The organism is Rhodococcus sp. UYP9, assembly GCF_040547235.1.
Classification (GTDB): Bacteria; Actinomycetota; Actinomycetes; order Mycobacteriales; family Mycobacteriaceae; genus Rhodococcoides.
The window spans coordinates 460,942-676,401 of record NZ_JBEPPH010000003.1 but is presented as its reverse complement, the minus strand read 5'-3'; the positions used below and the strand labels follow the sequence as shown (position 1 = coordinate 676,401).

183 protein-coding genes and 1 riboswitch (1 of these 184 only partly in view) are annotated in these 215,460 nt (G+C 62.4%); of the genes, 120 read left to right on the top strand and 63 right to left on the bottom strand.

The features are described from left to right. Positions 1-21: 21 nt before the first annotated feature. The 5 genes from ABIB36_RS12765 to ABIB36_RS12745 all read left to right on the top strand — a co-directional run bounded on the left by ABIB36_RS12765 (position 22) and on the right by ABIB36_RS12745 (position 36,305). Positions 22-6,936 carry a non-ribosomal peptide synthetase gene (locus tag ABIB36_RS12765; protein ID WP_354563551.1) on the top strand — a complete coding sequence of 2,305 codons (6,915 nt, stop codon included), beginning with the start codon at positions 22-24 and terminating at the stop codon, positions 6,934-6,936. A 427-nt stretch (positions 6,937-7,363) separates the two neighbouring features. Beyond that, positions 7,364-14,635: a non-ribosomal peptide synthetase gene (locus ABIB36_RS12760; protein ID WP_354571584.1), complete on the top strand. Its 7,272-nt coding sequence runs from the start codon at positions 7,364-7,366 to the stop codon at positions 14,633-14,635. Positions 14,636-15,071: 436 nt separating this feature from the next. Beyond that, positions 15,072-20,987, top strand: a complete 5,916-nt coding sequence (locus ABIB36_RS12755) for a non-ribosomal peptide synthetase (RefSeq protein WP_354571580.1) — start codon at positions 15,072-15,074, stop codon at positions 20,985-20,987. Between the two features lie 385 nt (positions 20,988-21,372). Further along, entirely contained in the window at positions 21,373-35,106 is a 13,734-nt protein-coding gene (locus tag ABIB36_RS12750) for a non-ribosomal peptide synthetase (RefSeq protein ID WP_354571578.1), read from the top strand. Positions 35,107-35,240: 134 nt separating this feature from the next. After that, positions 35,241-36,305 carry an alpha/beta hydrolase gene (locus tag ABIB36_RS12745; RefSeq protein WP_502944873.1) on the top strand — a complete coding sequence of 355 codons (1,065 nt, stop codon included), beginning with the start codon at positions 35,241-35,243 and terminating at the stop codon, positions 36,303-36,305. Between the two features lie 93 nt (positions 36,306-36,398). Here the strand turns inward: ABIB36_RS12745 and ABIB36_RS12740 are convergent, their stop codons facing one another. From ABIB36_RS12740 to ABIB36_RS12710, 7 genes are all read right to left on the bottom strand, one after another. Then, the gene (locus ABIB36_RS12740; protein ID WP_084348494.1) at positions 36,399-37,367 is read right to left on the bottom strand and encodes an esterase/lipase family protein; all 969 of its coding nucleotides are present in this window, start codon (positions 37,365-37,367) and stop codon (positions 36,399-36,401) included. 152 nt (positions 37,368-37,519) lie between these two features. Continuing rightward, positions 37,520-38,377, bottom strand: coding sequence for an ABC transporter permease (locus ABIB36_RS12735; protein ID WP_084348493.1), 858 nt, complete (start codon positions 38,375-38,377; stop codon positions 37,520-37,522). Further along, complete coding sequence (locus ABIB36_RS12730; RefSeq protein WP_256895902.1) at positions 38,374-39,159, bottom strand: ABC transporter permease; 786 nt, start codon at positions 39,157-39,159, stop codon at positions 38,374-38,376. The genes ABIB36_RS12735 and ABIB36_RS12730 overlap by 4 nt, the downstream gene beginning before the upstream one ends. Positions 39,160-39,215: 56 nt before the next feature. Then, positions 39,216-40,259 carry an ATP-binding cassette domain-containing protein gene (locus tag ABIB36_RS12725; RefSeq protein ID WP_084348491.1) on the bottom strand — a complete coding sequence of 348 codons (1,044 nt, stop codon included), beginning with the start codon at positions 40,257-40,259 and terminating at the stop codon, positions 39,216-39,218. Between the two features lie 134 nt (positions 40,260-40,393). Further along, positions 40,394-41,347: a diiron oxygenase gene (locus tag ABIB36_RS12720; RefSeq protein WP_084348490.1), complete on the bottom strand. Its 954-nt coding sequence runs from the start codon at positions 41,345-41,347 to the stop codon at positions 40,394-40,396. After that, positions 41,344-42,240 carry a prephenate dehydrogenase dimerization domain-containing protein gene (locus ABIB36_RS12715; protein ID WP_354559311.1) on the bottom strand — a complete coding sequence of 299 codons (897 nt, stop codon included), beginning with the start codon at positions 42,238-42,240 and terminating at the stop codon, positions 41,344-41,346. The genes ABIB36_RS12720 and ABIB36_RS12715 overlap by 4 nt, the downstream gene beginning before the upstream one ends. A gap of 36 nt (positions 42,241-42,276) precedes the next feature. Beyond that, positions 42,277-42,780, bottom strand: coding sequence for a hotdog fold domain-containing protein (locus tag ABIB36_RS12710; RefSeq protein ID WP_354559312.1), 504 nt, complete (start codon positions 42,778-42,780; stop codon positions 42,277-42,279). A gap of 496 nt (positions 42,781-43,276) precedes the next feature. Between ABIB36_RS12710 and rpsJ the strand changes: the two genes are divergently transcribed. The 11 genes from rpsJ to rpsQ are packed head-to-tail and all read left to right on the top strand — an operon-like array spanning position 43,277 to position 48,585. Beyond that, on the top strand, positions 43,277-43,582 hold the full coding sequence (gene rpsJ / locus ABIB36_RS12705; protein WP_003938093.1) for a 30S ribosomal protein S10: 306 nt from the start codon (positions 43,277-43,279) through the stop codon (positions 43,580-43,582). A 14-nt stretch (positions 43,583-43,596) separates the two neighbouring features. After that, positions 43,597-44,262: a 50S ribosomal protein L3 gene (gene rplC / locus ABIB36_RS12700; protein WP_084348511.1), complete on the top strand. Its 666-nt coding sequence runs from the start codon at positions 43,597-43,599 to the stop codon at positions 44,260-44,262. Then, on the top strand, positions 44,259-44,936 hold the full coding sequence (rplD, locus tag ABIB36_RS12695) for a 50S ribosomal protein L4 (protein ID WP_084348487.1): 678 nt from the start codon (positions 44,259-44,261) through the stop codon (positions 44,934-44,936). The genes rplC and rplD overlap by 4 nt, the downstream gene beginning before the upstream one ends. Beyond that, positions 44,933-45,238: a 50S ribosomal protein L23 gene (gene rplW, locus ABIB36_RS12690; RefSeq protein WP_027496310.1), complete on the top strand. Its 306-nt coding sequence runs from the start codon at positions 44,933-44,935 to the stop codon at positions 45,236-45,238. Before rplD ends, rplW begins: the two co-directional genes overlap by 4 nt. Positions 45,239-45,277: 39 nt before the next feature. Then, entirely contained in the window at positions 45,278-46,117 is an 840-nt protein-coding gene (gene rplB, locus ABIB36_RS12685) for a 50S ribosomal protein L2 (protein ID WP_084348486.1), read from the top strand. A gap of 13 nt (positions 46,118-46,130) precedes the next feature. Then, positions 46,131-46,412 carry a 30S ribosomal protein S19 gene (gene rpsS / locus ABIB36_RS12680; protein WP_008718309.1) on the top strand — a complete coding sequence of 94 codons (282 nt, stop codon included), beginning with the start codon at positions 46,131-46,133 and terminating at the stop codon, positions 46,410-46,412. Continuing rightward, positions 46,409-46,840, top strand: coding sequence for a 50S ribosomal protein L22 (gene rplV / locus ABIB36_RS12675; protein ID WP_084348485.1), 432 nt, complete (start codon positions 46,409-46,411; stop codon positions 46,838-46,840). Before rpsS ends, rplV begins: the two co-directional genes overlap by 4 nt. Then, positions 46,840-47,646: a 30S ribosomal protein S3 gene (rpsC, locus tag ABIB36_RS12670; RefSeq protein WP_088943003.1), complete on the top strand. Its 807-nt coding sequence runs from the start codon at positions 46,840-46,842 to the stop codon at positions 47,644-47,646. The genes rplV and rpsC overlap by 1 nt, the downstream gene beginning before the upstream one ends. Positions 47,647-47,648: 2 nt before the next feature. After that, the gene (gene rplP / locus ABIB36_RS12665; RefSeq protein WP_084348483.1) at positions 47,649-48,065 is read left to right on the top strand and encodes a 50S ribosomal protein L16; all 417 of its coding nucleotides are present in this window, start codon (positions 47,649-47,651) and stop codon (positions 48,063-48,065) included. Next, a complete protein-coding gene (gene rpmC, locus ABIB36_RS12660; RefSeq protein ID WP_072806568.1) occupies positions 48,065-48,310 on the top strand; it encodes a 50S ribosomal protein L29 in 246 nt (81 codons plus the stop codon). Before rplP ends, rpmC begins: the two co-directional genes overlap by 1 nt. Beyond that, positions 48,307-48,585 (top strand): 30S ribosomal protein S17, encoded by a 279-nt coding sequence (gene rpsQ, locus ABIB36_RS12655; RefSeq protein WP_084348482.1) that lies wholly within the window; start codon positions 48,307-48,309, stop codon positions 48,583-48,585. Before rpmC ends, rpsQ begins: the two co-directional genes overlap by 4 nt. Before the next feature lie 149 nt (positions 48,586-48,734). Here the strand turns inward: rpsQ and ABIB36_RS12650 are convergent, their stop codons facing one another. The 3 genes from ABIB36_RS12650 to ABIB36_RS12640 are packed head-to-tail and all read right to left on the bottom strand — an operon-like array spanning position 48,735 to position 53,592. Further along, positions 48,735-51,896 carry a helicase HerA domain-containing protein gene (locus tag ABIB36_RS12650; RefSeq protein WP_354559313.1) on the bottom strand — a complete coding sequence of 1,054 codons (3,162 nt, stop codon included), beginning with the start codon at positions 51,894-51,896 and terminating at the stop codon, positions 48,735-48,737. Continuing rightward, complete coding sequence (locus ABIB36_RS12645; protein ID WP_354559314.1) at positions 51,896-52,525, bottom strand: hypothetical protein; 630 nt, start codon at positions 52,523-52,525, stop codon at positions 51,896-51,898. The genes ABIB36_RS12650 and ABIB36_RS12645 overlap by 1 nt, the downstream gene beginning before the upstream one ends. Further along, complete coding sequence (locus tag ABIB36_RS12640; RefSeq protein WP_354559315.1) at positions 52,522-53,592, bottom strand: endonuclease domain-containing protein; 1,071 nt, start codon at positions 53,590-53,592, stop codon at positions 52,522-52,524. Before ABIB36_RS12640 ends, ABIB36_RS12645 begins: the two co-directional genes overlap by 4 nt. 250 nt (positions 53,593-53,842) lie before the next feature. Between ABIB36_RS12640 and rplN the strand changes: the two genes are divergently transcribed. The 22 genes from rplN to ABIB36_RS12530 all read left to right on the top strand — a co-directional run bounded on the left by rplN (position 53,843) and on the right by ABIB36_RS12530 (position 67,236). Continuing rightward, positions 53,843-54,211: a 50S ribosomal protein L14 gene (rplN, locus tag ABIB36_RS12635; RefSeq protein ID WP_084348479.1), complete on the top strand. Its 369-nt coding sequence runs from the start codon at positions 53,843-53,845 to the stop codon at positions 54,209-54,211. After that, positions 54,212-54,529 (top strand): 50S ribosomal protein L24, encoded by a 318-nt coding sequence (rplX, locus tag ABIB36_RS12630; RefSeq protein WP_084348478.1) that lies wholly within the window; start codon positions 54,212-54,214, stop codon positions 54,527-54,529. A gap of 1 nt (position 54,530) precedes the next feature. Beyond that, a complete protein-coding gene (rplE, locus tag ABIB36_RS12625; protein ID WP_084348477.1) occupies positions 54,531-55,103 on the top strand; it encodes a 50S ribosomal protein L5 in 573 nt (190 codons plus the stop codon). Between the two features lie 4 nt (positions 55,104-55,107). Further along, positions 55,108-55,293, top strand: coding sequence for a type Z 30S ribosomal protein S14 (locus tag ABIB36_RS12620; RefSeq protein WP_084348476.1), 186 nt, complete (start codon positions 55,108-55,110; stop codon positions 55,291-55,293). A 498-nt stretch (positions 55,294-55,791) separates the two neighbouring features. Next, on the top strand, positions 55,792-56,190 hold the full coding sequence (gene rpsH, locus ABIB36_RS12615; protein ID WP_084348475.1) for a 30S ribosomal protein S8: 399 nt from the start codon (positions 55,792-55,794) through the stop codon (positions 56,188-56,190). Positions 56,191-56,204: 14 nt separating this feature from the next. Beyond that, entirely contained in the window at positions 56,205-56,744 is a 540-nt protein-coding gene (rplF, locus tag ABIB36_RS12610) for a 50S ribosomal protein L6 (protein ID WP_084348474.1), read from the top strand. Between the two features lies 1 nt (position 56,745). Further along, positions 56,746-57,162 (top strand): 50S ribosomal protein L18, encoded by a 417-nt coding sequence (rplR, locus tag ABIB36_RS12605; protein WP_354559316.1) that lies wholly within the window; start codon positions 56,746-56,748, stop codon positions 57,160-57,162. Positions 57,163-57,196: 34 nt separating this feature from the next. Then, positions 57,197-57,868, top strand: coding sequence for a 30S ribosomal protein S5 (gene rpsE, locus ABIB36_RS12600; protein WP_088943009.1), 672 nt, complete (start codon positions 57,197-57,199; stop codon positions 57,866-57,868). Further along, the gene (rpmD, locus tag ABIB36_RS12595; protein WP_084348471.1) at positions 57,868-58,047 is read left to right on the top strand and encodes a 50S ribosomal protein L30; all 180 of its coding nucleotides are present in this window, start codon (positions 57,868-57,870) and stop codon (positions 58,045-58,047) included. The genes rpsE and rpmD overlap by 1 nt, the downstream gene beginning before the upstream one ends. A 2-nt stretch (positions 58,048-58,049) precedes the next feature. Then, positions 58,050-58,493 (top strand): 50S ribosomal protein L15, encoded by a 444-nt coding sequence (gene rplO, locus ABIB36_RS12590; RefSeq protein WP_084348470.1) that lies wholly within the window; start codon positions 58,050-58,052, stop codon positions 58,491-58,493. Positions 58,494-58,788: 295 nt separating this feature from the next. Beyond that, positions 58,789-60,111, top strand: a complete 1,323-nt coding sequence (gene secY / locus ABIB36_RS12585) for a preprotein translocase subunit SecY (RefSeq protein ID WP_084348469.1) — start codon at positions 58,789-58,791, stop codon at positions 60,109-60,111. Next, positions 60,108-60,662, top strand: a complete 555-nt coding sequence (locus ABIB36_RS12580) for an adenylate kinase (protein WP_084348468.1) — start codon at positions 60,108-60,110, stop codon at positions 60,660-60,662. Before secY ends, ABIB36_RS12580 begins: the two co-directional genes overlap by 4 nt. Beyond that, positions 60,662-61,456 carry a type I methionyl aminopeptidase gene (gene map / locus ABIB36_RS12575; RefSeq protein ID WP_084348467.1) on the top strand — a complete coding sequence of 265 codons (795 nt, stop codon included), beginning with the start codon at positions 60,662-60,664 and terminating at the stop codon, positions 61,454-61,456. The genes ABIB36_RS12580 and map overlap by 1 nt, the downstream gene beginning before the upstream one ends. A gap of 415 nt (positions 61,457-61,871) precedes the next feature. Then, a complete protein-coding gene (gene infA / locus ABIB36_RS12570) occupies positions 61,872-62,093 on the top strand; it encodes a translation initiation factor IF-1 (protein ID WP_005140011.1) in 222 nt (73 codons plus the stop codon). A gap of 107 nt (positions 62,094-62,200) precedes the next feature. Beyond that, positions 62,201-62,314: a 50S ribosomal protein L36 gene (gene rpmJ, locus ABIB36_RS12565; protein WP_025347279.1), complete on the top strand. Its 114-nt coding sequence runs from the start codon at positions 62,201-62,203 to the stop codon at positions 62,312-62,314. A 214-nt stretch (positions 62,315-62,528) separates the two neighbouring features. After that, complete coding sequence (gene rpsM, locus ABIB36_RS12560; protein WP_084348466.1) at positions 62,529-62,903, top strand: 30S ribosomal protein S13; 375 nt, start codon at positions 62,529-62,531, stop codon at positions 62,901-62,903. Continuing rightward, positions 62,903-63,316: a 30S ribosomal protein S11 gene (gene rpsK, locus ABIB36_RS12555; RefSeq protein ID WP_084348465.1), complete on the top strand. Its 414-nt coding sequence runs from the start codon at positions 62,903-62,905 to the stop codon at positions 63,314-63,316. The genes rpsM and rpsK overlap by 1 nt, the downstream gene beginning before the upstream one ends. A gap of 21 nt (positions 63,317-63,337) precedes the next feature. Further along, complete coding sequence (rpsD, locus tag ABIB36_RS12550) at positions 63,338-63,943, top strand: 30S ribosomal protein S4 (RefSeq protein WP_084348464.1); 606 nt, start codon at positions 63,338-63,340, stop codon at positions 63,941-63,943. A gap of 97 nt (positions 63,944-64,040) precedes the next feature. Beyond that, complete coding sequence (locus ABIB36_RS12545; protein WP_084348463.1) at positions 64,041-65,105, top strand: DNA-directed RNA polymerase subunit alpha; 1,065 nt, start codon at positions 64,041-64,043, stop codon at positions 65,103-65,105. Positions 65,106-65,139: 34 nt separating this feature from the next. Then, positions 65,140-65,730, top strand: a complete 591-nt coding sequence (gene rplQ / locus ABIB36_RS12540) for a 50S ribosomal protein L17 (protein ID WP_088943014.1) — start codon at positions 65,140-65,142, stop codon at positions 65,728-65,730. Positions 65,731-65,735: 5 nt separating this feature from the next. After that, entirely contained in the window at positions 65,736-66,626 is an 891-nt protein-coding gene (gene truA, locus ABIB36_RS12535; RefSeq protein ID WP_502944874.1) for a tRNA pseudouridine(38-40) synthase TruA, read from the top strand. 52 nt (positions 66,627-66,678) lie between these two features. Further along, complete coding sequence (locus ABIB36_RS12530; RefSeq protein WP_084348509.1) at positions 66,679-67,236, top strand: NADPH-dependent FMN reductase; 558 nt, start codon at positions 66,679-66,681, stop codon at positions 67,234-67,236. On the opposite strand, the gene eccE is transcribed toward ABIB36_RS12530, so the two are convergent. Next, entirely contained in the window at positions 67,206-68,891 is a 1,686-nt protein-coding gene (eccE, locus tag ABIB36_RS12525; protein ID WP_354559317.1) for a type VII secretion protein EccE, read from the bottom strand. The genes ABIB36_RS12530 and eccE overlap by 31 nt on opposite strands. Positions 68,892-69,153: 262 nt before the next feature. Here eccE and eccB point away from each other — a divergent pair, with 262 nt between their 5' ends. Next, complete coding sequence (eccB, locus tag ABIB36_RS12520; RefSeq protein WP_354559682.1) at positions 69,154-70,605, top strand: type VII secretion protein EccB; 1,452 nt, start codon at positions 69,154-69,156, stop codon at positions 70,603-70,605. On the opposite strand, the gene mycP is transcribed toward eccB, so the two are convergent. From mycP to ABIB36_RS12505, 3 genes are all read right to left on the bottom strand, one after another. Next, complete coding sequence (gene mycP / locus ABIB36_RS12515) at positions 70,554-71,993, bottom strand: type VII secretion-associated serine protease mycosin (protein ID WP_373270557.1); 1,440 nt, start codon at positions 71,991-71,993, stop codon at positions 70,554-70,556. The two genes, eccB and mycP, sit on opposite strands and share 52 nt — an antisense overlap. A gap of 5 nt (positions 71,994-71,998) precedes the next feature. After that, positions 71,999-73,510: a type VII secretion integral membrane protein EccD gene (gene eccD, locus ABIB36_RS12510; protein ID WP_354559318.1), complete on the bottom strand. Its 1,512-nt coding sequence runs from the start codon at positions 73,508-73,510 to the stop codon at positions 71,999-72,001. Positions 73,511-73,644: 134 nt separating this feature from the next. Then, positions 73,645-74,634, bottom strand: coding sequence for an LLM class flavin-dependent oxidoreductase (locus tag ABIB36_RS12505; RefSeq protein WP_084348506.1), 990 nt, complete (start codon positions 74,632-74,634; stop codon positions 73,645-73,647). Between the two features lie 243 nt (positions 74,635-74,877). On the opposite strand from ABIB36_RS12505, the gene eccCa reads away from it, so the two are divergent. From eccCa to glmM, 8 genes are all read left to right on the top strand, one after another. Beyond that, positions 74,878-78,876 carry a type VII secretion protein EccCa gene (gene eccCa, locus ABIB36_RS12500; protein ID WP_084348458.1) on the top strand — a complete coding sequence of 1,333 codons (3,999 nt, stop codon included), beginning with the start codon at positions 74,878-74,880 and terminating at the stop codon, positions 78,874-78,876. Continuing rightward, positions 78,873-80,453 carry a type VII secretion-associated protein gene (locus tag ABIB36_RS12495; RefSeq protein WP_354559319.1) on the top strand — a complete coding sequence of 527 codons (1,581 nt, stop codon included), beginning with the start codon at positions 78,873-78,875 and terminating at the stop codon, positions 80,451-80,453. Before eccCa ends, ABIB36_RS12495 begins: the two co-directional genes overlap by 4 nt. Positions 80,454-80,618: 165 nt before the next feature. After that, positions 80,619-80,927 (top strand): WXG100 family type VII secretion target, encoded by a 309-nt coding sequence (locus ABIB36_RS12490; RefSeq protein WP_084348456.1) that lies wholly within the window; start codon positions 80,619-80,621, stop codon positions 80,925-80,927. 91 nt (positions 80,928-81,018) lie between these two features. Beyond that, positions 81,019-81,309 carry a WXG100 family type VII secretion target gene (locus tag ABIB36_RS12485; RefSeq protein ID WP_084348455.1) on the top strand — a complete coding sequence of 97 codons (291 nt, stop codon included), beginning with the start codon at positions 81,019-81,021 and terminating at the stop codon, positions 81,307-81,309. Between the two features lie 136 nt (positions 81,310-81,445). After that, positions 81,446-81,793: a TraR/DksA C4-type zinc finger protein gene (locus ABIB36_RS12480; protein ID WP_256895899.1), complete on the top strand. Its 348-nt coding sequence runs from the start codon at positions 81,446-81,448 to the stop codon at positions 81,791-81,793. A 164-nt stretch (positions 81,794-81,957) separates the two neighbouring features. Beyond that, positions 81,958-82,401 carry a 50S ribosomal protein L13 gene (gene rplM, locus ABIB36_RS12475; RefSeq protein ID WP_084348504.1) on the top strand — a complete coding sequence of 148 codons (444 nt, stop codon included), beginning with the start codon at positions 81,958-81,960 and terminating at the stop codon, positions 82,399-82,401. Then, positions 82,398-82,934, top strand: a complete 537-nt coding sequence (gene rpsI, locus ABIB36_RS12470) for a 30S ribosomal protein S9 (RefSeq protein ID WP_084348454.1) — start codon at positions 82,398-82,400, stop codon at positions 82,932-82,934. Before rplM ends, rpsI begins: the two co-directional genes overlap by 4 nt. 108 nt (positions 82,935-83,042) lie before the next feature. Continuing rightward, entirely contained in the window at positions 83,043-84,380 is a 1,338-nt protein-coding gene (gene glmM / locus ABIB36_RS12465) for a phosphoglucosamine mutase (protein WP_084348503.1), read from the top strand. 37 nt (positions 84,381-84,417) lie between these two features. On the opposite strand, the gene ABIB36_RS12460 is transcribed toward glmM, so the two are convergent. Next, entirely contained in the window at positions 84,418-85,458 is a 1,041-nt protein-coding gene (locus ABIB36_RS12460; RefSeq protein WP_354559320.1) for an LLM class F420-dependent oxidoreductase, read from the bottom strand. 149 nt (positions 85,459-85,607) lie between these two features. Here ABIB36_RS12460 and ABIB36_RS12455 point away from each other — a divergent pair, with 149 nt between their 5' ends. The 3 genes from ABIB36_RS12455 to ABIB36_RS12445 are packed head-to-tail and all read left to right on the top strand — an operon-like array spanning position 85,608 to position 88,194. Further along, positions 85,608-85,928 (top strand): hypothetical protein, encoded by a 321-nt coding sequence (locus ABIB36_RS12455; RefSeq protein WP_143542214.1) that lies wholly within the window; start codon positions 85,608-85,610, stop codon positions 85,926-85,928. Next, the gene (locus tag ABIB36_RS12450; RefSeq protein WP_354559321.1) at positions 85,925-87,880 is read left to right on the top strand and encodes a hypothetical protein; all 1,956 of its coding nucleotides are present in this window, start codon (positions 85,925-85,927) and stop codon (positions 87,878-87,880) included. The genes ABIB36_RS12455 and ABIB36_RS12450 overlap by 4 nt, the downstream gene beginning before the upstream one ends. A 38-nt stretch (positions 87,881-87,918) precedes the next feature. After that, positions 87,919-88,194 (top strand): hypothetical protein, encoded by a 276-nt coding sequence (locus ABIB36_RS12445; RefSeq protein WP_354559322.1) that lies wholly within the window; start codon positions 87,919-87,921, stop codon positions 88,192-88,194. A 6-nt stretch (positions 88,195-88,200) separates the two neighbouring features. On the opposite strand, the gene ABIB36_RS12440 is transcribed toward ABIB36_RS12445, so the two are convergent. Beyond that, a complete protein-coding gene (locus ABIB36_RS12440) occupies positions 88,201-89,055 on the bottom strand; it encodes a dienelactone hydrolase family protein (RefSeq protein ID WP_354559323.1) in 855 nt (284 codons plus the stop codon). A 111-nt stretch (positions 89,056-89,166) separates the two neighbouring features. On the opposite strand from ABIB36_RS12440, the gene glmS reads away from it, so the two are divergent. The 8 genes from glmS (at position 89,167) to tsaD (ending at position 97,603) form a co-directional block, all read left to right on the top strand. Beyond that, complete coding sequence (glmS, locus tag ABIB36_RS12435) at positions 89,167-91,029, top strand: glutamine--fructose-6-phosphate transaminase (isomerizing) (RefSeq protein WP_084348448.1); 1,863 nt, start codon at positions 89,167-89,169, stop codon at positions 91,027-91,029. Between the two features lie 36 nt (positions 91,030-91,065). Further along, positions 91,066-92,499, top strand: a complete 1,434-nt coding sequence (locus tag ABIB36_RS12430; RefSeq protein WP_354559324.1) for an NAD(P)H-hydrate dehydratase — start codon at positions 91,066-91,068, stop codon at positions 92,497-92,499. A gap of 142 nt (positions 92,500-92,641) precedes the next feature. Further along, a complete protein-coding gene (alr, locus tag ABIB36_RS12425; protein WP_256895904.1) occupies positions 92,642-93,838 on the top strand; it encodes an alanine racemase in 1,197 nt (398 codons plus the stop codon). Beyond that, the gene (locus ABIB36_RS12420; protein ID WP_084348445.1) at positions 93,835-94,875 is read left to right on the top strand and encodes an alpha/beta fold hydrolase; all 1,041 of its coding nucleotides are present in this window, start codon (positions 93,835-93,837) and stop codon (positions 94,873-94,875) included. The genes alr and ABIB36_RS12420 overlap by 4 nt, the downstream gene beginning before the upstream one ends. Then, on the top strand, positions 94,868-95,380 hold the full coding sequence (gene tsaE / locus ABIB36_RS12415) for a tRNA (adenosine(37)-N6)-threonylcarbamoyltransferase complex ATPase subunit type 1 TsaE (protein ID WP_084348444.1): 513 nt from the start codon (positions 94,868-94,870) through the stop codon (positions 95,378-95,380). Before ABIB36_RS12420 ends, tsaE begins: the two co-directional genes overlap by 8 nt. Positions 95,381-95,427: 47 nt before the next feature. Beyond that, on the top strand, positions 95,428-96,090 hold the full coding sequence (gene tsaB, locus ABIB36_RS12410) for a tRNA (adenosine(37)-N6)-threonylcarbamoyltransferase complex dimerization subunit type 1 TsaB (protein ID WP_084348443.1): 663 nt from the start codon (positions 95,428-95,430) through the stop codon (positions 96,088-96,090). Continuing rightward, a complete protein-coding gene (rimI, locus tag ABIB36_RS12405) occupies positions 96,087-96,563 on the top strand; it encodes a ribosomal protein S18-alanine N-acetyltransferase (RefSeq protein WP_084348442.1) in 477 nt (158 codons plus the stop codon). Before tsaB ends, rimI begins: the two co-directional genes overlap by 4 nt. Next, a complete protein-coding gene (tsaD, locus tag ABIB36_RS12400) occupies positions 96,560-97,603 on the top strand; it encodes a tRNA (adenosine(37)-N6)-threonylcarbamoyltransferase complex transferase subunit TsaD (protein WP_084348441.1) in 1,044 nt (347 codons plus the stop codon). The genes rimI and tsaD overlap by 4 nt, the downstream gene beginning before the upstream one ends. Here tsaD and ABIB36_RS12395 read toward each other — a convergent pair. Further along, positions 97,600-99,342, bottom strand: coding sequence for a DUF7159 family protein (locus ABIB36_RS12395; protein ID WP_354559325.1), 1,743 nt, complete (start codon positions 99,340-99,342; stop codon positions 97,600-97,602). The two genes, tsaD and ABIB36_RS12395, sit on opposite strands and share 4 nt — an antisense overlap. A gap of 219 nt (positions 99,343-99,561) precedes the next feature. Here ABIB36_RS12395 and ABIB36_RS12390 point away from each other — a divergent pair, with 219 nt between their 5' ends. The 3 genes from ABIB36_RS12390 to groL all read left to right on the top strand — a co-directional run bounded on the left by ABIB36_RS12390 (position 99,562) and on the right by groL (position 102,330). Continuing rightward, positions 99,562-100,101 carry a potassium channel family protein gene (locus ABIB36_RS12390; RefSeq protein WP_084348439.1) on the top strand — a complete coding sequence of 180 codons (540 nt, stop codon included), beginning with the start codon at positions 99,562-99,564 and terminating at the stop codon, positions 100,099-100,101. A gap of 219 nt (positions 100,102-100,320) precedes the next feature. Continuing rightward, a complete protein-coding gene (groES, locus tag ABIB36_RS12385) occupies positions 100,321-100,620 on the top strand; it encodes a co-chaperone GroES (RefSeq protein ID WP_008718149.1) in 300 nt (99 codons plus the stop codon). Positions 100,621-100,716: 96 nt separating this feature from the next. Further along, on the top strand, positions 100,717-102,330 hold the full coding sequence (gene groL / locus ABIB36_RS12380; RefSeq protein WP_354559326.1) for a chaperonin GroEL: 1,614 nt from the start codon (positions 100,717-100,719) through the stop codon (positions 102,328-102,330). A 79-nt stretch (positions 102,331-102,409) separates the two neighbouring features. Here the strand turns inward: groL and ABIB36_RS12375 are convergent, their stop codons facing one another. Beyond that, positions 102,410-102,703, bottom strand: a complete 294-nt coding sequence (locus tag ABIB36_RS12375) for a WhiB family transcriptional regulator (protein ID WP_084348437.1) — start codon at positions 102,701-102,703, stop codon at positions 102,410-102,412. Positions 102,704-103,519: 816 nt separating this feature from the next. On the opposite strand from ABIB36_RS12375, the gene ABIB36_RS12370 reads away from it, so the two are divergent. From ABIB36_RS12370 to ABIB36_RS12360, 3 genes are all read left to right on the top strand, one after another. After that, positions 103,520-104,359 (top strand): hypothetical protein, encoded by an 840-nt coding sequence (locus ABIB36_RS12370; protein ID WP_354559327.1) that lies wholly within the window; start codon positions 103,520-103,522, stop codon positions 104,357-104,359. Between the two features lie 123 nt (positions 104,360-104,482). After that, positions 104,483-105,061 carry a sigma-70 family RNA polymerase sigma factor gene (locus ABIB36_RS12365; RefSeq protein ID WP_084348435.1) on the top strand — a complete coding sequence of 193 codons (579 nt, stop codon included), beginning with the start codon at positions 104,483-104,485 and terminating at the stop codon, positions 105,059-105,061. Beyond that, positions 105,054-106,067 (top strand): anti-sigma-D factor RsdA, encoded by a 1,014-nt coding sequence (locus tag ABIB36_RS12360; protein WP_084348434.1) that lies wholly within the window; start codon positions 105,054-105,056, stop codon positions 106,065-106,067. Before ABIB36_RS12365 ends, ABIB36_RS12360 begins: the two co-directional genes overlap by 8 nt. A gap of 116 nt (positions 106,068-106,183) precedes the next feature. Here ABIB36_RS12360 and ABIB36_RS12355 read toward each other — a convergent pair whose 3' ends face one another. Beyond that, on the bottom strand, positions 106,184-106,588 hold the full coding sequence (locus ABIB36_RS12355) for a DUF5319 domain-containing protein (RefSeq protein WP_084348502.1): 405 nt from the start codon (positions 106,586-106,588) through the stop codon (positions 106,184-106,186). Between the two features lie 300 nt (positions 106,589-106,888). Here ABIB36_RS12355 and guaB point away from each other — a divergent pair, with 300 nt between their 5' ends. The 4 genes from guaB (at position 106,889) to guaA (ending at position 113,251) form a co-directional block, all read left to right on the top strand. Next, positions 106,889-108,412: an IMP dehydrogenase gene (guaB, locus tag ABIB36_RS12350; protein WP_179142392.1), complete on the top strand. Its 1,524-nt coding sequence runs from the start codon at positions 106,889-106,891 to the stop codon at positions 108,410-108,412. A 63-nt stretch (positions 108,413-108,475) separates the two neighbouring features. Further along, positions 108,476-109,615, top strand: a complete 1,140-nt coding sequence (locus ABIB36_RS12345; protein WP_084348433.1) for a GuaB3 family IMP dehydrogenase-related protein — start codon at positions 108,476-108,478, stop codon at positions 109,613-109,615. A 248-nt stretch (positions 109,616-109,863) separates the two neighbouring features. Next, complete coding sequence (locus ABIB36_RS12340) at positions 109,864-111,594, top strand: GMC oxidoreductase (RefSeq protein WP_354559328.1); 1,731 nt, start codon at positions 109,864-109,866, stop codon at positions 111,592-111,594. Between the two features lie 67 nt (positions 111,595-111,661). Further along, the gene (gene guaA, locus ABIB36_RS12335; RefSeq protein WP_084348431.1) at positions 111,662-113,251 is read left to right on the top strand and encodes a glutamine-hydrolyzing GMP synthase; all 1,590 of its coding nucleotides are present in this window, start codon (positions 111,662-111,664) and stop codon (positions 113,249-113,251) included. An 8-nt stretch (positions 113,252-113,259) separates the two neighbouring features. Here guaA and ABIB36_RS12330 read toward each other — a convergent pair whose 3' ends face one another. Both ABIB36_RS12330 and ABIB36_RS12325 read right to left on the bottom strand, forming a co-directional pair. Beyond that, complete coding sequence (locus tag ABIB36_RS12330; protein WP_354559329.1) at positions 113,260-113,508, bottom strand: hypothetical protein; 249 nt, start codon at positions 113,506-113,508, stop codon at positions 113,260-113,262. Further along, positions 113,501-114,868, bottom strand: a complete 1,368-nt coding sequence (locus tag ABIB36_RS12325; protein WP_084348500.1) for a PspC domain-containing protein — start codon at positions 114,866-114,868, stop codon at positions 113,501-113,503. The genes ABIB36_RS12330 and ABIB36_RS12325 overlap by 8 nt, the downstream gene beginning before the upstream one ends. A gap of 98 nt (positions 114,869-114,966) precedes the next feature. Here ABIB36_RS12325 and ABIB36_RS12320 point away from each other — a divergent pair, with 98 nt between their 5' ends. The 3 genes from ABIB36_RS12320 to ABIB36_RS12310 are packed head-to-tail and all read left to right on the top strand — an operon-like array spanning position 114,967 to position 117,680. Beyond that, positions 114,967-115,683: an NADPH-dependent F420 reductase gene (locus ABIB36_RS12320; RefSeq protein WP_084348429.1), complete on the top strand. Its 717-nt coding sequence runs from the start codon at positions 114,967-114,969 to the stop codon at positions 115,681-115,683. Between the two features lie 18 nt (positions 115,684-115,701). Then, positions 115,702-117,036, top strand: a complete 1,335-nt coding sequence (locus ABIB36_RS12315) for an ATP-binding protein (protein ID WP_256895898.1) — start codon at positions 115,702-115,704, stop codon at positions 117,034-117,036. Beyond that, positions 117,033-117,680, top strand: coding sequence for a response regulator (locus tag ABIB36_RS12310; RefSeq protein ID WP_084348428.1), 648 nt, complete (start codon positions 117,033-117,035; stop codon positions 117,678-117,680). Before ABIB36_RS12315 ends, ABIB36_RS12310 begins: the two co-directional genes overlap by 4 nt. Positions 117,681-117,688: 8 nt before the next feature. On the opposite strand, the gene ABIB36_RS12305 is transcribed toward ABIB36_RS12310, so the two are convergent. After that, positions 117,689-118,906 (bottom strand): serine/threonine-protein kinase, encoded by a 1,218-nt coding sequence (locus ABIB36_RS12305; protein ID WP_256895897.1) that lies wholly within the window; start codon positions 118,904-118,906, stop codon positions 117,689-117,691. Between the two features lie 240 nt (positions 118,907-119,146). Here ABIB36_RS12305 and imuA' point away from each other — a divergent pair, with 240 nt between their 5' ends. Genes imuA' through ABIB36_RS12285 form a run of 4 tightly spaced genes read left to right on the top strand, consistent with a single transcriptional unit; the run spans position 119,147 to position 122,889 of the window. Further along, positions 119,147-120,004 carry a DnaE2-dependent mutagenesis accessory factor ImuA' gene (gene imuA', locus ABIB36_RS12300; RefSeq protein WP_256895896.1) on the top strand — a complete coding sequence of 286 codons (858 nt, stop codon included), beginning with the start codon at positions 119,147-119,149 and terminating at the stop codon, positions 120,002-120,004. Then, positions 120,001-121,554, top strand: a complete 1,554-nt coding sequence (locus tag ABIB36_RS12295) for a DNA polymerase Y family protein (RefSeq protein WP_354559330.1) — start codon at positions 120,001-120,003, stop codon at positions 121,552-121,554. The genes imuA' and ABIB36_RS12295 overlap by 4 nt, the downstream gene beginning before the upstream one ends. Before the next feature lie 31 nt (positions 121,555-121,585). After that, positions 121,586-122,344 (top strand): alpha/beta fold hydrolase, encoded by a 759-nt coding sequence (locus ABIB36_RS12290; RefSeq protein ID WP_354559331.1) that lies wholly within the window; start codon positions 121,586-121,588, stop codon positions 122,342-122,344. Positions 122,345-122,367: 23 nt separating this feature from the next. Continuing rightward, positions 122,368-122,889 carry a hypothetical protein gene (locus ABIB36_RS12285; RefSeq protein WP_084348424.1) on the top strand — a complete coding sequence of 174 codons (522 nt, stop codon included), beginning with the start codon at positions 122,368-122,370 and terminating at the stop codon, positions 122,887-122,889. Here ABIB36_RS12285 and ABIB36_RS12280 read toward each other — a convergent pair. Together ABIB36_RS12280 and ABIB36_RS12275 are read right to left on the bottom strand one after the other, a co-directional pair. Next, positions 122,880-124,877, bottom strand: coding sequence for an SDR family oxidoreductase (locus tag ABIB36_RS12280; RefSeq protein WP_354559332.1), 1,998 nt, complete (start codon positions 124,875-124,877; stop codon positions 122,880-122,882). The genes ABIB36_RS12285 and ABIB36_RS12280 overlap by 10 nt on opposite strands. Before the next feature lie 70 nt (positions 124,878-124,947). Continuing rightward, positions 124,948-127,077, bottom strand: a complete 2,130-nt coding sequence (locus ABIB36_RS12275; RefSeq protein WP_179142391.1) for an MMPL family transporter — start codon at positions 127,075-127,077, stop codon at positions 124,948-124,950. A 127-nt stretch (positions 127,078-127,204) separates the two neighbouring features. Here ABIB36_RS12275 and ABIB36_RS12270 point away from each other — a divergent pair, with 127 nt between their 5' ends. Then, positions 127,205-130,492, top strand: a complete 3,288-nt coding sequence (locus ABIB36_RS12270) for an error-prone DNA polymerase (RefSeq protein WP_084348422.1) — start codon at positions 127,205-127,207, stop codon at positions 130,490-130,492. Between the two features lie 51 nt (positions 130,493-130,543). Next, positions 130,544-131,062, top strand: coding sequence for a metallophosphoesterase family protein (locus tag ABIB36_RS12265; RefSeq protein WP_084348421.1), 519 nt, complete (start codon positions 130,544-130,546; stop codon positions 131,060-131,062). On the opposite strand, the gene ABIB36_RS12260 is transcribed toward ABIB36_RS12265, so the two are convergent. The 4 genes from ABIB36_RS12260 to ABIB36_RS12245 all read right to left on the bottom strand — a co-directional run bounded on the left by ABIB36_RS12260 (position 131,048) and on the right by ABIB36_RS12245 (position 135,387). After that, the gene (locus ABIB36_RS12260) at positions 131,048-131,974 is read right to left on the bottom strand and encodes a HAMP domain-containing protein (protein ID WP_084348420.1); all 927 of its coding nucleotides are present in this window, start codon (positions 131,972-131,974) and stop codon (positions 131,048-131,050) included. The genes ABIB36_RS12265 and ABIB36_RS12260 overlap by 15 nt on opposite strands. A 115-nt stretch (positions 131,975-132,089) precedes the next feature. Then, on the bottom strand, positions 132,090-133,868 hold the full coding sequence (gene ctaD / locus ABIB36_RS12255; RefSeq protein WP_354559333.1) for an aa3-type cytochrome oxidase subunit I: 1,779 nt from the start codon (positions 133,866-133,868) through the stop codon (positions 132,090-132,092). Between the two features lie 125 nt (positions 133,869-133,993). Continuing rightward, positions 133,994-134,470, bottom strand: a complete 477-nt coding sequence (locus tag ABIB36_RS12250; RefSeq protein WP_084349021.1) for a DUF6764 family protein — start codon at positions 134,468-134,470, stop codon at positions 133,994-133,996. A 452-nt stretch (positions 134,471-134,922) separates the two neighbouring features. Next, on the bottom strand, positions 134,923-135,387 hold the full coding sequence (locus ABIB36_RS12245) for a tRNA (cytidine(34)-2'-O)-methyltransferase (RefSeq protein WP_179142452.1): 465 nt from the start codon (positions 135,385-135,387) through the stop codon (positions 134,923-134,925). A gap of 34 nt (positions 135,388-135,421) precedes the next feature. Here ABIB36_RS12245 and ABIB36_RS12240 point away from each other — a divergent pair, with 34 nt between their 5' ends. Genes ABIB36_RS12240 through ABIB36_RS12230 form a run of 3 tightly spaced genes read left to right on the top strand, consistent with a single transcriptional unit; the run spans position 135,422 to position 137,236 of the window. Further along, positions 135,422-136,030 (top strand): pentapeptide repeat-containing protein, encoded by a 609-nt coding sequence (locus ABIB36_RS12240; RefSeq protein ID WP_084349024.1) that lies wholly within the window; start codon positions 135,422-135,424, stop codon positions 136,028-136,030. A gap of 54 nt (positions 136,031-136,084) precedes the next feature. Then, entirely contained in the window at positions 136,085-136,954 is an 870-nt protein-coding gene (locus ABIB36_RS12235; RefSeq protein ID WP_179142453.1) for a bifunctional methylenetetrahydrofolate dehydrogenase/methenyltetrahydrofolate cyclohydrolase, read from the top strand. 6 nt (positions 136,955-136,960) lie between these two features. Continuing rightward, positions 136,961-137,236 carry a DUF3017 domain-containing protein gene (locus ABIB36_RS12230; RefSeq protein ID WP_084349026.1) on the top strand — a complete coding sequence of 92 codons (276 nt, stop codon included), beginning with the start codon at positions 136,961-136,963 and terminating at the stop codon, positions 137,234-137,236. Positions 137,237-137,256: 20 nt separating this feature from the next. On the opposite strand, the gene metX is transcribed toward ABIB36_RS12230, so the two are convergent. Further along, entirely contained in the window at positions 137,257-138,411 is a 1,155-nt protein-coding gene (gene metX / locus ABIB36_RS12225) for a homoserine O-acetyltransferase MetX (RefSeq protein ID WP_084349027.1), read from the bottom strand. Then, the gene (locus tag ABIB36_RS12220) at positions 138,408-139,745 is read right to left on the bottom strand and encodes a bifunctional o-acetylhomoserine/o-acetylserine sulfhydrylase (protein ID WP_354559334.1); all 1,338 of its coding nucleotides are present in this window, start codon (positions 139,743-139,745) and stop codon (positions 138,408-138,410) included. Before ABIB36_RS12220 ends, metX begins: the two co-directional genes overlap by 4 nt. Positions 139,746-139,903: 158 nt before the next feature. Then, a riboswitch (SAM riboswitch) is annotated at positions 139,904-140,030 on the bottom strand. 345 nt (positions 140,031-140,375) lie between these two features. Here ABIB36_RS12220 and ABIB36_RS12215 point away from each other — a divergent pair. From ABIB36_RS12215 to ABIB36_RS12195, 5 genes are all read left to right on the top strand, one after another. Then, positions 140,376-141,599: an NADP-dependent isocitrate dehydrogenase gene (locus ABIB36_RS12215; RefSeq protein WP_084349029.1), complete on the top strand. Its 1,224-nt coding sequence runs from the start codon at positions 140,376-140,378 to the stop codon at positions 141,597-141,599. 173 nt (positions 141,600-141,772) lie between these two features. Next, positions 141,773-143,035 carry an MFS transporter gene (locus ABIB36_RS12210; protein ID WP_502944875.1) on the top strand — a complete coding sequence of 421 codons (1,263 nt, stop codon included), beginning with the start codon at positions 141,773-141,775 and terminating at the stop codon, positions 143,033-143,035. Positions 143,036-143,137: 102 nt separating this feature from the next. Then, positions 143,138-143,812 (top strand): response regulator transcription factor, encoded by a 675-nt coding sequence (locus ABIB36_RS12205; protein ID WP_084349030.1) that lies wholly within the window; start codon positions 143,138-143,140, stop codon positions 143,810-143,812. Then, a complete protein-coding gene (locus ABIB36_RS12200) occupies positions 143,809-144,810 on the top strand; it encodes a HAMP domain-containing sensor histidine kinase (protein WP_256895969.1) in 1,002 nt (333 codons plus the stop codon). Before ABIB36_RS12205 ends, ABIB36_RS12200 begins: the two co-directional genes overlap by 4 nt. Before the next feature lie 53 nt (positions 144,811-144,863). Next, positions 144,864-146,369: a DUF4153 domain-containing protein gene (locus tag ABIB36_RS12195; RefSeq protein WP_084349031.1), complete on the top strand. Its 1,506-nt coding sequence runs from the start codon at positions 144,864-144,866 to the stop codon at positions 146,367-146,369. A gap of 17 nt (positions 146,370-146,386) precedes the next feature. Here the strand turns inward: ABIB36_RS12195 and ABIB36_RS12190 are convergent, their stop codons facing one another. Further along, a complete protein-coding gene (locus tag ABIB36_RS12190) occupies positions 146,387-146,728 on the bottom strand; it encodes a DUF2200 domain-containing protein (RefSeq protein ID WP_084349032.1) in 342 nt (113 codons plus the stop codon). A 123-nt stretch (positions 146,729-146,851) separates the two neighbouring features. Here ABIB36_RS12190 and ABIB36_RS12185 point away from each other — a divergent pair, with 123 nt between their 5' ends. The 6 genes from ABIB36_RS12185 to yhjD all read left to right on the top strand — a co-directional run bounded on the left by ABIB36_RS12185 (position 146,852) and on the right by yhjD (position 152,220). Further along, positions 146,852-147,139 (top strand): DUF6412 domain-containing protein, encoded by a 288-nt coding sequence (locus tag ABIB36_RS12185; RefSeq protein WP_084349033.1) that lies wholly within the window; start codon positions 146,852-146,854, stop codon positions 147,137-147,139. A gap of 63 nt (positions 147,140-147,202) precedes the next feature. Then, on the top strand, positions 147,203-147,829 hold the full coding sequence (locus ABIB36_RS12180) for an ABC transporter ATP-binding protein (RefSeq protein ID WP_084349034.1): 627 nt from the start codon (positions 147,203-147,205) through the stop codon (positions 147,827-147,829). Next, positions 147,817-149,205 (top strand): DUF6297 family protein, encoded by a 1,389-nt coding sequence (locus ABIB36_RS12175; protein WP_143542257.1) that lies wholly within the window; start codon positions 147,817-147,819, stop codon positions 149,203-149,205. Before ABIB36_RS12180 ends, ABIB36_RS12175 begins: the two co-directional genes overlap by 13 nt. A gap of 113 nt (positions 149,206-149,318) precedes the next feature. Then, a complete protein-coding gene (locus ABIB36_RS12170) occupies positions 149,319-150,065 on the top strand; it encodes an exodeoxyribonuclease III (protein WP_373270570.1) in 747 nt (248 codons plus the stop codon). Positions 150,066-150,110: 45 nt separating this feature from the next. Beyond that, entirely contained in the window at positions 150,111-151,151 is a 1,041-nt protein-coding gene (trpS, locus tag ABIB36_RS12165; protein WP_354559335.1) for a tryptophan--tRNA ligase, read from the top strand. A 40-nt stretch (positions 151,152-151,191) separates the two neighbouring features. Continuing rightward, complete coding sequence (gene yhjD / locus ABIB36_RS12160; protein WP_084349037.1) at positions 151,192-152,220, top strand: inner membrane protein YhjD; 1,029 nt, start codon at positions 151,192-151,194, stop codon at positions 152,218-152,220. Between the two features lie 9 nt (positions 152,221-152,229). On the opposite strand, the gene ABIB36_RS12155 is transcribed toward yhjD, so the two are convergent. From ABIB36_RS12155 to sdhC, 5 genes are all read right to left on the bottom strand, one after another. Then, the gene (locus tag ABIB36_RS12155; protein WP_354559336.1) at positions 152,230-153,531 is read right to left on the bottom strand and encodes a D-alanyl-D-alanine carboxypeptidase family protein; all 1,302 of its coding nucleotides are present in this window, start codon (positions 153,529-153,531) and stop codon (positions 152,230-152,232) included. 467 nt (positions 153,532-153,998) lie between these two features. After that, positions 153,999-154,778, bottom strand: a complete 780-nt coding sequence (locus tag ABIB36_RS12150) for a succinate dehydrogenase iron-sulfur subunit (RefSeq protein ID WP_084349039.1) — start codon at positions 154,776-154,778, stop codon at positions 153,999-154,001. Between the two features lies 1 nt (position 154,779). Next, positions 154,780-156,531 carry a succinate dehydrogenase flavoprotein subunit gene (gene sdhA, locus ABIB36_RS12145; protein WP_084349040.1) on the bottom strand — a complete coding sequence of 584 codons (1,752 nt, stop codon included), beginning with the start codon at positions 156,529-156,531 and terminating at the stop codon, positions 154,780-154,782. A 16-nt stretch (positions 156,532-156,547) separates the two neighbouring features. Then, positions 156,548-157,003 (bottom strand): succinate dehydrogenase hydrophobic membrane anchor subunit, encoded by a 456-nt coding sequence (locus ABIB36_RS12140; RefSeq protein WP_084349041.1) that lies wholly within the window; start codon positions 157,001-157,003, stop codon positions 156,548-156,550. Continuing rightward, positions 157,003-157,413 carry a succinate dehydrogenase, cytochrome b556 subunit gene (sdhC, locus tag ABIB36_RS12135; RefSeq protein ID WP_084349064.1) on the bottom strand — a complete coding sequence of 137 codons (411 nt, stop codon included), beginning with the start codon at positions 157,411-157,413 and terminating at the stop codon, positions 157,003-157,005. Before sdhC ends, ABIB36_RS12140 begins: the two co-directional genes overlap by 1 nt. Before the next feature lie 262 nt (positions 157,414-157,675). On the opposite strand from sdhC, the gene ABIB36_RS12130 reads away from it, so the two are divergent. The 3 genes from ABIB36_RS12130 (at position 157,676) to ABIB36_RS12120 (ending at position 160,535) form a co-directional block, all read left to right on the top strand. Next, positions 157,676-158,089, top strand: a complete 414-nt coding sequence (locus tag ABIB36_RS12130; RefSeq protein ID WP_084349065.1) for a cytidine deaminase — start codon at positions 157,676-157,678, stop codon at positions 158,087-158,089. Then, positions 158,082-159,365 carry a thymidine phosphorylase gene (locus ABIB36_RS12125; RefSeq protein WP_084349042.1) on the top strand — a complete coding sequence of 428 codons (1,284 nt, stop codon included), beginning with the start codon at positions 158,082-158,084 and terminating at the stop codon, positions 159,363-159,365. Before ABIB36_RS12130 ends, ABIB36_RS12125 begins: the two co-directional genes overlap by 8 nt. A gap of 87 nt (positions 159,366-159,452) precedes the next feature. Next, complete coding sequence (locus ABIB36_RS12120; protein WP_502944885.1) at positions 159,453-160,535, top strand: adenosine deaminase; 1,083 nt, start codon at positions 159,453-159,455, stop codon at positions 160,533-160,535. A gap of 7 nt (positions 160,536-160,542) precedes the next feature. Here the strand turns inward: ABIB36_RS12120 and ABIB36_RS12115 are convergent, their stop codons facing one another. The 4 genes from ABIB36_RS12115 to ABIB36_RS12100 form a co-directional block, all read right to left on the bottom strand. Beyond that, entirely contained in the window at positions 160,543-161,808 is a 1,266-nt protein-coding gene (locus tag ABIB36_RS12115; RefSeq protein ID WP_084349044.1) for a SatS C-terminal domain-containing protein, read from the bottom strand. 15 nt (positions 161,809-161,823) lie between these two features. Then, the gene (locus ABIB36_RS12110; RefSeq protein WP_354559338.1) at positions 161,824-162,129 is read right to left on the bottom strand and encodes a YbaB/EbfC family nucleoid-associated protein; all 306 of its coding nucleotides are present in this window, start codon (positions 162,127-162,129) and stop codon (positions 161,824-161,826) included. Positions 162,130-162,445: 316 nt separating this feature from the next. Further along, positions 162,446-163,654, bottom strand: a complete 1,209-nt coding sequence (locus ABIB36_RS12105) for a C40 family peptidase (protein WP_354559339.1) — start codon at positions 163,652-163,654, stop codon at positions 162,446-162,448. Next, positions 163,651-163,950, bottom strand: a complete 300-nt coding sequence (locus ABIB36_RS12100; RefSeq protein WP_354559340.1) for a type VII secretion target — start codon at positions 163,948-163,950, stop codon at positions 163,651-163,653. Before ABIB36_RS12100 ends, ABIB36_RS12105 begins: the two co-directional genes overlap by 4 nt. Before the next feature lie 97 nt (positions 163,951-164,047). Between ABIB36_RS12100 and upp the strand changes: the two genes are divergently transcribed. Continuing rightward, entirely contained in the window at positions 164,048-164,671 is a 624-nt protein-coding gene (upp, locus tag ABIB36_RS12095; RefSeq protein ID WP_084346931.1) for a uracil phosphoribosyltransferase, read from the top strand. A gap of 62 nt (positions 164,672-164,733) precedes the next feature. Then, positions 164,734-165,570, top strand: coding sequence for a DUF2797 domain-containing protein (locus tag ABIB36_RS12090; RefSeq protein WP_354559341.1), 837 nt, complete (start codon positions 164,734-164,736; stop codon positions 165,568-165,570). On the opposite strand, the gene ABIB36_RS12085 is transcribed toward ABIB36_RS12090, so the two are convergent. Then, entirely contained in the window at positions 165,552-167,159 is a 1,608-nt protein-coding gene (locus ABIB36_RS12085) for a phospho-sugar mutase (RefSeq protein ID WP_179142292.1), read from the bottom strand. The two genes, ABIB36_RS12090 and ABIB36_RS12085, sit on opposite strands and share 19 nt — an antisense overlap. Positions 167,160-167,167: 8 nt before the next feature. Next, the gene (locus ABIB36_RS12080) at positions 167,168-167,995 is read right to left on the bottom strand and encodes a purine-nucleoside phosphorylase (protein ID WP_084346933.1); all 828 of its coding nucleotides are present in this window, start codon (positions 167,993-167,995) and stop codon (positions 167,168-167,170) included. A gap of 130 nt (positions 167,996-168,125) precedes the next feature. Between ABIB36_RS12080 and ABIB36_RS12075 the strand changes: the two genes are divergently transcribed. The 3 genes from ABIB36_RS12075 to ABIB36_RS12065 are packed head-to-tail and all read left to right on the top strand — an operon-like array spanning position 168,126 to position 171,213. Further along, positions 168,126-168,830: an enoyl-CoA hydratase/isomerase family protein gene (locus ABIB36_RS12075; RefSeq protein WP_354559342.1), complete on the top strand. Its 705-nt coding sequence runs from the start codon at positions 168,126-168,128 to the stop codon at positions 168,828-168,830. Between the two features lie 50 nt (positions 168,831-168,880). Further along, entirely contained in the window at positions 168,881-170,053 is a 1,173-nt protein-coding gene (locus ABIB36_RS12070; protein ID WP_354559343.1) for a M20 family metallopeptidase, read from the top strand. After that, positions 170,050-171,213, top strand: coding sequence for a M20 family metallopeptidase (locus ABIB36_RS12065; protein ID WP_373270534.1), 1,164 nt, complete (start codon positions 170,050-170,052; stop codon positions 171,211-171,213). Before ABIB36_RS12070 ends, ABIB36_RS12065 begins: the two co-directional genes overlap by 4 nt. 3 nt (positions 171,214-171,216) lie before the next feature. On the opposite strand, the gene ABIB36_RS12060 is transcribed toward ABIB36_RS12065, so the two are convergent. Continuing rightward, complete coding sequence (locus tag ABIB36_RS12060) at positions 171,217-171,681, bottom strand: gamma-glutamylcyclotransferase family protein (RefSeq protein ID WP_084346807.1); 465 nt, start codon at positions 171,679-171,681, stop codon at positions 171,217-171,219. Between the two features lie 172 nt (positions 171,682-171,853). Between ABIB36_RS12060 and ABIB36_RS12055 the strand changes: the two genes are divergently transcribed. Next, positions 171,854-173,257 carry an NAD(P)H-quinone dehydrogenase gene (locus ABIB36_RS12055; RefSeq protein ID WP_354559344.1) on the top strand — a complete coding sequence of 468 codons (1,404 nt, stop codon included), beginning with the start codon at positions 171,854-171,856 and terminating at the stop codon, positions 173,255-173,257. 159 nt (positions 173,258-173,416) lie between these two features. Further along, the gene (locus ABIB36_RS12050; protein WP_354559345.1) at positions 173,417-174,598 is read left to right on the top strand and encodes an aminotransferase-like domain-containing protein; all 1,182 of its coding nucleotides are present in this window, start codon (positions 173,417-173,419) and stop codon (positions 174,596-174,598) included. On the opposite strand, the gene glpK is transcribed toward ABIB36_RS12050, so the two are convergent. After that, a complete protein-coding gene (gene glpK, locus ABIB36_RS12045; RefSeq protein WP_354559688.1) occupies positions 174,583-176,088 on the bottom strand; it encodes a glycerol kinase GlpK in 1,506 nt (501 codons plus the stop codon). The genes ABIB36_RS12050 and glpK overlap by 16 nt on opposite strands. Before the next feature lie 98 nt (positions 176,089-176,186). Between glpK and glpD the strand changes: the two genes are divergently transcribed. Continuing rightward, complete coding sequence (glpD, locus tag ABIB36_RS12040; RefSeq protein WP_354559346.1) at positions 176,187-177,944, top strand: glycerol-3-phosphate dehydrogenase; 1,758 nt, start codon at positions 176,187-176,189, stop codon at positions 177,942-177,944. Positions 177,945-177,987: 43 nt separating this feature from the next. On the opposite strand, the gene ABIB36_RS12035 is transcribed toward glpD, so the two are convergent. The 5 genes from ABIB36_RS12035 to ABIB36_RS12015 form a co-directional block, all read right to left on the bottom strand. After that, positions 177,988-179,232 carry a cytochrome P450 gene (locus tag ABIB36_RS12035; protein ID WP_354559347.1) on the bottom strand — a complete coding sequence of 415 codons (1,245 nt, stop codon included), beginning with the start codon at positions 179,230-179,232 and terminating at the stop codon, positions 177,988-177,990. 64 nt (positions 179,233-179,296) lie between these two features. Beyond that, entirely contained in the window at positions 179,297-180,574 is a 1,278-nt protein-coding gene (locus ABIB36_RS12030) for a PucR family transcriptional regulator (RefSeq protein ID WP_084346812.1), read from the bottom strand. A 390-nt stretch (positions 180,575-180,964) separates the two neighbouring features. Beyond that, positions 180,965-181,507: a hypothetical protein gene (locus ABIB36_RS12025; protein WP_084346813.1), complete on the bottom strand. Its 543-nt coding sequence runs from the start codon at positions 181,505-181,507 to the stop codon at positions 180,965-180,967. 140 nt (positions 181,508-181,647) lie between these two features. After that, complete coding sequence (locus ABIB36_RS12020; protein ID WP_354559348.1) at positions 181,648-182,430, bottom strand: DNA-formamidopyrimidine glycosylase family protein; 783 nt, start codon at positions 182,428-182,430, stop codon at positions 181,648-181,650. Next, positions 182,423-186,934 (bottom strand): ATP-dependent helicase, encoded by a 4,512-nt coding sequence (locus tag ABIB36_RS12015; protein ID WP_354559690.1) that lies wholly within the window; start codon positions 186,932-186,934, stop codon positions 182,423-182,425. Before ABIB36_RS12015 ends, ABIB36_RS12020 begins: the two co-directional genes overlap by 8 nt. A 169-nt stretch (positions 186,935-187,103) precedes the next feature. On the opposite strand from ABIB36_RS12015, the gene ABIB36_RS12010 reads away from it, so the two are divergent. After that, positions 187,104-187,355: a modification methylase HgiDII gene (locus tag ABIB36_RS12010; protein WP_084346937.1), complete on the top strand. Its 252-nt coding sequence runs from the start codon at positions 187,104-187,106 to the stop codon at positions 187,353-187,355. Between the two features lie 47 nt (positions 187,356-187,402). On the opposite strand, the gene ABIB36_RS12005 is transcribed toward ABIB36_RS12010, so the two are convergent. Beyond that, positions 187,403-188,008: a ribulose 1,5-bisphosphate carboxylase large subunit gene (locus ABIB36_RS12005; protein WP_084346815.1), complete on the bottom strand. Its 606-nt coding sequence runs from the start codon at positions 188,006-188,008 to the stop codon at positions 187,403-187,405. Positions 188,009-188,085: 77 nt separating this feature from the next. Between ABIB36_RS12005 and ABIB36_RS12000 the strand changes: the two genes are divergently transcribed. The 7 genes from ABIB36_RS12000 (at position 188,086) to ABIB36_RS11970 (ending at position 193,521) form a co-directional block, all read left to right on the top strand. Further along, positions 188,086-189,270, top strand: coding sequence for an NAD(P)H-binding protein (locus ABIB36_RS12000; protein WP_354559349.1), 1,185 nt, complete (start codon positions 188,086-188,088; stop codon positions 189,268-189,270). Continuing rightward, the gene (locus ABIB36_RS11995; RefSeq protein WP_084346817.1) at positions 189,270-189,980 is read left to right on the top strand and encodes a CPBP family intramembrane glutamic endopeptidase; all 711 of its coding nucleotides are present in this window, start codon (positions 189,270-189,272) and stop codon (positions 189,978-189,980) included. Before ABIB36_RS12000 ends, ABIB36_RS11995 begins: the two co-directional genes overlap by 1 nt. A gap of 83 nt (positions 189,981-190,063) precedes the next feature. Beyond that, on the top strand, positions 190,064-190,501 hold the full coding sequence (locus tag ABIB36_RS11990; protein ID WP_084346818.1) for an Lrp/AsnC family transcriptional regulator: 438 nt from the start codon (positions 190,064-190,066) through the stop codon (positions 190,499-190,501). Further along, on the top strand, positions 190,498-191,571 hold the full coding sequence (locus ABIB36_RS11985; protein ID WP_354559350.1) for a lysylphosphatidylglycerol synthase transmembrane domain-containing protein: 1,074 nt from the start codon (positions 190,498-190,500) through the stop codon (positions 191,569-191,571). Before ABIB36_RS11990 ends, ABIB36_RS11985 begins: the two co-directional genes overlap by 4 nt. Positions 191,572-191,605: 34 nt before the next feature. Beyond that, positions 191,606-192,235, top strand: a complete 630-nt coding sequence (locus ABIB36_RS11980; protein WP_354559351.1) for a DUF2461 domain-containing protein — start codon at positions 191,606-191,608, stop codon at positions 192,233-192,235. 66 nt (positions 192,236-192,301) lie between these two features. Next, the gene (locus ABIB36_RS11975) at positions 192,302-192,841 is read left to right on the top strand and encodes a nucleotidyltransferase family protein (protein ID WP_084346939.1); all 540 of its coding nucleotides are present in this window, start codon (positions 192,302-192,304) and stop codon (positions 192,839-192,841) included. A 41-nt stretch (positions 192,842-192,882) separates the two neighbouring features. Further along, positions 192,883-193,521 carry a class I SAM-dependent methyltransferase gene (locus ABIB36_RS11970; RefSeq protein ID WP_354559352.1) on the top strand — a complete coding sequence of 213 codons (639 nt, stop codon included), beginning with the start codon at positions 192,883-192,885 and terminating at the stop codon, positions 193,519-193,521. A 67-nt stretch (positions 193,522-193,588) separates the two neighbouring features. Here ABIB36_RS11970 and ABIB36_RS11965 read toward each other — a convergent pair whose 3' ends face one another. Continuing rightward, positions 193,589-194,629 carry a baeRF11 domain-containing protein gene (locus tag ABIB36_RS11965; protein WP_256895610.1) on the bottom strand — a complete coding sequence of 347 codons (1,041 nt, stop codon included), beginning with the start codon at positions 194,627-194,629 and terminating at the stop codon, positions 193,589-193,591. A gap of 538 nt (positions 194,630-195,167) precedes the next feature. Here ABIB36_RS11965 and ABIB36_RS11960 point away from each other — a divergent pair. Further along, positions 195,168-196,145: a TIGR00341 family protein gene (locus ABIB36_RS11960; RefSeq protein ID WP_354559353.1), complete on the top strand. Its 978-nt coding sequence runs from the start codon at positions 195,168-195,170 to the stop codon at positions 196,143-196,145. A gap of 36 nt (positions 196,146-196,181) precedes the next feature. On the opposite strand, the gene ABIB36_RS11955 is transcribed toward ABIB36_RS11960, so the two are convergent. The 6 genes from ABIB36_RS11955 to ABIB36_RS11930 all read right to left on the bottom strand — a co-directional run bounded on the left by ABIB36_RS11955 (position 196,182) and on the right by ABIB36_RS11930 (position 202,240). Beyond that, complete coding sequence (locus ABIB36_RS11955) at positions 196,182-196,886, bottom strand: haloacid dehalogenase type II (protein ID WP_354559354.1); 705 nt, start codon at positions 196,884-196,886, stop codon at positions 196,182-196,184. Then, positions 196,883-197,311 carry a DUF1707 SHOCT-like domain-containing protein gene (locus tag ABIB36_RS11950; protein WP_084346825.1) on the bottom strand — a complete coding sequence of 143 codons (429 nt, stop codon included), beginning with the start codon at positions 197,309-197,311 and terminating at the stop codon, positions 196,883-196,885. Before ABIB36_RS11950 ends, ABIB36_RS11955 begins: the two co-directional genes overlap by 4 nt. A gap of 36 nt (positions 197,312-197,347) precedes the next feature. Then, a complete protein-coding gene (locus tag ABIB36_RS11945) occupies positions 197,348-199,141 on the bottom strand; it encodes an acetyl/propionyl/methylcrotonyl-CoA carboxylase subunit alpha (protein ID WP_084346826.1) in 1,794 nt (597 codons plus the stop codon). Positions 199,142-199,288: 147 nt separating this feature from the next. Next, positions 199,289-200,764: a condensation domain-containing protein gene (locus ABIB36_RS11940; RefSeq protein ID WP_354559355.1), complete on the bottom strand. Its 1,476-nt coding sequence runs from the start codon at positions 200,762-200,764 to the stop codon at positions 199,289-199,291. 163 nt (positions 200,765-200,927) lie between these two features. Next, complete coding sequence (locus tag ABIB36_RS11935) at positions 200,928-201,341, bottom strand: SufE family protein (RefSeq protein WP_084346828.1); 414 nt, start codon at positions 201,339-201,341, stop codon at positions 200,928-200,930. A gap of 2 nt (positions 201,342-201,343) precedes the next feature. Then, the gene (locus tag ABIB36_RS11930; RefSeq protein ID WP_084346829.1) at positions 201,344-202,240 is read right to left on the bottom strand and encodes a sulfurtransferase; all 897 of its coding nucleotides are present in this window, start codon (positions 202,238-202,240) and stop codon (positions 201,344-201,346) included. 221 nt (positions 202,241-202,461) lie between these two features. Between ABIB36_RS11930 and ABIB36_RS11925 the strand changes: the two genes are divergently transcribed. Beyond that, positions 202,462-202,908 carry a flavodoxin domain-containing protein gene (locus tag ABIB36_RS11925; protein WP_354559356.1) on the top strand — a complete coding sequence of 149 codons (447 nt, stop codon included), beginning with the start codon at positions 202,462-202,464 and terminating at the stop codon, positions 202,906-202,908. On the opposite strand, the gene ABIB36_RS11920 is transcribed toward ABIB36_RS11925, so the two are convergent. Genes ABIB36_RS11920 through ABIB36_RS11910 form a run of 3 tightly spaced genes read right to left on the bottom strand, consistent with a single transcriptional unit; the run spans position 202,894 to position 205,452 of the window. Next, complete coding sequence (locus ABIB36_RS11920) at positions 202,894-203,520, bottom strand: Maf family protein (protein ID WP_354559357.1); 627 nt, start codon at positions 203,518-203,520, stop codon at positions 202,894-202,896. The two genes, ABIB36_RS11925 and ABIB36_RS11920, sit on opposite strands and share 15 nt — an antisense overlap. Position 203,521: 1 nt before the next feature. Further along, a complete protein-coding gene (locus tag ABIB36_RS11915; RefSeq protein WP_354559358.1) occupies positions 203,522-203,815 on the bottom strand; it encodes an acyl-CoA carboxylase subunit epsilon in 294 nt (97 codons plus the stop codon). Continuing rightward, on the bottom strand, positions 203,812-205,452 hold the full coding sequence (locus tag ABIB36_RS11910) for an acyl-CoA carboxylase subunit beta (protein ID WP_084346833.1): 1,641 nt from the start codon (positions 205,450-205,452) through the stop codon (positions 203,812-203,814). Before ABIB36_RS11910 ends, ABIB36_RS11915 begins: the two co-directional genes overlap by 4 nt. Before the next feature lie 127 nt (positions 205,453-205,579). Between ABIB36_RS11910 and ABIB36_RS11905 the strand changes: the two genes are divergently transcribed. The 5 genes from ABIB36_RS11905 (at position 205,580) to ABIB36_RS11885 (ending at position 210,400) form a co-directional block, all read left to right on the top strand. Further along, complete coding sequence (locus ABIB36_RS11905) at positions 205,580-206,410, top strand: biotin--[acetyl-CoA-carboxylase] ligase (RefSeq protein ID WP_354559359.1); 831 nt, start codon at positions 205,580-205,582, stop codon at positions 206,408-206,410. Positions 206,411-206,503: 93 nt separating this feature from the next. After that, entirely contained in the window at positions 206,504-207,748 is a 1,245-nt protein-coding gene (locus ABIB36_RS11900) for an AI-2E family transporter (protein WP_354559360.1), read from the top strand. A gap of 5 nt (positions 207,749-207,753) precedes the next feature. Next, positions 207,754-208,350 carry a PH domain-containing protein gene (locus ABIB36_RS11895; RefSeq protein WP_354559361.1) on the top strand — a complete coding sequence of 199 codons (597 nt, stop codon included), beginning with the start codon at positions 207,754-207,756 and terminating at the stop codon, positions 208,348-208,350. Between the two features lie 40 nt (positions 208,351-208,390). Beyond that, positions 208,391-209,071 (top strand): response regulator transcription factor, encoded by a 681-nt coding sequence (locus ABIB36_RS11890; RefSeq protein WP_088944389.1) that lies wholly within the window; start codon positions 208,391-208,393, stop codon positions 209,069-209,071. Positions 209,072-209,074: 3 nt separating this feature from the next. Further along, on the top strand, positions 209,075-210,400 hold the full coding sequence (locus tag ABIB36_RS11885) for a sensor histidine kinase (protein ID WP_136169453.1): 1,326 nt from the start codon (positions 209,075-209,077) through the stop codon (positions 210,398-210,400). 15 nt (positions 210,401-210,415) lie between these two features. Here ABIB36_RS11885 and ABIB36_RS11880 read toward each other — a convergent pair whose 3' ends face one another. Then, positions 210,416-210,979, bottom strand: coding sequence for a GtrA family protein (locus ABIB36_RS11880; RefSeq protein WP_354559362.1), 564 nt, complete (start codon positions 210,977-210,979; stop codon positions 210,416-210,418). A 186-nt stretch (positions 210,980-211,165) separates the two neighbouring features. Here ABIB36_RS11880 and ABIB36_RS11875 point away from each other — a divergent pair, with 186 nt between their 5' ends. Genes ABIB36_RS11875 through ABIB36_RS11865 form a run of 3 tightly spaced genes read left to right on the top strand, consistent with a single transcriptional unit; the run spans position 211,166 to position 213,335 of the window. After that, positions 211,166-212,434 carry a 5-(carboxyamino)imidazole ribonucleotide synthase gene (locus ABIB36_RS11875; RefSeq protein WP_354559363.1) on the top strand — a complete coding sequence of 423 codons (1,269 nt, stop codon included), beginning with the start codon at positions 211,166-211,168 and terminating at the stop codon, positions 212,432-212,434. Beyond that, the gene (gene purE, locus ABIB36_RS11870) at positions 212,431-212,940 is read left to right on the top strand and encodes a 5-(carboxyamino)imidazole ribonucleotide mutase (RefSeq protein ID WP_354559364.1); all 510 of its coding nucleotides are present in this window, start codon (positions 212,431-212,433) and stop codon (positions 212,938-212,940) included. Before ABIB36_RS11875 ends, purE begins: the two co-directional genes overlap by 4 nt. Further along, complete coding sequence (locus tag ABIB36_RS11865; protein WP_354559365.1) at positions 212,940-213,335, top strand: hypothetical protein; 396 nt, start codon at positions 212,940-212,942, stop codon at positions 213,333-213,335. The genes purE and ABIB36_RS11865 overlap by 1 nt, the downstream gene beginning before the upstream one ends. Here ABIB36_RS11865 and ABIB36_RS11860 read toward each other — a convergent pair. Further along, positions 213,332-214,039, bottom strand: coding sequence for a TIGR03089 family protein (locus tag ABIB36_RS11860; protein ID WP_354559366.1), 708 nt, complete (start codon positions 214,037-214,039; stop codon positions 213,332-213,334). The genes ABIB36_RS11865 and ABIB36_RS11860 overlap by 4 nt on opposite strands. 20 nt (positions 214,040-214,059) lie before the next feature. Further along, on the bottom strand, positions 214,060-215,460 hold the 3' portion of the coding sequence (locus ABIB36_RS11855) for an LCP family protein (RefSeq protein WP_354559367.1). It continues 51 nt past the right edge of the window; 1,401 of the gene's 1,452 nt are visible here — the last part of the coding sequence; its start codon lies beyond the right edge, outside the window; it ends in the stop codon at positions 214,060-214,062.

Below are 215,460 nucleotides of genomic sequence, written 5' to 3'. Positions count from 1 at the left end.
TCGGGGGATCGGGTTGCGTTGGTGGCGCGGGAGCGTCCGGGTGTGGTGCCGTTGTCGTTGGCGCAGCAGCGGATGTGGTTCCTGAACCGATTCGACACCGAATCCGCGGTCAACAACATCCCGGTCGCAGTGCGGTTGTCGGGAGCACTCGACATCGATGCCCTCAATGCGGCGGTGCGAGATGTACTCGCTCGCCACGAGTCGTTGCGTACCGTGTATCCGGAAACCGATGGTATTGCGGCGCAGGTGATTCTCACTGTCTCGGCTGCGGCACCGACACTCGTACCGCAACAGGTGGATCCGGCCGATATTTCTCGGCGTGTCGAGCAGGTCATTTCAGCCGGATTCGATGTTACCAGCGAATTGCCGATGCGAGGCGAGCTGTTCCAGGTAGGCACGGACGAATACGTGCTCGTCCTGGTCGCGCACCATATTTCGGCCGACGGTTGGTCGATGGGTCCGTTGACGCGTGATGTGATGGTGGCGTATGCGGCGCGTTCTGTCGGTGAGGCTCCTGGTTGGGCTCCGTTGCCGGTGCAGTACGCCGATTACGCGTTGTGGCAGCGTGAGGTCCTCGGTAGTGAGGACGATCCGGATTCGATTGCTGCCCAGCAGGTGTCGTACTGGAAGAGCGCTTTGGCCGGTTTGCCGGACGAGCTGAACCTTCCGACCGACCGACCTCGCCCATCGACTCGCACCTATGAGGGTGGGAAAGCTCCGTTCCGAATCGATGCCGAGCTACATCGTGCGTTGCTCGACGTAGCACGAGCGACGGGAAGCACCCTGTTCATGGTCGTGCACACTGCGATGGCGGTGTTCCTCGCCCGCATGTCCGGCACCGATGACATCGCTATCGGTGCGCCTATCGCAGGCCGGGGCCAGTCCGAACTGGACGACATGGTGGGCATGTTCGTCAACACCCTGGTTTTGCGTACGCATGTCGAGTCGGAGCGCTCGTTCGGTGAAATCCTCACCCGGGCAAAAGAGGCGGATCTGCAGGCTTTCGCGCATGCGGACATTCCGTTCGAGCGGCTCGTGGAGGTGCTCAACCCGGAACGGTCGACCACCCGTCATCCGTTGTTCCAGGTAGCGCTCTCGTTCGAGAATCTGCCCTCGACCGATCTTCGGTTACCGAATTTGCATGTCAGTGGCGTTCCGTTCGAGGCCAACATTGCGAAGTTCGATCTGTCGCTCACACTGCGCGAGCACGTCCTCTCCGGTGGCGAACTCGATGGCATATCGGCCGAGTTCTCCTACGCCGCAGACATGTTCGACGAGTCGACGGTGTCCGACTTCGCGGTGAGATTTGTCCGGTTGCTCAACGATGCGGTGGCGGACCTGTCGAAGCCGGTCGGTGATTTGGAACTCCTGGGCGCTGGTGAAGCCGACGCTCTGACTCATGCGCATGGCGGCGAAGTAGCCTCGGCGTCGACATTGCAGGAGATATTGACGCGGGGAGTCGCTCTCGACCCCGAGGCCGTGGCAGTCCGCATTTCGGGTCGGTCGGTGACGTATCGCGAATTGGACGAGACGTCCTCGCAGTTGGCCCGTGTGTTGATCGGTCGCGGAGTCGGACCGGATACCGTAGCTGCGCTGGCGTTCTCGCGATCGTACGAGATGCTCGTGAGCGTCTGGGCGGTTGCCAAGGCCGGCGGCGCTCACCTGCCCGTCGATCCGAACTACCCGTCGGAGCGAATCGAACACATGCTGTCCGATTCGGCGGCCGTCGTACGCATCACAGCGTCGGCGCACGTCGATGCGTTGCCTGCCGGGAGTTGGATGTTGCTCGACGGCGGCGAACTCCGCGAAGAGATAGCTGCGCAATCCAGCGATCCGGTAACCGATAGCGACCGCACCGCGACTTTGACGACCGATCACCCCGCCTACGTGATCTACACGTCGGGTTCGACGGGTCTGCCGAAGGGTGTGGTGGTCACCCACGCGAGTTTGCGTGGGGTACTCGATTCGGCGATCGACTTGTACGGTGTGAGCCCGGAGAGTCGATTCCTGCACATCTGTTCACCCAGCTTCGACCCTTCCGTCCTCGAATGGATGGTCACGTTCGCTGCTGGTGCTCGGCTGGTGATCGTTCCTTCGGACGTCATCGGCGGCCCTGATCTGGCCGAGATCTTCCTCTCGGAGAAAGTGACTCACTCGATCATCACGCCTGCGGTATTGGGCACGATGGATCCCGAGGGCATGGACAGCCTTAGGGTTCTCTCCGTCGGTGGCGACGTGACCACCTCCGAACTGCTTGCGCGCTGGGCGCCGGGGCGCTGGTACTTCAACGGCTACGGCCCGACGGAGACGACGATCATCTCTACGTTCGCCGAGCTCGAACCGGGACGACCGATCACCATCGGTGCACCGGTTCGGGGTACATCGGCGCTGGTCCTGGACAGGCGACTGCGGCCCGTCCCGGTTGGAGTGGCAGGTGAGCTCTATCTTGCGGGCGAAGGTCTCGCTCGTGGTTACCACCAGCGGGGTTCCCTCACTGCAAGCAGATTCGTCGCCGACCCGTATTCGAGTACGGCTGCGAGGATGTACCGCACCGGCGACCTCGTCAGATGGACCGGACCGGAGGTTCGGGAACTCGAATTCGTCGGGCGCTCGGACTTCCAGGTCAAGATTCGTGGTTTCCGCGTCGAACTGGGAGAGGTCGACGCTGCGCTTGCCGCTCACCCGTCGGTGGCTTTCTCGGCTACCCTCGGCAAGGATCTGCCCTCTGGTGCAACGGTTCTCGTGTCCTACGTGATGCCTGCAGTCGGTGCCTCGGTGGATCCGGTTGCGGTAACCGAGTTCGTGCGGCGGACGTTGCCGTCGCACATGGTGCCGTCGTCGATCGTGATTCTGGACGAGGTCCCATTGACCCCGGTCGGCAAACTCGACCGCCGCGCCCTTCCCGAACCGGTGTTCGAGGAGCAGGTGTACCGGGCTGCCGAAACCGATATCGAGGAGATCATCGCCGAGGTCTTCGCCGATGTATTGCGTATGCCGAGGGTAGGAGTCGACGAGTCCTTCTTCGCGCTCGGGGGCGACAGCATCGTCTCGATCCAGCTCGTCTCGCGGGCCAAGGCTCGAGGTATCTCCTTCACTCCGCGTGATGTGTTCGAACGTAAGTCGGTTGCCGGTCTCGCCGAAGTGGCGGTCCGACTCGATGATTCGGACCGTGCCACGGTCCTGTCCGAACTGCCGGGCGGCGGCATCGGCTCGATGCCACTGACTCCGATCATGCGCAAGGTGACCGAAGCTGGTGGGCGCTTGGATCGGTTCTCCCAGTCGGTGGCGGTCGGTCTGCCTGCAGAAATCGATCTGGCTCTTCTCACTGCCACCCTGACTGCGATCGTCGATCACCACGACATGTTCAGGGCGATATACGCGAACGGTGAAATGGCCGTTCGGGAACAGGGCAGCGTGGATGTGGGCGCGGCCATCGACAGGGTTCGCGTGGACACTTCGATCTCGGGTGCTGATCTCGAGGCTCTGGCCTCCGACAGACTGTCTGCCGCAATGGGGCGTCTGAATCCGGCCACGGGTGCGATGATCCAGTTCGTCTGGTTCGACTTCAGCACCGGAACGCCCACCGCAGGCGACACCGATACCGTCGAGGAAAGTCGACGCGGTGTGCTGCTCATCGTGGCCCATCACTTCGTGGTCGACGGTGTCACGTGGCGCATCCTGCTCCCTGACCTCGCGGTCGCGTGGTCGCAACTCGCTGCGGGGCAGCAGGTATCGCTACCAGCCGTGGGCACCTCGATGCGCCGGTGGTCGCATGGGCTGATCCAGGCAGCCGCAGCTCCGTCGCGCCGTGAGGAACTGGTGATCTGGAAGTCCTTGGCGAACTTCGACGATCCTCTGGTGGGTCGCAGGCCGTTCGATCCGACGGTCGATGTCGCAGGTACCGTCGAGCGTGTCGAAGTTGAGATTTCGGCCGACACGACCGATGCGCTACTGACTCGCGTGCCGCGCCTCTATCGAGGTGGCGTCAACGATGGGTTGCTGGCAACCCTGGCATTGGCAGTGGCACGGTGGCGTCGAAATCGTGGAATCTCCACCACGAGTGCGCTGTTCGCACTCGAAGGGCATGGCCGCGAGGAAGCGGTCGTCCCTGGTGCCGATCTGTCGCGGACCATCGGTTGGTTCACCAGTGCTTATCCCTTGGCGCTCGATCTGGACGGAATCGACATCGACGACGCGTTTGCCGGTGGTGCCACCGTCGGTGCGGCTGTCAAAACGGTCAAGGAGCAAATTCACCGTGTGCCCGATCGCGGGATGGGGTACGGACTGCTGAAGTATCTCGACGACGAGACCTCCGCAGAACTGGAATCGGTCCCGTCCGGTCAGATCAGCTTCAATTACCTGGGTCGGATTTCTTCGTCCGAGATTCCGGCTGAGCTGGCGGACTTCGGATGGGCTCCGACGGGCGCCCTCGGATCTTTGACTGCCTCGATGGACGAGGACATGCCTGCCAACTCGACCATCGATATCAACGCCATCGTCACCGACGGCCCGGATGGTCCGAGATTGGGTGCTACGTTCGCCTTCCCGAACGGGCTTGTGGACCGTGCGGACGTTTCAGAGTTGGCTGATCTGTGGATCGAGGCGATGGAAGCTCTGTCCGATCACAGCCGAACCTCAGAGGCGGGTGGCCTGACGCCATCGGATCTGACGTTGATCGAATCCACTCAGGACGAGATCGATTCGTGGGAGTCTGCCTACCGAGGCGTCGAAGACGTGTGGCCTCTGACTCCGCTGCAGTCCGGGCTGTTGTTCCACGCGATGATGACCGAATCGACGGTGGACGTCTACACGATGCAGGCTGTACTGGACCTGTCCGGTGTCGTCGATACCGATCGTTTGCGGGCTTCCGGGCAGGCGTTGCTCGATCGCCACAGCAATCTCCGAGCCGCGTTCGTCGCCGACAGTGACGGCAGCCCGGTCCAGGTGGTTCTCGGCGCTCTGGAACTGCCCTTCCACGAGATCGATCTGATGGATGTTGCCGAGGACTCTCGACGCGCGGAGGCGAAGCGGATACTTGTTGCCGCTCAGGCGGAGCGCTTCGATATGTCCGCGCCACCGCTCATCAGGTTCACGCTGATCAAGGTCGCCGCGGATGCATGGCACCTGGGCATCACCAGTCACCACATCCTGCTCGACGGGTGGTCCATGCCGTTGCTCATGCAGGATCTGTTGATGCTGTACGCAGTCCGTGCCGACACGTCGGTGCTGCCCCGAGTACGACCGTTCCGGAACTTCCTGTCCTGGCTCGACGGCCGTGACCGAGAGGATTCGCTCGATCGATGGGCGGCCGCCTTCCACGGGGTGTCGGAACCGACGCTGCTCACCGAAAGCGCACGCCCGTCGGGGGCGGTACCGGGGATCGGCAAGATCGAGGTCTCGCTGACCGAGGATCGCACTGCCGTGCTGTCCTCGATGGCCTCGAAGCTGGGTGTGACGGTCAACACTGTCGTGCAAGCGGCGTGGGGGATCCTTCTGGGGCGTCTCACCGGACGCGCGGATGTGGTTTTCGGGGCTACCGTGTCGGGCCGGCCGGCCGACCTAGCAGGCGTCGAGTCGATGGTCGGACTCTTCATCAATACGTTGCCGGTTCGTGTGGATGTCGGAGACGGGCACTCGCGGGCAGAGACTCTGGTGCAGTTGCAAGGACAGCAGGCGGATCTGCTCGATCACCACTACGTGGGTCTGACCGAGATTCAGCAGCGCATCGGTGTGGACAGATTGTTCGACACGCTCCTCGTGTTCGAGTCCTACCCCATCGACCGCGACGCGATCGCCGCGGCAAGTTCGGTCGATGGCCTTCAGATCACCGGTGTAGGCGTCGACGACGCCACGCATTACCCGTTGACGGTTCTGACGGTCGTCGAAGCAAGACTCGAGCTGACGTTCAAGTACCTGGACACGGTCCTCGACGGTCGGTACGTCACCGATCTGAGTCGGTGGTTCCTTCGGATTCTGGACGCGTTGATCGACGAGCCCACTGCACGAGTGGGGACGATCGACCTTCTGGATGCGAACGAACGAGAGCAGGTCGTCATGGCCTCGACCGACCTGGATTCCGGCACACAGGGTGCGCGTCGATCCGTGGGTTCGGATATGCAGGTGCTTCCTCAGGTCCTCGCGGAGATCGTCGAGGACGACCCGGAGGCACCCGCGATGGTCTCCGGCGAAGATGAGATCAGCTACCGAGCACTCGATGTCGCCTCGTCCACACTTGCTCGATCGTTGATCGATCGAGGCGTCGGACCCGGAATGTCGGTTGTCGTACATCTTCCTCGTTCGACGACGGCGATCGAGGCATTGTGGGCAGTGGCAAAGACCGGTGCTGCGGTGATTCCTTCGCAGCCCGGATCGCACAGTTCGGTCCCCGAAGGCACCTTCGGTGTCACAGTCGAGCAGTACCGCGATACGGCACCGACGGGTCCGACCTGGCTCGTTGTCGACGACGCCGAATTCGCCCGAGAAACAGCGTCCCGACCGCGGCATCCGGTCTCGTACTCGGACCGATTGCAGTCTCTGTCCGGAGATCGCAAAGCTCTCACTCTGGCTTCGGGTTCGCTCACTCAGTCGGAATTGATGCTTCGCATCGCGGATTACGCCGATCGATTCGAGCTTGGATACGACACCCGTAGCTACCACTACGGATCGTTCGATTCCGACGCGTCCGTCTTCGAGGCCTTTGCGGTGACCTCGAGAGGTGGCGCTCTCATCATGGGCGAGCCGAACATCGACGTCCACTCGGTGGCCGACCTGTTGTTCGACTCGTGGGCGACACACGCGTTCGTGCCGATCGAGGTACTCGAGCAGTCAGGTCCGGAGGATCTCGACGACCTGGTAGTCGTGATCGTCACAGATGGGCCCGCGACGGGTGATGCAGTCGAGATATGGACGGACGGGCGGACTGTGACTCACATGTGACCCTCGACCTGCCCTGTGGGCTGGCGAGGTAACGGATTACGCCTGAAAAGGGATAGATGTCCGAGGCGTGCGAACCCGGTCACGGTCGGCTCGAATCGATCATGTGGTGGTGAGCTGAGCCGGGCTCGCTAAACTTGCTCTGCGCGTTCCACCCCGGGACGGCCGTTCGACACTGGGCTGTCTGTTCAGCCATGTCTTTTCGGCGACTCGGGGAGAGTCCGAGCCGAGACCATCGAATTTTTCGACAACGAAGGTGATCCGCATACATGACGTTCCGTACCCGGCCAGATCGAACACAGGGCTCGACGACATGAGTGCGAGTGAATCCCGCAGTCGGGTCGACGGTGCTACCCGTGGAAGCGGTCGCCGGTCACGAGGAGAACGTCCGAACCGTCGCCATGGCGTCCGGACAGAGCTACTTCCGCAGCTGCTGACGAGCGCCGTAGAAACAGCGGGCGATTCGATTGCGCTGATGTCCTCGGGAATCTCGCTCAGCTACCGCGAGCTCGACGAACGGTCGTCGAAGCTGGCCAGAGTGCTCATCGAACGAGGGGTCGGTCCCGGCGACCGAGTCGCGCTGGCTCTTCCGAGGTCGGTCGAATCCGTCCTTGCGGTATGGGCAGTCGCCAAGAGCGGAGCGGCATTCGTGCCGGTGGATCCGAATTATCCTCCCGATCGGACACAGCACATGGTGTCCGATTCGGGAGTCGTACTCGGTCTCACTCTCGAATCGTTCGCAGCAGGCCTTCCCAGCGGAGTCGACTGGCTCTTGCTGGACGAGCCGAGCCTTGCAGCGGCCGTCGAGAGTTACCCAGCGCACCCGATCTCCTATGCGGATCGGGTTCGACCACTGCTCGAGTCGCATGCGGCTTACATCATCTACACGTCCGGATCGACAGGGCTGCCCAAGGGCGTCGTTGTCACCCATTCCGGTCTCGGACCGCTCGTGGCAGCGGAGCGACCGCACTATGGTCTCTCGTCCGACTCTCGAATGTTGCACGTCTGTTCGCCCAGTTTCGACGTGTCGGTCCTCGAATTGCTGCTCGCGTTCACGTCCGGCGCGACGCTCGTGGTGGCTCCCGCGTCGGTCGGGGGCGGCGAGGAGTTGGCCGATCTGCTTCGTGAGAAGCAGGTCACTCACGTGCTCATCACCCCGGGAGCGTTGGGGTCGGTAGATCCGAACGGCCTTCCCGACCTCGAAGCGGTCGTCGTGGCCGGTGACACCTTCACCGGTGAATTGGTGACGAGATGGGTCGGTGCCGAACGCGGTCCAGGATTGCAGCAGCGTCTGTTCTTCAACGGGTATGGACCTACCGAAGCGACCATCCTGGCAACGAGTACGGCGCCTCTCGTGGTGGGCGAAGCACCGGTCATCGGCACACCGATCCCAGGTGTCGGTGCATTCGTGCTCGACAACCGGCTCCGTCCAGTTCCGGCAGGAGTCAGTGGCGAGCTCTACCTAGCGGGTGCGCAGCTCGCCGAGGGATACAACAAGCGATCAGCGCTGACTTCCGAACGATTCGTCGCCAATCCGTTCCCAGAAGCGACGGCAACCGGGCAGAATGCCTCGGGAACCGGCACCCGCCTGTATCGCACCGGAGATGTCGTCCGACGTGACTCCGACGGCATTGTTCACTACCTCGGCCGTAGCGACTTTCAGGTCAAGATTCGTGGCTTCAGGATCGAGTTGGGTGAAGTCGACAGCACGCTCGCCACTCATCCGCATGTGCAGTTCGCTGCTACCGTCGGTCGCGAACTTCCTTCCGGTGAAACAGCATTGGTGTCGTACGTACAACCCGCTGCAGGTGTGGACTTCGACGTCGACGAGCTTGTCGAACATCTTGGCCACACGCTGCCCGCACACATGATTCCGGCCCAGATCATCGAGCTGGATTCGGTTCCGCTCACTCCGGTCGGCAAGCTCGACCGGGCGGCATTGCCGGAGCCGGTCTTTGCCGGCAAGGAATTCGTGGAGCCGGTGACCGAGTTGGAGAAAACCGTCGCCGCAATCTTCGCCGAGGTGCTCGGAGTCGAACGCGTCGGCAGAACGGACTCGTTCCTCGATCTGGGTGGAAACTCTCTCGTTGCAACCCGGTTGGTTGCGCGTCTCGGCGCGGCCCTGGACGTCAAAGTCCCGGTTCCGCTGCTCTTCGGAAATCCAGCTGTCGGAGACCTCGCTCGTGAGATCGAGTCACGATCACTCGGTGACGCGCATGCTGCTCTGGCTCCACGCAGTCGGCCCGACCGAATTCCGCTCTCGCTCGCCCAGCAGCGGATGTGGTTCCTGAACAGGTTCGATACTGCGTCTGCGGTGAACAACATCCCGGTTGCGATTCGGTTGTCCGGCCGGCTCGATACGAGTGCGTTGTTCCATTCCATCCGTGACTTGATCGAACGACACGAATCTCTTCGAACGTCGTACCCGGACCATGACGGCGTCGGATTTCAAAGCATCGGTTCCGTGGACGACGTTCTCGCCGAGCTCACTCCGATCATCGTCGATCCGGACCATGTCGTCGCTGCCGTGATGGATACGGTATCGGGTGGATTCGATGTCACAACCCAAGTGCCACTTCGGGTGCGGCTTCTCCAGGTCTCGGCCGAGGAGCACATTCTGGTGTTCGTGGTACATCACATCTCCGGCGACGGAGTTTCGATGGGGCCCCTCACTCGCGACGTGATGACGGCATATCACGCGCGAACACAGAACACGGTGCCCGATTTCGCGCCGTTACCCGTTCAGTACGCGGACTACACCCTGTGGCAGCGCGACATCCTCGGATCCGAACTCGAGTCGGATTCGGTCATTTCCGATCAGATCGAGTACTGGACGAAGGCGTTGGCGGACCTTCCGGCCGAGCTATCGCTGCCGTTCGATCGCCCCCGGCCTGCGGTCGCGTCGAATCTCGGTGCCACACATACGTTCACAATCGATGCCGATACGCATCGACAGATGCGGTCTTTGGCGACGGCGTCGGGCGCCAGCGTGTTCATGGTTGTTCACGCGGCACTCGCCGTGCTGCTGTCACGGCTTTCTGACTCCACCGATATCGCCGTGGGCACCCCGGTAGCGGGTCGTGGTGACGAGGCCCTCGACAACCTTATCGGCATGTTCGTCAATACGCTCGTGCTTCGTACCGATACGTCCCAGAACCTCCGTTTCCGTGACCTGCTGGACTCCGCACGCGGGGTGGATCTCGAGGCGTTTGCTCATGCCGATCTGCCGTTCGAGCGGTTGGTGGAGATTCTGGATCCAGAACGAAGTGCTGCACGCCACCCGATCTTTCAGGTCATGTTGACCTACCAGAACATGGAACCGTCTCGGTTCACCCTGCCGGGCCTGACGGTGACGGGCGTGGACCTCGATGTCGCGATAGCCAAGTTCGATCTGCAGTTGGCGGTAACCGAGTTGGCGTCGGACGCTGGTGGCGAAGGCCCGCTGGCCGTCGAATTGACCTATGCGCGTGAGGTGTTCGATGAAGCAACCGCGGTCGGTTTTGCTCGAAGGCTGACCGCGATAGTCAGCGCCGTCGTCGCCGATGCCGATGTAGTGATCGGTGATATCGAGATCGTGGACGAGGCAGAGCGCGTGGCGCTGAGCGCCGAGGGCACCGAACTCGTCGATGGCGGCGATGCAACGCTCGTGGAGCGTTTCGAAGCGGCCGTACGCGCTAACCCGGGGGCGCCGGCCGTCACCAGTGGCGATGTCACTCTCACCTATGCGGAGCTGGATGGCAAAGCGAATCGGATTGCACGGGCGTTGTCGGCGACCGGTGTGGAACCGGAAAGCTTGGTAGCGGTCGCGCTGCCGCGGTCGGTCGATCTGATCGCGGCGATTCTCGGGGTTCTCAAAGCCGGTGCGGGATACCTCCCGATCGACACGAGCAATCCGGCAGATCGCATCTCGTACATCCTCGGGGATGCAGTCCCCGGTGCCGTGATCACGTCACAGACGGAACTCTCCTCGATCGGCGCGTTCGACTGTCCCATGGTCGACGTCGATTCCGCTTCGGTCACCGAGCTCGACGGATCCGCACTCTCCGGTTCCGAGCTGCCGAGAAGCGCTTCCGCCGACAACGTCGCGTATGTCATCTACACATCCGGTTCGACTGGACTCCCGAAGGGTGTTGCCGTCACCCACCGAAACGTCACAACGCTGTTCGCGGCCGCGGCGCAGCGGTTCGAGTTCAGCAGCGACGACGTATGGACCATGTTCCATTCCTACGCATTCGACTTCTCCGTCTGGGAGATCTGGGGACCGTTGCTGTCCGGTGGCCGGCTGGTGACAGTGGATTACTACACCTCTCGCTCGCCCGAGAAGTTCCTCGAACTGCTCGCGCGCGAAAGCGTCACCGTGCTGAATCAGACACCGTCGGCGTTCGCTCAGCTGGCCGAGGCGGAACGTTCGGCGGGGGACCATGCGCCGGTACTTTCCCTGCGCTACATAGTGTTCGGTGGTGAAGCGCTCGATCTGAGCTCGTTGGAGCGTTGGTATTCCCGTCATCCGAACGGTCCACAACTGGTCAACATGTACGGCATCACCGAGACCACCGTGCACGTGTCCTTCCTCGCTCTCTCGCGGGAAACAGCGCACAGGGCAAGAGCAAGTGTGATCGGCGACGCGTTGCCAGGGTTGACGGTTCGTGTTCTCGATTCGCGGCTGGGTCTCGCGCCCATTGGCGTGGCAGGCGAGCTTTACGTGAGCGGCGGACAACTTGCTCGCGGTTACCTCGGCAAGTCGGCACTCACCTCGACTCGGTTCGTGGCCGACCCGCTCGGACCGAGTGGAACGGTGATGTACCGGACCGGCGACCGAGGCCGCTGGAATGCTGGTGGACAGCTCGAATATGCCGGACGCACTGATACCCAGGTTCAGCTGCGCGGGTTCCGCATCGAACTCGGTGAAATCGAATCGGCGTTGCTCCGAAATTCCGACGTCGCCCAGGCGGTGGCGATGGTTCGCCGAGATCTGCGTCAGGGCGCCGACACCGAAGACCGTGAGGGTGAGTCTCTCGTCGCGTACGTCGTGCCCTCGGCCGGAGCGTCCATCGACGTCAACCGATTGCGTTCTGATGCAGCACAATTCTTGACCGCCTACATGGTGCCGGATCTGATCGAAATCCTGGACGAATTGCCGTTGACGGTCAATGGCAAACTGGACCATCGGGCACTGCCGGTGCCGGTGTACGCGTCGGGGTCACCCTTCCGTGCACCGAGCACCCCTGCCGAAAAGGCAGTCGCCGAAGTATTCGCAACAGTTCTGTCCCAGGACGTGGTGGGGGCGGACGACTCCTTCTTCGAGCTCGGCGGCAATTCTCTCGATGCAACCCGCGTCATAGCCAGGCTGAACGCGGCACTCGGCAGTGATGTGTCCGTTCGAGAGCTGTTCGAAGCTCCGACTGTGGCAGCTCTCGCGTCGTGCGCCAGTCGTCATCTCGGTGTAGGTGGCCGAAGGACGCTGGTTGCTGCCGAACGTCCCGAGCGCATTCCGCTTTCGCTTGCCCAGCAACGGATGTGGTTCCTCAACCGCCTCGATCCAGGCTCGTCGGTGTACAACATTCCCTTGGCGATTCGACTGGCCGGTGTACTCGATCTCGAGGCACTCGACAGTGCCATCCGCGATGTGATCGACAGGCACGAGAGCCTGCGAACGAGTTATCCGACCGACGCGGACGGCCCATTCCAGCAGATACTCGAAGTCGCCGATGTCGGACTCGACCTAGCGCCGATTGCATGCGCGAGCGAAACCGAACTGATCGATCGGGTTCGCGGCACCATCTCGCGCGGCTTCGACGTGTCCACCGACATACCGGTCAGGGCCGAACTGTTCGCGCTCACCGAAACCGATCATGTGCTTGCAGTATCGGTTCATCACATCTCGGCAGACGGGGTGTCCATGGCACCTCTCGCACGAGATGTGATGACGGCGTACGTCGCACGGATCTCCGGTTCGGCCCCTGCCTGGGCTCCGCTGACCGTGCAGTACGCGGACTATGCGCTGTGGCAGCACGACGTACTGGGTGACGCAGAGCAGGCCGACTCGATCGCAGCCGGTCAACTCCGTTTTTGGACGGAACAGCTGGTCGGTGTCCCGGACGAGCTGGATCTGTCCACAGACCGGCCGCGTCCGCCTCAACAGTCGATGCGCGGTCGATCCTGGGCTACGTCGCTGACTCCGGAGTTGACAGATTCGCTGAACCGGATCGCGCGCGCCAACAACGCATCGTTGTTCATGGTCGTCCACAGCGCGCTTGCAGTCCTGTTGGCTCGGATGAGCGGCGGACGCGACATCGTGATCGGCACTGCAGTCGCCGGCCGCGGTGACGCCGCACTCGATGGCCTGGTCGGAATGTTCGTCAACACGCTCGCCCTGCGGGTGGACGTGGATCCCGCGGATCGATTCGACGACCTTCTCGACCGAGTTCGGAGCGTCGACCTCGGCGCTTTCGCCAATGCGGACGTCCCCTTCGAGCGGGTAGTCGACGCAGTGTCCCCGACCCGCTCGGTCGCCCGACACCCGATCTTTCAGGTGGTTCTGTCGCTACAGAATCAGGAGCAAGCCACACTCGAACTTCCAGGTTTGTCCATCTCGGTTCTCGACGGCGCCGAACTGGCGGCCAAGTTCGATCTTCAGGTCACGGTCGAACGCGTCGGCGATCGGTTACGGGTCGTGTTCACCTATGCAACGGATCTGTTCGACGAGGACTCGATTTCGCGCTTCGGAGAGCGTTTCACCCTGGTGCTCGACGCGATCGCCGGCAGCACCGAGGTGATCGTCGGTGACATAGACATCCAATCCGATACAGAGGCCGACCAAGGGCACGTTCTGACGGCCGCACCGTCGGTCGACATCGCGGCAACCGTTGGTGTGGAAGGGACAACCCTCGCCCAGGTGTTGCGCACTGTGGTCGACGAAGACCCCGACGCGCCTGCCATCTCGATCGGCGACGTCGACATCACCTTCGGCGAGGTGGACGAACAGTCGTCGCGGCTGGCACGTGAGCTGATCTCGCGGGGTGTAGGACCTGGGGACGCGGTCGTAGTCGCCATCGAGCGGTCGGTCGAGCAGATTGTCACGCTCTGGGCTGTCGCCAAAACCGGTGGTGCAGTAGCCGGTCCCACATCGAGCAGCGCGGTCCTGGGCATCGCGGCGACGGTAGAGGCGGTCGAGGATTCGGTCGGCGAGTGGATCGTCCTGAGCGATGACTCGGTGATCAAGACCCTTGCCGAGCGTTCCTCGCGTCCGGTGGCGTATTCGGAACGAGTGCGACTTCTTCGCCCCGAGGATCCGTTTGCCTTCTTCGATGGGGTCGACCCACCTCTCTCCCACGGCCCAACTCTCTCCCACGGTGATGTCGTCGCGATCGCAGACTCGCTACGGGGAGTCCTCGGGGTGAGTTTCGAGTCGCGTACGTACGGGACGGCGAGGTTCGGCACCAGATGGTCTCTACTGGAGTTCGCGCTCGCAGCGTCAGCAGGCTCGGCGATGGTCGTGTCGGCGCCTGGTGAGCCCGAGGATCCCGAGGCCGTGATCGGCGAGCATTGGGTGACCCATGCGTTCGTCTCTGGTGCCCAGAATGCGGCCTTGGAAGCGGGAATCGAGGCGGAAGACCTCGTGTCCGTCGTTCTGACCGAGTACCCGGTCGATACAAAGCTTCCGGCGTCGGACTCCGCTGCAGGCTGGACCATCTTCGGCTGACGGTCCAGCCGTCGTGCACGAGTGGACCGTGGCCGCGTGTGAACACTCGAGGAAAACCTGCACGTTACTTGCTTCCTGCATGTTTTCTGTGTGTTCACTTCTATCTCGGTTGTATTTCGGCCGAGAAACTAGTGCAATTCAGTAATAAAAGGCGTCGACATAGTCAGTGGCTCCGGTAACCGAAAATAATACGGTCCGCCGTGCGCGCTCAGAGCGCATCTCAGGGCTTGTCAGGGTCAGGTGGCCCTGTTCGTGCACGGCGTGAGTGAGTGCAGATCGGTCGGCGCTTGGTAACCTTCGGAGTAGATTCTGGACTTGTAAAACAGACTTTTCATTTTGATTGTTGCGTAATTTACCGCTATAACAGCGCAATCACGACACAATCTCGACGTTGAGTCAGTCCGTATCCCGACCGATTGCGAGGTACTGCCCACCGATGAATGCGAAAAACCCGAACTCGGACGACATCGAATCCGACGTCACCCTGGATCCGTCGGCCGCAGGGCCGGCGAGATCAGGTCGATCCAGCGGGCGCAACAAGGACAGGCGTAAGCCTCGCACTCGTCGGGCGCGCGTTGCTCTTCTGCCGGATTTGTTGGCGTCGGCGGTGGAGCGGAGTCCGGATTCGTCGGCGTTGGTGTGTGGTTCTGCTGAGGTGTCGTATCGGGTGTTGGATTCGTTGTCTTCGCGGTTGGCTCGGGTGTTGGTGGGTGCGGGTGTGGAGGTGGATGGGTTTGTCGGTGTGGCGTTGCCGAGGTCGGTGGATTCGGTGGTGTCGGTGTGGGGTGTGGCGAAGTCCGGTGGTGCTGTGGTGCCGTTCGATCCTGGGTATCCGGTGGAGCGGTTGGAGCGGATGGTGGTGGATTCGGGGGTGCGGGTCGGTGTGACGGTGCGTGAGTTCGTGGGGTTGTTGCCGTTGGGTGTGGAGTGGATCGTGTTGGATGATCCGGCGGTGGTGGCGTTGTTGGCGTCGGTGTCGGGTGATCCGGTGTCGGCGGTGGATCGGGTCGGGCGTTTGCGGGCGGAGTCGGCGGCGTATGTGGTGTATACGTCGGGGTCTACTGGGGTTCCGAAGGGTGTGGTGGTGACGCAGGCGGGGTTGGCGAATTTTGCGGTGGAGCAGCGTGATCGGTATGGGTTGACGGGGGAGTCGCGGACGTTGCATTTTGCGTCGCCGAGTTTCGATGCGTCGATGTTGGAGTTGTTGTTGGCGGTGGGTGCGTCGTCGACGATGGTGGTGGCGGAGGCGTCGGTGTTCGGTGGGGTGGAGTTGTGGGAGTTGTTGGTTTCGGAGCGGGTGTCGCATGCGTTCGTGACTCCGGCTGCGTTGGCGTCGGTGGATCCGGTGGGGTTGGTCGATCTTCGGGTTGTGGTGGTCGGTGGTGAGGCGTGGTCGCCTGAGTTGTTGGGTCGGTGGGCGGTGGAGCGTGGTGTCGGTGGGGAAGTGCGTGAGTTTTTCAATGGGTATGGTCCGACGGAGACGACGATCATGTCGAATATTTCGGGTGCGTTGGTGGCGGGGGACGTGGTGTCGATCGGTGCGCCGATCCGTGGGATGTCCGCGGCCGTGCTCGATGATCGGTTGCGTCCCGTGCTCGGCGGCGCGAAGGGTGAGTTGTACCTCTGGGGCCCCGGTGTCGCGCGTGGCTACCACAGTCGCATGGGGCTCACGGCAGGACGATTCGTCGCCAATCCTCTTGTCGAGGACGGCACAAGGATGTATCGCACGGGCGATGTCGTTCGCCGCCTGCCCGATTCGCACGATATCGAGTATGTGGGGCGCAGTGATTTTCAGGTGAAGGTGCGTGGTTTCCGGATCGAGTTGGGTGAGATCGATGCTGTGGTGACCTCGTATCCGGGGGTCGAGTTCGCGGTGACGGTGGCGCGTTCGGGGGAGCAGGGTGTGGCGGGTGCGACGGTGTTGGTGTCGTATGTGTTGCCTGCTGTGGGTTCGGATCTGGATGTGTTGGAGATTCGGGGGTGGGTGAAGGAGCGGTTGCCGCGGCACATGGTGCCTTCGCAGGTGGTTGTTCTCGATGAGTTGCCGTTGACTCCGGTGGGTAAGTTGGATCGTGCTGCTTTGCCGGAGCCTGCGGGTGTGGTGCGGGAGTTCCGGGCGCCGGTGTCGGAGTCGGAGCGGGTGGTGGCGGGTGTGTTCGAGGATGTGCTCGATGTCGATCGGGTGGGGCTCGATGATGACTTCTTCGAGTTGGGCGGCAACTCACTCATCGCAACGCAGGTTGCGTCGCGATTGAGTTCGGCGCTCGGGCGCGCGGTGTCGGTCCGAACTCTGTTCGAGAGCTCGAGCGTGGGATCACTCGCTGTATCGGTGGAAGATGCTTCGGAGATCGTCCAGCGGCAACCGCTGACGATGTCCGAACGCCCTGCTCGAATTCCACTCTCCCTTGCGCAGCAAAGGTATTGGTTCCTCAATCAGTTCGACACCTCGTCGGTGGTGGACAACATCCCGATCGCGGTGCGGCTGTCGGGGGCTCTCGATGTCGCGGCACTTCAGGCCGCCGTTGCAGATGTCGTCGACCGGCACGAGGTACTTCGGACCTTGTATCCGAACGAACCGCTCGGTCCTTCGCAGTCGGTTCTGCCTGCGGGGAGTGCCGTTCCCGACCTGACGCCAGTGGCAGTGCAACCCGAGGACGTCCCTTCCCGTGTGCGCGAGGCAGTGACGAGACAGTTCGACGTCACCGAGACGCCACCGGTGTTCGTCAGGCTGTACGCCGTCGACCAGACGAGCGGGGATAGCAATGGCGAGTACGTGCTCGTGATCGTCGTACATCACATCAGTGCGGACGGATCCTCCCTCCCCGTGCTCGTGCGGGACGTCATGCTGGCATATTCGGCCCGTGCGGCCGGACATGCTCCGCAGTGGTCGCCGTTGCCGGTGCACTACGCCGACTTTGCTCTGTGGCAGCGCGAAGTGCTCGGAGACGAGTCCGATCCCGACTCGATGCTCAGCACGCAGATCGCATACTGGCAGGAGCACCTACGCGGAGTCGCTCCTGTGATGGACCTGCCTACCGATCGGCGCCGACCGGAACATCAATCGTTCGCCGGCGCGGCAGTGCGTACGACCCTTACCGACGAGGTACACCGAACTCTCGTGAGTCTCGCGCATGCGCACGAGGCCTCACTGTTCATGGTCGTCCACACTGCTTTGGCCGCATTCCTGAGCCGGATGAGCAGCTCCGGCGACGTCGTAGTCGGTACTCCCATTGCAGGTCGCGTCGATCAGGCGCTGGACGGACTCATCGGCATGTTCGTCAATACCCTCGTGCTCCGGACCCGGGTCGACGCGAGTTCCAGCTTCCTCGAGGCGCTCGCCGACGTACGGGAAGTGGATCTCGCGGCATTCGCGCATTCCGATGTGCCCTTCGAGCGGGTCGTCGAAGCGATCAATCCGCCACGATCCTCCGAATACAGCCCACTCTTCCAGGTCGGCTTCTCGTTTCAGAACATCGCACAGGAGTCGCTCGAGCTTCCGGATCTGACCGTTCGGCCGGTCGAATTCGAATCGAACGTTGCCAAGTCCGATGTGCACTTCACTATCACCGAAAGTTCGGAACGCAGTGGCGATTCTGCGTTCGGTATCGAACTGGCATATGCAACAGATCTTTTCGACGAGAGTACGGCGCTATCGATGCTCGATCGATATGTACGCGTGCTCGACGCCGTAGCCGCAAATCCCATGGTGCTGATCGGCGACATCGAACTGATGACCGAGCCCGAACATCGATCGATGGTCTTCTCCGCCGACCGGACGGCGCATCCGGTCGCTGAATCGACGTTGATTTCGATGTTCGAGGCGTGGGTGGCCGAAACCCCGGACGCCGAAGCTGTTGTTGCCGAAGGACAACGAATGACTTTCCGGCAGTTCGATTCGCGGGTCAACGCGACGGCTCGATACCTGATCGAACGTGGAATCGGACCGGAGTCCGTTGTGGCACTGTCGATCCCGCGAGGCGTCGACCTGTTGGTGGTGATGTACGCGGTAGTCAAGACCGGTGCCGCCTACGTTCCTCTCGACGGTGAGCATCCGGCCGATCGCAATGCCTACATCGTCGATACCGTCGCTCCTGCGCTTGTCGTCACCGGTCCTGGTGACAGCGGGGACTGGCAGAGCACGGCGCCGACGGTGTCGGTGGACGAGATCGACTCCTCCAAGTACTCCGGTGGCCCCATCGGAGACTCCGAGCGCGCCGCGCCGGTGCGACCGGACAACACGGCTTACGTCATTTTCACCTCGGGTTCGACCGGAAAGCCCAAGGGAGTGGCAGTCTCCCACCGAGCGATCGTCAATCAGCTGCAGTGGCTGCGTGCCAGCTTCCAAACCGGCCCTGGCGATGTCGTGTTGATGCACACCGCGGTGACGTTCGATCTGTCCGTCTGGGAATACTGGGGCGCACTCGCCGCAGGCAGCACAGTGGTCATCGCTGCGCCCCGATCACATCCGGATCCTGCTTATCTTCTCGCCTTGATGCGTTCGGAGAATGTGACGACCCTCGGTGTGGTGCCGGCGATGCTGAACACCCTTCTGATGCAAGCCGAAGGGGTACTGCCCACATCTATCGAGCGTGTTTACGCGATCGGCGAGGAACTCGCCGCAGGCCTCGCTCAGTGGTTCCGCCGAGGCAACTCGGGGAAGCTGGTCAATCTCTACGGGCCGACCGAAGCTGCGGTATCGGTGACCTGTCACGAGGTGGTGCCGGAAGATGTCGGCGGCGTGCCCATCGGCCTTCCTGTGTGGAACACCGGCACTCTCGTCTTGGATTCTCGAATGAACCTCGTTCCGGCAGGAGTCGGCGGAGATCTGTATCTCACCGGCGTCCAGTTGGCGCGCGGCTACACCTCACGAACGGCACTGACCTCCGAGCGTTTCGTCGCCGATCCGTTCGGAACGAACGGGTCTCGAATGTACCGAACCGGTGATCTCGCCCGATGGAATCGCGATGGTGAGCTGGAGTACCTCGGTCGATCGGACGAGCAGGTGAAAGTGCACGGCTACCGCATCGAGTTGGGCGAGATCGAGTCGGTTCTTCGCACCCACTCTGACGTGAACGACGCAGCCGTCGTCGCGCGTGAGGACGGAAATTCGGGTCACCGGCTGGTTGCCTACGTCGTTCCGGCTGCAGATCGATCGATCGATCGAGACTCGCTGCAGGCGCTGGCAGCCGAGGAGTTGCCGTCGTACATGAAGCCCGCAGCCTTTGTCGTTCTCGATCGACTTCCGTTGAATCCGAGCGGCAAGGTGGATCGTCGAGCCCTTCCCGATCCCGTATTCGACAAGGTGCACTACAAGGCGCCGAGCAGTGAGACCGAAGCTCTGGTCGCACGGGTGTTCGCCGATACTCTGGGCACCGAGGACGTCGGCGTGGACGACGACTTCTTCGAACTCGGTGGCAACTCGATGGTCGCCGTCCGAATGGTGGGCGTGCTGAGTTCGGCGGTCGGTCGCGATGTACCTCTTCCCTGGGTTTTCGGAAGTTCGACACCCGCAGAGCTGGCCGCACGCCTCGACCGCGAACCGTCGACGTCGAGTGCCGGGCGCGTTCCCGGCGGACCACTCGACGTTCTCGTCACGCTCCGCGAGGGAAGCGCGGACCAAGCGCTCTTCTGCTTCCACCCGATCACGGGCACCGCGTGGGCGTTCGCAGGACTGGCGCCGCATCTCGATGCCGATCGACCTGTCTACGGTCTTCAATCTCCCGCGCTGTCCGGTGCTGCACTCCCGATCTCGATCGAAGCCTGGGCCGAGCTGTACGTGCACGAGATTCGCGCCGTTCAGCCGGTCGGGCCCTACCACCTACTCGGATGGTCGATGGGTGGTGTAATTGCGCACGCAGTTGCGGTTCGGCTTCGTACTCTGGGGGAGAGCGTCGAGACGCTCGCCGTGATGGATGCGACCCTCGGTACGGCCGAAGGTCGTACGACGGCGATACCGACAATGGTCGATCTCGTCGGTGAGTTCGGTGGGGAAACAGACCGCGATGTCGCCGATTTCGACGTACAGGACGCGGTGGATCTGGTTGCGACCCTGCCGCCGCCCTTCGACTCGCTGACCAGAGATCGGATCGAGATCATTTTCGGCGGGATTCGGCGCTCCGCCGAACTCCTGGAGGAATATCGGCCGAGCAGGTTCGATGGGGAGCTGCTGTACTTCACCGCCGAACTCGACGACCCCTCGGGCGAGTCCGGCGCGTCTACCTGGAAGTCGGCTGTCGACGCCGAACGTACGGTCAACTATCCAGTGGAGACGACCCACTGGAAGATGGCCTCGCCCGCATCGTTGGGATTGATCGGACCGATTCTGAACAAGTGGATCCTCGGCGGTCGCTGATCCGACAGGTGACGTTATCCACGACCTCGCGGTGACGGCACGTACCTCGGCGAATCATCCGAGTGAATGATTTACCCGACCATAACGGTCCTCGCGCCCGGTACGGCCCTCGGTAACGTCTGCCTGTCGTGAGCGATGGGGTATACATGGACGACAATTTGTCGTTGTAAACCTGTACGGGGCGACTGCAGGAACTCGGTCTTTTCGAGTACTCGGTTCGACCTCGGATCGAGATCAAAGGGTGAGTCTTGTTCAAGTCTGAGTTGTCTGTTTCCGTGCCCGTCGAAGTCGAGCTTCGATGAGTGGCGACGGCCAGAACAGCTCGGCCAGCACTACCTCTCCAGGAACATCCCGCTCGACGGCACGACCTCGGCGAACTCCGCGCGTGCGACGCCCGCGCATCCCACTTCTGCCCGACATTTTACTTGCTGCGGTCGAGTCCGATCCGTCGGCTTCGGCACTGTCTTTCGAAGGCACAGACCTCTCGTATGCCGAGGTGGACGCGTGGTCGAGCCGGCTGGCACGGGCCCTGATCGGGCGCGGCCTCGGCGCCGACGACGTCGTTGCAGTCGCGATGAAGAGGTCGGCTTCGTCCGTTCGATCCGTGTGGGGTATCGCCAAATCGGGCGCCACCTTCCTGCCGGTGGATCCCAACTATCCTGCCGATCGCATCGATCACATGCTCACCGATTCGGGCGCTCGCTTCGGTGTGACCGTGTCGGAATTCGTCGATGCTCTGCCAAAGACGGTGGATTGGCTCGTCCTCGACGACCCGGCTTCCGTCGCCGAGTTGGGCGGCAACGACGACTCGCCGGTAATGGCAGCCGACCGCGTGCGGCCACTGCACGCGACGCATGGCTGCTACATGATCTACACCTCGGGCTCGACTGGAGTGCCCAAAGGTGTGGTCGTCACCCATGCGGGCCTGAGCGATCTCGCCGTCGAGTTGCGCGAACTGTACTCACTCACGAGCTCGTCGCGAACCCTGCACTTCGCCTCACCCAGCTTCGACGCTTCGGTCTTCGAACTGCTCATGGCAGTGACGGCGTCGTCGACGATGGTTGTCGCACCTCCTTCGGTGTACGGAGGAATGGAGCTTGCCGAGCTGTTGCGAGAGGAACGAGTCACTCACGCGGTCATCACGCCCGCTGCACTGGCGTCGGTCGATCCTGCAGGCTTGGTCGATCTCGAGATGGTTCTCTCGGCGGGTGAGGCGTGTCCGCCGGAGCTCGTGAGCAAATGGGCCGTGGATCGGCCGGCCGGCCGGCGAAGGTTCTTCAACGGCTACGGTCCGACCGAGGCCACAATCATGGCTACGTGCAGTAGTGCATTGGACCCAGGCGCGACGGTATCGATCGGCGGCCCCATCCGTGGAATGTCGGCGGCTGTTCTCGACGACCGGTTACGACCGGCGATCGCAGGTTCCAAGGGGGAGCTGTATCTGTGGGGTGCAGCCCTCGCCCGCGGTTACCACGGCAAGGAGGCGCTCACCGCCGACCGATTCGTCGCAAACCCGTTCGCAAACGATGGTTCGCGGATGTATCGCACCGGAGACATCGTCAGATGGCGTCACTCTTCCAAGGTCCTCGAATACTCCGGACGCAGTGATTTTCAAGTCAAGATCCGCGGATTCCGTATCGAACTCGGCGAGATCGATTCTGCACTGACGGCACACAGCGGAGTCGATTTCGCGGTAACCGTGGCACGCGAGGGCGTCGGCGGTGCAGCAGGCGCAGGCGCAGAGTCCGGCGGCGGTGCGGGTTCGGCCATGCTCGTGTCCTACGTCCTCGCGGTCGAGGGAGTGGCGTTGAGTACGGCGGACCTGACGCAGTTCGTCGCAGACACACTTCCGCGGCATATGGTTCCGACGACGATCGTGTTGATCGACGAGCTTCCGCTGACACCGGTGGGCAAGCTGGACCGAGCTGCATTGCCGGACCCGGTTCTCCTCGCACGCGAGTTCCGAGCACCCGAGAGTCCGACACAACGCGTCGTGGCCGGCGTGTTCTCCGAGTTGCTGGACCTACCCCGGGTCGGTCTGGACGACGACTTTTTCGAGCTCGGTGGAAACTCGCTGATCGCGACCCAAGTTGTCGCGCGTATCGGTGCGGCCCTCGACACCACAATCTCGGTTCGCTCGCTGTTCGACTATTCGTCGGTAGTTCGCTTCGCCGAGTCGGTCGATGCGCAGAACAATGTCGGACACCGAACACCCTTGACCGCACGCTCACGTCCGGAGCCGATCCCTCTCTCGCTCGCACAACGGCGAATGTGGTTCATGAATCGGTTGGAGCCGGAATCGGCGATCAACAACCTCCCCCTCGCAGTGAGACTGACGGGCGAGCTGAACACGGCGGCCCTGTCACAGGCGGTGTTCGATGTCGTGAACCGACACGAGACACTGCGAACGTACTACCCAGAGAAGAACGGTGACGGCCATCAGGTCGTCCTCGACGCCGTGGATGTCGCTCCCCGGCTCGTACCTGTTCCTGTGGCCGACTCCGAGACTGTCGGTGTGCTGCAGGCCATGACCCTGGCTCCGTTCGACCTCACCACCGAAGTTCCCCTGCGTGCGCAGCTGCTGGCGATCGGCGACGGGGATTACGTGCTTGCGCTAGTCACCCATCACATCACCGCCGACGGTGCGTCGTTGGCTCCGCTGACGCGAGACCTGATGACGGCGTACGTCTCTCGTGCTGCAGGCATCGAACCGGCGTGGACGCCCCTGCGTGTTCAGTACACGGACTACACGCTGTGGCAGCACGAAGTCCTCGGGTCCTCCGACGATCCGACGTCGCAGATCGCCGTACAGGAATCGTTCTGGAAGTCCGAGCTGGAGGGAATCCCGTCACAGCTGGACCTACCGACCGACCGACCACGCCCGTCGGTGCAATCCAGTGCGGGCGGCACCGTGGATTTCGAAATTTCCGGCACCACGCACAGAGCACTCCTCGAACTCGCCAAGTCCAAGAACGCCACGTTTTTCATGGTCGCCCATGCGGCGCTGGCTGTTCTGCTTGCTCGGTTGTCCAACGTCGACGACGTCGTCATCGGAGCGCCGATCGCGGGTCGCGGGGACGAGCAACTCGACGATCTCGTCGGAATGTTCGTCAACACCCTTCCGCTGCGAACTCGATTGGACCCGACCGAGCCATTCGTGGATCTATTGGGGCGGGTGCAGGAGTCGGATCTGCAAGCATTCGGCCACGACGCGGTTCCTTTCGAACGGCTCGTGGAGGTGCTCGACCCTGAGCGCTCGCCTTCCCGACATCCGATCTTCCAGGTCGCGATCTTCCTGCAGAACATGACGCAACAAGGTCTGGAACTTCCGTCCCTCGCGGTCACGCCGGTGCCCATGGACGGCGCTTTGGCGAAGTTCGATCTGCAGTTCACTCTCGCCGGTGCCGATACCAGGCACGGCGACGGCGGTCCTATCGCTGCCCAGATCACTTACGCAACAGCACTGTTCGACGAGAAGACGGTACAGTCTCTTGCTCGTCGGTACTGTCGAATTCTGGATGCCATCGCGGCCGATCCAGTCGATCTGGTCGGTGAACTCGATCTCCTCGGCGACGCCGAACGCCAGATGTTGCTGCGCGACTGGAACGACACCCACCACGCACTTACGGGCGAGTCGAACTTGCTGTCGAAATTCGACGATCGGGTAGTCAGCCACCCAGACCAGATTGCTGTGATCTTCGAAGATCGATCCCTGACCTACCAGGAGTTCGACAGTCGTGTCGATTCGCTGGCACGAGCGCTGATCGCTCGCGGAATCGGACCCGAGGCACGCGTGGCTGTCGCGATCCGGCGATCGCTGGATCTGGTCGTCGGTATCTACGCTGTACTGCGCGCCGGGGCAGCGTTCGTTCCGGTCGATCCGGACCACCCCGAAAGTCGCGTTCGGTACATCGTGGAGGCAGCCGGTCCCGCCTGTGTGCTCGTGTCCGGCGACCACGATCGTGAACTCTTCGGCGATGTCGCGATCCTCGACGTCACCGAAGTCGACACGGTTTCCGGAGAGCGCAGCGCGACTGTCACCGACTCGGACCGCGTCGCTACGTTGACGCCCGACAACACTGCTTATGTCATTTTCACCTCGGGATCGACCGGCAAGCCCAAGGGCGTTGCCGTCTCACATCGCGCCGTCGTCAACCAAATGGCATGGATGCGAACGGAATACGACCTCACCGCGGCGGATGTATACCTGCAGAAGACCGCAACCACATTCGACGTGTCGCTATGGGGATTCTTCCTCCCTCTCCAGGTAGGTGCGTCGCTCGTGCTCGCGACCCCGGACGGACACCGCGACCCCGCATACATCGCAGATACCATCGCGGAGCATTCCGTCACGCTCACCGACTTCGTGCCTTCCATGCTGACAACGTTCACGGCACATGCCTCGGGACTTTCCTGCAGGAGCCTCAGGCACGTCTTCGTCATCGGCGAGGCATTCCCGCTTGAAACCGCGAACGCATTCCGTGCGATCTCCTCGGCCGGTCTACATAACTTGTACGGTCCGACCGAGGCTGCAGTGTCGGTGACGTATTGGGAGTCGACCGCTTCGGACAGCGGCACCGTTCCTATCGGCAGGCCCGAGTGGAACACGGCGGCAGTCGTTCTCGACTCGCAGCTGCGGATCGTTCCGGCGGGCACGGCAGGCGAACTGTATCTCTCCGGCGTTCAACTGGCCCGCGGATACCTGGGTCGACCCGATCTGACATTCGACCGATTCGTCGCAGACCCGACCGGGACTCCGGGTACGCGTATGTATCGGACGGGGGACCTCGCTCGGTGGCGCCTGAGCAAGAATGGTGAGCCGGGTATTCTGGAATACATCGGACGCACCGACTTTCAGGTGAAATTTCGCGGACAGCGAATAGAACTCGGCGAAATCGAAACGGCACTGCTCGCGCACCCCACCATCAACCAAGCCGTCGTACTCGTCGTCACCGTGGCCTCGAGCGATCATCTCGTCGCATACGTCGTTCCGAGACCAGGTACGTCGGTGGACGTCGCCTCGGTCCGGACCGATCTCGGCCGACTTCTCCCCACCTACATGGTCCCTGCGGCAGTTGTCGTTCTGGATGCGTTCCCGCTGAACTCGAGTGGGAAGCTCGACCGGAAGGCGCTTCCCGAGCCCACCTTCGAAACTCGGGAGTTTCGGGCGCCGACCACGCCGGTCGAAGAGATCGTCGCCTCGACATTCGCGGAAGTACTCCGTATCGATCGTGTCGGGCTCGATGATGACTTCTTCAGCCTCGGTGGCAACTCACTGATCGCTACCCGGGTAGTTGCCAGACTCGGGGAGGCTCTCGACTCCCGTGTGCCGGTGCGATCGTTGTTCGAGGCGTCGGGGGTGGAGACACTGGCTGCACGCTTGGAAAGTTCCGTCGGTAGCGGCGCACGCGCCCAGCTCACCCGACAGGTACGGCCCGAACGCATCCCATTGTCGCTTGCGCAGCAACGCATGTGGTTTCTCAATCAGCTCGACTCCTCCTCCGCCGCCTACAATTTGCCGGTTGCCATTCGGCTACGAGGCGATCTCGATGTGATGGCGTTGTGCACGGCCCTCGAAGATGTGGTCGATCGTCATGAGTCGCTGCGCACTGTCTATCCGTCGATCGACGGACAGCCCCACCAGAACATTCTTTCGGGTGCAGACGCGACCGTCGGGTTCACGCCGGAGACCGTGTCGGAATCCGACCTCGGCGACCGCTTGATCGGGCTCTTCGGACGAGGTTTCGACGTGTCGATCGAGATACCGCTCCGTGCAGAACTCTTCGTGGTCGGTGAAGACGATCATGTACTCGCTGTGGTGGTTCACCACATCAGTTCCGATGGATACTCGATGGGGCCACTCGCCCGCGACGTGATGTCTGCTTACGTTGCGCGAGCATCAGGTGAGTCACCGAACTGGGCACCGCTCGCGGTTCAGTATGCCGACTATGCGCTGTGGCAGCGTGCGTCATTGGGGAAAGAGACAGACCCCGGGTCCCTCGCCGAAGTCCAATTGTCGTACTGGGCCGAAAAGCTTTCCGGCATCGCGACCGAAATAGAACTGCCGAAGGATCGTCCACGCCCGACAGTGGCAAGCAATACCGGTCGGACCGTGACCATCACCCTCGACGGTAGGAGGATCGAAGCTCTCGATGTGCTTGCGCGAGAGAATAATTCGTCGCGCTTCATGGCAGTGCACACGATTCTCGCTGTCCTTCTCGCACGATTGTCGGGAACCGACGACATCGCAATCGGAACACCGGTTGCAGGCCGGGGCGACGCGTCTCTCGACGATGTGATCGGCATGTTCGTCAACACCCTGGTGCTTCGTACCGAGCTCGATCTCGGAGCGGACTTTCCGACGCTGCTCGCTGCGACTCGCGAGGTCGACCTCGAAGCGTTCGCCCACGCAGACATACCGTTCGAGCGTGTGGTCGACGTGGTGGCCCCGGAGCGCTCGCAGGCGCGTCATCCGCTTTTCCAAGTGATGTTGGCGTTCCAGAACATGGAGCGTCGAACATTCGAGCTACCCCAACTAGCGGTCACTCCTGTCGATCTCGATTTCGAGATCGCCAAATTCGATCTTCAGGTAACGGTGCTCGAGTCAGGTGGCGCGGGCGGCTCCCCACAGGGGATGACTGTGCAGTTCGCCTATGCCGTGGACTTGTTCGACCATCAGACCGTCGTCTCCTTCGCAGATCGGTTTCTGCGTCTGCTGAGCGGCATCCTCGCTCAGCCGAAGAGTGCAGTCGGAGACGTCGATGTGTTCGGTCCAGGAGAACGAGATCTGGTGCTGCGGCAGTGGTCCGGTTCCTCGGTCGCGCCGATTCCCCAGCCCGAGCACCGGACCCTGGCCGCTCGATTCGACGATCAGGTAGCGGCAGCTCCGATGGCTCAGGCACTCGTGTACGAGGACGAGCGGCTGAGCTATGAGGAACTCGCAATGCGAGCAAATCGGCTGGCCCGACTTCTGATCGCTCACGGGGTCGGCCCGGAAACTCTCGTAGCGGTCGTCATGCCTCGGTCGGTCGATCTCGTAGTCGCCGTTCTCGCCGTCATTGCCTCGGGCGCAGGTTACGTCCCGATCGACCCTTCGTACCCACAGGAGAGAATCGATTACGTCCTCGAAGACTCCGCGCCGGCTGTTGTTCTCACCTGGTCCGGTCGCGAGGCGCGGCTCGGAGGTTCAGCTTCTGTTCTCGATGTGGACACGCTGGATCTGAATGCGATGTCGGGCACAGCGGTCGGTGACCACGACCGCACCGCAACGCTTCGGCCTTCGGACGTGGCGTACGTGATCTACACGTCCGGATCGACTGGCCTGCCGAAGGGCGTTGCTGTACCACATGACGCCGTCGGTCGGCTGCTCGATGGAACAGATAGCTTGTTCTCTTTCGATTCCGCCGACACCTGGACGCTGTTTCACTCATACGCCTTCGACTTCTCGGTGTGGGAACTGTGGGGTCCATTGCTACACGGTGGAACTCTCGTCGTGGTCGACTACTTCACCTCGCGCTCTCCGGATCTCTTCCGCCAGATGCTCATCCGGGAAAACGTGACGGTTCTGAATCAGACACCCTCGGCATTCCACCAATTGGCGGAGATCGACCGTATGGAAGGCGGGACGGCACTCTCCGCTTTGCGCTACATCGTATTCGGCGGCGAGCCCCTGGAACTCCGTCGTCTGACACCATGGTTCGACCGCTACGGTGATCGCGCGCCGCGCCTGGTGAACATGTACGGCATCACCGAGACGACAGTTCACGTCTCGCACCGTGAACTGGACTCGGCACTGGTCGCGTCGGCATCGGGTTCCGTTGTCGGCGGTGCTATTCCAGGATTGCGAATCCACATCCTCGACACCCGTCTTGCCCCGGTTCCACCCGGGGTCGCAGGCGAGTTGTACATCGGTGGCGATCAGGTGGCGCGGGGCTATCTCGGAAGGCACTCGCTCACGGCGACACGTTTCATCGCAGACCCGTTCTCCGCCAGTGGAGTGCGCCTGTACCGATCTGGCGATGTTGCCAGATGGAACGGTGCCGGCGAACTGGAGTTCGTCGGCCGTGCCGACGACCAAGTGAAGATTCGTGGCTTTCGGATCGAACTCGGCGAAATCGAATCGGTGATTCTCGAACTGGATCGAGTCGCACAGGTCGCGGTCGTGGCACGCGAGGACATTCCGGGCACCACTCGACTGGTGGCGTACGTAGTGCCCGGGAACGGAGTGGTGATCGACGACGAAGATCTGCGTAGTCAGGTCTCCGCCGCAGTGCCCGAATACATGGTGCCTGCTGCATTCGTGATACTCGAGTCGATTCCGTTGACTGTCAACGGCAAGCTCGATCGTCGTGCTTTGCCGGCTCCGATGGTGCGCCGCAACGACTTTCAGGCGCCTCGGACCGATGCCGAGCGAATCGTCGGTGAAGTCTTCGCGGATGTTCTCGGCGTCGAGCGAGTGGGAGTCGACGACTCGTTCTTCGCACTCGGTGGCGACAGCATCATGTCGATTCAAGTCGTGTCACGGGTGAAGAGTCGTGGACTGTCGATAACCGCCCGAAACATATTCGAACACAAGACAGTAGCTGCGATCGCGGAGAACGCCACGGCCGTGGACGGGGTGGACTCACCCGGGGTTCTCGACGAGATGCCGGGCGGTGGAGTCGGTCCGATCCCGGCCACTCCGATGGTGGCGCAGATGCTCGAGCGCGGCACAGACCTAGGTCGATACACCCAAAATCTAGTCCTCGAGCTCCCGTTGGGCATAGACACAGATGGGGTGACAGCCACGATTCAGGCCGTCGTCGATCATCATGACGTCCTGCGATCCTCACTGGTCGCGACTGCTGAGCTCGGATCGGTCCATTACGTCGCAGAACGTGGCTCAGTCGACGCGGCCACCTTGCTCCACCGGGTCGAAGTCGATGAGGCAGTGGGTCCGGACGACCTACGAGAATTGGCGCTGATCGAGACGAATCGGGCCATGGACAGGCTGGATCCGTGGAACGGTGCCGTACTGCAGTTCGTGTGGCTCGATCCGGTATCCGTCGAATGCCGAGCTTCCAGAACGGGTCGGCTCGTGGTCGTCGCACATCACCTCGTGGTCGACGGAGTCTCTTGGCGAATTTTCGTCCCCGACCTGGTAAAGGCGTGGATCGCAGTGTCTAGTGGTCAGGCCCCAGCCTTGGAGCCGGTCGGAACATCATTCCGTCGTTGGGCACATGGGCTACGTGACGCGGCGGCATCGGACAAGCGTCGGAACGAACTCGACTACTGGGAATCGGTACTGTCCGGACCTGATGCAATGCTCGGATCCCGGCCGTTCGATTCCACTGTGGATGTCGCCTCGAGCGTCGACCGGGTCGAATTCGAGGTACCGGCCAGCGTCACCGATGCAGTGCTCACGACAATCCCCAGACTGTTCCACGGAAGCGTGAACGACGGGCTGCTCGCCACGTTCATGGTGGCTTTGAATCAGTGGCGGCGGGAGCGCGGTGGAGCAGAGGATCGATCTGCGCTGATTCGGTTCGAGGGACATGGCCGTGAAGAAGAAGCTGTGCCCGGCGCCGATCTCTCGCGCACCGTGGGATGGTTCACGAGCATCTATCCCGTGCGATTCGATCTCGACGAGATCGACCTCGACGATGCATTGGCCGGTGGACCACACCTCGGCAGAGCTATCAAGCTCGTCAAGGAGGCTTTGCGCGCAGTACCCGATCGCGGAATCGGTTTCGGTCAACTTCGATATCTGAATCCCGAGTCGGCCGCGCGATTGGCATCCCAGAGTGTGGGCCAGATCGTCTTCAACTATCTGGGACGGGTCGGACAGGAAACCGTACCGACCGAGTTCAATGGAATCGGGTGGCTCCCGGCCGGTGACCTCGGCGATCTCGCGGGGGATCCGGAGCCGACTATGCCCGCGATGGCGACGCTGGACATCAACTCGGTCGTGATCGGGGATCGTCTCAGTGGATCGATCGCCTTCCCCTCCGGATTGCTCGCTGCCGACGATGTTCGACACCTCACTGATTTATGGGTCGGCGCACTCGGATTGCTCGACGACTACTCCAGGTCGGACGCCGTCGGTGGACATACCCCATCCGACTTCGACCTCGTCCGAACTTCGAGTGCAGACATTGCGCGCTGGGAGGCGGGGTACAGAACGGTCACCGACGTCTGGCCGTTGACCCCGCTGCAGGCCGGGATGTACTTCCTCGGGGGGCTCGACGACAGCATCAGTGCAGACGCCTACACGGTCCAGATCTCGCTGGATCTAGGTGGACACGTCGACGCCGAGCGCCTTCATTCGGCCGCACGGACCCTACTCGAGCGACATCCGAACCTGCGAACCGCTTTCGTCGACGACGAATCAGGGACCCCGGTTCAGATCGTCGTCGACGGGCTCGCTCCGGAATGGACAGAGATCGACCTCACCGCCGAGCCGCTGGACGCGGTAGCCGCGCGTGCGGACCGCATCATGGCGGATGACAAGCTCCGACGTTTCGACCTGGCCGCCCCGCCGCTACTGCGATTCACTCTGATACGCCGCCACAGTGAGCCGGAGGGCACCACCGCAACGCTTGTTGTGACCAATCATCATGTACTGCTGGATGGTTGGTCTATGCCACTACTCATGCAGGAGTTGATCGTTCTTTACGCCATGGGCGCCGAGTCCGAACACCTTCCGCGAGCCAGGCCATACCGAAACTACCTCTCATGGCTGGTTCAGCGTGATCGTGCGGCGTCTGTCGAAGCCTGGAAGCAGGCACTTGTCGGAGTCTCGGAACCGACTCTGTTGTTTGCCGGTGCAAGTGAAGGCGACGGCGTCGGTATGGGCGAGTATGCGTTGACCCTCTCGGAGGAGAGCACGACGCGATTGTCGTGTGCTGCGTCCGAAATCGGTGTCACGTTGAATACTATGGTTCAAGCATCTTGGGGACTTGTCTCCAGCCGCTTGCTTGCTCGTCGTGACGTCGTGTTCGGCGCGACCGTGTCGGGCCGACCCGCGGAGCTGCCCGGAGTCGAAACGATGGTCGGCTTGTTCATCAACACCGTCCCGGTAAGGGTATCGGTCGATCCCAAAAACACTGTAATGCAGCATTTGTCGACGTTGCAGGCCGAGCAGGCGGACCTGCTCGATCATCACTACACAGGTCTGACCGAGATCGTGGAGGCTGCAGGTGACGGCGCCAAGTTCGACACGCTGGTCGTATTCGAGTCGTACCCGATCGACCGCGAGGCAATTGCCGAGAGCGGCTCCATCGATGGGCTCCGCTTACGAGGGGTACACACTTCCGATGGAAGTCATTACCCGTTGACACTGGTGACGACTGTGGACACGCAGATGCAGGTGCGATTCAAATATCGACGCGACGTGATCGACGAAGAGTCCGTGAAGGCTCTGGCGCAACGATTCTCGCGGGTCATGGAGCGAATGGAGGAGGTCGACACGAAGATCGGTTCGATCGATATTCTGGAGACATCCGAACGAGCCCGCTTGACGACCATGTCGAGTGGGCCGGGTGTGTCACCGATTCTGCTGCCGGATTTGTTGGCGTCGGCGGTGGAGCGGAGTCCGGATTCGTCGGCGTTGGTGTGTGGTTCTGCTGAGGTGTCGTATCGGGTGTTGGATTCGTTGTCTTCGCGGTTGGCTCGGGTGTTGGTGGGTGCGGGTGTGGAGGTGGATGGGTTTGTCGGTGTGGCGTTGCCGAGGTCGGTGGATTCGGTGGTGTCGGTGTGGGGTGTGGCGAAGTCCGGTGGTGCTGTGGTGCCGTTCGATCCTGGGTATCCGGTGGAGCGGTTGGAGCGGATGGTGGTGGATTCGGGGGTGCGGGTCGGTGTGACGGTGCGTGAGTTCGTGGGGTTGTTGCCGTTGGGTGTGGAGTGGATCGTGTTGGATGATCCGGCTGTGGTGGCGTTGTTGGCGTCGGTGTCGGGTGATCCGGTGTCGGCGGTGGATCGGGTCGGGCGTTTGCGGGCGGAGTCGGCGGCGTATGTGGTGTATACGTCGGGGTCTACGGGGGTGCCGAAGGGTGTGGTGGTGACGCAGGCGGGGTTGGCGAATTTTGCGGTGGAGCAGCGTGATCGGTATGGGTTGACGGGGGAGTCGCGGACGTTGCATTTTGCGTCGCCGAGTTTCGATGCGTCGATGTTGGAGTTGTTGTTGGCGGTGGGTGCGTCGTCGACGATGGTGGTGGCGGAGGCGTCGGTGTTCGGTGGGGTGGAGTTGTGGGAGTTGTTGGTTTCGGAGCGGGTGTCGCATGCGTTCGTGACTCCGGCTGCGTTGGCGTCGGTGGATCCGGTGGGGTTGGTCGATCTTCGGGTTGTGGTGGTCGGTGGTGAGGCGTGGTCGCCTGAGTTGTTGGGTCGGTGGGCGGTGGAGCGTGGTGTCGGTGGGGAAGTGCGTGAGTTTTTCAATGGGTATGGTCCGACGGAGACGACGATCATGTCGAATATTTCGGGTGCGTTGGTGGCGGGGGACGTGGTGTCGATCGGTGCGCCGATCCGCGGGATGTCCGCCCTGGTGTTGGACGGTGGACTCCAGCCGGTTCCGATTGGCGTCTCCGGTGAATTGTATTTGGCTGGAATGCAATTGGCGCGCGGTTACCACCGCCGATACGGCCTCACTTCGGAGCGATTCGTAGCGAATCCCTTCGGTGTCGATGGTTCCCGGATGTATCGCACCGGCGACATGGTGAGGTGGATCGGCGACGACCGCGGTGAGCCCATCTCGATCGAGTACGTGGGGCGCAGTGATTTTCAGGTGAAGGTGCGTGGTTTCCGGATCGAGTTGGGTGAGATCGATGCTGTGGTGACCTCGTATCCGGGGGTCGAGTTCGCGGTGACGGTGGCGCTTTCGGGGGAGCAGGGTGTGGCGGGTGCGACGGTGTTGGTGTCGTATGTGTTGCCTGCTGTGGGTTCGGATCTGGATGTGTTGGAGATTCGGGGGTGGGTGAAGGAGCGGTTGCCGCGGCACATGGTGCCTTCGCAGGTGGTTGTTCTCGATGAGTTGCCGTTGACTCCGGTGGGTAAGTTGGATCGTGCTGCTTTGCCGGAGCCTGCGGGTGTGGTGCGGGAGTTCCGGGCGCCGGTGTCGGAGTCGGAGCGGGTGGTGGCGGGTGTGTTCGAGGATGTGCTCGATGTCGATCGGGTGGGGCTCGATGACGACTTCTTCGAGTTGGGCGGCAACTCACTCATCGCAACGCAAGCGGTCGCTCGGCTTCGTAGGGTAGCTACGTCCGATGTTCGAGTGCAGTGGTTCTTCACTGATCGGACAGTCGAGGACTTGGCCAGGCGGATCGATGAATTCGATAGCGAGGCAACACGTTCTGCCGGCGACGCACTCGACATTCTTCTTCCGATTCGCGACCACGGAGATGTTGCGCCTGTATTCTGTGTTCATCCGATGCTCGGATTCGCATGGCCGTATGCGGGGCTGATGTCCTTCCTGGATGAAGACCGCCCCATCTACGGACTTCAATCTCCGGGACTCTCGATGTCGGAGGAGGTACCGACTTCGATTCACGAGTACGCGGCCCGATACGTCGTCGAAGTCCGTCGTGTGCGTCCGACGGGGCCTTATCACCTTCTTGGATGGTCGCTCGGCGGTGTCATCGCGCATGCGATGGCAGCGCAGTTACGCGAAGCAGGGGACACGGTGACGTTGACGATGATGGATTCGGTGTTGCACATCGAACGAAGCGAGTTCGAGGCGGAGTTGAAGTCCTTACTCGTTCCGGTGGGCGTGATCGAGGAAGATGAGTCGACACCGACCGTACTGTCCACCGAACAGGCTACTCGGGCCGCCGCTGCCATCGTTCAAGGTCCGGTAGGACTAACTGTGGGACAGGTGCATTCGGTCTACAAGAGTGCAGTCGCGTCTCCTGGCCAGATAAACGACTACAAGCCTGCACGTCTCGATGTGCCGCTGCTCTACTTCACTGCGGGTAGAACGCATCCCGAGGATGTCGAGGCGGCCGCACAATGGACCGATCATGTAGTCGAGGTCAGGGAGGTTGTTGTCGATGCGGCTCACGAGGATATGACCGGTGCGGAGGCCCTCGCGCTGGTCGGGCCAATCCTGAACGAGTACCTGAATACGAGTGACGGGCGTAACGGGTGATGAGACAGACACGATAAACTCTGCGGCTAGTGCAGTGCGCGGGGGGGATCGATGTAGTTCCTGCGCGTCAGCAGGTTGCACGACCGACAGCATTCCCACACAAGGGTATGTCCAACAAGTTAGGTAATCGATTTATGCGGAGAGTCAATTCACGTCCCTCGGCGAGGGGTGCCAAGTTAGCAGTGGCAGCCGCGGCAATGGCTCTGCTGCCGCTTGCCGCAAGTGGTTTCACGGCTTCGGCCGATCCAGTCACCGACAACGGAGACCTCTTCGCCTACCCGAGCGCACCCAACGGCTCGAAGATAACCCACACCAAGGTCATGGACGATCAGCATTTGATTGTCTATGTCTATTCCGCTGCGATGGACAAGGAAGTGCCGCTCGACGTATGGCGACCGGCCGACACAAGCGTTCCTCGCCCCACTCTCTACCTCCTCAATGGAGCGGGCGGCGGTGAAGACAGCGCAACCTGGCGCTACCGCACGGATGCGATCGACTTCTTCGCAGACAAGAACGTCAACGTGGTCTCGCCAGTCGGTGGCAAATGGAGCTACTACACCGACTGGAAGCAGGCCGACCCAGTTCTCGGCGTCAACAAGTGGACTACGTTCCTCACCGAAGAACTACCCCCGCTGATCGATGCAGGTCTCGGCACGAACGGCGTGAATTCGATTGCCGGTGTGTCTTCGTCGGGCACCTCGGTTATGCAGTTGGCGATCAATGCGCCGGGGCTCTACAAGGGTGTAGCCGCATACAGTGGTTGCGCTCAGACCAGCGATCCGATCGGCCAGCAGTTCGTCAAGCTCACCACCGAAACGTGGGGTGGAGGCGACACACTGAACATGTGGGGGCCGCCCACCGATCCGATGTGGGCCGACAACGATCCTTATGTACACGCTGAAGGCCTTCGCGGCCTCGAACTTTACATCTCCAATGGCAACGGATTGCCCGGGCAATACGACAACTTGAACGGTCCCGAGATCAACGGGAAGCCGGGCACCCTGGCGAACCAGGTCATCGTCGGTGGAGTCATCGAAGCTGCCACGAACTACTGCACCCACAACATGGCCAACCGGTTGGGCGAACTCGGCATCCCAGCCACGTTCAACTTCCGTGATTCCGGGAGCCACTCGTGGGGCTACTGGCAGGACGATCTGAAGAACTCGTGGCCCGTACTCGCACGATCGCTCGGGGTCTGACAGCAGAGACCCACAGAATAAGGAAGGCCCCATCCGAGAAATCTACGGATGGGGCCTTTTCATGTCGGCGGGAAATGTATCGCTACTGTCCAGTCAGGAACATGGGGCGGCGTTCTTGGTCGAGAAGGTCGGATCGAGCGCGGATTGGACGATATAGGTGACGCGATCATCGAAAGTCAAGCCCTGATGCGGAACTGTGTTGGACTCACAGCCGTCCTGAACCCACATATTCCGGACCTCGGCTGAACCTCTCGGATCGAGGAAAGTTCTTTCCGGAGGTGTGACGACTTTGTCGAACTTGGTGCCCACTACCGTGTACCGCACTCCCGGTTCGACTTCGCCGCCTGCATTGAGTCGTTGCAGGGTGGGTGAGCCGATCAATTGCTGACGACCGGCAGTGCCGAGTCCGGTCAGGCCGAAAAGTACTTCCGAGATGATCGTCTGATCCAGTCCAGCAGCGGCGAGGATCAGGTACATCTGCTCGATACCGCCGAAGTTGGTGCCATGATTGGTGCCACCCAGCGTCACCAGGTTCTCAACCTTGCTGTTGGAAGAATTGACATCGTCGACGCCACCGTTGAACTTCAGATACTGGCGGGCAACTGTTCCGCCCTGCGAATGACCGACGATGTCTACCTTCGGCGCGCCCGTTCGAGCAAGTACCGCGTCGATGAACGTAGCCAAACGCGCTGCCGACGCCGGTATATCTCCGAGGCCCCAGATCACTTGGTTCGGGTCGAGTAGCGTCTGCACGGCGCCGTAGTCGAGTGCGTACACGCAGTAGCCTTCGCCGGCTAATGCAGGCGCCATGGTTTGCCACGTCGTGGCCATATCCACACCGGTGCCATGTACGAGTACCACCGGACGGGGGTGTGCTTCGGATGGGACGCACGACCAGTCGTTCGCACCTGCCGGGGCCGGTCCCATGTCGGAGAACTCGAGTGGCAGCGGGGAAACCGACTCCTCTGCGGCGGCCAACGGAGTCGCAACTGCTGTACTGCCCAGTGAGATCAACGCCGCGGACGCGAGAGCTATGGCGACCCTGCCTCTGTGTTTCGGCACGTACAACGACCCTTCGTTCGGTTCGACTACTCGGAAGTGGCGGCTCAAAGCAAAAACCAGAGGCGAGGTTCGTCTCCGGTTGATCTCTCACGATAACAGCGCCGGGTGCAGGTAAAACAACCTGAAAGCGTAGATAAGTGAACTTTTACCTGCTATCCAGTCTCGGCCGCACGCTTGTAGCCTCGGATTGCGGGGTACAGGAATACCGCCACCATGCCGACCGCCCACGCGAGCGTCTGCAGCACCGGGACCAACACTGGCCCGCCGAGGGATAGGCCGCGCATCGCGTCGACCGCGCACGACATGGGCTGAGCTGCTACGACGGGCTGGAGCCACGGTGGGTACGCAGCGACTGGAACGAACCCGGAATTGAAGAACATCAGCAGCGTGCAGCCAATAGAGACGACCTCCACGAGAGGAGTTTGACCAGCGACGGTGGCGAGGAATGTCACCATGACCGCGAAGCCGATCCCGAACGCAATGGGTAGCAGTAAGAGCGCGATGGCAGACGGAATTCCCTGATTGAAGCGGAAACCGAGGACCATGCCCACCGCGACGATGACGATCGTCGTCGCGAACACTCGAATGGCTTCGGCCATCATGCGTCCGACCAGACCGGATGCTCGGTGGGTGGGCGTAGTCGCGAACCGACTGAGCAAACCGCTCGTCTTCTCGCCCTTCAAGCCGACGGCACTGACGATCGATCCGAACATCGCACCGACCAGCGCGATCATAGGAACTGTCCCGTACACGCTCGGTGAGCCCGTCGCGGCGGAGATCGAGTTGCCGAGCACGATCCGGAACATGAGGAGCGTCAAGGCAGGGTAGAGCAGTGCCTGAATCATCGTCGACGGATCGCGAGTCCATCGGATGAGAAGCCGCTTGCACTGAATCAGACTGTGCGCCCATAGTGCGCGGGCAGAATTCTCGGCATAGTCGAGGGTCGGCTCCGGGAACGTCAATCGGCTTACCGGAGGGGTGCTACCGGGCGCGATGGATGAGGCAGTCATGAGCGCCTCGAACTAGCCCACATGGCCAGGGGAATGAATACCGCTAGCAATCCAAAAATCCAAATGAGCGATGGAAACAGTACGTGGAAACTGACGCCGCCCTCGGCCATGTCGCGCATCGAGAACGAAAATTGGGAGATCGGCTGATTCCGCACCCAGGGTCGGATCCATTCGGGAAACCCCGATTCGGGAACGAAGCCGCACGAAGCCATCCCGAGGATCAACTGGGGAAGCGTGAGCATTTGGCTGGTCGATTCCGGACTCTTCGACAGAGTGCCGATCGCGTCTGCGCCGATCGAGAGCATCGTGCTGATCGCCAACGCGAACGTGCAGAACAGGACGGCCTGTCCCAACCCCGCGCTGAACCGGAAGCCGATGACGTAACCGAATGAGAGGGCAGCCGTCAGCGACACCACTGATCGGACGACTCCGGACGAGATCCGTGACACCAGCGGGACTGCGCCTACTACTGGCATGGTCTGCAATCGCATATTGAGCCCACTCAACGATTCGGACGAAGCACGTTGCGACGCTGAGATCGCTGTGAACGCCATCGCCTGGAGCACGATGATCGGCATCAAGAACTGGGCGTAATCGATACCCTGAAGTTGCATGACGAACTTGAGTGGCAGGTAGAAGCCGACGGTGAAGATGAGCGGTGCAATGACCGCCACCACGAGCTCGCCGTGACGCACCATTGTCCATACCGACCGAGCCGTCAGGACCTGCCATTGAACGAAGCCGGACGGGCGGCCCTGTCGTCGGACCGAGGTAGTGGACATCGAAGAACCGCTGACAAGGTCCGAACCGGATACACGCGTGCGTGCGCTCGTCGCCGTCATCGGTACTCGACTTCGGACCCGGTCCGTGTAGTTGGGGGCGTAGGCGGCCCGACCTCGGTCGAAACCGGAACCTCTTCATCACTCGAATGTGAGTGGCCGGTCAGAGTGAGGAAGACATCATCGAGCGAGGGACGGCGAAGTGCGATGTCGGCGAGGGCAATTCCAGCGGTGTCGATGCGTCGCAAGATTTCGGACAAAGTTGCAGCACCGTCCGGGGCAGGGACCGAGAGTTGCACCGCTTCCGGACCGAGGTCGACGCGATTAGCGGGAGGAAGGAGTTCGCCGAGCACGTGGGCGACATGCTGCAACTGCGACGGGTCGAGGGGGACCACTTCGCAGTAACTGCCACCGGTTCGAGCTTTCAACTCGTCCGAGGTTCCCTCAGCGATGACGGTGCCCTTGTCGATGACGATGATGTTGTCGCTCAATACATCGGCTTCCTCGAGATATTGAGTGGTGAGCAGGACTGTGATTCCCTGTGCTTTCAGCGCTTCCACGAGCGACCAGACGCCCTGGCGGCTCCGGGGATCGAGTCCGGTAGTCGGCTCGTCCAGAAACACCACCTGGGGACGGACAACGAGACCGCACGCGATGTCGATTCGCCGACGCATGCCACCGGAATAGCCCCGGACGGGTCGCTTGCCGGTGTCGGCCAGATCGAACTCTTCCAGAAGTGCGAGTGCCCGCGTCTTCGACGCCTTCTTGTCCAAACCCATCAGACGGCCGAACAATTCGATGTTCTCTCGGCCTGACAAGGTGTCGTCGAGCGCCGCATACTGGCCGGTCATCATGATCGACCGACGCACCGATGCGGCATCGGTGACGACGTCGTGTCCAGCGACCAGAGCTCTTCCCGTGTCCGGGCTGAGCAGTGTCGAGAGGACCTTGACAACGGTGGTCTTACCGGCGCCGTTCGGGCCGAGGATTCCGAGAACCGTCCCTTTGGGCGCCGAGAAACTGATCCCGCGGAGAGCATGAACGTCACCGAACGATTTGTGGACGTCCTCCACAAGTACAGCTACGTCCTCGGATAAGGGCATCGATACTCCGTGCGGTCGGTTCTGGAGCGGGCAGAAGGGCAGTGGAGCAAATTGTGAGGGGCATCCTTCACGTCACTCATCGGGTGCACCCCGTCGAAACGTTACCTGCCGGTTGCTCCAACGCAATTTTGTGTCTAAGCCCAATCGATACCGATTTCGTCTTCTACGTCGAGTTTCCTGCACAATGATCGAATTCCGCCGTAGTCCTGAACCAATTGCTTGCGACTGCCGTCCGTCTCGACTTCGCGCAGCATAAGATCCCCGCCGACGATGCCTTCTTGGTGGAGAATCGCAGACCAAGTCGAGAAATCGGTGCTGGAAAATGCGTCCATTCCGTCGGCAAGACCGTCGAGAAACATCCGACGATCTCCCGAATTCAAGGATTCGAACACAATCGCGGCCATCTCGTCGGCGATCGACGCATGGCAGTACTCGTCTCGATTGTGTAGAGCGACAGTGGCACGATTCACCGGTTGGATGAGTGCGTTGTCTTCGATCAGATTCAGGTAGGACGTAATCGATATCTCCGCCACCGTCATGAATGCCAGTGAATTGAGCGCAGCCTCGTTGGAATCGACGGCTCTCGCCTGAGTGGCGTGCCTTCTGCGGACTGTGCCGCTGAGTGGCAGGGTCCGCTCCGGCAGGGCCCAGCCCCTCTTGCGACGCGTCAGCGCGCTCGCATTCAGGTGCATAAGGGTGTGGTACTGCTCGTCGACCATGGCCTGCGTGACGGCAACAGCCAGGACGTCGCCCATACCGATGTCGAACGCATCCTGAGCGAGTAGGGCAAAGCCTGGGTGTACTACATGCTGTTCCACGTCCATGACGTTCTTGTTGAAGGCGATCCAGCCCCACGCTCGCAACTTTGCCCGGGTCGTGTCCGAAAGAGTGCGGTAGACGTCGTGATCGGCGAACGGGATCAAGGCTTCGGGGTAGTCATGCTTTGAGGTGTCGAAAAGATCGTCCAGGTCGGGCTCGCTCTTCTTGACAGTGGCACGTTTGCTCCAGTTGCCTGCCAATCGTGACACGACGGCACTCTCGACGACGTCGTCCGCGTCGAAGTCCGGTAGTGACGGCTTCTCGATCATGATCGATCCCCCTCGCGTGCGGTACCACGAACGATACCGAAAAGGCGGGCACACAGGGCCCGGTACGCAGCGTGGTTCGGGACGGCGGCGCCGGCCTTTCCCATGAAGGAGGTGAAGTCGGTCTCGGATTCGGAGGTCACGATCTCGTTCAATTCTTGGAGTGATTCGGCGAGCGCAGCTCTCGCGCGCTCGGCGTAGGGGTTGCCGGCCTGGACATCCCAGTACACCGCGGGCTCACCGCTGGCGACGCGATCGACGAGAGCCAACAGCGTGGATGCAGGCGGTGGAGCGAGAGAATCGATCGATCTCGGGTCCACTTCGAGCTTCGCCAGGGCCGAACCGAAGGCCAGCACAGTGGCGTGGGTCAGCGCTTGCGTCGCCGCGGCCAGTCGATCGTGCTGGTCCGCATCGACCTGCACGACTCGACCGCCCCAGCCGGAGATTCGGCCGAGGAAGTTCTCGGCAGCGCCTCCGCCGCGGTGAACCACAGCGGCCACTGGGCGGCCGTCCATCCCGAGAGACGGAGCGAACATGGGGTTGATGCCCAGAATCGCACCGGGAGGGTCGGCATCGGCGACCTTCCGGGCGAATCCGGACTTGACCGACAGAGTCTCCACCAGCAGTGAGCGCGCGTCGAGGAAGCCCAGTTCGGTCTCGAAAGCCACCGATTCGGGCACCGCGAGTACGACCAGCGGGGTGGCTCGCAGCACCGCGCGCACTTCGGCGTCGGTGTCGACGATGTCGCCGAAGAGGTGCTCGATGCCGGGCCTCGAAACGGTCGGGACGACCGGGTCGAGAGCGAGCACCGTGTCGCCATCAGCGGCCAGTAGGGAGGCGATCAATCGACCCACCTCACCGCTGCCGCCGATGACCACCGCGTCGAACCTCTTCATAGGAGCAGTATCGCCTCTTCCAGCGCCCGGCATCGCTCAACGGTTGCGGGAGATCCAGACCGTGATGTCGGCGTGCACCACTTCGAGGCCGTGGGCATCGGTGATGGAGACGGGTACGACGAGATCGAAACCGTCGTCGACGGAATCCTCGACCGCGTCGAAGTCGGGAAGTTCGGCCAACTCTGCGACAGCAGTCAACGACGTGGTGGCTTTTGCCAGATAGCGGACGTTCATCGCTTTGGGTATCCAGCGATGGGTTGTCGGTACGGTCGCCTCGGCGAGCATTCCCATGGCAGCTTCGGCGAGATTGCATGCGGCGATGGCGTGGAAGGTCCCGAGGTGGTTTCGGATTCCCCACCATTTCGGAGCCGTCACGGTGCATTTGCCCGGTGCCATCGAGCGCACGCGGGGGAGAACCGAGCCGAAATATGGCACGCGTACACACATCGCGAGCGAGAACACAGCCGATCCCACGGTATTCCGAGGGAGCCTTGACCAGGCGCGATAGGTGAGTCCGGTGGTGGGTAGCGTCGCATCCATGGACCTACCTTACTGCTGGGTAAGTTCGACTGGGAAGTTGATCGTGAGTGTGCACGAGGCCTGATTTGTGCTCGCGCCATGTCTGCGGCATACTGGTCGGGTTGCCTGGACACGGGACGCGGTCTTTCGCGGCCGCACCTGGGTGAGTAGTTCCAAGCAGTTGGATCAAGCATTACGAAGAACCAGCACTCCGAGTGAGTGCGTCCGGTTCTGCAGCTTCGAAAGCGAAAACCTTCGGGTTGGAGCAATGAAGCAACGGTCGAAGTGTGAGTAGAAATGCGACACGCCCGACCGCGTGGACCGGAGAACCATGACAGATGAACAGCGGCAACGGATCGGGTAACGCCTGATCGCCAACGTTCGGTTCGTCGTGTGAGCACGAAGGCAGTTCGAGTTCGACGGCTCCCGAGTCGGCCGGACTCGGGGACTGTGCATACGAGGTGGAGCAGGCCGAACGGCCGGTTCTACGACAAGCGGCAAGAAAAGGACACTAAGCGTGGCGGGACAAAAGATCCGCATCAGGCTCAAGGCCTACGACCATGAGGCGATCGATGCGTCAGCACGCAAGATCGTCGAGACGGTCACCCGTACGGGTGCCCGCGTCGTCGGACCGGTGCCGTTGCCGACCGAAAAGAACGTGTACTGCGTCATCCGTTCGCCCCACAAGTACAAGGATTCGCGCGAACACTTCGAGATGCGCACTCACAAGCGGCTCATTGACATCCTCGACCCGACGCCGAAGACGGTCGACGCGCTCATGCGCATCGATTTGCCTGCCAGTGTCGATGTCAACATCCAGTGAGCGCGGAGACAACGATGACTGATAACAAGAATCGGCCTGCAACAGGAATTCTGGGCACCAAGCTTGGAATGACCCAGGTCTTCGACGAGAACAATCGCGTCGTTCCAGTGACCGTGATCAAGGCAGGCCCCAACGTGGTCACCCAGATCCGCACCATGGAACGCGACGGTTACAGCGCCGTCCAGGTCGCATTCGGTGCGATCGACCCGCGCAAGGTCAACAAGCCGATCACCGGCCAGTTCGAAAAGGCAGGCGTTACGCCTCGTCGTCACGTCGTGGAGTTCCGCGTCGCCGACGCCTCCAAGTTCGCGGTAGGCCAGGAGCTCACCGCTGCAGTGTTCGAGGACGGCGCATACGTCGACGTCACCGGCACCAGCAAGGGCAAGGGCTTCGCCGGAACCATGAAGCGTCACGGCTTCAAGGGTCAGGGAGCAAGCCACGGTACACAGGCTGTGCACCGTCGCCCAGGATCTATCGGTGGCTGCGCCACTCCGGGTCGCGTATTCAAGGGAATGCGTATGTCCGGACGTATGGGCGGCGATCGCGTAACCACGCAGAACCTCTCGGTCCACAAGGTGGACAGCGAGAACGGGCTTCTGCTGATCAAGGGAGCAATCCCGGGCCGTCGCGGCAACGTCGTGATCGTCAAGTCTGCATTGAAGGGTGGTGCACGGGCATGACCAGCCTCGACAAGAAGACCGAAACCAACCTGACGCTGAACGTCAAGGAGCTCGGCGGCAAGACCAACGGAACCGTTGATCTGCCTGCCGCGATCTTCGACGCGCCTGCCAACATCGCGCTCCTGCATCAGGTCGTCGTTGCGCAGCTCGCAGCAGCTCGTCAGGGAACCCACTCCACGAAAACTCGTGGCGAGGTTCGCGGTGGCGGCAAGAAGCCATACCGTCAGAAGGGAACCGGTCGCGCCCGTCAGGGCTCGACGCGTGCACCTCAGTTCGTCGGCGGTGGCACGGTCCACGGACCGAAGCCGCGTGACTACAGCCAGCGCACACCCAAGAAGATGAAGGCTGCCGCTCTGCGCGGTGCCCTTTCCGATCGGGCTCGCAGCGAGCGCATTCACGTCATCACCGAACTGGTTGCCGGGCAGGTTCCTTCCACAAAGGGTGCCATGACGTTCCTCGCCGAGCTGTCGGACCGTAAAAAGGTCCTGCTCGTCGTCGGCCGCGAAGACACTGCAGCGTGGAAGAGCGTCCAGAACCTGGACGGAGTGCATCCCATCGCACCCGACCAGCTCAACACGTACGACGTGCTCGAAGCTGATGACGTCATCTTCAGCGTGGAAGCGCTGAATACGTTCATCGCAGGTCCTGCGAAGAACGAGGAGGATAGCAAGTGACCACCATCGCCGATCCCCGCGACATCTTGCTGGCGCCGGTCATCTCCGAGAAGTCCTATGGGCTGATCGAAGAAGGAACGTACACCTTCCTGGTGCACCCGGACTCGAACAAGACGCAGATCAAGATCGCCGTCGAGAAGATTTTCGACGTCACCGTGACCAGCGTCAATACGATGAACCGTCAGGGCAAGCGAAAGCGGACCCGATTCGGTTACGGCAAGCGCAAGGATACCAAGCGCGCGCTCGTAACGCTCTCCGCCGACAGCAAGCCCATCGAGATCTTCGGAGGTCCGGTCGCGTAAGCGACTGGGACTCTTCGGATATAGAGGACGAGAAGACTCATGGCAATCCGTAAGTACAAGCCGACCACTCCGGGCCGTCGTGGTTCGAGCGTCTCCGATTTCGCGGAGATCACTCGCAGCACGCCCGAGAAGTCGCTGGTTCGCCCCCTGCACGGTCGCGGTGGACGTAACGCACACGGTCGTATCACCACCCGGCACAAGGGTGGCGGACACAAGCGCGCGTACCGTCTGATCGATTTCCGTCGCAACGACAAAGATGGCGTGCCGGCCAAGGTCGCTCACATCGAGTACGACCCGAACCGCACAGCCAACATCGCATTGCTGCACTTCGCAGACGGCGAGAAGCGCTACATCGTTGCACCCAAGGGCATCGCCCAGGGGTCTCCGATCGAATCGGGCGCCAACGCCGACATCAAGCCGGGCAACAACCTGCCTTTGCGCAACATCCCGACGGGTACGACCATTCACGCGGTCGAGCTTCGTCCGGGCGGCGGCGCGAAGATGGCACGCTCTGCCGGCTCGAGCATTCAGCTCCTCGGTAAGGAAGGCGCCTACGCCACGTTGCGTATGCCTTCCGGTGAAATCCGTCGCGTCGACGTGCGCTGCCGCGCAACTGTCGGCGAGGTCGGCAACGCCGAGCAGTCGAACATCAACTGGGGCAAGGCCGGCCGCATGCGTTGGAAGGGCAAGCGCCCCTCCGTCCGTGGTGTCGTCATGAACCCGGTCGACCACCCGCACGGTGGTGGTGAGGGTAAGACCTCCGGTGGCCGCCACCCGGTCAGCCCGTGGGGACAGGCCGAAGGCCGTACCCGCAGTAGGAAGAAGGCGAGCGACAAGCTCATCGTCCGTCGTCGCCGTACCGGCAAGAACAAGCGCTAGGAGGGAGTTCAGAATGCCACGCAGCCTGAAGAAAGGCCCGTTCGTAGACGATCACCTCCTCGCGAAGGTTGACGTCCAGAACGATAAGGGAACCAAGCAGGTCATCAAGACCTGGTCCCGTCGCTCGACAATTCTCCCCGACTTCATCGGACACACGTTCGCGGTGCACGACGGCCGCAAGCACGTGCCGGTGTTCGTATCCGACTCGATGGTCGGACACAAGCTCGGAGAGTTCGCACCGACCCGCACGTTCAAGGGTCATATCAAGGACGACCGGAAGGCGAAGAGGCGATGAGTAAGACCGAAACCGCCAATCCGACTGCCAACCCGACCGCAAAGGCAATCGCGAAGCATGTTCGCGTGACGCCGATGAAGGCTCGTCGTGTCGTGGACATGGTTCGCGGGCGCTCCGTCGAGGACGCGCTCAACATCCTGAAGTTCGCGCCACAGGCAGCCAGCGAGCCGGTCGCCAAGGTGATCGCTTCAGCAGCGGCAAACGCAGAGAACAACCTCGATCTCGATCCCAGCACGCTGATCGTGGCGACTGCATTCGTGGACGAGGGTGCAACCCTCAAGCGATTCCAGCCGCGCGCTCAGGGCCGGGCATTCCGGATCCGCAAGCGCACGAGTCACATCACGGTGATCGTCGAGAGCCTGCCCAAGACCGGCGGAACGAGTCGTAACCGTCGTAAGGGCCAGGCGTCCAAGGAAGGGGCTCAGTAGTGGGTCAGAAAATCAACCCGCACGGCTTCCGCTTGGGTATCACCACTGACTGGAAGTCGCGTTGGTACGCAGACAAGCAGTACTCGGAGTACGTCAAGGAAGACGTCGCCATCCGCAAGCTTCTTGCCACCGGCATGGAGCGCGCGGGTATCGCGAAGGTCGAAATCGAGCGCACCCGTGATCGTGTCCGCGTGGACATCCACACGGCACGTCCGGGAATCGTCATCGGCCGTCGTGGCGCCGAGGCGGACCGCATCCGCGGAGCTCTCGAGAAGCTGACCGGCAAGCAGGTTCAGCTCAACATCCTCGAAGTCAAGAACGCCGAGTCCGAGGCACAGCTCGTGGCACAGGGTGTTGCCGAGCAGCTGAGCAACCGCGTCGCTTTCCGTCGTGCAATGCGTAAGGCCATCCAGTCGGCCATGCGTCAGCCGAACGTCAAGGGCATCCGCGTCCAGTGCTCCGGCCGTCTCGGCGGCGCCGAGATGTCCCGGTCGGAGTTCTACCGCGAAGGCCGTGTGCCGCTGCACACTCTTCGTGCGGATATCGACTACGGGCTGTACGAGGCCAAGACCACCTTCGGCCGTATCGGCGTGAAGGTCTGGATCTACAAGGGCGACATCGTCGGTGGCAAGCGCGAGCTCGCTGCTGCGGCTCCAGCTGCCGGCGGACCCGAGCGCCCGCGTCGCGAACGTCCGTCACGTCCGCGTCGCTCCGGTGCCTCGGGCACCACCGCGACCAGCACTGAGGCCGGTCGCGCAGCATCCGCCGAGGCTCCGGCCTCGTCCGAGCCGAAACAGGAGGGCTGACGATGTTGATCCCACGGCGGGTCAAACACCGCAAGCAGCACCACCCGCGACGTTCGGGTGCCGCCAAGGGCGGAACCGCTGTGACGTTCGGTGACTACGGCATTCAGGCTCTCGAGCCCGCCTACATCACGAACCGTCAGATCGAGGCTGCTCGTATCGCTATCACTCGCCACATCAAGCGTGGTGGCAAGGTCTGGATCAACATCTTCCCGGACCGGCCCCTCACCAAGAAGCCTGCCGAGACCCGCATGGGTTCCGGTAAGGGTTCACCCGAGTGGTGGATTGCGAACGTCAAGCCGGGCCGCGTGCTCTTCGAGCTCTCATACCCGGACGACACCGTTGCGCGTGAGGCACTTACTCGCGCCATCCACAAGCTGCCTATCAAGGCACGCATTATCACCCGGGAGGAGCAGTTCTGATGGCTACCGGAACCCCAGCCGCAGAGCTCCGTGAGCTCACCGGTGAAGAATTGGTCAACAAGCTGCGCGAGTCGAAGGAAGAACTCTTCAACCTTCGCTTCCAGATGGCGACCGGACAGTTGGACAACAACCGTCGCCTGCGCGTAGTACGCCACGAGATTGCTCGTATCTACACGGTGCTGCGTGAGCGCGAGCTCGGTCTGGCCACCGGTCCTGCCGAGGACACTGCAGGTGACGCGGCATGAGCGAGGAAAAGACAGTGACTGAAACACGCAACAACCGCAAGATTCGGATCGGCTATGTCGTCTCCGACAAGATGGAGAAGACGATCGTGGTCGAGCTCGAAGACAGGGTCAAGCACCCTCTCTACAGCAAGATCATCCGTCGCACCACGAAGGTCAAGGCTCATGACGAGAACGGTGTCGCCGGTGTAGGCGACCGCGTTCAGCTCATGGAGACCCGTCCGCTGTCCGCCACGAAGCACTGGCGTCTGGTAGAGGTTCTCGAAAAGGCCAAGTAAGCGGCAGTAAACAGCAAAGCCCCCGTTCGCTATCGCGGACGGGGGGCTTTGCTGTGTTCAGACAAGCACACTGGATTCACGACAGGCCGCGCACAGCGGCGCTGTTGTCTTCGTGGGCGGACGTCTCCAGCGCAACCAGTCCGGTTACCTCATCCTCGCGCCAATTGGATGACCTCTTCTTCGGTCGGTGGACTCTTCGGGTGATACGACAGGCAGAGCCTGGTTTTGGTGCGTACGAACGAGGACTCCTCGACCGCTGCGTAGAACTCGCCGGCGGGGAGCTTGCCGATGTCGGGAATTGATCCGCCTTTGACCCGCGCAACTTCCTTGGCAGCCTCGATTTGTACCGGTGCGTTGAGTCGACCGTAGAACTGCGTGCCACAGTTTCCTGGGATCTTGTTGTTGAGACCCTTCGGTGCCTGTGTCGCGAAGACCATCCCCAATCCGTATTTTCTGGCCTGCGACACCAGCGCGAGAGTGCTGTGGAGGCAGATCGTCATTCGGTCCGATGGGGCGAAGTTCTGAGCCTCGTCGAGCACGAACAACCCCCCGAGCGGCAGATCGCCGGCCGGGTTCTTCTTGATCCATGCGAACAGTGCCATCTGAAGCTGATTGACGAAGTTCTCCTTTTGCGATGCCGTCGTCAGCCCCGACATGTTGATGACCGAGATTCGTGCGCTCTTACCTGCGCGGGGAGTGAGCAACATCCCTGGATCTGCCGATGATCCCGCACCGCCGAACAGGGGATCGGTAGTCGTGGACGCCTTCAAGTTCTCTGCCAGGTCGGCAGCGATTTTCACACCGTTCTTGAGGGTGCTGGCGCCGTCCGGAAAATTCTCGAGGAGGTCGATGAAATCGTCCAGACTTCCCTGCGAACGATGGCCGAAGTCGACCAGCGCTTGGCGAAGCACGGCCATCATCTGTCGACTCTTGGCCGTCCCTCCCAATGCCATTGCCTGCGGAGCCAACGAGGACAAGGCGCTCTCCACAGCGGAATCGAATTCATCGGGATCGTCGATGACCTCCGCGAAATTCGGCAAAGGCTGAAAGCTCAGTGCTCGACCGGCACTACGACGAGGAGTCCACACGACTACCTCACTGTTGGAGAAATAGTCCGAGGCCTTGGCTTCGTCGTCGCCCGTCCAGTTGCGACTACCGCTGGGCCACTCGACGCCCAGCCTCGACAGGTCGTTGTTGGGATCGAGCACGATTGCCGAGACGCCTTTGAGCGCGCACTCCTCGAGAAGGCGACGGATGAGAACCGTTTTGCCGGACCCGGAACCGGCGAAAATGGCGGTGTGCTTGCGCAGTGTCTCCAGTTCGACGCTGACCTCGGGACCGCCATCTGTCGGTGTTCCCAACGGAATTGCCGTGTCCGAGATCGGTGGTGGCGGCGCCGGTGCAGGCGACTGCTCGGCCGGTCGTACTTCGTGGGCAGGAAACAGGCCGGGGTCGGTAGCAGGTTGGTGAACGACGGTATTCGCTCCCGCTGCTTCGTCGAGCACCGGCGTCTTCGGAAGTACGTCGCGGAACAGAGCGATCTCGTGGGCCGGTTGCCTGGCAACCAGCCACGCCTGCAGGTTCTCGTCCTTCTCGGCGGCGAGGGCTTTCAACGCGGACAGCGCGAGGACATCGCTTTCGGTGAAGGAGACGACGATCCCGCCCGCATCCTCGAAGGCTTGCACCGTCTTTGCGGTCTTGGGCCCACTCGGCCAGGGCGCAGACCGGAGGATCACCAGTCGTCGCTTCTCGGTTCCCTGTGTCAATCCAGCAGCAGTACAGGCCTTTTGGATCCTGTTCTGGACGGAGATCGGATTCTTGGCAGCAATCGCGCGGAATCCCCAGTGCTCTTGGTCGTCCGTGACGTCGTCCAGGACGCGTCGTATCCGTCCGTGTAGGGACGGTTTGCGCCCGGGTTCGGCGTCGCGGGTGAATTTGTGCTCGACGGTGCCGGTTTCGGTGATCCAGGCATCGAGTCCAGCACCGAGCAGTGAGGGCACCGTGTCGTCCTCGTCGTCGGCGTCGAGTGCAGAGAAATCGGCCACGGCAAGCAACTCCGCGAATCGGGCATCGAGTTTTACGAAATCGCCTGGGGGAGCGGGTGGAATTACCACTACCGGGACGGGTGGGTTCAGAGTCGTAAGTTCGGTGATGTCGTTGTTGCGTAGGCAAATTTGGATGTGATCGTCCACGCTGCGCAGCAGTGTGCGCGGATTGTAGAGATTCACATCGTCGAATGCTTCGGGCGCGATGGGCCACGTCGGATGTGGAGGAGTGAATCCAGCCTGTTCGTATCGAGCGGCGAAGCGTTTGGCGACGATCTCGACGCCGATCTCTCTCGTTGGAATCTGATGCAGCGACTCGGCTACGTGGAAGCGGTCTTTCACCGACTCGACCGTGTTGTCGGCAATGAAAGTCCACGCACTGGGTAGCAGTGAAATGACAGCAACGGTACGAACGAGGTTCTGCCGCAACCCCATCAGGCCGTGAGCGATATTGTCGAGCTGGGTGCCCTGCTCTGCTGTGAATACTCCTTTCGGATCACTCTGCATGCGTGACTGCGCTATGAGGGTGTCGATCTGATCGACAGCAACGACTGTGGGCGCACTCAGCGAAAGCAGCCACGAAATATCGACGGCCACTTGTTGTGAGGTCAGCACGGCGTTGGGGAGACCCCAGTACGTCCGCTGCTCGTGGTCGAGTGCATCGTTCGACCGCAGGAACGCGTCGCCCAGATCCTGCAGGTCGAAGTCAGCGCTCGCTGCCAACACCAGTGCCCGCAGTGTGTGACGTGCTTGTTTGAGGTCCGGGTACTTGCGACGCAGTCGATCGATGAACTGCGATATCAAATCGGGGCTGACGGTGCGCTCGCCCTGCAGAGCCCGGCATTCCATGCGGCCGAGTCCGACGTCGGTTCCGAGATCCCAGAGGAGCTTCTCGAGTTGGCTGTCGAAACCTGGTGTCGGTCTTTCGATGTCGGTGAGTATTCCGTGGAGGACCGAGTCCCAGAAAACTTTCTCGTCGAGCAATTCGATCAGGAAGAAGTAACCGCCGGCGCTTTGAACCTTGTCACGAACCTGGCCCAACATGTGAGTCTTTCCCGACCCGGCGGCTCCCTGAATCACCACGCCCAGCGGTTTCGAGGTCGAGCGCTTGTCAGCTTCGTCGAACGAGCGCATGACGCTGCTCAGTGAGTTCTCGTTCATTCCATCGACGTGAAGTTCGTTGGTACGCCAGACGTCGTCGGGGGTGGGGGCCCAGGTCAGTTGAATGGAGGAGAGTGCTGCGTACTGCTCGGCGTCCATCGTCATCAGCGGTCGATCTTCATCATGTGTCGTGACTGGCCGCCGATATGGAGTGCTGCTGTGCGGTCGTCATCGGTCAAGGTCGCCTGGTTGGCTTCGGGGATCAGGTTGATCTCCTGAGCGCGGTAGAGCGAACTCAGCGCCGCGTCCAGCACCGATCGATCCATGGTTCGCAGGGCTTCGCGAAGTCGCGTCAGCGACACCCATGCACGCGGTTCACTGGCAAGGCGGTGATAACTGTCGCGAACCAGGTTTTCAGGGTCCGTGCCCTTCTGTGCTGTGTCCGCTGTTGCGGGTAAGAACACGTCATTGGGTTCGATCCCGACGCGATCGAAGTATCGGCGCATCGCGCGCAGCAGGGTGTACAAAGTCTTGCCGCCGCTGCGGCTGGCCTGAGACGGGGCGGGAGCCCCGAACTCCTGGCTTCCGCGGGCCCATCCCTTGTCCGTGAGGTCGACAACAATTCCGCGGCCGACCTTCTCGACCCCGATCAGTTCGGCCCCGAGCAGCTTGTCCCGCGACTTGGCGCTCAGTTCGGAGCCCAGGGTCCTCAACTCCGTGAGCTTCAGTGGCCGAGATTCCGCCATCAGTACGAGCAGCGTGGTTCGTTCGACGAATGTCAGCTCGGTTGTCACTGGAGTGATCCTTCTTTCGTGGCAGTAAGTGTGTTCGGATCGGAGTCACGGATGATGCGGTGTCGGTATAGCGCAGCCTGTATCTCGTCGACAACCTGCCATACGTCTGCATGCACGCGCTCGTTGGGAATACGCAGAATCTCGAAGCCCACGCCACGAAGAATTTCGTCACGCTTGTCGTCCTTTGCCCTACTCCAGGCGGACCGATGTTCGTGACCGTCCAACTCGACGGCGAACAAGTCTTCGAGCCACACGATGTCGAGGAAGTACTTCTGCGCGATGTCGTTGTACTGGAAAGGGTGATTGAGTCGCCGATTCGTGGCCCACGAATGCTTGGAAAGCTCGCGGTCGACGCGTTTCTCGACGTCACTACCCGGGTGAGGCCTTCCAGTGACGGCCCAATACTCGACCGTGGGCCTCGTTCGAGAGCGCTGGCCGGTGTCGTCCACGTCGAGCAGTTCCCGTGGCAACGTCACGAACACGCTGGACAGGCGGTCGACGGCGGGCAGTGGATTGTCGACGAGCCACACGGCGAACCCGCGGGCGGCCAACCACTCCGACGCAGCTGCGAGGGCATGTTGCTGCGTCGATGACTGCTCGTTCGAATCCAGCAGAAGCGCGACCTGTGCACGTTGCCAACTGGCCCCGAGGATGCCGGCCAGGCCTTCCGCCACCTCGGCGTCGCAGAACGGACGTCCCATTGCATTGTTGCCGAGGGATCGCTCGGCGAGATCCGCCAGGAACGGGCCGTAGTGATCGCTGTTCGCGGCCAGATGACGTGCGTGGATCCGAACCGCTGCGAAATCCAGCGAGCTGCGACCGGTGATCGACGATGCGTCGGGTAACCATGCGGGAAACAGTTCGATCGCGATCACAGTCAAGGCCGAGAGCACCTGCTCGATCACAGCGGACTGGCGATCCCTCGGCTCGACATGAACTCGAATCAAGGCGGGAGCCGTGTCCGGCAGATACTCGAGTGCGACGGCGATCGCATCTCCGGGTGCGCCCACGAGGCAGACAGCTCGATCGAGGGGGAGACCCCAAGTGTCGACGTGCCCAGTCGTCATGCCGCAGTCACCGATTCGCTCCTGCGATGCGCATACACATCGCAAAACCATACCGGTGGTCCGTTTCACTTCGCGCAACGAGTTGCCTTTTTCGGACTCGCCGATTTGGACTCTTTCGGCCGTTTCCCCTACACTTGACCGGTTGCCTGAGGCAGCGGTGTGTCTTCGTGCCACTGCCGCCCTGGTAGCCGACCGCGCGCGTCGGGACGGAAATCCGCCGCGTAAGCAAATCCAGGTCTAGGAGAAGTTAGTGATTCAGCAGGAGTCGCGAGTACGCGTCGCTGACAACACGGGCGCGAAGGAAATCCTTTGCATCCGCGTTCTCGGTGGCTCGTCACGTCGCTACGCCGGAATCGGCGACATCATCGTAGCTACGGTGAAAGATGCCATTCCCGGTGGAAACATCAAAAAGGGCGAGATCGTCAAGGCCGTCATCGTCCGCACCGTCAAGGAGCGTCGCCGTCCGGATGGCTCGTACATCCGTTTCGACGAGAACGCAGCCGTGCTGATCAAGCCGGACAACGATCCTCGTGGAACCCGCATCTTCGGCCCAGTCGGCCGCGAGCTGCGCGAAAAGAAGTTCATGAAGATCGTTTCGCTCGCCCCGGAGGTGCTGTAAATGAAGGTGCACAAGGGCGACACCGTTCTCGTGATCGCAGGCAAAGACAAGGGTGCGAAGGGCAAGGTCATTCAGTCCTACCCGGACAATGACAAGGTTCTCGTCGAGGGCGTCAACCGCATCAAGAAGCACACTGCGGTCTCTTCCAATCAGCGTGGCGCGTCTTCGGGCGGCATCGTCACGCAGGAAGCCCCGATCCATGTATCGAACGTTGCAGTAGTCGATTCGGACGGAAACCCGACGCGTGTGGGTTACCGGACCGACGAGGAGACCGGCAAGCGCGTTCGGATTTCCCGGAAAAACGGGAAGGACATCTGAGATGACTACCACTGAGAACACCGCGGGCGTACAGCCTCGCCTCAAGGCGCGCTACCGCGCCGAGATCAAAGACGCCCTGAACACCGAGTTTGCATACGAGAACGTCATGCAGATCCCCGGTGTGGTCAAGGTCGTCGTCAACATGGGTGTCGGCGACGCCGCCCGTGACGCCAAGCTGATCAACGGTGCAGTTGCCGACCTCGCAGCGATCACCGGTCAGAAGCCGGAGATCCGCAAGGCTCGCAAGTCCATCGCTCAGTTCAAGCTCCGCGAAGGTATGCCCATCGGCGCCCGCGTCACACTTCGTGGCGACCGCATGTGGGAATTCCTGGACCGGCTGACCTCCATTGCCCTTCCCCGAATCAGGGACTTCCGCGGCCTCTCCGGCACGCAGTTCGACGGCAACGGAAACTACACGTTCGGCCTCAACGAGCAGTCGATGTTCCATGAGATCGACGTGGACCAGATCGATCGTCCGCGCGGCATGGACATCACCGTGGTGACCACCGCAACCAACAACGAAGAAGGCCGTGCGTTGCTCAAGCACCTCGGCTTCCCGTTCAAGGAGAACTGAGTCCATGGCGAAGAAGGCATTGGTCAACAAGGCCAACAAGAAGCCGAAGTTCGCGGTGCAAGGTTACACACGTTGCAACCGCTGCGGCCGTCCCCGCGCAGTATTCCGCAAGTTCGGCCTGTGCCGAATCTGTGTTCGCGAGATGGCACACGCTGGAGAACTTCCCGGCGTTCGCAAGAGCTCCTGGTGATCTGAGGCCCTCGGGCCTCATCACATCACGTTGACGAGCGTGGGTCCCTGAACTGGGACCCACGCTCGTTTTGTTGTATGTGAATCCGGCAACGATCGCACTGACACCTCCGACTCCGGCGATGACGCCGCATGGATCCGGCGAACTCACTGTCCCTTCCGTATCGATCTCGGCTGGTGTCCTCGAGTCCTGTACCACGACCGATTTTGAGAATGACGCCCGGTTCCCTACACTAGAGCGGTTGCCCGGGCTTCGTCGTGCCTGCACGCGAGTTCTTGCAATAGCGAACGCAAACCTCGAGTTCTCCTACACGGAAGCTCGTAACACCTGGCAGTGCAGTGATGCATTGCCAGGAGCGCAACCCCTGACCGGCAACAGTCGGTCAGGACATGTTCACTTCGCTGTAGGCCCACGATGTGACGAGTCAGGCCCTGTACGGGGCACCAGCTCGCGCGTGCTGCATGGGAACCGCTACGAGAAAGGTGCACAGGTCACACCATGACGATGACCGATCCAATTGCAGACTTCTTGACCCGTCTGCGCAACGCCAATTCGGCGTACCACGACGAGGTGAAGCTTCCCCACTCGAAGTTGAAGGCGAATATCGCCGACATCCTCAAGCGCGAGGGCTACATCGCAGATTTCCGCACCGAGGACGCCGAGGTGGGCAAGACCCTCATCGTCGACCTCAAATACGGACCCAGCCGCGAGCGCAGCCTCGCAGGCATCCGTCGTATCTCGAAGCCCGGTCTTCGCGTATACGCAAAATCCACCAATCTGCCCAAGGTTCTCGGCGGCCTGGGCGTGGCGATCATCTCCACGTCCACAGGCTTGCTTACGGAGCGTCAGGCGGCCAAGCAGGGTGTGGGCGGAGAAGTCCTCGCCTACGTCTGGTAGGGGAGGCCACCACCATGTCACGTATTGGAAAATTGCCGGTCACGGTCCCCGCGGGCGTTGACATCACGATCGACGGGCAGAACATCGCAGTCAAGGGCCCCAAGGGTGCCCTCGAGTTGACGATCGCCGAACCCATTCAGATTGCTCGGTCGGAAGATGGCACTCTCGCTGTCACCCGTCCGGACGACGATCGTCGTAGTCGCTCGCTGCATGGCCTTTCGCGCACGCTGGTCGCAAACCTCATCACCGGTGTCACCAACGGTTACACCACCAAGATGGAGATCCACGGCGTCGGCTACCGCGTTGTGGTGAAGGGCAAGGACCTCGAGTTCGCGCTCGGTTACAGCCACCCAGTGCTGATCGAAGCACCTGAAGGCATCACGTTCACGGTCGAGTCGCCTACGCGATTCACCATCATCGGCATCGATAAGCAGAAGGTCGGCCAGATCGCGGCCAACGTCCGTCGTCTGCGGCGCCCCGACCCGTACAAGGGTAAGGGCATCCGCTACGAGGGTGAAGTTATCCGCCGCAAGGTCGGGAAGACGGGTAAGTGATATGAGCCAGCAAACAGCAGACAAAGCGGCCGTCGTGAAGCGCACTCCGCGCGGCACGGACGTGTCGACGAAGCGTCGCCTGTCGAAGGCACGCCGTCATTTCCGCCTTCGGAAGAAGATCTCCGGAACGCCCGAGCGTCCTCGCTTGGTCGTCAACCGTTCTTCGCGTCACATTCACGTCCAGCTGGTCGACGATCTTGCGGGCCGCACGCTCGCGAGCGCCTCGAGCATCGAAGCCGACGTGCGTGCACTCGATGGCGACAAGAAGGCCGTCAGCGCCAAGGTGGGCGAGCTCATCGCCAGCCGTGCGAAGGCTGCTGGAATCGACGCTGTCGTATTCGACCGCGGCGGAAACAGCTACAGCGGCCGCATCGCGGCTCTGGCAGACGCAGCTCGCGAAGGCGGGTTGACGTTCTGATGATGACAATGACCGAAAACGGAAGGACAGCCTGATGCCGGGACGTCAACGGCGTGACGGCGGAAGCGGCCCCGCCGGACAGAACAGTGGCCCGAACGCAGCCGGCGGTGACAACAGCCAGCGCGGTGACAATCGCGGTGGTCGTGACCGTCGCGACAACTCGCGTGGCGGAAACGCTGCCGACAAGTCGAACTTCATCGAGCGCGTGGTTGCCATCAACCGCGTCTCCAAGGTGGTCAAGGGTGGTCGTCGCTTCAGCTTCACCGCCCTCGTCATCGTCGGAGACGGCAACGGTTTGGTCGGCGTCGGCTACGGCAAGGCCAAGGAAGTTCCTGCAGCAATCCAGAAGGGTGTCGAGGAAGCTCGTAAGAGTTTCTTCCGCGTTCCGATGATCGCTGGCACCATCACGCACCCGATCCAGGGTGAAGCGGCAGCAGGCGTTGTCATGTTGCGTCCGGCCAGCCCCGGTACCGGCGTCATCGCCGGTGGTGCTGTCCGCGCCGTGCTGGAGTGCGCTGGGATCCGCGACGTGCTGTCGAAGTCGCTCGGTAGCGACAACGCCATCAACGTCGTGCATGCCACCGTCGCAGCACTCAAGGGTCTGCAGCGTCCCGAGGAAGTCGCGGCTCGCCGCGGTCTGACCCTCGAAGAGGTTGCACCCGCCGGAATGCTGCGTGCACGTGCACAGGCAGGAGCGGTCAAGTAATGGCTCAGCTCAAGGTCACCCAGATCAGAAGCACCATCGGCCAGCGCGCAACACAGCGTGACACCTTGCGGACTCTCGGACTCAAAGGCATTCGCCAGACGGTCCTCCGCGAGGACAACTCGCAAAATCGCGGTCTGGTCAACAAGGTGCGCCACCTCGTAACAGTTGAGGAGGTCTAACCATGACCATCAAACTCCATCATCTGCGCCCAGCGCCCGGATCCAAGTCGACGAAGATTCGCGTCGGCCGTGGTGAAGGCGGCAAGCGCGGTAAGACCGCAGGTCGCGGTACCAAGGGAACCGGCGCTCGCAAGAACGTGCCGGCACGCTTCGAGGGTGGGCAGATGCCTCTCCAGATGCGGCTTCCGAAGCTCAAGGGGTTCACCAACCCCAACCGCGTCGTGTTTCAGGTTGTGAACCTTCGCGACATCGAGCGGCTCTTCCCCGAAGGTGGCCAGGTCAGCCTCGCTGACTTGATCGCCAAGGGTGCAGTCCGTAAGAACGAGCCCGTCAAGGTGCTCGGCGACGGCAAGATATCGGTCAAGGTCGATATCTCCGCCAACAAGTTCACTGGTTCGGCCAAGGAAAAGATCGCCGCAGCCGGCGGTTCTGTAACCGAGGTTTAGCCACATTCGACTTTGGTCGAGTGAGCTCATCGTGTGTCGATGGCCGCAGCGACAAGCCTTAACGGGCCAACGCTGCGGCCATCGCTGCCTCACCGGTATCTCTACATCGGGCGGCCGGGTAGGGCGGCGACTGACCGACAGGTCGACTGCTGCACACTGTTAGAGTTCTAGAGTTCACGAAAGTGCTTTTCCATGCGGACGATACATATTGTTCGCAGTCCATGGTCGAGTGTCGCCGAGGCCGGTAACGGCTCCGCAGACACCTACCACCAACGCAGTCGTGCCAGGAGGATCTTTGCTTTCCGCCTTCGTGTCGGCCCTCAGGACTCCTGACCTGAGACGGAAGATCCTTTTCACCCTCGGGTTGGTTGCCCTGTATCGCTTCGGCGCTACGCTCCCATCCCCAGGCGTGGATTACGCCAACGTCAAGGCGTGCATCGATGAGGTATCAGGCGGCGATCAAGCCGGTATCTACTCGCTGATCAACCTGTTCTCCGGTGGCGCGCTGCTACAGCTGTCCGTGTTTGCGATCGGCATCATGCCGTACATCACGGCGAGCATCATCGTGCAGTTGTTGACCGTCGTCATCCCCAAGTTCGAGGAACTCCGCAAGGAGGGCCAGTCGGGCCAGGCGAAGATGACCCAGTACACGCGTTATCTGTCGATCGCTTTGGCGATCCTGCAGGCGACCGGTCTGGTGGCTCTCGCGTCCCGAGGCCAACTACTCCAGGGCTGTCAGCAGGACATCATTGCCGACAAGAGCATTTTCGGTCTGATCATCATCGTCCTCGTCATGACCGCAGGTGCTGCAGTGGTGATGTGGTTCGGCGAGGTCATCACCGAGCGCGGAGTCGGAAACGGCATGTCGCTGCTGATCTTCGCAGGAATCGCCTCGCGCATCCCGTCCGAAGGCAAGTCCATCCTGGATAGCCGCGGCGGCCTCGTATTCGGTCTGGTGTGCGTTGCTGCACTCCTCATCATCGCCGGCGTTGTGTTCGTCGAGCAGGGGCAGCGTCGAATTCCGGTGCAGTACGCCAAGCGGATGGTCGGCCGGAAGATGTACGGCGGATCGTCGACGTATCTTCCGCTGAAGGTCAACCAGGCCGGTGTCATCCCGGTGATCTTCGCGTCCTCGCTGCTGTACCTGCCCAACCTGATCGCACAGCTCACCTCCGCCAGCACGGCGACGGACCCGAGTTGGTGGCAGCGAATCATCAACGAGTACCTGGTCAACCCGGCGAATCCGGTCTACATTGCCATCTACTTCGGACTCATCGTCTTCTTCACTTACTTCTACGTCGCGATCACGTTCAATCCAGAGGAACGTGCGGATGAGATGAAGAAGTTCGGTGGTTTCATCCCGGGTATTCGGCCGGGTAAGCCGACCGCCGATTACCTGAACTATGTGCTCAGCCGCATCACCTTGCCGGGCGCTATCTACCTGGGCACCATTGCCGTGCTGCCCAACCTGTTCCTCGACATCGGGAGCTCCGGCGGCGCACAGAACCTGCCGTTCGGTGGCACTGCTGTGCTGATCATGGTCAGCGTCGGCCTCGATACCGTGAAGCAGATCGAAAGTCAGCTGATGCAGCGCAACTACGAAGGGTTCCTCAAGTGAGACTTGTTCTTCTTGGTCCTCCCGGTGCCGGCAAGGGCACCCAAGCCGAGATCCTGTCCGAGAAGCTGGGTGTACCTCACATCTCGACCGGCGATCTCTTTCGCGCGAACATCGGCGAGAAGACCGCCCTCGGGATCGAGGCGAAGAAATACCTCGACGCCGGAGACCTCGTACCGAGCGAGCTGACCGTCGATATGGTTCGTAGTCGCTTGGCCGAACCGGACGCCGTCAACGGCTTTCTTCTCGACGGATTTCCGCGCTCGGTGGGTCAAGCAGAGTCGCTCGTCACTATCCTTGCCGATATGGGTGCAGAGCTGGATGGTGTGTTGTCGTTCGTCGTCGACGAAGACGTCGTGGTTGCTCGCATGCTCTCCCGTGGGCGCGCCGACGACAAAGAGGACGTCATCCGTAACCGGCTGAAGGTCTACCGCGATGAGACGGCGCCGCTGCTCGACTACTACAAGGACCGGATCCTCACCGTCGATGCAATCGGTGAGGTCGAAGAAGTCAGCGCACGTGCGTTGAAGGCGATCGAGGATCTCGACAACTGATGGCTTTCGGTCGTAAACGTAAGGTAGTGCCGTTCCGCAGCGCGGGCGAGTTGGATGCGATGGCTGCAGCAGGCGCGATCGTCGGTTCAGCGTTGGTTGCCGTGCGAGATGCGGCCAAGCCCGGTGTGTCGACCCTCGAATTGGACAGGGTTGCCGAGGCTGTCATTCGTGACGCCGGTGCGGTCCCTTCCTTCCTGGGGTATCACGGGTTCACCGGAAGTATCTGCTCGTCCGTCAACGACCGAGTCGTGCACGGTATCCCGTCGGCCGAGGACATCCTCGTTGTCGGAGATCTGATCTCGATCGACTGCGGTGCAGTTCTCGACGGTTGGCACGGCGACTCGGCGTGGACGTTCGGAATCGGAGACCTCATCGAGGCCGACGAGTTGCTCAGCGAAGCGACGCGTCTGTCGATGGAGGCTGGAATCGCGGCGATGCTCCCAGGCAATCGGCTCACCGACATTTCGCACGCTATCGAGAACGGAACACGCGCGGCGGAAAAGGTTCACGGTCGCGCTTACGGAATTGTCGACGGTTACGGCGGTCACGGCATAGGCCGTGAAATGCATATGGACCCGTTCCTGGCGAACGAGGGCGCTCCGGGTAAGGGGCCTGAACTGGTTGTGGGATCGACGTTGGCAATCGAGCCGATGCTCACCCTAGGTACCTACGAGACCGAGATCCTGTCCGATGATTGGACAGTGGTGACAACTGACGGCTCGCGAGCGGCGCATTGGGAGCACACCGTTGCGGTCACGGACGACGGCCCCCGGATCCTGACTCTGCGCCCCTGAATTGCTTCGGCCGCCGCGTAGCAGTGGTTCCGTTTGGCTTCACCGACCTGATCTTCTGGTGGCGGGCGTCTCGATTCCGTGGCGCTTGGGTGCAGCCTATCAAGGCCATCTCGGATGAATTTCCGCTTCTTTCGCTCACTTACGGATGACCTCATTTGGCCTGGTGAGGGTTTGCCGGTAACATAGGTCGACGGTGCGCCATGCGCGCCGGTTGCTCGCATGCCTACGTAAGTTCGCTAGCGGTCGACCGGCCGATACTGCCAGCTCAGACAATAGAAATTGCTGCTCGTGTAATCGATGTTGCCGGTTCTGAAAGTTGAAGTTGCCAGCCTCGGCTGAGCGGCGGCGTGAGCATCACGGTAAACGAATCACATATGCAATCAACCAGGTGTACAAAGCCAGGATCGCGGAGGATATGGCAAAGAAAGACGGCGCCATCGAGGTAGAGGGCCGAGTTGTCGAACCCTTGCCCAATGCGATGTTTCGCATCGAGCTCGAAAACGGCCACAAGGTACTCGCTCACATCAGTGGGAAGATGCGGCAGCACTACATCCGTATCCTTCCCGAGGATCGCGTCGTAGTGGAGCTCTCTCCATATGACCTCACGCGTGGGCGCATCGTTTACCGCTACAAGTAAGAGCTTCTTCGGCCAGGTCCGGTCGAAGAGAACCATGCTCGGACGTGTCGGATTCGCTCCTCGCGAACGGTCCGGCGCGTACGAGCTACACACAGGAGATCAACGACGTGAAGGTTCAGCCGAGCGTCAAGAAGATCTGCGAAAAATGCAAGGTGATCCGCCGTAACGGGCGAGTCATGGTGATCTGCGACAACCTGCGTCACAAGCAGCGTCAGGGATAACCACCGAGCATTTCGCTTTCTGCTTGGCACATAGCTAGAAGATGACCTCCCAGCACCAACCGCGACATACGCGTCGCGGCATACCCCCGGCACGGAGGCCGGGGCCCCACTGAGTTTTAGAAGACGGTTGCTTCGAGAAGGATCTGTTTTCGGCAGTACAGAGGCACAGGGGACGGACTGGGAGCAGACCTCCGGACACGAAAAGGATTGCCACATGGCACGTCTCGCAGGTGTGGATCTTCCGCGCGAAAAGCGCATGGAGATCGCACTGACATACATTTACGGCGTTGGCCGTACCCGTTCCAAGGAAATCCTGGTTGCGACAGGGGTCAATCCCGACCTGCGCAGCAAGGACCTGTCCGATGAAGATCTGGGCAAGCTCCGCGAGTACATCGAGGAGTCCCTCAAGGTCGAGGGCGACCTGCGCCGCGAGGTTCAGGCCGACATCCGTCGCAAGATCGAAATCGGCTGCTACCAGGGCCTTCGCCACCGTCGTGGTCTGCCCGTCCGAGGACAGCGCACCAAGACCAATGCGCGCACCCGCAAGGGCCCCAAGCGCACCATTGCCGGCAAGAAGAAGGCGAAGTAATGCCCCCTAAAGCACGCGGTACAGGTCCTAAGAAGACACAGAAGACGCGTCGCAGGGACAAGAAGAACGTCCCGCACGGATCTGCTCACATCAAGAGCACGTTCAACAACACGATCGTCTCGATCACCGACCCCGCAGGCAACGTCATCTCCTGGGCGTCCTCGGGCCACGTGGGCTTCAAGGGCTCGCGTAAGTCGACTCCGTTCGCGGCCCAGCTTGCAGCCGAGAGTGCTGCTCGCAAGGCGCAGGAACACGGTGTCAAGAAGGTCGACGTGTTCGTCAAGGGTCCCGGCTCCGGCCGTGAGACCGCTATTCGTTCGCTTCAGGCCGCAGGCCTGGAGGTCGGCACCATCTCCGATGTCACCCCCCAGCCGCACAACGGTTGCCGTCCGCCGAAGCGGCGTCGGGTCTAGCGGGAAGGAAAGGTTTAGAAAATGGCACGTTATACCGGTCCTATCACCCGCAAGTCTCGTCGTCTGCGCGTTGACCTTGTTGGAGGCGACCAGGCATTCGAGCGTCGTCCCTACCCGCCCGGCCAGCACGGCCGCGCGCGGATCAAGGAGAGCGAGTACCTGCTCCAGCTGCAGGAGAAGCAGAAGGCTCGCTTCACCTACGGCGTGATGGAGAAGCAGTTCCGTCTCTACTACAAGGAAGCCAACCGTCGCCCCGGCAAGACCGGTGAGAACTTGTTGACAATCCTGGAGACGCGTCTCGACAACGTCGTGTACCGCGCTGGTCTGGCACGCACGCGCCGTCAAGCACGCCAGCTGGTCACCCACGGTCACTTCCTTGTGAACAACAAGCGAGTGGACATCCCCAGCTACCGCGTCTCGCAGTACGACATCATCGATGTCCGCGAGAAGTCCGCGCAGACACTGCCGATCCAGATCGCTCGTGAAAGCTACGGGGATCGTCCGGTGGCCGCATGGTTGCAGGTAGTTCCGAACCGTCTTCGCATCCTCGTTCACCGGGTGCCGGAGCGCGCACAGATCGATGTGCCGCTCCAGGAGCAGCTCATCGTCGAGTTCTACTCGAAGTAAGACGCACCACGCATGTGAGCTTTCGACAAGCTCACATGCGTATGCGTCTCCATACCTGGACGTCAAATAGCGGACGTCCGTACAGGAGGAACACACAATGCTCATTTCACAGCGCCCGACGCTGACCGAAGAGGTCATCGCCGACAATCGCTCGAAATTCGTCATCGAGCCGCTCGAGCCTGGCTTCGGTTACACACTCGGCAACTCGCTCCGCCGTACCCTGCTGTCGTCGATCCCCGGCGCTGCTGTCACCAGCATCCGTATCGACGGCGTCCTCCACGAGTTCACTACTGTTCCGGGAGTAAAGGAAGATGTCACCGACATAATCCTGAACCTCAAGGGCCTCGTCGTGAGCTCCGAAGAGGACGAGCCGGTCACCATGTACGTCCGCAAACAGGGCCCAGGCGCTGTCACCGCAGGCGACATCGTTCCTCCGGCCGGCGTCACGGTGAACAATCCGGATCTGCATATCGCGACTTTGAACGACAAAGGCAAGCTGGAGATCGAGCTCGTAGTCGAGCGCGGTCGCGGCTATGTCCCTGCCGTCCAGAACAAGGCATCAGGCGCCGAAATCGGCCGTATCCCGGTCGACTCGATCTACTCGCCCGTGCTCAAGGTCACGTACAAGGTGGAGGCCACTCGCGTCGAACAGCGCACCGACTTCGATCGGCTCGTTCTCGACGTGGAGACCAAGAACTCCATCACCGCGCGGGACGCGCTCGCTTCGGCGGGCAAGACCCTGGTTGAGCTCTTCGGCCTCGCCCGTGAGCTGAACGTCGAAGCAGAAGGAATCGAGATCGGACCCTCGCCCGCCGAGGCCGATCACATTGCTTCCTTCGGACTCCCTATCGAGGATCTGGACCTCACAGTCCGTTCCTACAACTGCCTCAAGCGCGAGGGTGTTCACACCGTCGGCGAGCTGGTTGGTCGTACCGAGTCCGATCTGCTGGACATTCGTAACTTCGGACAGAAGTCCATCGACGAGGTGAAGGTCAAGCTGCATTCGCTTGGTCTTTCACTCAAGGACAGCCCCGCGTCCTTCGATCCGACGACCGTGCCCGGATACGACGCCACCACGGGTACGTGGAGCGACACCGACGCCGGATCCTTCGCTGAAAGCGAAGGCGCCGAGCAGGACTACGCCGAGACAGAACAGCTGTAACCAGCTCGCTGGAGCTCTTACTAGGAGATTCAACATGCCCAAGCCCACCAAGGGCCGCCGTCTCGGCGGGTCGGCGTCGCACCAGAAGGCCATTTTGGCCAACCTCGCGACGGCACTCTTCGAGCACGGCCGCATCACCACCACCGAGTCGAAGGCCAAGCGCCTTCGTCCCCACGCCGAGAAGCTCGTGACCCATGCGAAGCATGGCGATCTCGCTCATCGTCGTGAGGTTCTCAAGATCATCAACAACAAAGATGTCGTACATAAGCTCTTCGCCGAGATCGGGCCGTTTTTCGCCGATCGCGACGGTGGCTACACGCGCATCATCAAGACCGTTCCCCGCAAGGGTGACAACTCGCCGATGGCCATCATCGAGCTCGTCAACGAGCAGACGGTGTCCAACGAAGCAGATCGCGCTCGTCGCGTGAAGGCTTCGCAGGCTGCTCCAGCTGCCGAGGCACCTGCCGCGGACAACGTCGTCGAGGCTGTCGAGGCCGACGCGACCGAGGCCGAGGTCGAAAACGCCGAAGCTGTAGTCGATGGCATCGAGGACAACGACGCTCACGCGTCGGACGCCGCCGATGCCGAGGCTGTGTCGACTGAAACCGAAGCCAAGAAGGACTAGTCCTCTTGAGTTTCATGCACGACCGAAGCGGACCCGCCATTCCTTCCGAGGGTGGCGGGTCCGCTTCTTTGCGGTCCGCCACCCGACTTCGCTTGGACATCGCTTACGACGGCACGGATTTCTCCGGCTGGGCACGACAGCCCGGCATCAGGACGGTATGCGGAGTGCTGGAGGATGCATTTTCGACCGTGCTGAGGCAGCGCATCGAGCTGACGGTCGCAGGCCGAACCGATGCCGGTGTGCACGCTTTCGGGCAAGTTGCACACTTCGATGTCGTCGGTGGTATCGACGAGCCGGAGCGTTTGGTACGCCGGATGGCGAGGTTCTTGCCCACCGATGTTCGGGTGAAGGCGATCTCGGTCGTGTCGGAAGATTTCGATGCGCGCTTTTCGGCGCTTCGCCGACACTACGAATACAGGTTCAGTACCGCTCGCTACGGAGTCGACCCACTCGAAGTGCGAGGCGTGGTGGGATGGGCGCGAGAGATCGACCTCGATGCGATCCGCGATGCATCGTCGAGGTTGCTGGGCCTGCACGATTTCGCGGCATTCTGTAAGCGCAGGGATGGCGCGACCACCGTCCGCGAACTCCAACGATTCGACTGGGAACGCACTGGAGACCGCGTCAGTGCCTATGTCAGCGCCGACGCGTTCTGCTGGTCCATGGTTCGCAGTCTCGTGGGCGCGATGCAAGCAGTGGGTGAAGGTCGTCGGACTCCGGAGTGGATCGAAGCGCTACTGATCACGCGATCGCGGTCGAGTGAAATAACAGTTGCGCCCGCGCACGGACTGTCGCTGATGGCTGTCGACTATCCGGCCGAGGGTGACCTCGTAGCGCGGAACCGGGCGACGCGCGAAGTGCGTTCGGCGATCATCCAGCCGGGCGGGTGCTGTTAGCCGATCGGTCGGTCGATGGTGGAACCGGGGCTACTAGGCTTTCACAGTGACCATGGACCCGATCGGACTTGCCGTCGTTCTAGCCAGTGTCCGACCAGGACGCGTCGGGCCCGTCGTTGCTGATTGGTTCTTGCGGACCGTTACCGAGCGCAACGACGTCGTGGCTACGAAGATCGACCTGATGGATGCTGCGCTCCCCGCGGACTTGTCGCCGTCTCCTGCAGGGGAGGCGTTCGCAGCAGCGATCGGAGAGGCCGACGCGGTGGTGGTGGTTACGCCCGAATACAACCATGGATATCCTGGGGCGCTCAAGACGGCACTCGATACTGTGAAATATCAGTGGAGGGGCAAGCCGATCGGATTCGTGTCGTACGGCGGACTCGGTGGAGGACTGCGCGCAACGGAGCAACTGCGTCAGGTAGCGGCAGAGTTGCACATGGTGGCGGTCCGCGACAGTGTCGGCTTTCACCGGATACGCACCGCGTTCGATGAGAGCGGTCATACCGACGACAGTGCTGCGGTCGACGCTGCCGGCCGTATGTTGAGCCAATTGCATTGGTGGGCAACGGCATCGAAAGTTCAGTCGAGAGCGTTTCCGTATCCGGGTTGAGTGAGATCGGCAGGGCGTCGCACGCTGCGGGGCCTGCCGATGAACGCGGTTTCCTGGGAAATCGTCACGAGCATCAACTCGGTCTCGTTTCGACCTGCGCGAACCATGATGCGGTCACCTGCGGCGCCGGGTTGGACGATGGAGAGGTCTGGATCCGACATCGGTTCGCGAGGTGGACGTTCGGTCACGGTCATCACCGTGGTGCCGTCGGGTCGCGAGCGCGCGGGCACCACGACGGCGTCGGCGAAATCCTGCACGAGTACGTCGAATCCTCCGGTGCCTCGGGGTGGGCCGCCGTCGATGAGTAGCCTGTCCGGTGTCGCAATCGAGTCGACGAGTGGGCCCCATGCATGTGGTCGATCGGATCTGATCAGAACACGTGCGCCGGTGGACAGTGCGCGAAATACGAGTTGCTGAGCCAAATACAGTTCACCTGCCACCAGCACGGTGTCGATGCCTCTTCCATGTACCCGCGCTGCGACGCCATGGCCTGCAGTGTCCGACCCGAGAAGCTGGCCGCACCCGGAGGTCGGAAGGTTCAGGCGCTCGACGATGCCGTAAGGAAGGTCTCGGATAGGCTCTGCATGGCCACGAGCGAAGATTGCGAGTGGGAGGGACGCAATCAATGCTTCACGGTGGCGCCCGTTCATCGACACCGCACCGGGGATATGGGGTCGGGGAGTGGCCCCACGGTTCACGAAACGGCATGCGCCACTGATGCGCACACGGCTGGAGTTCGAACCCGGGGTCAGGCGAAACGCGATCGTTGTCGACAGCGACGGAATTGCCCACAACTCGGTGAGGACAGCGGTGTCGATTTTGCGACAGTCGAACCCGAATCCGGTGTCGATCACACCGGGAAGTGGTGCGGATCCCCAGTTCTCGGTCAGACGGTTGGCGGCGACACCCCGACACATATGGGAAGCGGTGGACTGAATCTCGCTGCGCACCAGCATCCGCGAACTGATTCCCTTCGCCTCGAGGGCGCGGGCGACCCGTTCGGATGCGACCCACACAGCACGCGATGCCCCCAATAGGCCGCCTCCGCGCGCGTCGATCGCAGCACGATTGTGCGAGATCTCCAGAGTGACGGTGACCCACACCGTGCGTGTCGCGACTGCTGGAAGCGGCCCGATCAATCGTTCGTAGACGTCGGTTGCCGGTGTACCCGACGCTGTTCGCATACCGTGAGCGACGATGTCGATGCTGCTCACGGAAATATCGTGCTGAGAAAGACACTCGGCCAGTGCAGAGAGATCGAGTCCGGTATCGGTGGATGCTTCCGCACGGCCGAGCCTTGTCATCGCCGCACTGGGAGGGTGTAGTTCGAGAACACACGATACGGTTCCGCCGCGCCAGTGGATTCCGGCTGCTCGACCATCGTCTTCCGAGTAGTCGCGTGTAACACCGGGATTCGATGTCGTACGGGATGCGTAACGAGACCCCGTGGTGGCCCAGTCGAGGACCGGCCGCCCGGCGATCACCAGAAATGGAACTGCCGTTGCGGGTGCGGCGACCGACACGATGACGGCAAGCGAGGCGTCGAACGCGACCGCGATCGCCACGCCGACAGCAAGGACTGTCTCGAGTCCGACCAATCTGCCGATCCTGGGAATCCGCAGTGAAACGAAGTACAACGAGGAACGCGCGGACATCTGACGGTTGTCACCCGACCCAGATCTGCCGCGAGAACGTGTTGGCGCAGACAAAATTAACTTTTCCTCCCCCCGAAGGCCACGTAGTCGAGCAGCAGAGCAGCTCGTCGACTCGTGTCCGAGACTGTACCGGTTCTTCCCGCGCGCTGCCCTCTTCAGGTGCCACGGGCGTGGAGGAGCTTCTCTTCGCCTGGGGGCTGTAGTCTTTCGCGCGGGAAGGGCTCGTATGGGGATCGAGCCCGCAGCGCAGCAGGGGGGTCTCGTGGCGGCAACGCCTACAACCAAGTGGCAGGTCGGCGGGTATCGATTTCTCGTCCGACGGATGGAACACGCCTTGGTGCGTCGCGATGTGCGGATGCTGCACGATCCGATGCGCTCACAATCGAGGGCGTTGGCGGTAGGCCTCGTAGTGGCGTGTCTGGGTCTTGCCGGATGCGCCGCATTGGCATTGCTTCGGCCCCAGGACAAGATCGGCGACGCGACGATCGCGGTGGGGAAGGACTCGGGTGCGATGTTCGTCCGAGTGGAGGAAGCGTTTCATCCGGTTCTGAATCTGGCCTCGGCGCGGTTGATCGTCGGTAGCCCGGACAGCCCTGTCATCGTCAAGGAATCCGAGTTGGCCAAACTCGATCGGGGTTCGCTGGTGGGGATACCCGGAGCGCCGTCGAGCCTGCCGCATGAGGAGTCCGGCTCACCGGAGTCATGGACCGTGTGCGACACGCTCGACTCCACGGGTGCCGTCGCCGGTACGACCGTAGTGGTGGGGGACCCGCGCTACGACGACAGAATCGGTCCACTCGAGGACGGCGAAGCCTTCCTCTGGAGCACGACGGACGGAACGTACCTGGTGTACGACGGCGTCCGTGCACTGATCGATCTGGGCGATCGCTCGGTCGTGCGTGCACTCGGGATCGAGGGCGTGCGGCCGTCGAGTGTCAGTGACGGACTTGCGAATGCTGTTCCTGTGGTGCCGGCGATCGTCCCACCGGCGATCGCGCGTGCAGGCGAGATTCCGGCCTACCCGATTGCGGGGAAGACGATCGGTTCGGTCGTGAAGGTGTCGGGTGTCGACGTTCGGTATTACGTCGTGTTGGAAAACGGTATCCAGGCGATCACGGAGTCGACGGCGCAGCTGATCAAGTTTGCCGATTCACAGGGCAGCCCCGAGATCGATTCCCTCAACCCCGACGTGTTGCCTTCGGCGCCGACGGTGACAGGGTTGCCGGTCGAGATGTATCCGCGGGTGGCCCCGAAGATCGTGAATACGGCCGCCGAGCCGGTCGGATGTTCGACGTGGATTCCTCAGGCTGCCCCCGACGGTGGTCCTACTGCACAGTTGGTCATGTCGGCTGGGCGCACTCTTCCTATCGTCGGCTCGGCGCGTCCGGTGCGTCTTGCGCAGGCAGACGGGGGAGGAGCGGCTGCCGATGAGGTCTACCTCGAGCCTGGCAGCGGTGGTTTCGTGCAGACCACCGGCATCGAACCGACGAGCTTGCGACAGGACGCGTCGTTCTTCGTTGCCGATACCGGAGTTCGGTTCGGCGTGCCCGACGCTGATGCCGTCGATGCGTTGGGTCTTGGTGTTCCTGCCCCTGCGCCGTGGCAGATCGTTCGATTATTGGGCACTGGGCCCACATTGAGTCGTGCCGCGGCACTGACTGCTCACGACGGTGTTGGACCCGATCCCGATGCGGCGCGCCTCCCGACAGGGTGACCACTGAGGTTTCGGCGCCGAAGCGGCATCGCAATTCCCAACCCCAGTAGGAGTACGACCCCTACGAGGATGGATCCCGTCGTAGCAATCGTCCGTGGCCGAAGATCCGGTGGGTCGGGTACGACGGGCGCCGGCATCGACACCGGGTCCACCGCGGCTGCTGATGCGATTCCTTCCACTTGTGCGGTTACGGCTGCGAGTGGATCGACGATTCCGTGACCGATCAGTGGATTCCAGCCATCCGCGGGCTTGTGCGCTGTGGCCTCGATACGTTCGATCACTTGCATCGCGGTCAGCTCGGGCCGGTGAGCCCGAATCAGCGCCGCTACTGCGGAGACAAGGGGAGCGGCGAAGCTGGTGCCCTGGATCGGCACAGTATTGCCCTGCCCGTCGACTGTGCCGTTGGTCAAACCGCCGCCCGTCGGGGACAGTGAGGTCATCGAGGTACCAGGCGCTGCAACGTCCACCCAGGGGCCACCGAGGGTGAAGGCTGAGGGTCGTCCGTCCGGGTCTACCGATCCGACGGTCAACACCTGCTCGTCGAACCACGCAGGGGTGGCGATGGTCGCGATTCGATCCCATTGCTCGGCATCGGGATCGGCTGGATCGGGTGGAGGGTTCTGACTGCGACATTGGGCTTCACCGCTACCGCCGGTGTTGCCGGCGGCCGCGACGACAACCACGTTGCGGATGCGAGCGGCATAGTCGATCGCCGCGCCGAGGGGCCCGTCGGCGATCCCCCTACCGCTCGGAACGCACGCGACCTCGGAGATGTTGATGACGGAAGCGCCGGAATCTGCGGCGGTGCGCACGGCCTGCGCCATCGTCATGACGTTGCCGTATCCGGATGCGTTGTCAGCTGGTGTCTCCGCCTCCTCGTCCCCTGCAGTTCTCTCACGTTGAAATGCGTTGCTGGACTGACGTATCGACAGAATTTGGGCGTCGGGAGCTCCACCGGCGAAACCGCTGCCGGGGACACTCTGTGCAGCGATGAGTCCCGCTACCAAAGTTCCGTGCGCATCACAGTCCGACAACCCGTCGCCGGTAAATACATAATCTCCTCCCGGCCGGAGGCCGGGTAGTCGGGGGTGTGGTGAGACCCCGGTATCGATGACAGCGACTATTTGACCGGCACCACGCGTGATCGGCCACACGGCACGGAAATCGAGTACACCCTGTGCATCGGGTACGGCGGGGCCGTCCGGGGTGGGCGAAGCGGGCACACAGAGATTTCGTTGTTCGGTTGGCTCCGGTGGCGCAGGTGGAGCCGGTTCGGGGAGCAGCGCGGGGTCGACGAACGGCCTGTCCGCGGATGCCGCTCCGCCGCCGAGAAAGGATGCAGCCACGACGACCGCGACGCCGATCGCACCCATCGTCCGTCGCGTCAGGGCTTTCACAGCCCGCGCATCGCCGCGTACAGGCCGCAGACCCAGCAGACGATGGGAACGATCGCAGCGATCGCCGCGTACTCGACGAGTTCTCCGGCGCGTCGGAGCACTGGTGAGTATTCGCGTTGGGGAACGAACGATCCGAAGACGAGTGCGATGACGGTGACACCGATGGCAGCCGCGAAGGGGATGATCGGTCGATCGGGAATGGCAAACACCCATGTCGTCGACACGGCGAGAACGATGATCGAACCGGCAGCAACAACCGGGACTGCATGGTCGAGTTCGGCGAACGTGCGACCGCGAAGGACGAGTACTAGCGCAGTCAGCAACGCCAGGACGACTCCCGGCCAATAGATCTCGGAAATCGGGTGGCCGGAAAATGCTGCACAGAACGCACCGACGGTCGCGGCAGCCGAACAAGCGCAGACGAAACCGGTGAGGTAGCTACGCGCAGTGCGTGAGACGTCCTCCAGATCTTGAAAGGAATTCGAATCCGTCTCGCCCTCTCCGTCGAGCGATGCACCAGCGGTCGGCACCGGGGGCAGTGGCATTCGCGCCTGCATCATCGACATCCGCGGCGCAGCGGCCAGCCCCAACAACGCCACCGCGGTGGCGCCGGCACCGACTGCGGACGGTGAAAGAGAGCCGAACAGCATCACTGCAGAAGCTGCTACAGCAATGCCTGAAAGCGCAGCAATACCGGTGAACAATGCCCCGCCATGTCCACCGAGGCGGAGGGCAAGGACAGCGACTGCTCCCGCGACCGCGGAGCCGAGCATCAGATGCGCACCGCCCAGCGCACCTGGGACGAAAAGCACACCCGAGGAGAACACCAGTGGCAGAGCGCATCCCGACAAGAAAATTCCGGTGCGCTCGTCCGAGTAGGCACGTCCGACTATCGAGCCGGCGACCAAGAACATCAGTCCGACAAATGCAGCTGCGATAGCAAGGAAGATATCCGGGGTATACCCGGGACCTCGAGACAACGGCTCTCGAAGAAGACCGAAACAGGCAATCAGAAGTGCGACAGCGGCGATACCGAACCCGACCGACCGGGCAGTCCGGGGCGTCCACAGTCGACTCTCGGTAGCTCCCGACATCGCAACGGCATGCATCAAGTCGTCGAACAGCGGTGGCGGGGCTGGAGATTCGGCATCGCCGAGGACGAGAAGTTCACCGTCGCGGACTACTGCGTCGCTCAGCGTCTGAGTTGCCTCCAGCGGCGGTTGACCGACTCTGGAAAGAACCCATGCCGCCGGCCGACGGCTCTCGGTGTCTGCAGCCTCGCCGCGCGCTGCTCGGTTCCCCGCCAGATCGACGATCCCCGGGATCATCAGCGCGATCGGCACATCGGTGGGAAGCGCCATATCCACTTGCACCGACCGGGCAAGAATCGTCAGTCGGCACAGCTCCATGGCCGCTATCGGCGCGGACGTGCCGACCGAGCGGCGACGCTCCCCACCCGTGACGCGAAGACCGGTGTGGTCGACGGACTCGACAAGGTTCCCTGTCATCAAGTTCCCCCCGGAATTGATTACGGCAAATCACCGCCGCATTCCGCACGAATGCCGGCAGCGAGAGACTGTACCGTCCCGGAGTCGTCGAGGGTGTATCAGCTACCGCGAACGAAGCTCGGTCGGGGCCGAGATCAGACGGGGGCCAGTTCGCTGACATCGGCGAGGAGCTCGAACGAGCGCAGCCACGACTGTCGATCCACGACGCCGGAAGCAACGATCAGCTCGTCGGCGTTCGCGTGACGCGCGAACCCGTCCAAGTACTCACGAACCACCTCGGGCGTGCCGACGGCGGAGTACGTCGTCATTTGGTTGATCTGGCGTCCCTGGGGCGAATCGAGCAGCATATCGGCTTCTTCGTCGGTGAACTTGCGTCCGCGGCCGAGGAGGAGACTCACTCGGCTTCGCTTGGTGGCGAGGAATTGTCGCTGAGCGTCCTCGTCGGTATCGGCGGCGATGACGTTGACGCCGGCGATCACGTGTGGTGCTTCCAGCTGCGCCGACGGCTTGAAATCACGTCGATAGATTGCGACGGCCTGCTCGAGTGCGTCGGGTGCGAAGTGCGAGGCAAACGCGAACGGGAGTCCGAGTGCGGCAGCGAGCTGGGCGCCGAAAAGCGAAGAACCGAGAATGTAGAGGGGCACGTGCGTTCCCGCTCCTGGGGTGGCGCGCACTCCTGGAATCAACGATTCGTCCGACAGGTATGCCTGCAGCTCTTGCACATCTTGTGGGAAGCGCTCGGCCGACGACGGGTCGCGGCGCATCGCGCGCATGGTGGCTTGGTCGCTGCCCGGTGCACGTCCGAGACCGAGATCGATTCGGTCAGGGTGCAGAGTGGCCAGCGTGCCGAACTGTTCTGCGATGGTCAGCGGGGCGTGGTTGGGCAGCATCACGCCGCCGGATCCCAATCGAATACGGCTGGTGTTCGCAGCCACGTGTCCGATCAGAACACTGGTCGCCGACGAGGCGATCGTGGTCATGTTGTGGTGCTCGGCATACCAAATGCGTTGGTAGCCCCATTCTTCGGCTCGCTGCGCGAGCTCCACGCTGGCGTCGAAACTGTCTTTGACGCTCTCGCCTTCGCCGATGAAGGCCAAATCGAGAATCGAGAGTGGAACGGACACGGTGTACGCCTGCCTTTCGCGGAGGAGCTCGAGTGCGAAGTGACACACCGGTAAGAGTGTGAGTACTCACTTCCTGCGGTAATCAACCGTGCGAGAGGTAGTCCTATTCCGCCTCGGTAAGCAGCGGGTGGTCGGTGGCAGTGAAGCACCGAATGAGTTAGCCTTTCGCGAAACATACTGCTCGTTGGGGAAACGTGAAGTGTGCGCGGTAATGGGGATACCGACCGGTGGGGGCATCGAGGCGTGAATACTGTTCGGTTCGTTCGTGGTGCACGGCGTGAAGTTCCACGCACTCCTGGCGGCGAGGTGACGCTTCAGACGCCACCGGAGATACCTCGGGTGGTCCCGGGAAACTTGCTGATGAAGCTGATGCCCCTGGTCATGGTGGCAGCAATGGTCGGCATGGTCGCGTTGATGTTCACCTCCGGCATGGCAGCCAACCCGATGATGCTGATGTTTCCGGCGATGATGCTGGTGTCGATGCTGGGCATGGTTGCCGGTGGTGGTCGAGGTGGTGGCGCCAGAACGGCGGAGTCGAACGAAGACCGCAAGGACTATCTGCGCTACCTCGACCAACTGCGCAGGGATGTGGCGACAACCGCGACCAGCCAGCGTGAGGCGCTCGAGTGGTCGCACCCTGACCCGGCGATTCTGTGGTCGTATGCGGGCACCCCGCGGATGTGGGAGCGCCGCACCTCCGATCCGGACTTCTGTCATGTTCGGATAGGTCGGGGAGACCAGCGTCTGGCGACGCGCCTCGTTCCCCCGGAGACCGGACCCGTCGAAGAACTCGAACCAGTCTCTGCGGTGTCACTGAGGCGGTTCGTGCGGGCACATTCCGTTGTGGGTAGTCTCCCCACCGCGGTGTCGCTTCGCGGATTCGCTGCAATTTCCGTGTCCGGCGATCGTGATTCCTCGCGGGCCATGGTGCGTTCGATGGTGGCGGCGCTCTGTATGTTCCACGATCCCGACCAGTTGCGGCTCGCAGTGGTCTGCGGGCCCGACACGGTTGCGTTCTGGGACTGGACCAAATGGCTTCCCCACACTCAGCACGAAGTTTCCAGGGACGGTGTCGGCACTGCGCGAATGATCTATGGATCGTTTCTCGAACTCGAATCCTCGCTCGGCGAACACCTCTCACTGAGAAACAGATTCGCCCGTGGTGGCTCGCCGGCCGCGGGAGTCCCGCAACTGGTGATCATCGTCGACGGTGGCTTACTCGACAACAGTGGGACCGATCTTTCGCGAACAGGGCTCGATTCGGTGACGATCGTCGATCTGTCCGACTTCTGCACCGGGCTTGCTGCCAGCCGAGGCATTCGTCTGTTCTCCGAGAACGGTTCGATCGGCGCTGTCAGCGGCTCACGCGTCGAGGTATTCGGCGTCTCGGACGCGATGAGCGTCGCACAGGCGGAAACCGTGGCTCGAAGGCTGTCTCCGTATCGAACCGCAGTCGATGTCGGTATCGACTCCGGGGGAGAGGACGCAGAGTCGATCTCGAGCTGGAACTTTCTTGTCGGAATCGCCGACGTCGGTCTCCTCGACCCGAGTCGCGCGTGGGTAACCCGTCGTGGCCGTGATCGCCTTCGTGTACCCATCGGAATTGCACCCGACGGAAGCTCGGTGGAGATCGACCTGAAGGAGTCGGCCGAGAATGGTATGGGCCCGCACGGATTGTGCATCGGCGCAACCGGTTCGGGAAAGTCGGAGTTTCTCAGAACACTCGTCCTGGGTCTCATTGCCACACACGACCCGGACCAGCTCAATCTGGTACTCGTCGATTTCAAAGGTGGTGCGACGTTCGCCGGGCTCGAAGGAGCGCCACACGTTGCTGCGGTGATCACCAACCTCTCCGAAGACCTGTCGCTGGTCGATCGGATGAAGGACGCCATTGCGGGCGAGATGAATCGCCGTCAGGAGTTACTCCGGGATTCGGGCAACTACGCCAATGTGTCCGACTACGAGAAGGCAAGGGCTGCCGGTGCCGCGCTCGCGCCCTTGCCTGCGTTGTTCATCGTCGTCGACGAGTTCTCGGAGTTGCTGAGCCAACAGCCCGAGTTCGCAGACCTCTTCGTCGCCGTCGGGCGGTTGGGGCGGTCACTGCACATGCACCTCTTACTGGCGAGTCAGCGTCTGGAGGAAGGGAAGCTGCGCGGTTTGGACAGCCACCTGTCGTATCGGATCGGCTTGAAAACCTTCTCCGCCAACGAGTCTCGCTCGGTTCTCGGAGTTCCGGATGCGTATCATCTACCGGCACAACCCGGCGCCGGGTATCTCAAATGCGATTCTGCCGAGATCGTCCGCTTCGCGGCGGCATACGTGTCCGGGCCCTACGTCCGCCCTCGCGATGCAGTACGGGGGAGCAGCCATAGTTCGGCGACCGCTCGACCGCGGATCTTCAGCGCTTATCCGGTGCAGATGGATGTGGTCGAACCGTCAGTCGACGATATCGGCGGCCGGTACGACGAGCACCTACCAGAGGAAGAAGCCAGGCCCGACAGCCGGACGGTGCTCGACGTCGTGGTCGAACGACTGCAGGGCAGCGGTCGTGCGGCACACGAGGTCTGGCTGCCTCCGCTCGATCTGCCGCCCACGCTCGATCGAATGATTCCCGATTCGGTCCTGTCGGCGCCGGTTGCAGCGATCCCATCGCTACGGGCACCGATCGGCATAGTGGACCGCCCATTCGATCAACGGCGCGATCTACTGGTGGTCGACTTGTCAGCGGCCCAAGGCCACCTCGCGATCGTCGGAGGGCCACAGTCCGGGAAGTCGACGGCGCTGCGAACACTGATCATGTCGTTTGCGCTGACCCACACGCCTGCGCAGGTGCAGTTCTACTGCCTCGATTTCGGCGGAGGAACGCTCGGCGGACTCGCCGCTCTTCCCCACGTCGGATCCGTAGCGAGCAGGCTCGACGTCGACCGGGTGCGGCGGACGGTCGCCGAAGTCGCGGCAGTGATCGGACGACGCGAGAGAATATTCCAACAACGGGGTATCGACTCGATCGTCGAATTTCGTCGTCGTCGCGCCGAGCAACTGATCGACGACGAGGATGGTTTCGGAGACGTCTTCCTGGTCGTAGATGGCTGGGGCAGTATTCGATCCGATTTCGAAGCCCTCGAGCCTCAGCTTGCCGCGCTGACAGCGCAGGGGTTGTCGTATGGAGTTCACCTCATCCTCACCGCGTCGCGATGGGCCGAGATTCGTCCTGCAACAAAGGATCTTGTCGGAACGAGGATCGAATTGAAGTTGGGTGACGCGTCCGATTCCGAGTTCGGGAGAGTGAAGGCCGCGCGGGTTCCGGACAGCAGGCCCGGTCGCGGAATCACGAAGGAGGGGTTGCACCTCCTCGTAGGATTGCCGCGTGTCGACGGCGCGCCGTCGACCGTCGATCTCGGTGTCGGAATTCAGCATGCGGTGGCTGCAGTTGCGCAGGCCTATGTCGGTCTTTCGGCGCCACCTGTGCGGATGCTTCCCGAGAGTCTGCCGCGAGGCGAGCTTGTCGATCTGCTTGTCGGCCGCTGGCCACGCTCACGCGGATCGGTGCCGGAATTGCGGGTTCCCATCGGAATCGACGAGGCAGAACTCGATCCGGTGACACTCGATTTCGCCGAGCAGGCGCACTTCCTGGTATTCGGTGACACCGAGTGCGGGAAGACGGCGTTGCTCGAGTCGATCTGCACTTCTCTCGTCGAGGCCAACACGCCGTCGCAGGTAAAGTTGATCCTCGCCGACTACCGTCGCACGATGCTCGGCACCGTCGACACCGACCATCTCGCGGGATATGCAGCCTCGCAAGCTGTTCTGATGACGATGATGACCGAGCTCGCCGCCAAACTCGCCGATCGGATGCCTGGGCCCGACGTCACCCAACAGCAACTTCGTGAGCGCACCTGGTGGAGTGGACCGGAGATATTCGTGATCGTCGACGACTACGACCTGGTGGCCACGTCGACGGGAAACCCGTTGACCGTTCTCGTCGAGTATCTGCCACACGCCCGCGACATCGGATTGCACGTGGTGCTCTCGCGGAGATCGGGCGGGGCATCGCGGGCGTTGTACGACCCCGTCATTTCACGTATGCGTGATCTCGTGTCGCCTGGTCTGGTCATGAGCGGCAGTCGAGACGAGGGAAATCTGATCGGTTCGGTCAAACCGAGCGCCATGCCGCCCGGGCGTGGCACGCTGGTCGACAGGCGAGGCCAGTCGCTTGTTCAGCTAGCGTGGACAGCGCGGTGATCAGCGAAAGCAGCTACGCTGCAGTAAGTTTCGGGGACGGTCCGGTGTCGGTATTGACGGTGTCGAGTCTCGGTTCCGCCGAGTTCGAGTTTCGACCTACGGTAACGATGCGTGACGGAACGCCCGAGTACCTGGTAACCGAACTCGGGCGTGATACCCCACCGGAGGTGGCGCACGCGTACCCCATCAGCTTCGTCGAGGACGCCGAGTGCCTTGTCGATTCGACCGTTCTACCCACGGCAGTGGTGGTGCACGGTGTCCTCGGTGCATCGCTCGCTGCGGCCGGTGCACCACCGATCGTCGACGTCCTCGAAATTGCATGCCCGTCGCACTGGGGGCCCGTCGCTGTGGGCGCCGTTCGCGCTGCCGCCATGCCTTTGGCGCGTGAGGTGATCGTGGTCGATGCTGCAAGCGCGGCAACACACTCCCTCGGTCAGCGAGCGCCTTCGTACGCCATCGTCGTCGAATTGGCCGAACTCAATTCGGTGGTGTGTGCGGTCACCGCCGACGGCCGAGGCGGATACACCAGGACATGCAGATGGGATGTGCAGGGCACGCGCGACGTGGGTGGTGATCGAGGGGCAGAACGTTCGATTAACGACCGGGTCTCGTCATTCGTTGCTACGCAACGCCATCGGGAGGGGGTGGATGTATTCGTACTGGACACTACGGCTGGCGGTGACGCAAAAGTACTCGCCGAATCGCCGTATCGCATCCACCGAATGCGCGGCGTGGACATCGTTCGGTCCATGGCGGCTCGCGCAGGGCTGTCGATTCCAGCGGATGAAGCTGGTTCTTCGGGCAGCTTCGAAGACGAGACGGAGGATCGCTGGGCGAGGACGACGCCCATGCCTGTCCGTGCGGCAGCCTGGCTGGACGAGGTCGATACCGGCGCGGTATCTGGTGCCCATCGTCGTCGGAAGGTGCAGCAGGCGGTCCTGGTGGCGGTCGTGGTCGCGATGAGCTCGGCGGTGTTGGTGGCCCTCGTCTCGATGCGTGGAGAACCGGATCGGCTCGCTGATCCCTCGCGCGCGGATTCGGCATCGGTGATAATCCCGTCCGCGTCGGTGCCTGGTCCTGTCACCTCATCCCCACCGGCGCCGAGCATTGCCGCACCCGCTACCTCGGCCCCGAGAGGAGTCGAAGACGGACCGTCGAGAAAATACACCTACGGCCGCGTCGAGCTTCGGATTCCGGACGGATGGTCGCACCGGGAGGAAGCCGAGCGGTCGATTCTCGTGCCGTCGGATCTGCCCGATCGCAGAATCGTGGTCACTACCACCGTTCTTCGTTCGGGTGCATCGTTCGACGAGGTAGCCGACGATCTGTCTGCGATGGTGGCTGCCCGTGCTTCCGATGGCGTGGTCGGCGATCTTATACGGGCGAGGGACATCGGCGGCCGAGTAGCGTTGTCGTACAAGGAATCTCCCGATATCGACTCGACGGTGAACTGGCAGATCTTCGTCGAGGGCGATCTACAGATCAGCATCGGTTGCCAGAGTCGGCGTGGTGAACAGCACCTGCTCGATGCCGAATGCGCCGGGGTCGTCTCCACTGTGACGGTCGCACCCGAGTGAACTGCGAACAATTCGTCCAGAAATTTCCACATCCATGGAACCGAAGGGCATCGCGCGTGCGTCCAATCAGATGTAGGGGGGAATCGCACTTGCGCCGTAGGCGAACCGCTGCCCAGTCCGAGCACTCGACCGAGCACTCGGAACCGAAGACATCGAGGAGTTGACATGGCAGAAGCCAATATCGAAACCATGATCGCCGTGGCCGCAAAGGTCGACGGCCTGCGCGACCAGATCGGAGGGCTGCTGAGGCTGCTTCGCTCGGATGTCGACCTTGCGGCATCGGGAATCTGGAAGGGCAAGGCGTCGACCTCGTTCGGTCAGGTCATGACCAATTGGGATTCGAGCGCATTCAAACTCGAGAATGCGCTCGCGGGCATCAGTCAGTCGATCAAGACCAGTGGTATCGAGTACGACCAGTCCGAGCAGGACAACGTCTCGTCGATCAATGCGGTCGCAGGCACGCTGAACCTGTGATGTTCGAGCGTGCTTCGCGGTTGCGAAGCACTCGAACACATCTCATGAGAGTCCACCACTTGCCCCACCGAACGGAAACGAGGAACTGACTATGGACGGCGAAATCAGATACAACTTCGGCTCGATCACCGATCTGGCCGGCGGTATGACCAACAAATGGCAGTCGCTCAACGACAAACTCGACGAGATCAAGTCGTCGATTCAACCTCTCGTTGCGACGTGGCAGGGTGCCGATGCCGACGCTTACCAGGTCAAGCAAGGGGAATGGAACTCGGCGCAGACCGAGCTCACCACGGTCCTGCAGAGCCTGATCGGCGCGGTCAACTCCGGCAACCAGAAGATGATGGAACAGGAAGCGATGAACCGGTCCCGTTTCTCGTGAGGTAGTCGTGTGGCCATGTGCCCCGGCATTGCGCTCGATGCCGGGGCCGTGCCGTGTCCACAGGACCAGCAACCCGAGTGCTGATCGGCACTCGGCTCGGGTTGCTTCTATGTCGTCGCACCTGTGAGGTGAAAGCGTGGACCCCATCGAAGCGCACAGGCTCATAGCCGATGCGCGGAGTGCAGCGCAGAGTCGGCTGGAGTCCTTGCGTGCACAGTTCGAGGTGATCGTGGCAGGCTCCGAGTGGACCACCGATGACGACGAGCACGACCCGGAAGGATCGACCATCGCCTTCGAGCGAGCAAAGGTGATCGGGCTGGCGCGCGATGCAGAGGACGAAGTTCGTGAGCTCGATGCAGCTCGGGAACGCGTCGCGTCAGCTTCTTACGGAGTGTGCGAGCGGTGCGGGTCAGCTATCGCCGATCCCCGCTTGGAAGCGCTCCCCGCGGCTCGGCGCTGCATAGTCTGCGTGCGACTTCGGTGAAGGCGTTTTGACCTGCTGCAGGTCCAACCGGTATTGTCCCACGATGGCGTGGATGAGATCGTTGCGCTCTTTGTGCGGCGATCACTTGCTCTCGGGTCTCAACTGGCCGCCGAGGGGATACACACGTCTTGGCCAGCAGCGACATCATGAAGACAGGAATTTTTGTGTCTACATACAGCCCGAAGGCCGGGGACACCACCCGGACTTGGCATGTGATCGACGCTACGGACGTTGTACTCGGTCGGCTCGCCGTCCAGGCAGCAAACTTGCTCCGTGGCAAGCACAAGCCCACCTATGCAGCCAACGTCGACGGTGGCGACTTCGTCGTCATCATCAACGCAGAGAAGGTTGCCATCAGCGGTAACAAGCGCGATGGCAAGTTCCTCTACCACCACTCCGGCCACCCGGGCGGTTTGAAGTCGCGCACGGTCGGTGAGGTTCTCGACAGGACCCCTGATCGCCTCGTGGAAAAAGCCGTCATCGGCATGATCCCCAAGAACAAGCTCGGCAGTGCCATCGCGGGCAAGCTGAAGGTCTACGCGGGACCGAACCACCCGCACACAGCTCAGCAGCCCGTTCCGTTCGAGATCAAGCAGGTGTCCCAGTGACGGCGCCGGAGGGAAATGACGTGACGTCGCAGGAGAACACCGAAGAGGTCGTCGAGATCGCCGCGGACGAGTTCGTGGCCGTCGAAGAGCCTGAGGTTGTCGACGAGATCGAAGCCGCTGCTGCAGCGCCTGCACCGATCCTGTTCGATCGCCCGATCCAGACAGTCGGTCGCCGTAAGGAAGCCGTCGCTCGCGTGCGGTTCTCCTCGGGCAGCGGTGGGTTCAAGCTCAACGGCCGTAGCCTCGAAGACTACTTCCCGAACAAGGTGCACCAGCAGCTGATCAAGGCTCCGTTGGTCCTCGTCGATCGGGCAGAGTCCTTCGATATCGTCGCCCTGCTTCACGGTGGCGGCCCGTCCGGACAGGCAGGCGCCTTGCGTCTGGCTATCGCGCGCGCCCTCATCGAGCTCACCCCGGAAGACCGTCCGCCGCTCAAGGCTGCCGGCTTCCTCACGCGTGATGCGCGTTCGGTGGAGCGCAAGAAGTACGGTCTGAAGAAGGCACGTAAGGCGTCGCAGTACTCCAAGCGCTGACGTTCTTTCCAGTTCTACCCGCGAGGGCAGGCGTCCAGAATTCTCGGATGCCTGCCCTCGCGGCGTTTGAAGATCAATTTTTTTCTGGCGAAGGGGGACGAACTCCAGATGACTCGACTGTTCGGTACCGATGGTGTGCGGGGGCTGGCCAACGGCTTGTTGACTCCGGAGTTGGCGGTGAAGGTGGCCAGGGCTGCCGCAACCGTATTGACGCAGGCTTCACCGACAGAACGCCCCGTCGCGGTGGTGGGTCGCGATCCGCGAGCGAGTGGCGAGATGCTCGCAGCTGCGGTGACCGCAGGCCTGACCGCGTCGGGAGTCGACGTGCTCGACGTCGGGGTCCTCCCGACACCCGCCGTTGCATATCTGACATCGGCGCGCGGTGCGCAACTGGGTGTCATGATCTCCGCGTCTCATAATCCGATGCCGGACAACGGAATCAAGATTTTCGCGGCAGGGGGTCACAAGCTCGACGATGACGTCGAAGATCGAATCGAGACCCTCGTAGCCGGAGGCGGTGCCATGCCGGCACCTACTGGTTCGGGTATCGGCCGCGTCCGAGTGATGACGGGTGCTGCCGAGGAATATGCGGCGCATCTCGGCTCGGCGCTGTCGATTCGGCTCGACGGCGTCACCGTTGTCGTCGATTGTGCGAACGGTGCTGCGTCCGCCGTCGCACCCTCGGTGTACAGGGCAGCGGGAGCGAGGGTGATCGCGATCAACGCGGACCCGGACGGCCTCGATATCAACGACGGCTGCGGATCCACGCATATGGAAGATTTGCAGACGGCCGTGGTGTCCCATGGAGCGGACCTGGGCATCGCTCACGACGGCGACGCCGACCGATGCCTCGCCGTCGACGCCTCCGGACGCATTGTCGATGGCGACGCAATCATGGCGATACTGGCTATCGGAATGAAGGAATCCGGCGAGCTCACCGAAAATACGCTGGTCGCCACCGTCATGAGCAATCTCGGTTTGCACATCGCGATGCGCGCCGCTGATATCGACATGCGCACCACAGCAGTCGGAGACCGGTATGTTCTCGAGGATCTGAGGGCTGGGGGCTACGCCTTGGGGGGCGAGCAAAGTGGCCACGTTGTCATTCCCGGGTTCGGGACCACCGGTGATGGAACCCTCACCGCGCTGCGAATTATGGGCAGAATGGCCGAGACCGGTCGTTCTTTGGCCGATCTGGCCTCGGCAATGACCACACTTCCGCAGGTGCTCATCAATGTGAAGGTGTCGGACAAGGCAGCTGTGGCGACGGCGCCTTCGGTGCTCGAAGGTGTGGCCGAGGTAGAGCGGATGTTGGGGGATACTGGTCGAGTGTTGTTGCGGCCCAGCGGCACCGAGCAGTTGGTGCGGGTGATGGTGGAGGCGGCCGAGCCGGACCTCGCCCGTCGACTCGCCGAGGAATTGGCGAATCGGGTCGGGCAGGTCTGACTCGGACCGTCCCCGAGCTCAGTGTTACTCGATCGACTCAGTCCGTCAGAGCGCGAAGCGCCGTCAACTGCGCGACACGTCCTGCGGTGTTTTCAGCCAGGGGTTGGACGTTCAGCGTGGTGACACCGGCCTCGGCGAATGCCGCGACGCGTTCCTTCACGTAGCTTTCCGGGCCGATCAGGTTGATGGCGCGCACGAGCTCGTCGGGCACTGCAGCCGTTGCTTCTTCCTTCTTGCCTGCTAGATACAGGTCCTGAATCTTCTCGGCCTCGGCTTCGTAGCCGTACCGTCGAGCGAGGTCGTTGTAGAAGTTCTTTCCCTTGGCACCCATTCCGCCGATGTAGAGGGCGAGGTGGGGCTTGACCCACGGAAGGTACTTCTCAGCGTCCTCGCCGATGGCGAGAGTGGGGCTTGCGAAGACCTCCAGGTCGCCCAGAGACGGGTCGCGCTTGGCCTTGCCTGCGCTCAGCGCGTCTCCCCACACCTGGTCCGCTTTCTCCGGGAAGTAGAAGATCGGCTGCCAGCCCTCGGCTATTTCTGCGGTGAGCTCGACGTTCTTGGGTCCGAGTGCAGCGATGACTACCGGGATCTTCTCGCGCACAGGATGGTTGATCAATTTGAGCGGCTTGCCCAGGCCGGTGCCCTGGTCTGCGGGCAAGGGGATCTGGTAGTGCTTGCCCTGGTGGACGACCTTTTCGCGACGCCACACCTGACGGCAGATCTCGATGACCTCGCGGGTCCGGGCGATTGGCGCGTCGTACTTGACGCCGTGGAAACCCTCGACGACCTGCGGGCCGGACGCACCGAGGCCGAGAACGAAGCGACCATCGGAGACGTAGTCGAGGCCGGCTGCAGTCATCGCGGTCAACGATGGTGTGCGGGTGTAGATCTGGAAGATTCCCGACGCGATCTTGATCGTCGACGTCTTCGCGGCCAGAAAGCCGAGCTGGCTGACGGCGTCGAACGAGTATGCCTCGGGAACGAAGATGATATCGAGGCCCGACTTCTCGAGTTCTTCTACCTCGGCCACGGTTTCTTTGAATCCGCCTGAGTAGTTGAGCGTGGTTCCGATATGCATGAGACTCCTCGCAGGTGTGAGCGTGTTATCTGTAACCCGAGCTGTATAGCTGGGACGTTACCGGTACCGGAGGGAACCGATCCCATGCGGGCTGCGTCGAACATGACAGGGGTATTTCGCCCGACGGACGTGGAAGCGTGGTGTGCGAGATGTGTGACGAGTTGGATATCGATGCGGAGGCAGTCGGTGCTGTAGCCGGAGCTTTCGGCGACTCCGCCCAGGCAATCGTGTCGGCTGCCGAGATTGCGAGCGGGCTCACTTTCGGTCCGGCGGTCGCCGGCCGGAACTACGGCGACCTCGGTGTGCGCATTGCAGCGGCCGGCGGTCTTGTGGGGTCATCGCTACGACGCTGGAGTGAGGCGTCCGAGGACAACGCCGACCGGCTCCATACCATCGTCGACGGATATCGATTTGTCGACGATGAGCTGTCGACTTCCCTGCACGATCCCCGAATCGAATCGACCCGATGACATCACCGACGATGCCGGGCGTGGAGTCTGTGATCTCGGTCGAGAGCCTTCTCGACGGCGGCACCCGTGGCTTGCTGTATTTCGAACGTCACCTCCCGACGCTGCATCGCATCGATGGTTCTCTGGAGTGGACGTACGCCGAAATGTGCGCACGCTACGACGAGCAACGCGGGTTGAATATCGCGGCTTTGACTGCCGATGCCGACGCCTTGGGCAGAGTGCTCGAGGTTGCACGCTCGCAGATCGAGGAACAGCGGCGTCTGTGCGCGGTACTGGCCCGTTCGTGGTCGGGCCCGGCAGGTGAGGCGGCGATGTCGGACATGGAATCGGACCTGCAGCGCGCGCTGTCGCGTGTGGACTCGATCGATCAGCTCTACCAATCCATGCACACCGCGGCAGATGTCATCGGCGAAATCGTGCGGGACAAGGCCGCCGTCGTGGCATCGATCGACTTCTCTCGAGTCGGCGGCAAACCGATCGAGTCGATCGATGCCATCGCGTACTTCGCAGGCCTGGACCCTGATTCCGTCCAAAGTATCGGACCGGTCGCGAATGCCTTTCTGGTTGCGGTCGAGGCTGCACTGCCGGAGGTCGCGGAGGTGGTCGACACGCGAACACCCCTCGACAGTGTCGGACTGAGCAAGGTTCGGAGAGTCTGCGATGCGTGGCTGAACGATATTTTTCGGCCCGCGGTCATCGAGACCTGCCTCGCCTTCGTGGAAATCTGCGCGGCTACGGACACCGGTGTACGAGACCTTCTGGCAGTCGTGGCAAAGACAGCCGAGGCCATCGAAGATTCCGAATTTCCGTCCACCGATATCGACGACTCGGCTGTGGATAGACCCGACACGCGGTGTCGAACTGCGCCCGGCGGTCTACCGAATTCTGTCCCGGGCACGGTGCCTCAGTCGACACGGCCGCTGCCCGTACAGCCACTGCCCGTACAGCCGCTGTCGGAACTGCCGCGGTCCGCAATACCGAATCAGGCTGTGCCGACAACAGCCCCCGCGACCAGCAGCATGCCGGTGCCGCAGCCGCAGCGGAGCCCGGACATCGACACCGGAAGTCGCACTGGCCCCTCCGGTTCAGCTGGCTCACCCGACTCGGCGGCAGCAATCGAGTCGGCGGTGCAACGTGCAATGGAACCGCTCACTGCCGATATTCGATCGGCCATAAATCGCATTCTCGATTCCGAATCCGGTGAGACACCGACCCCGCCGAACGATGAAGAGGAGGAGTTCAGCTCGAATGACTCTGTACGAGAACGAAATTCACCAGCTTCCGTGGAGTCGCCGAACGCTGATGGGGAACCAGTGAACGCTGATACTCCTCCGCTGACTGCTGGTCCGGTGGAACCGGACTCGGGTGGAGTGTCACCAGAACGAGGGCACCTCGAGGCCGAACTGGATGGGCACAACGCGAAGATCGCGGTGGCACAGAATGGAACGGTGTCGTTGGAACTCGGCAGCCCGGACGGCAGCGTACGTCGATTCGAACTTCGGATGGGTCCGCTCGGGCTACCCGTGATCGTCGAGTCCCTCGACCCTCCGCCCGTCGCTTCCGGCTCGGCTCCTGAACAGCGAGATCCCGAACGACCTGCCGGTGAATCGAACGTAGAGCAGCCGGAGGTGGAACCGGAGGAAGGGCCCGAGCCGGAGCCGGAGCCTGCACCCGTCGCGGCGGACCTCGGTGCGTCCGAAGACTCAGTAACGCAAGGCTCCGTAACCGACGATTCCGTCCCCGAAGACTCAGAACCTGAAGATTTCGAACCTGGGGTGTGCACGCCGGACGAGGGGAGTGCAGAGGGCGAAGCCGCCCCGATGGAGCCCCCGATACGAACTCCGTCGCCACCTTCACCGGCAGAGGGTCCGCCACCTTCAGCGGCGGAGCAGGACGCAGAGGGGCCATCGTTGGACTCGGGTGCACACCTTGCCGAAGCCGGGCCGCTGTGACCGGCGGTGGGGGCACGTGGAGGAGTGAAATCCAGCGCGTGCGCGCCGAGCACCGTGCCGCACTGGATCGGGTGTCGGATCGACTCGACACGATTGCGCACACTACGTCCGGCGTCGGGCCGTCACCGGCCGCAATCGACGACCACGGCCCGCGTCCCGAGCCGAGTGGAGTTTCGAACAAGAACGTCGAGGAAGATCGATCCGTGAACGCGTACCGGTCGTATCTGTTGCCGGCGAACCTGGATACGCGGGTGCAGGCAGCAGTGCAGGCAACCTGGGCCGAGGACGACCCGCCTTCGAGCTGGCTGAGGTGAAGAGGGTCAGCGACCGATCACTGCACGCACTGCCGAGATTGCGCTCGGCTTCGGCTGCTCCGCGATCGGTGCGTGAGGATCGATTACTCGCGTGTTCTTCAATTCCGCTGCACCGGCGAGTTCTTCGTACTTCTTGTCGCCGGAGAGGTGGAACAACAAGAATGCAGTCAGTAGCGCGCGGACGACCTCGACTGTCGACCTCTCGGTACCGCCGAAGCCGAGGGGGCTGAGCAGCCGTCTTCCTTCGACCATGCCGTCGGACGACGCTTTGTCGATGCGTCGAAATGTGGAGGGTCCTCCCCATGCGCCGGCGAGCGCGAGTGTGTTGTCGTTCAGCGAATCGGTCATGGCTGCATCTCCCAGCACCAACCCGGGCACCGACAAGGATTGCGCTGCGTCTTCCGCGCTCGGCACCGTCGGTGCCGGAAAGAGCGCGGCTACGGCTTTGATGTCCGAGCGTGATGCGGCTGCGAGAACTGCAACGCTCGCTCCCATGCCGTGGCCGGCGACGGCGAGTTTGTCGGGGTGCACACTGATGTTTCCGGTTCCCAACCGCACTCCGGTCATGATGTCGAGCACTGTGCCGAGGTCGGCGGCGAGACCGCGGTGTGACGGAAACGGCCCGCGTTCGGTGTCGGGCGCCGCGGCGACGATGCCCCATGATGCCAGGTGCTTCAGGGTGTTCGTGTAATGGTCGCTGCGCAACAGCCAGCCGTGCCCGAAAGCGACTCCGGGCAGGTTGTAGCCCTCCGCAGGGGTGTAGACGACGCCGGGTTGGCCGGCGAGGGCGAGGTCGCCGCGGAGCACTTCGTGCGGACCGCGCTTGCTGAGTTCTGCTGCGAGCTTCTTGGGTGTCGCCACGGGTGTAGACGCTATCGGATCGGGTGTGATCGGCGGGGGTAAGGGGCCGAGTAGGGGTTCTCGCGTTCTCCCGCGAGGATCTCCGTCTGTCTCCGAGTACCCTCAAGCACCATGTGCGGAATCGTGGGATACGTCGGCCACCGCCAAGCTCTGGGTGTAGTGGTCGAGGCGCTTCGGCGTATGGAATACAGGGGATACGACTCAGCGGGGATTGCGATACTCGACGGTGCCGGGAACACCGCCGTCGAACGCAAGGCGGGTCGGCTGGCGAATCTGGAGGCCGAACTGGAAGAAGTCGGCACCGAGAGGTTCGTCGGGTCGACGGGCATGGGTCACACCCGGTGGGCAACTCACGGGCGTCCGACCGATCGAAATGCACATCCGCACCGCGACGTGTCGGGGGCGGTCGCGGTCGTGCACAACGGGATCATCGAAAACTTCGGACCACTCCGCGCCGAACTCGAAGCCCGGGGCATCGAGTTTTCCAGTGACACCGATACCGAGGTGGCAGTCCACCTCGTTTCGTGTGCGTACGAGGAGGGACCGACGAAGGGCGATTTCGTCGCCAGCGCGAAAGCGGTGTTGCGCAGACTCGAGGGCGCGTTCACGCTCGTGTTCACCCATTCCGATCACGCCGACACCATTGTCGCCGCGCGTCGGTCGACGCCGCTGGTCGTCGGAGTAGGTGTCGGCGAGATGTTCGTGGGTTCGGATGTGGCTGCATTCATCGAGCACACGCGCGAGGCTGTCGAACTCGGCCAGGATCAGGTAGTCGTCATCACTGCCGGTGGATACGAGATCACCGACTTCGACGGCAACGTAGCGTCGGGACGCCCTTTCCATATCGATTGGGATCTGGCTGCCGCCGAAAAAGGCGGCTACGACTACTTCATGCTCAAGGAGATCCAGGAGCAGCCCGCTGCCATCGCGGACACCTTGCTCGGGCACTTCGAGAATCAGCGGATCGTCTTGGACGAGCAGCGGTTGTCGGATCAGGAGCTACGCGAGGTCGACAAGATCTTCGTCGTAGCGTGCGGAAGTTCCTATCATTCCGGGTTGCTTGCGAAGTACGCCATCGAGCACTGGACGCGACTTCCGGTCGAGGTCGAACTTGCCAGCGAGTTTCGTTACCGAGATCCGGTTCTCGATCGATCCACTCTCGTGGTCGCGATTTCGCAGTCCGGCGAAACCGCGGACACGCTCGAGGCCGTACGCCATGCGAAAGATCAGGGTGCGCGAGTTCTCGCCGTGTGCAACACCAACGGCTCCCAGATTCCGCGCGAGGCCGATGCAGTCCTGTACACGCGAACGGGTCCAGAGATCGGCGTCGCGTCGACCAAGGCTTTCCTCGCTCAGATCACTGCCAACTACCTCGTCGGGCTTGCTCTTGCGCAGGCTCGCGGAACGAAGTACCCCGACGAGGTCGCACGGGAGTTCGCAGACCTCGAAACGATGCCCGAACTCGTGCAGAAAGTACTCGATTCGGTGGAACCGGTGCGTGAACTTGCACGAGAATTGGCTATGTCGCCGACGATTCTGTTCCTCGGTCGCCACGTCGGATACCCGGTGGCACTCGAAGGCGCCCTCAAGCTCAAGGAACTGGCGTACATGCACGCCGAGGGCTTCGCTGCAGGTGAACTCAAACATGGCCCCATTGCGCTGATCGAGGACGGGTTGCCCGTGATCGTGGTCATGCCCTCGCCGAAGGGGCGCGCGGTCCTTCACTCGAAGATGCTCAGCAACATTCGTGAGATCCAGGCGCGTGGTGCTCGAACAGTAGTGATCGCGGAGGAGGGTGACGACACTGTCCGTCCCTTTGCCGACCATCTGATCGAGATCCCGGTGGCTCCGACTCTTCTGCAGCCACTGCTGTCGACTGTGCCGTTGCAGGTCTTTGCCGCCGAAGTGGCCCAGACCAGGGGATACGATGTCGACAAGCCGAGGAACCTGGCGAAGTCCGTCACTGTCGAGTAGCAGCAACGTAGGTGAACGTCCGACGGGAGACTGTTTATGCGGCACTACTTCACGCCTGATCAGGTTCGCGACGCGGAGCGACCGCTCCTCGAGGCGTTGCCGCCGGGGGTTCTGATGCGCCGTGCAGCCTACGGTCTGGCAACGGTAGTGGCGCGCGAGTTGGTGGGCCGGACAGGCGGGGTCGTCGGTCGACGGGTGAGCATTCTCGTCGGGTCCGGTGACAACGGCGGCGACGGACTGTGGGCCGGCGCCATCCTGCGTACCCGGGGGGTAGCTGTCAGTGCGGTCCTGCTGAAACCGGACCGCACGCACCCGGAAGGCCTTGCGGCATTTCGACGCGCCGGCGGCAAGGTCGTGGACACACCGGATAATCCCGACCTGGTCATCGATGCCATCGTCGGCATCTCCGGCACGGGGCCGCTTCGACCCGATGCGGCCGCCATCGTTTCCGCGCTCGACGCTCCGATCGTTTCCGCAGACATTCCCAGCGGTGTCGATCCGACGACGGGCGGTGTGGACGGTCCAGCCGTTCGAGCTGCGGTGACCGTGACCTTCGGTGCGCGCAAACCCGTGCATGTGCTTGCGGTGCCGCATTGCGGCAGAGTCGAACTCGTGGAGATCGGGTTGACCTTGCCCGATCCGTACATTCGTGCGTTCGAGCCTGCCGACGTCGGCGCCCTCTGGCCGATCCCTACAGCCGAGGACGACAAGTATTCGCAGGGTGTCGTAGGGATCGCCGCGGGCAGTAAGCGATATCCGGGGGCTGCATTGTTGTGCACCGGAGCGGCGGTGGCCGCGACGTCGGGCATGGTGCGGTACGTGGGGAGCGCGGAAGCTGAGGTTGTATCCCACTATCCCGAGGTCATCGTCTCGGCCGATCCGTCGAGTGCTGGACGAGTGCAGGCATGGGTCGTAGGTCCAGGGTTCGACACCGGGGAAAGATCGAGGGAGTGGTTGTCCGACATCCTCGCCTCCGATCTGCCCGTGGTAGTCGACGCAGATGCCCTGACCGTTCTGGCGTCGGAACCAGAGCTGGTTCGGTCGCGCTCGGCACCGACTTTGCTCACACCGCACGCCGGTGAATTCGAGCGGTTGACCGGCCGGGTGCCCGGCGCCGACAAGGTGTCCGCGGTACGTGATCTGGCGTCGAGTTGGGGCGTGACCGTACTACTCAAGGGCCGAGCGACGGTGGTCGGCGACCCGGATGGCCGGGTCCTCGTCAACGATGCGGGCGGATCCGCGGCGTCGACGGCAGGATCGGGAGATGTTCTGTCCGGAGTGCTGGGGGCGCTGCTGGCCACCGGCCTCGATGCGTCCGTTGCTGCAGCGTGTGGGGCCCGGGCGCACTCGTTGGCGGCCGCGACGGCCGCGCATGGGTCCAGGGGCGAGTTCGCGGCACCGATTTCGGCCGGACCTCTCCTGTCCGCGCTCCCCGAGGCCATCAGGATTCTGCGTTCCGTCACAGTGTGAGGTGTCGGTCAGACGTTCAAGGTGTTTTCGGTCACGATCGTCGGGAAGTCGAACGAGGACCTCGGTGCACCGAGTAGGGAGCGATGTGTTGCGAGTGGCATCATCGAACGTTGTGGACAGTGAACTCGGACCGGTAGTCGATGTGGCAGCAGTCAGCGCAGAGGACCCTAACTCCGGTACCGGTGCGACTGCCACCATCGATCTCGACGCGATCGCTCACAACGTCGCTGTTCTCCGTGAATACGCTGGTGACGCCTCGATGATGGCCGTCGTGAAGGCGGATGGCTACAACCACGGTGCGCTGGCGGTTGCAACAGTGGCCCTGAACTCGGGAGTCGAAGAGCTCGGTGTTACGACACTCGACGAAGCGCTCACCCTACGCAGGGCCGGCATCACTGCCCCGATTCTTGCCTGGCTGCACCGACACGGCACCGACTTCGCTCCGGCGATCTCGGCTGGGGTCGGAATCGGTGTGTCCTCGGCCGCCCAACTGTCGGCAGTAGTAGCCGATGCTCGCTTAGCGAACGTCCCCGCAGTCGTGACGTTGAAGCTCGACACCGGCTTGAACCGAAACGGCATTCCCGTCGAACAGTGGGACGAGGTGATCGAGGCACTGGGTAGGGCCGTCGCCGAGGAGTCCGTCCACTTACGCGGAATCTTCTCTCATCTGGCGTGCGCGGACAGTCCGCAGCATCCTGCCAACGATCGCCAAGCGGAGAACTTGCGTACCGCTCTGGCGCGCGTGCGTGCAGCCGGTCTGCAGCCCGAGCGGGTACATCTGTCCAATTCGGCGGCCACTGTTACTCGTCCCGATCTCCGTTTCGACATGGTCCGGCCTGGTATTGCGATGTACGGCTTGTCGCCGATACCGGAACTCGGTGATTTCGGCCTGCGGCCCGCAATGACGGTGTCGGCGCCGGTCGCGTTGGTGAAGAAGGTCCGGGCCGGTGACGGAGTGTCCTACGGGCACACCTGGACCGCTGAGAAGGACACCACGGTTGCGCTCATCCCGATGGGATACGCCGACGGGGTCGTACGTAACCTGAGCGGGCGTTTCGACGTGCAGATCGGTTCGCGACTGTTTCCCTCGGTAGGGCGGGTATGCATGGACCAATGTGTGGTGGATCTCGGGCCGAGCGGGGCAGGTGTCACCGAAGGCGATTCGGCGATCCTGTTCGGATCGGGTGACGGCGGGGGGCCGCGTGCACAGGACTGGGCGGATCGGTTGGGCACCATCCACTACGAGATAGTCACCGGAATTCGCGGCCGTGTACGCAGGTCGTACCGGGGTCTCGGTGCGGTACTGCCGGCGAAGACATTGGGTGAGGTAGCCAGATGAATCTGCTCGGACATCTAGGCATAGTCAACAGCGTCGGGATAGCCCTGCGCGAAACGATGCTGCGTTCGAACAAGGATCCTCTTGCCGGTGAGAACCTCGAGCTGATGGACGCCGATCGCGGATCCATCGTCATCGCCGACGATGGAGTTCCACTAGCGGTTCGCGAAGTCGGGCCCACCGACGCACCCATCACCGCGGTGTTCGTACACGGGTACTGCCTCCGTATGTCCTCGTGGCACTTTCAGCGCCAGGCGTTGGAGCAAGAGTGGGGCTCGTCCGTCCGAATGGTCTTCTACGATCAGCGCGGCCATGGCAAGTCCGGCGAACCGACGCCCGAAAGCTGCACCATCGAGCAGCTCGGATCCGATCTCGACGCAGTCATTCGTGCAGTCGCACCGCGCGGCCATCTCGTCCTCATCGGCCACTCGATGGGTGGAATGACGATTCTGTCCTTGACGCGTCAGCGTCCGGATCTGATCAAGGACAGGGTGGTCGGCGTTGCCTTGCTATCGACGACGGCCGCCGGGCTGGCCGAAACCGGCTTGGGTAAAAGCCTGAACAACCCCGTCATCGACGCGTTTCGCCTTGCAGTCCGCACCTCGCCAGGCGTGGTCCAGCTCGGACGCGGAACTGTGCGAGCGCTGATCTCGCCGGTGCTTCGTGCGGCGTCGTACGGAACGCGGGTGAGTCCGCGCTTGGTTGCTTTCTCACAATCGATGATCGACGACACCTCGGTAGTCACGATCGTCAACTTTCTGAAAACCCTCGAGCTGCACAACGAGAAGGATGCGCTGTCGCACCTCACGCGCATTCCGGTGACCGTCATGTGTGGCGACGAAGACTGGATAATCCCGCTCGCGAGCACGTTGGCGATGGCTGAAGCACTGCCCGAAGCAGAGGTGGTTCGGGTGCCTCAAGCCGGTCATCTCGTGCAGCTCGAGTTTCCGGACAAAGTCAACGCCGCCCTCGTGCGCCTGCTCACCCGTGCGACCGCTGTGCGGGCACGTCGACGAAGCGGATGGCGGGGCATTGGCTGAGTCCACGTCGCCGTCCACGTTGCATTTCGATGGGCGCTCACTGATCTTGCCGACGGCCGCCGACACGGAGGACTTCGGATACCGGCTGGCCCAAACCCTTGTCGCCGGCGACCTCGTGATCCTCGATGGACCGCTGGGTGCGGGGAAGACCGCCATGACGCGTGGCATTGCGTCCGGGCTCGGGGTGCAGGGCAGGGTCAGCTCGCCGACGTTCGTCATTGCCCGCGAACACCGGGCCGGGATTCGGCCGAACGGTGCTGCGCCCGTGTCCTTGATTCACGTGGACGCGTACCGGCTGGGAATGACAGGGCAGTCTGCTCTCGACGAACTGGATGCGCTGGACCTCGACACCGATCTGGAAGCTGCTGTGGTCGTCGTCGAATGGGGAGAGGGACTGGTCGAGAAGCTCACCGATTCTCACGTGTCGGTCCGCATTCGACGCGACCTCGACACCGATGACAGGTCCGTCGAAGTGAACCGAGTCCAACATTCGGTGCAGGACTGACGGTGCCGCGGCAGGCCCGCAGTGACATGCGGGTACTCTGAGAAACCGTGCTCGTTCTCGCTGTCGATACCTCCACGCCCGCAGTCACCGCCGGTGTGGTTCGCGTCACCGACGGGCAGCCGCATACCCTGTCCCAGCAAATCGTGGTCGACCCTCGACTTCACGCCGAAGTCCTCACGCCCAACATTCTCCGATGTCTGGCCGACGCCTCACTGACACCACAGGATCTGCAGGCCGTAGTCGTCGGTGTCGGTCCCGGCCCGTTCACCGGTCTTCGCGTCGGAATGGCAACGGCCTCCGCATTTGCCGACGCACTGGGCATCCCGATCCACGGTGTCTGCAGTCTCGACGCGATTGCCGCCGAACTTCCCGACGAGCTCGATCTGGTGGTCGTCACCGATGCCAGGCGCCGCGAGGTGTATTGGGCGCGGTACCGACATGCGGTCCGCTGTGCAGGCCCGGAAGTCGTTGCTCCTGCTCTGCTCGATGTTGCCGGGGCGAGCGCGGCTGCTGGGTCTCCGGCTCATGTCGCGCTGTTCGAAGTTCCTGTCCGAGAAGTGGAGTCGCCGTCGCCGCAGGGGTTGGTACTGGCGGCTCTCGAGCGCCTGGCATCCGGATCCGCGCCGGCACCGATCGTGCCGCTCTACCTTCGCCGGCCGGACGCGAAAACTCTCGAGGAGCGCGCGGCAGCGAAGGCGGTGACACCTTGACCGTAATTCTGTCGCCACTGCTCAGAGCCGATGCAGAGCGTTGCGCCGAACTCGAGAGCGTGTTGTTTCCCGGGGACGGCCCATGGACCGCGCAGGCTTTTCTGTCGGAACTTGCTGCGCCGCACAATCATTACGTTGCCGCGCGCGAGGGTGGCACGCTGGTGGGTTACGCCGGGGTCGCCTTGCTGGGCAAGGGGGAGTCGGCGGAGTCGGAAGTACACACCATCGGAGTCGATCCTCTCGCGCACCGCCGCGGCATCGGTGGGGCATTGTTGGCCGATTTGCTCGCGGTAGCCGACAGCCACGGTGGACCGGTGTTCCTCGAAGTGCGTACCGACAACGAACCGGCTATCGAGCTCTACACCCGTACCGGGTTCGTGGTGGTCGGGACTCGGCGGAAGTACTACCAGCCGAGCGGTGCGGACGCGTACACGATGCGGCGCGAAGTCGGGAATGGAGGCACGCTCTCGTGATCGTGTTGGGTATCGAAAGTTCTTGTGACGAAACAGGTGTGGGTGTCGTCCGGTGGCGTGATTCCGGTGTGTGCGAACTGCTCGCCGACGAGGTCGCGTCCAGTGTCGACGAGCACGCACGATACGGCGGTGTTGTCCCAGAGGTAGCGTCACGCGCGCATCTCGAGGCGATGGTTCCGACGATGCGGCGTGCGCTCGCGACTGCCGACATCGATCGGCCCGACGCAGTGGCCGTGACGATCGGCCCCGGATTGGCGGGCGCCCTGCTCGTCGGCGTCGCCGCAGCCAAAGCGTATGCGGCCGCATGGGGTGTGCCGTTCTACGCCGTCAACCACTTGGGTGGCCATGTGGCGGTCGATACCCTCGAGCATGGGCCGATGCCGCCGTGCGTCGCGTTACTGGTCTCCGGCGGGCATACGCACTTGCTGCACGTGGACGACCTCGGTGCTCCGATCGTAGAGTTGGGCACCACTGTCGACGACGCAGCGGGCGAAGCGTTCGACAAGGTTGCCAGGTTGCTCGGTTTGGGTTACCCGGGCGGCCCAGCGCTCGATGATGCTGCACGAGAAGGTGATCCGCACGCTATTGCGTTTCCTCGAGGCATGACGGGACCACGCGACGCGCGGTACGACTTCTCGTTCTCCGGGGTGAAAACGGCGGTTGCCAGATTCGTCGAGGCACGTCGGCGCGCAGGAGACAGCATTCCCGTCGCCGACATCGCTGCGTCTTTTCAGGAGTCCGTGGCCGATGTGCTGACCATGAAGGCGGTGCGCGCAGCTCAGGATGTCGATGTGAACACACTCGTGTTGGGGGGCGGAGCCACCGCAAACTCGAGAATCCGCTCGTTGGTCGAAACTAGGTGCAGCGCAGCGGGATTGACCTTGAGAATTCCGAAGCCTCGGTTGTGCACCGACAATGGAGTCATGATCGCCACGCTGGGCGCGCACCTGATAGCGGGTGGGGCCGAGGCATCCGACCTGCGAGCGGCGACCGACCCGGGGCTCCCAGTGTCCACCAGCCTGATATCGGGCCGCGCCTAGTTGGTCGTGACCGGCTGATTCGCCGTCACTGGACCCGGGGCCGGTTGCGCCGGTGGTTCTGTCACGCTGCCTGCGGGTTCCTCCGAGGGCGAAGCCGGGTTCGCTGGAACAGCAGCGGGCGGCGACCACACGGTCGGTGGGGGCGTCAGCTCCGGTGACGGCGGAGGAGCGGGTGTCCCGCCGGCGTCCGCCGTGCGGACAACGTCCGGTGTGCCAGGCGGGAGGACCGCAACGGATTCGCTCGACGTCACCGAGGGTCGTCCCGTCGGGGTCGTTTCGGACGGAGTGGCCTCAGGACGCGTTGACTCGGGAGGAGGCGACTCAGGCAGTGTCGATTCCGGAATGCTCGGAGTCGGCGAGGGCGGCACGGTAGTGGTGCTGTCGGGAAACGGAACGATCTCGTCCCAATTCGGCAGAGCGGGAAACGGAATCAACGGAAGATCCGGCGCCGGGTGCAGCGTCGGCGTGGGAGTCGATGCCGCCGGCCAACTGGTGGGCGTCGGCGCCATGTCGGTGACGTTGCCACGCTCGTATGTGGTCGATGCCGAAGTCGGGGCCGAAGTCGGGTTCCCTGTCGAGACGTCGGTGGAGGTTGTCGTGGCCCGCGGATCGGCCGCGTTGGTGGTGATGTCTGCGATCGAGGTGTTGCTCTGATCGCTGTGCTGCTCGGATGGAACTTCGGTGCCTGCGGGGGAGTAGCCGGTGTCATCGGAGGGGGTCAAGGCCTGAACTCCGTAGACGAGGACGATTCCGGCGACCAGGAGCGCTCCGACCAACGCCCCGGAGTAGCGGCCGACCGATCGAGCGGGCGATCCGGCAGTGGCGCCGACCGTGGGATAAAGCCCCTGAGCAGTGGTCAGGGCCACGTGAGCGGCACCTGTAGCAAGGGCGGCATCGGGTTCGTCGACGGTAAGAACCGGAAGCCCGAGTTCGGACTCGAAGACGGTCCGCGCCAGCGGTATGTGTGCGCCGCCGCCGATGAGTACCACCGCTTCGGGTGCACGGCCCGTCCGATCGGCCGCCTGCGTGACACGGCGCACCACCTTTGTCACCGACGGGCGGATCAGCGCGTCGAATTCCGTCCGAGCCACTGTGGTCGTCACCCCGTCGTGGCTGATGGATGCCGAATCGTATGTCGACAGGTGTTCTTTCACCGTGCGGTACCGCGCAGAATCATTGCTGCGGGCGACCTCTCGCGCTCTAGTTTCGCGTTCGGATTTACCGTGTACAAAATCTTTGACGAGACTGTTGACCGCGTCACCACCGAAGTCGGCGTTGTGTTCGTAGGCATGGACGACACCGGATTGGGCGTCGATGATCGTCACGGTCGAGCCCGAGGCGCCCAAGTCGACAACCGAGACGGTGCCATAGCGCGCAATGAGCCCGGACTCGACAAGGAACGCGTGGGAAGCCGCAGACTCGGGAACCAACGAGAGCGCACGGTGTGAATTGCTGCATGCCGAACGAATCGATGAAGACTGCTCTGGAGTGCGATACGACACCGCGATGGAGTCCGGCTCGCGCCGTCCAGTCGAATGTGTGCCTTGCCCGGTGGGTGCAGGAGCCAGGGTCGTCATCAACTCTATTGCCGATGTAACCAGCTGACCGATGTCGGTGTTGGCTTCACTGTCGGCGGACACGGTGCGGTATTCGACGGTGTGCGAACCATCCTCGTCCACCACGACCAGGGCAGCGCACACGACCTCGGTTCCGGTAGAAACCCCTATTCCAACCTTCATCGCGCACCTCCCACCCTGTTCGAAATCGACTACATGTTCGGACGCTGTTGCGGCTCCGTGTCACGGCAGCCCGGTGCTGCGTCAGAAGTTCACTATCGGAACTATATCGTCTCGTTATCCGAACGTTACAGAATTTTTCGGAAGAACGTGAACTTCCGCGCCGTGATACCGCTATGACAAGGAGGTCTGCGTTTCTGTCAATTCTCTCGAGGGGCGAATGTGGCTGGTTCTACGCCCTATTCTCGGCTGGGCGAGAAGGAACGTCGGGTACTTCTGTGCCGCGCACTGTTTCGACCCATCGTCACCGCAGTCCTTTTGACTGCCTTCTACTTCGTCGCCCCGATGAACGACGTCGCCGACGTCGGTTCCCTCACCATCCTGGCCGTCGTGCTGATCGGGGTGGGCGTCGTATTCGCCTGGCAGGTCATGAAGGTATTGAAGGCCGACTATCCGACAATTCAAGCGATCGAAGCAACTGCGGCGATCGTCCCGGTATATCTGATCGGCTTCTCTACCGTTTACTACTTGATGGCCGAAGCGGCGTCCGACAATTTCACCGAGCCGGTGTCCCGGATGGGCAGCCTCTATTTCACTCTGTCCGTGTTTTCCACCGTGGGGTTCGGTGATATTGCCGCATCCACCGATTCTGCGCGCGCCGTCGTTTCGCTACAGATCGTGGGGAATTTGGTGATCATCGCGCTCGGTGGCCGACTCCTCTTGGCCGCGATCAGGCGAGGGCAAGCGCGAAACGCCGGTTGATCGGTGTGCCCGGCTGGGGCGAGTCTTAGACGTCGGACAGCCCAGACCTTGAGTGCTGGCACTCGCGTGTATAGAGTGCTAGTTGGCACTGAGTGAGTTTCCGGCACCCGCGACGACGGGAACGAGCGCAGAGCTACGAACGTAGAAGATGCACGACCCAACACAGCTGTCCGGGGATCCGACCCCGGACGCGTACCCCATAACAATGGAGGGCTCAACGTGGCGAGCGTGAAAATCAAGCCGCTCGAGGACAAGATCCTCGTCCAGGCCAATGAGGCCGAGACGACGACCGCCTCCGGTCTGGTCATCCCCGACACAGCCAAGGAGAAGCCTCAGGAAGGCACCGTCGTCGCAGTCGGCGAAGGCCGTGTCACCGAAAAGGGCAACCGGATCCCGGTCGACGTCAAAGAAGGCGACACCGTCATCTACAGCAAGTACGGCGGCACCGAGATCAAGTACGCCGGCGAGGAGTACCTGATTCTGTCGGCACGCGACGTGCTGGCTGTCATCGCCAAGTAAGTCATATACGCACCCCGCCCCGGAACCCGATTCACTTCGGTCCCGGGGCGGAGTGCGTTCGATCGAGTCCCGACTCGAAGGAGAAACACCGAAAACATGGCAAAGCAAATCCGATTCAACGAGGAAGCTCGCCGCGCCCTCGAGCGTGGAGTCGACAAACTCGCCGACGCGGTCAAGGTGACGCTCGGACCCCGTGGACGGCACGTTGTGCTGGCCAAGGCTTTCGGTGGCCCAACGGTCACCAATGACGGCGTCTCGATCGCCCGTGAGATCGACCTCGAGGACCCGTTCGAGAACCTGGGTGCCCAGCTCGTCAAGAGCGTCGCGACCAAGACCAACGACGTCGCAGGCGACGGAACCACGACCGCCACCGTGCTTGCACAGGCACTCGTTCGCGGCGGGCTCAAGAACATCGCCGCCGGCGCGAACCCGATTGCACTCGGATCGGGAATCGCCAAGGCTGCCGACAAGGTTGCCGAGGCGCTCCGCGCTGCCGCCACTCCGGTCGAGGGCAAAGAGGCCATCGCCCAGGTTGCAACAGTGTCCTCACGCGATCCCGAGATCGGCGAACTGGTCGGCGAGGCACTCACCCGTGTCGGCTCCGACGGCGTGGTGACGGTGGAAGAGTCCTCGACTCTGAGCACCGAACTGACGGTCACCGAAGGTGTCCAGTTCGACAAGGGCTACCTGTCGCCGTACTTCGTGACCGACCTCGACGTACAGCAGGCTGTTCTCGAGGACGCGTACATTCTGCTCTTCCGCGAGAAGATCACCTCCCTTCCCGACTTCCTTCCGTTGCTGGAGAAGGTCGCCGAGAGTGGCAAGCCACTATTGATCATCGCCGAGGACATCGAGGGCGAAGTTCTCTCGACACTCGTGGTGAACTCCATCCGCAAGACCATCAAGGCCGTTGCCGTCAAGGCACCGTTCTTCGGTGATCGTCGCAAGGCGTTCCTCGACGACTTGGCAGTGGTGACGGCAGCGCAGGTCATCACAGCCGACGTCGGCCTCAGTCTCAAGGAGGCAGGACTCGAGCTTCTCGGTCAGGCGCGTCGCGTCGTCGTCACCAAGGACGACACCACGATCGTCGACGGAGCAGGCACTCAGGTCGACATCGATGCGCGTGTCGGACAGTTGCGTCGCGAGATCGAGAACACCGACTCGGACTGGGATCGGGAGAAGCTCGAGGAGCGCCTCGCGAAGCTGTCCGGTGGCATTGCGGTCATCAAGGTGGGCGCAGCAACCGAGACCGAGCTCAAGGAACGCAAGTTCCGCGTCGACGACGCGGTCAATGCAGCCAAGGCTGCGGTCGAAGAAGGCATCGTTCCCGGTGGAGGATCGGCACTGACGCAGGCTGCTCTTGCGCTCGTGGACAATCTCGGGCTGACGGGCGACGAGGCTACCGGTGTCGCAGTCATGCGCACGGCCCTGAATGCGCCGCTGTTCTGGATTGCAGCCAACGCTGGTGTCGACGGTTCCGTCGTGATCAGCAAGGTCGCCGAGCTCCCCAAGGGTCACGGCTTCAACGCCGCGACTCTGACCTACGGAGATCTACTCGCCGACGGCGTGGTGGACCCGGTCAAGGTGACGCGCTCGGCCGTCGTCAATGCGGCCTCGGTCGCACGGATGATTCTGACGACCGAAAGCGCGATCGTCGAGAAGCCGGTCGACTACGAGGAGCCCGCAGGCGGGCACGGGCACAACCACTGATCGACACACTGTACGAATAAACGCGATGGACCCCCTCCGAAACGGAGGGGGTCCATCGCGTTTGTCGCGAGTTCTTCGACTACACCGCGATTCGACGGCGGTGGTGGCGGACGTGGATGTCCCGCTCGTTCTCCGACATTCCGCCCCAGATTCCGTATGGTTCGGAAACGCTGAGCGCATGTGTACGACACTGTGCGAGTACAGGGCAACTGCGGCACATTTCTTTGGCGCGCATCTCTCGCTGAGCGCGAGCGCGTCCTCGCTCCCCGTCCGGGTGGAAGAACATCGACGAGTCGACTCCACGGCACAGGCCGTGCATCTGCCAGTCCCAGATGTCGGCATTGGGCCCAGGGAGGTGGTTCGGCTGTGGCATGACTACTCCTAGGGTGGCAGGCTCGCGTCGTTGTGAAGTCGGCGAGTGGGGGAAGATCGGCAAGCGGGGCTGGCGTCGGTGTAGACATGAACTTTCTTTACAAGGCCCGCGAGTAGAACTGAGCATGATTGAAGTTCGGGTCGGTACGCGTTCACCGACCTTGTCGGAACATCCACAACGTTATGTGAGTCGAGGAAAACGAGTCAATAGTTTCTCATCGTGTCCATGTGCATAGGCAATCACGAAACTTTTACTTGTTGGTTATTTACTTCGGAACAATCTCGTGCATGGCGGTACGGTCGAAGAAGTGGCCGTGGCCGCAGCGCCGACAGGGGAGTGTCCACACCCTCGCCGTGCGATGGAAGGTCATGCACACTGGTGAACCACCACGGGACCAGCAGAGGGAACTGACCTGCTAATTCCGGCATCCTTGCTGGTAGAGCGGCTGAGGTTGCGCTAGGTGAACGTGAGGGGCTCTCACGAATCCGCGCCTGTGGACGATTCGGGGGACGGTCGAGTTCGAAACGTAGGTAGCGAATGAGTTGGTCTCGTACATATCCACCACGTTCGCTTCGGCACTAGGTGCTTGCCTGTGGCACACCGAAACGGTTTAACCTTCCGTTCACAAACGGTTGGCATTACTCATACATTCGTCGACGGAAGAAATGTTAATTCTGTGAAACAAGTCGCGGAATAGTTCGAATTCGGTTTGCGAAACAAGGAAATGGTCGAGCTATCCCGAAAAATGACGCATTCACTCTGCTCGGTGGGATCCAACCTTCGGCCCATGTTGTTTCCCGAAGGTACTCTTGCTCGGTGCACCTGGCCGATACAGAACGTGTCCCGACGGCGGTCGATGTCCTGCAGTCGGCCGCGTTCGGGGCGAATCCCGGTCTGTGGCCGCTCCCGTCGGCGCACGACCCGACTTCGACGTGGCTTCGAGCGATTGCGCTGGGGGGACAGGGGAGGTATGCGCTGGGTCGCGCCGAACTGGACACGCTCGAGAACGCACTCCCGGCGGGGCACACGGTGCTCTCGCTTGCCGGATCGACACGCGCGTCGTGGTCGAGACAGATCGGTGATCACCGAACTGCAGAGCGATTCGACGGACTCGCCATTGCTCTGGTGGGCGTGACCGGCGGAGTCGAATGCCCCTTGCTGGTCGAGGCGCGATGTGATGCGCTCACCGGGCTGGCCGCCGACGCCCTGGGTTCGGGGCGATTCGCCTTGTCCTCGGCATTTCTCGACAGATGCGGTAGGACGCTCGCGCAGTACCCGAGCTGGGATCTGTGGCGACCGCAGCTGAGACTTCGGTGGGTCATGGCGGAGCTGGCGATGTTCTCGGGCGACGGACCCGCGGCGGTGCGACACGCGCTCGATGCACGCGAACGCGCGACCGATATCGTTTCGTTACGGCACCGAGTGAAGACCGATCTGATCGTCGCTGCCGCATACAGCTCGGTGGGGGACCTCGACGGTGCTCGCGCGCTCGCCTATTCGGTGCTCGATGCCTGCTCGGAGCTAGGACTTCTCCCTTTGCGTTGGGCGAGTGCCATGCTGGCGCACGGCATCGGCGAAGGTGGCGCAGCAGAGAAGGTCGTCGCCGAGAGTGCTGCACTTCTCGGCCTACGCGGTGGTGACGTTATCGCTGTGTGACAACGCGGACCGAGCGGTTCGATTATGAACGGGGAGGGTCGCTATCCTTACTAGGTTCCACCTGCGGGTGGGAGCGCCAGTCGATCCGGGCGGCGTCACTGTAACGCGGGGAATCCTTGAGCGATGAACAACACGGGTGAGGAGTTGGACTCCTTCGTCGTTGCTGCTGCGCAGGGCGAAAGAGCTGCGCTCTCCCGGGTGTTGGAAATCATTCGTCCACTGGTCGTGCGGTATTGCCGCGCTCGAGTGGGGTCCGCCGAGCGTGGTCAACTTTCGGCAGACGATGTTGCGCAGGAGGTCTGCTTGGCAGTCATGACCGCCTTGCCTCGCTATCAGGATCAGGGCAGGCCCTTCATGGCCTTCGTCTACGGCATTGCCGCTCACAAGGTTGCAGATGCACACCGAAGCGCATCACGTAACAAATCGGACCCAGCCGCCGAAGTACCAGATGTCGTCTCCACCGAACACGGACCCGAGCAGCGAGCTTTGGAATCCGAGTCGAGCCGACAGATGACTGCACTGCTGGGAACCCTCCCGGCGAAGCATCGCGAGATTCTCGTGCTTCGCCTTGTCGTCGGATTGTCGGCAGAGGAAACTGCGGCAGCAGTCGGGAGTACTGCAGGCGCTGTCCGCGTGGCTCAACATCGAGCCCTCGCGAAGTTGAAGAACGAAGTTGTGAAAGCGGGTGAAATGTATGGCTAGGAACAACGGCCGTGATGGCATTCCCCGTATCGGTCGACCCGACGGGTCGTCGTCCCCATCGCCCGGAAATGACCCATACACCGATGCGAGTCCCGTCGACATCGCTGCAGTGCGTCGTGACGACCAGTTCATCGAGGCTCTGAGAAATGACGGTCCGGTCTCGACGGACAATGCAGACGAGTACCGCCTCGCGTTGCTTTTGGCCGGTTGGAGAGCCGAGGTCATCTCGCCTGCGCTGCCCAGCGGCCCAAGTGTCGACGACGTCGTTGTCGCCGTCGAACAGGAGATCGCTGCCGCGGATCTGTCTCGGAGAAACTCCCGTCGGGGTCGGTCCAGTTTTCTACGTCCGATCGCGGGTGCTGCCGCAGCAATCGCCGTCGTGATGGGCGGGTTGGTGGTTTTCTCGTACAACTCCGCGCCGGGTGATCCGCTGTGGAGCGTCAAGTCGGTAGTGTTCGCTCAGCAGGCGGATTCGACAGTGGCGCAGATCGATACGACATCCAAGTTGGAGCAGGCAGAGCAGTTGATTGCCGCCGGTGATGTCCAGGGCGCGCGCACCTTGCTCGACGGTGCGACTTCGACGACGGATTCGGTCACCGACCGAGCCCAGAGATCAGATCTCGAGATGTGGCTGCATCGTCTGATGGATCAACTGCAAGCATTGATCCCGACGCTCCCCACTCTCCCGCCGTTTGCGCCACCCGCGACCGATTCGATCGTTCCGCTGCCGGAGAACGTTCCTTCCGACATCCCTCCGATGCAGGTGCCGACGCAGGAGTTGCCGCTTCCTCCGGTGCTGACGTCACCGGTCGACGTCCCCCCACCGCCCCCACCGGTTTCTACTCCGACAGGACCGCCGACAACTTCGGCGCCGCCGTTCACCGAAACCGCACCACCTTCGCCGACGATCGTGAAGGAACCGAGTCCCACCACGGCAGCTGCCAGTGGGTCGAACGGCGGGGGAGGCACCTCGCAGCAGCGCGTCGAGACACTCGACGGCAGCTAGGTCCAAGCGCAGACACCTCAGCACAGACGACGGACACGACAAGACAGGCCCGACACGAAGTTCTCGTGTCGGGCCTGTCTTGGTAGTTGTGGAAGTCGATCAGATTTCGGTGTAGGTCAGCTGTCGAACCCATCGCTGTGCAGAGCATCGTTCATCGAGGCATCTGCGAAGCCGCGGCAGTAGTCCCACGTCACATACGCGTCCGGTACCGGGTCGTATGCGGGCTCGTGGGGGCGAACCGTACCGTCGACCAGCAGTTGGAGCAGGTTCGCTCGAAGCATGTCCCAGTCGTGGTAGTGGTCTTGCTGGCAGTCTTCGCAGCACACGACGAGGCCGCGAATACCGCGGTGGCCGAGCAGCGCTTCGTAGACGGCCAGATCAGCCAGATCCTCCTCGACGGCTAGCCGCTCCTGAGGATCCAACGGCTGTCCCGGCTCGATAGCGTCGAGGGCGGCCGATGGGTCGGCGGGGTCACCGGCGAACGGATCCGGAGGTAAACCTGGAGGCAATTGATCGCGCACGCCTCCACGGTACGCAGGACTGGTGGGTATGCGCCAGCCGTTGACACTCGAGTTGCCGACAAACATGCTCGATTCGACTGCTTTTGCCGATTCCGGCGAGCCTCACAGTGCGTTCGGGGCGGCTTCACAGTGCGCGTTCACGCTGGCTGCAGGGAGCCGATACCATGGAACAAGGCGCCGCGGCCGAGCGCGCGCACGCATCATGTACTCCATCCGTTCTTTTTCCACACGCGTATCGCATATCGCGTCTCCCCGACGCGGCCCGATGCGCACCCAGGCTCTAGGGAGGGCCAGATCCACATGAGTAGTCCAGGAGCCCATGTCCGTACCGGTGGCGACGATCCCAACAAGGTCGCCATGCTCGGTCTCACCTTCGACGACGTCCTACTGCTACCCGCCGCGTCGGATCTGATTCCGAGCGCAGTGGATACGTCGAGCCAGATAACCCGTGACATCAGACTTCGAGTTCCCCTCGTCAGCTCGGCGATGGATACGGTCACCGAGGCGCGCATGGCAATCGCGATGGCGCGCGCAGGTGGCATGGGAGTGCTGCACCGCAACTTGTCCCTGCTGGACCAAGCCGCACAGGTGGAGACCGTCAAGCGGTCGGAGGCAGGCATGGTCACCGATCCGGTGACATGCAAGCCCACCGACACTCTCGCCGAAGTAGACGCGATGTGTGCGCGGTTCCGCATCTCCGGCCTGCCGGTAACCGACGAAACCGGTGCGCTGGTCGGCATCATCACCAACCGCGACATGCGTTTCGAGGTCGACCAGAATCGCCGAGTCGACGAGGTCATGACCAAAGCGCCACTCATCACCGCCCGCGAGGGCGTGACGGCGGACGCAGCCCTCGGGCTCCTTCGGCGTCACAAGATCGAGAAGCTGCCGATCGTCGACGGCCAGGGTGCGCTCACCGGCTTGATCACGGTCAAGGATTTCGTCAAGACGGAACAGCATCCGTTCGCCACCAAGGATCGCGACGGTCGATTGCTCGTCGGTGCCGCGGTGGGCGTCGGTCAGGATGCATGGGCACGCTCGATGGCGCTCTCCGATGCGGGTGTGGACGTACTGATAGTCGACACCGCACACGGACACAACTCTCAGGTCCTCGAGATGGTCAGCAAGCTCAAAGCCGAGGTCGGCGAGCGCGTTCAGATCGTCGGCGGCAACATTGCCACTCGCGCGGGCGCACTTGCCTTGGTCGAAGCCGGTGCGGATGCGGTGAAGGTCGGGGTCGGACCCGGGTCGATCTGCACCACTCGCGTCGTTGCGGGCGTGGGCGCACCTCAGATCACGGCGATCCTCGAAGCCGTCGCAGTCTGCAAACCGCACGGCGTTCCTGTTATCGCCGATGGCGGGCTTCAGTTTTCCGGCGACATCGCCAAGGCCCTTGCGGCAGGCGCGTCGACCGCGATGCTCGGATCGCTTCTGGCGGGCACCGCCGAGTCTCCAGGTGAACTGATTCTGGTCAACGGCAAGCAGTTCAAGAGCTACCGTGGAATGGGTTCGCTCGGGGCAATGCAGGGCCGCGGTGCTGCCAAGTCGTTCTCCAAGGATCGCTACTTCCAGGACGATGTGCTCGCCGAGGACAAGCTGGTTCCGGAGGGTATCGAGGGACGCGTGCCGTTCCGAGGGCCGTTGTCTCAGGTAATTCATCAGCTCACCGGTGGTTTGCGTGCAGCCATGGGTTACACCGGGTCCAACTCCATCGAGGAATTGCAGAACGCGCAGTTCGTGCAGATCACCGCTGCGGGCCTGAAGGAAAGCCACCCGCACGACATCACGATGACTGCGGAAGCTCCCAACTACACCACTCGGTGATGCGCCGCGCCGATCCGGCGTGCTGAAGCATTCACCTGTAACTCACCAGAAAGGGGCGCACCCGTGCGCGACCTCGTTGAAATCGGCATGGGCAGAGAAGCCCGGCGTACCTACCAGCTCGAGGACGTCGACATCGTGCCGTCCCGGCGTACACGGTCGTCGAAGGAGGTCTCGACGGCCTGGCAGCTCGACGCATACCGCTTCGACATTCCGGTGTTGGCTCACCCCACCGACGCTTTGGTGTCACCCGAATTCGCGATCGAACTCGGTAAACAGGGTGGGCTCGGTGTCATCAACGGCGAAGGTCTGTGGGCGCGGCATTCCGACGTACAAGCGAAGATCGACGAGCTGGTTGCTATCGCCGGAAGCGATTTCGACGCCGATGCGCCGGTAGCGTTTCTGCAGAAGCTGCATGCGGCTCCACTGCAGCCGGAACTACTCGCAGCTGCCATCGCGCAGGTTCGTGCCTCGGGGGTGACGGTGGCAGTTCGGGTGAGTCCCCAGCGCGCGAGAAGCTTGACTCCTGCATTGGTTGCTGCCGGCATCGATCTTCTGGTGATTCAGGGCACGATCATCTCTGCCGAGCATGTCGCGCGCAGTGACGACGAACCATTGAACCTCAAGACGTTCATCGCAGATCTCGACGTTCCCGTGATCGCGGGTGGCGTCAGTGATCATCGCACTGCGCTGCATCTGATGCGGACCGGTGCGGCAGGCGTCATCGTCGGGTACGGCTCTGTGGAGGGTGGCACGACGACGGGTGAGGTCCTGGGCATCGGAGTGCCGATGGCGACTGCGATCGCAGACGCCGCTGCTGCACGGCGGGATTATCTCGACGAAACCGGTGGACGCTATGTCCACGTGATCGCCGACGGCGGCATCACCACTTCGGGTGGGTTGGCGAAGGCCATCGCGTGTGGTGCGGACGCTGCGGTGCTCGGGGCTCCACTCGCTGCCGCAGCGGAGGCTCCCGGTAGGGGTTGGTACTGGCCGTCGGCGGCTGCGCATCCGTCCATGCCTCGCGGTGCGCTGTTGCCGGTTGCGGCAGGGGAGCGCCCGAGCCTCGATCAGGTGCTTCACGGGCCCTCGAGTGAGCCGTACGGTTCGATCAATCTTGTTGGTGGACTGCGTCGTTCGATGGCAAAGTCGGGCTATTCCGATTTGAAGGAGTTTCAGAAGGTGGGCCTGAACGTCAGAGGCTGAGCTTCGTCTCTACCGAAAGGCGCGCACCCTGGTCGTCGGGGTGCGCGCCTTTTTTGTGCATTCTCGGGGTGGTTCGGCCCCGAAGATGGTGCTAACTGCAGTTACAGCTAAGGTGTCGAGTGTCAACTGTCACAGCCCTGTGGTCAGGTCGCGCTTTCTGTCACCTATCATGTGGTCTCGATCACATCCAGGTGTGGCGGGTCGGCAGGCGAGGCTGGTTGCGGTACGTACGAGGTGGAGGTCGAAAGATGCGAAAGACCGATTACGATGTTGTGATCGTCGGATCCGGTTTCGGTGGCAGCGTCACCGCGTTGCGGCTCGTGGAGAAGGGCTACAGCGTAGGGATTCTCGAAGCCGGTCGCCGGTACGAGGACAAGGACTTCGCGAAAACCAGCTGGGACCTCAAGCGCTTTCTGTGGGCACCCAAGCTCGGGTGCTACGGCATTCAGCGAGTTCACTTGCTGCGTGACTGCCTGATCCTCGCGGGCGCGGGTGTCGGGGGTGGTTCGCTCAACTACGCCAACACGCTCTACCAGCCGCCGGAGTCGTTCTTCAATGACAAGCAGTGGGCTCACATCACCGACTGGAACAGTGAGCTCATCCCGTTCTACGACCAGGCCACTCGCATGCTCGGGGTCGTCCGCAACCCACACATGACTCCTGCGGACGAAGTCATGAAGTCCGTCGCCGAGGACATGGGCGTAGGCGAGACCTTCATTCAGACTCCGGTCGGTGTGTTCTTCGGAGACGAGGCGGGCAAGAAGGTCGCCGATCCCTACTTCGGTGGCGTGGGGCCCGAGCGCACCGGCTGCATCGAGTGCGGGGAGTGCATGACCGGGTGCAGACACGGGGCAAAGAACACACTCCTGAAGAACTACCTCGCGCTCGCGGAACGTGCCGGAGCCGACATCATCCCCATGACAACCGTGAGTGGTCTTCGGTCGCTTCCGGACGGCACGTGGGACGTCGCCACCGAGCGGACCGGGGCGTGGGTACGCAAGGCCGCCAAGACGTACACCGCCGCCCACGTCGTAATGGCCGCAGGGACCTGGGGTACCCAGAATCTGTTGCATCGAATGAAGGACGACGGTGCTTTGCCATTGCTGTCGAGCACGCTTGGTGAGCTGACACGTACCAACTCCGAATCCATCGTCGGCGCAGCCAAGTTGAAGGTCGATCCGGCAATGGATCTGACACGCGGCGTGGCCATCACGTCGTCGTTCCACCCGTCGCCGAACACGCACATCGAGCCCGTGCGTTATGGCAAGGGTTCCAACGCGATGGGCTTGCTGCAGACCCTGATGACCGACGGGGGAGGACGTATCCCGCGGTGGCTGAAATTCCTCTTCACTGCGATCGCACATCCCCTCGATTTCGTGCGAATCGTCAGCGTCAAGAACTGGAGCGAGCGCACCATCATCGCGTTGGTGATGCAGAACCTCGACAACTCGATCACCACGTTCACCAAGCGTGGTCTGTTCGGACGCAAGGTTTCGAGCAGACAGGGCCACGGCGAGCCGAATCCGACGTGGATACCCGAGGGCAACGATGCGACGCGTCGGGTAGCGAAGAAGATCGGCGGCGTGGCAGGCGGAACGTGGGGCGAGCTGTTCAACATCCCACTCACCGCCCACTTCCTCGGCGGCTGCGCGATCGCCTCGGATGCCGAGCACGGAGTCATCGACCCGTACCAGCGTGTGTACGGCTACCCGACGATGAGCGTCGTCGACGGCTCGGCCGTCTCGGCCAATCTCGGAGTCAACCCGTCACTCACCATCACCGCGCAAGCGGAGCGGTCCGCTGCGTTGTGGCCGAACAAGGGCGAGCAGGATCTACGTCCACGTCAGGGGGAGCCGTACCGACGGCTCGACCCCATCTCGCCTGTCAGCCCGGTTGTCCCCGTGTCGGCGCCAGCGGCGTTGCGCCTGCCGATCGTGGAGATTCGATCATCGAAGACTGCCATGTCGGAAGGTGCGTGATCCTTCGCCGGCTCGTCCAGGCCGAGTGCTGCGTCGCTATCCCGGGTGTGCCCACTAAGCTGATCGGGTGACCGCCACGCCGCAGCCTGATCCAGCCCAGCCCCGCCCCGTACTCGTCGTCGACTTCGGTGCTCAATACGCGCAGCTCATCGCGCGTCGAGTCCGTGAGGCGCACGTGTACTCGGAAGTGATCTCACATACGGCAACCGTGGAAGAGATCGCCGCCAGGAATCCGATTGCCCTGGTGCTGTCCGGTGGCCCGTCGAGCGTGTACGCAGAAGATGCACCGGCGCTCGACGCCAAGGTCTTCGATCTCGACGTGCCCGTCTTCGGTATCTGCTACGGATTCCAGGCCATGGCGCAAGCTCTCGGCGGCACGGTTTCGCACACCGGGACCAGGGAGTACGGACGCACTCAACTCTCCGTCGACGGCGGAGTCCTCCACGACGGCCTGCCTGCGACGCAGCCGGTCTGGATGAGCCACGGTGACGCGGTCACCGAGGCGCCCGACGGATTCACTGTCACCGCAACCAGTGCCGGTGCGCCCGTAGCTGCGTTCGAAAACACGCAGAGGCGTCTTGCCGGGGTGCAGTATCACCCCGAGGTGATGCACTCGCCGCACGGCCAGCAGGTCCTTCGTCGATTCCTCTACGAGACAGCGGGAATCAAGCCGGATTGGACGGCAGCCAATATCGCCGACGCGCTCGTCGAACGAGTCCAGGAGCAGGTCGGTGACAGTGGTCGCGCTATCTGTGGATTGTCGGGAGGCGTCGACTCTGCAGTGGCAGCAGCGCTGGTGCAGCGCGCAATCGGCGATCGACTGACCTGTGTGTTCGTCGATCACGGTCTGCTGCGCGAAGGCGAGCGCGAGCAGGTTCAGCAAGACTTCGTTGCTGCCACCGGCGCCAAGCTCGTCACCGTCGATGCCGTGGATACGTTCCTGGGTGCGCTCGAGGGCGTGTCCGACCCGGAGGAAAAGCGCAAGATCATCGGCCGGGAGTTCATTCGCAGCTTCGAAGGCGCAGTGTCCGAGGTCCTCGGGGAGAACGCCGAGCAGGGGAGCGGCGTCGACTTTCTCGTGCAGGGAACCTTGTACCCCGACGTCGTCGAGTCCGGTGGCGGTTCCGGAACCGCGAATATCAAGAGCCATCACAATGTCGGCGGTTTGCCCGACGATCTGCAGTTCACCCTTGTCGAACCGCTTCGCGCGCTGTTCAAGGACGAGGTCAGAGCCGTGGGGCGTGAGTTGGGCCTGCCGGAGGATCTCGTCGCACGCCAGCCGTTCCCCGGCCCGGGACTGGCCATCCGCATCGTCGGCGAAATCACCCGTGACCGCCTCGCCACGCTCCGCCACGCCGATTCCATCGTGCGTGAGGAACTGACGATGGCAGATCTCGACAGCCAGATATGGCAGTGCCCGGTCGTGCTGCTCGCGGATGTGCGCAGCGTCGGCGTTCAAGGGGATGGTCGCACCTACGGTCATCCGATCGTTCTTCGGCCGGTGTCCAGCGAAGACGCAATGACTGCCGACTGGACGCGGTTGCCGTACGAGGTTCTGGAAACGATCTCGACCCGGGTGACCAACGAGGTACCGGAGGTCAACCGAGTCGTTCTCGATGTGACGAGCAAGCCGCCGGGCACCATCGAGTGGGAGTGAGAATGGTGCTACTGCTTACCTTTTCGTCCAGGGGCAAGTAGTAGTACCGTCCCTACCGCGATCGCCGCCACCACGAATACCCAGCGGAACTGCACGGTGCCGAGCGTGACGAGCGCGCTCGGGCCGATCAGTGCGCAGACGCTGACGATTGCTGCCGCGAGTCCGACGAGGAAAAGCAGAGCGGACGGCCGTGTTCGAGCGCGATTCTCCAGAGTGGTGTCGTCGTCGCTGTCGCCGTACTGCCAGGACTCAGCCACGGAGTACCTCCAGATTGCCGGCCCGCGCTGATCCTTCTATGGTCAGGATCGACGTGTTGTCGGGCGAATTGCCTTGCTGCACACCGGTGGGGCCGCACTTCGTGCTGGACGCCACGGACGTGCAGTCGGTTCGGATGTTCATCCCGTCGGGGACGAAGATTTTCGCGTTTCCTGCCGTGACGTCGACAGAGATCGTTCGGTCCTCGGTGAGGTCCAGACCTCGCAGATCGAGTTGGAGATCGCCACCCTGCACTGTGTATTCGGATTGCAGATCTGCCATCGTCGTCGGTCGATACTCCTGTTGACCCGCGTACTGGCTGTCGAAGGAGATGGGTCCGATTATCGACGCGAACACCACGAATGCCACCAACGGGCCGGTCACGACCAGGAGTCCGTAACCCTTTCGCAGGAACGCGCCCAGAATCAAGCCGGTCGCGACCACCGCGAGGGCGACTGCGCCGACCCGCGCCGGGGTGAGCCACATCGATTCACTGCTTGCGGCAATGGCTCCGGTAAGAGCCGCAGCCAGCAACGCGAGTCCGATGAAGCTCGATGTCCACCGAGAGTGCTTCTTCTTCTCGATCATCTCCGGCGTACGTGGTGCTGAGGGTTCGGGTAGGTCCCAGGCGAACGGAGCGACTCCGAGTGGATCCCAAGAGGGTGGTGACGGTGGCTCGGAAAGACCCTGCGGGGGAGTGGATTTGGTGAGATCGACGCCCGTCGCCGGCGGTGGAGTAGGGACATAACTCTTGGGGAGCGTCGTGTAAGGGGTGTATCCGCCTCGACCGGCGTCGTACTGCGGAGGACGATGCTGCGCTGCTCCCCAGGAGTTGGGCTGGGAAGAGGCGTTGTACGGCGTGTCGAAGGAGATCGGAAAGCTCGACTGTGCGTAGGACGAGGCTCCGCCTAGGGGATAAGCGGTGGAGCCGTCCGGGAGAAACTCCGGCGGCTCGGGACGACGCTGGTGCAGAAGCCACAGGCCGCCGAGGAGAGCGAGCGTACTGACCAGACCTGAACCGTCGAGACCGAATCCGGCGGGACCGATCGTCGTGACGGCGATGACCAGCGCAACTACCAGAACGATCGTTTTCGTACTGGTGCCCCTGCCGACCAGTGATTGTGCCGCAGAGGCGGAATCACCCGGTTTGCTCAACAGCAACCATGCGGCGAGATACAGAACGATTCCGGCGCCGCCGAAGATCGTCCCGACGACGAGCGCGACTCGAACGAGAACAGGGTCGACGCCGTAGCGGTATCCGATGCCGGCCGCGACACCCGCGATGTGGCCTCGCTGCGGCAATCGGTAGGGGCGGGTGCGCCACATCTGTTGGAGCTGCTCGGAGACGGTTGCGTTGCTCATGTAGACCATCGTGGCGGGTTGCTGTGTCGAGCACATCAGGGATAGCCCTGATATTGACGCCGGGGTAGGAATGAATCGGCCTTCGATGGAGGTTGTGCTTGACAGAAAGTCATTCGCATAACGAAGGAGTTCCCGAAGTGAAGATCGGAATCATCGGCGCAGGATCCATCGGTGGCACATTGACACGGCGGCTCAGCGCGCTCGGGCACGAGGTTCGGGTATCGAACTCGAGGTCTCCTGAGACTTTGTCCGAGCTGGCAGCCGAGACCGGCGCACAAGCAGTGTGGAGTTCGGAAGCGGCTCTCGATGCCGATCTGGTGATCGTGAGCATCCCACAGAAAAACGTTCCCGACCTGGCCGCCGGCATCGTCGACGCCGCCAAAGATGGTGCCCCGATCATCGAGACCAACAACTACTACCCTCAGCAACGTGACGGCCTTATCGCCGACATCGAGAACGGCAAGCCGGAAAGCGTCTGGGTAGCAGAGCATCTCGGCTCCCGCGGTGCCGATGTCGTCAAGGTGTTCAACGGAATCTACTGGAAGCACCTCCTGGAGAAGGGGCAGCCGAAGAGTGCAGCAGGTCGGATCGCGCTCCCTATCGCCGGTGCCGACGGACCCGGCAAGGATGTGGTGTTCGACGTCGTCGAGCAGTTGGGCTTCGACCCCGTCGACGGCGGCGCGCTAGCGGATTCGTGGCGTCAGCATCCAGGTACTCCCGTGTATGGAAAGGACTTCGATACAGACGGCGTGAAGGCAGCGCTGGCGGAGGCAACAACCGAGCGGGCACCGGAATGGAGCGCTGCTACTGCCTAGAGATCAGGGGAGACCCTGATGCGCGGGATGGTCGATTCGTGCCAGGATCGAATCGTGCACCCTGTCGACCCGCCCGCTTCCGTCGGAAGCTACGAGCCCGCCAAGTTCCATCGGCGTGGCGGTGGACGCATTGTGGGCGGAGTCGCAGGTGGTGTGGCAGACCATCTCGGGGTGGACGTGTTCAAAGTCCGCGTTGCATTTGCACTGCTGGCGATCATGGCGGGGGCGGGAATCCTCGCGTACGGCCTCCTGTGGATTTTCAGCCCGGTCGGAACGGACGTGGATCGTCCGAGTAGCGACGAACGACAGCGAGCTTTCGGACTAGCCGCCATTGGGCTCGGGTTGGCCGCCGGATTGGCGTGGCTGCTCGACGGAACTGCTGCGGCGGTCCTCGCCCCGATAGTGGTCGTCGTCGTCGGCGCGGCGTTGGTCTGGCGCGAATTCGATTCCGAGGGACCGCGTTCTATTCTCGGTATGCCGAAGAAGCCGACGGTACTCAGTTGGGCACGTGTGGTCGGCGGTGCAACGCTGATCGTCCTCGGACTCGGTGTCGTCGTATTGGCTCGCGTCGACCTGGCCTCGGTGCGTTCGTCGTTGCTGGCAGTGATCGTCACTCTGGTCGGTGCCGCGCTGCTGACGGTTCCGGTCTGGCTGCGGATGTGGCGGGCGCTGAACGCCGAAAGGTCTGCTCGCATTCGCAACGACGAACGCGAGGAAATCGCCTCTCACCTGCACGACTCGGTGTTGCAGACACTGGCGCTGATACAGAAACAGTCGGATCATCCGCAGGAAGTCATGCGATTGGCACGCGGGCAGGAGCGCGAACTGCGCAAGTGGTTGTTCGAAGATCGCGACGCCGACCACACGAGCCTCGCCGAGGCATTGAAGACGATCTCGGGTGAGGTCGAGGACCAGTACGGTGTCACGGTGCGTCCCATTACGGTCGGCGATGTGCAGCTGGCGCTCGAAGATTCCGATTCCGGTTTGCCCCGAGAGCATTTCACTGCGCTGCTCGGCGCGACTCGCGAGGCGCTGGTCAATGCGGCGAAGCATTCGGGCGAAGTCAACATCGATTTGTTCGCCGAGACCGAGCCCGAGCGGGTTACCGTGTTCGTTCGTGATCGCGGCAGCGGATTCGACGAGAACCTCGTAACGATGGACCGTCAGGGACTGGCCAAATCGATTCGGGGAAGAATCGAGCGACGCGGCGGTGAAGTCTCGATACGCTCGAATGTGGGGAAGGGAACCGAAGTCCGCATTCTCATGCCCCGCGAGCACTCATCGACAAACTCTTCGAAGAACGGCCGGACCGAGCCGATACGCCAACCGACACCGCAGGAGCAGCCCAGGTGACCGACACCTTTCGTGTCTTTCTCGTCGACGATCATGCAGTGTTTCGTTCCGGAGTTCGCACCGAGCTGGGTCGGGAAAGTGACATCGAGGTCGTCGGTGAAGCGGGCGGGGTGGCCGACGCGGTCGCCGGTATCGAGTCGACGAAGCCCGATGTCGTGCTGCTCGACGTCCACATGCCGGATGGCGGCGGCGTCGCCGTTCTCGGACGCATCACCGCTGGTCCCGTCTGTCTGGCGTTGTCGGTCTCCGACGCGGCCGAAGACGTGATCGCCGTCATCCGTGCAGGTGCGCGGGGGTACGTCACGAAAACGATCTCGGGGTCCGAACTCGCCGACGGCGTACGACGCGTTGCCGGTGGAGATGCCGTGTTCTCCCCGCGTCTTGCAGGCTTCGTGCTCGACTCGTTCACTGGGAAGTCGAATGCCCCGGAACCGCCACTCGATCCCGAACTCGATTCACTCACCCCTCGTGAGCTCGAGGTTCTGCGTCTGCTGGCGCGTGGTTATACCTACCGTGAGATCGCCGAGGACCTGTTCATCTCGGTGAAGACCGTCGAGACCCATGCCTCGAACGTGCTGCGTAAGACCCAGCAGTCCAATCGCAACGCGTTGACCAGGTGGGCTCACAAGCGACGTATCGATTGATCATTTTTTCAGAGTAGGGCGATGATCAGTATGATCACGAGTCCCACGGTGACGATCAACGCAGCAAGGACGGCCTCGGGCGGGACGTCGATCCGGTCGTCGACTATGTCGTCGATGCGATCGAGTACCACCTCGAGTGGGTTCTTCTTCCGCGGCGGATCGAATGGTGGTGGAGCGTACGGCGTCGGTGTCTGAGCATCGGTTTGATCGCTGAAACGAACGGCAGGCAGGCCGGCGATCGTGTTTCCGAATTCTCGCGAAGGGCGCCGCGATTCCGATACCGGGGTGGAGCGATGAGCCCAGGCCGGAACGACCCCGCCGGCCGAGGTCACCGGGACTCCACGTAGCCCGGCGATGTTTGCCCGGCCGCTGATCGCATGTCGGATGATCTCGTCGCGTGCCTGAGCCATGGTCGGTCTGCGAGCAGGATCGGGTTCGAGCATGTGCAGTAGTGGCTCGGTCAGGTCACCGCATCGAGTGGGTGGAATTATCTGTCCCTTGGCCACACGATGCAGCAGTGCAATGGAGTCCTGGTCGATGTCGAACGGCGGCTTGCCTTCGATCGCGGTATAGAGCGTCGCCCCGAGAGAGAAGACGTCACTTGCTTCGGTGGGATCCTGTCCCCGGGCCACTTCTGGAGCGAAATAGGCCGGAGTTCCGGTGATGACACTCGAATCCGACTCTTCGACATCACCTTTGGCGCGCGAGATACCGAAGTCGCTGATCTTGACGACACCGAGGGTGCGTCCGCGGTCGGCGATCAGGATGTTGCCCGGCTTGATGTCGCGATGGACGATACCGGCCTCATGCGCTTCGGTGAGTGCGTCGGCGACCTGAGCGCCGATCTGCGCAACTTCGTACGGTGGCAGTGTTTCGGCGGTGTTGAGTGCCTGCGCGAGGCTCCTCGACGGCATGTATTCCATCACGAGCCAGGGCTCGCCATCTTCGATCGCGACGTCGTGCATGGAGATGGCGTGCAAGCTCGACAGTCGCGCTGCGATTCTGCCTTCACGCATGGCTCGATTGCGCACTTCGCGTGCGGCGCGCTCGCTGAGGCGAGCAGTGGACGTGACCTGTTTGACGGCCACTTTCCGGTCGAGCAGCGTGTCCTGAGCGAGCCAGACCGCGCCCATTCCGCCCCCACCCAGCTTGTACGCGAGTCGGTACCTGCCTGCGAGTAGGAAGTCGGGTCCGACGACCCTGACGGTGCGCTGCTTCTCGGTCACGATCACAGGTTAGTTGACTATCGACGTCCGTGCCGACAGCGCTGTCGGTAGTCCGTTGGCGACCCTCCACCTGGGCTTTCGTTTCCGTCTTGACGTGGATCGCCGCAGCGGCTTTACTGGATAGGAATTCGAAAATGTGTTCGAAGGGTAAGACTTCCCCGCTGCCCCGAGAGCTGGTTCGAGTGTACTTTTTTCGCCAATTTTCGGGGAGTGCGCATGACTTTTTCTGCCGGTGCTTCCATGAGTACTACTGACTCCTCATTCGAGGTGTCACAGTCCGAAGCGTCCTTGTCGGAGATGACGTTGTCCGAACGCGTCGAGCATCTGAGGCGACGCATGGCATCGGTTCCGGCACGTGGTGAGACCCGCTCCGTCCGGCAGCCCATCGAACCCGTCATCCGGCCCCGTGTCGAGCCGGCATCATCTGTCCCGCGGGCGGTTGATCCTGTGCGAAGCAAAGCGGTACTGGCGGTCCCTCCCGCACTGGCCGCCATGCTCCCGTACGGAGGCTTGGCTCGCGGGTCCGTCGCAGCGGTATCGGGTGCAGGTTCGCTGCTGCTCGGCTTGGTGGCTGCGGTCACCGCGTCGGGTGGGCATGTCGCAGTGGTGGGGCAACCGCGGTTCGGTTTGCTCGCCGCTGTCGAGATGGGCGCAGAACTACGGAGATTGGCCGTCGTACCCGATCCGGGGGAGGACCCGGTCGAGGTAGCGGCAATTCTGTTGGACGGGCTCGATCTCGTCGTGCTCGGTCTCGGCGGTCGTTCGGTGCCTCCCTCGCGTGCGCGTGCAGTTGTCGCACGGGCGCGCAGCAAAGGGGCGGCGCTTCTGGTTACCGACGGCCACTGGGACGGCGTGGAGTTACGTCTGGATGCGGAGGTACGCAGCTACAACGGATTCGGCACCGGAGTTCGCTCGGGGCGTGGGCGTTTACGGAATCTGCAGTTGGAGGTACGTGCGCAGGGCAAAGCGATGCGGCCGCGTAGTACGTGTTTCGATCTTCGTCTCGAGCGCGGCCGTATCGAATGGTCGGTCGCAGCGCAGGTCGACAGTACGACAGGCAACGTAAGTGCCGAGACGGATCTTGCGGTTCTGGCATGAGCCGCGTCGTAGCGCTGTGGTGTCCGGATTGGCCTGCTGTCGCAGCTGCGGCGGTGGCCGATCTGCCGGCGACTCATCCTGTGGTGGTCACCTCGGCCAATCGGGTGATTGCATGCTCGGCACCGGCACGAGCGGCAGGGGTCCGCCGAGGCTTACGTCGTCGTGAAGCGCAGGCGCGATGTCCGGATGTGTATGTGGCGACGGCAGATTCGGATAGGGATGGGCGCTTGTTCGAACCGGTCGCAGCGGCCATCGATGCTGTCGCGCCAGGTGTGGAGGTGTTGCGTCCGGGGTTGTTGATACTGAGTGCGCGTGGGGTGAGTCGATACTTCGGATCGGAGCACAAGGCTGCCGAAAGATTGATCGATCAGGCTTCGGGTGCGGGGGTGGAATGCCAGATCGGAATCGCCGACGAGTTGACGACGGCCGTCATTGCAGCTCGTCATGCGGCAGTCGTCCCGCGGGGCGGTGCTGCGCATTTTCTCTCTCCACTCCCGGTTGCCGAGCTGGCAGCGGAGCCGAGTCTTGCCGCCGCGGACCGTGGAGAGCTGATAGACCTGTTGCGTCGCTTGGGTTTACGAACTATCGGCGATTTCGCGGCGCTCATGCCAGGGGAGGTGGCATCCCGGTTCGGGTCCGATGCGGTTCTCGCTCACCGCAGTGCGCGAGGTGAGCCGGAGCGTCCACCGTCGGCGCGTGCGCTGCCACCCGATCTGAACGTGGAACACCGCTGCGACCCGCCCATCGATCGCGTCGACGCCGCTGCGTTCGCCGGCCGAGGTATGGCCGAGAAGCTGCACCGCACGCTTGCCGCGGCGGCCGTGGCATGCACCCGCCTCCTCGTTCATGCTTCCACCGGAAACGGTGAGAATCTCTCACGTATCTGGCGGTGCGCCGAGCCGCTGACTCCGGAGGGAACAGCAGATCGGGTGCGGTGGCAATTGGACGGGTGGCTCACCGGGCGCAGCGAGAGTCGGCCCACGGCAGGAATCATTCTTCTGAGGCTCGAACCGGTAGAGGTCGTTGCGGCAGGTGAGCTGCAGTTGGGCTTGTGGGGAAGTGTCGGTGACGAGGACGAGCGTGCTAGGCGGGCGCTGGTACGAGTGCAAGGTCTCCTCGGTGGTGATGCGGTCAAGGTCGGGGTACTCAGCGGCGGACGTGGGCCGGTGGAGCAAGTGACGCTTCGTTCGCTCGGTGATGAGCTGGTCCCTCTGCTGGACCCCGCTGCCCCGTGGCCGGGCAGGTTGCCACATCCGGCTCCTGCGGCAGTGATGCAGACACGCCCGGAGGTCGCTCTGGAAAACGACGGCGGCAACGGTGTACACGTCACCGATCGAGGTGGTTTCGACACGGCACCCGTGGGGCTTCGGTGGGGTAGAAAGAAGTGGACCCTGCACGGGTGGGCCGGCCCGTGGTCCCTCGACGAGCGTTGGTGGGATCCGGTCGTGGGTGCGCGAGGTGCGCGTGTGCAGGTGCTTCTCGAGGAGAACCGCGCTCTGCTGTTGGTGTACGAGAGAAGTGTTTGGCGAGTCGAAGGCATCTACGAATGAGGTGGAAGTGAGCGCGGCTACTCTCGGGACTGTGAGTATCGACGTGGAATTACTCGATGTGGCCGGCGTCGACATCGCCTACCGAGATTTCGGTGGAGCCGATCCTGTTCCTACCGTGTTGGTGCACGGCATGGGCGGTGACAGCAGCACCTGGGACCGTTTCGCCGGCGCACTCACCGACGTGGGTCGTCGGGTAGTCACGGTCGATCTGCGCGGACACGGACGCAGTGCACACGCCGACGACTACTCGTTCGACGCTTTCGGAGGCGACGTGGCGGCGGTGCTCGACCATCTCGGGCTGTCGCAGGTAGATCTGGTCGGGCATTCGTTGGGCGCATATGCAGTGTCGGTGGTGGCGCAGCAGCGCCCCGCATCGGTTCGGTCCCTCGTAGTCGAGGAGATGCCTATTCCGATTCGGCCGGGAGATGCGCCACCGTCGCTCACCGGCCGTCTGCCCACCATCACCGAACTCTGGCACGCAGGCTCGAGCATCATCAGGCATCCACGCGCTGTCTTCGCATTCGATCGGTCGATGACCAAACCTGCTCTTGCTCAGTTTCGCCGACCCAATGCTCAGTGGTGGTCTCGGCTGCCGGACATCACTGCCTCGACCCTCGTGCTCCGCGGTGGCCTGGGCGGGATGGTCGATCAGGAAAGGCTCGCCATGCTCTCCGGTGAGATCCGCTCGTGTCGGGTTGTGGCATTCGATACCGGTCACAGCATCCATCGTGACGACTACCAGTCATTCGAAAGCGTCGTGCTCCCATTCCTGATGCGTGATCGAATCTGATTCCCAAGCTCTAGTATTTGCAGATGGCACTTTCGGCGCAGGATCGTCCACTCATCGCTTGGACGATGATGTTCGCTGTCTCTCAAGCCAATATCGTGCGTCTGTTGGGGCCGGCAGGCCCTCGGGTTCTACAGATTCAGACATCGTGGTCGGCACTCCGATACCGGCAGATTCTCGACAGCATGGATGCAGCCGCCACCGCTCGATTTCGGAGTCACTACTACCCCGATTTCGTTCATCCGGTGATCTACGCGATGGCTTTGCGTGCCGGGGCTTCGCGTCTGGGCGAACTCACCGAGCTGGCACCGGCCACGGCGAAGGTGCTGGCCGTAGCTCCGATTCTGTCCGCGGCGGGTGACTACGTCGAGAACATCGCGGGTCTGTATCTGCTCGATCACCGCGAACAGATCACCGATTCGGTGGTTCGCGCCACGACGGCGGTCAGCGTTACCAAGTGGGTGCTCGCACTGGGAACTCTCGCGTACCTCGTCGGGGGGTTCGGTCGAGCAATCGCAGGTGTGGGTAGAGCCAGGCGTCACCAGTAGATGCCCGGCACCAACCGGCCGATTCGACGCGCCAACTTGGCAACTCGTGCTCCCGGACGCGACGGGTCGTGTGGTGGCGACGCCGGTGGAACGAGTGCGGGCTGTGTAGGTGCAACCTCGCCCTTGGACGCAGCGGACTCCGGGAAGCGACGGTAGAACTGATGCATCGTGCGGTCCTTGATATTCGGCGTGAAGATGCTGCCGACCTGACCGAGAGTGCCCAGTGGGGTGTCGATGCGCTTCGGCCTCCGGATGAGCGCCCGAATCACCATCGCCCCGGCCTTCTCCGGTGACACCACCGGGCCGGCATTGCTGGGGCCTGTCGGGGTGATCATCGGGGTGGCCACCAGCGGCATGTGGATCGTGGTGAATGTTATTCCGTCGGAAAGAGTCTCGGCTGCGGCGACGTCGGCGAAACCGTCGAGTGCGGCCTTGCTGGCTACATAGCCGGAGAATCGGGGAGCGTGAGCGAGCACTGCTTCGCTGCTGACGTTGACGATGTGACCGAAGCGACGTTCACGCATGTGCGGAAGCAGTGCCAGGACGAGGCGAACAGCACCGAAGTAGTTGACGGCCATGGTGCGCTCGAAGTCGTGCAGTCGATCGGTGGAGCGGTACAACGATCGACGGATGGACCGGCCGGCGTTGTTGACCAGCATGTCCACGTGATCATGTTCGCTCAGAATAGTTTTCACGGTCTGCTCGACCGACTCGGTGTCCGTGATGTCGCAGGTGTACCCGAAGGCATCGCCACCGTGTGCGCGGATGTTCGCCACGACGGAGTCGAGTTGTTCGGTACCGCGGGCAAGCAGAATGACGGTGGCACCTTTGCGTGCTGCAGCTTCGGCACTCGCTTTTCCGATGCCGGAGGATCCGCCGGTGATGATGACGTGTCGTCCGAAGAGAGGGCCGCGAGGATCGTCGCGCCGTGCGCGGTTCGGGTCCAGGTGCGCGCGCCAGTGCTGCCACAGGCGGTCTGCGTAGGTCGCCAGCGGTGGTGGGGTGATTCCGCTGCCCGATAGTGCTTTCCGGGTCGCTGCCGAGTCGAAGGTCGTCGGCAAGGTGAGATGTTCGAGCACTACCGGCGGTATGCCGAATCTGTCCAGGAGAGTGTTGCGGCCGGTGCGGACGATGTCGGTCTTCGGTGCTACGACGGCGGCAGCAACGGCGCCGGGAATGTCGATGACCTTCGCTTTCGAACCTGCGGCCTCGGAGAATGCGCGATACACCTCGTGCATCGACTGTGCTTGCGTGTTGACCAGGTGGAACACTCGCTGATCGTCCTCGCCTCGGTGGATCAACTCCACAATCGCAGCGGCGACGTAGTCCACCGGCACCAGATTGGTGGCCCCGATCTTCGGAACCGTGATGGGAAGCGCAGTAGGCAGTGTGGCCAACGCGGCGAAGAGGGGGAAGAAGAAGTATGGGCCGTCGATCTTGTCGATCGCCCCGGTTTCGGAGTGCCCCAGCACTACCGAGGGTCGATAGACGCGCCAGTCGACCGAGGATTCGCGCACGATCTTCTCGGATTGGAACTTGGTGCGGTGGTACGGGGTTGGGAAGCCCTGTCCTTTGTCGAAGTCGTCTTCGGTGAATGTGCCCGCGTAATCTCCGGCAACGGCGATCGAGGAGATGTGGTGCAACCGGGCACCGGTCCGCTCGGCAAGTGCCACCACTGCACGGGTGCCCTCGACGTTGGTCGATGCTTGTTCGTCACCGGCGGTCATGTCGTAGATGGCGCCCAGGTGAACGATATGGTCGATGCCATCCGGGACAGTGCGCAATCCGAGATCGGGTTCGGTGAGATCGCCGATCAACGGATGAATCCGGGTCTTGTCGGCGAGCATGTCGACCTGGCGTTCGAGCTTCCCGATCGACTTCTGGCGAACCAACACGTGAATCTCGGCCGCTGGGTCGCGCTCGAGCAGTAGTGGGATCAGATTCTGCCCGAGGAAACCCGTACCGCCGGTGACAATGTAGTTCGACATGGACGACAACTTACTCTGAAGTAAGTTGTTGGGCCAGGTCGGTAGAGCCCACCAGGGTGACCGGCGGCGCTCAGTGACCGATACCTACCTTCTCGTGCACCTTCTTCATCCACGCTGGAGCCCACCAGTTCGCCTCACCCATCAATTTCACCAGCGATGGGACGAGCAGCATGCGGATGATCGTGGCATCGACGATGAGCGCGAGAATCATGCCGAATCCCAGGAACCGCATGATCGACAATTCGGAAATGGTGAACGCGCCGGTGACGATGATGAGTATGAGCGCGGCCGCTGTCACGATTCTTCCGGTGCGCTGGGCGCCGATGACGACCGCTTCCTCCGTCGAAGCCCCGCCTGCGCGCGCCTCGACCATGCGCGACATCAAGAACACTTCGTAGTCGGTCGACAGGCCGAAGACCACGGCGAGGATGAGGACCACGAAGGTCGCCTCCAGCGGCGCGGGCGTCACCCCTAGGAGATCGGCGCCATGTCCTTCCTGGAACACCCAGGTGAGCACTCCGAATGTCGCCCCCAGGCTGAGTCCCGCCATGAGGACGGCCTTGATCGGCAACACGATCGATCCGAATGCGAGGAAGAGCAGGATGAGCGTCGAGACGACCATGATCGCAATCATGACCGGAAGCCACGCGGCGATCGCCGCATTGCCGTCGTCGACGAGTGCCCGTGCGCCACCGACGAGCAGTTCGGTGCCCTCCGGTGGCGTCATCGCGCGCAGCCCCGCCACTGCAGCACCGGCTGCATCGGCTTCGGTGCGACCGTCGCTCGGTTCACTGAAGATTGCTTCCAGCGCGACGACATCGTCTGTGGATCCGATGAACGAGACCCGAGCGATGCCGTCGACGGATTCAGCTCGACGGGTGATGTCGGCTATCGGTGAGCCCTGGGGTTTGGCTCCATCGAGGCCCCGGAGTACGACCGTTGCGCTCTCACCCGAGGATTGGAACTCGGTGCCGAGGGTCTCGACGGCGACGCGAGCGGGATCGTCCTTGGGGAGCGCGGTGTAGTCGACCTCGCCGAGTGCGACCTTCAGTATCGGCGCCGACAGTACGAGAAGTCCGGCGATGATCACTGCCGCTACGATGCCTGGCTTGCGCATCACTCGGGTCACGACGCCGCCCCAGAATTTCTGGGCGCGCGCCTCACCTCGATCCGATGCGGTTTTGCTCCACGTCAGAGAATTGATGCGTGGTCCGAGAATCGCCAGCAACGCGGGCACTGCAGTCAACGACAGGATCGCGGCGCTCGCTACAGCGGCCATGGCCCCGAAACCGAGCGACTTGATAACCGGTTGTGGGAAGACGAGCATGCCGGCAAAGGCGCAGATCAGCAGCAAGCCCGAGAAGACGATCGTTCGGCCTGCCGTCAGAACTGTTCGAATCGCTGCATCGGTCGGGGTCGCACCGTCGCGCATTTCTTCTCGATATCGACTGACGATGAACAGCCCGTAGTCGATGGCGAGACCGAGGCCCAGAAGTGACGCGACGTTGATGGAGAACGAGCTGACTTCCGTGACCGAGGTGAGGGCACGCAGGATTGCCAACGCGCTCAGGACGCTCAGGATGCCGACGAAGACCGGGACAGCGGCCGCGACGACGCCTCCGAAGATCACGATCAGCAGAACGAGCGTGATGGGGATGGCGATGGCTTCCGAGCGAACCAGATCTTCCTGGAGCGTCTGGCTGAAGGAAACTCCGACCACGGAACCACCGGCGAACTGGGAGGTGACGCCCGGTACCTCGAGCTGCGGTGGGATCTCTCCGAACGTGGCGAAGGTGATGCCGGAGTCGGGGCCGAGGGTGACCGTCGCGAGTGCCTTGGTTCCATCTTTCGAGACCAGAAATTGCTTCGTCCCGGTATCGGCTGTCCAGTAGGAGGTGACGTTCGCGACTGCGTACTTTTTCTGGAAGCCGTCGAGTACCGAGGTGACGTCCGGGGCGATGTCGTCGATGGTCTTGCCTTCGGGCGCGGTGTAGATGGCGACGATATCGGGGGTTTGCTGCCCCAATCCTGCGACGAGTTCCGATACCTCCGCAGCTTCACTACCTGGGTCGATGAAACCGCCCTCGCTGAGCTTGCCGAAGACGCCGAGTCCCCATATGCCGCTCAGGGCTACGACCACCACAGCGATGGAGAGCACCCAACGCTTATGGGAGACGACGAACGAGGCCCAACGATTCACATTCTTCTCCGGCTCTTTCGGCTGCTGTATGTCACGGCGAGCCTAACTGCCTCTCGAGACAGATTGATTTGTGTCGTAGCCAAAGGGTCTAATGGAACATATGTTCGAATGAAAGTGAGGTGTCAGTATGGGATGGAACGACGGTCCGCCGACGTGGTCGGAAATGGAACGGGTGTTGTCCGGCCGCCCCTCGCATCCGAAGGTCGTGGACATCGTCGGGGACGGTGGTGACAGTCCAGCGTGGTCGCGCAAGCGTGCGGCGTACGAGAAGACGATATCGAAACCTGCGGCGACGACCACGGCATACGCGGAGCTACACGCACATTCGGCTTTCAGCTTTCTGGACGGTGCCAGCCAACCGGAGGAGATGGTCGAAGAAGCAGTACGGCTCGGGCTCGAAGCCGTCGCCATCACCGACCACGATGGCTTCTACGGTGTCGTGCGCTTCGCCGAGGCAGCAAAGGAGCTGGGGATCAAGACCATTTTCGGCGCCGAGTTGTCGTTGGACACGACGACGTCGAGGACAGGTGAGTTGGATCCGGAGGGTACTCATCTGCTGGTTCTCGCACGTGGGCAAGAGGGATACCGACGGCTGTCGCGTGAAATTGCCGCAGCTCACCTTGCCGGGGGAGTCAAAGGAAAGCCCCGTTACGATTTCGACGCCCTGTCCGAGGCTGCGGGTGGGCATTGGCAGATTCTCACCGGATGTCGAAAAGGGCATGTTCGACGGGCGTTGGACGCCGGTGGCGTCGAGGCAGCCGGTGCGGCTCTGGCGGATCTGATCGAGAGATTCGGTGCCGACCGAGTCACCGTGGAACTGACTCATCACGGCATACCGGAAGACGACGAGCGCAACGATGCGCTCGCCGAATTGGCGCGGAGATTCGCTCTTCCGATCGTTGCTACGACTGCGGCGCACTATGCGACTCCGCGGAGCGGGCGTTTGGCCATGGCGATGGCAGCGGTACGTGCACGCAGCAGTCTGGACGACGCCGCGGGGTGGTTGGCGCCCACGGGAGGTACGTATCTGCGATCCGGTGCCGAGATGGCTCGGTTGTTCGAGCATCATCCCGGTGCGGTTCGTGGTGCCGCCGAACTGGGTCGAGAGTGTGCTTTCGATCTGCATCTGATCGCCCCACAACTACCGCCGTTCGACGTGCCTGCCGGCCACACCGAAGCCAGCTATCTACGTGCCCTTACCCTCGACGGTGCTGCTCGCAGATACGGCACACCCAGTACCCACCCGGCCGCCTACGCGCAGCTCGATTACGAACTCGACATCATCGAGCGGTTGAATTTTCCGGGGTACTTCCTCGTCGTGCACGACATCGTGGACTTCTGTAAGACACACGACATTCTCTGTCAGGGAAGAGGTTCGGCAGCGAACTCGGCTGTCTGTTACGCCATCGGAATCACGAACGTCGATCCGGTGGCGAACAAACTTCTTTTCGAGCGTTTCCTTGCTCCGGAACGAGACGGCCCTCCGGATATCGATGTCGACATCGAGTCCGACCGGCGCGAGGAAGCCATTCAGCACGTGTACGAGAAGTACGGGCGTGCGTACGCGGCGCAGGTGGCGAACGTGATCACGTACCGAGGTAAGTCCTCGGTACGTGACATGGCACGTGCTCTCGGGTTCTCGCAGGGTCAGCAGGATGCCTGGAGCAAACAGGTCACCCGGTGGTCTGGCGTCGGAGATCAGGCAGACAGTGGCATTCCGAAGTCTGTTCTAGAGCTTGCCCAGCAGATCGAGGGCTTCCCAAGGCATCTGGGTATCCACTCGGGCGGAATGGTGATCTGCGATCGCCCTATTGCCGATGTCTGTCCTGTCGAGTGGGCGACGATGGCCAATCGTAGTGTATTGCAGTGGGACAAAGATGATTGTGCTGCAGTAGGTTTGGTGAAATTCGATATGCTCGGTCTCGGTATGTTGTCAGCGTTGCACTACATGATCGATCTTCTCGTCGAGCACAAAGGGCAACGCATCGACCTCGCCGATATCGATTTGAGTGAGAAAGCCGTCTACGACATGCTGCAGCGGGCCGATTCGATCGGTGTGTTCCAAGTGGAGTCGCGGGCCCAGATGGCGACGTTGCCGCGGTTGAAGCCGAGTGAGTTCTACGACCTGGTCGTAGAGGTCGCACTCATTCGGCCGGGTCCGATCCAGGGTGGATCCGTTCATCCGTACATCAAGCGCCGCAACGGACTCGAACCCGTCACATTCGATCACCCGTCGTTGAAGAAGGCTCTCGACCGCACCCTCGGAGTGCCACTCTTTCAAGAGCAATTGATGCAGATGGCCATCGATGTGGCTGGATTCAGCGCTGCCGACGCCGATCAACTTCGTCGTGCGATGGGGTCGAAGCGTTCGCCGGAGAAGATGAACCTGTTACGTGATCGCTTCTACGAGGGAATGCGAGACTTGCACGGCATCACCGGTGACGCGGCCGATCGAATCTACGAGAAGCTTTCTGCATTCGCCAATTTCGGTTTCCCCGAAAGCCATTCACAGAGCTTCGCCTCGCTGGTCTTCTATTCGTCGTGGTTCAAGCTTCATCATCCCGCCGCGTTCTGCGCAGGTCTGTTGCGTGCGCAACCGATGGGGTTCTACTCCCCGCAGTCTCTGGTGGCGGACGCTCGACGGCATGGAGTGCGTGTGCACGGCCCGGACGTCAATGCCAGCTCGTGGTACGCGGATCTCACTGCCGAGGGTCTCGAGATTCGGATGGGACTCGCTGACGTGAAGTACATCGGGCAGGATCTTGCCGAACGCATCGTCGACGCACGCACAGCAGCCGGTCCGTTCGTATCGTTCCTCGATCTCACAGGACGAGTCGAATTGTCCACTACGCAAGCCGAATCACTTGCTACCGCAGGCGCGTTGGGATGCTTCGGAATCACCCGCCGCGAAGCGCTCTGGGCGGCAGGCGCAGCAGCAGGGGAGAGGCCGCATCTCCTTCCCGGACTCGGGGCATCCACTCGTGCGCCGGTATTGCCTGGGATGAGCGATCTCGATATGGCCTCGGCGGACGTCTGGGCTACTGGAGTCTCACCCGATGCGTACCCGACTCAGTTCTTTCGTGAGCAGCTCGACGCACTGGGGGTAGTCCCGGCGAATCGACTACTGCAGGTTCCCGACGGGGACCGGGTCCTGGTCGGTGGCGCCGTGACGCATCGGCAGCGACCGGCTACGGCTGCAGGGGTCACGTTCGTCAATCTCGAAGACGAAACGGGGATGGTCAACGTGGTGTGCTCGGTGGGATTGTGGGCCAAGTACCGCAAGCTGGCGCTGACGGCTCCGGCATTGCTCATCCGCGGGAAGGTCCAGAACGCAGAAGGCGCAGCGACGGTGGTGGCCGATCATCTGCAACTCATGGACCTACGGGTGATGTCGAAATCTCGGGACTTTCGTTAGAGACCGGGCAGGATAATCTGACGCGATGACCGCACCTGCATTCGGTGAGATGTGAAACTGCTTCTTCTCGCAGACACCCATGTCCCCACTCGGGCTCGGGTGTTGCCCGAGCAAGTGTGGACGGCCATCGACGACGCCGATGTGGTGATTCACGCCGGCGACTGGGTCGATGCGGGTGTGTTCGAGCAGATTTCTGCCAGGTCGAAAAGGTTGATCGCGTGCTGGGGCAACAACGATGGTGACGACCTCCGTGCCCGGATGCCCGAATGCGCACGAGTCACATTGGACGGGGTTCGGATTGCCGTCGTTCATGAGACGGGCAGCTCAGCCGGACGCGAACAGCGGATGGCAGAGAAGTACCCGAGCATCGATGTTCTGGTGTTCGGACACAGCCACATTCCGTGGGACACCGTGACGGACACCGGTGTGCGGCTGCTCAACCCTGGCTCACCGACCGACAGACGCAGGCAGCCGTTCTGCACCTATATGACAGCCGAGATCAGCGACGGGATTCTGCACGACGTCGAACTGCATCGGCTCGAGCCTCGCGTACGATCACGCGCTCGCTGACTCGGGGACGTCGCGCGCCTGGTCTACCAGGTCGTGTACCAATCGGATGATGACATCCATGTCCGACATGACTCCGGCACGAAGCTCGTCCTGCTCGGCAGGGGATAGCGCCGGTCCATCGTGTCCGTCGAGAGCCATCAGGACATCGATCTTTCCCCGAAGCGTATGCAGCGGGCCCATCAGTTCCTCTGCCGCGTCGGTGATCAGACGGTTTTGACGCGCGCCGGATTGGGCAAGGGCAGCAAGCATGTCATTGAAGCTCGTCGCCAGTGACGCAAGTTCGTCGTCTCCGGTGACGGCGATCGGTTGCAAATCACCGGTGCGCGCTACCCGTTCGGTGGCATTGCGCAATCGTTTGACCGGACGCAGTCCGGTCCGAGCTACTGCTGTTCCGGCGATCCCGGCCAAAACGATGAGAAGAGTTCCGATCGCGACGAGCGCAAGCGTCAACTTGCCGAGCAACGGCGCGTTGGACTGCAACGACTCGGCCACCATGACCGTTTCGCCCGATACGGTCCGTTTGGCCGACAGCATGTACCCGCGCACCTCGCGGAGCGATTGATCGGTCGAACCGGTTGCGACCGCCTGTTCGGTGGCATCGAGAGTGCCGTCTGGGTTGGTGAACGGTCGAGATTCTGCGGTGAAGGTTACGAGTTCGCCGTCCGAGGTCACCAACGCAACTTTGATCGCGGGCCCGTCGGTCGTGCCGACTCCGAACCCGAAGAAGGTCGAAGGAACTCCGGACGTGGCACTTGCAATGAGCGCGTCGGCATTTCGAGACACTCGATCGGCTACCTGGGAACGCAATGCTTGTTCGGTGACCAGGTAGATGGCCAGTGCGCTCACGGCAACCGCAAGAGCTGCCAGACTGATGATGAGGACCCGGATCCGGCTGTGGAGCGAGAAGTTCAATTGCCGACCCCGAGGACCCGTCGCCGCGTAGGCGATGCCGCAGGCAGTGAAGACGACATCGCTGAAGTATTACTTCCGGTGCTGAGAACTGTCTGAGAGCAACTCGCCGCAGAGGTCAGTCCCCAGAATGCTCGTCTTCTCCCGTTGCGATAGGTGCGCGGCGGGCCTTTTCGAGAACTTCGGTGGTCTGTCCGCCATGACTGCCCGGGCCGACATGAGCCTCGGCACGCATGCGCTCCACCATGTGTGGGTAGTGGAGTTCGAACGCCGGACGCTCGGAACGGATTCGCGGAAGTTCTGTGAAGTTGTGCCGCGGCGGTGGGCATGATGTGGCCCATTCCAGCGAGTTGCCGTAGCCCCAAGGATCGTCCACAGTGACCACCTCGCCGTACCGATACGACTTGAAGACGTTCCACACGAACGGCAGTGTCGAAGCACCGAGCACGAACGCGCTGATCGTAGAGATGATGTTCAGCGTGGTGAATCCATCGGAGGAGAGATAGTCGGCGTAGCGACGCGGCATGCCCTCGGCACCGAGCCAGTGCTGGACCAGGAAAGTGCCGTGGAAGCCGAGGAATGTCAGCCAGAAGTGCCACTTGCCCAATCTTTCGTCCATCATCCGGCCGGTCATCTTCGGGAACCAGAAGTAGATGCCCGAGAACGTTGCGAACACCACCGTGCCGAAGACCACGTAGTGGAAGTGCGCCACCAGGAAATAGGTGTCGGTGACGTGGAAGTCGATCGGCGGGCTGGCGAGCAGGACACCGGAGAGACCGCCGAAGAGGAACGTGATCAAGAAGCCGAATGCGAACAGCATCGGGGTTTCCAGTGTCACCTGACCTCGCCACAAAGTGCCGATCCAGTTGAAGATCTTCACACCGGTCGGAATCGCGATCAAGAACGTCATGAACGAGAAGAACGGCAACAGCACCGCACCCGTGGCGTACATGTGGTGGGCCCACACCGCCACCGAGAGTGCACCGATGGCAATCGTTGCGTAGATCAAGGTGGTGTATCCGAACATCGGCTTACGCGCAAAGACCGGAATCACCTCGGAAATGATGCCGAAGAACGGCAACGCGATGATGTACACCTCGGGGTGGCCGAAGAACCAGAACAAGTGCTGCCACAACAACACTCCACCGGTCGCCGGGTCGAACAGATGCGCACCGAGATGTCGATCGGCCGCTACCCCCAACAGTGCCGCCGTCAACAACGGGAAGACAAGAAGAATCAGAATGCTGGTGACCAGGATGTTCCATGTGAAAATGGGCATCCGGAACATCGTCATACCTGGCGCTCGCAAGCAGATGACCGTCGTGATCATGTTGACGGCGCCCAAGATGGTGCCCAAACCAGCCACGGCGAGACCGAAGATCCACAGATCTGCACCGACACCCGGCGAGTACACCGCACTCGAAAGCGGGGTGTATGCGGTCCAACCGAAGTCAGCAGCGCCACCAGGGGTGATGAAACCGGATGTAGCGATTATCGCGCCGAACAGGTAGAGCCAATACGAGAAAGCGTTCAAGCGCGGGAACGCCACGTCCGGGGCACCGATCTGCAGCGGCAGAATGTAGTTGGCGAAGCCGAACACGATCGGCGTCGCGTACAGCAACAGCATGATCGTGCCGTGCATGGTGAACAGCTGGTTGTACTGCTCCGTCGAGAGGAATTGCAAGCCCGGTACCGCGAGCTCGGCACGAATGAGCAACGCCATCAAGCCGCCGATGAGGAAGAACGAGATGGAAGTCGCGATGTACATGATCCCCAACATCTTGGGATCTGTCGTCGTCACCGCCTTGTGAATGAAAGAACCTTTCGGTCCCATCCGCGGCGGGAAAGGCCTCACCGCTTCCAGCGTGGCAGTGGGCTTGGGCTCAACAGCGGTCACTGATCCTCCTGACGATGGAAGTGACCATAATCATAAACCGCTGGAGGGGGAGTTACTACCTTTTGTCGTAGATCAAGTCCGGCCCAAGCGCGCCTCGCGCGTGTGCACGAGGCGCGCGCGAAGGGTCAACTTCCGAGGATGCAGAACTGTCCGGAAGCGAGGTTCAACGCGAGAGACAGTGGCCCGACGCAGTCGACGCCTGCAGCTTCGGCAGTTGCGCCGGAGCCCCAACCGGCGATCGCGATGGTGGTCGAACCTGCGTCTGCCCATGAATGTGCGATGCCGCCGCCGATTGCGCCCGCGTAGGACGTGCCGCCTGCGCGTGACGCGCCGAGGGCCGTTCCGAATCCCGTCGCGTATGTGGTCGAGGTGCCGCCGGTTTCGGCGACACTGACGGCCGTTCCACTGTCTGCTGCTGTGGCGGTCGCGCGCGATCCTTCTGCGGACGTTGCGCCGCAGCTGGCAGTCCCGTCGACGAGAATCTGATTGGCAGACGGAGGGGATACGCACGTCACCGGAGCTGCATTTGCCACGCCGGCTCCGGCAAATCCGGCGGCGACGAAACCGCTGGAAACAGCGAAAACTGCTGCGGTGCGGGACAATCGACTAGCCGACCGTGAAAGGCCCTGTGATGTCGAGGTGAACGATGCCGAGCGGACGAGCGAAGAAAAAGCGGAGAACAACAGGGGCTCCTTCAAGGAAACGAAATGGGTCGGTGCGGCACACCGTACCCCGGTTCTGCGCTGCGGTCATCAGTGAATTATCCCTACTCCGTGTAACGGTTCGGCTCGTCTTCGCGGGCCTCGCTCGGTCGCCTGATGGCCTTGATCGCGGGAGCGGTCACCACCGCGGATCTGCTCGCGGCTGAATCTGCCGAGGACCTCACACCGTCACCGGGGCCGGACAATTTCTGGTACGGAATCGTCGCCGGATGGAATTCGCTTGTCGACACCGGGAGAGACGCGCTCGTGGCGCTCGGGCGGGCCGTTTTGTGGTTGGGAACTCTCACAGTGGGTGCTCAGCTCGGCTACGTCATCGTCAGGATCGTCCGCCGTCACACACTCCCAGCGAATCCGTGTTGGCGCCATGCCTCGTACATGACGACGGCGGCCGCGTTGGCTAGGTTGAGCGATCGTCGACCCTCGATCATCGGAATACGCAGATGCTCGGTGACCAGCGGATCGCCGAGCACTTCCTCGGGGAGACCGGTCGGTTCGGGACCGAACAACAAGACATCACCCGGTAGATAGGACACGTCCGCGTGAAACTTGCTCGCATGCGCGGTAAAGGCGAACACCCGTTCCGGCGCCAAGGCCTCCCAGGCGGCAGGCAGGTTCTCGTGGACGGTCACCGAGGCCAGATCGTGGTAGTCCAGGCCGGCGCGCTTGAGCTTGGGCTCGGACATATCGAAGCCCAGCGGACCGACCAGGTGCAGTTCACATCCGGTGCCGGCGACGAGTCGGATCGCGTTCCCGGTGTTCTGAGGGATACGCGGCTGAAAGAACATGAGGCGAAACACCCGGCTCACTCTGCCATCAGCGGTACCGGGAACAATGGCAGAGGTGCACGAGAAACAGATTATCGGCGAGGACTACTCCGACGCGAGACTCGACCAACAGCAATGGGACGACCGTGAGTACGTGGCGTGCAACTTTCGAGACGCCGACCTCAGCGGCGTGAAGACTACCGCGGTGGTCTTCACGGAATGTGACTTCACCGGCACGGATCTGACCGAGTCGGTCCATGTCAACGCGGCTTTTCGCTCCTGCACCTTCGCGCGGACCAACCTGCAACACAGCGTCTTCCGTCATTCGACCATGATCGGCTCGACGTTCGTCGATTGTCGGATGCGCCCGTCGACTTTCGACGAGGTCGACTTCACGTTGGTAGGAATGGGGGGAGCCGACATGCGCGGGATGGACTTGACCAACTGCCGCATGGTCGAGGCGAACTTGGTGAACACCGACCTGCGCAAGGCGATATTGCGTTCGGTGGATCTCAGTGGCGCAAGAACCGTAGGCGCCAAGATGCAGGAGGCCGATCTTCGTGGTGCCCGGATCGACGCACACCTCTGGATGTCTGCGACGGTGACCGGTGCCCGGATCGAGCTGACACAGGCGGTCGCATACGCCCAGGCGCACGGGCTTTCGGTCGAGGGCTGACTACTTGCGGACCGGCGTCCGCTCCACCTGCCGGCACCTGGAACAATAGCTATCGTGACTGCGACGATTCTGGACGGCAAAGCAACCCGAGACGAGATCTTCGTCGATCTCACTCAGCGAGTGACAAAGCTACGAGAACACGGGATCGTTCCCGGGCTCGGCACGGTGCTGGTGGGCGATGATCCCGGCTCGGCGGCGTACGTTCGCGGCAAGCACAATGACTGCGCCAAGGTCGGTATCACCTCGATTCGGCGTGATCTGCCTGCCGACATCTCGCAGGCGGAGCTCGACGCCGTGATCGACGAGCTCAATGCCAATCCCGAGTGCACCGGTTACATCGTGCAGCTTCCACTTCCGAAGCATCTGGACGAGAACGCTGCACTCGAACGAATCGATCCATCCAAGGATGCCGATGGACTGCACCCGATCAATCTCGGCCGACTCGTCCTCGGTAAGCAAGCGGCGTTGCCTTGTACCCCACGTGGGATCGTCCACCTCCTCCGTCGCTACGACGTAGCGCTCGACGGGGCCCATGCTGTCGTCATCGGTCGAGGGGTGACAGTTGGCCGTCCTATCGGTCTGCTGCTCACTCGCAAGAGCGAGAACTCCACCGTTACCCTGTGCCACACCGGGACCAAAGACCTGGCCGCGGAGGTTCGCCGCGCCGACATCGTCATTGCTGCTGCGGGTGTCCCCGGAATCGTCACCGCGGACATGATCAAGCCCGGTGCCGCAGTGCTCGACGTCGGGGTTACTCGAACGGATGAGGGACTGCGCGGGGACGTTGCGCCCGAGGTGGCCGAAGTCGCCGGTTTTCTCTCACCCAACCCGGGTGGAGTCGGGCCGTTGACGAGAGCGTTCCTACTCTCGAACGTGGTCGAGCGAGCCGAGCAGGCTCTCGCAACCACCCCAGAAGCGGTCTGACCTTCGATGTGGTCCCAGATTCGCAAGAACCTGCCGCTCGTCATCGTGCTCGTGATCATTGCGGCGGCGCTCGTACTCGTTCTTGCGGATCGGTGGCGCCGCGGCGCCTTCGTATTCGGCGTGGCGACAATAGTGGCCGCAGGCTTCCGGTTGTGCATGCCGGAGAAGAACGTCGGCCTACTGCAGGTCCGAAGCAGAACCTTCGACGTCTCGGCTATGGCCCTGGTCGGGGGAGCTATCGTGTTGCTGTCGGCGTCGATCGATCCGCTCGGCACCGACTGAGTATTCGTCCGGTCGAATACTCAGCTGGTGCGACCCTTCGAGACGCGCGCATGCTTCATCGTCTCGCCGAGTAGTGCGGATACAGCGCTGGCTTCGGTCAGAAATCCGTCGTGGCCATCACGTGACTGAATGACCTCGAGACCGCGGCATTCCGGTAGGCCGCGGGCGAGTTCCTTCTGTAACCGCAAGGGATAGAGCCGATCGGAGTCGACGCCGCCGACGATCGTCGGGACGGTAGCCATGGCCAAGGCAGCGTCGAATCCACCTCGCCCACGTCCGATGTCGTGCCTGTTCATGGCTTCGGTCAACAATACGTAGGTGCTCGCGTCGAAACGGTCGACCAGCTTGCTCGCCTGATGCTGTAGGTAACTCTCTACCGAGTACCGTCCGCCCTGCCATGGATCTTCTTCGCCTTGGCCGGAGTTGGCGAACCTGAGGTCGAGCTCGCTCTCGGTTCGGTACGTCAGGTGTGCGATTCGGCGCGCTATGCCCAGTCCGACCCGTGGGGCCCGGCCGGTTCCGTGATAGTTGCCGCCCTGCCAGTCGGGATCGGCCTTGATCGCCTCGATCTGAGTTGTCTGCGTACCGATTTGGTCGGCAGTTGCACGACCTCCGACCGCAAGCACCAGAGCTGACGCGACGCGGTCCGGGTATCCGACTATCCATTCGAGAGTGCGCATGCCTCCCATGGAGCCGCCGACCACGGCCGCACATCTTTCGATGCCGAGTACATCGGCGAGTGCTATCTCGGCGGACACCTGATCGCGGATCGAGATCTCCGGAAAGGTACTGCCGTATGGGACTCCGCTCGGGTTCAGTGACGACGGTCCTGTCGTTCCACCGCAACCACCGAGCACGTTGGAGGCGATGACACACCATTCGTCCGTGTCGATCGGAGCGCCGGGCCCGACCATCCCGTTCCACCACCCGGGCAAGGCATGAGCGCCTCCGGCAGGTCCGGACACATGTGAGTCCCCGGTCAACGCATGCTCGACGAGCACCACGTTGTCGCGGTTCGGGGACAGCTCACCCCAACGTTGAACGGCGATGGTCACCTGCGGCAGGGACGCACCGTTCTCGAGGTCCAGCCGACCGATGTCGATACTGCCGAGCCGTCCGTCCGGCGCAGGAAACCCTGCGGCCGAACGGACGTCGTGCACTGAGCTGATGGTCAAGACGCCGCCGCAGCGAATCCGCGCGCGAGATCAGCGACGATGTCGTCGATCCCTTCGATGCCCACCGCGAGGCGCACGAGTCCTGGAGTGACACCCGCCGCGGTCTGCTCCTCGGGTGACAGCTGTGAGTGAGTTGTCGATGCGGGATGAATTACGAGTGAGCGCACATCACCGATGTTAGCTACATGGCTGTGCAGGCTCAGTGCGTCGACGAACTTCTTGCCCGCGTCGATGCCGCCCTTCAGTTCGAAAGCGACGATGGCACCCTGCCCCTTCGGTGCCAATTCCTGGCCACGTTCGAACCACGGGGAGGACTTCAGACCTGCGTAATTGACGCTGACGACCTCGCTGCGAGCCTCGACGAAGGCTGCTACCTTCTGCGCGTTCTCGACGTGGCGTTCCATCCGAAGGCTCAGCGTCTCGAGTCCCTGGCTGATCAAGAATGCGTTGAACGGTGCGACTGCGGCCCCGATGTCGCGAAGCAGTTGGACCCGAGCCTTGAGGGCAAAGGCCGGTGCACCGAGGTCCGCGAACACCACGCCGTGATAGCTCGGGTCAGGAGTGGTGAAGTTGGCGTGGCGCCCTTGGGTCCAGTCGAAAGTGCCACCGTCGACGATGACGCCTGCGATTGCTGTGCCGTGGCCACCGAGGTACTTGGTGGCCGAATGGACGACGATGTCGGCGCCGTGCTTCAGCGGCTGGATGAGATACGGCGTCGCGACGGTGTTGTCGACGATGAGCGGAAGGCCGTTCTCGTGCGCGATCTTCGACACTCCGGGAATGTCGAAGATGTCGTTCTTCGGGTTCGAGATCGTTTCGCCGTAGAACGCCTTCGTCTTCGGTGTGATCGCGGATCGCCACTGTTCGAGGTCGTCCGGGTCGGAGACGAAGCTGACGGTGATACCCAGTTTCCGCAACGTGTAGTGGAAGAGGTTGTACGTGCCGCCGTACAAGCGCGGGCTCGAGACTATGTGATCGCCTGCTTCGGCGATGTTCAGAATTGCAAGAGTCTCGGCGGCTTGTCCGGAGGCCAAGAGCAGCGCCGCGACGCCACCCTCCAGCGCTGCGATGCGCTGCTCCACGGCATCCTGCGTGGGGTTCATGATGCGGGTGTAGATGTTGCCGGGCTCGGTCAGTCCGAAGAGCGCGGCAGCGTGGTCGGTGCTGTCGAAGGTGTACGACGTCGTCTGGTAGATCGGTAGCGCGCGTGCGCGTGTGACGCCGTCAGCGTTCTGGCCTACGTGAATCTGCTTGGTTTCGAAGCTCCACGACGCGGCGGGATCTTCGATGGGTGAGCCGGCGGCATCTACGACGTCGGGTGTGTTCTCGCTCATGGTGGTTGACTACTCCGTTTTCGATTCAAGAGTGCGATTCGGCTGGGGCTCGGCGTAGCGAGCCGGGCGGGGCGTATCGAAGCGACAACACATCGTGAACCTCCTAGGGGCTAGCAACCGAGCATGGTTGTGCTCGGTTGTTGGGTTCGCCCCTGGCGAACCCGCGCTTGTTCTCCGACTGCACGAACGCAGTCGACTAACCAGGTCTTCTCACCCGGGGCACCCCACCGCGGTTGGAGGGTTGCCGGCCAGCAAGCCGGGGCTTTGACGCTGGCACTCATGACCTTCGCAGAATCCTAGCGTGTCCTCCGACACGTGGAATAGCGACACCGTCGTCAGTGTCGATCGGGCTGTCACCAGGGCCCACAGTGGTCGCCGGTCGGAGATACGACGAAAGGGTCTCCGGCCATGCCTGAGCGGCCAAGCAGTACGCTTGTCTTGTTTCCTCGCACGCTCACGCACAGCGCGCGAGGCGTATACGTTCGAAGTCGAGTACACGCACTCGGCCCAGCAGTGAAAAGGCGTAATACGGGTGGGACCGCCGATCGACTCACAACGTCGGTTCTGCGGCAACACTGGCAGCTTCGGAAGACGAAAACGGCATACTTCCCAGGAGGACGCGAACCCCACATGTCCAAGATCAAGGTCGAAGGCAAGGTCGTCGAACTCGACGGCGATGAGATGACACGCATCATCTGGCAGTTCATCAAGGACAAGCTCATCCATCCGTACCTCGATGTCGATCTCGAGTACTACGACTTGGGAATCGAATCCAGGGACAAGACGGATGACCAGGTCACCGTCGATGCCGCGAACGCAATCAAGAAGCACGGCGTCGGGGTCAAATGCGCGACGATCACTCCGGACGAGGCTCGCGTCGAGGAATTCGGCCTGAAGAAGATGTGGCGTTCGCCGAACGGGACCATTCGCAATATTCTCGGTGGCACCATCTTCCGGGCACCGATCATCATCTCCAACGTTCCGCGACTGGTTCCGGGCTGGACCAAGCCGATCATCATCGGCCGCCACGCCTTCGGCGATCAGTACCGCGCCATCGACTTCAAGGTCCCGGGACCTGGCACCGTGACCATCACCTACATGCCCGAGGACGGCAGTGAGCCGATCCAGCACGAGCTGGTCAGGTTCACCGAGGAGAGCCTCGGCGGCGTCGTGCAAGGTCAGTACAACTTCAATCAGTCGATCATCGACTTCGCCCGTGCGTCGCTGAATTACGGTTTGCAGCAGAATTACCCGGTGTACTTGTCGACCAAGAACACGATCCTCAAGGCCTACGACGGCCAATTCAAGGACACCTTCCAGGACATCTACGAAAAGGAATTCAAGGCGGAGTTCGACGCCGCCGGACTGACGTACGAGCATCGCCTCATCGACGACATGGTCGCGTCGTCCATGAAATGGGAGGGCGGATACGTATGGGCCTGCAAGAATTACGACGGCGACGTCCAGTCGGACACCGTTGCGCAGGGCTTCGGTTCGCTCGGCCTCATGACGTCGGTTCTGCTCACGCCGGACGGTAGGACCTGTGAAGCAGAGGCTGCACACGGCACGGTGACGCGCCATTTCCGTCAGCACCAGCAAGGGAAACCGACCTCGACCAACCCGATTGCATCGATCTTCGCGTGGACTCGAGGTCTCGAACACCGCGGCAAGCTCGACAGCACTCCCGACGTCACCGGCTTCGCTCAGTCCTTGGAAGACATTGTCGTCAAGACCGTCGAAGGTGGCCAGATGACGAAGGATCTGGCCGCACTCGTCGGAGGAGATCAGGGCTACCTCTCCACCGAAGAATTTCTCGGAGCACTCGACGAAAACCTGCAGAGGGCGCTGAAGTAGTTGCATGAAACAGCTGAGCACCTGCTCGGGTGAGGACAATCACCGGGCGTGGACTCGGAAATCAGGTGGCGCGGGACGAGAATCGAAGAAGGGGACGTTCCCTACCAGGGTCGTCCCTTTCTTCATGTTCGACAGAGATCGTGTTCCCATCTCGATGAAAAGGTTGTTCTGCTGTGAGTGTCACCGATTCGGCGTTCGCCAAGAATGTCACCGCTGTGCGTGAGCGGGTGTCGAACGGTCCGAATGGCGGTCGAAGAACGTTGTCCACGCGGCGAAGGTTCGCGATGCTTGCCCTGTCCATCGGCGGCTTCGGTATCGGCACCACCGAGTTCGTGTCCATGGGTCTATTGCCCGAAATGGCGACCGCGATGGACGTGTCCGAGCCGAGCGCCGGACATCTCATCTCGGCCTATGCACTCGGAGTGGTCATCGGCGCTCCCGTCATCGCAATACTGGCAGCACGGGTACCTCGCCGGGTGTTGCTGCTCGCCTTGATGGTCGCATTCGCCCTCGGCAACCTCGGCACGGTCTTCGCGCCGAGTTTCTACGAGTTGATGGCGTCGCGTTTCGTTGCAGGCCTTCCTCACGGTGCCCATTTCGGTGTCGCGGCGTTGGTCGCCGCACACCTGGCGGAACCGGGCAAACGTGCCAAAGCGGTCGCCATGGTCATGATGGGTCTGTCGATCGCCAACGTCGTCGGAGTGCCGGTGGCCACGTGGGTCGGGCAGTCCTTCGGATGGCGCAGTGCCTTCGGCATCGTGACGGTCATCGGTGCCCTGACCGTCGCCGCGATCGTTGCGTGGATGCCTCGCCTGGACGGAATGCCCACCACGCGGGCGATAACCGAGCTCGGTGCCTTGGGGCGTCCGCAAGTGTGGATGACACTGATCATCGCCGTCGTCGGCTTCGGCGGGATGTTCGCCGTGTACACCTACATTGCGACCACTCTCACCGACGTCTCGGGCCTGTCGAAGGCTTTCGTTCCCGTTGCGCTGATGATTTATGGGCTCGGTATGGTCGCCGGCAACTATGCGGGTGGCCATATCGCGGACCGCATGCTGATTCGGGGGATGTACATCTCGATGACCGCGATCGCCCTCAGTTTGTTCGGTTTCGTGTTCGCGGCGCAGAACCCGTACACGGCCTTGCTGTTCGTGTTTCTGATCGGAGCATCCGGTTCGTCGATGGTGCCTGGTTTGCAGACCCGACTCATGGACGTCGCAGCCGATGCACAGACTCTTGCCGCCTCGCTCAACCATGCCGCGTTCAACCTTGCCAACGCGATCGGAGCAGCCGTCGGTGGTGCGGTGATCGCTGCCGGCTTCGGATACACCGCTCCTGCGGCTGTCGGCGGTGTGTTGGCCCTCGGTGGCATGCTCGTGCTGACTGCCGCGGTCATGATGCAGAAGAAGTCCGACGCGAAAGCCGCGCTCTAGCCGAGACCCCGCCGGGCGGGTTGTGACTGTGCGGTGCGATCTTCACCGAACCTCCACATTTCCCGTCGTTCCCCTCCATGGCCGACCTCTAGGGTCAGGGACATGAACCGCACAGTCCTGGTCGTCGACGACGAACCGACTATCTCCGACGCTCTTGCCGCGCGCCTGCGTGGTGAGGGCTTCGACGTCGTGACGGCCGCTGACGGTCCCACCGCAGTAGAGGTGTGCGGGAGAACTCGGCCCGATGTGGTGGTGCTCGATGTGATGCTGCCGGGCTTCGACGGGCTCGAGGTGTGTCGGCGAATTCAGGCACAGCGTTCGGTGCCGGTCCTGATGCTCACCGCGAAGTCCGACGAGACAGACATGTTGGTCGGCTTGGGTGTCGGTGCGGACGACTACTTGTCGAAGCCCTTCAGCATGCGCGAGCTGGTTGCCCGCGTTCATGCGCTCGTCCGGCGTTCGGAACGCGTGATGGTCGATGAATCTGCTCCCACGCGGATCGGTGCCATTCGGATCGATCACGATGCACGCCGAGTGTCGGGCGCCGACGGCGAAATTCATCTGACACGAACCGAATTCGATATTCTGACGTACCTTGCCTCTCGCCCCCGGACCGCCGTCGGCCGTGACACGCTGCTGGCGGCGTTGTGGGGATGGGAGGACTCGGCGAGTAGCCGTACCGTCGACAGTCACGTGAAGGCCTTGCGACGCAAGCTCGGTGGCGACCTCATCAGAACTGTGCACGGCGTCGGGTACGCGCTGGAGGTGCCACGATGACCTCCGTGACCGACGCCTTCGTGTCGATGACGCGTAGGTTGCCGCGCCCGCTCGATCCGCTGGGTTCGTTCAAGTTGAAGGTGTCCTTGATCGTGGGGTTGGTGCTGGCAGCGGCAAGCATCACGTTCTGGTTCGGGGCCGGGTGGCAGTTTCGTTATGCGTTACTGGCCGCACTTGTCATCTCGTTGGTGGCGACACAGGTTGTGGCACACGGGATGACCTCGCCGTTGCGAGAAATGACCGTGGCTGCGGGGGCGATGGCGCGAGGAGACTATTCGAGACGGGTACGTGCTACCTCTCGAGACGAGATCGGGCAGCTCGCTGCAGCCTTCAACACGATGTCGACAGATCTCGAAGCAGCCGAGAAGTATCGGCGAGAGCTGATCGGTAACGTCTCGCACGAGCTGAAGACCCCTATCTCAGCGTTGCGAGCGGTACTGGAGAACCTGGTCGACGGAGTCAGTGAACCCGACCCGGCAACCTTGTCCGTTGCGCTGCGGCAGACGGAAAAGCTCGGTGACCTCGTGACCGAGCTACTCGATCTGTCGAGGTTGGAAGCAGGCGTACTCACCCTCCACGAGGAACTCTTTCTCGTGTACGACTTCCTGTCGGACACGACTAAGGGGCAACCCCGTGTGCATCTCGACGTGGTGCCGCCGACCCTGTCGATCGTTGCCGACAAAGCTCGACTGACCCAGGTCGTGAACAACTTGGTGGACAATGCCGTTCGGCACGCGTCGTCCGGAGCAGACGTTGCACTCTCGGTTCGGCAGGTCGGTGGCGATCTTCTGTTCGACGTGGTCGACGACGGCCCGGGTATCGCACCCGAAGAGCGCTCGAGGGTGTTCGACCGGTTCACTCGCGGCGGTTCCACCGATGGTGGCACCGGGCTGGGTCTGACGATCGCCCGCTGGGCGACCGAATTGCACGGCGGCACAATCGAAGTGCTCGATCGTAGTCCTGGATGTCACATCCGGGTATCCATTCCTTGTAACTGAAGCGAAATTCAGCTCACCACCACCGCGGCTTGACAGTGCCGTGGAGCTCTGTCATGCCCGCAACAGAAAGAGGTCTTTTCGTGATCGTCGTAGACAAACCCGAAACCGTTGTGAGAAAGCAGAACTGGTCCCTGTGGCCGCGTCGAGTCTGGCCGCCGCGCCGTTACGCGGCAGCGCCGCGCAACGTCTTGATCGGTGCGCTGGTCGTCGGGTGCATCGGTGCGGTAGTTCTCGGTGATCGCGGGATCGGCTACCCCATCACTGCCGTGGCGATCATCTTTGCGGCATTACGTGCATCGAAGGGTGCACCGACGCGGTGGCAGATGGTCGGTGCTGTGGGAGTCGTTGCCCTGAGTTCGATCGCCGCATTCCGTGCTGCGGAGTGGCTCGTGACGCTCGCCGTCGTAATGGCCGTTCTCGTCGCCGGGGTGGTGCTCTCCCGCTCGTGGACGTGGACAGGTGTCGCTCTCGGTGCACTCATTCCCGCGCTGGTACCGGCCCGCGTAGTGCGTTGGTGCACCCGCGGATCGCGCAGAATCGACATGGGGGGACTTGCACCTGGTCGAGTATTTCGCGTCGCAGCCACGACGGCAGTGCTGTTCCTCGTCTTCGCAGGTCTTTTCGCCGGAGCCGACCCGCAGTTTGCCGAAGTCCTGTCGAGCGCGACACCGACGGTGCGAGTCGACAGTGGATTCGCCCGGATTCTCCTCTTCGCGCTGGTTGCCGCGGGGACACTCGCGGTGTCGTACGTCGTAGCAAATCCGCCCCGATTCGATGCTCTGGCCCGGCCGAGCGCGGGGTCACTCCGGCTGTGGGAGTGGACTGTTCCGCTGGGAACGTTGATCGTTCTGTTCGCGATGTTCGTCTTCGTTCAACTTCGAACCCTGTTCGGTGGCCAAGCACACGTCAGGACGACCGACGGATTGACCAACGCCGAATATGCACGCCAGGGGTTCTGGCAGCTTCTCGCGGTGACGGTCCTGACTTTGCTGGTGCTCGCGGTCACGATCCGAAAGGCGTCCCGCGTGTCCGGATCCGACCGCCTCGCACTGCGTCTGCTGCTGGGCGTGCTCTGCGCACTGTCGCTCGTGATCGTCGGATCGGCACTTCATCGTATGTCTCTGTACGAACAGCAATACGGATATACGACATTGAGGGTGTTCGTCACCGCGGTGGAATTGTGGCTCGGATCGGTGTTCGTCCTCCTGATGGCCACCGGAGTGTCGATGTCCGGCCGATGGCTACCCCGCGCGGTTGTGGGAAGTGCAGTTCTGACCGTCCTCGCGTTGGCAGTGATCAACCCCGACGCCTACATTGCTCGGCAGAACGTGGATCGCTTCGAGCAGACAGGAAAGATCGACACGACATATCTTTCACGTCTGTCCGCCGACGCCACCGAAGAACTCGACCGACTCGAAGAGCCGTATCGCAGTTGCGCGATCGGCAGAGCTGTCGCAGCGGAGTCGAGTTGGAACGAATGGAATCTGGCCGACGCCCAAGCCCGTCGCATACTGACCGAACAGCCGCGACGACAGTGCGCAAGCCATGCAGTTCGGTGACATCCCGAAGCGTCGAGCTATGCCCGTAGGACCTTCTCCATCGCACGGCCCTTGGCCAACTCGTCGACCAACTTGTCGAGGAAACGGATCTTCTGCATCAATGGATCTTCGACTTCTTCGACGCGCACCCCGCACACCTTGCCGGTGATCAGCGACGTATCAGGGTTCATCTCCGCGTCGGCGAAGAAGTCCTCGAACGTCGTTTCGGCGGCCAGATGCGCGTTCAATGCGGCTTCGTCGAATCCGGTGAGCCACTCGATCACCTCATCGAGTTCGGCTTTGTTGCGGCCCTTGCGTTCCAACTTCTTCACATACAGCGGATACACGGACGCGAAGCTCGAGGTGAAGATCCTGTGCATGTGTTCGAGTGTAGTTTCACGAGCTGACAGTTGGGCTTCCGGAGACGCCGTTGAGCAAGTATGGTCGAGACTCGCTTCTGCGATGCATCACTGCTTCACGACTGAACGAGGAAGGGGAGCCGAGTGAAGTTCCTCCACCTCGTTGCGACCTACCTCGTTCTACTCGTGGTACTTGCCACGTTCCAAGATTCGGTGTTCGCTGCCGCATTCGGACTCGTGCTCGCAGCCGTCGTCGTCACAGTCGTGGTCATCTCGGGTCGGCGCGGTCTCATTCTTCTGCTTCCACGGACCGATCACGGCCCCGACCACGAGCAACGTCGACTTCGCGGGTCCTTCCGTAGACAGTATCGGCCCGACGAGCCAGGTCGGCCTATGCCGCGAGCACCCGGTTCCGTGGTGGGGGCACTCTGAGTCGTCGAGTTCTCCCACTCCTTAGCTTTTGTGCACTTGCGAGGAATCCACGGGAGAATTCATATGCTTGTCATTACCAACGCCACCAGGCGTTTCGGTTCGCTGACCGTGTTCGGCGGCATCAATTTCAGAGTCGACGAAGGTTGCGCGTGCGCGATCGTCGGGTCCAACGGTTCGGGGAAGACGACCCTGCTGCGATGCATATCAGGAGCAGACAGGCTCGACGAAGGCACGATTTCGCTCTTCGCGACGGAGGTCGACGAGTCCTCACCGGTTTTTCGATCTCGGGTCGCGTCCGTTCTCGACGACCCTGGCACGTTTCCACACCTGACGGTGAGCGAGCATCTTCAGCTCGTCGCGGCCGCCCACGGCGCACCGAACTCGTACGAGATCGCGACGGAGGTTCTGGAGGGAGTGGGGCTCGGACGCGCCGCCGATCAGCTGCCCGGCACCTTGTCCAGTGGCCAGAGGCGCCGGCTTGCACTGGGTTCGGTGTTCGTGCGCCCGCGAAAGATGCTCGTGCTGGACGAGCCCGAGCAACGCCTCGACACAGCAGGCAGGAAATGGCTCGCGGCCGCGCTCGTCCGGGAGAAGCAGTCGGGATGCATCGTCGTGATGGCCTCACACGACCGCGAACTCGTTTCCTCTGTTGCTGATACAACTCTGGACGGTGACGTGTGGCCACGATAGAACTCGCGCGAACGTATCCTTCCGCGCCTTCGATTCGGCGCCGGGTCCGCGGGTGGCGCCGGGAACGTCAGCCGATCGACCTAGGTGATCACCTGACGGTGTGGGGGCTACCGATCTTCGTCGGTGCCGGGTTGCTCTGGTGGCTGATCGGGCACGAATCGGGAGCCATGTCCTTCTCCAATGCTCTACCTGGTGGTGCGGCGAAAGTCGAGGTCGAGGTCGGGTTCGGTATCACGATGATCGCCTTCGCCGCTCTGATGAAGGCAATCTCGGAACTCGGTCCACTCGCGATCGGTTCTACGAACAGGCATTGGCTCTACTCGTCTCCGGTCTCTCGCGGAGCGCTGTTGGCACCCCGATTCGCGATGTCCACCACATTCGGTGCGATCGGCGGGCTTGTTCTGGTGCGAATGTCGACGCTGTTCACCACAACCCCGGTTCCATGGTGGTGGTGTGGCCTTCTCGGTGCGGCGCTCGGCGCGGGATCAGTCGGATTCGGTGTCGTTCGACAGCAGGACGGGCATGCCGCCACGCTCTATCGAGTGGCAATTTCAATGATTGCTTCGATCGGAGCGATCTGTTGTGCGGGGGTGTTCCTTTCGACCCCGCGAGTTTCGCCGCACGTTGCGCTCGCTCTCGCTGTCGGCGCGATCGTCGCATCGGGGGTCGGAGTAGCACTCGGGGCATACCGCTTGCGCCACTTGGACGCTGTCTCCCTGAGCGCCGGATCGGACCTGCTCACCGCCCTGCGTGCATCGACGACCATGATCGACGGTTCGATACTGTCCGCCGAGTTGGCATCCAGGACGTGGCGACTGATGGGCTCGGCACCCTCACGCCGTTTTCGCTGGAACGGCGCAAAAGCGCTGATCGAAGCAGACTTTCGACGTGTCCATCGCGATCGTGGGGCGGTTCGCCTGCTCGGTTACATGTGCGTTCTGCCGTATGTGTCCGGTGCGACGGTCAGCGCGGCGGCGATTCCCGTCGTGGTGCTCTTGTGCGCGGTGACGGTCGCCGGCCGGTTCGGGCGAGGGTTGCGAGATATGAATGCGTCGAACACGTTTCGAGCGGTGTTCGGAGGTAGCGACGCCGGGATCAGGATGGCGCACCTGGCGACGCCGGCGGCGGCAGTCTCGATCCTTTTCGTGGTGTGCTTACCGATTCTCTGGCACGCTTCCGTGATCGCGGTGACGGTCATCCCGGTGGTTGCGCTGCTGGCCCTCTACAGATCGACGAGTCGGCCGCCACTGGATTACGGCGGCTTGATCCTCGAGACGCCGTCCGGCCAGATTCCGGTGGACATGATTCGTCAACTTGTGCGGGGACCGCTCGTCGTCGCTGCAGCAGCCTTCCTGCAACTTGCCGTCGCTATGTGAAGGGATGGTGGCGGTGACTTCGAGTGTCACAGGGCTCGGATACGGTGCCCCACGTGCCTATCACCGTCTCCACAGTCAATGTCAACGGAATCCGTGCTGCCACGCGTAAAGGAATGCTGCCATGGTTGGAGGCGACCGAAGCCGACGTGATCTGCCTGCAGGAGACCCGTGCGAACGACGGCGAGTTGACCAAGGCGCTGGCACCAGCATTGGACAGCGGCTGGCATCTGGCGTCGGCAGAGCCGTCGATGAAAGGCCGTAACGGTGTGGCCATCCTCTCGCGTACCGCTCCCGACGCCGTTCGCGTCGGGATTGGTGCAGAGGAGTTTGCGGAGTCCGGCCGCTACATCGAAGCGGACTTCTCCGATGTGACGGTGGCCAGTCTGTACCTGCCGTCCGGTGAGGTCGGCACCGAGCGCCAGGATGAAAAGGAACGTTTCATGGCGGTCTTCGCGAAATATCTCGCGAGGACGGCCACGTCCGCGATCGCGGAGGACCGTGATGTCCTCGTGTGTGGAGACTGGAACATCGCGCCCACCGAACTCGATATCAAAGCGTGGAAGACGAACCGGAAGAAGTCCGGATTTCTGCCCGAGGAGCGCGAGTGGGTGGCCGCACTTCTTGCTCCGACGTCCCCGTGGACCGACGTCGTGCGCGAGCTCAACCCTGAGGTCGAGGGCCCGTACAGCTGGTGGTCGTATCGCGGCAAGGCCTTCGACAACGACGCGGGTTGGCGGATCGACTATCAGTTGGCGACGCCGTCGCTGGCCGAGCGCACCAAGGACGCCGTCACCGAACGCGCCGAGGCATACGACCAGCGTTGGTCCGACCACGCCCCGGTCACCGTTCGCTACCGCTAGAACCTGCGCGTAATTCGGTTGTCACCACATGAAAAGATCGTGACCATGTCTGCCCCCGCCACCACCGATACACCGCAAGGTCCGCGACAGCGCGTCCTGTCCGGAATCCAGCCGACTGCCGATTCGTTCCACCTCGGCAACTATCTGGGGGCAGTACGTCAGTGGGTGGCGCTCCAAGACGATTACGACGCTTTTTACTTCATTCCGGATCTGCACGCCATCACCGTTCCGCAGGACCCGAAGGCGTTACGTCAGCGGACTCGGATTGCTGCTGCGCAACTGTTGGCAGTGGGGATCGATCCGAAACGATCCACCTTGTTCGTGCAGAGCCAGGTGCCCGAGCACGCTCAGCTCGCATGGGTCCTCAATTGCATCACCGGTTTCGGTGAAGCCGGCCGCATGACTCAGTTCAAGGACAAGTCCATCAAGCAGGGACGTGATCAGACGACTGTCGGGTTGTTCACGTATCCGGTTCTCATGGCAGCCGACGTTCTGCTCTACCGGCCCAATCTCGTTCCGGTAGGGGAGGATCAGCGTCAACACCTCGAACTGACGAGAGACTTGGCACAGCGTTTCAACACCCGGTTCAAGAAGACCTTCGTGGTGCCGGATGCTCACATCATCAAGGGCACGGCCAAGATCTTCGACTTGCAGGAACCGACGGCCAAGATGAGCAAGTCCGGTTCCAATCCTGCGGGCATCGTCAACATGCTCGACGACCCGGCTGTGTCGGCGAAGAAGATTCGTTCGGCAGTCACCGACAACGAGCGCGAGATCGCATTCGACCCGGAGAAGAAGGCCGGCGTCAGCAATTTGCTGGTCATTCAGTCGGCGTTGGGAGGTCGATCCGTGGACGACCTCGTGGAGAGTTACCAGGGCAAGGGCTATGGCGACCTGAAGTCGGATACGGCAGAAGTGCTCACCGAGTTCGTCACGCCGCTTAAGGCCCGGGTCGATGGGTATATGTCCGATATTGCCGAGTTGGACCGAATTCTCGCAGACGGCGCGGATCGGGCCAGGGAGGTAGCTTCACGGACATTGGCTCAGGTGTACGACCGAGTGGGGTTCCTGACTCCGCGCTCGTAACAGCTTCGGGAGCACCGACGAGGTCAGAGACAGCGAGAGGGTGATTGTCGTTCCCGACTTCACAGCGATACTGCAGGAACGCCGGGACAAGTGGCCGTGGCTCGACCATACGGTCAGGGCCGCGCAGCGATACCAAGCCCAGAACGGCGACTACTATGCCGCCGGAATGACCTACTTCAGTGTGCTTGCATTGTTCCCGCTGCTGATGGTCGCGTTCGCGGTGGCCGGATTCGTCCTCGTGGGACATCCGGAGTGGCTGAACAGCATCAGTACTCAGGTGACCGAGAGCATTCCCGGCAGCTTGGGCGAGACCATCAATTCGCTGATCGAGTCGGCCATCGAGTCGCGCGCGAGCGTCGGCATCATCGGTCTCTTGGGCGCTTTGTACGCGGGGCTGGGTTGGGTTGCGAAGCTTCGGGCCGCGCTGACTGCGATGTGGGAGAGTCAGCGCGAGCAGGGCGGTTTCGTCTCGACCAAATTGAAGGATCTGGCGGCGCTCTTCGGTCTCGGCCTGGCTATCGTCCTTTCGCTCGGCTTGTCTGCGCTCAATGGCGGGTCGGTGATGCGGAGCCTGCTCGAGTTCTTCAAGCTCGACAGTGTGCCGGGTGTCGGAATCTTCTTACGGGTCTTTTCGGTGTTGTTGGCGCTCGTTGCGACGTGGGGCCTTTTCACCTGGGTGATCTCGCGCCTGCCACGCGAGCCAGTGCCATTTCGTAGTGCCTTGGTGGGCGGTCTGCTGGCTGCCGTCGGTTTCGAGATTTTCAAGCAGATTGCGGTGATCTATCTGGCGTCGGTTACCAGTGGGCCTGCAGGCGTGGTGTTCGGTCCCATCATCGGTTTACTCGTATTCGTCTTCACAACTTCACGGTTCGTGTTGTTCGCGACAGCATTCTCGGCGACCACGACTGAAAGTATGTCCATGGCATTCGTACCGCCGCCGGACCCAGCGATCATCACCACCCGCGTCGAGGTCAACGACGGCCCGTCACTCAAAGGCGGCATTGCCCTCGTCGGTGCGGGAGCACTCGCTGCGGTAGGTCTTACGGGATTGCTCGGCCGTCGTAAATGACGGCCGACATCACCTGCGTCGGTTGAGTTGACGCGCACCCAGCATCAGCCCGATCACCACGAGTAGCCCGATCGCACCGATGCCGACCCGGACTGCCGTGTCCCCGCTCGCTTCCAGAGCGGACGCACGGGTGATCGACCCAGCGTGCGCAGGGGGAGCAGCAAGCGCAGGGACGGGGGCGGTGGTTCGAGTGCTCGTGACGTCGCCGACCGAATCGGGCTCCACGAGAGTGCCGACACTCGTTCCTGGGGGGAGCGCGAATCCGTAGTCCAGCAGGCGCGCTGCTTGCTCCCAAGGCCGGATGGGCAGGACGTCGCCCATCATGATCGTCACCGCCAACCGTCTCCCGTCCTTCTGTGCACCGCCGACGAAAGTTTGCCGGGCGTCGTCGGTATAGCCGGTCTTGCCACCGAGAGCGCCTTCGTAGTTGTAGAGAAGCTGATTGTCGTTGGACAGGATGAAGCCCGGGCGGTCTTGATCATCCGGGATGCTGGGGTCCTTGGGGAATCCTGGGAATTGAACATTCTCGGTCGAGATGAGCGCAGCGAAGGTCGGATTTTCCAGTGCGGCACGGAAGAACAAGGCGAGGTCGTAGGCAGAACTGGACATCCCCGGAGCGTCGAGGCCGGACGGGGTTGCAGTGTGCGTGTCCAGCGCACCCAGCGACTCGGCGAGAGCGTTCATCTTGTTCACCGCCGCGGCGTCACCACCCAGCTGGGTCGCCAGAGCGTGGGCTGCGTCGTTGCCCGATGCCATCACGAGACCCTGCATCAACTGGAAGTTGCTGTAGACGCCGTCTTTTCCGATGCCGACTGCGCTACCTTCGGCACTGGCATCCTCTGCCGTCGCGACGACGACTTTGTCGAGATCGAGTTCTTCCAACGCCACCAGTGCCAACAGGATCTTGATGGTGCTCGCGGGCCGATAGCGGCCGTGCGGGTCCTTCGCGGCGATGACGTCGCCGGAATCGAGATCCGAGAGCACCCACCCGGTTGCGGAAATATCAGCGGGAAGCGGAGGAGCGTCGTCCGGGGTAATGGTTCCACATCGGCTCAGTTGTGAGCCACCGACCGGGTCGGCGGGGACGGGTCGCGGCGCAGGAACCGTCTCGCCTGGCGACGGCACCTCGGAGAGGTCGATTGCCGGAGGCGGCGACGTGGCGAACGGGCAGTCGTCGGTGTTCGGCGTCGTGAACGGTGGAGGCGTGACGGCCGGAGGCTCGGCGGCAGGCTGCGCGAGGGCAGGGCTGCCCGCGGTGAACAGGGCAGCGGTCGTGGCGAGGGCAGCGGTCACCCGGAGGATCGTTCTCATCGCGAACCACCGTATGCGCTCCGATCGGCGAATCTGCGCCGACCCACCGATCAGTGCCGCATCCAGTCGCAGGCCTTGGGTCGTCGACGATCGGTTGCACCTCCACCGACATCAACCCCTGTCCCATCCGTCCTCTCCTCGACCTGCTCGGGTTGCTCAGCACAGGCTCCGCCAGTGGAGGCCGATAGGGTCATCGCGAAAAATTTGGCCGTCACGCAACCCGAGGTGAGCCGCATCGTCAAGAAGTTGTGGCTCGCCCCCTTCGGCACGTGAGTGCAGTCCGCGCGGTGTTCCCAAAACACGTATCGAAGATCTCGGGTGCGTTCGGTGCGGTGCCGCACGATAATCGCGTGCAGTGACCGAGAGGCGACTATCGGTGTAATACGGGGTGCAACGCCACCTGACGCGTGAAAGGCGCATTCATACGATCGAATCGTATGAATGCGCCTTTCACGCGGTTGCACGAACTAGCGAGCGAAGAGCAGAGCCCGCTTGACTTCCTGGATCGCCTTTGTCACCTGAATGCCGCGAGGGCAGGCATCGGTGCAGTTGAAGGTGGTGCGGCAACGCCACACGCCTTCGACATCGTTGAGGATGTCCAGACGCTCGGATGCACCTTCGTCGCGGCTGTCGAAGATGAACCGGTGCGCGTTGACGATGGCGGCGGGTCCGAAGTAGCTGCCGTCGCTCCAGAACACGGGGCACGAGGTCGTGCAGCAAGCGCACAGGATGCACTTGGTGGTGTCGTCGAACCGAGCGCGGTCGGCGGCGGACTGGATCCGCTCACGCGTCGGCTCGTTGCCCGTGGTCATCAAGAACGGCTTGACGGCACGGAACGCGTCGAAGAACGGCTCCATGTCGACGATCAGATCCTTCTCGACCGGAAGACCCTTGATGGGCTCGATCGTGATGGTCAGCGACTTCGACGAATCCTTCGGAAGCATGTCGCGCATCAGCACCTTGCAGGCGAGACGGTTGACTCCGTTGATGCGCATCGCGTCACTACCGCACACACCGTGGGCGCAGGAGCGGCGGAAGGTCAGCGTGCCGTCGAGGTAACCCTTGACGTACATCAACAGGTTCAGCAGGCGGTCGGTCGGCAACGTCGGGACCTGAAAGCTGTCCCAGCGCTGTCCGTCGCCGCTCTCCGGATTGAAGCGGGCGATCTTGAGAGTCACCATGACCGCGCCGTTGGGAACGGGCGGCTGCGAGGACTGGTCTGCCTTGTCGAGAGTGGGGGCGCTCATATCAGTACTTCCGCTCCATCGGCTCGTAGCGGGTCTGCACTACCGGCTTGTAGTCCAGACGGATGTCGGTCAGCAGACCTTCGCCTTGCTTGTAGGCCATGGTGTGCTTCATGTATTCCGCGTCGTTGCGGTCCGGGTAGTCCTCACGAGCGTGTCCGCCACGTGACTCCTTGCGGTTGAGTGCACCAACGACGGTGACCTCCGCCATTTCGAGCAGGAAGCCGAGTTCGACTGCCTCGAGGAGGTCACTGTTGTACCGAGCTCCCTTGTCCTGCACTGTGATGTGGTTGTAACGCTCCTTGAGGGCGCGAACATCCTTCAGTGCAGTCTCGAGTCGCTCCTCGGTACGGAATACCGAGGCGTTGTTGTCCATCGACTGCTGCAGTTCGGTCCGGATATCGGCCGCACGCTCGTGACCGTGATCGGACAACACGAGTGCGAGCCAATCTTGGACCATCTTCGCCGGCTCTTCGGGAAGAGGCGTGAAGTCGACCGAGTTGGCGTGCAGCGCTGCGGCGATTCCGGCGCGACGACCGAAGACGTTGATGTCCAGAAGCGAGTTGGTGCCGAGGCGGTTGGCGCCGTGTACCGAAACACATGCACACTCGCCGGCCGCGTACAGGCCGTGCACGATGTCGTCGTTGTTGCGCAGCACCTCACCGTTGATCTTGGTGGGGATACCGCCCATGACGTAGTGGCACGTCGGGTAGACCGGCACGGGCTCCTTGACCGGATCCACACCGAGATAGGTGCGGGAGAACTCCATGATGTCGGGGAGCTTCTCGTCCAGAACTTCTTCTGGGATGTGCGTGACATCGATGTAGACGTAGTCCTTGTTGGGACCGCCGCCACGCCCTTCGAGAACTTCGAGAACCATCGACCGCGCAACGATGTCGCGGGGGGCGAGATCCTTGATGGTCGGGGCATAGCGCTCCATGAAGCGCTCGCCGGATTCGTTACGAAGGATGCCTCCCTCACCACGAACGGCTTCGGAGATCAGGATCCCAAGACCGGCAAGGCCTGTCGGATGGAACTGGTGGAACTCCATGTCTTCGAGCGGGAGGCCCTTACGGAAGACGATGCCCATGCCGTCACCGGTGAGGGTGTGGGCGTTCGACGTCGTCTTGTACATACGTCCCGAGCCGCCGGTTGCGAAGATGATCGACTTGGCGTGGAAGATGTGCAGCTCACCGGTCGCCAGTTCGTACGCGATGATGCCGGTAGCTACCGGGCCGTCTTCGGTCTCGGTGAGGCACAGATCGAGCGCGTAGAACTCGTTGAAGAACTCGACGTCGTGCTTGACGCAGTTCTGGTAGAGCGTCTGCAGGATCATGTGCCCGGTGCGGTCGGCGGCGTAACACGCGCGACGAACGGGCGCCTTGCCATGGTCACGGGTGTGGCCACCGAAGCGACGCTGGTCGATCTTGCCCTCGGGCGTGCGGTTGAACGGCAGGCCCATCTTCTCGAGGTCGAGAACGGCGTCGATCGCTTCCTTGGCCATGATCTCCACGGCGTCCTGGTCGGCGAGATAGTCGCCACCCTTGACGGTGTCGAACGTGTGCCACTCCCAGTTGTCTTCCTCGACATTGGCCAGCGCCGCGCACATTCCGCCCTGAGCTGCGCCGGTATGCGAACGAGTGGGGTAGAGCTTGGTCAGAACTGCGGTGCGGGCGCGGGGCCCGGCCTCGATGGCCGCTCGCATGCCTGCGCCACCGGCGCCGACGATGAGCACGTCATAACGATATTCCTGCATGAATGCTTCAGTTCCCTTAGCTCGCCGAAATGTTCGGATCGAAGGTGAAGATGACGTACGTACCCAGTCCCATGATGAGAATCATGGACAGCACGAGCAGTGTCGTCAGCCAGAATCGCGTCGAATCCTTGCGTGAATAGTCCGCGATGATCGTCCGCAGACCGTTGCCGCCATGCAACTGAGCAAGCCAGAGCATGGAGAGGTCCCAGAACTGCCAGAACGGGCTCGACCAGCGGCCCGCTACGAATGCGAAGTTGATGCGGTGCACACCCTCGTCGAGCATCAGCATGATGAACATGTGGCCCAGGACGAGGACGACGAGCGCCAACCCTGAGAAGCGCATGAACAGCCACGCGTAGAGCTCGAAGTTGCTCCTCGACTTACGGCGCGGGGAACGTGGGTTGTCCAGACTTGCCGGACGGTCGTAGATCTTGCCGAGGGACTTGGCCTCGGGTCCGTGTGTCATTGCCATCAGTGCCCGCTCGCTGTGAACATGTTGTAGAAGATTCTGCCTGCCCCCGGAACCATGACCACGATCCATACCGCGGCGATAACCCACAACATCAACTTCTGGTACCTCGGTCCCTTGGACCAGAAGTCCACCAGCATGACGCGGATGCCGTTGAGTGCGTGATAGAGCACCGCAGCGACGAGACCGAGCTCCATCAACCCCACGAGTGGCGTCTTGTAGGTGTCGATGATCGCGTCGTACGTTTCGGGGTTGACACGAACCATTGCCGTGTCCAAGACGTGGACGAACAAGAAGAAGAACGTCAACACGCCCGTGATTCGGTGTAGGACCCAGGACCACATTCCCGGATCACCGCGGTACAGCGACCGCTTTCGCTCCTTGGCCGGAGCGGCTTCCGTCGTGCTACTCATCGAGTGCAATGCCTCCAACGTCATTGATGGACGCATCGAGCCTGGGCCCCGGACTGTGGCCGGCTCGATTTGTCTTACTCCGGCTCAACGGTTAGGGAAGAGCCTCCGTCTTCGAACTGTAATCCCCTTGGAAACACGGAACTAATTCGACTCGAGGTTCGTACCGACCCCAAAATCTTTGTTAGGTATGCCTTCCCAATTTTACATGATCGGTTCAGTAGCGAGGCTGCGCACGATGGGTGTTCGTGATTTGATTGCAGGTATGCCGGAAATTGACTGGAAAACGTTGCGAGACAAAGCTCATCGAGTAATGAGGCAGGCCTATGCACCGTATTCGAACTACCCCGTGGGTGCGGCCGCGCTCGTAGACGATGACCGAATCGTGACGGGATGCAATGTGGAGAATGTCTCATATGGTTTGGGCCTGTGCGCAGAGTGCGGGCTGGTCTCGAACTTGCATTCCACCGGCGGCGGACGTCTGATCGCCTTCACCTGCTGTGACAGTCGCGGCGCAAAGCTGATGCCGTGCGGCCGATGTAGGCAACTTCTGTTCGAGTTCGGTGGCGCGCAGTTGATCGTCGACACCGACGCCGGCCCTGTGCCGCTGGGCGATCTACTGCCCTCCGCATTCGGCCCCGATGATCTCGCAGCCGGACGGGAGAGCGAGCATGTCTGACGCCGTATCGATCATCGCCGCCAAGCGCGACGGGCACATACTGACCAAGCGGCAGATCGACTGGGTCATCGACGGGTTCACTCGCGGCACCGTCGCCGACGAGCAGATGTCCGCACTCGCGATGGCGATTGTCTGGCGCGGTCTCGACCGGAGAGAGCTGAGCGACTGGACGGCCGCGATGATCGACTCGGGCGGCAGGATGGACTTCTCCGATATCGCTCGACCGACCGTCGACAAGCACTCGACCGGAGGCGTCGGCGACAAGATCACCCTGCCGTTGGCTCCGCTCGTCGCCGCATGTGGAGCGGCGGTGCCGCAGCTGTCCGGTCGGGGACTCGGACATACCGGCGGCACACTCGACAAGCTCGAGTCCATCGCCGGGTGGCGCGCCGACCTGAGCGCAGAGGAAATCCACTCGATTCTGTCCGATTCGGCTGTGGGCGCGGTGGTGTGCGCAGCGGGCGCAGACCTGGCACCCGCGGACAAGAGGCTCTACGCACTGCGCGACGTCACCGGAACTGTCGAATCCATTCCCCTGATCGCCAGCTCGATCATGAGCAAGAAGATCGCCGAGGGAACCAGCGGGCTGGTGCTCGACGTCAAGGTCGGGGCAGGGGCCTTCATGAAGAACATCGACGATGCTCGTGAACTCGCTACGGCCATGGTTGCTCTCGGCTCCGATGCCGGGGTGCGCACGGTCGCACTTCTCACCGCGATGGATGCCCCGCTGGGGATGACTGCGGGCAATGCTCTCGAAGTCGAGGAATCGCTCGAGGTGCTGAGCGGCGGCGGGCCCGCGGACATCGTCGAGCTGACGATCACGCTGGCTCGAACCATGCTGACCGTGGCCGGCATCGAGGGAATCGACCCCGCGGACAAGCTTGCCGACGGCTCCGCGATGGATCGGTGGCGAGCGATGGTGGCCGCCCAGGGTGGCGATCCGGATGCGCCCCTTCCAGTAGCGAAGGAATCTCGGACCGTCACGGCCGAGCAGGACGGTTTCATCACCGAACTCGACGCCATGGCGGTGGGCGTCGCGGCCTGGAGATTGGGTGCCGGACGTGAGCGCCAGGGCGAGCCCGTTCAGGCCGGTGCGGGGGTACGCCTGCATGCCAAGCCGGGGGATCGAGTTGTCGCCGGCCAGCAGCTCGCCACGCTCTATACCGACACGCCGGAGAAGTTCGACTATGCGACCGAGGCTATCGATGCGGCCTGGAGCATCGGTGACTCCGCGCCCGGCATATCGCCGATCGTGCTCGATCGCGTCGGACGGTAGGTCGAGCCCAGGACAGCTCGGCCTAGGCGGGCTACCGTTCACGGTATGAGCACCGCCGAGATTTTTTCGACACCTTCCGGCGGCGCGATGCCGCTCGACTCCAATTCCATCAAGACCGCTCCGAAAGCGCTGCTGCACGATCATCTCGATGGTGGATTGCGCCCGCAGACGGTTCTCGAACTCGCCGATCAGTGCGGATACGACGATCTTCCCGCGACCGACGGCGCGGCGCTGGGGGAGTGGTTTCGCAATGCCGCCGACAGTGGTTCCCTCGAGCGGTATCTGGAGACTTTTGCCCACACCGTTGCGGTGATGCAGACACCCGAGGGTCTTTCGCGGGTAGCCCAGGAATGCGCCGAGGATCTGGCCGAGGACTCGGTCGTCTATGCCGAGGTTCGATTCGCACCCGAACAACATCTCGAGCGGGGGCTCTCGCTGGACGAAGTCGTCGAACACGTCCTCGCGGGCTTTCGTGCCGGAGAATCTGCAGCGCAAGTGAAAGGCAAGCGAATTCGGGTGGGGTGTCTGCTCACCGCCATGCGGCATGCCGCGCGCTCGCGGGAGATCGCCGAACTGGCCGTACGGTTCCGTGACCGCGGCGTCGTCGGCTTCGACATCGCCGGTGCCGAGGCAGGGTTCCCTCCGAGTCGCCACCTTGCCGCGTTCGAGTATATGCGAGCAGCCAACGCGCACTTCACAATTCATGCCGGCGAGGCCTTCGGTCTGCCGTCCATTCAAGAGGCTGTCGCATTCTGCGGCACGGATCGGCTCGGTCACGGTGTCCGGATAACCGACGACATCACCGTCGCGCCCGACGGCACGGCGTCACTCGGGCTACTCGCCGCCTACGTTCGGGATACGCGGATGCCACTCGAATTGTGTCCGAGTTCGAACGTGCAGACCGGAGCCGTGGAAAGCCTGCAGAAGCATCCGTTCGACCTGCTTGCCAGACTGCGGTTCCGTGTCACGGTGAACACCGACAATCGGCTCATGAGCGACACCTCGATGAGCCGTGAAATGCACAAGCTCGTCACCACGTTCGGCTACGGCTGGACCGATCTCGAGCGCTTCACCATCAATGCCATGAAGTCGGCATTCATTCCGTTCGACGAGCGTCTCGAGATCATCGACGACATCGTCAAGCCCGGTTACGCAGTCTTGATCGGCTAGCGGAACCTCACTCCTTGCGTAGGCGCCCCTCGAACTCGCGCTCGAGTTCACGCCACGCCTCCGACTCGACATGGAACGGGGCACTGGGCGCGAGCCTGTTCGGATCGGGCTCGAGCGTGTAGGACACGAACCAGCCCAACGGGGTGGATCTCGCCAGCGCCGTTTCGACGGAATCGTCCTCCGCGAAGTCGGCTGCGTCGGTGAACAACTCCACGGCGAGATCGAGCTGATCCGCGTCGACGGCCGTGGGCCCGTCGGCCAGATCGTCCGCCAGTCCGGGAAGGACGTACACGTTCTCGTCGGTCACCTCGATACGGAGCGATCCGTCCACGGCGGCGATCTGTACTTCGGCGTATGTACTCACCTTTGCCAGTTCGTGGTCATGGTCGTCAGCGAGGTAGCGAGCCAGTGCGCGTTCGGATCCGAAGACGGTGATGGCGCCGGCGCGGCCGAGGAAGATGGGATCGTCGTCGATGTAGCAGCGCAGGGTGTACAGCGTTTCGTCCGAGGTGATGATCCGGATCGGGTCGATGCCGACAGTGGTCCAGAAGCTCTCCTCTGCGGCTGCGTCAGCGATGGGATCCGGAGTTTCGTCGTCGGTCTCATCGTCATCGTCATCGTCGTCATCGGATTCTTCGTCGTTCGATACATCGTCTACGTCGACGATGTTCTCCGCGGCCGCGAGCAGTTCCGCTTCGGCCACGTCGACGGCCGCGCTGTCGACATCGGGTGTCGTCACGACCGAGTCGATGGCGTCGATCACCGCACCCCAACTCTTCGCGATCGAGGTGCCGATCCGATCCCAGAGGTCCTGACCGTCCTTGCCCAGGTATGCCTCCACGCCCATTCCCACTGATCCCAGATGTGGGTTGCCGGCGAAAAATGCGGTGACCGTGTTCAGTTCACAGACATCACCGAGGGTCTGGACCATTTCGAACGTTGCCGCGAGCTCGCCGAGGACATCGGAGTCGGGATCCTCGGCGACCAGTTCGGGAACACCGACGAGGTCGAAACGGTGAAGATCGTCGGGTTCGAGTTCATTGGCTGCGAGAGCCGAGACCACGGTCCACGAGGGGTGATCGACGAGGTCGTTGTCGCTGTCGTTTCTGATGAACGCAGCGAGGTGCGCGACGGCCTCGAATCCGTAGAGGTCTTCGTCGTGTCCGAGGAATGCCTCCCACTCATCGTCTCCTTCGTGCCACTCCGGAGCCCAGAGGGTGACGAAGTCGCCGCGGGTGAGTCGGAGTTCGATCGGGATGATGTCGCCAGCCATGGCCGGAAGCCTATCTCAGGTCGCCGATAGCGAGCTTCGCATCTGTTCGAGGATCCGCCGACGCTGGTCGAGTGCGTCGCGAGCAGCCGCCGCGGCGACTTCGGTGATGGTCTCGGTGAGTTTTCGTGCGGACTGGCGAGAGAGATCCTCTGCCAATTCCAGGCCCACCATCGCCCCGGTGCTGTCGACCGTCACACCGACCAGTCCATCTACCGAATGCCTGGTGATACGCAGGCGTGCGAGCCCGTCCGAGGCGAGGTGCATGGTGTCCAGGGCGAGGTCGGCTCGGGCCACGAGTGCTTCGACGGCTTTCTCGGTCATACCGACCTCAGCCAGCTCGTAGGTGCAGGTTCTACATCCAGTCGCCGATTATCTTCGGCGGCTACCGTCGATGCCTTCGGCAGCCCGAGGCGATCGAGAATGTGGGCCTCCATACCGTCGTTTTCGAGAAGGGCCCGGCGCTCTGCTTGCGCGAGTTCGGTTGCACGCGTGCATAACTGCAGTATCGTTCGGGCCAATTCTGTTCCACCGTATTGTAATTCGCGCTGATCGGCGTGAATTTCGGTCGGGATTCCACTTTCGGTGGCTCGGACGCGAACCGAGTCCGAACGCGTGGCAGCAGTAGCCGAGATCTCGATCATTCGGTCGGCCTGTAGAAGCCCTTGAAGCCCATACCGCTGTTGGTAGTTCGGATATCGCTGACCTGCACGGGATCTCCAGCTTCGACGAATTGTCCATTACCGATCACCATGGCGACATGGCCGTCCCAGATTGCAAGATCCCCCGGCATGACCTCGTCCTGGGCGACCGGGGTGCCGATTCCTTGCTCCTGCGCCAGGCGGGGCAGTTCGACGCCCTGCTCCGCATAGGCCCACTGAGTGAGGCCGCTGCAGTCGAGGCCGCGGCCCGGTTCGGTGCCGCCCCACACGTACGGCGTGCCTTGTTGGCTCAGTGCGTTTCGGACCGCGCCTGCTGCCTGTTCGTTCGGAGCCGTGACGACGCTTCCGTCGGGAAGCGCTACCTCGACGCCCGTGCCCTTCGCGCCGACGTCGGTAGGCTCTCGCGGCGTTGCGCCGCTGTACATCGCCGGCCCTTGATTCGGCATCGTTGCGGTGGGTGACGTCGTCGCGTTGGGTGAGGAAAGCAGGTTCGACGCGCCGTCCGGGGTCATCGACGACGGGTTCATCGACGACGGGTTCATCGACGACGGGGGAGCGGACACCGATTGAGCGAAGTTGCGCACGAACTGGCCTGCGGGATCGGAATTTGCGGGTGCTGTCGGTGCAGGCCTGACCGGTGGAGCTGCCGCAGGCCCTGTCGAAGCTTCGGTGCCTGCAGGGGCAGGTACCGAGGGCGGCGCGAGATATTGCCCGACCTCGGCCGCATGCACTGCAAGCTCGGCTCGAACCCGCGCCACGACGGCAAGGGCACGTTCCAAGTGCTCGATGGCTGCCGCGATTACCATCGACTGTCCGGCAGGGGTGACGAGCGCCGGGGCTGCAGCGAGGGCTATGGACACGAACGACTGCACTATGCCGTTCATTTCGACGATTCCGGTCTGGACCTTTTCACACGCTCGATCCACGACCGTAGCGATCTCGTTGCCGTGATCGGCAAGTGCGACGGCGCTCGTGTGGGCGGACCCGGCCAGCTCGATTGCCGCTACTGCTGCGGGCCCGCTCCACGAGCCTGCCAGCTCGGCCACAGCGTTCACCCCGATCCGCTCGACCGCATCCAATGCGGAAGAGGAAGAACGAATGACGTCGGCGGGTCCACCGGTGGGAATCTCACCAGATCCGAAGGCGCCGAGGAGGTCGATGATCGGGCGAGTCAGAACGTCGATCACAGTAGGTGCCCGGCTGCCGCCGCGTCGGTTGCCTGGTAACCGGCAGCCGAACCAGCGGCCGCGCTACCGATGCTGCCCAGCACTTCGGCCAAACGTGCCAACGCGGCCGTGTGGGCAGTGTGGGTGCCGGTGAATGCGGTGAGGAACTCGGTGCCGATTGCCCCGAACACCGGCGTCAGGACGGTGGGCCCGCATGCTGTGGCCGCTGCGGCGGCGCTCGTCACTTGTGCGGCCATCGTCCCGGCCGTCGCGGAATACGCGAGTATTCCAGCCGCTGTTGCCGATACTTCTGCCATCGGTGTTCCCCTCGGGACTGTTCTGCGTACGAAATGGATCTACACAGGTTTTGACGCAAGTGAGGCCCGATCGGTTCCCGCACTTATCCTTCTTGTCATGGATACACATGTCGTCGAACATCCCTTGGCTGCTGCCCTACTGACGACGATGCGCGACGAGCGCAGCGACAACGCAACTTTTCGGTCGGCGCTGCGCCAGCTCACCCACATGTTGGTGTACGAGGCCACCAGGGACGCCGCGATCACCACGTTCGAGGTGAAGACACCGGTCGCTCTCACGCAGGGCACCCGTCTGTCGCAGCCGCCGCTGCTCGTGCCGGTCTTGCGTGCCGGGCTCGGCATGGTCGAGAAGGCGAGCGGCCTGATTCCTCAGTCCCGCGTAGGTTTCGTCGGAATGGCGCGCGACGAGAAGACCCATGAGCCGGTGCCGTACATGGAGTCGCTGCCCGAGGATCTGTCGAGCACCCCGGTCTATGTTCTAGATCCGATGCTCGCCACCGGTGGGTCGATGGTGCGCACCATCGAGTTGTTGGTCGAGCGAGGCGCCGCAGATGTCACTGCGATTTGCGTGGTGGTCGCCCCCGAGGGGGTCACTGCACTCGAGAACTCGGGCCTACCGGTTCGGCTCGTCACCGCCAGTATCGACGAGCGACTCAACGACGAGGCCTTCATCGTCCCGGGTCTCGGTGATGCGGGCGACCGCCAGTTCGGCCCACGCTGAGCACGTCACTCGTCCTCGGCGTCACCTGGCCGGCCAGTGATGGCGACCCGCGATTACGCGTCGTGGATGTCCTTTCGCGTGAGGTCGATTACGTGGAACTGCGCGGCGGTCGTGTCGGGTTCGAGGCGCTGGGGCCGCAGCGGTGGTGCACGGGACGGATCGCATTCCGTCAAGGCGCGCCCTCGGAGTACGTTCCGTGCCCCGAGCAGTTGCCGGTCGAGACAGGTTCGCAGTGCGAAGGGTGCGAGTCGAAGGACTCGTTTCGTTTCGTGCACACGATCCATCGCGGAGGTTTCGTCTCCCGTGAGCTCGAAGCCCATGTGATGCAACCACATTGGCTGTACATCGCGACCTTTGCGAACGGGGTGCACAAGGTCGGCACTGCGGCCGACACCCGCAAATGGGGCAGGCTTGCCGAGCAAGGGGCCATATGCGCGCGCTATGTCGCGTGGGCCGCGGACGGAAAGGTAGTTCGGGTACTCGAAGATCGGGTGACCGAGCAACTACAGGTGCGGCAGTCCGTGCGATCCTCGGTAAAAGCCGCCGCGCTCGCACTGCCCGTCGACACCGCCCGTCTCGACGCTGCGACGGCAGCTCTGGCCGATCGAGTGCGGGACTCCCTTGCGCCGCCGATCGGTGAGGACACCTATCGCACGGTGGACGAATCATGGCAGGTAGCCGGATTCCGTGAGCTCGCCACAGGCAACCGCGTCTGTTACCCGAGCGATCTCATGAGCGGCTCGCACGGGTTCACGGTGCGCGCATGCATCGGACAAGCTGCGGTGGTGGACGTCGACGGCGCTTCCTATGTGGTGGACCTGCATGAACTGAAGGGCCGCCGGGTTCGGTTCGGAGATTACGAATCCACGTTGCCCGCGGTTCAGTCCGCACTCTTCTGAAACAGGCTGGTCGCGAATTTTCGCAAAGTGGCGAGTACAGCGTCGGCTTCGGCGCGCACGGTCGGCAGGTCTGCGCGGTCGCGGACCGGGAGAACGGCCTCGAGGTACGCCTTGACCTTCGGTTCGGTTCCCGAAGGACGCACGATGACGCGGATGCCATCTCCTGCCAATTCGACGGCATCGGTCTGCAGGGGGCCGTCGTCGGCGAGTAGGTCGGTGACCGTGATGGAGGTGCCCGCCAGTTCGGTAGGTGGCTTGGCACGGAGTCGTTCCATCATGGTTGCGATGTCGGCGAGATCATCGACTCGGGTGGAGACCTGTGCTCCTGCGTGAACACCGAATTCGAGCGCCAGGTCGTCGAGGACATCGCCCAGTGTGCGGTTCTCGGCAGCGAGCAGGGCGACGAGGTCCGCGAGGACGACAGCTGCCGAGATCCCGTCTTTGTCGTTGACGAACGACGGGTCGACGCAGTGGCCGATCGCTTCCTCGTAGGCATAGACCAGACCTTGGCCGGCGCGAACCAGCCACTTGAATCCGGTCAGCGTGCGCGCGTAGCGCGCGCCACGAGCAGGAGCGAGGACAGAGAGAAGCCGAGACGAAACGATGGTGTTCGCGACCAACGAGTCCGGGGGCGCGGTGTGGAGTATGTGGTTGGCCAGCAGTGCTCCGGTTTCGTCTCCGCTGAGCATTCGCCACCCCGACGGCCCCGGCACGCCTATCGCGCATCGATCTGCGTCGGGATCGAGTGCAATCGCAAGATCTGCCTCCACCTCGGCGGCAAGGGCCAACAGTTTCTCCGCTGCACCGGGCTCTTCCGGGTTGGGAAAGTCGACGGTCGGAAACTCGGGATCGGGCTCGAATTGATCGGCCACAACATGGACGTCTCGGAATCCGAGGCCGCGTAGTGCAGTGAGCGCGACGTCGCCGCCGACGCCGTGCAGGGGCGTCAGGGCAATCCGGATGTTCCGCTTCTGTGAACGGACCAGCGCGGGAAGTCGGTCCAGATATTGTGCGGTGACGCTCGATCCACCCGGTGAGACGAAGGTGCGAGGCACGTCCACCGCGGAACCGACGGCGGCGATCTCGGCCTCGATTTCCTTGTCGACCGGCGGGATGATCTGTGCACCACCGCGGAGGTAGACCTTGTAACCGTTGTCGGCGGCAGGATTGTGCGAGGCGGTGATCTGGACACCTAGGTCGGCATCGAGCGAGCGAACCGCGAACGCGAGCACCGGCGTAGGGAGTGGTCGAGGTAGTAAAACTACGGAAAAGTCCTGTGCAGCAAAGGTTTCTGCGGTTGCAGTGGCAAAGGCATCCGATCCGTGCCGTGCGTCACGGCCCACGACGACGGTCGATCCGCCCAGCCCTGCCTTCTGCAGCCACGCGGCAATCCCCATCGAGGTGCGCACCACGACGGCGACATTCATCCCGTTGGGGCCGGCTCGGACCTCGCCGCGCAGACCCGCCGTGCCGAAGCTCAACGGAGCGCGAAATCTCTCGCGTAATTCGTCTTCCGGAAGGGATGCCAGTTCCGCACGCGTCGACGGGTCGGGATCACCTGCAATCCACTCCGCGACCTGATGCGCCAATTCGGCCGTCACAGCGTCGACACCAGCCGATGCAGAAATTCACCCATGCGCGAAGCCGCTGTCTTCCCGGCCGCGAGCACCTCTTTGTGGTCGAGGTGGTCACCGGTCATTCCTGCGGCAAGGTTGGTGACGAGAGAAAGCCCGAGAACCCTCGCTCCGAGGGCCCGCGCTGCGATCGTCTCGTGGACGGTGGACATACCCACCAGATCGGCACCCATGGTGCGCAACATTCGAATCTCGGCGGGCGTTTCGTAATGCGGCCCTGGCAGCCCCGCGTACACACCCTCTTCCAGTGAGGGGTCGATGCGGCTCGCCAGTACGCGAAGTTCCGGCGAGTAGGCGTCGACCAGGTCCACGAACTCGGCACCCGTCAACGGCGAGCGTGCCGTGAGATTGAGATGGTCGGAAATGAGAACCGGTTGGCCGACCTTCATTCCATCTCGGATTCCACCCGCGGCATTGGTGAGAACGACCGTGGTAGCTCCGGCCGCGATGGCCGTCCGTACTGGATGCACGACCCTAGCCAAGTCGTGCCCTTCGTATGCGTGGGTGCGGCCCTGCAGCAGCAGCGTATGTGTGCCGTCGACGGTCACCGAGGTGACGGTCCCGGAGTGTCCGGATGCGGAGGGGGGAGTGAAGCCAGGAAGGTCGGCCATGGCAATGGTCGCAGTCGGGGAACCGAAACGATCCGCTGCGGCCTGCCAGCCGGATCCCAGCACTATCGCCACCGCATGAGATGGGACGCCGGTGGCCTTCGCGATCGCTGCTGCAGCGCGCGCCGCGGCGCCCTGAGGGTCGAGGGTCGGATCTGCTGCGTCGATGTTCGTTGTTCCCACGGTGAGCAACCCTAGGAGATGTGCGACCGTTTCCGCAGTAGGCCATGCGTTGCCTTCAGTTGGGGCTCGGGATCGAGCTCGGTCGGGCAGACCTTCACCGGCTGAAGTTACCGCCGGGTAGTATCCCTCCATGCCTTATCTCGAACATGACGGTGACGTGCACATCCTGTACCTCGGTGCTCAGGACTCAGCTCAGAACCCGGAGAACCGGTTCCATCCGGACTGGATCGACAGCACGCACGCTCTTCTCGACGAGGTCGAATCGATATCGGGGCCCGGCGCACTCGTCACCACCGCGACCAGAAAATTCTTCACCAACGGTCTCGACACCGACTGGCTTTTCGCCAACCTCGACAAGATCACCGGCTACCTGGACCGGGTGCACACGCTCTACACCCGGCTGCTCACATTCCCGATGGCAACGGTTGCAGCTGTCCAAGGCCACGCATTCGGCGCGGGTGCCATGTTCGCGACGGCTCACGACTTCCGGGTCGTCCGCGTCGATCGCGGCTTCTACTGCCTGCCCGAGGTGAACCTGAACATGCCGTTCACCGTAGGCATGTCGTCCCTGATCACCAGCAGGCTCCCCAAGCAGACGGCCGTCGAGGCAATGACCACGGGTAGACGCTTCGGCGGAGCAGACGCCGTCGCAGCCGGCATCGCCGACGTCGCTGTCGCCGAGGACGCCGTATTGTCCTCTGCTGTCGAGCGGGCCACGGCGTTGACGAGCACGCGCGGTGACAACCTCGCGGGAATCAAGCGCGCTATCCACGGCGATCTTCTTGCCGCGCTGAACACCCCGACCGACGAGAGTAATTTCGCCTTCGGCAAGTAATCCGCCGCGCTGAATTCAGCTGCGGAGAGCACTAGTGACAGACTGAGCCGGTGATCGTCGAGACCGATGCTGGAGTGCAGCGTGCTGCACTCGAACTGCTTGCGTTGTCGCACTCGATTCACTCCGAGCCTGAACTCGCGTTCGAAGAGCACCGCAGTGCAGCAAAGGTCTGCGACCTTCTTCGCGATCATGGCTTCGCCGTCGACACTGGCGTCGCTGACCTGCCGACCGCGTTCACCGCGACCTACGGCAGTGGCGAGTTGGTCATCGCCCTCTGCGCTGAATACGACGCCTTGCCGGAGATCGGCCACGCCTGCGGCCACAACATCATCGCCGCAGCCGCAGTCGGCGCGGCAATTGCGTTGGCTCCGCTCGCCGACCGGCTCGGCATCACCATTCGAGTACTCGGAACTCCTGCCGAGGAAAGTGGTGGGGGAAAAGTTCTGATGCTCGAACGTGGGGTCTTCGACGGTGTGGGCGCGGCGCTGATGGTTCACCCCGGGCCGATCGATATCGTGGGTGCAACGTCACTCGCGTTGTCCGACATAGCCGTATCGTTCACCGGGCGCGCCGCACACGCATCTGCAGCTCCCGAATGGGGAATCAATGCCGGTGATGCGGTCACCATCAGTCAAGTTGCCATCGGCCTGCTGCGTCAGCACCTCGCGCCGGGGCAGCAGTTGCACGGGATAGTGACCGAGGGTGGTCTTGCGCCCAACATCGTGCCCGGACATGCCGAACTTGCCTACTACCTGCGGGCGAACACCTCGGAATCGTTGGCTGCCTTGACGTCCAAGGCGCATGCGTGTTTCCAGGCGGGCGCGATCGCTACCGGTTGCACTCACCAGATTCGCACCGTATCGCCGATCTACACCGAGCTGACACCCGATCCGTGGCTTACCGCCACCTATCGAGATGAGGTCGAGTCGATCGGCCGCACACCCCTGGCACCCGATTTGGAAGGATTTCGCCCTCTGGGCAGCACCGATATGGGAAATGTGACGAAGGTTCTGCCCGGGATCCACCCGGTGATCGGTCTCGACTCGGGCGGCGCAGTCACGCACCAACCGGAGTTCGCCGCAGCGTGCATCACCGAGTCGGCGGACACCGCCGTACTCGACGGCGCCCGACTGCTTGCACGAACGGTGGTTCGTACGGCCCTCGATGCAGACACACGGAGCCGGTTGCTCGAAGGCGTCGAAGCACGGACGACGGCTCGATGATCGATCTGCATGCAGCGGTCGACGCCTGGATTCTCGACCACACCGCCGAATTGTCGTTGTGGCGACGCCATATTCACGCGCATCCGGAGTTGGCGCGTCAGGAATACGCGACAACTGCTTTCGTCGTCGGCCACTTGGAGGCCGCCGGGCTGTCACCGAAGCTCCTCCCCGGTGGAACAGGTTTGACCTGTGACATCGGACCGAGCGGACCACGGGTGGGTTTGCGAGCGGACATGGATGCGCTCCCGTTGCAAGAATTCACCGGGGCAACATACGGCTCGACCGTTCCCGGGGTCTCCCACGCATGCGGCCACGACGCGCACACGACCGTGCTGCTCGGAACCGCGTTGGCTCTGGCGTCGCTGCCCGATCTGCCGTTCGGTGTTCGGTTGATCTTTCAGCCGGCCGAAGAGGTCATGCCGGGTGGAGCTTTGGATGTCGTGGCGGCCGGTGCGCTAGAGGGTGTATCGAAGATCTTCGCACTGCATTGCGATCCTCGGCTCGAGGTAGGCAAGGTCGGTGTGCGGGTGGGTGCCATCACGTCGGCGGCCGACACCGTCGAGCTCCGTCTGGATTCACCCGGTGGCCATACTTCGCGACCTCACCTGACCACCGACCTCGTCTACGCACTCGGCACGGTCATCACGGGCCTGCCGGGGATGCTCAGCCGCCGAATCGATCCGCGGACGAGCACAGTGATGGTGTGGGGCGCAGTCGTGGCAGGTCAGGCGCCCAACGCCATTCCGCAGAGCGGCATGCTCACCGGCACTGTACGCACCGGTGATCACGAGACGTGGGCTCTGCTCGAACCCATGGTCGGGGAAATCGTGGCCGGGCTTCTGGCGCCGACAGGGGTGCGTTACGAGCTGCTCTACAAGCGTGGGGTGCCGCCCGTGGTCAACGACCCCGCGGTGACACGGACGTTCGAGAACGCTATTCGACGCGTCGGACCGGCAGCGTTGGCCGATACCGCTCAGTCCGGTGGTGGCGAGGACTTCTCGTGGTACCTCGAAGACATTCCGGGAGCGATGGCTCGGCTCGGCGTGTGGTCCGGTACCGGTCCGCAGCTCGATATCCACCAGGCCACATTCGATCTCGACGAGCGAGCGCTCGCCGTCGGTGTGAAGGTGATGACCGGTCTCGCACTCGAACCGAACTGAAGTTCAGCTGGAAGTGCCGGGCCCGACGTTGCGACTGTTCCGTGTGCGCAGTCCACGGACGTACTCCGCGGGAGCACCGGCGATTTCTGCTGCCTCGGCCATGACGCCCAGATAACGCGCGGACGGTAGACCGCCCTCGTAGGCGTCGAGTACGTACAGCCAGGCCAGCACGGGGCCGTCCACGGTGTCGATGCGCAGCCGGACCTTGCGATGTATTCCGAGTTCGGAGCCCTCCCAGCGGTCGAGGCTCTCCTCGTCCTCTTCCGAGACGTCGTACAGCACCACGAACACCTTCGAATCGGCGTCCTGCGCGACCGTTGCCAGTGCACCTTCCCACCCGATGTCACCGCCGCCGAAGGTCAATCGCCAGCCGTGTAGCCAGCCAGTTCCCGACGACGGGGAATGGGGGCAGCGCTGAAGCATTTGCTCCGGATGCATGTTCGACCCGTAGGCGGCATAGATTGGCACGTCGGCCAGCCTAAACCGTCCGGTGAATCGGCGGGGCGGCGGAAGGCCCGAGCGGCATGTTTCAGCAGGTGATACAGATGTTAACTAATCCTTAGCGATGCACGTAGACGTCGACTGGAATAGCGTTGACCCATAACTGTGCATATTTTGTGACAAACGTGGAAGAGGACAAATGACCCGGATCGTGATCATCGGTGGCGGACCCGCAGGGTATGAGGCAGCACTGGTGGCAGCGCAGCACGGGGGGACTGTGACCTTGGTCGATTCGGACGGCATCGGAGGGGCCTGCGTTCTGTGGGACTGCGTACCCTCGAAGACCTTCATCGCCTCGACAGGTATCAGGACCGAGATGCGACGCGCGAACGATCTGGGTATCGCGATGGATCCATCGCAGGCGACGGTCGCACTGCCACAGATCCACGAGCGCGTCAAAGCGCTCGCGCAGGCGCAGTCCTCCGACATTGCAGCGCGGGTGCGCTCGGTCGGCGTCGAACTGATTTCCGGTCGCGCCGAAATGATCGACTCGCATGTCGGTATGGCCGCGCACCAGATTCGAGCGACCTCGGCGGACGGTTCGGAACGTGTTCTCGATGCGGATGTCGTTCTGGTGGCAACCGGCGCGAGCCCACGGATCCTCCCGGGCGCGGAGCCCGACGGTGACCGCATCTTGAACTGGCGTCAGCTCTACGACCTCGAGGCGCTTCCCGAGCATCTGATCGTGGTCGGGTCCGGTGTGACCGGCGCCGAGTTCGTCTCGGCCTACACCGAGATGGGCGTCAAGGTGACAGCAGTCTCCAGCCGCGACCGTGTGCTGCCGCACGAGGACGAGGATGCCGCGCTCGTGCTCGAGGACGCGTTCAACGAAAGAGGCGTCACTCTCGTCAAGCATGCGCGAGCAGAATCCGTCCAGCGGACCGAGAGTGGCGTGATCGTCCGCCTCGCCGACGGACGGACCGTCGAAGGTTCTCACGCGCTGATGACTGTCGGTTCCATCCCCAACACCTCCGGGCTCGGGCTCGAGAAGGTAGGAATCGAACTGGATCGTGGCGGCTATCTGCGTGTCGATCGAGTATCGCGGTCCTCTGTTTCGGGCATCTATGCTGCGGGTGACTGCACCGGTCTGCTACCCCTCGCTTCCGTCGCTGCGATGCAGGGACGTATCGCGATGTACCACGCTCTCGGCGAAGGCGTCACCCCGATCAAGCTGAAAACTGTTGCCTCAGCGGTGTTCACGCGTCCCGAGATCGCGTCGGTCGGGGTGAGTCAGTCGGCCATCGACAACGGTGACGTGCCGGCACGTACCGTCATGTTGCCCCTTGCCACCAACCCGCGAGCAAAGATGTCGGGCCTCAAGCGCGGTTTCGTGAAGATCTTCTGCCGACCGGCGACCGGCGTCGTGATCGGCGGGGTGGTTGTCGCTCCGACGGCGTCCGAGCTGATTCTGCCCATCGCCATGGCGGTGCAGAACAACCTGTCGGTCAACGATTTGGCAGCGACGTTCTCGATCTACCCATCGTTGACGGGGTCCATCACCGAGGCGGCACGGCAACTGATGCGCCACGACGATTTGGACTGATGCGCACTGTCAGCACCAAAGTCTCATGATGTGAGAATTAAGTGTCATTCCTCGAGCTGGAGTGGCACAGTGAAGTGAGCCGACCACCACCCGGCTCGCTTCATGCCCCAGCGGATCCTCGGGTACTTCGCAATCCGTACTCGATCCCTGGGGAAATCAATGACTTGCGCTCTGCCGTCGCTTGCCCGTCGTCTCGATTCACTGAAGAGTTCTGCGATTCGAGACCTGCTCGCTCTGACTGCGCGAGAGGACGTGATCAGTCTTGCAGGCGGTCTTCCGGCGACGGAGCTGATTCCCGCGCACCGCATTCGGCAAGCAGCGGAGGCAGTGCTGATGACACCGTCCTCGGTGCAGTACGGCGAAACCTCCGGTTGGCGCCCACTCCGTGAGATCATCGCAACCCGTGAATCACGCTCGGTCGGAAGAGAAGTCACTTCCGGCGAGGTCGTAGTCACGCACGGTTCGCAGCAAGCGCTCACCCTCCTCACTCAAGCATTGCTCGATCCCGGCGCCGTGGTCGTCGTCGATGAGCCCGCTTATGCCGGTGCGCTGCAGGTCTTCTCGATAGCAGGGGCCGATATCCACGCAATACCGATCGGTGATGCGGGAATGGACACCGACGAACTGGCCCGCAGGTTGGAGGCCGGCCTTCGGCCCACACTCGTCCACACTGTGAGCAACTTTCACAATCCACGCGGCGTGACGATGTCGGATTTCGGTCGCAAACAGCTCGCCGCGCTCGCCGATCGCTACGGGTTCTGGATCCTCGAGGACGACCCTTACGGCGAGTTGTGGTTCGGCGTCCAACCCCCGAAGTCCATAGCCGCCTACTCCGACCGCGTGGTTCGGCTCTCCAGTGCGTCGAAGATCATCGCTCCGGCGCTTCGGGTCGGCTGGCTGACCGCACCGGTGGTTGTGTGTCAGGCCGTCGAACTGCTCAAGCAGGGCGCCGACCTGTGCGGATCGTCTATGACCCAACAGATGGCCGCCGACATGCTCGACGACGCTGCCTGGCTCGAGCGCCACCTCGAGGTCTTGCGCTCGCAGTACAGTGCCCGCGCGCAGGCCCTCGAAGATGCATTGAAAGGCACTTTCGGTGACCGAATGGTGCTATCACCCGCGAGCGGGGGAATGTTCCTGTGGGTGGAGTTCCAGGACAGCACCGACACCACGGCCTTGCTGTCGCGCGCGCTCGATCACGGCGTCGCCTTCGTCCCCGGGCGTGCCTTCGCGGACTCTCCCCAGTATTCAGGCGCGGCTCGATTATGTTTCGCGAGTTCGTCTTCGGACGTTCTCCGCGAGGCCGTGCGACGGCTGTCGGTCGCTCATACGCTGTCGTAGGTGCGTTCCACAGCGCGATTCCACTTGTCGTACATCGCCTCTCGAGCATCGGATGCCAAATCGGGCTCCCAGGTCTTGTCGGCGGCCCAGTTCGCCACGATCTCGTCCTCGCCACTCCAGTAGCCAACGGCCAGGCCCGCCGCGTAGGCGGCGCCCAGAGCAGTCGTTTCGTTGACGACCGGCCGGACCACAGGGACGCCGAGAACGTCGGACTGGAACTGCATGAGGAGCTCGTTTACGACCATTCCGCCGTCCACCTTCAAAGTCGTCAGCGTGACCTCGGAATCTGCGTACATCGCGTCGATGACTTCTCGTGTTTGAAATGCCGTAGCCTCCAACGCTGCTCGGGCGATGTGGCCCTTGTTGGCAAAACGCGTCAGACCTGAGATGACTCCGCGCGCATCGGGCCGCCACCGAGGCGCGAACAGACCGGAAAACGCGGGAACGAAGTACACACCGCCGTTGTCCTCGACCGTTCCGGCGAGGCGTTCGATATCGGCGGTGCGCTCGATGATGCCGAGGTTGTCGCGCAGCCACTGCACGAGGGAGCCGGTGACGGCCACCGAGCCCTCGAGAGCGTAGACAGCGTCTTTGTCACCGAGCTTGTAACAGACGGTGGTGAGCAGTCCATGCTTACTGTGCACCGGCGTCGTTCCGGTGTTGAGCAGCAGGAAGTTCCCGGTGCCGTACGTATTCTTGGCCTCGCCCGGGGACAAGCATGCCTGCCCGAATGTTGCGGCCTGTTGGTCGCCCAGAATTCCCGAGATCGGGACGCCGGCGAGCACACCCCGAGGACGAACCTCGGCATACACCTCGGAGGACGTGCGGATCTCGGGCAGCATCGACATCGGAATTGCGAAGTCGGCGCAGATGTCCTCCCGCCAGGACAGTGTTTCGAGATCCATCAACAGCGTGCGAGAGGCGTTGGTCACGTCGGTGATGTGCTTGCCGCCGTCGGCTCCGCCGGTGAGGTTCCACAACACCCAGGAATCCATCGTTCCGAAGCAGAGTTCGCCGGCTTCGGCACGTTCACGAACGCCGTCGACGTTGTCGAGAATCCAACGAATCTTCGGCCCTGCGAAATAGGTGGACAACGGCAGGCCGGTGATCTGCTGATAACGGTCGGAGCCTTGGTCGCCGGCCAGCTCTCGACACAATTCGTCGGTACGAGTGTCCTGCCACACGATCGCGTTGTAGACCGGTTTGCCGGTGGCTCGATCCCAGACCAGTGTCGTTTCGCGCTGGTTGGTAATACCGACAGCAGCGATGTCCTGCGCTTTGACGTCGGCATTCCCGAGTGCGGCACCGACCACTTCGCGAACGTTGACCCAGATCTCCTCGGCGTCGTGTTCGACCCAACCGGCGCGCGGGAAGATCTGACGATGCTCCTTCTGCGCCGAGCCGACCGGCTTGCCGTCGTGGCCGAAAATGATGCAGCGAGAAGACGTCGTGCCCTGATCGATCGAGGCGATGAAGGTGCCAGAGGTCACATCGGTGCTGGTGTCGGAGGTCACTACGTTCCTTTGTTCGACTCGGAGGTGACGCGGGTATCGAACCCGAACGGTAGCCTGCAGGGGCGGTCAGGGAAATGGTCTATGTGGGGAGCGAGCTCGTGAGCAATCGATCGAACACCACTTTGCTGGGGCCTCAGGCGCGTGTCGATGCCTGGGAGCGGCTCGGATCCGAGTACTTCGACGTCATCATCATCGGTGGTGGCGTCGTCGGAGCAGGTGCTGCGCTGGACGCTGCGACCCGTGGTTTGAAGGTTGCTCTCGTCGAAGCTCGTGACTTCGCATCGGGAACCTCGAGTCGGTCCTCGAAGATGTTCCACGGTGGACTGCGATACCTCGAGCAGCTCGAGTTCGGTCTGGTACGTGAAGCTCTGCACGAGCGAGAGCTGTCGCTGTCGACGTTGGCGCCGCACCTCGTCAAGCCGCTGAAGTTCCTTTTTCCGCTGACGCACCGCGTCTGGGAACGTCCCTACATCGCTGCGGGAATCTTTCTGTACGACAGGATGGGTGGCGCGAAGTCCGTTCCGGCGCAGAAGCACCTCACCCGATCGGGTGCGTTGCGGATGACACCGGGCCTCAAGCGCAAATCCCTCATCGGCGGAATCCGCTACTACGACACCGTCGTCGACGACGCACGCCACACGATGAGTGTTGCTCGCACCGCGGCACATTACGGGGCCGTCGTTCGCACGTCGACGCAGGTCGTTGGATTTCTGCGTGAGGCCGATCGAGTTTCCGGTGTGCGCGTGCGTGATTCGGAAAACGGAGCCACCACCGAGATACGCGGAAGCGTGGTAATCAACGCAACCGGCGTGTGGACCGATGAAATCCAGGCGTTGTCCTCGCAACGAGGACGGTTTCGTGTACGCGCCTCGAAGGGCGTACATATCGTGGTGCCGCGTGACCGCATCGCCAGCGAGGCCGCGATCATTCTGCGCACCGAGAAGTCGGTGCTGTTCATCATTCCGTGGGGTGCACATTGGATCATCGGCACCACCGATACCGACTGGAAGCTCGACCTGGCGCATCCTGCTGCCACGAAAGCCGATATCGACTACATCCTCGGCGAGGTCAACACAGTGCTGGTGACACCACTGACGCACGAGGACATCGATGGTGTCTACGCAGGCCTGCGTCCACTGCTGGCAGGTGAAAGCGACGAGACGTCGAAGCTGTCCCGGGAACACGCCGTCGCTCGCGTCGCTCCCGGCCTCGTGGCGATCGCGGGCGGCAAATACACCACCTACCGCGTGATGGCCGAGGACGCCGTCGATCTTGCCGCCGAGGACATCCCTGCCAGGGTCGCGTCGTCGATCACGGAGAAAGTTCCGCTCGTCGGTGCCGACGGCTACTTCGCCCTGGTCAACCAGACGCATCATCTCGCGAAGATGTACGGCCTGCATCCCTACCGGGTGACCCACCTTCTCGATCGGTACGGCTCGTTGATCGACGAGGTGCTCGACATGGCGAAGGACACGCCCGAACTCTTGCAGCCGATCACCGACGCGCCCAGCTACCTCCAGGTCGAGGTCGTGTACGCCGCTGCTGCCGAAGGTGCGCTCCACTTGGAGGACATCCTCGCTCGCCGAACGCGCATATCGATCGAGTACTCCCATCGTGGAGTCCATTGCGCGGGACAGGTCGCGGCTTTGGCTGCGCCCATTCTCGGATGGGACTCCGCGGCGGTCGATCGCGAGGTCGCGACGTACACCGCACGTGTCGAGGCGGAGATCAAGTCACAGATGCAACCCGACGACGAGTCCGCCGATGCACTACGCGTCGTTGCCCCCGAGGCCCGACAAGAAATCTTGGAGCCGGTGCAACCGAGCAAGTAGAGCAGCAGGCTCGCGCCTGCTGCCAACGGTGCGCGACTGGAGCTCAGTGTTCGACCGGGCAGCGACCTCCGTAGTCGACCTCGAACTCCTTGATGCCATTGAGCCAACCAGATCGAAGTCGCTTCGGATCGCCCAGCTTGGTGATGTCGGGCATGTGGTCAGCGATCGCGTTGAAGATCAGATCGATCTCGAGACGCGCCAAATTTGCGCCGACGCAGAAGTGCGCCCCGGTTCCACCGAAACTCAAGTGCCGGTTCGGGTCCCGCATGATATCGAAATTGTTCGGATCGTCGAAGACCTCCTCGTCGAAGTTCGCCGACGCATAGAACATCGCAACTCGGTCGCCCTTGCTGATCTTCTGACCACCAAGCGTGGTGTCAACAAGCGCTGTCCGCTGAAACGCGGTAATGGGGGTCGCCCAGCGAATAATCTCGTCGACCGCGGTGCTTGGTCGCTCGTTCTTGTAGAGCTCCCACTGATCGGGGTTCTCCAGGAAGCCGATCATTCCGTGCGTGATGGCGTTTCGGGTGGTCTCGTTGCCCGCGACAGCGAGCAGGATGACGAAGAAGCCGAATTCTTCGGGGAGCAGTTCATCACCGTCGATTTCGGCATTCAGCAGCTGGGTGAGGATGTCATCGGCGGGACACTTCTTACGCTCTTCTGCCATTTGGTAGGCGTACCCGAGGAGCTCCATCGAGGCGACCTGGGGGTCACCCTCGAATTCCGGGTCGTCGTATCCGGTCATCTGGTTGGACCAGTCGAAGACCTTGCCACGATCTTGTTGCGGGATGCCGACGAGCTCCGCGATCGCCTGAAGCGGCAGCTCGGTCGCCACCTGGGTGACAAAATTGCCTGCCCCTAGGGTCAGGGCTTCTTCGACAATCGTCGACGCACGCTCAGACAGGGCGTTCTCGAGGCTGGCCACTGCGCGTGGGGTGAAGCCGCGAGCAATGATCTTTCGCAGCTTGGTGTGCTCGGGGGCGTCTTTGAACAGTAGAATGTGGCGCTGTAGTTCGATGGCCTCGCGAGGGATGTCGTCGTCGAACCGGACGATCGCGGTGTTTTCCCACGTGGAATATACGTCGTTGCGCGAGACCTCCCTGACGTCCTCATGCCGAGTAACAACCCAGTACCCGTCGTCGTGAAATCCGCCGACGGTGGGTGGTTGTGGACACCACCAGACAGGTGCTGTCTTGCGTAGCTCAGCGAACTCCGCGTGCGGAATATGAGTGGCGTAGATGTCTGGGTCAGTGGGGTCGAAACCTTCGGCAATATTCGGTGTGGGCACTTCGCACTCCTCATTGGGGCTGATAGCAGTCAGCCTTCCAGTCACGCGGGTGCTGCGGCTTGGCTCACATGACCAAGGTTTCCGGATCTTTTTGTTCGGAGGGTACATATGCGACTGCGTTCTCGCCGAAGGTGTCGAAGCAATCGAGTGCGAGTTTCAGGTGTAGCGAGCGGGAGGTGATCCGCTGGCCGACGCGCTCCTCGATCTGTTGGACGCGGTATCGTACAGTGTTTTTGTGCACGGCGAGTTGGCTAGCGGCAGCCTCGAGATTTCCAGGGGATGACAATACCGCGTGAAGTGTCTTCCGGAGTCGCACGGACAGCTCGTCGCCCCCCAAGAGTCCGGGCAATTCGCGTTCGATAAGTGTGTTCATCGCGTCTGGTCGAGATACGAGCATCGAGACGAGCTCGATGTCTCGATAGCTGGTGACGGGTATGCTCTGCTTGGCCCGCATGGCGATCTCTTGCGCCGCCAGGGCCTCCCTGTGAGCTCGCCGGAACCCATCGATACCCTTCCCAGGTCTGCCCACCGCGACGCGCACCCCGGACGGCACAAGTGTGGAGTCGATCGTCGGTTCTTCGTCACGTCCGGCCACCATCCAAACCCACAACCCCCGCGCCCCGGACGGGATGCAGAGGATCTCGGTTGCCGATGCTGACCGTGCCAGCCGCGACGCAAGTGGCTCGAAAATTCGCGAGTCGATCGAGATGGCGTGATCGTTGGTCCATAACACCAAGGCAGTGTTCACGCGGTGGACCGGGTAGCTCAGTTGTACGGATGCGACCTCGGCGTCATTCAACTTGCCGTCCAGAATCTCGCGGACCGTGTTCACTCGCATCGAAAATGTCCCGCTGAGCAGCCTTTCTCGTTCGGACGTATACGTGGCGGCAAGTTCATCGAGCATCGAATTCATGATTTCGCTCGTCTGCTTCCACATCATCACGACGAGTTCGACCTTGAACTCCTCGGGTACGTCGGCATTGGTGACGAAATCTGCCACAAACCGCCACACCGCCCGGTGACCGGCGTGGTAAAGATGGGATAGAACTCGCAATTCGAGTCCCCGGCGCGCGATGGTGCGGGCGAGAGAATGAGCTTCCGCAGCTACCGGTGCAGACCACAGTGCAGTGCCGTTGGACTGCCGAACGGCAAGAATGTTTTGAAACTGGCTGCGAACAGCCAACAACAGGTCCCTCCGAACATCTGCGTCCGTAGATAGCTCGGGGACATCGGACCCCATGGATTGAGCGACATCGTCGACGAACGCTGCGATATCGGCGCGGGAGAGACTGTCGGTAATGTAACCGCGCATCCACTCTTCGGCCTGTGTTGCACTTGCCATTTTCAGCGCTCCCTCTAGGCAATGTGGCTTCGACTCCGCCGGTCCCGGTCCATCATAAGGACTCCTCGGGCATGTGAAGGGACCCATTTTCTTGGTGTACCTATCGGAGCAGTTCTATCCTCGAAATGCGTGAATGGGACTGTGTGCAGCCGACACGTTCTGGATGAACCCTCCGGCACTTCAGAGACAAGCTGTTCTCGGACTTCATGATCGGCTAAGTCCCGTGTCTTACGGGGCAGCTGCCCCGATCGAAGATGGGGTCCATCTGGAGAAGGTCACAGAGGCCACCCGACGACGAGTCCGCCGACGCACTACGCGTCGTCGCATCGGAGGCCCGTCAAGAAATCCTGGAACCGGTGCAGCCGAGCAAGTAGCGTGCTGCTTTCCCGGTCAATGAGTCAGAACCAACTTGAGCGCGACCACGGCGGTGGCAACCAGCGCGAGCACGATGGAGCCCAAAAATGTTCCACGGGTGGGCTTCTCTCCTCGGAGACGACCGACGATGAAGTTCGTGGACGCAATCCTGGCGATGACCGTTATTTCGGCCACGATCTGACCGATCCCTGGATCCAGCAATCCGGCCCATCCGATGGCCAAGAGGACAGCAGGAAGTACCGCCGCGCTCAAAACCGGAACGGAATCTCGGAGCTGTTCGATTCGGGCGACTCTCGACAAATTGGCCCCGGTTCGCACGGTTTCACCGACACCCTCGGCGAATGCGTGCGCTACGAACGTCGATATCGCTGTACCGAGAACGATTGCCACACCTTGAAAGCTGTGCTCGTCCGGTGACGTCATCGGAATGAGAGCAACCAGTATCAAGACATTGCCGTATACGTAAGCGCTGATTCGACTGGCGGCATTGCCAGGACTCAGTGGGCTGCTACGTGACAGCAGCGGTCTGTGCAGGAGATTTCGTAGATTCGGTGCCATGTCGATTGACAGTAGTCACTACCGGCCGGCGAACGGATAATTCTGTCACCGACAGATAAAGGAGACCGAGCTCAGGGTAGTCGTGTCGACCCTAGAATCGTGGCGGCCGGGGCTGTGAATCAACTGGGCCGATCTGTGAATCAGCTGGGCGGGGGCTGGCAATACGAACAAAAATATATCTGGCGTTCCTCCAGCGGGTTGTCGCCGAGCAATCCGAACTGGATGGATGTGCCACATCGCCTACACGGCTTGTTCTCCCGCCCGTAGACCCAGAATTGGCGCCCCGGACGTCGATCACCGGTAGTGATTCGCTGATGTCGATCCTTGTTGGCCATGATCGTGCGAAACGACAGGTCGACGATCTTGCGTAGATCGCCTGCAGAACCGACTGGGGTTCGCGGATCCATACCTCGAAGAAAACAGATCTCGTTGCGATACACGTTGCCCAGGCCTGCCAGAATCCGTTGATCGAGCAACGCGGTTCCGATAGGCCGGGCGGGGTCGGCGCCCAGATTGGCGATCGCGAGAGCCGAATCCCAGTTCGATCCGAGTAGATCGGGCCCGAGGTATCCGACGACCTCGTCTTCGTCCTCCACCACGTCCAGTACACCGAGTTCGAACCCCACCGCGGAAGCACTCTCGTTCGTCAGAATCGCGCGAGCTTGGAACGCAGGCTTGCGCCACCTTTCACCGGGTGCATAGACCTGCCAGGTTCCTTCCATCTTCAGATGGCTGTGGATCGTATATCCGTCGACCCGAATGAGGAGATGCTTGCCACGTGCTTCCACCGAGTCCACTGTCCGACCCGTGAAATCGACTGTCGCGTAGCGAGGTACACGAATATCGCAACCCGTCAGTACGCGTCCGACGAGCGCGTCCCTCAACTTGTTCGCCGCCCGATAGACGGTATCTCCCTCAGGCATGAAGCTGCCCACGCAGACGCAAGCCCCTGGGGGTTGCGGAGAAGCCCGCCTCGGTCAAGGTCTTGGCAAATGCCGTTCCGTGGATATCGTGACCATCCACTCGTTCCACCAACAGCTTCTCGACTCCGCCCCTTTTCACAGTCGCGGCGAGCGCGCGGGCCGACGCTTCGATAACGGCTTCGTCGTCGGAGAATGTCAACACGGTCTTGCCACCCCGTTCGACGTACAGAGCAAGGTTGCCCTCATGGAGTACGACGAGTGCACCCGCCTTCCGTCCTGGCCGATGTCGAGGCGAATCATCTTTTTCGTCGGGCTTCGGCCAGGTGAGCGCGGCACCGTAGGGGTTGGCCGGGTCGCAGGCTGCCAGGACCATTGCGCCGGTCTTTTCTCGTTCGTCGTACGTGCGCAATCGATCGACGACATCGGAAGTGGAGAACTGCGCGCCACCGAGCGAATCGACGAAGTACCCGCGTCGGCTGCGGCCGGAATCCTCGAAAGTACTGAGCACCTTGTACATCGTGGCGAATCCGCCGGGCACTCCTTCGTTCATCACCGCACCTCGCGTGACCACGCCGTAGCGTTCGAGCAGCATGTCGGCGGTCGCATGTGCTCGCACCGTGGGATCCGGTTCGAGCTCTGGGAGTCTGGACCAGCGCCCTCCTGCTGTGGGAGGCCCGGTCCGGGTAGGCAGCGTGGGCCGCTCGAATCGACGGTACGACCGCAACCGCGGCGTCTTCCTCGGAGCTCGGTGGCTCGGCGCCGAGCGGGTCGTCGCGTTGAGGAGCGCGCGTAAGGGTGCAAAGGTGTCATTGCTGAGCCGGCCCGCCCATACGAGCTCCCACAGAGCGGCGTGCAGACTGTCGTCGTCGGTACTGCCTACCGTGTCCGACAGCTGCCGGAAGAAATATGCGCCTCCAGCTGCGACCGCGTCCAACACGCGCAGTTGTAGTTCGGAAAGATCCGATTCGGCGGGCGGAGCGAGAGTCAACGGGGCGGTCTCGGCCATGTGTAGACAGACCCAGCCGTCCTTCGAGGTGATGGATCCGTGGCCGGACCAGAGAACCTCGCCGGTAGAGGTCAATTCGTCGAGCATCGCGGGGGAGTAGTCGCGGACTCGCGAAGCGAAAATGAGTGGCTCCCAGGCCGACGCGGGGATCGGTACGCCGGCGAGCTGCTCGACAACTGTCGCAACACCGTCGATTCCGTTGAGTTGCCGACTTCCTACGTGTTGCCATGCGGGGAGGAATCGGCCGAGGGTTGCGGTGCCGACCGGCTCGACTTCGTGACGCGCCGCAGCGAGCGACCGTCTGCGCAGACGGCGTAAGACCTCGTTGTCGCACCATTCGCTGCCCGTCGTATCGGGTCGGAACTCTCCCTCGACGACTCTCTTGTCGGCACCGAGCGTGGTGAGAACACCGCGAGCGACCGCCGTCCCGATCCCGAACCTGGCCGCGAGATCGGTGACCGAGAACGGACCGTGGGTACGCGCATACCGGCTCACGAGGTCGGTCAGCGGGTCTTCCACCGGTTCGATGAAGGCTGCCGGTGTGCCGATGGGCAGTGGAACACCGAGGGCGTCGCGCAACCGGCCCGCGTCTTCGATGGCAGTCCACCACGTCCGACCTGCGAAGCTCACCTCCATCGCGCGCTTTGCGCCCCCGAGCTCGATCAGCCACCGGAGAGACTCGTTTCCTCGCGTGCGCTCGGCCACCTCCTCGACGGTCAGCGGTCCCAGCATTCGGAGTAGATCCGCGACACCCTCGATGTCCTTGGCAGCTCGGTCTTCTGCGAGTCGCTGCAGTTCGAGTTCGGTCGTCTCGATCACGGACAGATCCAAGAGCTCACGCAGCTCGACGCGCCCCAGGAGTTCGGCGAGCAGTGTCGAATCCAGCGACAAGGCTTGCGCGCGACGTTCCGCCAAGGGACTGTCGCCCTCGTACATGAACGCGCCCACGTAGTTGAACAGCAGAGAATTCGCGAAGGGCGACGGCGACGCCGTCTCTATCTCGACGATGCGGATCTGCCGTCGGCCGATCTGGGCGAGAATCTCTTCCAGCGCAGGCAAGTCGTAGACGTCCTGTAGACATTCGCGCACTGTCTCGAGCAGAATCGGGAATGTCGGATACTTGCGCGCGACGTCGAGAAGTTGGGCAGACCGTTGTCTCTGCTGCCACAACGGTGCACGCTTTCCGGGGTTGCGGCGGGGTAGAAGTAGTGCGCGAGCGGCACATTCGCGGAATCTCGATGCAAAAAGTGCCGAACCGCCGACCTGCTCGGTGACGATGTCGGCAATTTCGTCACGTTCGAACACGAACAAGTCGGCACCGGGAGGTCGGTCCTCGGTGTCCGGGAGTCGCACGATGATCCCGTCATCGGACGCGGTCGGGGCAGCATCGATGCCATATCTCTCGATGAGACGGGCGCCGATCGCAAGTGCCCACGGCGCATGCACCTGCTGGCCGTACGTCGAGTGCAGAACGAGTCGCCAGTCACCCAGCTCGTCACGGAATCGTTCGACGATCATCGTTCGGTCGGTCGGGAGCTGGCCCGTCGCATCCTTTTGTTCGTCGAGAAGTGCGATCAGGTTGCTGACCGCGTTGACATCGAGGCCGCTTCCGGTCAGCCGCTCGGACAACCCTTCTCGTTCAGCAGTGCTGCGGAGGAATTCACCCAACGCTCTGCCCAGTTCCGCGGGGCGACCGAGCCCGTCGCCGTGCCAGAACGGCAGTCGCCCAGGTTGACCGTATGCAGGGCTCACCAGGACTCGATCGTGGGTGATTTCCTCGATCCGCCAGCTGGTGGCGCCGAGGGCGAAGACATCACCGACGCGTGACTCGTACACCATCTCTTCGTCGAGTTCGCCTACCCGAGAAGCTTTTTCGCCGACCATGTATACCGTGAACAATCCACGATCCGGGATCGATCCTCCCGAGGTCACGGCCAGTCGCTGTGCGCCCGGACGGCCGGTAAGGGTGCCGGCATCGCGGTCCCAGACCAATCTCGGTCGTAGTTCGGCGAATTCGTCCGATGGGTAGCGGCCCGAGAGCAGATCCAGTGTCGACTCGTATGCGGAGCGAGGCAGAGTCGCGAAGCTGCCGGTGCGCCGGACTGCGTCGAACCAGTCCTGCGCATCGATTGCTTCCAGCGCGCACGCCGCGACTGTGTGCTGGGCCAGGATATCGAGCGGATTGGCGGGGACGGAGAGTGACTCGATCTGGCCTGTCTTCATACGCTCGACCGTCACAGCGCAGTGGATCAAGTCGGTTCGGTGCTTCGGGAAGAGCACTCCCTTGGAGATCTCACCGACCTGGTGGCCTGCACGACCCACTCGTTGCAACCCGCTGGCCACCGAGGGTGGGGCCTCGACCTGAACCACCAGATCCACTGCACCCATATCGATTCCGAGCTCGAGGCTGCTGGTGGCAACGACGCAACGAAGCCGGCCGGATTTGAGATCGTCCTCGATGAGTGCTCGTTGATCCTTGCTGACGCTTCCGTGGTGGGCACGGGCCAACAAAGCGTCGGCGCCGTGGTTGACCTCGGTGGGTGTGCCCATCTGAGAGGGTGGCTTGTGCGTGGTGTCGACGGCGTCACCCATCCGCTCGGCGTACACCTCGTTGAGTCGAGCGGTCAGCTTCTCCGCGAGACGTCGTGAGTTGGCGAATACGATGCTCGACTTGTGTTCGAGGATGAGGTCGACGATCTTCTCCTCGACGTGCGGCCAGATGGACCCCTGCTGCGGCGCCGCTGACGCAGAACCGTCCGCGGGTTCGGTGACGCCGAGTTCGGTCATGTCCTCCACCGGTACCTGAACCGTGAGGTCGAACATCTTCGGCGACGGCGGCGCAACGATCTCGATGGGCGCGATACCGGTGAGGAATCGTCCGACTTCTTCGTGCGGGCGGACCGTCGCCGAGAGCCCGATACGTTGAGCGGGCTTCGGAAGCATCAGATCGAGGCGCTCGAGAGACAGCGCCAAGTGAGACCCGCGTTTGGTTCCAGCGACCGCGTGGACCTCGTCGACGATGACGGTGTCGACTCCGACCAGCGACTCCCGGGCCGCCGAGGTGAGCATCAGGAAGAGAGATTCCGGCGTGGTGATCAAGATGTCGGGCGGGGTCTTGATCAGACTGCGTCGATCCGCAGGGCTCGTGTCGCCCGACCGAACGCCTACGGAGATGTCGGGTGGTTCGAGCCCGAGGCGCTTCGCCGTCTGAGTGATACCGACCAGCGGAGCCCGGAGGTTGCGCTCGACGTCGACCGCCAGTGCTTTGAGCGGCGAGATGTAGAGAACCTTCGTGGTGCGGTCGGTCTGCGGCGCTCGCCCGGCGAGCTGATCGATCGACCAAAGGAACGCGGAGAGCGTCTTGCCGGATCCGGTGGGGGCGACGACGAGGGTGTGGCGACCGCTCGAGATCGCCTCCCACGCTCCGGCCTGGGCTGCAGTCGGACTGTGAAATGCGCCGGCGAACCACTCCTGGGTGGGAGCGGAAAACTTCGCCAGAGCAGAGTTGCCCGACCGCGGGGTCTCGGCCTTGGGCGTCCCGGGCTGAGGAGAAGTTTTTCTGACCACCTGCCCATGATGCCCCCAGCCACCGACAAGCAACCATCGGCTGAGCTGTGGATGCGAGCGAACAGGTGTGAAGACGATCGAGGGCGGGTACGGGAGGTTGATGACCGACGACCAAGAAACGATGCAGATCATTTCCGCCAAGCTCGACGCAAAAATCGGCGAGCGTACCAACGGCCTGCAGAGCGAGGTCCCGCCCGGTGCGAGTGCGCAGGCCGACGACGAGGACGGTGAACGGGGACCCCTGGGTCGCGACTACCGCCTCGCCAACAAGTACGCCGAGGCCCTCGCTATCGGTGAACCGCAGTTGGTCGACCGGGCCGAGTTCGATCGTCTCGTCGCCGAACACGGCTGAATCGACCCCCGCTTGGTGAGCCGCTTCGGTGGCGAGCCGAGGAGGAATCAGTGGCCTTCGTCCTCGGCTTCCTCTGCCAATTTCTCCTCGCCCCTCTTGCGTAAGAATTTGAACCCTGGGATCCCGATGACGGCGCGTCGGACATCCTTTGTCACGTTGAGCAATTCGTGAATCTCGGGCGACACCGTGTCGAGTGTGGCCAAGATCGGAAGGACGGATTTCATATGCTCGACGATTTCGGGAAGTTGGTCGACCATCGCGATGGTGGCGTCGACTTCTTGCTCGGACAGGTGGTAGACGAACTTTTGCGCGAACGGTGCCGCCTGTTGCGCCATCGGCTCGAACAGCTCGACCAACTCGAACGCGGTCGCCGATGTCTTCGACGCCGTATCGACGACGCCTTCGGCCGAGCGAGTAGTGACCGCGGCCTCGATGACGACGAGCTGTGCGGCGGTGACAACCTCGTCGATTCGAGCCATGAGCGTCGTTACCTCGTCGAGCAACGTCTCGACGCGACCGGGAAGCTCCCACGCGAAGTTGGCGGTATCGCGGGCCCAACGCGCGCTCGACAGCGCCACGTCTCGACCGAATTTTGCCGCAGTCAGACCCCCGAAGGGGACAGGAAGCCGAACGCCGGCCAGCATCAGTGCCATCACTCGACAATGCCACAGGTAGGTCGCCGGGCCCCGCTGCTGCGGCAGCGCCGATCCGATGTCGTTAGCCTCGAGTCATGAGAGTTCTCGTTACCGGCGCGAGTGGATACATAGGGTCGAGGTTGGTCGCATCCTTGCTGAATGCGGGTGACAACGTCTGTGCTGCCTCGAGGAAACCCGAGACGCTGACGAGATTCGACTGGTGGCACGACGTCGACACCTGCGCGCTCGACGCGGGTGACCCACTCTCGCTTCGTGAGGGTTTCGAGCAAGCGGGCGACGTCGAGGTGGTGTATTACCTGGTCCACGCGATCGGGCAAGCCGACTACCGTAGCCAAGATTTGACCTCGGCCCGGCAGTTCGCCGAAGCGGCTGCCGCCGCCGGTGTGCGCCGGATCGTCTACCTGGGCGGGTTCGTGCCGGAGGGCGAAGAGTTGTCGGAGCATCTGGCGAGCCGAGCAGACGTCGGGGAGGCCCTCTCGGTCGACGGCGTCGAGGTCGTATGGCTTCGCGCAGCGATCGTGATCGGTGCCGGCTCTACCTCCTACGAGATGCTGCGCTATCTCGCCGACAGGCTCCCGGTATTGCCGCTGCCGAGCTGGCTGAGCCACCCGGTGCAGCCCATCGCCGTCGACGACGTCCTGTTCTATCTCCTGGCGGCTCGCTCCACTGTTCCGCCCGGCTCGTACGACATCGGCGGCCCGGACACGGTGCCGTACCAAGATTTGTTGTTCGCGTACGTGGAAGCGGCAGGACTGACCCGCGTCGGGCTGCGCACCCCAGGCGTTCCTACTGGGCTGGCCGGGCGTGTCATCGGCAAGATCATCCCCATTCCAGATGCGCTCGCCGAGGACCTGGTCGGGTCACTGCACAACACCATGACGACGTCGGAGGATCGGATCGTCGATGTCGTCGGTGAACCCGAAGGCGGTAGAACCACGATCGCGGATGCGATGCGTCGCAGTGTGCAGGGCGGCGTCGGCACCCCGCCCGGAGTGAGTGAGCTCAAGGATCCATTACGGCTTTCCGTCACCGACGCAGCGTGGAGCGGAGGCGACGCGTCGGTGATCCGCCGCTACGGCGTGGCGGCCTCGTCGAAACCTACGTGGGACCTGTTCGAGTCCCTCGGCGCGCGTTCGTTGTTGTACTCCTGGCCCGTCGCAGCGGTGGTGCGCACGAACCTCGATGTGGTGGACAGTGTTTCCGGCCGGACGAGATCGGCAATACGACGTCTTCTCGACGACAAAAACAGGGATGCTTGATGGCGACGTGGCAGACGAGTGTGGTCGACGTTGTGAAGGCGGCCCTTGTGGAAAAGGTCGACCGGGACCACGAGGAATCCGACAAGGCATTCCTGCGACGCCGGATCGTGGTGGTGATCACACTCGTGGTCGGAGCGACGCTGCTGGGTCTTTCGCTGGCAGTCGAACCCGGTGACAGTGTGTTCTATGCGCTGACCCTCGGGTTGGCGGCGGCGTGGATCGTAGGGGGATTCGCCTCGGGTCCACTGCATCTGGGACGAATTCGGATCAACGGTTCGATGCGACGACCGATCATCACCCCAATTCTCACCGGGCTTGCTGCGAGTGCCGTCTTCGTCGTCGGCGCATTGATCGTGCGACAGATCCCACCACTGGCAGACTTCACCGAGAATGTGCTGGCGCATGCGCGGTTCGGATCCCTGGCACTGATCGTGTTCATCACCCTGCTCAACGGGGTCGCCGAGGAGATCTTCTTTCGAGGTGCCCTGTTCGCGGCGATCGGTCGTCGAAAGCCGGTGTTGATTTCGACCGTCATCTACACGGTGGTCACCCTGGCGAGCGGGAATCCGATGCTTGCGTTCGCTGCAATCACGCTCGGTTTCGTTCTCGCCCTGCAACGACGCGCATCCGGTGGCATCCTGGCGCCGATCCTCACCCACGTGGTCTGGTCCACCGTGATGATATTCGCGCTGCCGCCTCTGTTCGCCTGACTCGGATACATTTCGTCAAGTTTCAGCGGCATTCTGTGCTGTCCAGTGGGTCGAGTCGGGTCGCACTGGGCTAGATTGCGCAGGTGAGCGAAAACCTCGACCGGATAGACCGGTTGATCATCGACGAACTGGTCGCCGACGGCCGTGCGACTCTGGCCACGTTGGCCGAGAAGGCCACCCTCTCGGTGTCCGCTGTGCAGTCTCGTGTCCGACGCCTCGAGGCCCGTCGAGTCATCCGCGGGTACACCGCACAGGTGGATCCGGATGCGCTGGGACGTCCGCTGTCTGCGTTCGTTGCCATTACACCCATCGACCCCGCGCAGCCCGACGACGCACCCGCGCGCCTTCGCCACATCACCGCCATCGAATCGTGCCATTCGGTGGCGGGGGAAGAGAGCTACGTTCTTCTCGTTCGAGTGGAATCGCCGCGCAGCCTCGAGGGCTTACTGCAGGAGATTCGGGCAACGGCGAATGTTCGGACTCGTAGCACGATCATTCTGCAGACCTTCTACGACCGATGACGCCCGGCCCTGTCCGTAAGGTCGCTTCTGCCGTCCTGTCGTACGGGGTGGTCGGGCTCGTCATGTGGCTGCTCTACCGCACGGTCGGGAATTCGGGTGCGGTATCGGATGCGCTGAGTTCGATTTCGGTGGGCGACGTTCTCGTCGTGAGCGTTTTCGGGCTGCTCTATCTGGCGTCGATGTTGTGGCCGATGATTTATACGTTGCCCGGCCTGACCATCGCGCAGGCCGGTGTCGCACGGACGGCATCGCTTGCACTCACCAACACTGTTCCTGAAGGCGGCACGGTCGCAACGGGTTTGACGTTCGGAATGTACCGATCCTGGGGTTTCACGCTGGCGGACAGTTCGACGTCGATCATCACGATCGGCATCTGGACCAATCTGTCGCGGTACGTGCTGATGTCGGTCGCTCTAGTGTTTCTCGTATTCTTCGGGACCGCATCGGGGTCGGAGGTCTGGATTGCCGCAGGCACATGCGTGGTCGTCACCGCGATCTGCCTACTCGTCGCGCTCGTGATCACCAACGATGCATTTGCTCGTCGCGTCGGCCGAACGCTCACACGCGGCCGAAACGTGTTGGCAGGACGGTTCGAGCGGATCGCTCCACGAGACATGGAGGAGGTCGTAGCCGACTTCCGTGAGCATCTCCTTGCCCGGGTACGTACCTGTTGGCGGTCGTTGACTGCGACGATGTTGCTCTCGCAATTGCTCGGGGCACTCGCGCTCGGCGTGGCTCTTCGGCTGATGGGTACGAGCAGTGACGAAGTGGGCTGGGATCGGATCGTGGTCGCCTTCGGCGCAATGTCGTTGGCAGTGCTACTTGCACCGACCCCTGGCGGTCTCGGCGTCGTAGAGGCCGTTCTGATCGCAGTTCTCGGCGTCGGCATGACCACGGCTCAACAAGGAGATCTGGTTGCGGCCGTGGTGTTGTTCCGGATGGCTACGTGGCTGCTTCCGATTCCGCTCGGTCTGATCGCATACCTTTATTGGCGATCGACGAAGAACTGGCGGGTCATCGTGAGTCGGCCGTCCAGTGCTCCCCAGCCTTCGAGTGATCCCCGGTCATGACGACTCCGCTGGCTTTCCTCCTAGGATGACGAATATGGCTTTCACCGGTATTCCTTTTGCTGCGCTGGACTTCTACGAGGACCTCGAAGCGGACAACAGCAAGACGTGGTGGGCTGCTCATAAATCCGTCTATGACGAGTCGGTCAAAGCGCCCATGACCGCGTTGCTCGCAGAGCTGGAAGCGGAGTTCGGTGAAGGGAAAGTATTCCGCCCGTATCGAGACGTGCGATTCTCCAAGGACAAGACGCCGTACAAGACGCATCAGGGTGGGTTCGTCGCGCGCGGGCAAAGCCTCGGCTTCTACGTACAGATCGATCCGGCCGGGCTCTTCGTCGCAGGCGGGTTCTACGGCTCGACCACCGACGGCATCGCACGCTATCGAGAAGCTGTGGACAACGACGTGCGCGGGGTCGAACTCGAAAAACTGGTGACGACGTTGACCGCGGCGGGGTTCGAGATCGGTGGTGACCAGCTCAAGACCAAGCCGCGTGGATACGAGCTCGACCATCCTCGAATCGGCCTGCTCAGACACAAATCCTTGACGGTGTCGAAACACTTCGGATCACCGGACTGGCTCGAGACGTCCGACGCGATGGTGCACGTACGCGATACCTGGCGTGAACTCGTCCCCCTGGTCGAGTGGGCGAGAGCGGTGATGGGCTAGTCGAGTGGGTAAGACAGATACACGATCAGCGTGCAGCGGACATCGAAGCTCTCGAAGGAGAAACAATTGACGGGCGATGCGATCGGGGTGTTGTTGGCTGCAGGTGCCGGCACCCGCTACGGATCACCGAAAGTACTCGCCGACGAAGGCAGGTGGCTCGACATCGCCGTGCGCGCCCTACACGACGGTGGATGCGAGAAGGTGATCGTGGTGCTCGGTGCCGCAGACAGCGCGGTGCCGGACGGGGCGATCGCTGTGCACGCTGACGATTGGCCCGTCGGGATGAGTGCCTCGCTGAAGGCTGGACTATTTGCGGCCGAGGGCTTCTCGTACGCGGTCGTCCATGTCGTCGACACTCCCGATGTGGGTCCCGAGGTTGTTCGCGCCGTGCTCGATTCGGCCCGAGTGTCGCCGTCGCATCTGGCTCGTGCGGTATTCGGCGGCACTCCCGGACACCCCGTGGTGTTCGGTCGTGAGCATTGGGACGAAGTGATTGCCACCTCGAGTGGAGACGCGGGTGCACGGGCGTTTCTACGCAGTAGATTGGACGTCGTCACCGTCGAGTGTTCTCGATGGGCGACGGGCATCGATCACGACTATCGCTAGGGGAGTGTCGGCATAGCGAATTCTGTTGCAAGAGGGACGGCATGGATCTCGATCATCTGGATACGACCAGGACGGCCTACGATGCCGTAGCGCACAGTTACGCCGAACTACTGCGAGATGAACTCTCGCACAAGCCACTCGATCGGCGATTGTTGGACACATTCGCGGACATGGTGAGCGAAGGGGGAGGCGCGCGCGTCCTCGACGCCGGGTGTGGACCCGGCCGGATTTCCGAGTACCTCCACAGTCGCGGGCTGACTACAGTCGGGATCGATGTGTCTCCGACGATGATCGACATCGCCCGAAGGGACTATCCTGCACTGCAATTCGACGTCGGATCTATACTCGATGTGGACCTCGCCGACGGAAGTGTCGAGGGGGTTCTCGCATGGTATTCGATAATCCATACCCCGCCGAAGCTCCTGACCGTAGTTCTCGCGGAGTTCTGGCGGGTCCTTGCCCCGGGAGGTTTGCTTCTACTCTCGTCTCAGGTCGGCGACGAGCGAGTGCGACTGGAACAGGCATACGGTCATGTCGTCGCGTACGACGTCTACCGTCTGTCTCCTGAGAAAATCGTGAATCTGTTGCGCAAGAGGAGGTTTCGGGTGGACATTCGATTAGTCCGTGCGCCGAAGGGGTCTGAGCTTCAACCGCAGGCATACATTATGGCGCGCAAGTAGAAGCGAACGAGGGTCCGGTCGACGCCGGGTGAAGAGTTCCCGCCCGCGAACGGGCGGGAAGCTCAGATCAGCTCTTGTACCGCAGGATCGCCGCAATCTGTGCGCCGTCGGGCATGTCTTCGCTTCGAACGGCGGTCACCGTCGCGCCGGACAATAATGCGCGCCGGGTTATCTCGTCCACCACACCGTAGACCTGTGCGTCGTCGGCGTCCGTGAAGTGCACGTCACCGGTATCTGGATCGACGGTGCCCGGAACGATGCTCTCGATGTCGACCATTACCGTGCCGATCGCACCGTATGTGGCAGCCTTTGCAACGTCCGCAACATCGGTCGATCCGCGGCCTTGCGACTTGCGCTCGTCGAAGAGTCGACGCAAATCGAACAGTTGGTCGCGGTAGTGATTGTCCAGCACGGTGCGGGCAGCGTCGGCCAAAGCACCGTCGCTGAGCGCCTGGGGATTACCATCGATGCCCTGTGGCAGCAGCCCCGGGTAGGTGGCGGTGCCGCGGTAGATCGATGCGATGGGGTCGGCCGCAGCGAGGATCAATGGAATGCCGCGACCGATCAAAGTGGTGCGCAGAGCCTGGTCGACGATGCGGGTGAATTGCCGAATACGGGTCATACGACTGTCCGGGTTGTGGGGCCTTCCACCGGGACCGTAACCGCTGCGCTCGGGCTTGCCGAGCTCGGACTCGAGGTCCGTCGGCAGGCCGGGCACGCTTACCTCCGCAGGAGGTTGGTCAGCGGAGATGTCGACCAGCCGCACGCCACCCTCGGCCAATGCCAGGACGAACGCCGTCTGCGGGAACGATGTGGTTCGGAGCATAGGCTTGAGGTAAAAGCGGTCGCCGGCGAATGTCACGGCCGAAAGGCGGTTGGGCAAGCGATAACTACGGATGCGTTCGGTGGTTGCATGCACAACAAGGGTGCGAGATTGGTATCGCCAGAACTCCGACCATTCGGTGAGCGCCTCGAATGACTGCTCGATAGTTGCTCGCTCGTCGGAGTCTTCGATCTGCGCCAATGCCGAGCGCACCTGGCCGGCAAATTCGCGCTGCACGCGATCATGGTCTCGTACCGTGTCTGCGGTCGGTGTATAGATCGACACGCAAGTTCTTCCCTCGGTGGAAGCTAGGTCGATGATCTCTGCCTGGCTTGGTATGTCTGTGTGTAGCATCTTTAGCCCTTCTCTTGGAGAGAACTGACCGCCGGAAAGCTGTGTCCATCCCAACCGATGCGCAGATGCGTGTTCGCGAACCGCGTGCAGCAGGTGGGGCTGTGTACCGGCTTGTCCTTCGTGAGTGTCCCACACTCGGTCTCGAACTGGGGCTTTGTGAGGTCCGTGGGAACGAAAAGATGACCAGCAAGTCAGGATGCTCTCGTTGAGCTCGACGACCCAGAATAAATGTGGGACTCCACTTTCGGTGCGTCCGAAAGTGGCCACCGGCGTTGGGTGTTCGCCCCGCGCGAAGGAACCCGATCGTGCGGGGTGGATCTCGACGCGCAGTGAGTGGAGGCGTGCACCAGACCAGTTCTCTGTCACCGACCAGGCAGGTTCGGTGTGCTCGGTTTTCGGTACGCACTCACCGAAAGCGGGCTACCGTGTAATCGCGATCGCTGACTTCGGTTTTTCGAAAGGCTGGGAGATGCTTGCATTTTTGGTCCCGGACAGCCAGCGTCGAAGTCTCGACGAACTGGACGAGCGGTTGGATCTCGCTGCCGGGGACAGTGGTGCAAAGCGGTCGGCATTCTGGATCATGCTTACCCTTTCCGGAATAATCGCTGTCGCGGGAGTGGTTTCTGACTCGACGGCCACCGTCATCGGGGCGATGATCGTAGCGCCATTGTCGACTCCGATTCTCGGTGCCGGCCTCGGCATTGCCACCGGTCGTGGATCGCTGGTGTTCAGAAGTGCTTTACATGTGCTGTTGGGGCTGTTGTTGGTCGTGGCATTCGGATACCTGTTCGCGCAGGTGTTGCTCAACCCGACCAACGTGCTGACCAACTCTCAGGTTCTCGGACGCACCTCCCCGACACTGGCCGACCTCATGGCTGCGATTGCCACTGGCTTCGCCGGATCCATTGCCATCACTCGCCGTGACGTCGGTGATGTGCTTCCCGGCGTGGCCATCGCAATTTCATTGGTCCCGCCACTTGCCGTCGTCGGTGTCTGCCTCGGATCCGGGGCACCCTCGCTTGCGCTCGGTGCTCTGGTGTTGTTCGCCTCGAATGTGGTTGCCATGGTGATCACCTCCACCCTGGTACTGGTAGTCGCCGGTTACGCAAAAGAAAGCCGCACCACAGAGTCGCCGCGACATGGTCGCGTATTTCTCCTGTTGGCATCAGCCCTCGTCGTCGTGGCCATTCCCATGGTGATCAACTCGCTTACCTCACTCTGGGTGCGTCAGATTCATGACGCGGCAGAGCAATGGCTCGCATCCGTTCCGGATGCTCAGGTCGGATCCGTCACCTGGCAGGCCGACACCGCGGTGATCGAAGTGCTGGGCCCTCAGGATCTTCCGCCCATCGACGAACTCGAAAAATCGATCGACGCCCTGGTGCCGTGGAATCCGCAGATCGTTGTCGTCCATGCGGTCGGAAGTCGTATCGAGGCTGCAGAATAGGGCCGCGTCGAATGGACTAGTTGTCGCGGACGTACCTCAGCAGTGCAGAGCCGTGGCGAGTTCGGTGATCGAGTGCACGCTGTACGTCCAGTCCGACTGCGGAACACTGTCTTCCGTCTGCGCGGGCCCGTATTCTCGCGGTCGAGAAACGAAAGCTGTTCGAAATCCGCAGTCTCCGGCTGCCATCAGATCACTGTTGTGAGCCGCGACCATCATGCACTGCTCGGGACGTAGGCCGAGGATGTCAGCGGTGCGGAGATACGCGTCGGGCAACGGCTTGTACGCGCGCGCCGGCTCTGCGCCGAGGATTACATCCCAGGGAATACCGGCGTTCTTCGCCATGTCCAACAGAAGCGAAATATTTCCGTTGGACAGCGGTGCAACGACGAACTTGGACTTCAGGCGGCCGATGCCCGCTACCGAATCCGGCCACGGGGCCAAGCGGTGCCACGCGAGATTCAGCGCGACAATCGAGGGTTCGGGAATTCGAACATCGAACTCGGAGAGGACTATACGAAGACTCTCCAAGTGCAGAACATCGAGTCTGGTGAAGGGGCGCGCGCCGGACCGTACCTGTTCCATCGCCGGCTGATAGAGACTGCGCCACCGATCGGCGAAAGCGAGTGAATCTACCTGGGCTGCTGTGACCGCAGCGACCTCGCGGGCAATGCTCGTACGCCAATCCACCACGGTGCCGAACACATCGAACAACAGTGCTCGCGGGGGATCGATCGCAGTCACCGATTGCGCCGCCTGGACCGATTTCCACCGGCAACGAGTGCACCGACAAGTGGGATGAGCAGGAAGAACAACCAACTGGGGGAGACGGGGACGACGAAGAACAGGATCAGCGCAATGATCGGGGTCACGGCCATCACTGTCTTACGCCAGTCCCACCCGTCGACGCCGTCGTGCTCGTCCGTGTTTGCTGGAGAAGTCGACTTTCTCAGGTCCAACGGCGCTGAGGCGGTCGGATCCAAGGATGGCGAAGGAAGGTCGGTGAACACCGAGTCCAGCTGCCTTCGCGTGTTGGCAGACGCAACCACGGCGCTCCGCTCGTCGAATTCGGGAAGGGTGAGTCGCCCATCGCTGAAATGCCGGCTCAGAGCGGAATGCGCCTGTTCACGCTCGGCCGTACCGACACGAACGTCCGGGTTGTCTGCCATGAGAACAGACTAACCCGGACGTCGGTGTGAATCGTGTTACTTCAGTTCGGCGAGGACTGTGCCTTGAGTGATGGCCGATCCCGGCTGCACTGACAGGCCGGTGACGATCCCGGCCTTGTGAGCGTTGACCGGGTTCTCCATCTTCATCGCCTCGAGGACCGCGATGAGATCGCCCTCGGCGACTTCCTGGCCCTCTTCGACGGCAACCTTGACGACAGTGCCTTGCATCGGAGCGGTGACAGCATCGCCGGATGCTGCGCCTGCGCCCGAGCCACCGCGCTTGCGAGCCTTCGGCTTACGACGGATCGCACCGTCGGTCGCGGCGCCGCCGCCGCCCAGTGAGAACTGGCCGGGGAGCGAGACCTCGACGCGACGGCCACCGACCTCGAGAACGACGGACTGGCGGGGGAGTGCCTCGTCCTCGTCGGCAGGCTCACCGGCGGTGAACGGTTCGACCTGGTTGTCCCACTCGGTCTCGATCCAACGGGTGTGGACGTCGAACTTCGTGCCGTCCCCGATGAACGCGGGATCGGAGACCACGGCAGCATGGAACGGGATGACTGTCGCCAGGCCCTCGACCTTGAACTCGGCCAGCGCGCGACGTGAGCGTGCGAGGGCTTCTTCGCGGGTGGCACCGGTAACGATGAGCTTGGCGAGCATGGAGTCGAACTGGCCGCCGATCACGGAGCCGGATTCGACACCGGAGTCGACGCGTACGCCGGGGCCCGAGGGAGCGACGAAGGTGGTGACCGGTCCGGGGGCCGGTAGGAAGCCGCGGCCGGCGTCCTCACCGTTGATGCGGAACTCGAACGAGTGTCCGCGTGGCGTGGGGTCTTCGGTGATGGAGAGTTCTTCGCCGTTGGCGATGCGGAACTGTTGCAGCACCAGGTCGATGCCGGAGGTCTCCTCGGTGACGGGATGCTCGACCTGCAGGCGGGTGTTGACCTCGAGGAACGAGACGAGTCCGTCCTGGCCGACGAGGTATTCGACGGTACCTGCGCCGTAGTAACCGGCTTCGCGGCAGATTGCTTTCGCGGAGGAATGGATTTCGGCGCGCTGGGCATCGGTGAGGAACGGTGCAGGCGCTTCCTCGACGAGCTTCTGGAAACGGCGCTGCAGACTGCAGTCTCGGGTGCCGGCGACGACGACGTTGCCGTGCTGGTCGGCGATGACCTGTGCCTCGACGTGGCGCGGCTTGTCCAGGTAGCGCTCGACGAAGCACTCTCCGCGACCGAAGGCGGAGATCGCTTCGCGGGTGGCGGAGTCGAACAACTCGGGGATCTCTTCACGGGTGCGGGCAACCTTCATGCCGCGTCCGCCGCCGCCGAAGGCAGCCTTGATGGCGATAGGTAGACCGTGGTCGTCGACGAAGGCGAGGATCTCGGCTGCGTCTTTGACCGGCTCGGAGGTGCCGGGCACCGAAGGCGCTTTGGCACGGGCGGCGATGTGGCGGGCCGTGACCTTGTCGCCGAGATCGCGAATCGACTGCGGCGACGGTCCGATCCAGATCAACCCGGCGTCGATGACGGCCTGGGCGAATTCTGCGTTTTCGGACAGGAATCCGTAGCCGGGGTGAATGGCGTCGGCGCCGGACTTGCGGGCGGCGTCGAGGATCTTGTCGATCACCAGGTACGACTCGGCAGATGTCTGTCCACCGAGAGCGAAGGCTTCATCGGCAAGGCGCACGAACGGAGCATCGGCGTCGGGTTCGGCGTATACCGCGACACTGGTCAGGCCGGCATCCGCTGCTGCTCGTATCACCCGAACTGCAATCTCGCCGCGGTTGGCGACAAGCACCTTGGTGATATGCGCGCTGGCGTGGCTGGGCACTGAGCCTCCTGTGGTTTCGAGTGTTCCGTGCGCGGCGTTTTTCCGCCGCTCGGTTACGGGCGTCTATTCGGAGTGTAAGCACAGTCGCCGGCGCATCCGAAACTGGATGGTGGTTACAGGGAACAGACCCAAAAAAGCCGGAGGTCCCTACTGATTGGTAGGTGTCGGAGCGAAAGATGCGCTGTCCAATGCCGGGCGGCTGCTCACCATGGAGGTCAGCGACGCCGTCCCTGTGTCGACCACCTCGTCGAGGATTCGCCGGAGCACGCCGACGTAGCGGTGAACGTGCGCGGTTGCGATGTCGTTGTTGGGGTAGCGCGCCGAGATGTTCACCCCGCGCGGTGTGCGGTTGATCCAGATATAGACGTCGTGTTCGTACTGCTTGCTGCGCAGTGCCCGGGCATTCCAGTCGTCCCACCGATCTGCCATCGGCGCGAAACGCACATCCATGAACGACACCACGAAGCGCGGCTTCGCAGAGGCTCCCAGCGCGCGGAAGACTCGGTCGAGTGGGACCCGGGCTACCGGCTTGGTTGCCGCGACCTGCTGAGTAGCCCGCGCAACGATGGCGCCGAACGATTCCACATCCGCGATATCGAACGAGAGCGGGCACAATCCGACGAACCATCCGAGTGAGGACGCCCAGTGCGGTTGATCCCGAGTGTGTACCGGTGTGATGGTCCGGAACTCGGTCCGGCCGGTCAGTTCCGCCCCGGCCACTGCCAACGCGGCCAGCAGTCCGGCGAACATACTGTTGCCGGTCTTGCGGCACGCAACAGAAAAGGAATCGGCCCGTGCGGCGTCGAGGATCCAGTCGGTCAGCCCGCCCTGGGGAGCGTCACCGCTGCCCTGGGTGCCGATGTCGAGAGGGAAAGCCGGTAGCTGACCGTCTCCGGCGTCGAGGAAGCGGCGCCAGGTCACCACGGCATCGTGCGTGTGCTCGAGTTCGGCATGCATCCGGCGCTCGGACACCCCGAAGTCCAAGTAGCTACCAGCCTCGAACAGTGCGGCGGTTGTGCCGTCGACTGCCTCGGCGTACAGCGCGGATATCTCGTGGGCAACCAGAACGGTGGACAGGCCGTCGATGATGGAGTGATCGGCGGCGAAGAAGACGGTCACCTTTCCGGTGTCCCGCGTTTCCAGTGGTTCTACTGTCACGAACGCATAGGCGGGCCAGGCGAGAGGGGAGGTGTACTCGTCGAACAAGTACTGCAGATGGTCCAACACCTCGCTGGAGAGCTCGCAGCGCTCCTGCTCGACCTGCCAGACGTCGACGGTGCCTTCAGCGGCGGTGACTCGGCTCAGCTCCCCGCCTTCGACATCGATGGCTGCGTGCGAACGCATCGACTCGTGGCGATCGATCCACGCGAGCACGGCACGCCGGAACGCAGGCTTGTCGAGCGGGCCGTCGATATCGAACGCCGCGCCCAACCAACTCTCCCGACCCTGACGGGGACTCTTCAGGCTGTCGCGCAGGTGCGCCTCGTGCACATACGACGTAGGGCGGTCGTCCGGCTGCCACCCGGCCAGGACCGGGGTGCTCGCGTGGGGGCCGACACTGGGAATCCACTCCGTGATGGTGCCTGCGGGTATGGCGTAGTCCGCCAACTCGGTGAACTCCATTCGACAGCAACCAACTCTCACGCGGGATAGACAAACAACCACGATGAGCGCACCGAAGACCTACCGAATCGCGTTCACCGTGTCCGACAGTGAGTGTACCGACCCGAAAGTGTATCGATCAAGACGGCCTCGACCAGCGGATCAAGGCCGTCCCTTCTTGGCTTCATCTCACATGGCGCTTGATGCGCGTGAGCATCGCAGACATTCCGCGCAGTCGCAGCGGACTCACGGCGTCTCCGAGACCGAGCGCAAGGTAGAAATCATCCGGCACAGCGAGAATGTCCTGCGCTGAATGTCCGTCGAGACCTTGGTGGAGTATCGACGCGAAACCTCTCGTCGTCGGTGCTTCCGGCGGCGCACTGAAATACAGCTTGACCGCATTTCGATCCGCGCTGTCCACGGACAGAAACAGCGGTGACTGGCATTCGGGCACCGGCTCCATGGCTGCCTGTTCCAAGTGCTCGGGCAACCCGGGAAGCTCACGGCTGAACTCGAGGAGCAACTGAAGCTTGTCCTGACCCTCGACCGCGGCGAAATCCTCGACGATCTCGGAGAGCGACTCCGGCAACTCGGCCATGATCAGGCCTTCACAGGTGCGGAGCCAGGCTCCTCGCCGCGTGCAATCGGTACCCGAACAGCGTTACCCCATTCGGTCCACGAGCCGTCGTAGTTCCGGACCGATTCGTGACCGAGAAGATGAGTCAACACGAACCAGGTGTGGCTCGATCGCTCGCCGATTCGGCAGTACGCGATCACCTTCTCACTAGCGACGTAGTCGGCGTAGATCTCGTCGAGCTCTGCCCTGGTACGGAAGCGACCGTCGGGGGCTGCAGCCTTGGCCCAGGGGATGCTGACCGCGGTAGGTATGTGGCCGCCGCGCAGTGCCCCTTCCTCCGGATAGTCGGGCATATGGGTGCGTTCTCCGGTGTATTCCGCCGGTGAACGCACGTCGATGAGCGGGATCGTGCCCAGGCTCGTGAGGACGTCCGCAGCGAATGCTCGTATCGGTGCGTCGTTTCGCTCCACCACCGGGTATTCGGTGGCCGGATACTCGGGGACGTCGAGGGTTGTTTCGCGGTTCTCGGCCAGCCACGCGTCTCGGCCACCGTCGAGCAGCCGGACATCCTGGTGTCCGAACAAGGTGAATACCCACAGTGCGTAGGCGGCCCACCAATTGCTCTTGTCGCCGTAGATCACGATGGTGTCGTCGCGAGAGATACCCTTGCGGCCGAGCAGTGCCGCGAACCGATCTCCATCGATGTAATCCCGCGTGACCGGGTCGTTGAGATCGACATGCCAATCGATCTTCACCGCACCCGGAATGTGGCCGACGTCGTAGAGGAGCACATCCTCATCCGATTCGACGACCCTGAGGCCGGGAGTGCCGAGGTGTGCGGACAGCCATTGAGTGGACACCAGTCGATCTGGGTGCGCATAGTCGGAAAACGTGGGCGTGGGGTCTGCTGCTACGGGCACTTCTTCTTCGCTCCTAGGAGTGATCGAATCGATCTGACTCTGTCGATCCTAGGCGCTCGGTGAACCGAGGGAGCTGCGCTCGGAGTGCAGAGCCGCCCGCGGACACCTGTCGTCCCCGCAGAGAGCAGGTGGGATCCGACCCGCACTGCTGGTGAGGCTATTCTCACTTACCGATTCTTTCGGTGGCCTGCAAAGGAAAAGTTTCGAGAAGGGGAGTGGACATGGCAGTAGTCGTGTTGTTCGGTTCGGAGACCGGCACAGCCGAGGAGGTTGCGGACAAGATCGCCGAGGTGATGACCGATCATGACGTCGACGTCCGTGACATGCTCGAATACGAGCTATCCGATATCGATACCGACGACTTTCACGTCATCGTCTGCTCCACCTACGGCGAAGGCGAACTGCCGACTGGAGCAGGCCCCTTCTACGACGCGCTCGTCGAGGAAGGCCCGGACCTCTCCGGACTCAGATTCGCTATGTTCGGACTGGGCGACCGCGTGTACGAGGACACATTCAACCGCGGCGGCGAGATCATTGCCGACAAGCTGGTGGAACTAGGCGCTCAACAGGTCGGCGAGCACGCCCGGCACGACAGCTCCTCGAACGTCAAGCCCAAGGTGCAGGCTGCCGAGTGGGCCCGAGACGTCACAGCTCTATTGATTCCCTGAATCGGCCCACAGCTCGGACAACGACGTGCCGACATCGGCCAGAAGTCGACGGACGAGCGGTAGACCGATCCCGATGACGCTGGACGGATCCCCCTCGATGCGGTCGACGAACCAGCCACCGAGGCCGTCCAGCGTGAAGGCGCCGGCCACCGATAACGGCTCTCCCGATGCGAGATACGCCTCGAGGTCGGCAGGGGACGGTTCACTGAAGTGGATCTTCGTCGAACTGCACCCGGCCGCGACCGTGACCGACCTCCCGTTCACGACTCGAACGACAGCGTGGCCGGTCAGAAGATCACCTGATCTTCCTGCCATCGCGGCCCACCTACGCCGCGCCACATCGACGCTGTGAGGCTTGCCCTGTAGCTCGTCGCCGATCGACAACATCGAATCGCACCCGACCACCACTGCGTCGTCGAACTCGGCGAGTACCGCCTCTGCCTTGGCAAGTGCCAACGCTACGACCACATCCTCGGGTGCCGGATCGGGTCCGAGCGCAGCGGTGAGCGCGTCCTCGTCCACCCCGGACACCCGCACGACCGGGTCGATCCCCGCCTTGCGGAGAACTTCGAGCCGTGCAGGCGACGCCGAGGCGAGAACGAAGCGAGGCACTCTAGTAGCGCTGCGAGGCGCCGTACGAGTACGGCGAATACGGCGCGAACGTCCGATGCTTGGAGGCATGAGAACCCCACAGCTCCGGCGGACGTGAGTCAATGGTCGAGGCATTCGAACCCGCCGCCGCGGTGAGGACCACGACAAGTGCCGCGATGTCCTGGTCGGACGGATTGCCCTTCACCACTCGAATCGCAGCGTGGACTTCAGCGACCGCAGATGCGTCTTCCAGGCCTGCAGACTCGATCAGATCCGTAGCTTCGGTGATGTCCGATTCCTTTGCCGGTGCGCTCATAGTGGAATGTTCCCGTGCTTCTTGGGCGGCAACGTCACCATTTTGCGCTCGAGAAGCCGCAACGCAGCGACAATCTGGCCACGCGTATGGCTCGGCGGGATGACGGCGTCGAGATAGCCGCGCTCGGCCGCAATGTACGGGTTGACGAGGGTGTCCTCGTACTCCTGCTGCAACTTCAACCGCAACGCGTCGACGTCCTCGCCGTTTTTCGCGGCCTCGAGGAGTTGCTTGCGGTAGACGAATCCGACGGCACCCGATGCACCCATGACCGCGATCTGAGCCGTGGGCCACGCGAGGTTGACGTCGGCACCCATGTGCTTGGAGCCCATGACGTCGTATGCGCCGCCGTAGGCCTTTCGCGTGATGACGGTGATCTTGCCGACCGTCGCCTCACCGTAGGCGTAGAGCAACTTCGCGCCACGACGAATGATGCCGTTGAATTCCTGTTCGGTTCCGGGCAGGAAGCCTGGAACGTCGACGAGGGTGATGATCGGGACGTTGAAGCAGTCGCAGGTTCGTACGAAGCGAGCTGCCTTCTCGGAGGCGTCGATGTCGAGAGTGCCGGCGAACTGGGTGGGCTGGTTCGCCACGATGCCCACCGAGCGACCGTCGACACGTCCGAAGCCGACGATGATATTGCGAGCGCGGCCTTCCTGGACTTCGAGGAACTCGTCGTCATCGAGGATCCGGCGGATGACCTCGTGCATGTCGTACGGGGTGTTCGGTGAATCCGGGATCAGAGTATCCAGTTCGAGGTCCTCTGCCGTGAGGCTTTCCTCGATGCCACCGACGATCGGATCCGACGGCGCCAGGCGGGGTGCGTCGGCGCGGTTGTTGCTCGGTAGGTACGACAGCAGATCTCGGACGTAGTCCAACGCGTCCTGCTCGCCGGACGCGACGTAGTGCGCGACACCGGACTTCTCCATGTGGGTGTGCGCGCCACCGAGTTCTTCCATGGTGACGTTCTCGCCGGTGACGGTCTTGATGACATCGGGGCCGGTGACGAACATCTGCGAGGTGCCGTCGACCATGACGACGAAATCGGTCAGTGCGGGGGAGTAGACGTGTCCGCCGGCGGCAGGCCCCATGATCAGCGAGATCTGCGGGATGACTCCGGAGGCCTGGACGTTGCGGTGGAAGATTTCGCCGTAGAGGCCCAGTGAGACGACGCCCTCCTGGATGCGAGCGCCTGCGCCTTCGTTGATGCCGACCAGCGGACGGCCGGTCTTGATCGCAAGATCCATGACCTTGACGATCTTCTCGCCGTAGATCTCACCGAGGGAACCGCCGAAGACGGTGGCATCCTGGGAGAAAACGCAGATGTCGCGCCCGTCGATGGTGCCGTAGCCGGTGACTACGCCGTCGCCGAAGGGGCGGTTGTCGGCCATTCCGAAGTTGACGGACCGGTGACGAGCGAGCGCGTCCAGTTCGACGAACGAACCTTCGTCGAGTAGCGCGGTGATGCGCTCTCGGGCGGTCAACTTGCCTTTCGCGTGCACCTTCTCCACTGCAGCTTCACCACTGGGGAGCATCGCGGCTTCCCGGCGACTTCTGAGATCGGCGAGTTTTCCCGCTGTGGTGTGGATATCGGGCTTGGCGGCCGAACCCTGTGCAGTTGCGTCCTGAACACTGGTCATGGGGGATCACTTTAACCACGACTGTGATGGGTGTCCCGACCGAGGTGCGACAAGCACAGTCGACAAACAAGTCTACTGGCCGGTACATCGACCAGGCGCGTTCGGTAGGGCCATATGCTCTTGGGTCATGTGGACCAATCTCGACCGCCCCCCGCTCGATGTCGCGGCTCTTCGTCGAGCTCTTGTCGATGGACCGCAAGCGTCCTGGTCGAGGCTCGACGTGGTCGAGCAAACAGGTTCGACCAACGCCGACCTCATTGCGCGCGCCGACGGGCTCGCCGATCGCACCGCGCTTGTAGCCGAGCACCAGGACAGCGGGCGTGGCCGTCATTCACGGCCGTTCTCCGGCGCGCCTCGATCACAGATCCTCTTGTCGGTGCTGATGAAATTTCCAGGAATCGATCCGGCCGTCCTCGGGTGGCTACCGCTCCTGACCGGAGTCGCCGTAGTCGACGCGCTGCGAACGGTGGCGGCCGTCGACGCTGCCCTGAAATGGCCGAACGACGTCTTGATCGAGGGGCGAAAGGTCGCTGGCATTCTCGCCGAAGTTGCCACCTACGGTCCGCATCCGGTCGTGGTGGTCGGAATCGGGCTGAACGTATCGATGACGACTGAGGAACTACCTGTCCCGACGGCCACATCGCTGGTGCTCGAGAGTGCGGTCGTGGCCGATCGTGACACCATTCTGCGCGCAATCTTGCGTGGAATCGGTGCCGAGGTCGATTCCTGGAAGAACTCCGGTTGGAACACCGAGCATCTCGCTCAGCGATACCGCGAGCGGTGCGACACGGTGGGCCGGAGAGTTCGCGTCGAGATGCCTGGGGATCGAGTGTTGGTGGGGGAGGCGACCGACGTCGATGTTCACGGCCGCATCGTCGTTCGCGACGATGAGTCCGGGCACTCGGTCGCGGTAGCGGCCGGGGATGTCACGCACCTACGCGCGGTGGATTCTGAGTAGTCGGTGAAGCCACGTCATCCGTGACGGATGATGTGGTTTCGACAGATGCGATGGGATGGTTCTGAGCAGATGAACAACTGCGGAGGGGCACTCATGGAACCGCGACATGCATCGGATGCGACGCCGTCGAGTGTGTCGGAGTCGTGGTCGCTCCCGCGCGGGGTGATCGTGTTGCTGGGGCTTGCCTCACTCGTCGTCTGCGTCGCCGGAACGCGTGCGTTCTCCGGCGTGGTGGGGCCGACGTTTCTTGCCTTGATGCTGACCGTCGCGGTACATCCGTTTCCAGAGTGGCTGCGACGCAGGGGTTTTCCGGCATGGATCGCAACGATCATCGCGATTGTTCTCGTGTACTCCATTCTTCTCGTGTTGGTATTGGCACTCGTCGTATCGACCGCCCGGCTTGCGACGCTGATGCCGACCTACGCCGACGAGTTCGACAGTCTGGTCGACAGCGTTCGGACACTTCTGGCGAACAACGGAATTGGGCAAGACCAGATTCAAGGTTTGATGTCGAAAATCGATGCGGGCACGGTGTTCGGGGTGATCGACAGTCTTCTCGTGGACGTGCTGGGTATTTTCTCCAACTTGCTTTTCGTCCTGGTGCTGCTGTTGTTCATGGCGGTCGACGGCAGTTCGTTCACCACTCGGATATCGACGTTGGTCGGTACCCGGCCCGATATCGCGGGCGCATTCGTGTCCTTCTCCACGGGCACTCGTACGTATCTGATCGTCTCGACGATCTTCGGCTTGATCGTTGCCGTCATCGACGCAGGTGCACTGTGGGCGATGGGTATCCCACTTCCAGTGTTGTGGGGGCTGTTGTCGTTCATCACGAATTACATTCCCAACATCGGATTCGTCCTTGGACTGATTCCGCCCGCTCTGTTGGCGCTGTTGCAGGGCGGGCCCACTCTGATGATCGCGGTGATCGTCGTCTACAGCGTCGTCAACGTCGTCATCCAGTCGATCATTCAGCCGAAGTTCGTCGGTGACGCTGTGGGACTGTCGGTCACGCTGACATTTCTCTCGCTCGTGTTCTGGTCCTGGGTTCTCGGTCCGCTCGGAGCAGTCCTCGCCATTCCGTTGACCTTGATGGCCAAAGCGTTGTTGGTGGACATCGATCCAGCAACCAGGTGGCTGGATATCCTGATGTCCAGTGGTGACGGCCGTGCCCCCGACTCGGCACCGGACCCCGCCGATCTCGAGGCCGCTGATCCTGAGGTCGCTGATTCCGGCAGTGAGGAAGATGTCGGTGGCGCCGCGGAATCGGATGGTGATGAGGACGCAGCTCTCGTGGCAGGATCGCCTCGTACGAGTAAGGATCCGGCCGAGGAGTGAGTCGCATGGGGTATCCGGAAGATGCGTTGGCAGACGAGGAAGAACTGCTTCTGCATCATCACCCGCATTGGAAGATGCTGGTGCTACCTGCGTTGACATTCATCCTCGTCACCGCTGTCGCAGGTTTCGTGATCGGCCTGTTCTCGGTAAAGCTCGACGGTTCGAGTGCCACCGTCGCATCGATTGTCACTGCAGTCCTGTGGGCGATCGTCGTCGCCTGGCGGTGCATTGCCCCCCTCATCGGCTGGAAATGCACGCACTTCATCGTCACCGACCGCCGAGTGCTCATCCGGCAGGGCGTCATCACCCACTCGGGAATCGATATCCCGATGGGCCGTATTTCCAATGTCCAGTTTCGGCACGGACTGATCGACCGCATGCTCGGTACCGGAACCCTCATCATTGCTTCGGCGTCGGACGACCCGTTGGAGTTCGACGACATTCCACGCGTCCAGCGGGTTCACTCGCTTCTCTACCAGCAGGTATTCGACGCGCTGGAGATTCGCCGGGACGACCGTCCACGGTTCGACGACGGAGAAGTCTCGTACGAGGAGTCCTCGGACTCGGCGAAAAGAGGATGGCGCGCGGGGAAACGCTGGTAATCGAAGCGTTCTCACAGAAACGAACCGTAGGGTTGCGCGGGTGACCGAAGTGCTGCTTGCAGAAGACGACGAAGCAATTGCTGCCCCCCTCTCGCGAGCGCTCGGGCGTGAGGGGTACACGGTGACGGTCGAGCAGACCGGTCCAGCTGCCCTCCAGCGTGCCCTCGACGGGAACTACGACCTGCTGATTCTCGACCTCGGTCTACCGGGGATGGACGGCCTCGAAGTCTGTCGGCAGGTCCGCGCCAACAGCTCCGAACTTGCCGTTCTGATGTTGACGGCGCGGACGGACGAGGTGGACTTCGTGGTCGGGCTCGACGCCGGCGCCGACGACTACGTAGGTAAGCCGTTTCGACTCGCTGAACTCATGGCCCGTGTGAGGGCCTTGCTTCGGCGGCGCGGTCCCGGTGAGGACACCCCGATCGAGGTCGGCGGGATCAGGCTCGAGCCTGCAGCCAGGCGAGTGATGGTGAACGGAACCGAAATCGCATTGGCGAACAAGGAATACGAGCTGCTCAAAGTGCTCCTCGACCATGCTGGGCAAGTCGTCTCCCGCGAGACGATTCTCCGGGAAGTATGGGGCGACGCGGAACTCCGCGGCTCCAAGACACTCGACATGCACATGTCATGGCTGCGCCGGAAGATCGGTGACGAGGGATCGGTTGCCGAGCGCCGCATCGCGACCGTGCGCGGAGTCGGGTTCCGGATCAACAGCGACTGATCGATGCGCCGTCGCATACTGCAATCCATCCTGGCAGTCGTCCTGCTGACCGCTCTACTGCTCGGTCTGCCCCTTGTGTACACCGCCTGGCTATGGGTGGAGGATTTCACTCGCGACGACCTTCAACGTCGACTCGATCGGATGGCATCGGAAATCCTGTCGCAAGAAGGGGACCGAGGCATCGTGGAGGGTGTCCTAGACATCGGCTCGCTCAGGTTGGCCGTCCCAGAAGGTGGACGCCTCGTCGTGGTGTTTCCGACACCACAGGATGCCGCGTCGAGGGTGGACATCGGTGAGAGCTTCGTGCCAGCCCCGTTGGTGGAATCGCTGTCGTTGGGAACTGCAGGATCGCTACGGCTCGAAGTGCCGTCGCACGATATGCGAACCTTGCAGAAACAAGCTGTCGGTGCAGTGGCCCTCGTGGTGTTGGCATCGATTCTCATCGGAACCGCAGTGGCCGTATTGACCGCCAATCGTCTGGCCGATCCGCTGCGCGACGTCGCACGACGGGCACAGCGACTCGCCGAAGGAGACTTTCGTCCCGATCCACGACGGCACGGAATTGCCGAGCTCGACCGGGTCTCGGAAGTCCTCGACTCGGCGACAGTCGAGATCGCGGGCAGACTGCAACGCGAGCATGCGCTGGTCGCCGACGTATCGCACCAGCTGCGCAGTCGGCTGACGGCCGTCCGGCTTCGGCTCGACGAACTATCGACGCATCCAGATCCCGATGTAGTCGCCGAAGCCGATGAAGCGATGGCACAGGTGGACCGCTTGACCCTCGCGATCGACGAGTTGGTGCGCTCGTCTCGTAGCGACGGAGCAGCAGGTGCCGAGGATGTAGCTGTCGTCGCGGAACTCAGCGGAGTCATTGGGGAGTGGCAGCGAAACTTCGAGGATGCCGGCCGAACACTGGAACTCGAAGGTGGACCGGGACTCAAGGCATCGGTGACGGGTTCGAGATTGCGCGAGGCGGTCGCGGTCCTGGTGGACAACGCCCTCTCGCACGGCGGCGGGAAATGCACCGTGGCAGTGCGGCTGATTCCGGCACTGGACACGGCCGAGCGACGGCGCGAGCCGCTGGTGTGTATCGAGGTCTCGGACGAGGGCAGCGGCGTCAGCAACGAGTTGGCCCCGCATATCTTCGATCGCGGGTTCTCCGGCGCCGGATCGACCGGCGTGGGTCTCGCTCTCGCACGAGCACTCGTCGAGGCGGACGGTGGAAGGCTGGAACTGCAGCGACGCAAGCCGGCTATGTTCTCGGTGTTTCTGCCTGCGTCACGCGAAGAAGCCAGTGCCCCGTCTCCACGGGCTCGAGAACCACGCTGAGCGCACAGCAGTAGGTCAGCTGTGGCCGAGTTGCTCCTCGGCAGTTTCCGCGGGCGTCGGATCGTAATCGGTCGATCCCGCCGCAGCGCCTCGCGCATTCTCGTCGGGGAACGCGAACTTTCGCAGCGCCCAGAACCGGAATGCCATCTGTAGAAGATTGCCGATGATGTAGTTGAGGATGAAGTCGAGAATCAACACCATCGTCAGGCTGTTGTGCCCTTCGCGGATGTCGAACAAGTTGTTCGCCACCCACAGCGGGGCAGCCGCCAGAATGACACCGATCCCGCTGATCGTGAAGAACAGCAGAGCCTCGTGATGGCGCTCGCGGCCACCACGATTCTTGAAGGCCCACTCTCTGTTCAGGATGTAGCTCAAGATGGTGGCCATCACGCCCGAGATGATCTTCGCGACGACAGGCTTGGGCTCGAGGATGGTCAGACTCAGCGAATAGAAGATCACCAGGTCGAACACCATCGTGGTCCCACCGACGATTGCAAATTTGATCAGCTCGGTGTGACGAATCGCCAGCACCCGTAGCGGACCGGGAAGGCGATGAATCAAACTGTCGATCGAGGGCACAACGAAGGAGTCTACGAAACGAGGTGCCCAATCGACTAACCGGCGCGCAGATCATCAGCGACTTCTCAGTGAAGGAAGTGGGATTTCTCAGTGAAGGAAATGGGACTTCTCAATAAAGAAATTGGACAGGAGCCTCGAATTCATTCCTGACTAAAGGGGGTCTGCTGGCTGTGGAATCTGCCCCGCATGACACGATATGAAGCCGTGACAGGTCTATCTCCGCGCCCCACCACCCCCCGTAGTTCGTCCACCGGAATGCCGGTAGTGGCGATGATCGGCGGGGGCCAGTTGGCGCGAATGACGCATCAGGCCGCAATTGCGCTCGGCCAAACCCTACGAGTCCTCTCCGCAGGCGCCGATGAGCCGGCCGCGCAGGTCAGCGCCGATGTCGTACTCGGACACCACGACGACCTGAACGCCCTCCGCACGGTCGCCACGGGATCCAACGTCGTCACGTTCGACCATGAGCAGGTACCGACCGAACATCTCGAAGTCCTCGTCGCGGAAGGCGTCAACGTACAGCCACCGCCGTCGGCGCTCATCTACGCACAGGACAAGCTGAAGATGCGTCGGAAATTGGGTGAGCTCGGGATTCCGATCCCGAAATTTGCCGAGGTCACCTGGGTGGGAGATGTCACAGCTTTCGGAGACGCCCACGGGTGGCCGGTGGTAGTCAAATCCATCCGTGGTGGATACGACGGACGCGGTGTGTGGATGCCGAAGGATGCCGACGAGGCAGAGGGCATCGTGGCGCGTCAACTCGATCTCGGTGTCGCACTGATGGTCGAGGAGAAGGTCGAACTGCGGCGCGAGCTTTCCGCCATGGTCGGTCGGTCCCCGTTCGGACAGGGCGCGGCGTGGCCCGTAGTCGAAACGGTTCAGCGCGACGGGCAATGCGCGGTGGTCATCGCACCGGCAGGCTCGCTCGACGACGATGTGGCGATCGACGCCGAAAGAATGGCGTTGGGGCTTGCCGCCGAACTCGGAGTCGTCGGCGCAATGGCAGTCGAGCTGTTCGAGACCGTCGACGGCGCCATTCTCGTCAACGAACTCGCGATGCGCCCACACAACTCCGGGCATTGGAGCATGGACGGATGCCGAACTTCGCAGTTCGAGCAGCATGTTCGTGCGGTACTCGACTACCCACTGGGTGATACGACGCCGTTGGCGCCGGTCACGGTCATGGCCAACATTCTCGGAGCACCGCAGGCGCCGACGATGACGATGGACGAACGGCTTCATCACCTCTTCGCGCGGATGCCGGACGCCAAGGTGCACCTCTATGGCAAGAGCGAGCGCGAAGCCCGCAAGATCGGCCATGTCAACGTACTCGGAGCACCGAACGGGCAAGCATCGGACAAGGCGTACGTGGCCGCTGTCCGGGAGAAAGCAGAACGCGCGGCACATTGGATGTCGCACGCAGAATGGACCGACGGATGGGACCCGCACCAATGACCGAACCACTGGGCCCTCAGGTCGGCCTCATCATGGGCAGCGATTCCGACTGGCCGACGATGGAGGCCGCGGCGGACGCATTGGCCGAATTCGGGATTCGCTTCGAGGTCGGTGTCGTCTCGGCGCACCGCACACCCAAGCGCATGCTCGACTATGCGACGAGCGCGGCCGAGCGGGGGCTCAGCGTGATCATCGCCGGAGCCGGTGGAGCAGCTCATCTGCCAGGTATGGTCGCTTCGGCTACGCCGCTGCCGGTCATCGGTGTACCTGTTCCCTTGAAGTACTTGGACGGTATGGATTCACTGCTGTCGATCGTGCAGATGCCCGCTGGGATACCGGTTGCCACGGTGTCGATCGGTGGCGCACGCAACGCAGGACTCCTCGCGGCTCGCATTCTGGGCGCGTCGGACCCCGAGCTGCGGTCGCGAATCGAGAAGTTCCAACAAGACCTCGAGGCAATGGTGCTCGACAAGGACGCGGCGCTGCGCGCCAAACTCCTCGGGTAATGCGTTTCGCGCCGGTGTCCGCATTGTCGATCCAGCGGCCGGACACTCGCACTCGGGGGCGCGCGGTATCCGTCGTCACCTACCTTGCGCTCGTCTACGCGACGTTGTGGCGGGCCGAGATCGCCTTCGATGGCGAGCATCGGCTTTTCGTCTGTCGGGGAATGCGCGGTGGGTTCGGTCGCGGAGGCACGACCATCGGTGCCGCTTACCTCACCCGCGCCAACATCTCGCGCAGTGTTCTGCGCCACGAGGCGGTGCACGCAGATCAGTGGGCTCGATACGGGCCACTGTTCGCGGTTCGCTATCTGGTGGAGGAACTACGGAATCCGGGCGCGAGGAATCGTTTCGAGATCGAAGCAGGCCTCGACGACGGTGGATATGTGAGCAGGTCCTAACCGAGTGTCTTGGTGACCTTTTCGGTAGTGGTGCGGCGGTCGGTCTTCGTCGGGTCCGGGTTGTTCACTTGCACGAGCGAGCTGCCTGAAACCAAAACCGACAACAGTCCATCGATCAATTCCTCGGTCGTACCCCACGGCAAAGACGAGAGCACGCGGTCTCCGGTCTGCAACGAATGTGCCTGAGCGCGGGTGCGTGCCTCCGCCAAAACTTCCTCGACCGATCGTCCGTCGAGAGCAGCGCCAGCGCCAGTCGGCCGAAATTGGTCTCCGTGCACGCGTACCGAGGTTGCGTAGTCGGTCACTCCGATAGGAAGATCGGGAACCGGTTTGCCGAACGCGTCGAGCGAGAGGGCAAGTATTTCTGGTATGTCGCCGGCATCGTCGATTCGAGAACCGTGCACGAGTGCGAGCTCTGCCGTGTCGTCTGCGGTGAGGACGACCTCTGCACCTGCCCACCACGCACCGAGCAGGACGGCCGCGCTCTGCCAGTGGGCGGGTAGTAGAACACTGACCTTGGCACCCGGTGCGAGACCGAACTCGTCGCACAACAGGTTGGCGGTCTTCGCAGCCCAATTGGCGAGCGTGATCGTCGATACCTCGACCCGTTCACCCGTCTCGTCGTCGTAATACGTCACCCGTGGACCGGCGGGGTCGGTCGCGAGTATCGGATCGAGCAGTTCCTGCGTCAACGTTGAGGCCACAGGCGCAACCCTAGCGGAGCTCAGTTGACGCAGGCAGGGCCCGCCGACCCTGCGTCGATCGGCGGCGCAGGCGATTCGCCTGCACTGCTCGCGAGCGTCTCCTCGGTGGTCGGGGATGAGGTGGTCGGGGATGTGGTGCTGCCGTCTGCGCCGGGGCCGGAGTAGTCCGAGGCCAGTACCACCCGAACGGTGTCGCGCGGCAGTGTGTCGTCGGAGGCCACTTCGAGCCCGCCGAGAGCAGTTGCCACCGATCTCGCTGCATCACTGTCCGGATCTGCCGCTTGAATCGTCGTGGTGGAGACCGAGGATCCCTCGTAGTTTCCGACCGAGCCGCTCGTGTATCCGAGTGATCCGAGCGACGCTGCCACACCGTTGGCGAGTCCGTCGATTCCGCTGTCGTTCGCAACATCTACCGTCACCGACGACGGATCGACGGTGGGAGCGTCGGTCGTCGGTGCAGAGTCCTGCTCGTCGGCAGATCCGTCGAGAAGCCCCTCGACGTAGGTCTTCACTGCATCGGGATCGACCTCGACAATCGATTCGCCGTAGTCGGTCACACCGTTGATGTCGACGGCTGGGATGGTCTCGAATTTGACCTTGCCGCCGGCCAGATCCTGCAAGCGGGTCGCGAATTGTATTATGTCCCAATCGGAATCGAGAACAACTGAACGTTGGACCGCGGAGCTGAGCTGACTCAACTTGCTGGGGTTGCTCAACGTTTTCGCACTCAGCACACTCCGCACCAGTGATGCCATGAATACCTGCTGACGCACGATTCGGTCCAGGTCGCCACGCGGAAGATCGTGTCGCTGCCGGACGAAACTCAACGCGTCCGCACCGGAGAGTGTCTGCTCCCCGCCGGGAAAGTTCGCTCCGGACAGCGGCTCGTCCACAGGGGCATTGAGGCATACGTTCACGCCACCGACAGCATCGGTCAGCAGTACGAAACCGAGCAGACCCACCTCGGCGTAGTGATCCACGGTGACCCCCGTCAGATCGGCCACCGACTCGATGAGCGCCTCACGTCCGGCCTCGGTCGACTGTGAGTCCGCGTCCGTATCGGACACACCCTTTTCGACGAGTTCGAGGCGCTTGTTCTCCTTCGTTGCGCCGTAGGCCGCGTTGATCTTGGACTTTCCGATTCCCGGAACCTCGACGTACGCATCCCGGGGTATCGAGATTGCGGTTGCCGAAGAACCGTCGTTCGGTACGCGAATGAGCACGATCGTGTCGGTGTTCGATGCCACCTCGTCACCGGCGCGCAGTGAATCGAGCTCGTTTTGCGTCAGCGCATTGCCGTGCGCGTCGGTGCGGCTGTCGGTGCCGACCATGAGGATGTCCACGGCGCCGTCGGAGCCACCACCCAGACCGAGGCGCCCTGCCGTAGCGATGTTCGAGCGAAGGTCGTCGACGCTTCGCCA

Excerpts from the sequence above, each read along its gene's own strand:
- ABIB36_RS12755 (WP_354571580.1), top strand. The coding sequence starts at position 15,072 with ATGAATGCGAAAAACCCGAACTCGGACGACATCGAATCCGACGTCACC.
- ABIB36_RS12745 (WP_502944873.1), top strand. The coding sequence starts at position 35,241 with ATGCGGAGAGTCAATTCACGTCCCTCGGCGAGGGGTGCCAAGTTAGCA.
- ABIB36_RS12735 (WP_084348493.1), bottom strand. The coding sequence starts at position 38,377 with ATGACTGCCTCATCCATCGCGCCCGGTAGCACCCCTCCGGTAAGCCGA.
- ABIB36_RS12730 (WP_256895902.1), bottom strand. The coding sequence starts at position 39,159 with ATGTCCACTACCTCGGTCCGACGACAGGGCCGCCCGTCCGGCTTCGTT.
- ABIB36_RS12725 (WP_084348491.1), bottom strand. The coding sequence starts at position 40,259 with ATGCCCTTATCCGAGGACGTAGCTGTACTTGTGGAGGACGTCCACAAA.
- ABIB36_RS12720 (WP_084348490.1), bottom strand. The coding sequence starts at position 41,347 with ATGATCGAGAAGCCGTCACTACCGGACTTCGACGCGGACGACGTCGTC.
- ABIB36_RS12715 (WP_354559311.1), bottom strand. The coding sequence starts at position 42,240 with ATGAAGAGGTTCGACGCGGTGGTCATCGGCGGCAGCGGTGAGGTGGGT.
- ABIB36_RS12710 (WP_354559312.1), bottom strand. The coding sequence starts at position 42,780 with ATGGATGCGACGCTACCCACCACCGGACTCACCTATCGCGCCTGGTCA.
- rplC (WP_084348511.1), top strand. The coding sequence starts at position 43,597 with ATGACTGATAACAAGAATCGGCCTGCAACAGGAATTCTGGGCACCAAG.
- rplD (WP_084348487.1), top strand. The coding sequence starts at position 44,259 with ATGACCAGCCTCGACAAGAAGACCGAAACCAACCTGACGCTGAACGTC.
- rplB (WP_084348486.1), top strand. The coding sequence starts at position 45,278 with ATGGCAATCCGTAAGTACAAGCCGACCACTCCGGGCCGTCGTGGTTCG.
- rpsS (WP_008718309.1), top strand. The coding sequence starts at position 46,131 with ATGCCACGCAGCCTGAAGAAAGGCCCGTTCGTAGACGATCACCTCCTC.
- rplV (WP_084348485.1), top strand. The coding sequence starts at position 46,409 with ATGAGTAAGACCGAAACCGCCAATCCGACTGCCAACCCGACCGCAAAG.
- rplP (WP_084348483.1), top strand. The coding sequence starts at position 47,649 with ATGTTGATCCCACGGCGGGTCAAACACCGCAAGCAGCACCACCCGCGA.
- rpmC (WP_072806568.1), top strand. The coding sequence starts at position 48,065 with ATGGCTACCGGAACCCCAGCCGCAGAGCTCCGTGAGCTCACCGGTGAA.
- rpsQ (WP_084348482.1), top strand. The coding sequence starts at position 48,307 with ATGAGCGAGGAAAAGACAGTGACTGAAACACGCAACAACCGCAAGATT.
- ABIB36_RS12650 (WP_354559313.1), bottom strand. The coding sequence starts at position 51,896 with ATGACGATGGACGCCGAGCAGTACGCAGCACTCTCCTCCATTCAACTG.
- ABIB36_RS12640 (WP_354559315.1), bottom strand. The coding sequence starts at position 53,592 with ATGACGACTGGGCACGTCGACACTTGGGGTCTCCCCCTCGATCGAGCT.
- rplX (WP_084348478.1), top strand. The coding sequence starts at position 54,212 with ATGAAGGTGCACAAGGGCGACACCGTTCTCGTGATCGCAGGCAAAGAC.
- rplE (WP_084348477.1), top strand. The coding sequence starts at position 54,531 with ATGACTACCACTGAGAACACCGCGGGCGTACAGCCTCGCCTCAAGGCG.
- ABIB36_RS12620 (WP_084348476.1), top strand. The coding sequence starts at position 55,108 with ATGGCGAAGAAGGCATTGGTCAACAAGGCCAACAAGAAGCCGAAGTTC.
- rpsH (WP_084348475.1), top strand. The coding sequence starts at position 55,792 with ATGACGATGACCGATCCAATTGCAGACTTCTTGACCCGTCTGCGCAAC.
- rplF (WP_084348474.1), top strand. The coding sequence starts at position 56,205 with ATGTCACGTATTGGAAAATTGCCGGTCACGGTCCCCGCGGGCGTTGAC.
- rplR (WP_354559316.1), top strand. The coding sequence starts at position 56,746 with ATGAGCCAGCAAACAGCAGACAAAGCGGCCGTCGTGAAGCGCACTCCG.
- rpsE (WP_088943009.1), top strand. The coding sequence starts at position 57,197 with ATGCCGGGACGTCAACGGCGTGACGGCGGAAGCGGCCCCGCCGGACAG.
- rpmD (WP_084348471.1), top strand. The coding sequence starts at position 57,868 with ATGGCTCAGCTCAAGGTCACCCAGATCAGAAGCACCATCGGCCAGCGC.
- rplO (WP_084348470.1), top strand. The coding sequence starts at position 58,050 with ATGACCATCAAACTCCATCATCTGCGCCCAGCGCCCGGATCCAAGTCG.
- map (WP_084348467.1), top strand. The coding sequence starts at position 60,662 with ATGGCTTTCGGTCGTAAACGTAAGGTAGTGCCGTTCCGCAGCGCGGGC.
- infA (WP_005140011.1), top strand. The coding sequence starts at position 61,872 with ATGGCAAAGAAAGACGGCGCCATCGAGGTAGAGGGCCGAGTTGTCGAA.
- rpsM (WP_084348466.1), top strand. The coding sequence starts at position 62,529 with ATGGCACGTCTCGCAGGTGTGGATCTTCCGCGCGAAAAGCGCATGGAG.
- rpsK (WP_084348465.1), top strand. The coding sequence starts at position 62,903 with ATGCCCCCTAAAGCACGCGGTACAGGTCCTAAGAAGACACAGAAGACG.
- rpsD (WP_084348464.1), top strand. The coding sequence starts at position 63,338 with ATGGCACGTTATACCGGTCCTATCACCCGCAAGTCTCGTCGTCTGCGC.
- ABIB36_RS12545 (WP_084348463.1), top strand. The coding sequence starts at position 64,041 with ATGCTCATTTCACAGCGCCCGACGCTGACCGAAGAGGTCATCGCCGAC.
- rplQ (WP_088943014.1), top strand. The coding sequence starts at position 65,140 with ATGCCCAAGCCCACCAAGGGCCGCCGTCTCGGCGGGTCGGCGTCGCAC.
- ABIB36_RS12530 (WP_084348509.1), top strand. The coding sequence starts at position 66,679 with ATGGACCCGATCGGACTTGCCGTCGTTCTAGCCAGTGTCCGACCAGGA.
- eccE (WP_354559317.1), bottom strand. The coding sequence starts at position 68,891 with ATGTCCGCGCGTTCCTCGTTGTACTTCGTTTCACTGCGGATTCCCAGG.
- eccD (WP_354559318.1), bottom strand. The coding sequence starts at position 73,510 with ATGACAGGGAACCTTGTCGAGTCCGTCGACCACACCGGTCTTCGCGTC.
- ABIB36_RS12490 (WP_084348456.1), top strand. The coding sequence starts at position 80,619 with ATGGCAGAAGCCAATATCGAAACCATGATCGCCGTGGCCGCAAAGGTC.
- ABIB36_RS12485 (WP_084348455.1), top strand. The coding sequence starts at position 81,019 with ATGGACGGCGAAATCAGATACAACTTCGGCTCGATCACCGATCTGGCC.
- glmM (WP_084348503.1), top strand. The coding sequence starts at position 83,043 with ATGACTCGACTGTTCGGTACCGATGGTGTGCGGGGGCTGGCCAACGGC.
- ABIB36_RS12460 (WP_354559320.1), bottom strand. The coding sequence starts at position 85,458 with ATGCATATCGGAACCACGCTCAACTACTCAGGCGGATTCAAAGAAACC.
- ABIB36_RS12455 (WP_143542214.1), top strand. The coding sequence starts at position 85,608 with ATGTGTGACGAGTTGGATATCGATGCGGAGGCAGTCGGTGCTGTAGCC.
- ABIB36_RS12450 (WP_354559321.1), top strand. The coding sequence starts at position 85,925 with ATGACATCACCGACGATGCCGGGCGTGGAGTCTGTGATCTCGGTCGAG.
- glmS (WP_084348448.1), top strand. The coding sequence starts at position 89,167 with ATGTGCGGAATCGTGGGATACGTCGGCCACCGCCAAGCTCTGGGTGTA.
- ABIB36_RS12430 (WP_354559324.1), top strand. The coding sequence starts at position 91,066 with ATGCGGCACTACTTCACGCCTGATCAGGTTCGCGACGCGGAGCGACCG.
- ABIB36_RS12420 (WP_084348445.1), top strand. The coding sequence starts at position 93,835 with ATGAATCTGCTCGGACATCTAGGCATAGTCAACAGCGTCGGGATAGCC.
- ABIB36_RS12395 (WP_354559325.1), bottom strand. The coding sequence starts at position 99,342 with ATGAAGGTTGGAATAGGGGTTTCTACCGGAACCGAGGTCGTGTGCGCT.
- groL (WP_354559326.1), top strand. The coding sequence starts at position 100,717 with ATGGCAAAGCAAATCCGATTCAACGAGGAAGCTCGCCGCGCCCTCGAG.
- ABIB36_RS12375 (WP_084348437.1), bottom strand. The coding sequence starts at position 102,703 with ATGCCACAGCCGAACCACCTCCCTGGGCCCAATGCCGACATCTGGGAC.
- ABIB36_RS12365 (WP_084348435.1), top strand. The coding sequence starts at position 104,483 with ATGAACAACACGGGTGAGGAGTTGGACTCCTTCGTCGTTGCTGCTGCG.
- ABIB36_RS12360 (WP_084348434.1), top strand. The coding sequence starts at position 105,054 with ATGGCTAGGAACAACGGCCGTGATGGCATTCCCCGTATCGGTCGACCC.
- guaB (WP_179142392.1), top strand. The coding sequence starts at position 106,889 with ATGAGTAGTCCAGGAGCCCATGTCCGTACCGGTGGCGACGATCCCAAC.
- ABIB36_RS12340 (WP_354559328.1), top strand. The coding sequence starts at position 109,864 with ATGCGAAAGACCGATTACGATGTTGTGATCGTCGGATCCGGTTTCGGT.
- ABIB36_RS12325 (WP_084348500.1), bottom strand. The coding sequence starts at position 114,868 with ATGAGCAACGCAACCGTCTCCGAGCAGCTCCAACAGATGTGGCGCACC.
- ABIB36_RS12315 (WP_256895898.1), top strand. The coding sequence starts at position 115,702 with ATGCGCGGGATGGTCGATTCGTGCCAGGATCGAATCGTGCACCCTGTC.
- imuA' (WP_256895896.1), top strand. The coding sequence starts at position 119,147 with ATGAGTACTACTGACTCCTCATTCGAGGTGTCACAGTCCGAAGCGTCC.
- ABIB36_RS12295 (WP_354559330.1), top strand. The coding sequence starts at position 120,001 with ATGAGCCGCGTCGTAGCGCTGTGGTGTCCGGATTGGCCTGCTGTCGCA.
- ABIB36_RS12285 (WP_084348424.1), top strand. The coding sequence starts at position 122,368 with ATGGCACTTTCGGCGCAGGATCGTCCACTCATCGCTTGGACGATGATG.
- ABIB36_RS12280 (WP_354559332.1), bottom strand. The coding sequence starts at position 124,877 with ATGTCGAACTACATTGTCACCGGCGGTACGGGTTTCCTCGGGCAGAAT.
- ABIB36_RS12270 (WP_084348422.1), top strand. The coding sequence starts at position 127,205 with ATGGGATGGAACGACGGTCCGCCGACGTGGTCGGAAATGGAACGGGTG.
- ABIB36_RS12240 (WP_084349024.1), top strand. The coding sequence starts at position 135,422 with ATGGCAGAGGTGCACGAGAAACAGATTATCGGCGAGGACTACTCCGAC.
- ABIB36_RS12230 (WP_084349026.1), top strand. The coding sequence starts at position 136,961 with ATGTGGTCCCAGATTCGCAAGAACCTGCCGCTCGTCATCGTGCTCGTG.
- ABIB36_RS12220 (WP_354559334.1), bottom strand. The coding sequence starts at position 139,745 with ATGAGCGAGAACACACCCGACGTCGTAGATGCCGCCGGCTCACCCATC.
- ABIB36_RS12215 (WP_084349029.1), top strand. The coding sequence starts at position 140,376 with ATGTCCAAGATCAAGGTCGAAGGCAAGGTCGTCGAACTCGACGGCGAT.
- ABIB36_RS12205 (WP_084349030.1), top strand. The coding sequence starts at position 143,138 with ATGAACCGCACAGTCCTGGTCGTCGACGACGAACCGACTATCTCCGAC.
- ABIB36_RS12200 (WP_256895969.1), top strand. The coding sequence starts at position 143,809 with ATGACCTCCGTGACCGACGCCTTCGTGTCGATGACGCGTAGGTTGCCG.
- ABIB36_RS12195 (WP_084349031.1), top strand. The coding sequence starts at position 144,864 with ATGCCCGCAACAGAAAGAGGTCTTTTCGTGATCGTCGTAGACAAACCC.
- ABIB36_RS12190 (WP_084349032.1), bottom strand. The coding sequence starts at position 146,728 with ATGCACAGGATCTTCACCTCGAGCTTCGCGTCCGTGTATCCGCTGTAT.
- ABIB36_RS12180 (WP_084349034.1), top strand. The coding sequence starts at position 147,203 with ATGCTTGTCATTACCAACGCCACCAGGCGTTTCGGTTCGCTGACCGTG.
- ABIB36_RS12170 (WP_373270570.1), top strand. The coding sequence starts at position 149,319 with ATGCTGCCATGGTTGGAGGCGACCGAAGCCGACGTGATCTGCCTGCAG.
- trpS (WP_354559335.1), top strand. The coding sequence starts at position 150,111 with ATGTCTGCCCCCGCCACCACCGATACACCGCAAGGTCCGCGACAGCGC.
- ABIB36_RS12155 (WP_354559336.1), bottom strand. The coding sequence starts at position 153,531 with ATGAGAACGATCCTCCGGGTGACCGCTGCCCTCGCCACGACCGCTGCC.
- ABIB36_RS12150 (WP_084349039.1), bottom strand. The coding sequence starts at position 154,778 with ATGAGCGCCCCCACTCTCGACAAGGCAGACCAGTCCTCGCAGCCGCCC.
- sdhA (WP_084349040.1), bottom strand. The coding sequence starts at position 156,531 with ATGCAGGAATATCGTTATGACGTGCTCATCGTCGGCGCCGGTGGCGCA.
- ABIB36_RS12140 (WP_084349041.1), bottom strand. The coding sequence starts at position 157,003 with ATGGCAATGACACACGGACCCGAGGCCAAGTCCCTCGGCAAGATCTAC.
- sdhC (WP_084349064.1), bottom strand. The coding sequence starts at position 157,413 with ATGAGTAGCACGACGGAAGCCGCTCCGGCCAAGGAGCGAAAGCGGTCG.
- ABIB36_RS12130 (WP_084349065.1), top strand. The coding sequence starts at position 157,676 with ATGCCGGAAATTGACTGGAAAACGTTGCGAGACAAAGCTCATCGAGTA.
- ABIB36_RS12125 (WP_084349042.1), top strand. The coding sequence starts at position 158,082 with ATGTCTGACGCCGTATCGATCATCGCCGCCAAGCGCGACGGGCACATA.
- ABIB36_RS12120 (WP_502944885.1), top strand. The coding sequence starts at position 159,453 with ATGCCGCTCGACTCCAATTCCATCAAGACCGCTCCGAAAGCGCTGCTG.
- ABIB36_RS12115 (WP_084349044.1), bottom strand. The coding sequence starts at position 161,808 with ATGGCTGGCGACATCATCCCGATCGAACTCCGACTCACCCGCGGCGAC.
- ABIB36_RS12110 (WP_354559338.1), bottom strand. The coding sequence starts at position 162,129 with ATGACCGAGAAAGCCGTCGAAGCACTCGTGGCCCGAGCCGACCTCGCC.
- ABIB36_RS12100 (WP_354559340.1), bottom strand. The coding sequence starts at position 163,950 with ATGGCAGAAGTATCGGCAACAGCGGCTGGAATACTCGCGTATTCCGCG.
- upp (WP_084346931.1), top strand. The coding sequence starts at position 164,048 with ATGGATACACATGTCGTCGAACATCCCTTGGCTGCTGCCCTACTGACG.
- ABIB36_RS12075 (WP_354559342.1), top strand. The coding sequence starts at position 168,126 with ATGCCTTATCTCGAACATGACGGTGACGTGCACATCCTGTACCTCGGT.
- ABIB36_RS12065 (WP_373270534.1), top strand. The coding sequence starts at position 170,050 with ATGATCGATCTGCATGCAGCGGTCGACGCCTGGATTCTCGACCACACC.
- ABIB36_RS12055 (WP_354559344.1), top strand. The coding sequence starts at position 171,854 with ATGACCCGGATCGTGATCATCGGTGGCGGACCCGCAGGGTATGAGGCA.
- ABIB36_RS12050 (WP_354559345.1), top strand. The coding sequence starts at position 173,417 with ATGACTTGCGCTCTGCCGTCGCTTGCCCGTCGTCTCGATTCACTGAAG.
- glpD (WP_354559346.1), top strand. The coding sequence starts at position 176,187 with ATGGTCTATGTGGGGAGCGAGCTCGTGAGCAATCGATCGAACACCACT.
- ABIB36_RS12030 (WP_084346812.1), bottom strand. The coding sequence starts at position 180,574 with ATGGCAAGTGCAACACAGGCCGAAGAGTGGATGCGCGGTTACATTACC.
- ABIB36_RS12025 (WP_084346813.1), bottom strand. The coding sequence starts at position 181,507 with ATGGCACCGAATCTACGAAATCTCCTGCACAGACCGCTGCTGTCACGT.
- ABIB36_RS12020 (WP_354559348.1), bottom strand. The coding sequence starts at position 182,430 with ATGCCTGAGGGAGATACCGTCTATCGGGCGGCGAACAAGTTGAGGGAC.
- ABIB36_RS12010 (WP_084346937.1), top strand. The coding sequence starts at position 187,104 with ATGACCGACGACCAAGAAACGATGCAGATCATTTCCGCCAAGCTCGAC.
- ABIB36_RS12005 (WP_084346815.1), bottom strand. The coding sequence starts at position 188,008 with ATGGCACTGATGCTGGCCGGCGTTCGGCTTCCTGTCCCCTTCGGGGGT.
- ABIB36_RS12000 (WP_354559349.1), top strand. The coding sequence starts at position 188,086 with ATGAGAGTTCTCGTTACCGGCGCGAGTGGATACATAGGGTCGAGGTTG.
- ABIB36_RS11995 (WP_084346817.1), top strand. The coding sequence starts at position 189,270 with ATGGCGACGTGGCAGACGAGTGTGGTCGACGTTGTGAAGGCGGCCCTT.
- ABIB36_RS11985 (WP_354559350.1), top strand. The coding sequence starts at position 190,498 with ATGACGCCCGGCCCTGTCCGTAAGGTCGCTTCTGCCGTCCTGTCGTAC.
- ABIB36_RS11980 (WP_354559351.1), top strand. The coding sequence starts at position 191,606 with ATGGCTTTCACCGGTATTCCTTTTGCTGCGCTGGACTTCTACGAGGAC.
- ABIB36_RS11970 (WP_354559352.1), top strand. The coding sequence starts at position 192,883 with ATGGATCTCGATCATCTGGATACGACCAGGACGGCCTACGATGCCGTA.
- ABIB36_RS11960 (WP_354559353.1), top strand. The coding sequence starts at position 195,168 with ATGCTTGCATTTTTGGTCCCGGACAGCCAGCGTCGAAGTCTCGACGAA.
- ABIB36_RS11950 (WP_084346825.1), bottom strand. The coding sequence starts at position 197,311 with ATGGCAGACAACCCGGACGTTCGTGTCGGTACGGCCGAGCGTGAACAG.
- ABIB36_RS11940 (WP_354559355.1), bottom strand. The coding sequence starts at position 200,764 with ATGGAGTTCACCGAGTTGGCGGACTACGCCATACCCGCAGGCACCATC.
- ABIB36_RS11935 (WP_084346828.1), bottom strand. The coding sequence starts at position 201,341 with ATGGCCGAGTTGCCGGAGTCGCTCTCCGAGATCGTCGAGGATTTCGCC.
- ABIB36_RS11925 (WP_354559356.1), top strand. The coding sequence starts at position 202,462 with ATGGCAGTAGTCGTGTTGTTCGGTTCGGAGACCGGCACAGCCGAGGAG.
- ABIB36_RS11915 (WP_354559358.1), bottom strand. The coding sequence starts at position 203,815 with ATGAGCGCACCGGCAAAGGAATCGGACATCACCGAAGCTACGGATCTG.
- ABIB36_RS11910 (WP_084346833.1), bottom strand. The coding sequence starts at position 205,452 with ATGACCAGTGTTCAGGACGCAACTGCACAGGGTTCGGCCGCCAAGCCC.
- ABIB36_RS11905 (WP_354559359.1), top strand. The coding sequence starts at position 205,580 with ATGTGGACCAATCTCGACCGCCCCCCGCTCGATGTCGCGGCTCTTCGT.
- ABIB36_RS11900 (WP_354559360.1), top strand. The coding sequence starts at position 206,504 with ATGGAACCGCGACATGCATCGGATGCGACGCCGTCGAGTGTGTCGGAG.
- ABIB36_RS11895 (WP_354559361.1), top strand. The coding sequence starts at position 207,754 with ATGGGGTATCCGGAAGATGCGTTGGCAGACGAGGAAGAACTGCTTCTG.
- ABIB36_RS11885 (WP_136169453.1), top strand. The coding sequence starts at position 209,075 with ATGCGCCGTCGCATACTGCAATCCATCCTGGCAGTCGTCCTGCTGACC.
- ABIB36_RS11875 (WP_354559363.1), top strand. The coding sequence starts at position 211,166 with ATGACACGATATGAAGCCGTGACAGGTCTATCTCCGCGCCCCACCACC.
- purE (WP_354559364.1), top strand. The coding sequence starts at position 212,431 with ATGACCGAACCACTGGGCCCTCAGGTCGGCCTCATCATGGGCAGCGAT.
- ABIB36_RS11865 (WP_354559365.1), top strand. The coding sequence starts at position 212,940 with ATGCGTTTCGCGCCGGTGTCCGCATTGTCGATCCAGCGGCCGGACACT.